Genomic DNA, 228,617 nt, shown 5'->3' with positions numbered 1-228,617 from the left:
ACTCGAGGTCGCGCACCTGGTCGGCCTGCGCGGGTGCGGGGGCGACCAGGGTGAGCGCCAGTGCGGCGGCGATCACCGCGGCAGAGCGGCGCATGCGGACGGCCAGGCCCGTCCCTGTGCCGCGTCGCGCCCCTCCCCGGTGCGCGCGGCCTCCCCCCTGGCCTGCGCTCATTCCGTCACGTCGACCTGGCACTCGCAGACCTCGGGCGACCAGTCGCCACGCGCGAGCGCGAGGTCGCCGATCGGGTTCACGCCGGGGCCGGCCGCGAGCGCGTGCGCGGCGAGCGCGTGGAGGCACTTCACGCGGGTCGGCATACCGCCCGACGAGATGCCCGCGATCTCCTCGACGACGCCGATCGACTCCCGGTCGGCGAGGAACTGCTCGTGCGCCGCAGAGTACCGGGCGCGCAGCTCCTCGTCCTCGGCCAGGAGGTCGTTGTACTCGTTCATCACCTGCGTCGCCTCGAGCGTCGACATCGCCGCCGTCGCCGCCGGGTGGGTGAGGTAGTAGAAGGTCGGGAACGGGGTGCCGTCGGCGAGGCGCGGTGCGGTCGACACGACGGTGGGGCGTCCGCAGACGCAACGCGCGGCGATGCCGACGACATCGCGGGCCGGCCGGCCGAGCTGGCGGCTGACGGTGGCGATGTCCTCGTCGGTCACGGGGTCGAACGGCGGTCTGGTCATGGTGCGGTGCTCACTTGGTCGGGGTGGGTGTGGGGGCCGGGGTGCCGGTCTGGCCGCTCAGCTGCGCAGGGGTCGCCTCGGTGAGGCCCGCCCCCATGAACGAGCCGAACAGCGAGCCGGCCCAGTCGGTGTGCGTCTGCTGGATCTTGGAGCTCACCGGGGCATCGGTCGACGCGGCGGCCGGCGGGCGGTCGTCGATGACCAAGTAGCTGGTCTCGCCGGGCATCACGTAGTAGAGCCGGTCGCGGGCCTGTGCCCGGATGTAGCTCGGGTCGTTCCAGCGGGCGCGCTGCGCCTTCGCGGCGTCGACTTGGCTGTTCAGCGTGTCGACCACCGCCTGCTGGTCGGCGATCTGCGAACGCTGCTGCGCGAACGCCTGCAGCGTCGGCGCCAGGATCACGACGGCCAGCACCAGGATGCCCATCATGACGAGCGAGAACGCGGAGAAGTGGATGCCGCGCAGCCACCGCCCGGTGCCGCTGGGCGTCGACATCACCGGAGCGACCGTGTGCGTCGTGGGCTTCGGCGTGGCGGTGCGGGGCTGCTTCGCACCGGACGGCTTCGCGTTCCGCGGCGCCTTCGAGGTCGGAGCCGTCGTCGGCGTCGAGCGCTTCTCGGGCGCCGGGGCCGTGTTCGGGAGCGTGGGCCGCTTCGGCATGGCACCTCCCGGATGGACGGACGACACGGACGCGGGGCCTGCCGGCCCCTCATTCATCGTAGGCGATCACGCTCCCGCCACCTGTGAGCAACTCCCCAGTGAACAGTCCCGAGACGTGAGTCGTTGCGGGTATCAGCGCTCTGCTACCCGCAACGACTCACGTCTCGCGCGCGGCACGTGGGCGACGCGTGGCGAAGCCGGACGCACGGAGGCCCCGTCTCGCGACGGGGGCCTCCTGGTGCTGCGGGTGGGTTACGCGGTGAAGCGCGGGAATGCGCTGCGGCCGGCGTAGACGGCGGCGTCGCCCAGCTCCTCCTCGATGCGGAGCAGCTGGTTGTACTTCGCGACGCGCTCGGAGCGGGCCGGGGCGCCGGTCTTGATCTGGCCGGCGTCGGTGGCGACGGCGAGGTCGGCGATGGTGGTGTCCTCGGTCTCGCCGGAGCGGTGCGAGAGCACGGCGGTCATGCCGGAGCGCTGCGCGAGGGAGACGGCGTCGAGCGTCTCGGTCAGGGTGCCGATCTGGTTGACCTTGACGAGGATGCTGTTCGCGGCCTTCGCGGCGATGCCCTGGGCGAGGCGCTTCGGGTTGGTGACGAACAGGTCGTCGCCGACGAGCTGCAGCTTGGCGCCGATCTCGGCGTTCAGGTGGGCCCAGCCCTCCCAGTCGTCCTCGGCCAGCGGGTCCTCGATGGAGACCAGCGGGTAGGCGGCGGCGAGCTCGGCGTAGTAGGCCGACATCTGAGCCGCGGTGCGGTCCTGGCCCTCGAAGCGGTACACGCCGTTCTCGAAGAACTCGGTGGAGGCGACGTCGAGGCCGAGCGCGATGTCTGTGCCGACCGCGAAGCCGGCCTTCTCGATTGCCTCGGAGATCAGGTCGAGCGCGGCACGGTTGTGCTCGAGTTCGGGGGCGAAGCCGCCCTCGTCGCCGAGGCCGGTGTTGAGGCCCTTCGACTTCAGCAGCGACTTGAGCGAGTGGTAGGTCTCGACGCCCCAGCGGAGGGCTTCGGAGAACGTCTCCGCGCCGATCGGCAGGACCATGAACTCCTGGATGTCGACGCCGGTGTCGGCGTGCGCGCCACCGTTGATGATGTTCATCATCGGCACCGGGAGGACGTGCGCGTTCGGGCCGCCGACGTAGCGGAAGAGCGGCAGGTCGGCGGAGTCCGCGGCGGCCTTGGCGACCGCGAGGCTGACGCCGAGGATGGCGTTCGCGCCGAGGCGCTTCTTGTTGTCGGTGCCGTCGAGGTCGATCATGGCCTCGTCGACGAGACGCTGGTCGCTGGCCTCGAAGCCCTCGATGGCCGGGCCGATCTCGTCGAGGACCGCGTCGACGGCCTTCTCGACGCCCTTGCCCAGGTAGCGGTCCTTGTCGCCGTCGCGAAGCTCGTAGGCCTCGAAGGCGCCGGTGGAGGCTCCGGACGGGACGGCGGCACGGCTGACGGTGCCGTCCTCCAGGAGCACCTCGACCTCGACGGTCGGGTTGCCGCGCGAATCCAGGATCTCGCGAGCGCCTACAGCTTCGATCTGAGCCACAACAGTCTCCTCAGTGGTAGTTCGTGGGTTTCACCGCAAGTCTAGTGAAGCCGGGTGAACAGCCCGTGCCCGGGGCTGGATGCTTGCGATGAATGGCGGGACCGCCGGAGGGCCGGCGACAGACCGTCTAGTGGAGGGACGGGTCGGCCGGGCCGATCGTCCACGACGTGAAGCGCACGACGAGACCGGAGCGGGTGGGGGCGCAGACCATCGGGCCGGCCGTGGCCGTGGCGTCGGGGTCGAGGTAGGCGACCCGGACGAGGCGGAACGGCTCCTCCCCCGACCGCGCCCGGATGGTGAGCGCGTCGCCGGACCGACTGACCCGCACGGTGATGGTCTCCCCGGACCATGCCGCGACCGGGGCGACCGACCAGTCCGAGAACCGATGCGTCACGACCGCGCCGAGCTGGAGGGCGCCGTCGGCGAACTCCACGCCCGCCTTGGTCCACTCCTCGCCGGAGACGCGCACGAAGAGCCCGGCCTGGTCGAACTGCTGGGAGAAGTCGCCGGTGAACGACACCTCCATCGCCTTTCCGGATGGGAAGGGCGCGAGGAGGGCGTGCTCGGTGTCGTGGACGAAGCCGTACGAGGTGGTGCGCCACGCGTCGCTCGACTCGACAGCGGTGACGACCAGGGCGTCACCGTCGTGGTCAACGGCGACAGGCGGCGTCGTCCAGTCCCCCTCGTTCCAGGCGACGGGACAGGCGTCGTCGCTCATCCCAGCGGCTTGATCTCGAGCGCCGACGTGTCGGCCGTGTCGGCGTTCACGAACGCGAAGGAGCGGTATCCCGAGGCCGCGGCCCGGTCGAGCACGCCCTTGAGGTTCTTCGCCCGCCGGTCGAGCCGCACCCGGCGCCCCTCGGCGACCAGTGCCGACTTGACCGCCATCAGCCGGTCGAGCGGCACGGTGGCGTCGTAGACGAGCACGACCGAGTCGGCGCCCTCGTCGTCGGGCAGCTCGATCAGGTCGACGACGCGCTCGAACCCGATCGAGAACCCGCACGCGGGCACGTCCGTGCCGAGGAAACGGCCGATCATGCCGTCGTAGCGTCCGCCGCCGCCGACGGAGCTGCCGGAGCCGGGGTGCGCGATCTCGAAGATCGTGCCGGTGTAGTAGCCCATCCCCCGCACCAGCGTGGGGTCGAAGCGCAGACGCACGCCGTCCGGGAGGGTGTCGAGCGCGTGGGCCAGCGCCTCCAGGGCCGCGACGGCATCCGCGTCGACCCCCTTCGGCAGGATCTGCGAGATGGCCTCCACCGTGAGCTCGACGCCGCCGTCGGCCAGGTGCGGTTCGAGGCCCGCGAGGATGCCGCCGAGCACGGCCGCCGCATCGGCACCGCCCTCGCTCAGCTCGGCGACGACGCCCTCTGCACCGATCTTGTCGAGCTTGTCGACCGAGATCAGCACCTGCGGCCAGCGCGACTCCTCGAAGCCGCAGTACTCGAGCAGGCCGTTCAGGATGCGGCGGTCGTTGATGCGGATCGTGCAGTTCTGCAGGCCCAGGGCGTCCAGCGTCGCGGCGGTCGCCGTGATCAGCTCCACCTCGGCCAGCTGGGAGCCCTCGCCGATGATGTCGATGTCGCACTGCACGAACTGGCGGTACCTGCCCTTCTGCGGCCGCTCGGCGCGCCACACGGGGGCGATCTGGATCGAGCGGAACACCGGGGGGAGCTCGCCGCGGTGGGTCGCGTAGAAGCGGGCGAGCGGCACCGTGAGGTCGAAGCGCAGGCCGAGGTCGCAGAGCGCGAGGGTGTCGCCGGACTCGAGCGCCGCGCGCAGGTCGTCGGCACCGAGGCCGCGCTTGAGCACGCTGAAGGCGAGCTTCTCGTTGTCGCCCCCGAGGCCGGAGTGGAGGCGGGACGCGTCCTCGACGACGGGCGTCTCGATCTCGTCGAATCCGTGGGAGGCGAAACTGCGGCGGATCACGCCCAGCGCATGCTCGCGGCGGGCCTTCTCGGCGGGGAGGAAGTCGCGCATGCCGCGGGGCGGGGTGATCGGTGAGGCCATGCCTCGATTCTTCCACGAGCGGCGGCGGGACACCTCCCGGGGGGATGGCCGCCCGAAGGGGCCCGGCCGTAGACTCCAGGCGTTGCCACCCTGATGCCGCGCCTCCGGTGCGGCTCGGTGGTGTCCCGCTGGACCTGGCATGAGCCGCATCCGTCCGACCACGGTCGCGATGTTCGCTGCCAGACACGACGAGGCTGGCAACGCGTCCCCGCTCGCCGGTCGAGACCCAGGCCAGGAGTGGAGCCGATAGGCGCCCTCACCCGAGTGGCAGCCGGCGCAGGGCGGGACGCGCTGCCGGCTACGCCGACCCGTCGGGCCCGAACGGCCTCCCACTCCCCCGGCGCTACGCGCGGTGGTGCCGCCCGAGCGGGACGACGAGCGGCGTCGCCGTCACGGGGTCGCTGGCGATGACCGACTCCACCCCGAACACGTCGCGCACGAGCTCCGCCGTCACGACCTCGGACGGGTCCCCCGCGGCGACGATGGAGCCGTCGCGCATCGCGACCAGGTGGTCGGCGTAGCGGGCGGCGAGATTGAGGTCGTGCAGCACCATGACGACCGTGGCACCGCGCGCCGCGTTCAGATCGAGCAGCAGGTCGAGCACGTCGATCTGGTGGCTGATGTCGAGGAAGGTCGTCGGCTCGTCGAGCAGCAGGATGTCGGTCTGCTGTGCGAGCGCCATCGCGATCCACACGCGCTGGCGCTGGCCGCCCGAGAGCTCGTCGACGCTGCGGTCCGCCAGCTCGGTGATGCCCGTCGCGGCCATCGCCTCGCTCACCGCCGTGTCGTCGTCCGCCGTCCAGCGGCGGAACCAGCCCTGGTGCGGGTAGCGCCCGCGGGACACCAGGTCGGCCACGGTGATCCCGTCCGGCGCAACCGGGGTCTGCGGCAGCAGCCCGAGTCGGGTGGCGACCTGCTTCGTCGGCAGCGAGTGGATGTCGGCGCCGTCGAGCAGCACGGATCCGCCCGCCGGTGCGAGCAGGCGCGAGAGGCCGCGCAGCAGGGTGGACTTGCCGCAGGCGTTGGGCCCGACGATGGCCGTCACCTTGCCGGGCGGGATGGTCAGGTCGAGGCCCTCCACGACGACGCGGCCCTCGTACGAGAGGGTCAGGTCGCGGGCGACGAGCTCGTGTGCAGCGGTCATCTCAGCCTCCTCGGCCGATTCGGTTGGTCCTGGTGAGGAGCCACAGCAGATACGGGGCGCCGACGATCCCGGTCACGACGCCGACGGGGAACACGACGCCGGGCACGGCGAACTGGGCGACGATGTCCGAGAGCAGGAGCACGAGGGCGCCGACCAGGGCCGACGAGACGAGCGCCAGGGACCCGCGGCCGACCAGGCGGCGGGCGATCGGCGCGGCGAGGAACGCCACGAAGCTGATCGGGCCGGCGACGGAGACGGCGACCGCGGCGAGCGCGACCGCCACCGCGACGACGAGCAGGCGGGTGCGTTCGGCCCGCACGCCGATGCCGGCCGCAGTGTCGTCGCCCAGGCCGAGGGCGGCCAGCGGCCTCCCGAGCAGCAGGGCGCATGGGAGGAGCACGACGGCTCCGACGGCGAGAACCACGAGAGAGACACCGCCGACGGTGTTGAGGCTTCCCGTGATCCAGACCAGCGCGCTCTGGACGTCGCTGAGGTCGGCCTTGGTGAGGACGTAGGAGACGACGCCGGAGGCGATCGCGGCGACGCCGATGCCGACCAGCACGAACCGGTACCCGCTCACGCCGCGGCGCCAGGCGAGCGCGTAGATCAGCCCGGCGGCCAGGAGGGTGCCGACGAGGACCACGCCGGAGAGGGCGAGGCCGGTGAGGCCGAACCAGACGAGCGCGACGGACCCGACGGCGCTCGCGCTGGCGGTGATGCCGATGATGTCGGGGCTCGCGAGCGGGTTGCGCGCCACGGACTGGATCAGCGCGCCCGACACGCCCAGGCAGGCCCCGACCAGCGCGGCGGCGAGGAGTCGCGGGAGGCGCAGGTCCAGGATGACGAACGAGGTGAGCCGGTCCGCTCGGCCGACGAGCGCGGCGAGCACATCCTCCGGCGCGACGCCCGCCTCCCCGAGCGTCAGGGAGACGGCGCCGACGACGAGCAGCAGCGCGCCCAGGGTCACGGCGACGCGGGTGGCGCGACCGGTGCGGCGGCGCCGGTCGACGGTGACCGCGCTCACAGGCTGACCAGCTTGCGCCGGCGCACGAGGGCGATGAAGAGCGGGGCACCGACGAAGGCCATCACGACGCCGACCTGCAGCTCGCCCGGCATCGCGACGACGCGGCCGATGATGTCGCACGCCAGCAGCAGGGTCGGCGCGACGACGGCGGAGAAGGCGAGGATCCAGCGGTAGTCGCCGCCCACCGCCCAGCGGGCGATGTGCGGCACGACGAGGCCGACGAAGGCGATCGGACCGACCGCCGCGGTGGCCGAGCCGCACAGGAGCACGATGGCGACGGCACTGACGCCGCGCGCCACCCCGACGCGCTGGCCGAGACCGCGGGCGACGTCGTCGCCGAGCGCGAGCCCGTTGAGCACGCGGCCGAGTCCCAGCGCGAGGACGGCGCCGACCACGAGCGTGGGCAGCACCTGCCAGAAGACGTCGAAGCCGCGACCGGCGAGGGCGCCGACCTGCCAGAAGCGCATGGCGTCGAGCGAGACGCGGCTCGTGAGCAGCACCGCGGTGATCAGCGAGCCGAGCGCCGCCGACACCGCGGCTCCGGCGATCGCGAGCTTGATCGGAGTCGCGCCTTCGCGTCCCGCCGAGGACACCGCGTAGACGAGCGCGGACGCCAGCGCCGCGCCCGCGAAGGCGAACCAGACGTAGCCGGAGGCACTGGTCACGCCAAGGTATGCGATCGCCACCACGACGGCGAGGGAGGCGCCGAAGTTGACGCCCAGGATGCCGGGGTCCGCGAGCGGGTTGCGCGAGAGCCCCTGCATCACGGTGCCGGAGAGGCCGAGGGCGAGACCGGCGGCCAGGCCGAGCAGGGTGCGCGGCAGGCGGCTCCCGATGACGACGAGGTGCTCCGGGTCCCCCGGCCGGTAGTGGAACAGCGCGTCGAGCACATCCGCCGGCGCGATCGTGCGCGCACCGACCATGAGGCTCAGCACGCTCACCGCGACCAGGGCGACCGCGGCGACGGCGAAGCCCACGAGCAGACGCCGACGGCGCCGGCCGTGCGAGGAGATCCCCTCGGCACGACCGGCGCTGGGAGCGATGACGCTCGTGGGCATCCGCCTACTTGACCTTGTCGGCGGCGGCGGCCAGCTGCGGCACGTACTTGTCGAGCATCCACGGGATGGCGAGGACGCTGGGAGCGCTGGTGGCGGCGACGAAAGACTCTCCGACGATGGGCGCGAAGCGGCCCTCCTTGATGGTGGGCATGGCGGCGACCAGCGGGTCGGCCGTGAATGCATCGACGGAGGACTGCTTGTCGAAGTACATCACCAGCAGATCCGTGTCGATCTTGGAGAGGTTCTCGTAGCTGAGCTGGAAGAAGAAGCTGCCGTCGTCCTTGGTGGTGTCCAGCCCGGCGATGCTCGGCGAGTTCTTCAGGCCGAGCTCGTTGAGCAGCTGCACGCGCGGGTCCTCGGCGCGGTACACGTTGAGCACGCCCGGCTCGTTGGCCGCGGCGTAGAAGAACGTCTTGTCCTTCAGCACCGGATACTTCGCGGCGAGCGCCGAGACGTTCTCCTTCGTCTTCGTGACGAGGGCGTCCGCCTTGTCGGACAGGCCGAGCGCCTTGCCGACGATCGCGGTCTGGTCCTGCCAGCTGGTCGCCCACGGCTTGTCCGGGTACGCGACCACGGGGGCGATCTTGCTGAGCGTGTCGAACTCGGTCTGGGTCAGGCCGGAGTACGGCGCCAGGATCACGTCGGGCTTGGCCTTCACGAATGCCTCGAACGGCACCTCGCCGGTGTCGGAGGCGATGATCTGCGGGGTCTTGCCCTTCAGCTCCTTGATCTTGTCGGCATCCCACGGCAGCACGCCGTCCTTGTCGCCGCCGTAGGTGAACGCGGGCATCGCGACCGGCACGATGCCGAGCGCGAGCACGACATCCTGCGCACCCCAGCCCCAGGTCGCGATGCGCTCCGGCTTGGAGTCGATCGTCGTCTTGCCCAGCGCGCTGTCGATGGTGACCGGGAAGGCTCCCGCGTCGCTGCTGGACGCGCTCTCGTCAGCGGAGCTGCCGGCGCTGCAGCCGGTGAGGACGAGGGCGGCGGAGGCGACGACGGCCGAGGCGATCAGGGCGACACGCGACCGGCGACGGCCGCGGCGAGTGGTTTCGAGCATGGCTCTCCTGGGTTCGGAGGGGTGGAAGGCGTGTCGATCGACACATTAGGGAAGCCTAACCTAAGCATCCCGTGCCCACCACCCGAGCGGCCTCCGCTCAGGCGTCGAGCGCCTCCTGCTCGCGGATCTCGCCCTGCAGATCCCGCAGCGTCGACCGCAGCGCGCGCTCGGCGTCGAGGCCCTGCGCCTTCGCCGACGCGACGATCGCGAGCAGGAGCGGGCCGAGCTCGTCCTCGCTGCTCACGGGCACTCCACCGCCCTCGGCGAGATCGATCAGCCCGACCTTCTGCGCACGGCCCAGCAGCTTGTCGGCCAGGGCCAGGGAGGGCATCGCCTGCGGGATGCCGTCGAGCACGCTCGTGCGACCCGGCTTCTCGGCCTTCTTGAGGTCGTCCCAGAACCCGACGACATCGTCCGCCGTCTCCGCCGTGCGGTCGCCGCCGAACACGTGCGGGTGACGGCCGACCATCTTGGCCGTCATCTGGGCCGCGACATCCTGCAGGTCGAAGTCCTCGCCCGGTGTGTGCGCGGCGATGTCCGCGTGGAACAGCACCTGGTAGAGCACGTCGCCGAGCTCCTCGATCATGTCCTCGCGGGTGCCGCTCTCGATGGCCTCGACCAGCTCGTACGTCTCCTCGATGAGGTACTGGACGAGCGACTCGTGGGTCTGCTCGGCGTCCCACGGGCAGCCGCCCGGAGCGCGGAGCCGTGCCGTCACCGCGACGAGCTCGTCGAGTTTGCTGGGGGCCGTGTCGGTCATCGGTGCTCCTCCTCAGGACTCCCCCATCCTCTCACCGTCGCGCCCGGGCTACGCTGACCGCATGGCCAGTCGCATCGCCCGCGTCACCGTGTCCGTCACCGACCTCGCCGCCTCGCTCGCGCTGTACCGCGACGTGCTCGGCCTCGCCGAGCTCTATGCCGCCGACGACCTGACGATGCTGACGACCGACCCCGGCGACACGACGGGCACGGCGACGCAGGTGCTGCTGCACCGCCGCACGCCGACGCCCGGCGACGCCGGTGTCGCGGTCAGTTTCGCGGTGCCGGATGTCGACGCGGCGACGGATGCCGCCGTCGCCGCCGGAGCCACCGTGCTCGACCCGCCGGCCGACCAGCCGTGGCGCGAGCGCCAGTCGGTGCTGCGCGACCGTGACGGCCACCTCCTCTGCCTCGTCGCACCCCTCCGGTAGACTCGGACCCTGGTGTGCCGGGAAGTCTGGTCGGCGGGTGACGTGATCGCGTCGCTCCTCCGCCCCACCCACCCCGCACCCGGTGCGAGAAGGGCCTCACCCCGATGAGCATCATCCGATCCGAACGCACCGCCGCCGGGCTCCTGCTCGGAGCCGCCGCCCTCGGGCTCCTCCTGGCGAACACCGCCGCCGGTCCGGCCCTGATCGACCTCCAGCACGCGCATCTGGGCTTCGGCCCGGTCGACCTCAGCGTGGGCCACTGGATCAGCGATGGGCTGCTCGCGATCTTCTTCTTCATCGTTGCGGTGGAGCTGAAGCACGAGCTGGTCGCCGGCGAGCTCAACTCGTTCGCGAAGGCGATCCATCCCGCGATCGCCGCCGTCGCGGGGGTCGCCGTGCCCGCGCTCGTCTATCTCGCGTTCAGCGCGGGCAGCGGGCTGGAGTCGGGATGGCCCATCCCGACCGCGACCGACATCGCTTTCGCGCTCGGGGTTCTCGCCGTGTTCGGCCGCGGGCTGCCCAACCGGCTGCGCGTGTTCCTGTTGGCCCTCGCTGTGCTGGACGACCTGATCGCCATCCTGATCATCGCCGTCTTCTTCACCACCGACCCGAACATTCTGGAACTCGTGCTCGCGGCCGTGACCGTGACGGCGTTCGGGCTGCTCAGCCGGATGCTGCGCGGCCGGATGCGCGGGCCCGTGGCAGTGCTGATGGTGCTGATCGCCGTGCTCACCTGGTGGCTGGTCTACGACTCCGGCGTGCACGCCACCATCGCGGGCGTCGCCCTCGGCCTCGTGATGGCCCGCCGCCCCGCCGGACGCGTCACGCACGCGCTGGAGCCGTGGTCGAACGGGCTGATCCTGCCGCTGTTCGCTTTCTCGGCGGCGCTGGTCGTCATCCCTTCGGTCGCGCCGTCGGAGCTCTCCCCGGCTTTCTGGGGCATCCTGATCGCCCTGCCGGTCGGCAAGCTGATCGGCATCACCTTAGGCGGCTGGCTCGGCTCGTTCACCCGCAGCAAGGAGGAGCGGGCGCGCATCTCGCTGTTCGGGCTCGTGGCGATCGGAGCGCTGGGTGGCATCGGCTTCACGGTGTCCCTGCTGATGAACGAGCTGGCGTTCGCCGGCGACGACCTCGTGCGGTCGGAGGGCACGCTGGCCGTGCTGCTCGGTTCCGGCGTCTCGATCGTGCTCGCCGGCGTGCTGGTGTCGCTGCTCGCGCGCCGCTACCGCCGCCTCCACCCGCGTTCGTAGCGGAGGAGATCAGCCCGATAGATCGGCCGGATCTCAGGGAATGGAGGAGATGTCGGGGAATCTACCCGACATCTCCTCCATTAGCAGCGCAACGCAGCGGTCAGGCTGCGGGCTCGGTCGCGGGTTCGGGGACGGGGAAGAGGGCGCCGAGGAGGGTGGCGACCCACTCGATGAGGGCGGCGTCGTCGACGGGCTCGCCGTTCACGCGCGGCAGCGGGACCATGGCGACCTTGGGCGCCGCGTGGTACTTCGACCCCGGGTACATGCGCTGCAGCCGCACCTGGAGGGAGTCGGGCAGGATGGCGGGCGCGAGCCGGAGGTTGGAGCCCATGGCCACGACCTCGCCGAGACCGGCCTTCTGGGCGGCGCGGCGGAGGCGGGACACGGCGACGAGGTTCAGCACCTGCACGGGCGGCTCGCCGTAGCGGTCCGTCATCTCCTCGAGGACGAGGTCGATCTGGCCGTCCTTCGAGGTCGGCGCGCTCGCGGACGACAGCTTCTGGTAGGCCTCGAGCCGCAGCCGCTCGCTGTCGACGTACTCCTCCGGGATGTGCGCATCCACCGGCAGCTCGAGTCGCAGCTCGGTCTGCCCCTCCGCGACCTCGCCGCGGAACGTGGACACGGCCTCGCCGATCATCCGCAGGTAGAGGTCGAAGCCGACGCCGGCGATGTGGCCGGACTGCTCGCCGCCCAGGAGGTTGCCCGCACCGCGGATCTCGAGGTCCTTGAGGGCGACCTGCATGCCGCTGCCGAGGTCGTTGTTGGCCGCGATCGTGGAGAGGCGGTCGTGCGCGGTCTCGCTGAGCGGCTTGTTCTCGTCCCAGAGGAAGTACGCGTACGCCCGCTCGCGGCCACGGCCGACGCGGCCGCGCAGCTGGTGGAGCTGGCTCAGGCCGTACTTGTCGGCGCGGTCGATGATGATCGTGTTCGCGTTCGAGATGTCGAGGCCGGTCTCGATGATCGTCGTCGACACGAGCACGTCGAAGCGGCGCTCCCAGAAGTCGACGACCACCTGCTCCAGCGCGTGCTCGTTCATCTTGCCGTGCGCGACGCCGATGCGCGCCTCCGGCACCAGCTCGGCCAGCTTGGCGGCCGTCGCCGAGATCGACCCGACGCGGTTGTGCACGAAGAACACCTGGCCCTCGCGCAGCAGCTCGCGCCGGATGGCGGCCGCGACCTGCTTGTCCGAGTACGGTCCGACGAACGTGAGGATCGGGTGGCGATCCTCCGGGGGCGTCGCCAGCGTCGACATCTCGCGGATGCCGGTGACGGCCATCTCGAGCGTGCGCGGGATGGGCGTCGCGCTCATCGCCAGGATGTCGACGTTGGTCTTGAGCTTCTTGAGCTGGTCCTTGTGCTCGACGCCGAAGCGCTGCTCCTCGTCGATGATGACGAGGCCGAGGTCCTTGAACGACACCCCCTCGGCGAGGATGCGGTGAGTGCCGATGACGATGTCGACCGTTCCGTCGGCCATGCCCGCCAGGGTCTCCCGCGCCTCCTTGTCGGTCTGGAAGCGGCTCAGCTGGCGCAGGTGCACCGGGAAGCCGGCGAACCGCTCGAGGAAGGTCTCGGCGTGCTGCTTGACGAGCAGCGTGGTCGGAACGAGCATCGCGACCTGCTTGCCGTCCTGGATGGCCTTGAACGCCGCCCGCACCGCGATCTCGGTCTTGCCGAAGCCGACGTCGCCCGAGATGAGGCGGTCCATCGGGATGGGCCGCTCCATGTCGGCCTTCACCTCGTCGATGGTCTGCAGCTGGTCCAGGGTCTCCGCGAACGGGAACGCCTCCTCCAGCTCGTGCTGCCAGGGCGTGTCGGGCCCGAACGCGTAGCCCTTGCTGGCCATGCGCGCGGAGTAGAGCTTGACGAGCTCGACCGCGATGTCGCGGACGGCCTTGCGGGCGCGCCCCTTCGCGGCCGACCAGTCGCTGCCGCCCATCTTGCTCAGCTGCGGGGCCTCCCCGCCGACGTAGCGGCTCAGGAGGTCGAGCTGATCGGTCGGGACGAAGAGTTTGTCGCCGGGGTAGCCGCGCTTGGACGGGGCGTACTCCAGCACGAGGTACTCGCGCTTGGACTTGACCGCGTTACGGCCGCCGCTCGACACCTCGCGCTGCGTCAGCTCGACGAACTTGCCGATGCCGTGCGTCTCGTGCACGACGTAGTCGCCGGGTTTGAGCTGCATCGGGTCGACGACGTTCTTGCGGCGCGCAGCGAGCTTCTTCACCTGGCGCGAGTCGTAGCCGATGGTGCGGCCGTAGAACTCGCTCTCGCCCACCACGGCCAGCTTGATCTCGGGCACCTCGAAGCCGTGCTCGACGTTGGCCTTCAGGAGGTGCGCGATGCCGGGCTCGGGATCGACCGGGAACTCGTCGACCGGGCGCGCGGGCAGCTCGGCCTCGCCCAGCACCTGGGCGGCGCGCTCGACCAGGCCGTTGCCCTCGGCGACGACGGCGACGCGCCAGCCGTCGCGCAGGCGAGCGGCCACGTGGCCGACCGCACCGGAGACGTTGCCCTGGAAGCTCGGGACGGCCTCCGCCGCGATGCGGACCTGGAGGTGCTCCTCGATCTCGCGATGCTCGGGCAGGATGTCGTCCGCCTGGAACCCGCTCATCGTCCACCACGGGTGGTCCTGCGCGGGCGCGCCGGGGCGGCTGAACTTCACGGAGTCGTGCAGCTTCTGCAGCGTGAGGAAGTCGCCCGCGGCCAGGTCGATCGGGGCCGCGGCGCCCACGGTCGCGGCACTCCACGCGGCGGAGAGGAACTCGCGGTTCGTCTCCGCGAGGCTGACGGCGCGGGAGGCTACCCGCTCCGGCGAGAACACGGCGACGGCGGCGCCGTCGGGCAGGTAATGGGTGAGCGGGACGAGCCGGTCGACCAGGGCGGGGGCGAGCGACTCCATCCCCTCCACCGGGATGCCCTCGCCGATCTTGGCGAGCATCCCGGACAGGCTCGGGAACTCGTGCTCCATCTCCCGGGCGCGCTGGCGGACCGACTCGCTGAGCAGCAGCTCGCGGCTCGGCGGCAATGCGACCGACGGGATGGGCTCGGGCAGGGAGCGCTGATCGGCCACCGAGAAGGCGCGGATCTGCTCCACCTCGTCGCCGAAGAAGTCGACGCGATAGGGGTGGTCGGCCGTGGGCGGGAAGACGTCGAGGATGCCGCCGCGCACCGCGAACTCGCCGCGGCGCGTGACCATGTCGACGCGCGCATAGGCGAGGTCGACCAGTTGCGAGGCGAGGCCCGCGAGGTCGAAGCCGCGGCCTCCCGCGACGAGGTCGGTCGTCGCGTAGTCGGTCAGGTTGTCGGCCAGCGGCTGCAGGGCGGCCCGAACCGAGGCGACGAGGACGAACGGCGTCGTGCGGTCCCCGGTGCCCCAGTCGACGAGGCGGCGCAGGGCGGTGAGTCGCTTGCCGACGATCTCGGCGCTCGGGCTGAGGCGCTCGTGCGGGAGCGTCTCCCAGGCGGGGAACTCCACGATCTCCGCCTCGGGCAGTACGCATGGCAGTGCAGCGCGGACGGCCTCCGACTCGCGGCCCGTGGCGGTGATCACCAGGACCGCCTGCGACGCGTTCTGCTCGGCGCGGCGGCGCACGAGGCCGGCGAGCAGCGGGGCACGCAGTCCGTCTGTGAGCGAGAAGTCGGCGTCGCGGCCGGCGTACGTGAGTGCGTCAGCGAACGTGGAGGCGCGCTGAAGCGCCGTGATCAAGCCCTGGAGTATCACTCGGCAGAGTCTACGCGGCGCCCCCGACAGCGCGGAGAGGGAGGGGCACCAGGCCGCCCGCGGCATCGATCGTCCGCCACAGCACGGGGCCAGGCGTCGCCGCCGTCGCGGAGAACCCGTCGCCGCGGCGCGCATCCAGGCTCAGACCTCCGTGGCGCGGGACGAGACGGGCGTCGCCCGCGAGCACAGTCATCCCGGCGAACCCGTCGAGCTCAGCCACGCCCGCCTTCACCAGAGCCTCCTTGGCCGTCCAGGCCAGCAGGAAGGCGGCCTCGGGGTCGGCGCTCTCGCTCAGGAGGCGACGTTCGGCCGCCGAGAGCGCCGTGTCGATCGGATGGTCTCTATACCGCATGCCCGCCTCGACGTCGACGCCGAGCCTTCTAGACGCGGCCCCGGCTGCGACCATCCCGCGGGCGTGCGACCAGGAGAGGTGGAGGCCGTCGGGGCTCGGCTGCGGGCGTCCGTGCGAGCCGCCGCACGTGTCGCACCGCTGCACGAGCCGCCCGGCCACGAACGGCGCGTCGCTCAGAGCCCGGTGGGCCGCCGCCGCGAGCAGACGGGCGGCGGTGAAGTCGTCGCGATCCGCGGTCGCGCGCAGGCGGTCGCGCCGTTCTGCGGCCTCGGGCGCGAGTGGCTCGTCGGGCAGCGTCGCGAGCACCCGCGCCGTGCGCGCGACGAGCACAAGAGCCGAGCCGGAGGGGACCACGGCTTCACTGTAGGCGAGTGTCACGCTCCGTGGTCGTCAGATCCACCCCTCGAGGGCGCGCATGAAGCCCTCATGGTCGTCGCGGTTGATGACGTGACCCGACCCCTCGACCACGCGCACCGCGAACCCGGCGTCGCGCAGCCCGTCGGCGACCTCCGGCTTCACCAGGTGCGAGTTGTCGGCGAGCATCACGAGCGAGGGAACCATCATGGTCGTCGGCGCGCGCATGACACTCGGCGCGAGCACGCTCGGGATGGCGGCGCGATCGAACGCGCGGAACGACTCGACCTCGATGGCGACGTCGGCCGGATCCCACCGCGGATTGCGCCTGGCGATGCGGGCGGCGGACTGCCGGGCCAGGGTGCGCAGGAAGGCGGGCGCCAGCATCAACTGGAACCAGTTGGCCGCGGGGCACGAGAAGGCCGGGTCCACGTAGACGACGCGCTGCGGCCGCAGCCGTTCGACGGCGAGGCTCACGGTGAGCCCGCCGAGGGAGTGCCCCATCACGAGCTCGGGTTCGGCCGGCACCGTGTCCACGATGTCCTGCGCCATCAGCTCGGCGGAGTACTCGCCGGCGCGCCGGCTGTGCCCGTGGCCGCGCAGATCGACGGCGATCACGTGGTACCCGCGCTCGGCGAGCACCGGCCCGACCCGCCGCCAGTTGCGGGAGTCCGACATCACGCCGTGGACCAGGACCGCGTATCGGTCTCCATGACCCCACTCGCGCGTGAACAGCTCCATGGCGCACACGGTACGACCGCGCGCTGTGCGCCGACTGAACAGTCTCCCGGCACGGCCTGTGCGCGGTTCGGGCGCGATCGCGACATCGGTATCCGCTATTCTTCGGCTCGACGGCGTGCCGGACGCCGCACAGAGGAGCCCCGATGTCCGACTCTCCCGAGCAGCAGCCTGCTCTCCCTCAGCCGTTCGTCCCGCCCGTGGCCCCGCCGCTGTTCGCCCCGCAGGCGTACCCGCAGCAGCAGGCGTACCCGCAGCAGCAGGCGTACCCACAGCAGCAGGCATACCCGCAGCAGTACGGCGTGGCGCCCGGGCCCGGCTGGGCACAGACAGCACCGCAGCCCCCGCGATCGCGGGCCCTCGGCATCGTGTCGATGGCGCTCGCCCTGGCCGTGTTCGTGCTGTCCGTCGTCGCCTCGACCATCGTCGGGGCCGCGGCCGGCCCGCTCGCTCAGCGCACCGCGACTAGTTTCTCCTTCAATACGGGCTCACTGTCGCCGGAGCAGGCGGAGGCGTTCGCGCCGATCGGATTGCTCATGGGCGCGCAGATGCTGCTCGGCACTCTTCTCGGGATCGTCGCCCTGGTGCTCGGCATCGTCGCCGTGGCCACGAAGCGCGGACGCCCCTTCGGCATCGTCGGGATCGTCGCCGCGGCGGCCGCACCGATCGTGTCGTTCATCGTGTACACCGTGGTCCTCGCCGCATCGGTGCCGGCCTAGGCCCCACGCATTCGTGACGAATGTCGGGAAAGCGGCGCGCTTTCGCGACATTCGGCACGAATGTCGGGAGCGCGGAGCCGTCAGCGGGTGGTGTGGAACCGGTTCTGGGCGGCCGTGAGGCCCTCGGCCGCGATCTGCTCCACCGCGTCCGCGGCGTCGCCGACGAGGATCGGGAGGTTCTCGCGCTCCTCCGCGCTGAAGGCCTTGAGCACGTGGTCCGCCGCGGCCTGCGAACCGGGAGGACGGCCGACGCCCACGCGCACGCGGGTGAAGTCGCCGGTGCCGGTCGCCGCGATCACGTCGCGGACGCCGTTGTGGCCGCCGTGGCCGCCGCCGTGCTTGAGGCGCACGGTGTCGAACGGGATGTCGAGCTCGTCGTGCACCACGATCAGGCGCGAGGGATCGAGCGAGTAGAAGCGCAGCAGCTGCGAGACCGGCCCGCCCGACACGTTCATGAAGGTGTTCGGCTTGGCCAGCACGAACCGCGGCCCGCCCGGGGCGAGACGCCCCTCGGCCACGGTGGAGTTCGTCTTGTGGGTCTTGAAGGTGAGGCCACCGCGCGAGGCGAGCTCGTCCAGCACCATCTGACCCACGTTGTGACGGGTGGCGGCGTAGCCGGGCCCGGGGTTACCGAGCCCGACCACGAGCCAGGGTCCGTCCGTCGGACGGGATGATTCCATCGGGAGTGACTACTCCGCGGCCTCGGCGGCGGCAGCGTCGCCCGCAGCCTCGGCGGTCTCGTCGTCGTCGGCGCGCACGGCAGCCGGGACGAGCACGTTGAGGATGAGGAGGTCCTCGTCCTCGGCCAGGGCGGCACCCTTCGGGAGGGTGAAGTCCTTCGCGTGGAACTGGGTGCCCTCGGCGGCGCCCTCCACGTCGAGAACGATGTTCTCGGGGATGTGGGTGGCCTCGACCTCGAGACGGAGGGTGTTGACCTCGAGCACCGCGATGGTGCCCGGGTAGGGCTCGCCCTGCACGTGCACGGGGACCTCGACGGAGACCTTCTCGCCGCTCTTGATGACGATGAGGTCGAGGTGCTCGATGATCTGGAGCACCGGGTCCTTCTGGACGTCCTTGACGAGGACGAGCTGGTCCGTGCCCGCGATGTCGAGCTGGAGGACGGCGTTCGCCTTGCGGAGCAGCAGGCCGACCTGGTGCGCCGGCACGGTGACGTGCTGCGGGTCGGTGCCGTGGCCGTAGATGACGGCGGGGATCTTGCCGGCGGCGCGGATCTTGCGGGCAGCGCCCTTGCCGAAGCTGTCGCGGACCTCTGCGACGACCTTGTTGGACTCGTCAGCCATGATGTTCTCCTTGCCGGCCGGAGGCCGGGGATCGGGGCGAGCGGTGCTCGCAGTGTGGGATTGTCGACTCGAGCGCATCGAGGTGCGCGAGGAAAGACTGCGAAGCCTGCTCCACCGCGTCGATCACGGAAGCCTGCGGAACACCGCCAGCTTCCCTCGCCGAAGTTCGGTGACTGAGTCTACCGGAATTCTGCGCGGGCGCGGTCCGCGATCGTCGCGGCCAGCGCATCCGGGGTCTCGGCGATGCTCAGGCGCAGCCCGGGCTCGTCGTCCTGGAGCGGCTGGAGGGTCGCCAGCTGCGAGGCAAGCAGGGACGGCGGCATGAAGTGGCCGGGGCGCACCATCCGGGCCGCCAGCTCCTCCTCGGTGCCGTCGAGCTCGGCGAAGAGGGTCGCCGGGGCGTGCGAGCGGATGCGGTCCCGGTAGACGCGCTTCAGCGCCGAGCAGGCGAGCACGAGACCGTCGGCCGCCGCCTCGGCGAGGGTCAGCCCGACCGCGTCGAGCCACGGCTCGCGATCCGCGTCCGTCAGCGGGATGCCGGAGGCCATCTTCGCGACGTTGGCGGCGGGGTGCAGCGCATCCCCGTCGACGAAGACCACGCCGAGCTGTTCGGCGACGAGGGCGCCGACCGTGCTCTTGCCCGAGCCCGAGACGCCCATGACCACCACCAGCGGACCCACGGTCGCCCCTTCCGTTCGCGATCCCTCCAGTATGGTGCCGCGCGAGCGGAGGCTCTGCCCGACCGTCATCGGGCGTCGCCGTCGCCTTCACTGCCGGCGTCGGCGCTCCCCGCCCCGAACCGCAGGAGCACCTTGCCCGAGGCGGAGGCGTCGCGCGCGACCTCGAAGGCGCGCAGGGCCTCCTCGGCCGCGAACTCGTGCGTCACGACCGCGGAGACGTCGAGGGAGCCGTCGGCGAGCGCGACGATCACAGCATCGATTTCGTCGACGAACCGGAACGAGCCGACCAACTCCAGCTCGCGCGCGATCGCCCGCGCGACGGGCACCGGCTGGTCTCCGGGAGGGAGCAGACCGACGAGCACGACGCGGCCGCCGCGGGTCGCGCCGCCGATCGCCGCGGCGAGGCCGGGCGCGGTGCCGGACGACTCGATCACGATGTCGGCGTCGACGGCGGCGACGGCCTCCGCGTCGCGCGCATCGATGGTGCGGGTCGCGCCCGCGGCCGACGCGATCGACCGGGGACGTTCGTGGATGTCGGTCGCGACGATCTCGGCCGCCCCGGCCCGGTGCAGCACGGCCACGGCGAGCGCACCGATGGGCCCGCTGCCGATCACGAGCACGCGCTTGCCGCGCACCTCCCCCGCCCGGTGGACGGCGTGCCAGGCGACGGCGGCGGGCTCGGCGAGCGCGGCGGTCCGCAGCGGGATCCCCTCGGGCAGTGCCCGGAGCATCCGCGTCGGGAGGACGACCCGGTCGGCGAAGGCACCGGCGGTGTGCGGGACGCGTGCCGCGCTGCCGAGGTAGGTCGCTCCGGGCGCCAGGTTGGGCCGGTCCTCGGGGTAGCGGGAGCCGTCGCCGGGGAGCGGTGTCGCGGGATGCACGGCGACCGGCGTGCCCGCGGCGGGGCCGGATCCATCGGCCGCGGCAACCTCCACGACGCCGACGACCTCGTGCCCGAGCACCATCGGCGCGCGGAGGATCGACTCCCCCGCCGCTCCGTGGGTCCAGTAGTGCAGGTCCGACCCGCAGACGCCCCCGTAGGCGATGGCGATGACGGCCTCGTCGGGTGCGGGATCGGCGAGCGGGAGGTCCTCGACGCGCAGATCGCCGGCGGCATGGGCGACGACGGCGCGGGTCGTGCGGGTCGCGCTGGTCGTATCCACCGTCACACCACCACCGTCATGCCGCCGTCGACGAAGACGACCTGGCCGTTCACATAATCGGAGGCCGGCGACGAGAGCCACACGGCCGGGCCGACCAGGTCGGCGACCGTCCCCCAGCGTCCGGCGGGCGTGCGCCCGACGATCCAGTCGTTGAACGCCGTGTCGTCGACCAGGTTCTGCGTCATCTCGGTGTGGATGTAGCCGGGCGCGATCGCGTTGATCTGCAGCCCGCTCGCCGCCCACTCCGCCGTCATCGCGCGGGTCAGGTTGCGCAGTCCGCCTTTCGCGGCCGTGTACGGCCCGATGGTCCGGCGGGCGAGGTCGGCCTGCACGGACGCGATGTTGACGATCTTGCCGTGGCCGCGCCCGATCATCCCGCGCGCGACGGTGCGCCCGACGAGGAAGGCACTGGTGAGGTCGGTGCGCAGCACACGGTCCCAGTCCTCGCGACTGACGTCGAGCAGCGGCTCGCGATGCTGGACCCCGGCATTGTTGACCAGGATCTCCAGCGGCCCGACCTCGGCTTCGATGCGGTCGACGGCCACCACGACCGCGCTCTCGTCGGTGATGTCGAAGGCGAGGGCGTGGATGCGGTCGCCGTGCTCGGCCGCGAGCGCCTCCCGGGTCGCCGCGAGCCGGTCGGCGTCGAGCCCGTTGAGCACGACGGTCGCTCCGGCGGCGGCGAGGCCGTCCGCCAGCGCCCGGCCGATACCGCGGCTCGAGCCGGTCACGAGAGCCACACGTCCGGTGAGGTCGAAGGGGTTGGCTGTCATGCTGATCCTCTCTGCAGTCCACCGGTGGCGACCACCGGGTTGGTCAGTTCGCCGAGGCCGTCGATGTGGATGCGCGCCGTGTCCCCGGCCCCGATCGGAACGGCGGTTCCTGGGCAGCCGGTCAGCACCACGTCGCCCGGGCCGAGTTCGAGCACGCCCGTCAGATAGACGAGCAGTTCGACGACGCCGCGTGCGAGTCCGTCGACCGATCCGGTGGCGACTCCCCCGCCGGCCTCGGCGCGGATGCCGAGACCCGCGGGTTCGAGGCCGGTCTCGATCCACGGCCCGAGCGGCGTGAAACCATCACCGTTCTTGGCCTGCGTCAGGAGGGAGTCGCGCGCGATCTGGTCGACCGCCGTGACGTCGTTCCCGATCGTGAACCCGAGCACGTGCGCCGCGACGTCCTCCGCCCGCAGATGCCGTGCGCGGCGGCGCACGACGACCGCGAGCTCCCCCTCCGCGGCCACCGCGCCGACGGCCGGGTCGAGCACGATCGGATCGCCCGGCCCGACGACCGTGCGGGCCGACTTGGCGAAGGCCTGCGGCGGGAGCTCCGCGTCGGCGGCGCCGGAGTTGTGCGCCATCCCGAGCACGATCCGCGGCTCGACGGGGGCCGCGAGCGGGGCGTCGGCGGCGAAGCGCTCACCGGTTCGGCGCGGAGCATCGGCGAACAGGTCGTCGATCGCGTGCCACTCCCCGTCCGACCACTCGGCCGGGACGGCCCCGAGGTCCGTGCGGACGCGGGCGAGCCGCATCAGCGGGTACGCGTCGCGGCGAGCGTGCGCTGGTGCTCGCGGCGCGACACCGTCGGCGAGGGCCGGCTCGTGACGTCGACGTACGAGTCGTCGATCGCGTCGGTGAGGAGGTTGAGGTCGCGGGCCCGCGTCTCCGGCGTGACGAAGGTCGCCCAGAGGGTGATCGCGGTCAGCACCAGGACGTAGATGGCGAGCGGCCACCACGAGTTGCCGAAGGCTCCGAGCAGCACGGCGCCGATCAGCGGCGCGATGCCGCCGGCGAGCACCGCGCTGAACTCGCGCGAGATCGCCACGCCGATGTAACGGCGGCGGTTGCCGAACAGCTCCGGGAGGGTGGCGCACTGCGCGCCGAGCATCACGTTCACGCCGACGCCGTAGGTGATGGCGAGCACCGGGATGATCAGCCAGACCAAGCCCATCGACATCAGCCACCAGGCGGGGATCGCCAGGACGAGCTGGATGATCGCACCGATGCGGTAGACGCGCATGCGGCCGAAGCGGTCGCTGAGGCTGCCCGCGAACGGGATGACGAAGATGCCGAGGGCGGCGCCGATGGCGATCGCGAGCGGCCCCATCCACGGCTCGGCCCCGACCACGGTGGTCACGAAGGTCACCGCGAGGGTCTGGTACAGCGCGGATCCGCCGTTCTCGGCCATCCGCAGGCCGATGCCGCGGATGATCGTGCGCCACGACTGGGTGAACGCCTCGCCGAGCGGGTTCTTCGCGACCTGCTCCTGCGCCTCGAGGGTGATGAAGGCCGGCGACTCGCGGAGGCGGAGGCGGATGAAGATGGCGACGATGATCAGGAGCACCGAGGCCAGGAACGGGATGCGCCACAGCCAGTCGTGCACGATCTGCGGGTCCACCAGGCCGAGCAGGAAGAAGACGACCGAGGCCAGGATGGTCCCGACCATGATGCCGACGAACGGCAGCGAGGCGAAGTAGCCGCGGCGGCGGACCGGCGCGTACTCGGCCATCAGCGTGGTCGCGCCGGCCTGCTCCGCCCCCGCGCCGAAGCCCTGGAGCAGGCGCAGGATCACGAGGAGGATCGGCGCCCAAATGCCGATCTGCTCTCCCGTCGGCAGTACGCCGATCAGCGTGCTCGCCCCGCCCATGAGGGAGATCGTGACGATCAGGACGGTCTTGCGGCCGATCTTGTCTCCGAGCGCTCCGAAGAACAGGCCACCGAACGGCCGGGCGAAGAAGCCGACCGCGTAGGTGGCGAACGCGGCGGCGACCGCAGCGCCCGGGCCGAGGGCCGGGAAGAACAGCTGCCCGAACACGAGTGCGGAGGCCAGGCCGTACAGGGCGAAGTCGTAGTACTCCAGCGCGCTTCCGACACTGGAGGCCAGGGTGGCGCGGCGCAGATTGGCCGCGTAGTCGGGGTCGTTCGAACCGCGCAGTTCGCTCGCAGAGCGGTCAGTGCTCATGGGGTTGTCCTCCTGCACAGGACCCCGTCGGCATCGTCGCGTGACGTCGTCGCGTGACATCGTCGTCCGGGGGTCGGCTTGCACGGGCGTCGTCGCCCGCTGAGGTCGACCATAACACTCTGCTGAACACGGTTCAACCCACTGAACACTTTTCGAACGCGTCGGAGCGCATCAGGTGACGATGTGACCCGTCAGCGCCTCGGTCGCCAGGTTCATCGGGTTCGACATCCGGCGCCCGACGATGTGGAGCTCGGTGAGCAGCTCGGCGAGCACCTCGTCGGTGAACGCGGACTCCAGCAGCGAGGCGCCGAGCGCGAGCGAGACCTCGCCGCTCGACTGCGGCGGGACCACGACGGCGAACCCGGCGAGCCCCGGATAGACCTCGCCGTGGTCGAGGCTGTAGCCGCGCTCGCGGGTCGCGTCGATCTTCGCGATCAATCCGTCGAGGGAGGTCGTGGAGCGGTCGGTGAACGCCGGCCGCGTCTCGTCGTCGGCGAAGCGGCGCGCGATCTCGTCGTTGCTCAGCTCGGCGAGCAGGGCGTTGCCGACGGCCGTGATGGAGGCCGGATAGCGGGAGCCGATGCCGGCCGAGAGGCGGAACGGCGCGCGGCCCACGTGCGCACCCACGTAGATGACGTGCGTCCCGTCCAGCACCGCGAGCTGCGTGCGCTCGTGTCGCAGGATCTCGGAGTCAGCGCAGGCGCGGTAGAACTCGAGCACGGGATCGAACGCGCGGAGGTACGCCCCGCCCAGCTCGACGACCTTGCGGCCCAGCACGTAGCCGGTGTCGCTGCGGCGCACCAGGCCGCCCTCCTCCAGCGCGGAGATCACGTTGAGGGTCGACGACTTCGCGGCGCCGAGGCCGCGCGCCAGCTCGCTCAGGGTCAGCGGCTCACCGAGCGCGTCGCCGAGCAGGTCGAGCACCCGCACGGCCCGCGCGACCGCGGGAGCCTTCTCTGCGGCATCGGACATGTCGGCTCCTCATCGGTCGTCGCCGCGTCAGTAGAAGTCGACGGTGTCGACCCGGTTGCGCAGCGGGCGCCCATCCAGCAGGCGCGTAGCGTTGTCTGCGAACAATTCTGCGATGCGCCGCTCTTCGCCGGTCGTCAACGCGGCCGTGTGCGGGCTGATCAGCACGCGCGGGTGCGTCCACAACGGGCTCTCCTGCGGCAGCGGCTCGACCGCTGTGACGTCGAGGGCGGCGAAGCCGACCCGTCCGGCGTCGAGTGCGGCGAGCAAGGCCTCCTCGTCGATCACGGTGCCGCGGCCGACGTTGACCACCGTCACCCCGGGCTTCGCGGCCTCGAAGAAGGAGGCGCCCAGCATGCGCTCGGTCGCGGCCGTCCCGGGGAGGGCGACCACCACGGCGTCGACGCGGCCGGCGACCTCCGCGATCGCGGCCGGGCTCACCACCTCGTCGACGTCGGGCACGGCGCGTTCGTGACGGGAGGTCCCGATCACGTGCGCGCCGAACGCCTTCAGCAACCGGGCGACCTCCGCCCCGATGCCGCCGAGGCCGAGGACGAGGACGGTCTGCTCGGCCAGCTGTCCCATCCCCCAGCGTCCGGGCCATTGACGGTCGCGCTGGTCGGCCGCCAGGCGCGGAAGGTCCTTCGCTCCGGCGAGCAGGCCGAACAGGGCGAACTCGGCGAGCGGCCCGCCGTGCACTCCGGCAGAGGTCGTGAAGGCGACGCGCTCCAGCTCCGCCTCGGTGAGGCCGGCGGCCTTGACGGTGCCGCCGCCTCCCGCGGCCATCGTGTGCATCCAGCGGAGGCCGGGGTTCGCGCGCACGGCGCGGGCGATCTGCGCGGGGTCGAGGTCGGGGACGCCGTACACGGCGTCGGCCGCATCGATCATCGCCTCGAAGCGCTCCTGCTGCTCGGGCGTCCGGCGGAAGGCGGGATCCCCGCCGAAATCGGCCGGGTGCCGCATCGGCGGCAGCAGCTCGGGGTCGTGGTCCAGGCGGATGCGCGGCTCGCGCTCCACCAGGAGGTCGGCGTGCTCGGGCTTCAGGGGCGTCGCCACGGCGACGCGGAGCTCGGTTGTGGTCACCTTCGTCCTCACTGTCTGCGGGGTAGAGTCCGGTAGACGGACACAGTCTATCAAGAATTCACTCTACTGAACCGCGTTCACTATACTGATCACATGACGAGCCAAAGACAGCCTCGCTCCACCGTCGGCGTCCTCGGGCTGGGCAACATGGGCCGCCCGATGACGCTCAACCTGCTCCGCAGCGGGATCGCCCCCGTCGTCGTGCACGGACGCACGCGCGCCACCCTCGACGAGATGGAGGCCGCGGGCGCGACCGTCGCCCCCACCGTCCGAGAGCTCGCCGCGCAGAGCGACATCGTGCTCTCGATGCTCCCCGACCTCCCGCAGCTGCGCGACCTGCTCGACGGCCCCGACGGACTGCTGGCCGGCCTCGACCACCCGCTGCTGCTGATCGTCGGCTCCACCTCCGCGCCCGACGGCATCCGCGAGCTGGCCGCCGAGCTCGGCTCCCGCACCGACGGCCTCGTCCGCGTGCTCGACGCACCGGTCAGCGGAGGCACGGACGGCGCCGAGGCCGCCGCTCTCGCCATCATGGTCGGCGGCGACCCGGACGATTTCGCTCGCGCGGAGCCTGTGCTCGCCACCATGGGGACACCCGTCCTGCTCGGCCCGCTCGGCTCCGGCGAGGTCGCCAAGGCCTGCAACCAGATGATCGTCGCCTCCACCATCGTCGCCCTCAGCGAGGCCACCGTGATCGCCGAGCGCGCCGGGCTGGACGTAACGCGACTGCTCGACCTGCTCGGCGGCGGCTACGCTGGAAGCCGTCTGCTCGAGTCGCGCAAACAGCGTCTGGCCGAGAAGGACTACTCGGTCTCCGGGCCGGCGAAGTTCATGGTGAAAGACCTCGGCTTCGCCCGCGCGGAGGCGGAGCGCACCGCGACGGCCACGCCCCAGCTCACGACGCTGCAGGACTTCTTCGGCCGACTGGTGGAGGCCGGCCTCGGCGACGACGACATCACGGTCGCGCAGGGCTTCATCGCCGCCTCCTCCCCCGCTACGGAGCACACCCTCCCCTGACCTCCCGTCGCGGCACCCGCCGCAGCAGACCACCGAGCACGAAGGAGCACCACGTGTCACAGGAAGCAACCGCCAACATCGGAGTCGTCGGACTGGCGGTGATGGGGTCCAACCTGGCCCGCAACCTCGCGTCCCGCGAGGGCAACACGGTCGCGGTCTACAACCGCACCTACGCCCGCACCGACGAGCTGATCGGCGCCCACCCGGAGGCCGGGTTCGTCGCCTCCGAGTCGATCGACGACTTCGTGGCGTCGCTGGCGAAGCCGCGCACGGCGATCATCATGGTCCAGGCGGGCAAGGGCACCGACGCCGTCATCGACCAGCTCGCCGAGCGCTTCGAGCCGGGCGACATCATCGTCGACGGCGGCAACGCCAACTTCCTCGACACGATCGAGCGTGAGAAGCGGATCAGCCCCTCCGGCATCCACTTCGTCGGCACCGGCATCTCCGGCGGCGAGGAGGGCGCGCTCAAGGGCCCGTCGATCATGCCCGGTGGCTCGGCCGAGTCGTACGAGACGCTCGGCCCGATCCTGGCGTCGATCGCCGCGGTCGCCGAGGGCGAGCCGTGCGTGACCCACGTCGGCACCGACGGCGCCGGCCACTTCGTGAAGATGATCCACAACGGCATCGAGTACGCGGACATGCAGCTCATCGCCGAGGCGTACGACCTCCTGCGCACCGTCGGTGGCCTGGAGCCGGCCGCCATCGCCGATGTGTTCACCGAGTGGAACAAGGGCTACCTCGAGTCGTACCTGATCGAGATCACCGCCGAGGTGCTCCGCCAGGTGGACGCCGAGACCGGCAAGCCGTTCGTCGACATCGTGCTCGACCAGGCGGGCTCGAAGGGCACCGGCGTCTGGACCGTGCAGAACGCCCTCGACCTGGGCGTGCCGGTCGGCGGCATCGCGGAGGCCGTGTTCGCGCGCGCCGTCTCGTCCAAGCCGAACCAGCGCGCTGCCGTGCAGGCGACCATCCAGTCGCGCCCGGACGTGCAGAAGGCCGACGACGTCGCCGCCTTCGCCGACGACGTCTCGAAGGCGCTCTACGCGTCGAAGGTCGTCGCCTACGCCCAGGGCTTCGACGCGATCATCGCCGGCGCCGAGAAGTACGGCTGGGACATCAACAAGGACAAGATCGCCAAGATCTGGCGCGGCGGCTGCATCATCCGCGCCCAGTTCCTCAACCGCATCGCCGACGCGTACGACGAGAACCCCGACATCGCCACGCTGCTCGAGGCGCCGTACTTCGCCGACGCGGTACGCGAGGGCGAGGCCGCCTGGCGCCGCATCGTCGCCACCGCCGCGCTCTCGGGCGTGCCGGTCCCCGGCTTCGGCGCCGCGCTGTCGTACTACGACTCGCTCGCGTCGAAGCGCCTGCCGGCCGCCCTGGTGCAGGGTCAGCGCGACTTCTTCGGCGCGCACACCTACAAGCGCGTCGACAAGGACGGCACCTTCCACACGCTGTGGTCGGGCGACCGCACCGAGATCGAGTCCGAGGGCTCCAGCCACTGACGCGCTGAGCCCCCAGCCGTCGAGTACAGGAAAAGTGCTCCGAATCCGCCCGATTCGGAGCACTTTTCCTGTACTCGGGGGCTGCGGGCGACGAGACTCGACACGTGACGTTCGATGAGCACCCGGAGCTGGCCGAGTACGAGCCGCTCGACCGCTCGCCGCGGCAACGGCGGGTCGTCCTCACGCGCGTCTTCGTGATCCTCGCGCTCTCCGGCCTCCTGCTGCCCGGGATCCTCCTGACCATCGGGATGCAGACCTCCACCGCCGAGAACACCTGCGCCGTGTACGTGCGCCACTACGAGCCGAACGCGACGGACTCGTCGGCGCGGTTCGAGTTCACCGGCCCGACCGGACCCGGATGGCAGTGCTACGCGCTCAACACCGAGGGCGACGCGACGTTCGTAGCGCCGCTGGGCCTCATCCCCTCGACGCCGCACCAGCTTCCCTGACGAGCAGCCGCACGGTCGCGAGCAGCCAGGTGCTGTAGCGCTCGAACGTCCACCCGCTCTCGCCGACCAGCTGCTGGTGCCCCTCCGGCGACATGACGAACGAGAGCGCGTCCGCCAGTTCGCGACGCCCTGCCTCATCGAGATCACGGGCTCCCTCCGCTCCCCGCGTCGCCAGGAGGTCGACCATGCGCCCGTAGTCGGCGTGCCGCCGCGCGAGCAGTCCGGACATCGCCGCGCCGACCTCGGCGTCGTCGCGCGCCGCCGAGGTGAAGGCAGCCCACAGACCTCCCGTGCGAGCGTTCGCGTCGGCGATGAACGGGACGAGCTCCGCGAGCATCCGGCCGGGGTCGTCCAAAGCGGCGATCGCGGCCACCTCCGGGCGGTCAGCCAGGGACTCCTCCCCGGCCTCCCCGGCGAACGCGCGCTCGAACGCGCCCAGCAGCAGCGCGCGCTTCGGCCCGTGCACCTTGACGCTCTCGACGGAGACGCCCGCGGTGGTCGCGATCTCGGCGAGGGAGGCTCCGGCGTACCCGCGCGCGGCGAAGACCGCGGCGGCCGCGTCGAGGATGCGCTCGCGGGTCTGCCGCGCCTGCTCCTGGCGCAGCGACGAGCGGTAGGGGCGCGTGGTCGGCTCCGGCACTATTGACTACCCTTCACGTGTAGTGAATACTGTTGACGTTTACTCGACTCTAACCCGAAATGCGAGCACCCATGAACATCCTTCTCTGCAGCACCCCGGTCCACGGCCACGTCACCCCGCTCCTCGCGGTCAGCGCGGCCCTCGTCGAGCGCGGCCACCGCGTCTTCTTCCTCACCGGCGCGCGCTACGCCGGACGGGCGGCCGGCACCGGTGCGACCGTCCTCCCGCTGCCGGCCGAGGCCGACTACGACGACACCGACATGGACGCGGCGTTCCCGGGACGGGTCGGCCTCACCGGCCCCGCCGGCATCCGCTACGACATGCGCGCCATCTTCCTGGCACCCGCCCGCGCCCAGCTCACGGCGGTCGACGCCGCGATCGCTCGGCACGGGATCGACGTCGTCCTGGCCGAGAGCCTCTTCCTCGGTGCCGCCCTGCTGACCGCCCGTCCGCGCGCCTCCCGCCCGGCCGTCCTCAACCTGGGCATCGTGCCGCTCGGCCTCAAGAGCCGCCACACCGCGCCGTTCGGTCTGGGGGTCGCACCGAAGCCCGGCCCGGCCGGCCGGCTTCGCAACGCCGCACTCACCTTCGTCGCCGAGAAGGCGATCTTCGCACCCGTGCAGAAGGAGGCGCGGAGCATCGCCCTCGAAGCCGGCGCACCCCTCGGCGGCTTCATCCTGGACTGGCCGTCCCGCTCGGACGGCGTCGTGCAGTTCACGGTGCCGTCGTTCGAGTACCCGCGCCCGGACGTCACGGTCCCCGTCCACTTCGTCGGACCGGTCTCGCGGACGCAGCGCTCAGATACTCCGCTCCCGGCCTGGTGGGGCGACCTGGCCGACGGCCGGCCGATCGTCCACGTCACCCAGGGCACCGTGGCGAACCGGGAACTCGGCGATCTCGTCCTCCCCACGATCCGGGCCCTCGCGGGCGCGGACGTCTGGGTGGTCGCGAGCACCGGGGGCCGTCCCGTGGTCGACCTCGGGGAGAGCCTGCCGGCCAACGCGCGCGTCGCGCCGTACCTCCCGTACGACGAGCTCCTGCCGCGCACGGCGGTGTACGTCACCAACGGCGGGTACGGCGGCGTGCACTACGCCATGGAGCACGGCGTCCCGATCGTGATCGCCGGGACCACGGAGGACAAGACGGAGGTCTCCGCCCGCGTCGCGTGGACGGGGGTCGGCGTCAGCCTCCGCACCAACCAGCCGACGCAGGAGGCGATCGCCGATGCCGTTCGGACGGTGCTCGCCGACCGCCGCTACGCCGAGGCGAGCGCGCGGATCGGCGCCGACATCCGTTCGTCGTCGGGGCTCGACGGGGTCGAGCGTGCCGTCGTCGCGGCTTGTGCTCCCGGCGCTACGCCGCCCCGTCGAACATCGACGTCACCGAGCCGTCGGTGAACACCTGCTCGATCGCGTCCGCCAGCAGCGGCGCGATCGGGAGGACGGTGAGCTTGTCCCAGCGCTTGTGCTCCGGGAGGGGCAGCGTGTCGGTGACGACGACCGAGTCGATGACGTCGGACTGCAGCAGCTCGACGGCCGGGTCGCTGAAGACGGCGTGCGTCGCAGCCACGACGACGCCGGTCGCGCCGGCGGCCTTGAGGGCCTCGGCGGCCTTCACGATCGTGCGGCCGGTGTCGATCAGGTCGTCGACCAGGAGGCAGACGCGGCCCTTCACGTCGCCGACGATCTCGTGCACCGAGACCTGGTTCGGGACGAGCGGGTCGCGGCGCTTGTGGATGATCGCGAGCGGCGCGCCCAGCTTGTCGCTCCAGATGTCGGCGACGCGCACACGGCCCATGTCCGGCGAGACCACGGTGAGGGTCGACGGGTCGAGCTCGCGCTTCATGTGCTCGAGCAGCACCGGCATCGCGAAGAGGTGGTCGACCGGTCCGTCGAAGAAGCCCTGGATCTGGGCGGCGTGGAGGTCGACCGACATGATGCGGTCGGCTCCCGCCGCCTTGAACAGGTCGGCGACCAGGCGGGCCGAGATCGGCTCGCGGCCGCGGCCCTTCTTGTCCTGACGGGCGTACGGGTAGAACGGGGCGACGACCGTGATGCGCTTGGCGGAGGCGCGCTTCAGCGCGTCCACCATGATCAGCTGCTCCATGAGCCACTCGTTGATCGGCGACGTGTGCGACTGGATGACGAACGCATCCGAGCCGCGCACGCTCTCATCGAACCGGGCGTAGATCTCGCCGTTGGCGAAGGTGCGGGCGTCGGTCGGGACCAACTCGCTCCCGAGGCACTCGGCGATCTCCTGTGCGAGCGCGGGATGCGCCCTCCCCGAGATGAGGACGAGGCGCTTCTGGCCGTTCGCGGTGATCCCAGACACTTATTCTCCGCTCTCTTCCGCAGCTCGGGCGGCGTCGGTGCCCGGTCGCTTCTGCGCGACCCAGCCTTCGATGTTGCGTTGCGGGGCGACGGTGATGGCGAGCGAGCCCGCCGGGACGTCCTTGCGGACGACGGTGCCTGCTCCCGTGTACGCTCCGTCACCCATCCTAACGGGCGCCACGAACACCGTGTTCGTGGCCGCACGCACATGCGACCCGATCTCGGTGCGGTGCTTGTTCACTCCGTCGTAGTTGGCGGTGATGACGCCCGCGCCCAGGTTGGACTTCTCGCCCACCTCGGCGTCGCCGACGTAGTTGAAGTGCGCGAGCTTGGTGCCGGCGCCGATGGTCGCGTTCTTGGTCTCGACGAAGGTGCCGATCTTGCCGCCCTCGCCCAGGACGGTGCCGGGGCGGAGGTAGGCGAACGGGCCGACGGTCGCGCCCGCGCCGATGACCGCCAGCGTTGCGTCCGTGCGCTTGACGGTCGCGCCCTCGCCGACCTCGCAGTCGAGCAGGGTCGTGTCCGGGCCGATGACCGCGCCGGTCTCGACCACGGTCGCGCCGCGCAGCTGGGTGCCCGGGAGGATGGTGACGTCGGGCGCGAGCTTCGCCCGTACGTCGATCCACGTCGTCGCCGGGTCCTGCACGGTCACGCCGGCGAGCTGCCAGGTGCGCACGAGGAGGGCGTTGAGCTTCGCCGCCATCTCGCTGAGCTGGGCGCGGTCGTTGATGCCCTCGACGAGCCACGAGTCGGCCACCGGGAGCGCGTCGACATCGAAGCCCGCCTCGCGGAGCAGCCCGATCACGTCGGTGAGGTACTTCTCGCCCTGCGCGTTGTCGGTGGTGATCGCCGCGAGCTCGTCGCGCAGCGCGGCCGCGCCGAAGAGGTAGATGCCGGCGTTGATCTCGCCGATGGCCCGCTCGTCGTCGGTCGCGTCCTTGTGCTCGACGATGCGGTCGAGGGTTCCGGCCGCGTTGCGCACGATGCGGCCGTAGCCCGTCGCGTCGGCCGGGAAGCTGGAGAGGATGGTCGCCGCCGACCCGCTGTCGCGGTGCGTGGCGATGAGCTCGCGCAGGGTGGCCGCGTCGAGCAGGGGGACGTCGCCGTTCACGACGAGCACGTCGCCGGAGAAGCCGGCGGGCAGCGCCGCGACGGCCTGCTCGACCGCGCGGCCGGTGCCGGGGACTTCGTCCTGGTCGACGATCACGGCCTCCGGGAGGTCGGCCTCGATGACCGCGGCGAGGCGGTCGCGCTCGTGCCGCACGACGGCGACGACGTGCGCCGCGTCCAGCTCCCGGGCGGTGGCCAGCACGTGGCCCACGATCGGGATGCCGCCGAGCTCGTGGAGCAGCTTCGGGGTCGAGGACTTCATCCGCGTGCCCTGGCCCGCCGCCAGCACGACGATGGCGAGATTCTGGTCGGTCATGTCCCTCCCGGGGTCGGTGTGGCCACTGCCGCTCCGCCTCCAGGACTCGAACCTGGACCTAACAGCTCCAAAGGCTGTCGTGCTGCCATTACACCAAGGCGGAACACGCGGAAAACGCGCAGGTGACAGTCTGCCAGACCCGTCGTGTGCGAGAGGTGAACACGTCGGACGGTGAATACGATGGAGGGATGGGTGACGCACGCGACGGTGGACCGCGCGACGAAGTGGACCGCATCGTCGGGGCATGGCTGCGCGAGCGCCCCGACCTCGACTTCTCGCCGCTGCAGGTGCTCTCGCGCGTCGACCGCCTCTCCCGGCACCTCGACCGGGCGCGCCGCGCGGCCTTCGACCGCTCGGACCTCGACTCCTGGGAGTTCGACGTGCTCTCGGCCCTCCGTCGCGCCGGATCCCCGTACCAGCTCAGCCCGAAGTCGCTGCTCCAGCAGACCCTCGTCTCCAGCGGCACGATGACGAACCGCATCGACCGGCTCGTCGCGCGCGGCCTCGTGGAGCGCCGGACCGACCCGAACGACGGCCGCGGCATCCTGGTGCAGATGTCGGCGCAGGGTCTCGCCCGTGTCGACGCGGCGATCACGCGGCTGGTCGATGCCGAGGCCGATCTGCTCGACGCGCTCTCCCCTTCGGATCAGGAGCGCCTGGCGGCCCTGCTCCGCAAGCTCAGCCTCAGCTTCGACTCCTGACGCCGTCCGCCGCACGCAGCGGTCTCCTGTCGCACTCCCAGGAGACCGTTATCCCGCTCTCATAAACTCGCAGGGATGAGACTCTCCCGACTGAAGCGCCTGCCGTCGCGGGTGAAACGCGCCGCCCGCTTCGAGATCCACGCGCACTGGCGCCGCCAGCCGCTGGTCGCCGGCAGCGTCTTCTACGAGTCCTTCTCGGGCAACGGGATGCTCGACAACCCCGAGGCCGTGTTCCGCGCGCTGCTCGACGCCCCCGACTTCCAGGGCCTGACCCACATCTGGGCGCTGTCCGACCTCGACCAGTACCGGTCGACGGTCGAGGAGTTCGCGGGCGACGCCCGGGTGAGCTTCGTCCGCTACGGCTCCGCAGCGTACTACCGCGCGCTCGCGACGAGCGAGTACCTCGTCAACAACGCGACCTTCCCGCCCGACTTCTCCAAGCGTCCCGGCCAGGTCTACCTCAACACCTGGCACGGCACCCCGCTGAAGCGGATGGGCTACGACATCGAGGACGGCGCGCTCGGCACCGCCAACATCATCCGCAACTTCGTGCAGTCCGACTACCTGCTCTCCGCGAACCCGTTCATGAGCGAGCAGATGTACGAGACGGCCTACAAGCTGACCGGCATCTACCGCGGCGCCATCGTCGAGGAGGGCTACCCGCGCATCGACCGGCAGTTCCTGGACGACGCAGCGCGCGACGACGTGCGCGCCCGCCTGGTCGCCGCCGGCATCCCGCTCGGCGATCGCAAGGTCGTGCTCTACGCGCCGACCTGGAAGGGCGCGACCTTCGGCAGGCCCACGGACGACCTCGACGAGCTGCTGGACCACATCCACCGCATCGAGGAGCAGATCGACACCAGCCGCTACGCCGTGCTGCTCAAGACGCACCAGTCGGTGCACAAGCTCGCCGCCCACCGGCCCGAGCTGCAGCGACTGCTGGTGCCCAACGAGATCCCGACGAACCTCGTGCTGGGCGTCTCCGACCTGCTCATCTCGGACTACTCGAGCATCTTCTTCGACTTCCTGCAGACCGGCCGGCCGATCGTCTTCTTCACCCCCGACCTCGCCGACTACGCGGGCACCCGCGGGCTGTACTGCGAGCCGGAGGAGTGGCCGGGCCCGGTGTACGAGTCGGCACGGGAGGTCGGCGAGCAGATCGCCCGCATCGCCGCCGACGACGACCGCGTGCCCGAGGAGGCTCGTGAACGGTACGCCTCGATGCAGGAGCGCTTCACGCCCTACGAAGACGGTCACGCGGCCGAGCGCGTCGTCGACATCGTGTTCCGCCGGGTCCGCGACGGGTACCGCCTCCGTACCGGACTCGACCAGGACGGCCGCCAGAAGATCCTGCTCTACCTGGGCGGGATGCGCCCGAACGGCATCACGACCTCGGCCCTCAACCTCCTGAACAACATCGACCACGACCGGTACGACGTCTCCGCGCTGTTCTCCCAGAGCCGCTCGGGTGCGTCGATCGCCAAGCAGAAGCAGATCCACCCGGCCGTGCGGCAGTTCCCTCGGGTGGGCGGGATGAACGGCGCGAAGCTCCTCCACCTGGCCCGGCACCTCCACTTCCGCCGCGGCCGGATCGCCGAGCACGCCGAGATCCCGGCGCAGAACCAGCTGTGGGACGACGAGTGGTACCGCTGCTTCGGTGAGAGCCGCTTCGACTACGTGGTCGACTTCTCGGGCTACGGCCCGTTCTGGGCCGCACTGCTGCTGCACTCCCCGGACGCGCAGCGCGCCATCTGGCTGCACAACGACCTGGCCGCCGACGCGCACCGCGAGGTCAACGGCGAGAAGAAGATGCTGCACAGCCTCACGCAGATCTTCACCCTCTACGGCCAGTACGACCACCTCGTCTCGGTGTCGCCGACCCTGTCGGACATCAACCGGGAGTCGCTCGCCGAATACGCGGCGCCCGAGAAGTTCCTCTCGGCCCTGAACACCGTCGACGCCGAGCACATCCTCGAGAACGCGCAGGCCGACCTGCACGAGATCACCTTCGACGACGAGACCGGCAGCGTCCCCGACTGGGCGCAGGCGCTGCTGGCGGACGACGACGTGACGACGTTCGTGAACGTCGGTCGACTCTCCCCCGAGAAGAACCAGGGCCGGCTCGTGCGCGCCTTCGCCGCCGTCCACGCGCAGAACCCGAAGACCCGCCTGGTGATCGTCGGCGACGGTCCTCTGGCGGACGAGCTGGGGGCGCTGATCGCCGAACTGGGACTCGACGGCGCCGCCTTCCTCACCGGGATGCAGCGCAACCCGCACGCGATCATGGCGAAGGCCGACTGCTTCGTGCTCTCCAGCGATTACGAGGGCCAGCCGATGGTCATCCTCGAGGCGCTCGTACTCGGCCTCCCGATCGTCACGGTCGAGTTCGCCTCGGCCAAGAACGCCCTCCCCGCGGGCAGCGGGCTCGTCGTCCCGCAGACCGACGAGGGCGTGGCGGACGGGCTGCGCGCCTTCCTCGCGGGCGGGGTGCCGGACAGCCGGTTCGACTACGCAGGGTACAACCGCAAGGCGGTCGGCGAGTTCTACCGCGCGATCGGCGCGGCCCCCGTGCTCGCCGAGCAGACCCCGTAGCCCGCGAGCACAGTAAAAAGGCTCGATCCGCGCCGGTTTCCGAGCACTTTTGCTGTGCTCGGCGGCCGGGATCCGGTCAGGCGCGTGCGACGATCGCGGCGGCGTCGACTCCGGAGGGCAGCTCGCCGTAGAGGGAGCCGCGATCCGGGCCGAGCCGCGCGGCCACGAAGGCGTCGGCGACCGCGGCCGGAGCGTGCCGGATGAGCAGCGAGGCCTGCAGGGCGACGGCGAGCGCGGCGACGAGCGGGCGCGCCCACGACTCGTCGGCCGTCGCGAGTGCGGCACGGAGCCGGTCGTGGTTGGCGTCGAATTCGGCGTGGGTGCCGCGGGCGGCGGCCAGCTCGGCGTCGAAGGCCTCCCGGCTGGCGGGTTCGCGGCCGAGGGCGCGCAGCACGTCGAGCGCGATGACGTTGCCCGACCCCTCCCAGATCGCCATCACGGGCTGCTCCCGGTAGCGCCGGGCCAGCGGGAAGGCCTCGGTGTAGCCGTTGCCGCCGAGGCATTCGAGCGCCTCGTAGGCGTGGCCGGGGCCGCGCTTGCAGACCCAGTACTTGGTGACGGCGGTGGCCAGGCGGCGGAATGCGACGTCGGACTCGGGCGCGTCGGCATCGTGGGCGCGCGCGAGCCGCAGGGCGACCGCGGTCGCCGCCTCCGACTCCAGCGCGAGGTCGGCGAGCACGGCCGTCATCGCCGGCTGCTCGACGAGGCGGCCGCCGAAGGCCGTGCGGTGGCGTGCGTGCCACGTCGCCTCGGCGACGGCCTGCCGCATCCCGGCCGCGCTGCCGAGGATGCAGTCGAGCCGCGTGCGGTTGACCATCTCGAGGATGGTGCGCACCCCGCGTCCCTCCTCCCCCAGCAGGTACCCGACGGTCCCGTCGAACTCGATCTCGCTCGACGCGTTCGACCGGTTCCCCAGCTTGTCCTTCAACCGCTGGATGAGGAACACGTTGCGCGTGCCGTCCTCCAGCACGCGCGGCACGACGAAGCAGCTCAGGCCGCCCCCGGTCTGGGCGAGCACCAGGAACCCGTCCGACATCGGGGCGGAGCAGAACCACTTGTGACCGGTGAGCAGCCAGCGCCCGTCACCGGCGGCGATCGCCTGCGTCGTGTTGGCGCGCACGTCCGAGCCGCCCTGCTTCTCGGTCATGGCCATCCCGAACAGCGCCGACGTCTTGCCCGCGACGAGCCGCCCGTCGTACTCGCGGCTCAGCAGGCGCGGCACCCACGCCTCCGCCAGCACGGGATTCGCGGCGAGGGCGGGGACGGCGGCGTGCGACATCGAGATCGGACAGGCGTGGCCGGGCTCGACCTGTGCGAACAGCATGAACGTCGCGGCGCGGGCGACGTTCGCGCCCGGGCGCGGCTCGGCCCATGCAGCGGTGTGGGCGCCGGCGGCGACGGCCGAGCGGATGATGCGCTGGTAGCTCTCGTCGTAGTCGACCTCGTCGACCCGGTTGCCCCACCGGTCGAAGGCGCGCAGCTGCGGCTCGCGCACGTTGGCGCGCTCGGCGTCGGCCTGGAACGCGGCCGTGCCGACGTGCCGGCCGACCTCTCCGAGCTCCGCCGTCGCCCAGCCGGCGTCGTAGCGCTCGACGGCCTCCTGCAGCGGGACGTTCGCGGCGTACTCGTCGAGGTCGACGCGCGGCGGAGGCTGGTTCACGACGGTGTGGGTGCCCATGCGAGGGGAGTCTACTGCGCGCGTCTACGATGATCCGGTGCGCATCCCGGACCTCCACACCGAACGCCTGCTGCTGCGACGCTGGCGCCCGGACGACGCGCCGTTCGCGTTCGATCTCTACTCGCAGTGGGAGGTGCAGCGCTTCCTCGGCCGCGCGCCGCGCGTGATGTCCGACCCCGCCGAGGCCGAGACGCTCGTGCGCCGGCTGCGGCGGCGGGAGGACGCGCACCGGGCCTACCGCGTGGTCGCGCTCGCGGACGGCGGGGAGGCCGTCGGCACGGTCATGCTCCAGCCGCTGCCCGCCTCCGGTCCGGCCGAACCCCTGCGGCCCAGCGGGGACACGGAGATCGGCTGGCACTTCCACCCGGCCCACTGGGGCCGCGGGTACGCGACCGAGGCGGCGGGAGCACTGCTCCGTGCAGCCCTCGACAACGGGCTGGCCCGCGTGCTCGCGGTGACGTACCCGGACAATGTCGCGTCCCGACGGGTGTGCGAACGAATCGGGATGCGCGGCCTCGGCCTCAGCGATGCGTACTACAACTCCACGATGGAGTTGTTCGAGCGGACCGCGTGACCCCGCGGCCTCGGTACCCTTGAGAGGACATGGCACATCTTCTCGGGGCCGAGGCCCTGCATCTCGAATATCCGACCCGTGTGGTCTTCGACTCCGTCTCGCTGGGCGTGAACGAGGGTGACCGCATCGGCATCGTCGGCCGCAACGGCGACGGCAAGTCGAGCCTGCTCGGGATGCTGGCGGGGCTGCGCTCCCCCGACTCCGGCCGGGTCACCGTGCGCAGCGGGGTCCGGATCGGCGTGCTCGACCAGGCGGACACCCTCGACGACGACGACACCGTCGGGCACGCCGTCGTCGGCGACGCCCCCGAGCACGAGTGGGCGGGCGATCCCCGCGTGCGCGACGTCATCGCCGGTCTGCTCGGCGACCTCGACTGGGAGGCGCGCCTCGGCACGCTCTCGGGCGGTCAGCGTCGCCGCGTCGCCCTTGCGCGGCTGCTCGGGGGCGACCACGACATCCTCGCCCTCGACGAGCCGACCAACCACCTCGACGTGGAGGCCATCACCTGGCTGGCCGAGCACCTGAAGCGGCGATGGGCGGCCAGCTCCGGCGGGCTGCTGGTCGTCACGCACGACCGCTGGTTCCTCGACGAGGTGTGCACGATCACGTGGGAGGTGCACGACCGCGTCGTCGACGCCTTCGAGGGCGGCTACGCGGCCTACATCCTGCAGCGCGTCGAGCGCGACCGGCAGGCCGCCTCGATCGAGCAGCGCCGTCAGAACCTCGCCCGCAAGGAGCTGGCCTGGCTGCGGCGCGGCGCCCCCGCCCGCACCTCCAAGCCGAAGTTCCGCATCGACGCGGCGAACGAGCTCATCTCCGACGTGCCAGAGATCCGCGACCGGGTGGCCCTCCAGTCGCTCGCGGTCGCCCGACTCGGGAAGGACGTCGTCGACCTGCTCGACGTCTCCGTCTCCTACGGCGAGAAGCCGGTGCTCCGCGACATCGAGTGGCGCATCGCCCCGGGCGAGCGCACGGGCATCCTGGGCGTCAACGGCGCGGGCAAGTCCACCCTCCTGGACCTGGTGTCCGGGACCCTGGAGCCGTCGAGCGGCCGGGTCAAGCGCGGCAAGACCGTGCGCGTCGCGACCCTCACCCAGCGGCTCGACGAATTGGAGCAGCACCTCGACGACCCGGTGCGCGTGGTGATCAGCAGCCTCCGCACGGAGTACACGATCGGCACGGGCTCCAAGGCGCAGGCGCTCACCCCGGCCCAGCTGCTCGAACGCCTCGGCTTCTCGTCCGCCCAGCTCTCCACACCGGTGAAGGACCTCTCGGGAGGCCAGAAGCGCCGCCTCCAGCTACTGCTCATCCTGCTCGACCAGCCCAACGTGCTGATCCTCGACGAGCCCACCAACGACCTCGACACCGACATGCTCGCGGCGATGGAGGACCTGCTCGACTCGTGGGCGGGCACGCTCATCGTCGTGTCGCACGACCGGTACTTCCTCGAGCGCGTCACGGACCAGCAGTTCGCGATCCTCGGCGGCCACCTGCGCCACCTGCCCGGCGGGGTGGACGAGTACCTGCGGTTGCGCAAGCTGGAGGAGCAGCACGCGGGCAGCGGCGCCGGATCCGCGGCGACCGCGACCCCGGCGTCCGGCTCGGCCGCTCCGGCGCTCGGCGGCGCCGACCTGCGCGCGGCTCAGAAGGAGGTCGCCGCCCTCGAGCGCCGCCTCGGCAAGCTCCAGCAGCAGATCGACAAGGCCCGCACCGCCCTCGCCGACCACGACCAGGCCGACTACGTCGGACTCGGCACGAAGATGGAGGCCATCAGCGCTCAGGAGCGCGAGGTCGAGGAGCTCGAGACCCGCTGGTTCGAGCTGACGGAGGCGCTGGGCTAGCCCCCTCCCGCAGATTTGTGCCAAATGTCGACTCTGGCCCCGCCAAAGGCGACATTCGGGCCAAATCTCGCCCCCATCGACCCCTGGACGGGTGATGCTGAGAGGCCCTCACGATATGGGAGGATCGAACAGATCAGCTGTCCCGCCCCGACCCGCCCGCGGCAGCCGGTCGGAGACGGGGAGCCACGTGAGCAGCGACGATCAGCCGGCGGCCGTCAGGCCCCTCTTCGGCCGTGAACGCGCCCGCGAGACCGTGCTGCTCGTCGCCCACCGTGCGATGGACCGCGGCGGCGCCGTCCTCGTCACCGGAGAGGCTGGTCTCGGCAAGACGACCCTGCTCACCGACGTCGCCGAGCGGCTGGACGGCTGGACCGTCCTGCGCGTGCACGCCGACTCGTTCGAGTCCGACCTCGCCTACGCCACCGTCGAGACGCTGGTGCGCGGCCTCAACAGCATCAGCGGCGCCGGCATCCGGCCTCCCGCACCCGGCGACGACCCCCTGACCGTCGGGCGCCTGCTCCTCGACGCGATCGATGGAGTGTCCGGGCCCGTGTGCCTGATCGTCGACGACTCGCAGTGGGTCGACGAGCCCTCCGCCCGCGCCCTGCGCTTCGTGGTCCGCCGGCTGACCGACCAGGGCTTCCTGTTCGCCGCGGCCACCCGGCCGCAGCCGAACAGCGTCGTCGCCCTGTTCGACGATGTGGCCGCCTCGACGGTCAACCACGCCCGGGTCGAGCTCACGCCCCTGACCGTCGCGGACACCCAGGACCTCGCCCAACACCTCCTCGGCCACGCGATCTCGCGGCGCACGGCCACGCGCCTCACCGAGGCGACCCAGGGCTCTCCCCTGCTGCTGAGCGTGCTGCTCGGCCAGCTGCGCGACACGTTCGCGCAGGCGCTGCACCCCGCCGGCTGGGACCTCCCGGTCGCCGCCATCACCCCGCTCTCCACCGCCATCTCCTCCGCCCTCGAAGGCGCCGATCCGGCCGTGCGCACCGCCGCCGAGATCGTCGCCGTGCTCCGCGACCCGCTCCCGATGCCCGTCGTCGGGACGATCGCCGACCGGCTCGGGGTCTCCGCCGACGTGCACGGCGCCGTCTCCCGCGGGCTGGTACTCGCCTCCCCCCGCGACGGGGTCCTCTGGGTGGAGCCGGCGCACGCCATCCTCGCCGACGCGCTGGCCGCCGACCTCACGCTCGACCGCCGTGTCGCGGTCCACCGCATCGCCTCCGAGGTGCTGACCGGGCACCGCGCACTCCGTCACCGGGTGGAGGCCGCCGACCGCACCGACCCGACCCTCGTCGACGAGCTGCTCACCGCCGCCCTCGACGCCGCCGAGCTCGGCCGGGCCGAGCAGGCGCTCAGCTACGCGCGCTCGGCCGTGCACCTGGCGACCGGGGCGGAGCGCGACCGCGCGCTGCTGGAGATCGGGCTGCTCGCGATGCGGTTCCGCATGCACGAGCGCGTGCTCGACCTGCGCGACGCGATCGAGGCCATCGCACCGTCTCCCGTGCGCGACGCCGTGCTGCTCGAGCTGCGCACCCTCTCCCGCGACGCCCCCGGCGCTCTGGCGCTCGGCCTCGCGCTGGAGGCCGCCCCGGCGACCACCCCCGACGAGCGCGCCATCCGCACCCACGTGGCCGAAGCGCTGCCGAAGGTCTACATGGCGATGGGCGACTTCGCCTCCGTGCTCGACCACCTCGACCGCGCACGCGAGCTGATCGCCGACTGCCCGAGGCCCGAGGAGGTCGCCGACCCGGCGCTGCGCTGGATGGCGCATCCCGAGGAGCACCTCGTGCGCCTCCTGGGCTGGGCGCTCAACTCCGCCGCCCACGCCCGCCGGCCCGACCTCTACGGACCCCTGACGCTGGAGCTCGACGACCTCCTGTCCCGCCACGAGTCGCCGGCGGCGGTGGACGCCCTGGTCTCACGCTCGCGGGTGTCCGTGCTGGGCGGCGACATCGAGCGCGCCAGGATGGATCTCAGTGCCGCGAACGACCTCGTCCGCCGGTTCCCGTCGAGCTGGACGGCCGGCTTCGCCCGCACGATCTTCGCCCACATCCTCTTCCTCGTCGGCGAATGGGAGGAGTCGGTCACGCTCGCCGACACCGCGGTCGCCCTCGCTCTCGACGAGACGGACCTGTCCTGCTGGCCGATCGCGCTCTGGGCGTCGGCGCTCGTCCGCGCGGGCCGCGGCGAGACGGAGGCCGTCGAGGAGCGTCTGCGTGCGGCGGCGCAGGCCGATCCGCGCATCACCGGTTCGTACGACGGCGACCTGCCGTTCATCGCCCGGGCCGAGCTGGCCCGCGCGACCGGGCGCCCGGAGGACCAGCTCGCGGCGACCGCCGACGCCGAGAAGGCGGCCACCCGCGCCTCCACCCTCGGCTGGCTCACCTACCGGGTCGACGCGCTCGCCGCCCTCGGTCGCCCCGCCGACGCCCGCGCCGCCTACGACGGATGCACGGAGCCTGGGCTATGGAGGCCGTACTACGGCTCCCTGCGCTGGCTGGAGGGCCGGGTGCTGGAGGCGGAGGGCAGCACCGAGGACGCGGTCGCCGCGTACCTCGACAGCATCGACGACCCCGCCGCCGCCCCGTTCCCCTTCCCGCGCGCCGTCGCCTCCCTCGACGCTGCCCGGCTGCTCGTCGGCTCCCGCGCCGACGACGACCGCGCGACCCGACTGCTGAGCGACGCCGCGGCGACGTTCCGCCGTCTGGGCGCGTCCGGCTACCTCTCCCGCTGCGCGCACCTCCTCGACGCGCTCCAGGTCGCGGCGCCGGCGACCGAGGCCGCCGACCCCCTCGCGGCTTTGACGACGCGCGAGCGGCAGGTCGCCCACGCCCTCGCCGCCGGCATGACCAACAAGGAGATCGCCGAGCGGCTCTACGTCTCGGTGACGACCGTCAACTTCCACGTCCGCAACATCCTGTCGAAGCTGGGCCTGCGTTCGCGTCGCGACCTGCGCAGCCTCGGCATCGCCCGCCGCCGCCCCGCGCGCACGGGCAGCAGCAGCGCCGTCCGCGGGTGACCCGTCAACTCTTGACGGTTTCCGCCCGTACCCCTGGTTCGAGGGTCGTCACGTCGTTAGGTTGAGGGGACCCGGGATGCCCGGCCCGGGTGCATGGAAACGTTTCCGTCCGACGAATCGTCTCAACCCGACATGCGCCCGTCCGGGCATCCTCGGGCGCTGCGACGCCCGGTCAGTCCCCCATGATGCGCGCGCCGTGGACCGGACCGGTGGCCCGAACGGCCGTGATCCGGGAGGCGCTCAGCGCGATCTGCAGGTCGAGTGCCGAGTCGAGGTCGGCCGCGAGGAAGGCGACCGTCGGGCCGGAGCCCGACACCATCCCGGCGAGGGCGCCGTTCAGCTCGCCCAGCTCCAGCACGTCGGCGATCGGCGGGGCGAGGTGGATGGCCGGGGCCTGCAGGTCGTTGGCGAGCGCCTCGGCGAGCATGACCGGGTCTCCAGCGCGCAGGGCCTGCAGCACCTGGGCGTCGACGCTCGGGGTGAGCTGGGCGGGCGCGATGTCGCGCGCGTGCCGTTCCCGGTGCCGGTCGAGCTCGCTGTACACCTGCGGCGTGCTGAGCTCGGTCTCGGGCAGCGCGAGCACCCAGTGGAAGGTGCCGGTCGCCAGGGCCGGGCTGAGCCGGTCCCCGCGCCCGGTGCCGATCGCGGTGCCGCCGACGAGCGCGAACGGCACGTCGGCGCCGAGGCGCGCGGCCAGCGCGAGCAGCTCGTCACGGCCGACGTCGGTCCCCCAGAGCGCGTCGCAGGCCACGAGGGTCGCGGCGGCATCGGCGGAACCGCCGCCCATCCCGCCGGCGATCGGGACGCGCTTGTCGATGCGCAGCCGGACGCCGCCGGTGTACCCCGTGCGCTTCGCGAGCAGCTTGGCCGCCTTGATGGCGAGGTTCGAGCCGTCGGTGCGGAGGCCGCTGGTGTCGATCGGCCCACCGAAGCTGACCGAGAAGTCGTCGGCGGGATACGCGCGGACGTCCTCGTACAGCGACACCGCCTGGTAGGCGGTCGCGACGTCGTGGTAGCCGTCGTCCATGACCGCGCCGACCCGCATGAAGACGTTGATCTTGCCGGGTGCCCGCACGTGCACGGCATCCCCGCTCCACCCGCGTTCGCGCTCGACCATGCCTCAAACCTACAGGGGTGCGACGGGGTCTCCGAGCACCCGCCCGGTGGATCCGTTCAGGCGCGCGCGGCGCCCAGGCGCGCGAAGTCGTCGAACGACAGCTGCTCGCCGCGGAGGGACGGGGAGAGCCCGGCGGCCTCCAGCGCGTCGGCGGCCGAGGTCGGGTCGCCGTAGACGCGGGAGAGCGACTGGCGGAGCGTCTTGCGGCGCTGCTGGAACGCCGCGTCGACGAGCTCGAACGTGCGCTTGCGCAGCTCCTCGTCGCCGGGCGGCGTCGCGTGGCGATCGAAGGCGACCAGCACGGAGTCGACGTTCGGGATCGGCCAGAAGATCTGCCGGCTGACGTTGCCGGCGGTCCGCCAGACGCCGTACCAGGCGGCCTTCACGCTCGGCGCGCCGTACACCTTCGAACCCGGCTGGGCCGCGATGCGGTGACCGACCTCGGCCTGCACCATGACGACTCCCGAGCGCAGCGACGGGAAGTGCTCCAGCAGGTGCAGCAGCACGGGCACGGAGACGTTGTACGGGAGGTTGGCCACCAGCCGGTCCGGCGGCTCCGGGAGCTCGGTGATCGCCAGCGCGTCGCGGTGCACGACGGTGAGGCGCTCGGCGGCGCCGGCCGCCATCTGCGCGACCGTCTCGGGGAGCTGAGCGGCCAGCCGGCCGTCGATCTCCACCGCGACCACGCGGGCGCCCGCCTCGAGGAGGCCGAGCGTCAGCGAGCCCAGTCCCGGACCGACCTCGACGACCACATCCCCCGCCTCGACCTCGCCGACGCGGACGATGCGGCGGACGGTGTTGCCGTCGATGACGAAGTTCTGGCCGAGCTTCTTGGTCGGCGTGACGTCCAGCAACTCGGCCAGGTCGCGGATCTCGGCCGGGCCGAGCAGGCGCAGGTCGCTCACGCGATGCGCCCGATCGGCGTGGTCGGCGGGGCCGAGACCGGTTCGCTGTCCCAGCGGCCGTAGACGAGCTCGGTGTTCGAGTTGATCTGCGCGGCGAGCGTGGAGGGGTCGGTGTCGATCGTCTCGGCCATCGCGCGCAGCGTGAGCGGGATGAGGTACGGCGCGTTCGGGCGGCCGCGGTAGGGCGACGGCGTGAGGAACGGTGCGTCGGTCTCGACCATGATGAGGTCGCGCGGAGCCGAGCGCAGGGCCTCCCGGAGCGCGGGCGCGTTCTTGAAGGTCACCGTGCCGGCGAACGACATGTACCAGCCGTTCTCGGCGCAGATGCGCGCGAGCTCGACGTCGCCGGAGAAGCAGTGGAAGACGGTGCGCTCGGGGGCGCCGACGCGCTTGAGCGTGGCGACGACCTCGGCGTGGGCGTCGCGGTCGTGGATCTGCAGGGCGATCCCGTGCCGCTTCGCGATCTCGATGTGGGCCTCGAAGGAGCGGAACTGCGCGTCGCGGCGCGGTCCCTCCTCGGTGCGGTAGAAGTCCAGGCCGGTCTCCCCGACGGCGCGCACGCGCGGGCGACCGGCCAGCTCGTCGATCACGGCCAGGGCGTCGTCCAATTCGCCGCGCTCGGCGTAGTCCGGCGCATCGTTCGGGTGCAGCGCGACGGCGGCGAGCATCCGCGGCTCGACGGCCGCCATCTCCGCCGACCACCGGGAGGTCTCGACGTCGTTGCCGACCTGGACCACGCCGCGCACGCCCACGCTCGACGCCCGGTCGAGCTGCTCGCGGTAGTCGAGCGGGTCGTCGCCGTCGGCGATCTCGAGGTGCGTGTGGTTGTCGTAGACGGGGACGACCAGCGCCTCCGGGAGCGGCGGGTAGGCCAGGTCGCGGCCGTCGGTGACGTGCCGCTGCCGGATGAACGCCGGGTCGGTCATGCTCCCGGCACCGCGTCCGCGTCGATCCGGGGGAACAGCGCCTCCAGCCCGTTGACGGTCGTGCCGGGCGGGAGCTGGCCCCAGTCGCCCGCGCGCCGCAGCGGCTGCGCGGTCACCGCCCCGAGCTCGCCCTCGGCACCGAGCGCCTCCCACAGCTTCGTCGTCGCCTGCGGGACGACCGGCGAGAGCAGCACGGCGAGGGCGCGCAGGCCCTCCGCCGCCGTGTAGAGCACCGTGCCGAGACGCTCGCGCTGCGCGTCGTCCTTGGCGAGGCTCCACGGCTCCTGGAGGGTGATGTAGCCGTTCAGCTCGTCGACGACCGTCCACACCGCGGTGAGGGCGTCGTGGATCGCGAGCCGCTCGATCGCCGCGTCGGCGTTCGCCGTCGCCTCTGCGACCGTGCGCTGCACGCGCAGGTCGGCATCGGAGTACTCGCCGGCGGCCGGCACCACGCCCTCGAAGTAACGGGTGACCATCGCGATCACACGGGAGGCCAGGTTGCCGAAGCCGTTGGCGAGCTCCGCCTGGTAGCGGGCCGCGAGGTCCTCCCAGCTGAACGAGCCGTCCTGGCCGAAGTTGATCGCGCGCATGAAGTAGTACCGGAACGCGTCCGAGCCGAACGTGTCCGTGATCTGGGTCGGGGCGATGCCGGTGAGCTTCGACTTGGACATCTTCTCGCCGCCGACGAGCAGCCAGCCGTGGCCGTACACGCGGTGCGGGACGTCGACGCCCGCGGCCATCAGCATCGCGGGCCAGATCACCGCGTGGAAGCGCAGGATGTCCTTGCCGACGATGTGGGTGGCGGGCCAGCGGCGGTCGAAGTTCTCCGGGTCCTGGCCGTAGCCGACCGCGGTCGCGTAGTTGAGCAGCGCGTCGAACCACACGTAGACGACATGCGACTCGTCCCACGGCACCTTGATGCCCCAGTCGAAGCTGGAGCGGGAGATCGAGAGGTCGCTGAGGCCCTGCCGCACGAAGCTGACGACCTCGTTTCGGGCCGACTCCGGCTGGACGAACTCCGGCCGCTCCTCGTAGAGGGCGAGCAGCTTGTCCGCGAACTGGCTCATCCGGAAGAAGTAGTTCTTCTCCTGCAGCAGCTCCAGCGGCTTCGAGTGGATGGCGCAGACCTTCTGGCCTTCGTACTCGCCCGTGCCGTCGACGATCTCGCTCTGCGGCTTGAACTCCTCGCAGCCGACGCAGTACAGCGCCTCGTACTCGCCCGCGTAGATGAAGCCGTCGTCGTACAGCTTCTGGAGGAACTTCTGCACGTTGGCCTCGTGGCGCTCGTCCGTGGTGCGGATGAAGTCGTCGTTGGCGATGTCGATGGTCTTCAGCAGCGGCAGCCACTCGTTGGTCACCAGGCGGTCCGCCCACTCCTTCGGGGTGGTGCCGTTGGCGGTCGCGGTGCGCAGGATCTTCTGGCCGTGCTCGTCCGTCCCGGTCAGCAGCCAGGTGTCGTCGCCGGCCTGGCGGTGCCAGCGCGCGAGCACGTCCGCGGCGACCTCCGTGTAGGCGTGGCCGATGTGCGGGACATCGTTCACGTAGAAGATCGGCGTGGTGATGTAGAACGAAGAGCCGTCGGACATGCTGACCATCCTACGGGCGCGGGGGGCCTGTCTCGATTCTGTTACCGCGACAGCGGCGCGACCGTGTTCAGCGCCATTCCCAGCTCAGGAGGTCACGCAACGCGCGGACGGCCTCCGGCGCGAGGCCGCCCGACTCCGCGGCGACGGCGGCGGCCTGCCTGTCCGCCCAGGTCAGGAGGTCGCGAGCCGTTTCGTCCGGCCGGATCGCGTCGAGCCGATGGATGACCGCTTCGACCCGGGCGCGCAGTTCCGGGTCGGGGACGCGCTCGGGATGGCGGCCGGGGAGGGCCGAGCCCTCGTCCCGGATGTAGGCGACGATCGCCGCGCTCAGTCGACGATCCATCAGCGGAGATTGAGGAAGCCCCAGCGCCAGCCGAGCGCCTCCACGGCGGTGGGTCCGAGGTACGGGAGGAGGACGCGGAGGCGCTGGTGGAGACGCTCCCGAAGCTCCGTGTCGAAGGGGGCGACCTCGTCGAAGGTGATGGTGTCGGAGACCCGGGCCGCCTCCTTCGCCGCGTTCAGGAGAGCGGTGCCCATGGTGGGGCTCAGGGCGAGGACCGCCTCCTGATCACTTGTCGGGAACTTCCCCCGCCCGAAGCCGGTGAAGGCGACGACGGCGTCATCGAGGTTCACCTCGAACTCCGCCCACAGTCGGCGGATCTCGTCACCGGCTGCCACGTCACGGGCCCGCTGGTCCGGGTCCATCGGTGGACGGGGTGCGCGCGCCTCCTGGAGCTTCTCCCCGGCATGGCCGCGACCCTGGCGACGAGTTCTTTGTACTTCACGACCGGGACCCCGTCCCCCGCCTACGACCGGGGCTCGGCCCGGAGGACGGTGCCCTGGATCTCACTGGGAGCGAGGGAGGTGATCTGCCAGTCGATCCCGCGGCCGAGCAGCAGGACGCCGGCGCCGGATTCGCCCGGTCCGGGCGGCGTGTACAGCGCTGGGGTGCCCTTCGTGACGCGGAGGATCAGCGTGGTGGGGGCGTCGATCCGCGTCTGGCCCGTCAGGAAGGTCGAGGTCAGGAAGGTGGGCTCGTGCACCACCGTCCCGACCACGGCCCCGGCGGGGAGGGTCGCGGGATCGTAGGCGAGCGCGACGAGGACATCCTCGGGAGCGGTGCGCACATGCGTGGCCTCATCGAGGGCGGCGATGCGTGCCTGGATCTCGGGAGTGGGGCGGGCCTGGCCGCGCAGGACGGCATCGATCTCGTCGCGCGTGGGGGCGGGGATGGCGACTCTCCGTTCGGCGCGTGCGGAGCGAGACGACTCCTGAGCGCGACGACGGGCGACATCTGGGTTCAGTCGAGCGAATACGGCGTCCGTGCTCTCGAACTGCTCCGTCGTCGGCGAAATGCTCCCGGCGCCGTCCGGCCCCTTCGCCCCGAGAAGGGTCCGAAAGAGGTCGGCCGCGGGCACACCTTTTTCCGCGCCACTGTTGATCAGGCCGGTCCAGTATCGGGAACCGCCGTTCACATAGTCCTCGTGCTCGTACGACAGAGTCAGAGCGAGGACGTCCTGAGCGGGGTCGAGCGCCGTCACCAGATACCCCATCAGGTGACCGTCTCGGAGAACAGGCGCGGCCAGAACCGGCTCCGCCGAGCGCCATTCGTAACGGCGAGGCCCTCCCACGACGTTGAGTTCGAGGTCGAAGTCTTTCCAACTCATGGGATCATCTCTCCGTAGACATGCCACTGACCATCGATGAGTTCAGAGCTCTTCGCCTCCCATCGCAGCCCCCGGCCGAGGAGCAGCTCGCGCTCGCTCCCTCCGAATTCCGATATCGACTCTACCCACGCAGCAGGAGTTCCCCGCGGCACCTCCAAGTGCAGGATCGCATCCTTATCGGCGAATGCCGGTGCGGGTCCGCCCAACGAGGTCGAGAGGTACGACGGTTCCGTGACGATCTGGCCGTCGACGTTTCCTGGCTCGAAACTCCAATGCGACGTTCCCGTTCCCCGGGTCACCTCGACCGTCTCAGTCAGCGCTCGCTTCTGCAGAGTCTCGTCAATGGCACGGATGTGGTCCTCAAGATTCGCGGGATACGGCGGACCGTTGCGGAGCGCACCGTTGATGTCTTTGTAGGTGACCCCGCTCAAGCCGGGCACCTCTCGCGTGTAGTCGCGGACTGCGGCATCCTGCTCAGGCGTCAGCTCGTCCTTCAGACCACGCCAGTGCTCACGCCCATAGGCCACGGCGTCGTCATCGTTGGCAAATCGGTGGACCTGCGGTACTGCATCCCCCTCACGCCCCAGCCCACGACCGGCTCCACCCTTCCCACCCTTCAGCACCGACGCGAACAGGTCGTCGGCCTGGCGCAGGAGGCCGCGCAGCTCGTCGAGGAGCTTCGAGAGCGCCTTGACCGAGCGCACGAGGGCGGTCATCTTGGAGCCGATCTTCGCGACCCAGGAGGCGACGCGGGTCGAGACCTGCTCGACGATCCACGGTGTCGCGAGTCCCAGGGTGAGCACGGCCTCCGACGCCCACGAGATCGCCGACCCGACGAGCTGGGAGAGCACATCGCGCACGATGTCGTGCACCACCTGCACGATCGTGGACGCGACGCTGAGCCCGGTCGCCATCGCGCCCGCCCAGGTCGCCGCGCCGTGCAGGTGCTGCGCCGAATCCTGCTGGAACCGCCGGTAGGCGTCCATCGCCTCGCCGGTCAGCTCGTCGACGTCGCCGAGGATGCGCGTGAGCTCGTCGCCCGACTGCTGCAGCTGCGTCTGGATGTTGGTCCAGGTCTGCGCCAAGGCCTGCACCTCGCCCGCGTCGCCGGTGAGGTCGTTGAACCATCCCTTGAGCGGCTCGAAGTGGTCGATCAACCAGCCCAGGCCGGCCGCGATGAGCGAGCCGAGAGGGTCCGAGACGGTCGCGATCGTGTCGGCGGCGGCCGAGAACGCGGCCATGCCGCCCTCGACCCAATCACCGGACTCGATGGCCGAGACGAGCTGCGAGCCGGAGTCGAGCAGGCCCGCGCCGCTGAACGGCGTCGCGGTGTCGACCGGGGCGGCGACGAGGGCATTCGTGGTCACCGGCGCGTCACCCCAGACCCTTCTCGAGCGCGCGCACCGCCTGGACGATGTCGTCCTCGACGGCGGCCATGTCCGTGGCGACCCCGCGGACCTCCCGCGCGCTGCGCGTCAGCATGCCTTCCGCAGCGCCGATCGCCGAGGCCGCCATCGACGCCGCGAGGGTCGCCGGCGGCACGAGGAAGGCGCAGATCACGCCGAAGGCGCCGCCGCCCATGTTCGTGGCGGCCGCCGCCTGCCTGGCCACCCCGACATCGGCCGCGACCCGCTCGACGCGTGCGGCGTGCGCGTGGATGAGCTCGGCATCCACGGCGATCTTCTTCGCCATCGCTACTCCCCCTTCAGCGCTGGATCTCAGTACTGGATCCGCGTCCCGTCGCCCGTTCCCCCGGCGGCTGGACGCGTCGACCGCTCGACCTCGTCGCGCAGGTGCGCCACGATACCGGACTCCTCGCCGAACGCCTCGCTCGCGAGCTCGACGGCCTTGGCTCCCGCCTGGCGCTGCGCGGCGTTCGCGGTCTCGACGATGAGCCGGCCGAGATCGCGCGGGGACAGCCGGTACGCGGCGTCGTTCACCTCCACGGCGACGAGCCGGCCGCTCGCACCCACGGTCACGGTGAGCTCCCGGCGGGGCGACGTCGCCGAACCGCGGAGCGCATCGATCTCCTGCCGGACCTCGCCGGCCCGGCGAGCACGTTCCTGCGCCTCGGCGATCTGCTCCTCGATCCGCGCAACGGCGAGATCGGCATCCGCATCGGCTGAGAAGAAGTCGGTCACCGGGTCAGCATAACCGCCAGGGCGGACCTCCTGTCCAGGAGCACCGCACGCACATACAGTGGTGGCGAGACGCGATCACCGTGTTGCCCGCACGATGATGGATCGACATCAGAGGAAGGCACCGGGATGAGGCCGCTGCGATACTCCATCAACGTCACGCTGGACGGCTCCGCGTCCCACGAGGTCGGGTTGCCGCCCGACGCCGAGTCGATGGCGTACTGGGCCGAGCAAATGGAGCAGGCGGACGCCCTGTTGTTCGGGCGCGTCACCTACGAGATGATGCAGTCGGCATGGCGGAAGCCCGCATCGGGCGCATGGCCCGACGGGATGCCGGACTGGCAGCTCCCCTTCGCCGAGGCGATCGACGGGGCGAAGAAGTACGTCGTGTCCGGCACCCTGAGCGAGGTCGACTGGAATGCCGAGCTGCTGGGCACCGACGTCGCCGAGGCCGTTCGACGGCTCAAGCAGGAACCCGGCGAGGGACTGTGGGTGGGTGGCGTGACCCTCCCAACCGCCCTGGCCGGGCTCGGGCTGATCGACGAGTACGAGTTCGTCGTGCAGCCGGTGCTCGCCGGACGCGGACCGACCCTGCTCGCGGGCCTGCCCGACAGCATCCAGCTCGACGCCGTGCACCGGCAGGAGTTCCGCTCGGGCGCGGTCGCCGTGCGGTATCGGCCGACTCCGGCCTGACCCCGCTGGGCGCGGGTGCCCCGGCGGACGGCCGTGGCGGACGATCCGGTCAGCGGCCCTTGCGCTCCAGCGCGGCCTGGTACAGATCCCGTCGGCCGAGACCGGTGGCCTCGGAGACCTCGGCGGCGGCGTCCTTGAGCCGCGTCCCGGCGGCGACGAGCGCGAGCACCTGCTCGAGGGCGGAGTCCGGATCGACGGAGCGAGCCGGGGCCCCGGCGACGACGACCGCGATCTCGCCGCGCACCCCGTCGGCCGCCCAGGCGGCGAGCTCGGCGGCGGTGCCCCGGCGCACCTCCTCGAAGAGCTTGGTGAGCTCGCGGCAGACGACGACGCGACGGTCGGCGCCGAGCTCCTCCGCCATCGCCGTGAGGGAGGCGGCGATGCGGTTGGGCGACTCGAAGAACACCATCGTGCGCGGCTCCGCGGCGAGCGCGCGCAGCGCCGAGGACCGCTCCCCCGGCTTGCGCGGGAGGAAGCCCTCGAAGGTGAAGCGGTCCGTCGGCAGCCCGGACACGGCGAGCGCCGTCAGCACCGCCGAGGGGCCGGGGAGCGCGGTCACGCCGACACCCGCCGCTGCGGCCGCCTCCACGAGGTGGAAGCCGGGGTCGGAGACGGTGGGCATCCCGGCGTCGGAGAGCACCACGACATCCTGTTCGCGGGCCAGCTCCACGAGCTCGCCGGCCCGGTCGCGCTCGTTGTGGTCGTGCAGGGCGATGAGCCGCGGGCGGTTCTCCACCCCGAGGCCCGCCAGGAGACGCTGTGCGACCCGGGTGTCCTCGGCGGCGACGATCGGCGCCGCCGACAGCACCTCGACGAGGCGGGCGGAGGCGTCGCCGAGGTTGCCGATGGGAGTCGCGGCCAGGATGATCATGTCCTCAGTCTGACAGGCGGCGCGGTCGGCGCCCTGCGAGTCCCGTCCCCGTACGATTGCCTGGTGAGTTCGCTTCCCGTGACCGATCCCGTCCCCGCGCACGTCGCGCCCGGGCCGATCGGCAGCCGCATCGACGACTGGTGGGCGCGCGTGCTGCGCACTCCGACCCGGCTGCGCATCTGGTACTGGGGGGCGCCGATCGGCGTCACCCTGCTCGCGGCGGTGCTCCGGCTCTGGGACCTCGGGTCCCCGCACTCCCTCGTCTTCGACGAGACGTTCTACGTCAAGGACTCCTGGTCGCTGCTCCACCTCGGCTACGAAGGCAGCTGGCCCGACAAGGCCGACCAGCAGTTCAACGCCGGCAATACGGACATCTTCACGTCGTCGCCGTCGTTCGTCGCGCATCCCCCGCTCGGCAAGTGGCTCATCGCGCTCGGGATGGCGACGACGGGCGCGGGCAACTCGTTCGGCTGGCGCGTGTCGACCGCGGTGGTCGGCATCCTCGCGGTGCTGGTGGTCTTCCTGATCGCCCGGGCCCTGTTCTCCTCGACCGTCATCGCAGCGATCGCGGGCTTCCTGATGGCGATCGACGGCCACGCGATCGTGATGAGCCGGGTGGCCCTGCTCGACAACTCGGTGATGTTCTTCGGCCTCCTGGCCTTCGGCTGCATCCTCCTGGACCGGCGATGGCATGCGACCCGGCTGGCGGCCGCCGTCTCAGCGGCGCGCTCGGCCGGCCGCGATCCGGCCTGGGGCCCGGTGCTCTGGTGGCGGCCCTGGCTGATCGCCGCGGGCATCCTGTGCGGCCTGTGCGCGGGGGTCAAGTGGAGCGGCTTCTACTTCCTCGCGTTCTTCGCCGTCTACACCGTGGTGGTGGATGCGGTGGCGCGCCGACGAGCCGGCCTCGCGTTCTACCTCAGCGGCGCGGCCCTCAAGCAGGGCCCGGCGACGTTCGTACTCATGGTCCCGATCGCGCTCGTCGTCTACATCTCGACGTGGACCGGCTGGATCGTCACGGACGGAGGCTATTACCGGCACTGGGCGGAGGCGACCCACCTCCAGTGGGGCGGCGCGCTGAGCTGGGTGCCGCTGTGGCTGCAGAACCTCTGGCACTACCAGACCGAGATGTACAACTACAGCATCAACCTGCACGTGCCGCACCCCTACCAGTCCAACCCGCTCACCTGGCTGTTCATGATCCGCCCGACGAGCATGTACTACGTCGGCACGACGCAGGGACAGGGCGGCTGCGACGTCTCGAGCTGCTCGGCGGCGATCACCTCCCTCGGCAACCCGCTCATCTGGTGGGCGGGCGCGGCGGCGGTGTTCTACCTGATCTACCGGCTGGCCCGGTACCGGGAGTGGCAGATCGGCCTCATCCTGACCGGCCTCGCCGCCGGCTACCTGCCGTGGCTGCTCTACATCAACCGCACGATCTTCCAGTTCTACTCGATCGCGTTCGAGCCGTACCTCATCCTGGGCCTCGCGGCCGCGATCGCGGTGGTGCTCGGCAGACGCACGGATCCCGCGCCACGACGGCGGCGCGGGATCGCCTGGGTCGCCGTCTTCCTCGGGGTGTCGGCCGTCCTGACCGCCTACTTCTGGCCGATCTGGACGGGCGAGCAGATCCCGTTCTGGTTCTGGCAGATGCACATGTGGTTGCCCAGCTGGGTGTAGCGCAGGGCCTCGGGATGCGTCCCTGACGACCGCTCACCCGTGGGCGCTGTCGGCAGGCGGGTGTAGACCGTGGGTATGACCGACGCGGAGCTGCCCGGCGATGACCGGCTCGACCATCTCGACCTCGTCTCCCTGCCCGGGAGCGAGCGACCGGAGCGCCCGGGCTTCCGAGCCCACGGTGCCCTGGACCCGGACGCGGTGGTGTCCGCGACCCTCGTGCTGCGCCGCCGGGCCGAACTCCCGGAGAGCGTGTTCACCGCGCGGCTGAGCCGGGACAAGCTCGCCGAGCAGTACGGCGCCGACCCAGCCGACGTGGAACTCGTCAGCACGACGCTGAGCGCGCTCGGCCTCTCGGTCGACGAAGCGGATGCCGCACGGCGAACCGTGCGGGTGAGCGGTCCGGCCCGGATCGTCGCGCGGGTCTTCGGGACGGACCTGGCACGCTCCGCGCGCGCCGACTCCGACGATGAGGCGGGGACTCCGTATCGGCAGCGTTCCGGCGGCCTCAGCATCCCGCGCGCGCTCGGCGGCGTGGTCACCGCCGTCCTCGGCCTCGACGACCGCCCGCAGGCGCGCGCACAGTTCCGCATCGCCCGGCCGGCCGCGGTGTCGGTCAGCTACACGCCTCCGGAGCTCGGCACCGTCTACGACTTCCCCGAGGGGACCGACGGCAGCGGGCAGACGATCGCGATCATCGAGCTCGGCGGCGGCTACGAGCAGGCCGACCTCGACGCGTACTTCGCGGGCCTCGGCCTCCCGACGCCGTCGGTGACGGCCGTCGGCGTGGATGGCGGCGCCAACCAGCCCGGAGCGGACCCGAACGGCGCCGACGGCGAGGTGATGCTCGACATCGAGGTCGCGGGAGCGCTCGCGCCCGGCGCCTCCCTCGTCGTGTACTTCGCCCCCAACACCGACGCCGGGTTCCTCGACGCGGTGACGACGGCGGCGCACGCCTCCCCCACCCCCGCCGCGATCAGCATCAGCTGGGGACAGGCCGAGGACCAGTGGACGGCGCAGGCCCGCACCGCGTTCGACGAGGCGCTGCAGGATGCGGCGGCGCTCGGCGCGACGACCACCGTCGCGGCCGGCGACGACGGCAGCAGCGACCGGGTGGGCGACGGCGCGGCGCACGTCGACTTCCCCGCCTCCTCCCCGCACGCCCTGGCCTGCGGCGGCACCCGGCTGGAGGCGAACGGCTCCACCGGCGCGGTCAGCAGCGAGACGGTGTGGAACAACGGCACGGGAGGCGGCGCGACCGGCGGTGGCGTGAGCGCGGTCTTCCCCCTGCCCTCGTGGCAAGGTGGCGTGGGCGTGCCTTCGGGTGCCGACGGCGCCGACGCCGGCGGCGGCGCGAACGGACCGGGTGGACGCGGCGTCCCCGATGTCTCGGCCGTCGCGGATCCCCAGACCGGCTACCGCGTGCGCGTGGACGGGAAGGACACCGTCATCGGCGGGACCAGCGCGGTCGCGCCGCTCTGGGCCGCCCTCGTCGCCCGGATCGTGCAGAAGACGGGACGCCCGCTCGGGTTGGCGCAGCCGGCGCTGTACGACTCGCTGCGCGCCGGGCAGGTGGCCGCGGGCTTCCGCGACATCACGCAGGGCGACAACGGGGCATACGCCGCGACGACGGGCTGGGACGCCTGCACCGGTCTGGGCGTTCCCGACGGCGCGCGGCTGCTCGGCGCCCTGTGACGGGCGGGCCCCCGGCTCAGTGGTCGACGAGCTTGAGGCCGACCACGCAGCCGACGAGGCCCAGGATGAGCAGCACCTTCACGAGCGAGAAGCCCTCGCCGCCGAAGATGGAGGCGTAGAGCACGGTCAGCGCGGCGCCGATCCCGACCCAGACGGCGTAGGCGGTGCCCGTCGAGATCTCGCGCATGGCGAAGGCGAGCCCGCCCATCGAGGCGACGAGCCCGACGCCGAAGATCACGGTCGGCCAGAGGCGGGTGAACCCCTCGGTCTTGCCGAGGGCGGTGGCCCAGACGGCCTCGAGCACACCGGAGAGGATGAGGACGATCCACGACATGACGACGGTCTCCCTGGCCAGTCTTGTCGCGCACCGGGTACTGAACCGTCGTCCGGGATCGCTCCCACGGCGATCTAGTACGAGTGTACCACAACGGGTCGGCAAGCCTCCGTGTCACTCTGTTACGTCTGTTACGCACGGCCTCCGGTCGCACCGGAACGGTCCGGTAGCGTGAGCGCATGGCAGATCGCGAATACGGTTTCCGCACGCGTGCGATCCACGCGGGCAACATCCCCGACCCCGTGACGGGAGCCCGCGCGCTGCCGATCTACCAGACCAGCGCATTCGTCTTCGACGACACCGCCGACGCCGCGGCGCGCTTCGCACTCCAGAAGTACGGCAACATCTACTCCCGCCTGGCGAACCCGACCGTCGCGTCGTTCGAGGAGCGCATCGCGAGCCTGGAGGGCGGACTCGGCGCCGTCGCGACCGCCTCGGGACTGAGCGCCCAGTACATCACCTTCGCCTCGCTCGCCGGCGCGGGCGACCACATCGTCGCCTCCGCCAACCTCTACGGCGGTTCGATCACCCAGCTCGACGTCACGCTGCGCCGGTTCGGCGTCGAGACGACGTTCATCCAGAGCTCCGACCCGGCCGACTACGCTGCCGCGATCACCGACAAGACGAAGGTCGTCTTCGCCGAGACCGTCGCGAACCCCTCCGGCGAGATCGCCGACATCGAGGGCCTCGCGGACGTCGCGCACGCCGCCGGCGTCCCGCTCGCGATCGACTCCACGATCGCCACCCCGTACCTCAACCGGCCGATCGAGTGGGGCGCCGACATCGTCATCCACTCGGCCACCAAGTTCCTCGGCGGCCACGGCACCACCCTCGGCGGCGTCGTGGTCGAGAGCGGCCGGTTCGATTGGCACTCGGAGCGCTTCCCCCTGTTCGCCGAACCGGTGCCGTCCTACGGCGGGCTGCAGTGGTCGGGCAACTTCGGCGAGTACGCGTTCCTGACCCGGCTGCGCGCCGAGCAGTTGCGCGACATCGGCCCGTCGCTCGCGCCGCACTCCGCCTTCCTGCTCGCGCAGGGTGTCGAGACCCTGCCGTACCGCATCCAGGCGCACGTCGACAACGCACGGAAGGTCGCGGAGTGGCTGGAGGCCGACCCGCGCATCGAGCACGTCTACTGGGCGGGGCTGCCGAACCACCCGCACCACGACCGGGCTCGCAAGTACCTCCCCGCCGGTGCGGGAAGCGTGTTCAGCTTCGTCGTGAAGGGCGGCCGCGCGGTCGGCCAGAAGCTCATCGAGTCGGTGAACCTGGCCAGCCACCTCGCCAACATCGGCGACGCCAAGACACTGGTCATCCATCCCGCCTCCACGACCCACGCGCAGCTCACGGAGCAGCAGCTGCTCGACGCGGGCGTGCTGCCCGGCGTCGTGCGCATCAGCGTCGGCATCGAAGACGCCGACGACATCATCTACGATCTCGATCAGGCCCTCACCGAGGCCGTCAAGGAGGCGTGAGCATGAGCGCGACCGACACCACCGAGGTCCAGCTCGTCAACGGACTGAGCTGCTCCCTCCCCGCCGACTCCCCGCTGGCGAAGCTGCTGAAGTCGCAGCGCACCTGGATCGGCCCCGACGCCAAGGAGCGTCTGAAGATCCTGCGCGCCGCGAAGTCCGTCGCCATCGTCGGCGCCTCGCCCAACCCGGCGCGGTCCAGCTACTTCGTCGGAACGTACCTGCAGCAGTCGAGCGACTTCCGCGTCTACTTCGTGAACCCCAACGCCGACACCATCCTCGGTCAGCCCGCGTACCCCGACCTCGCGTCGCTGCCCGAGGTGCCGGACATCGTGGACGTGTTCCGCAAGCCGAGCGATATCCCCGCCGTCATCGACGAGGCCATCGCGGTCGGCGCGCCGACGGTGTGGGTCCAGCTGGGCATCTGGAACCAGGAGGCCGCCGAGTACGGCGAGTCGAAGGGCCTCACGGTGGTCATGGACCGCTGCATCAAGATCGAGCACGCGCGCTTCCACGGCGGACTGCACTTGCTCGGCTTCGACACCGGCCAGATCACGGCGCGCAAGACGCTGCGCTGACGCGCGCCGCGTGCCGACATTCGTGCCGAATGTCGGGTATCGGCGGCGCTTTCGCGACGTTCGGCACGAACGTCGCGAGGGCTCACAACCCCGTCGCGAGGCGGACTCCCGCGCCGATCTGGCTCAGGAGGTAACCGGGCAGGTGACCGACGGGATACGGGTCGACGAAATCCCGATCCACGGGTCCGATCTGCGTCACCAGCGCCACCGAGTCCTTGTCGAGGCCCACCGCTTCGGCCGGGATCAGGACATTGCCGGGGAATCGTTCCAGCGCCGTATTCGACGTCAACGGGACCACCAGGACCGTGCTGATCGTCGAAGCGAGGAGCCAACCGTCCTGGATGACGACCGCGGGCCGGACCTTCGCGGGCTCCGAGCCGCGCGGATAGCCGAAGTCGACCCAGACGACGTCACCGCGCCCGATCACCAGTCGGCACCCTCGGCGGCCACCCGGGACGCCTCACGGGTGAAGAGGCCGTCGCCGGACGGCTGTCCCGCCTCGGCAATAGCGCTGTCGGCCAGGCGGGTGAGATCGCCGGCGCCCTCCAACTCGTCGGCGAGCCTCTGCCCGGCCAGGCGGTAGAACGCCGATCGGTTCAGTCCGTGCTGAGCGGCGACCTTCTCGAATCGCTCGAAGTCGCCGTCCGGGAGGGAGATCGCGGTCTTCATCCCCCGAGTATAACTCGTATAACCGCATACGCCCCCGCGACATTTGTGCCAAATGCGGGGTATCGCCGGCGCATTCGCGACATTTGGCACAAATCGCGGGCACCCCGCGAGCTCCCCCGAGGCCGCGGGCGTCAGGCGCGGGCGATGACGTGGAAGACGTGCCAGTGCTTGGGGCCCTCGAACGACATCCCGCGACGGTCGTCCTCGACGAGCTGGAGGACCTCCATGCCCGCGAGCATCCCGGTCACCCCGGCACGATCGTGGAAGTTCATCCCGGGACGGCCGAACCAGTCGTCGTGCGGGCCGAAGAACTCGCCCGCGAACAGGGCGCCGGGGCGCAGGGCGTCGCGGATGTCGGCCCAGACGTACGGGAACCGGTCCGCGTCGCAGAACGGCAGCGCGAAGCCGGCGTAGACGAAGTCGGCGGGGGGCAGGTCGCCGAGCGACTCGAACGGGGCCGAGCGCACGTCGAGCAGGGACGCCTGCTCGGGGCTGAGACCGACGACCACCCGCTCCTTCACCCCGGGGTCGGAGTCGATGGCCAGCACGCGCCAGCCCCGGGTCGCGAGATGCCGCGCCTCCACGCCGTCGCCGCAGCCGAGATCGATCGCGTCGCCAGGCTCACCGGGCCACGCGCCGAGTGCACTCGCGAACGTCGGGCGCACACTGCGGCCGCCCTGCTGCTCGTAGAACTGCGACCAGTCGAACGCCATGAGGCCGAGCCTACGCGCGTGCGCACCCGTCGCGCCCCCTCGGCTGGCTAAACTCGGCGAGTGGAGTCCGCGCCTTCGTCCCCCCGCGTCGCCGTCCTCGGCCCCGTGCGGGTGGAGGATCGCACCGGCACGCTGACCGAGCCCGCCGGAGCGCGCTCGAAGCGGCTCCTGGTCGCGCTGACGCTCGCGCACGGGCCGGTGTCGGTGTCGTCGCTCGTGGCGGACCTCTGGGACGACGCCCCGCCCCGGCAGGAGCGCGCCGCCCTCCAGACCCTTGTGTCGCGCCTCCGCACCTCCAGCGCCGACGGGCTGGTGGACTCCACCGCCGGCGGCTACGCGCTGGCGATCCCCGCCGAGCAGACCGACCTCGGGCTCGCCCGCAGCCACGCGGCATCGGCGCGCGACCTCCTCGCCGCCGGCGACGCGCGAGCAGCCGCGCGGGAGGCGACCGCCGCCCTCGACCTGTGGCGCGGCGATCCAGGGGCCGAGCTGGGCGACGTCCCGCTGGCCGACGACCTGGCCCGCACCGCCGCGGCACTCCGCGACGAGCTGCTGCTGGTGCGATCGCGTGCGCGACGGGCGGCCGCCGACCACGACGCCGCCCTCGACGATCTCGCCGCGCTGCTGCAGGCGCATCCGCTCGACGAGTCCCTCCAGCTCGAGCGGATGGCTACGCTCGCCGAGGCCGGGCGCCGGAGCGAGGCCCTCCTCGCGTTCGCCGAGCTCAAGGAGGCGCTGCTCGACCGTCTCGGCACGCGCCCCGGTCCCGAGCTGGTCGCGTTCAACGCCCGTCTGCTCGCGGAGGAAGACCAGCCCGAGCCGAGCACCACCAAGCAGGTCCGCATCGGTCTGCGGAGCGCTCCGAACGCGCTCCTCGGCCGCGAGTACGACCTGCAGGCGCTCGAGGACCTGATCGCCACCTCCCGCCTGACGACGATCCTCGGCGCCGGCGGCCTGGGCAAGACCCGGCTGGCGCAGGAGATCGGCCGCCGCGCGATCCACACCCCCTCCGTCGTCTTCGTGGAGCTGGCGAGCGTGCGCAGCGCGGAGGACATCGAGCTCGCGTTCGCCTCCACCCTCGGTATCCGGGAGGCGCGCAGCACCCGCTCCGGCGACCCGGGAGCGCTCGTCGACATCCACTCCCGCATCCTCGGCCTGCTCGCCGAACGCGAGACCCTGCTCATCGTCGACAACTGCGAGCACATCGTCGACGCGGCGGCGACGTACATCGCCGACATCCTCGACGCGACGACGACCGTCCGGGTGCTGGCCACCAGCCGCGCCCCGCTGGCGATCGGCGCCGAGCGCGTGTACCCCCTCGACTCGCTGCCGAGCGCGGGAGGCGGACCGGCCGTCGAGCTCTTCGTGGAGCGCGCGCGGGCGGCGCGCCCCGGGGTCGTGCTCCCGCTCGAGACGGTCGCCCGCCTCTGCGACCGGCTCGACGGCCTCCCGCTGGCCATCGAGCTCGCCGCCGCGCGCACCCGTTCGCTCTCCGTCGACGAGATCGAGCGGCGGCTCGGCAATCGTTTCGCCCTCCTGACCGGCGGCGAGCGCACGGCTCCCGAGCGGCACCGCACCCTCTTCGCCGTCATCGACTGGAGCTGGAATCTGCTTGCCGGTTCCGAGCAGGCGCTCCTGCGGCGACTCTCCGCGTTCCCCGACGGGTTCAGCGCCGAGGCGGCCGAGGCCGTCGCCGGGCCGGGCGCGAGCTCGGTGCTCGACGACCTCGACGCCCTGGTCGCCCAGTCCCTCGTGACGGTGACGGAGGACGCGACGACCGGCCTCCTGCGCTACCGCATGCTCGAGACCGTCCGCGAATTCGGCGACCGCGAGCTGGCCGAGGCCGGCGAAGGCGACGAGGTGCGCGACGGGATGGACGCGTGGGCGGTGGCCTTCGCCCACCGCGCGATGGAGCACATGCACGGCCCGGAGCTGGTGCAGACGTTCGGTCGCGTGACCGCCGAACAGGACAACCTGGTGGGCGTGCTGCGCTCCGCCATCGACGGCGGGCGCCCGGCCACCGTCGCCGCGGTGTTCGGTCTGCTCTCGTACTACTGGTCGCTGCGCAGCGCGCATTCCGAGGTGCTCGGCTTCGGTCCGACGGTGCTGGCCGCGCTGGCGGGGTGGGAGCCGGTCGACGGCGAGCGCGAGGACGCCGCCGTCTGCTTCACCATCATCGGCGGGACCTTCCTCTACGTCGACCTGCGCACATCGGTCCACGCGATCTCCCGCCTCAAGCGCCTCCGGCGGGAGCGGGACTTCGCCGATCCGCGCCTGAACGCCATGTCGAGCCTCATCACCGTCGCGGGCAAGGTCGAGCCCGGGATGCGGATGCTGGCCGAGTACGCCGCGTCGAGCGATCCCGAGGTCGCCGTGATGGGCAACCTCCTGCTGGCCCAGCTGCACGAGAACGCCGGCGAGCTGCAGCAGGGTCTTGTCGAGGCGCGCCGGTCGTACACGCAGGGCCTGGAGGTCGACGACGCGTGGTCGACCGCGTCGGCGGCGCAGGCGCTCGCGCAGCTCCACAGCCAGCTGGCGCACCCGGAGGAGGCGCTCCGCTGGGCTCAGCGCGCCCACGACGGGCTGGCGCCGCTGCAGGCGGCGGGCGACCTGCGGCAGCTCGACTGGCTGATCGCGATCAACTCCATCACCGTGGGCGACACCGTGCGCGGGCGCGAGCTGCTCGACACCTATCTGAGCGTTGAGGTCGACCGGACGGGCTTCGACTACGTCGACTACTACGGCATCGGCTACGGCGGCATGGCGGAGATCGCGCTCGCCGAGGGCGATCTGGCCGAGGGGCTGCGACGCTATGCGGAGGCCGTCGGCGTCTTCGTCGACGACGGCGCCGCCCAGCGCGAGACCCTCACCAACCCGTGGATGACGATGCTGGGGGCGGCCGAGCTGGTCGTGCACGTGCGCGCGCACGCCGCCGGGCCCGACGAGATCGAGCCGGGGACGCTGACGTGGGAGGCCACCGACGAGCTCGCCCGGCGCCTGCGGGTGCGTGTGCTCGTCTACACCCGGCTGAGCACGTGGTACGTCGACAAACCCGTGCTGGGCAGCGGCCTCCTGGGCTACGCCGTCTGGATGCTGGACCCGCACACCGCCGCCGCGCACGACGAGCAGTGGGTGACGGCCGGGCTCGAACTGGTCGGGCTGGCCACGCGGCTGAACTCCCGTCAGGACCTGGCGAGCATGCAGCGCGAGCGCCTCTCCGCTCCTATCGCGGCGGCCTGGGGTGCGGAGCGCCTCGCGGCCGCCGTGGCCGCGGCGTCCGGCCTCTCGCTCGACGAGGCCTCCGCCCGTGGCCTCGAGCTGCTGCGCTGGGCGAAGCCGGCCCGCTGAGCCGTTGAACCGGGCGCTGCGTCGAACGCCCGCATCCGCATCCGCATCCGCATCCGTGGAACGCGGAGCGGCCGCCGCACCCCTCCGCAGGGTGCGACGGCCGCTGTCCGCGAGCGCCGGGCCTAGGCCTTGCGCATGTACGCCCGGACGGTGAGCGGGGCGAAGACCGCCACGATCACGGCCGCGCCGAGCAGTGCCCACCAGCCGTCGGCCGGGAACGTGCCGTTGTTGGCGAGGTCCCGCACCGCCGTGACCAGGTGCGACACCGGGTTGATGTTCACGAAGGTCTGCAGCCAGTCCGGGAGGGTGCTCGACTGCACGAACGCGTTCGAGAAGAACGTGAGCGGGAAGAGCACCAGGAACGAGATCCCCTGGACCGAACCCGCGGTGCGGGCGATCACGCCGAAGAAGGCGAAGATCCAGCTGATCGCCCAGGCGCAGACGATGACCAGCAGGCCGGCCAGGATGACGAAGCCGATGCCCGCAGCGGGGCGCCAGCCCATGACGAACCCGGTGAGGAAGGTGATGGTCGTCGCGATCGCATAGCGCAGGGTGTCCGCGAGCAGCGCGCCCGAGAGTGGGGCGATGCGCGCGATCGGCATCGACTTGAACCGGTCGAACACGCCCTTGTCCATGTCCTCCCGCAGCTGCACGCCGGTGACGACGGAGGTCGTGATCACCGTCTGGGCGAGGATTCCGGGGATGAGGTAAGGCAGGTACGCGCTCACGCCGCCGGCGAGCGCGCCGCCGAACAGCAGGGCGAACATGATGGTGAAGATGATCGGCTGCAGCGTGACGTCGAACAGCTGCTCGGGCGTCCGCTTGATCTTCAGGAGGCCGCGGCGGGCCATGGTCAGGGTGTTGGCCAAGGTCTGGCGCACGCTGACGTGGTTCTTCAGGTTCCGCTCCGAGGGCGGTGTGATGGTGGCGATGGCGCTCATGCCCGGACTCCTTCTGCTGCTGCGGCCTTCTCGGTCTCGGTGGACTCCGCGTCCGCGTTCTCCTCTTCGACGCCGTGGCCCGTGAGGGTGAGGAACACCTCGTCGAGGGTCGGCTTCTGGACGGACATCTCCGCCAGGTGGATGCCCGCCTCGCGGAACGTGATGAACAGGTCGGTCACCGCGTCAGCGTCGCGCATCGGCGCGGTCAGGCGCGCTCCCTCGGGGGAGACGACCGCGTCGACGCCGAGCACCGTCGCGATCGCGCGGCGGGCGTCCTCCACGTCGGCCGCGTCGGCGAGGCGCAGCTGCAGCGAGGACTCGCCGACGGACGCCTTGAGCTCGTCGCTGGTGCCCTCGGCGACCACGCGGCCGCGGTCGATGACCGCGATCCGGTCGGCGAGCTGGTCGGCCTCGTCCAGGTACTGCGTGGTGAGCAGCACGGTGGAGCCGGTGGAGACGAGTCGCCGGATGGTGTCCCACATCTGCGAACGGGTGCGCGGGTCGAGGCCCGTGGTCGGCTCGTCGAGGAAGATCAGCGGCGGCTGCGCGATGAGGCTGGCGGCCAGGTCGAGCCGGCGGCGCATGCCGCCGGAGAACTTCTTGAGCGGGCGCTTGGCCGCGTCGGTGAGCCCGAACTCCTCGAGGAGCTCGGCGGTCTTGGCCTTGGCCTCCCGGCCGCTCAGCCCGAGCAGCCGGGCGAAGATCATGAGGTTCTCGTTGGCCGACAGCGTCTCGTCGACCGACGCGAACTGTGCCGTGACGCCGAGGAGCTGGCGCACGATCTGCTGCTCCTTGCGGATGTCGTGGCCGAAGATGGTGGCCTCGCCGGCATCCGGCTTCAGCAGGGTGGCGAGCATGGAGATGGTGGTGGTCTTGCCGGCGCCGTTCGGCCCCAGCACGCCGTAGACGGTGCCGGCGCGGACGTTCAGGTCGACGCCGTCCACCGCGCGGTTGTCGCCGAAGACCTTGACGAGCCCGTGGGCTTCGACCGCCCATTCGGAGCTGCGAGTCATGGTGGTCCTTCCTTTCGGATCGGTTGATGTCTCGATGCTGCCGCTGCCCGCTTGCACGGCCCTTACGCGCTGCTTACACCGCCGAGCGGGCGGTGAAAGCGCCCGTGAAGGGGCCCGGCGAAGGGCCAACGAGGGGGCATCGCCACGCGCGGCCGTTGCGCACGATCCCTGCGCCGTTTCGCGCCCGCACGCCGATTCCGTGCGCACAGCCCGACGTAGACTGGGGGATGTGACAGCGTACGTCTCGGCCTTCGACCTCTTCTCGATCGGCATCGGTCCCTCGAGTTCGCACACCGTCGGACCCCTGCGGGCCGCCCGCGCCTTCGCCGTCCGACTGCAGGAGGAGGGCCTCCTCGACCGCATCGACCAGGTCACCTGCACGTTGTACGGCTCCCTCGGCTCGACCGGGATCGGCCACGGCACCCCCGACGCGGTCGTCGCCGGGCTGCGCGGCCTCGAACCCGAGAGCTGCCGCCCGGAGGACGTCCGCGGCGCGTGGAGCGGCCTCGCCGACGACGCCACGATCGCGCTCGCCGGCGCGCGGGAGATCCCGTTCTCGCGCGACGACATCGACTTCGAGCCGCGCACCCGCCTGCCCGGCCACCCCAACGCGCTGACCCTGCGCGCGTGGGGACGCGCCGCGGACGGCGAGCGCGAGCCGCTCCCCCTCCGGGAGGAGACCTACTACTCGATCGGCGGCGGCTTCATCCGCCGCGACGGGGAGGAGGCCGACCTGGCCGCGCGCGCCTCCCATCCCCTCCCCTACGACACCGCGGAGGAGCTGCTGGCGATCTGCGAGCGGCTCGACATCCCGATCTGCGAGGTCGCCCGGCGCAACGAGGCGGCACTGCACGGCGAGGAGCGGACGGCCGAGCGGCTCGACCTGATCTGGGAGGCGATGGCGGAGTGCGTCGCCAACGGCCTCGCCGGAACGGGGACCCTCCCCGGCGGACTGCAGGTCCCCCGCCGCGCGGCCGCGATGCGCGAGCACCTGGAGCGCGTGCAGGACGACCCCGGCCGGGCGACGGCACTGGAGTGGCTGCACGCGTTCGCACTGGCCGTCAACGAGGAGAACGCATCCGGAGGCCGCGTCGTCACCGCGCCGACCAACGGCGCGGCGGGCATCGTGCCGGCCGTGGCCCACTACTACCTGCGCTTCGTGCCCGGTGCGACCGCCGACGGCATCCGCCGCTACCTGCTGACCGCGACGGCGATCGGCTCGCTCTTCAAGGCGAACGCCTCCATCTCGGGCGCCGAGGGAGGCTGCCAGGCCGAGGTCGGGTCGGCGTGCGCGATGGCCGCGGGGGCCCTGTGCGCGGTGCTCGGCGGCACCCCGCGTCAAGTCGAGAACGCCGCGGAGATCGCGATGGAGCACCACCTCGGACTCACGTGCGACCCGGTCGGCGGGCTCGTGCAGATCCCGTGCATCGAGCGCAACGCCATCGCCTCCTCCACCGCGGTCTCGGCCGCCCGCCTCGCCCTGCACGGCGACGGCTCGCACCTCGTCTCGCTCGACACCGTGATCGAGACCATGCGGCAGACCGGCATCGACATGTCCACCAAGTACAAGGAGACCAGCGAGGGCGGCCTCGCGGTGAACGTCATCGAGTGCTGAGCGGCGCGCGCCCGCGCCTGTCTCGCGAAGGGTGAGTAGTTGCGGGTATGGCGGGGTAGATACCCGCAACAACTCACACCTCGCGAGAAGTCATCCACACGTCGCCTGCCGGCGGGCCGCGAGGGGTGAGTAGTTGCGGGTATTCCGGGGCGAATACCCACAACAACTCACACCTCGCGAAGCCGAACAGCCCGAACAGCCCGAGCGGGCCCGGCGCGCCGGTTACGCCGCGTTGCGCGGGGGCTGCCGGGCGTCGGTGGCGCCCCCTAGCGTGGTCCCGTGAGCACGACACCCGCATCCGCCGCCGACCGTTCGACCGCGCTCGGCGCCGCCCTGGCCGGCCCGCTGGTCTCCACGCAGTGGCTGTGCGACCACCTCGGCTCGGACGGGCTCGTCGTGCTCGACGCGACGGTCGTCCCGGCCACCGGGGCCGACGGACGGCCGACGTTCGTCAGCGGGCTCGACCAGTACCTGGTGGAGGGGCACATCCCGGGCGCCGTCTTCGCCGAGCTGCTCGACGGGTTCAGCGACGCGACGGGCCCGTACCCGTTCACGCGCCCGGATGCGGCAGCCTTCGCCGCGGCCGCGGAAGCGGTCGGCGTCGACGCCGGGACGACGGTCGTGATCTACGACGCGGCCGCCGGCCAGTGGGCCGCCCGACTGTGGTGGCTGTTCCGCTCGTTCGGCCACGAGGGTGTCGCGGTGCTCGATGGAGGCGCCACCGCCTGGCGCGCCGAAGGGCGCCCCGTCTCCCGCGGACACGTCGAGCCGCGCACAGGCTCCGGCTTCGCCGCCGCCGAACAGCCGGGCTTCTGGGCCGACAAGAGCACGGTCGCCGAGATCACCGCGGGCGACCGCACGGCCACCCTGCTGTGCGGGCTCCCGGCGCGCGACTTCGCCGCCCGGCACATTCCAGGCAGCCGGAGCGTCCCGGCCGGCCGGCTCGTGTCGCGCGAGACGAACACCTTCCTGCCCGCGCGGGAGCTGCGGGAGCTGTTCGCCGACGCGCTGGCCTCGCCCGATCCGATCGTCGCGTACTGCCGCAGCGGCATCGCCGCGACCGCCGACGCGCTCGCGCTGGCCGTGCTCGGCCGCACGGACGTCGCCGTCTACGACGCGTCCCTCAGCGAGTGGACGGCCGATCCGCAGGCGCCGCTGGCCTCGGTCGCGTAGCCTCCTCCACGACCTCCAGGATGTGGCGGTACCGCTGGCCGGTCGCCCGCGACATCCCGAGCTCGCAGGTGCGGTTGGCCGACGCGTAGGCGGTCACGGTTCCGGCTGCCGCCGCCTCCGCCGCCAGCACGCCGACCTCGGCCGCCTCACGCTCGGTCGCGGAGGCTGTGAGCTCGGGATGCAGCAGCCCGCGGTCTCCCGCGAACGCGCAGCACCCGGCGTCGATCGGCACCGTCACGTCGGCGGAGACGGCCTCGGCGACGCGTCGCAGCGCGCCGTCGACGCCCAGCCGCTGGGTCGAGCAGGTGGGGTGCAGCACCAGCGACGGCAGCTCGTCCACCACGTCGAGGCCCGGCAGGAGGGCGGTCGCGGCGAAGTCCACGGAGTCCACGAACCGCAGCCGGGCGTAGTCGCCGCCGGCCTTCACCGCCGCGTCGCGCAGCGCCTCCAGGCCCTCGGTGCAGGAGGCCGCGTCGCAGACGACGGGCAGCTCGCCGCCACGGGAGGCCGCCAACAGCGCGGGCAGCACGCGCTCGGACATGCGCTCGTGCCCGTCGTGGAAGCCCTTCGACTTCCACGGCGTCCCGCAGCACATCGACGAGATGCCGTCCGGCACGGTCACCTCGACGCCGGCGCGCTCGCAGAGGGCGAGGAACGCGGCCGTCGAGCCCATCCCGCCGCCCTCGGCCCCGAACATCGTGCCGATGCAGGCGGCGAAGAACACGGCCTGCGGCTCGGCGGCGGTCCGCGGCGAACGGCGCGTGCCGCCCCGGGGCAGGCCGGCGTCATAGCGGGGCACGGTGTCCGCACCGAGCAGTGCCCGGCCGACGTTCGTCGCGGCGCGCACCAGCGGGGCCGGGAGCGCATCGGCGACGGTGAGCGCCACACCTCCCCCGCGGCTCACCGGTCCCCACGCGGCGGCGGCGGCATCCCACGCCCCGGCGGCGACGCGGGAGGCGGATTCCCCGCGGAGCCTACGCACCAGGTCACCCGTGTTGATGTTGACCGGGCAGGCCGTCTGGCACATCCCGTCGACCGCGCAGGTCTGCACGCCCGCGTACTCGTAGTCGTCGCGCAGCTCGGCGGCGAGCGCCTCGTCGCCCGCCAGCTCTGCCGCCCGCAGCTCGCGTCGCAGCACGATGCGCTGGCGCGGGGTGAGCGTGAGGTCGCGGGAGGGGCAGGCCGGTTCGCAGTAGCCGCACTCGACGCAGCGGTCGACCTCGTCCTCGACCGGCGGCGCGGTCTTGAGGTCGTGCAGGTACGAGTCGGGGTCATCGCTCAGCAGCACGCCGGGGTTGAGGATGCCGTGCGGGTCGAACAGGCGCTTGACCTCCTGCATCACCGCGTAGAGCTCGTCGCCGTACTGGCGGCGGACGAACGGCGCCATGATGCGGCCGGTGCCGTGCTCGGCCTTGAGCGAGCCGCCGAGGCCGAGGATCAGCTCGACCATGTCGTCGGTGAAGGCGCGGTACCGGTCGACGCCGCTCTGTTCCCCCAGCCGCTCGCTGAGCATGAAGTGGATGTTGCCGTCCTTCGCGTGCCCGAAGATCACGCTGTCCTCGTAGCCGTGGGCGGCGAACAGGTCGCGCAGGCCGGCGCAGGCGTCGAGGAGGGTCGGCACCGGCACGACGACATCCTCGAGCAGCGCCGTCGTGCCGGGCGCGCGCGCTTCGGCGACCGTCGTGTAGAGGCCTTTGCGGATGTGCCAGAGGGCCGCGCGCTCGGCCGCGTCGGTCGTGAAGCGCAGCGGGAGGCTGAGCGGCAGGGCGTCGAAGACCGGCGCCGCGTCGGCGCGCGCGGCCTCGGCTGCCTGCGCGTCCGGGCCGTGGAACTCGATCAGGAAGGCGGCGTGGTCGTCGATCGCCAGCTCCCGCAGCTCCGTCGGCGCGTCCTCCGCGCGGGCGGCCAGACGCAGGGAGGTGGAGTCCATCAGCTCGACGGTCGCCGCGCCGGTGGCCACGATCGCGGGCAGGGCGGCCGTTGCCTCGCGCAGGGTCGCGAACACGGCGAGCGCCGTCGTCGCGGCCGGATGCAGCGTGACCGTGCGGAAGGCCGCTTCGGCCACGAAGCCGAGAGTGCCCTCACTGCCGACGATGAGGTGGGTGAGGATGTCGACAGCGGTGTCGAAGTCGAGGAACGCGTTGATGCCGTAGCCCATGGTGTTCTTCATGGTGAAGAAGCGCTCGACGGTCGCGACCGAGGCCGGGTTGGCGCGCACGCGGTCCCGTAGCGCGAGCAGCCCGGCGTGCAGCTCCGGCTCGGCGGCGCGCAGGCGCTCGTCGGCGTCGGCGAGGGAGGTGTCGAGCACCGTCCCGCTCGGCAGCACCACGACGAGCGACTCCAGGGTGCGGTAGGTGTTCTGCTCGATGCCGCAGGCCATGCCGCTCGAGTTGTTCGCGACGACGCCGCCGATCGTGCAGGCGATCTCGCTCGCCGGGTCGGGGCCGAGCTTGCGCCCGTGCCGGGCGAGGCGGGCGTTCACCTGGCGGACGGTCATGCCGGGCTGCACCCGCACGCGCGCGCCGCCGTCGAGCACATCGGCGGTGCGGAACGCGTGGCGTGTGTCGGCGAGGACACCGGCCGTCACCCCCTGGCCGGACAGGCTGGTGCCGCCCGAGCGGAACGTCACCGGCAGACCGCGATCGCGGGCGGAGACGAGGAGGTCGGCGACCTCCTGAGCCGTGCCGGGGCGGGCGACCTCGGCGGGGACGAGCAGGTAGTGCGACGCGTCGTGCGCGGCCGCGTGGCGGTCGATGGCTTTCGTGGAGGCGGTCACGGTCGGTCTCCTGCAGGGTCGATGGTGAGGTAGGGCGGGTGAGCGCCGGCGGGCAGGCCGTCCGCGTCGGCCAGGAGGAGCGCGCCGTCGAGCGGGCGCACCGCCGGGGTCAGCAGTTCCACATCCGGAGCCGTCTGAGCGAGACGTTCGCGCAGCGGGTCGAGCAGCAGCGCACCGACCCCGGTCACGCCGCCGATCACCGCGAGTCTTTGCGCGACGGGCGCGGCGAGCAATGCCCCCGCCGTCGCGGCGAGCGCCTCCGCGGCGTCGCGCCAGATCTCGAGCGCGATCGCATCCCCCGCCCGGGCGGCATCGGCGACCGCGGGAGCGAAGGAGGCGAGGACGCCCGCGCGATCGTCGCGGGTGTACAGGCGCGACGGGAGGCTCTCGGCCGGCCCGAGCAGGCGCTCGGCGGCGGCCAGCAGCACGGGCGATCCGCCGGGGCGGCTGTCGTGCTCGCGCACTGCAGCGCGCAACCCGGCGAGGCCGATCCACGCGCCGCCGCCCTCGTCGCCGAGGAGGTGACCCCAGCCGTCGGCCCGGCGCCAGACCTCGCGGAAGTCGGTCGCGAGCCCGACCACGCCCGTCCCGACCGCGAGCACGGCGCCGCCGTCGAGGCCGAGGGCGGCCGCGGCAGCCGTCACGGCGTCGGAGGCGAGCAGGATGCGCGCGTGGGGCCAGCGTCGGCGCAGCTCGGCGAGCACGGCGTCGGGCGGGGTCAGGCCGAGCAGGCCGCTCATCCCCACCGAGACCGTGGCGACGGCCGAGAGACCCGCCGTCGGCAGCCCGGCGAGCAGCTCGTCGAGCAGGGGTGCGACGCGGATGCCGTCGGGGCCGACGCTGACGCCGGGACCGGTCGCCGGCTCCTCCCCCGTGAGCGCCGCGCGCGAGCCGGTCCCGCCGATGTCGATCGCGAGCACGCTCACGCTCCGCTCACCCCGTCGATCCCTCGGCGCACGGCCGCCTCCTTCGTCGCACCCGCCGGTCCGCTCGGACCGCCAGGAAACACCATGACGCAAATTTACCGCCGATTCAATTCGAAGGAATATCGTTTACATGTCGCGTTCCTCCGGAACGCGCGGAGAGGACGCGATGAACGTGGACGCCGTCGCCCGCATCGGGCAGGCTCTTCCGGGCCTGCGCCCGTCGGAGCAGCGGGTCGGCCGGCTGATCCTGGCCGAGCCCGCCGCGGTCGTCGACCTGCCCATCACCGGCCTCGCCGAGCGCTGCGAGGTCTCCGTCGCCACCGTCGTGCGGTTCTGCCAGGCCGTCGGATACGCGGGATACGGCGCGCTACGGCTCGACCTGGCCTCCACCCGCGGACGCGAGGAGGTGTCGCTCGGCCGCTTCGGTGTCGCCGACGCCGAGATCGCGCCCGACGACGACGGCCGCGACGTGCTCGCCAAGATCGCCTATCACGAGGCCCGCGCGATCGAGTCGACCGCGGCCAGCGTCGACGTCCCCACCCTCGACGCGGTGGCCGACGCGGTGGTCGCCGCCGACCGCGTCGAGATCTACGGCGCCGCCTCCAGCAGCCTCGCCGCGATCGACCTGCAGCAGAAGCTGCACCGCATCGGCGTCATCGCCTTCAACACCAGCGACATCCACCTGGCGCTCACCGGCGCCGCCCTCCTGACCGAGCGGTCGGTCTCGATCGGGTTCTCGCACTCGGGGCTGACGCTGGAGGCCGTGGACAGCCTCCGGACGGCGCAACGGTCCGGAGCGACGACGGTCGCGGTCACGAACTTCCCCGCGTCGCCGATCGCACAGCACGCCGACCATGTGCTCGTCACCAGCGCCAGCGAGACCCGCTACCGGCCGGGCGCGATGTCGAGCCGGATCGCGCAGCTCGCCGTCGTCGACTTCCTCTTCGTGCGCATCGTGCAGCGGCTCGACCCCGAATCGCTCCCCTCGCTCCAGCTCACGTACGACGCGGTGCAGACCCACCGCCATCCGCGCCGCGACGAGTGAGCCGCGGTTGAGCCGCCGCTGAGTCTTCGCTGTGGACCGCCTCCCGGCGCCCCGAGCCGCGCCGCGACGTCTTACGCTCGCATCATGAGCCTCATGGACATCCCCTTCAGCACCATCGACGGCGCTCCCGCCTCGCTCGCCGACTACTCCGGCAAGGTGATCCTGATCGTCAACGTGGCCTCCCGCTGCGGCTTGGCGCCGCAGTACGAGAAGCTCGAGAAGTTGCAGGAGACCTACGGCGATCGCGGCTTCACCGTGATCGGGTTCCCGAGCAACCAGTTCCTCCAGGAGCTGAGCTCGACCGACGCCATCAAGGAGTACTGCTCCACCACGTGGGGCGTGACCTTCCCGATGATGGAGAAGGTGCGCGTGAACGGACGTTCCGCGCATCCCCTCTACGCGGAGCTGACCACGCACCCCGATCAGGCGGGCAAGGCCGGCAAGGTCAAGTGGAACTTCGAGAAGTTCGTGGTGACGCCCGACGGCGCCGTGCACCGCTTCCGTCCGACGACGGAGCCCGACGACCCGGCGATCCTCTCGCTGATCGAGGAGACCCTGCCCGCTGCGGCCTGAGCGCCGCCTCGGCGACCGGAGGCCGGTTCAGGCCCGGCGGAACCAGCGTCCGCCGACGCGCTCGGTGAGCCGCCAGCCGGTCGTCTCGGCCAGTGCCCGCACGCTCGCCAGGGTGTGCTCGGCGATGTCGAGCGCCTCCGGCACGGACTCGGCGACGAAGCGGACGGTGAGGCGGGCCTCCCGTGCGACCACGTCGACACTCGAGGCCTCGACGACCGTCCGCTCGGCGGCGGCAGCTGCAGCGGCCGGCTCGACGGCCTGCGGGGCGACCCCGGCGCGCAGAGCACCGACAGACACGATGACACGATAAGAAGGCACGGCTCCGAGCCTACGGGCGCAGCCGGGGTTACCCTCTGACGGGGGGAAAGGAGTGCGCCGATGCACACGACGGATACGGGAACGCTCGATCTCTACGGCGTGAGCGGTCTGAGCGAGGACGAGCTCGAGGAGTTCGCCGCCGTGCTCGATCGACGACGCCACGACGACATCGCCGAGGGCGAGCACATCGCCGAGACGCTGGGCTCGCTGCTGGCCTCGCGGTCGGAGTCGACCGCGGACGACGAGCACGATCCCGAGGGGCCGACGCTCAGCTCGGAGTGGAGCCGGTTGCAGGCGCTGCGCTCCGACACCGCGCGGGATCTGGCGGCCGTGGATGCCGCCGGCGAGCGCCTCCGCCTCGGCACCTTCGGCATCTGCGCCCACTGCGGCCGGCCGATCGGCGTCGACCGCCTGCGCGCCCGCCCCACCGCCGAGTTCTGCATCCACTGCGCGATCGCGTCCGAACGCTGAGAACGGGCCGGCGCACGCGGCGCCGACCCGTCCCCATCACCGCCTCGCGGCGGCGCGTCGATCAGAAGTTGAACTTGTCGATGTTGTCCTTGTTGAACACGTACGGGTCGCCCAGGAGCACGGTGTTGTCGTCACCCACGGTGAACTTGCCGAGCTTGCCCGCCTCGAAGGAGTCGCCCTTCTTGCCGGTGATGGTGCCGTCGATCAGCGCCTTGGCGGTGAAGGCCGCCAGGTAGCCGAGGTCCTCCGGGTTCCAGAGGGCGAACTCGTCGACGGTGCCGTCCTTGACGAACTCGCGCATCTGGTTCGGGGTGCCGAGCCCGGTCAGCTTGACCTTGCCCTTGGCGTCCGAGGTGGAGAGGTAGCGCGCGGCGGCCGCGACGCCGACCGTGGTCGGCGAGATGATGCCCTTCAGGTCCGGGTGGGTCTGGAGGAGCGCTGCGGTCTTGTCGAACGAGGTCTGGTCGTCGTCGTTGCCGTAGACGGTGTCGACGAGCTTCACGTTCGGGTGGTTCGCGGCGAGGTCCTTCTTCATCAGGTCGATCCAGGCGTTCTGGTTCGTCGCATTGGCGGCGGCGGAGAGGATGGCGATCTCGCCGCTGTCCCCGATCTCCTTGGTGATGATGTCGACCTGGACCTTGGCGATGCCCTCGGCGGTCGCCTGGTTGACGAACACGTCGCGGTACTTGGCGTCGGTGTCGGAGTCGAATGTCACGATCTTCACCCCGGCCGACTTGGCCTGGGTGAGGGCGCTGCCGAGTGCCGTCGGGTCGTTGGCCGAGAGCACGATCGCGCCGACCTGCTGCTGGGTCAGCGTGTTGATGTAGCTGACCTGGGCGTCCGCGGTCGCGGTCGACGGGCCGACCTGGTTGTACGTGCCCTTGAAGGACTTGATAGCGGTCTCGCCGCCCTTGTCCGAGGTGTCGAAGTACGGGTTGCCGAGGTTCTTGGGCAGGAAGGTGATCTTGTAGTTCTTGTCACCGCCGGAGGACGAGCTCGACCCGGATCCGGAGGAGCACGCGGTCAGCGCGAGCGCGACCGCGACGACTCCGGCGCCGACGGTGAGGAGCCGGCGCGTGGCGCGGCGCTTGGTGGAGGGCAACATCATTGTTCCTTTCGATGGTGGTTGCAGTGGTGCGGGAGGGTCAGGTGAGCGTTCTGTGCCTGGTCGCGCGGGAGGCCTTGAACCAGGCCAGCACGCGCGGCGAGAGCACGGAGACGATCAGCAGGACGCCGGTGATGATGTTGATGGCGTCGGAGCTGACGTTGGCGAGGCGGAGCGCGCTCTGCAGCACGCCGATGAGGAGCACGCCGGCGACGACGCCGTGGAGCGCGCCCTTGCCGCCGAAGATGGACACCCCGCCGAGGAGCACGGCGGCGATGACCGACAGCTCCAGGCCGGTCGCGTTGTCACCGCGGGCGCTGCCGTAGCGGAGCGTCCAGTAGATGCCGGCGAGGGCCGAGATCAGTCCGGTGAGCATGAAGGCGATGAACTTCGTGCGGGCGACGTTGACGCCCGAGAACGCCGCGGTCTCCTTGCTGAGTCCGAGGGCGAAGAGGCCGCGTCCGTACGGGGTCGCGTGCAGCACGACGGCGAACACGATGATCAGCACGACGACCAGGAGCATCACCACGGGGATCCCGGAGGTGCCGAACCGCATCTGCACGAGGTTCTGCCAGAAGAACGGGAAGTCGGTGATGGCGGTGGTGCCGAGCAGACCGACGGCGATGCCGCGGAACAGCGCGAGCGTGCCGATGGTGACGGCGAGGGAGGGCAGGCCCACGACCGTGACGAGGAAGCCGTTGACAGCCCCTGCCAGCAGCCCGACCACGAGGCAGGCGACCATCGCCGCCTCGATCGGCCAGCCGGCCTTCGTCAGCACACCGAGCAGCACGCTGCTGAGACCGAGGGTGCTCGCCACCGAGAGGTCGATCTCGCCCGAGACGATCACGAAGGTCATCGGCAGCGCGATCATCAGGATGGGCGTCACATCCAGCAGCAGGAAGCCCAGCGTCACCGTGGTGCCGAAGTTCGGGACGACCACCGAGGCGACCACGGCGACGACGATGAGGGCGCCGATCACGGCCGTCTCGCGCGTGAGCGTCCAGCGCTGCCAGAGCGGGCGGCTGTAATCGGGGTACGTGCGGGGTGCCGCTGTCGTGGCGGCGGTGTCGATGCCGGTCATGCGCCGACCTCCCTTTCGGCGACGAGGCGGCGCGAGAGCCGCAGGGCGAGGACGCGGTCGAGGACGATGGCGCCGATGATGAGCACGCCGACCACCGCCTGCTGCCAGAAGTCCTGGATGCCGAGGATCGGCAGCGCCCGGTTGATCGTGAGCAGGAGCATCGCGCCGAGGGCGGCGCCGTACACCGAGCCGCTGCCGCCGAAGATGGCTACACCGCCGATGACGGCCGCGCCGACCGCCTGCAGTTCGAGCCCGGTACCGGTCTGCGAGCTGACGGTGCCGTAGCGGGCGACGAACAGGACGCCGGCGAGTCCGGCGAGCGCGCCCGAGAGCACGAACGCGGTGAGCACGCGGCGGGTGACCTTCAGGCCGTAGAGCTCGGCGGCGGCCGGGTCGGACCCGATCGCGTAGAGCTCGCGGCCGCCGCGGCGGTTGCGCAGGTACCAGCCGGCGACGAGCAGCACCACGAGGGCGAGGATCGTCAGGTACGGGATGCTGAGGAACGATCCCGTGCCGAGGTTCAGGAACGCGGAGGGCACGTCGCTCGCGTTGATGCGGTTGCTGCCGGCCCAGAGCACGTTGATCCCGCGGTACGCGTAGAGCGTGCCGAGTGTGATCACCAGCGCGGGCACCTTGCCGTAGGCGACCAGGGCGCCGTTGACCAGCCCGAGCAGTCCGCCGGCGATGGCGCCGATCACGAACACCAGGATGATCGGGATGCCAGGGATGCCGACGAACAGCTGACCGGTCAGGTACGCCGTCAGCCCCACCACCGAGCCGACCGACAGGTCGACGTTGCGGGTGATGATGACGATCGCCTGGCCGATGGCGACGAGCGCGAGGATGGCCGGGGTCAGCAGCAGGTCGCGCCAGCCGTCGGGGCTGAACAGGAAGCCCGGGTTGATCGCCGTGGTCACCGCGATCACGATGATCAGCGCGACGAGGATGCCGGTCTCGCGGGCTCGCGTGAACGAGCGGAAGATCCGGCTCGCCGCGCTCGAACCGGCGGGTGCCGGGGCGGGCGGCGTGATGGTCGGGGCGGTCATCGTGCGGCCTCCTCGGCGGCGTGCGTAGCGGCGAACATGACGTTCTCGGCGTCGGCATCGGCGCGATCCAGTTCGGCGGTGATGCGTCCCTCCCGCACGACGAGCACGCGGTCCGCCATCCCGAGCACCTCGGGCAGCTCGGACGAGATCATCAGGATGCCCATCCCCCGTCCGGCGAGCTCGGAGAGCAGGCGGTGCACCTCGGCTTTGGTGCCGACGTCGATGCCGCGGGTGGGCTCGTCGATGATGAGCACGCGCGGCTCGGTCGAGAGCCACTTGCCCAGGACGACCTTCTGCTGGTTGCCGCCGGAGAGCGTGCCGACCAGCGTGTCGAGAGCGTTGGTCTTCAGCTGCAGCCGGCTCGCCCAGACACGCGCCGACGCGTTCTCGGCGGAGTTGCGGATGAGGCCGAGTTTCGAGAGCCGGGTGCGGATCGCGAGGGTGGAGTTGCGCGCCACCGACTCCTCCAGCACGAGACCCTGCTTGCGGCGGTCCTCGGGGACGAGCGCGAGGCCGGCGGCCATCGCGGCCGTCGGGCGGCGCTTCGGGATGGCGCGGCCGGCGAGCCGGACGGTGCCGCTGTCGTAGCCGTCGACGCCGAAGACCGCGCGGGCGATCTCGCTGCGCCCGGCGCCGACCAGGCCGGCGAGGGCCACGATCTCGCCGGAGCGGACGGTGAAGCGCACGTCGGCGAACACACCCGTCGACGTGAGCCCGTCGACCTCGAGCAGGGGCTCGCCGATCGTGGTCTCCTGCTTGGGGAACAGCTCGGTGACGTCGCGGCCGACCATGCGGCGCACGATCTCGTCCTCGGTGACCGCGGTCGTCGGGTCGGACGAGACGAACGAGCCGTCGCGCATGACCGTGATCGTGTCGCAGAGCGAGAAGACCTCGTCGAAGCGGTGGGAGATGAAGACGATGCCGCGGCCCTCGTCGCGCAGGCTGCGGGCGACCGCGAAGAGCCGCTCGACCTCCACGCCCGAGAGCGCGGCGGTGGGCTCGTCCATGATCAGGAGGCGCGCGTCGAGCGAGACGGCCTTGGCGATCTCGATGATCTGCTGGTCGGCGATCGAGAGCCCCTCGGCCAGGCGGTCGGGGTCGATGCGCACGCCGAGCCGACGGAAGAGCGAGTCGACCTCCTGGCGCATGCGGCGGCGGTCGATGCGGCCGAGCCGGTCCGTGGGCTGGCGGCCCATGAAGACGTTCTCGGTGACCGACAGGTCGGGGAAGAGGGTGGGCTCCTGGTAGATGACCGCCACGCCCGCCTCCTTTGACTGGGCGGTCGTGGAGAAGTCGACGTCCTCGCCGCGGAGGCGGAACTCGCCCGCATCGCGGCGGTACAGACCGGCGACGATCTTGACGAGCGTCGACTTGCCTGCTCCGTTCTCGCCGACGAGCGCGTGGATCGAGCCGGACTCGACGCGGATGCTGCCGGAGCGCAGGGCCACGACGGCCCCGAACGACTTCACCACCCGCGACAGTTCCAGCACCGGCGGTGCCACTGTCGTGGGGTTGCTGCTGGACACTGCTGCCTCCTCGTTGAGGTGAACGGATTCATGAATCGATTCATGGACGATTCAGCTACACTATATTTGGGGTGGGCGGCTCGGTCAAGCGCGGCCCGTGAACACGAGAACCGGACGAGGAGCAACGATGCAACCGGCCAGTATCCGGGATGTCGCGCAGCACGCGGGCGTCTCCGTCGGCACCGTTTCGAACGTCTTGAACCGGCCGGACGAGGTCTCGGCCGAGCTCGTCGTGCGCGTCACCCGCTCCATCCAGACCCTCGGCTACGTGCCGAACGACGCCGCGCGCCGGCTGCGCAAGGGCGTCAGCACGATCGTCGGATTCGTCGTGCTCGACGGCCAGAACCCGTTCTTCAACGACGTGGTCCGCGGCGCGGAGGACGAGGCGTCGAAGCACAGCATCGCGATCCTCTACGGCAACACGGACGAGGACGTCGACCGGGAGCGCCTGTACCTCGACCTGTTCGAGGAGCAGCAGGTGCGCGGCGTGCTCATCGCGCCGTTCGGCGACATCCAGCCCCGCCTGGAGCACCTCCGGCAGCGCGGCATCCGCGCGGTGCTCGTCGACCGCTTCGGCGGGAGCAGCCGGTTCAGCTCGGTCTCGGTCGACAGCGTCGCGGGCGGCCGGATGGCGGTCGAGCACCTGATCGACACCGGACGGCGCCGGCTCGCGTTCGTGGGCGGCCCGTTCGAGATCCGGCAGGTGCAGGATCGGCTCGCCGGCGCCCGGGTCGCGGCGGAGAACGCCACGGCCCCCGTCGAGCTGGAGGTCGTGGCGACCGCGGCGATGACGGTCGAGCAGGGTGCGGAGGCCGGCGCCCGCATCCTGAGCCGCCCGCGGCACGAGCTGCCGGACGCACTGTTCGCCGCGAACGATCTGATCGCGCTCGGCCTCCTGCAGGCGATCGTGGCCGACGGTCGCGTGGTCGTGCCGGACGACATCGCGATCATCGGCTTCGACGACATCGCCTTCGCCGGCGCCGCGGCCGTCCCGCTGTCGTCCATGCGGCAGCCGCGCTCGATGATCGGGCGCACGGCGCTGCGCATCCTGCTGGAGGAGACGGGCGACCCCGAGCTCATCCCGCGGCAGACGGTGTTCCAGCCGGAGCTGGTGGCCCGGCGCTCGACCGCGCCGAAGGCCCGCTGAGCAGGCCTACCGCACGCCCTGCCCGGCGCGGTAGACCGCCTCGGTGCGGGAGGATGCCCCCACTTTGCGCAGGATGCTGGACACGTGGACGCTCGCGGTCTTCGCGCTGATGAAGAGCCGCTCGCCGATCTGCTTGTTGCTGAGTCCCTGCTCGATCAGGGCGAGCACCTGCTCCTCCCGCTCCGTCAGGGGCGCTCCCGGGCCGGAGACACCGGCCGGCGCGCGCACGCCTCTCGGCGAGGTGAGGGCCGCGGCGGCCACGGAGATCAGGCCGTAGCCGAGCGCGTCGGCGGCGGCGCCGGCCTCCACCGCCAGCCGGTCGGCCGCGGGCCGGTCGCCCGCGGCGATCGCCACGCGGGCGGCACGGGCGAGCGCGTACGGGCCCAGCTGCGCGGGCGCGAGTGCGGACGACGTCGCCTCGATGGCCTGACGCCAAGCCTCGACCGCCGCGGTGAACGCGGCATCCCGACCGTCCTCGGCCACGGCCGCACGAGCGGTCGCGATCTCGGCGGTCGTCATCGCACCCCACACCGGTGCGGTCGGCCACGCGGCGTGTCGGGCGAGCGCCGCCTCCACCTCGGTCGCGGCGGCAAGCACCTCGGCCCGCTCCCTCTCCGGATCGGCCAGCGCCCGGTCGGCCAGCGCGCGGGCCGCGGCGGCGATCACGGGGAGGTCTTTCGCCGGGATGGAGCGGTGGCCCTCGTCGAGGACGACGCGAGCCTCGCTCCACGCGTGCCCGGCGTCGCCGCGCGCGAGTGCGATCTCGGCCTCGATGCGCGCCACGCCCAGGAACGACTGGGCTTCGAGGTCGCCCTGGAGCCGCAGCCCCGTCCGCCAGCGGCGAAGCAGCGCGTCCGCTCCCTCGACGTCGCCGCGCCACAGGGTCACCCACAGCTTCAGGTGCTGCAGGTGCGCGCGGAAGCTGGGCGGCGGGTCGAGCGCGAGCGCCGGGTCGAGCAGCGCCTCCGCCCGCGCGAGCTCGCCCAGCGCGAGGAGGGGCTCGATCGTGTTGGACGAGAGGATGACGCCGGAGGTGCGCTCCACCCCGCGTTCGCGCGCGCGGGCGGCGCCGGCCTCGGCGATCCGCACGGCGTCGGCGTAGCGGCCCAGCCCGTTGAGGGCGTCGGAGGCGTTGACCGCGTGCCGGAGCAGCGCGGCGATGTCCCCGCCGGCGACCACGCGCGCACGCTCGAGCTCTGCCAGGCCGCGCTCGATCTCTCCGGTGGCGATGAGCGCGCAGCCGCGGATGTTGTGGGCGATGGAGAGCCGGGGGTCGGGGGCGTCGCCGAGCTCCTCGATGGCCTCCGTCGTCGTGTCGATCGCCTCGTCGAACCGCGCGGCGAGCATCAGCCGTGCCGCCAGCTCGGCGAGCAGTTGCGGGCGGAGCGCGTCGCCCGGGCCGACGGACCCGGCCGGGACGAGTTCGAGAGCCTGTCGCAGGAGCTCGATGCTGCCGGGGCGGTTGAGGTTCGTGAGGTACTGCGCCTTGTCGCGCAGCAACCGCGCGTGCCGGGTGGGCGCGAGGCTCGATGCGTCCTCGAGGGCGACGGAGACCATCGCGAGGGCGCGCTCGCTGTCTCCGGCGTTGCGGAGCGCCGAGGCCGTCCGCGCCTGGAGGTCGACCCGGCTCAGGCCGCCGAGCGCCTCGGCGTCGGGGACCCGCTCCCACAGCTCGAGCGCGCGATCGCCCATCGCGGCGACCGTCGCGTAGGCGTACGAGAGGCGCGCCTCGTCCATCGCCTCGACGGACGAGGTGAAGGCGCGGCGCAGATCGTGCGCGGCCATCCAGTGGGTGGAGAGCTGGATGGCGGAGCGCTGCGGCCCGGCCTCCAGCGCTTCCGCGTAGCGGGTGTGGAAGCGGGTGCGCTCCCCCGGCAGCAGGTCGGCGTGCACGGCCTCCCGCACCAGGGCGTTGCGGAAGACGTACTCGGTGGTGTCGGCGACCAGGACGTTGGCGACGATCGCCTCGCGGGCCGCGGCGTCGAGCTGCTCGGGCGTGCCGTCGAAGACGGCGGTGAGCAGGTCGTGCTCGACGCACACGCCGCCGGCGGACACGATGCGCAGCAGGCGCTGCGCCGGTTCGGTGAGCCGCTCGTAGCGGGCGAGCAGGAGCTCGCGCAGCGTCTCGGGGAGGTCGTCGCCCGTGGCGAGTCCGTCGATGCCGGCGAGCTCCTCGACGAAGAACGGTACCCCCTCGCTGAAGCGGTTGACCTGGTCGATCGTCGCGGTGTCGGGCACGCAGCCGAGGAGCAGCTCCAGCTGGGCGGCGACCTGGGCGCGCGTGAGCCGGCCTAGCTCCCAGCGGGTGACCCGGCGGGTGCGCTCCAGCTCGGCCAGGTAGGCGCGGAGCGGATGCCCGCGGGTGACCTCGTCGCTGCGGTAGCCGAGCAGGACGAGCACGCGGCCGCGCTCGCTCATGCGCACGACGAAGCGCAGCAGCTCCAGGGTGGAGGTGTCGGCCCAGTGGATGTCGTCGATGGCCAGCACGATCGGGCGCTCGGCCGACAGGTTCTCGAAGAGCACGGTCACCAGTTCGTAGAGCCGTTCCGCCCCGGTCCGGGCGGGGACCGACGTGTGGTCGGCCAGCTCCGGCAGCAGCGCGGAGAGGCCGCCGGCTCCCGGTCCGGCGGCCGCGAGCACGGCATCCAGGCCGACCAGTTCGATGAGGCGGCGGAGCGCGGCTGCGAACGGTCCGAAGGGCGCGCCGTCGCTGCCGAGGTCGACGCACCGGCCGAGCAGCACGGTCGCCGACGGCTCCGCCTGCTCGAGGAACTCGGTGATCAGCCGCGTCTTGCCGATGCCCGCCTCGCCGCCGATCACGACCGCGCGGGTGCCACCGGCCGACACGGCCTCCAACTCGTCGTGCAGCGCCGTCAGATCGGACTCCCGCCCGATCATCGTGGGGCTCGACGCCGGTGATCGCATGCCTCCATGCTGGCACGCGCCACCGACATCGGTGAGTGGTCCTGCGACCCCTCTGGGCTCGGCGGAAGAACGCTCACCGAGGGGTGCCGGCCAGGTCGCGCTCGGCCGCCTCGGCGGTCGTCGCCCCGGTCACTCCCACCGGGCGCCGCGTCTCCTCGACGCGACCCGCGCGCCGCGACGTGCGCACGATCCGGCGCGCCTGCAGCGCCTCGCGCCACCGCACCACGATCCCGCGCTCGCGCACCTGCCGCAGCAGCTCCCGCTCCGCCTGCCGGCGGGCGTCCTCCGCGGCGTTGACCCGTGCGTTCACATACTCTTCGAGCAGTTGCATCCGTCCATCCCTCTCGTCGATCCGACCACCTCAGACTGCTCGCTAAGGCAGTGGCCGAACATCGGGCAGATGCCCTATTCCGGTCTTCCGCTCCGCCGCGACCGGGTGCACTCTGGCGGCATGGCAACCATCAACGTCCTGCAACCGCCGTACCGGGTCGGCTACTTCGTCGGCAGCCTCTCCGCGAAGTCGATCAACCGGCACCTCGCCCGCGCGCTCATCCGTCTCGCGCCGGCCGAGCTGGAGTTCACCGAGATCGAGATCGGCGGCCTCCCGCTCTACAACCGCGACCTCGACGGCGACTTCCCCGCCTCCGCGCTGGAGTTCAAGGCGACGATCGCCGCCCAGGACGCCCTGCTCTTCGTCACGCCGGAGTACAACCGCTCTATCCCGGGCGCCCTGAAGAACGCGATCGACTGGGCGAGCCGCCCGCACGGCGAGAACGTCATCGCCCGCAAGGCCTCCGCCGTGATCGGGGCATCGACCGGCGCGATCGGCACGGCCGTGGCACAGCAGCAGCTGCGCAGCGTGCTCAGCTTCCTGCAGGCACCGCAGATGAACGCCCCGGAGGCCTACCTCCAGCTGACGCCGGGGCTGATCGAGGAGGACGGAACCGTCACGAACGAGGGCACCGAGGCGTTCCTGCGCGGATTCATGGTCTCGTTCTTCGAGTACATCGAGCGGGTGCTCACCGTCGTGCCGAAGCCCGTCTGACCCGCGCTATCGGCGCACCGGGACGAGCCGCACGTCCGAGAGGGCGCCATCGGCCACGCTCGCGGTGAGGTACGTGCACTCGGGCTGACGGCGGCGATCCGTCGGCGACCCCGGGTTCAGGAGGCGCAGGCCGGCGGGCGACACCGTGTCCCACGGGATGTGGGAGTGGCCGAATACCAGCACATCCGCATCCGGATAGTCCCCGTCGGCGCGCGTCTCGCGTCCGGCGGCCGGACCCGTCTCGTGCACGACCGCGAACCGGAGGCCCTCCAGCTCGACCCGCGCCACCTCCGGCAGCCGCCCGCGCAGCTCCGGTCCGTCGTTGTTGCCCCACACGCCGACGAGGCGGCGCGACCGCTCCTCGAGCACATCGAGCGTGGCCGCATCCACCCAGTCGCCCGCGTGGATGACGACATCGGCGGCGTCGACCGCGGCCAGCACCTGCTCGGGCAGCGCCCGCGCGCGCTTCGGGACGTGGGTGTCGGAGATCATCAGCAGCTTCATCCCTCCGAACGGTAGGCGAGCGCGCCGCGCAGGGCTAGCTTCGCGGGTATGGAACTTCGCAATCTCGGAAACAGCGGGACGATGGTGTCGGAGCTGGCGCTCGGCACGATGACGTTCGGGGCGGAGGCGGACGAGCAGTCCTCCCACGCCATCCTGGAGCGCTATCTCGACGCCGGCGGCAACTTCGTGGACACGGCCGACGTGTACAGCGCGGGCGTCTCGGAGTCGATCATCGGGCGGTGGCTGGCGCGCAACCACGGCCGCCGCGACGGCATCGTGCTCGCGACCAAGGGCCGCTTCCCGATGGGGGCGGGGCCGAACGACCTCGGTCTCTCCCGCACGCACCTCCGCCGCGCTCTCGACGACTCGCTGCGCCGGCTCGGCGTCGACCACGTCGACCTCTACCAGCTGCACGCGTGGGACGCCCTGACTCCCCTGGAGGAGACGCTGCGCTTCCTCGACGACGCCGTCTCGGCGGGGAAGATCTCGTACTACGGCTTCTCGAACTACCTCGGCTGGCAGCTCACCAAGGCCGTGCGGCTCGCGGCCGAGCACGGCTGGTCGCCGCCGGTCACCCTCCAGCCCCAGTACAACCTCCTCGTCCGCAGCATCGAGCACGAGATCGTGCCGGCCGCGCTCGACGCCGGGATGGGGCTGCTGCCGTGGTCCCCGCTGGCCGGCGGCTGGCTGAGCGGCAAGTACCGCCGCGACGAGTCCCCCACCGGCTCCACCCGCCTGGGCGAGAACCCGACGCGCGGCATGGAGGCGTGGGAGGCCCGCAATGCCGACCCGCGCACGTGGGAGGTGGTCGACGCGGTCGCGAGCGTCGCCTCCGAGGTCGGCGCGAGCCCGTCGCAGGTGGCGCTCCGCTGGCTGGCGGACCGGCCCGCCGTGACGTCGGTCATTCTCGGAGCGCGCACGATCGAGCAGCTGGATGACAACCTCGGCGCCGCCGAGGTGGTGCTCCCCGACGACCTGCGCCGCACGCTCGACGACGCGAGCGCCCCGCGCGCGGAGGTGTACCCGTACGGCGAGCAGGCCGTGGCGCAGCGGCACCGCAAGCGCGAGGGCGGGCGGTAGGCGCGAGGAGCGCGCCACGGGAGGAGATCACGGCTCGTTCGGGCCGGATCTCCTCCCTTCCCCGCGTTCTCCGCACCTCGCGTCCGGAATCTCCTCCGTTGCCCGCGCCGAGGCTACGGGAGGAAATCGGGCTCGCGTACCCGCCGAATCGCGTTGAACGGAGGGGATCGCTGGGCCGACTGCGAGAATCCCCTCCGTTCGCGACGCCGTCGCAACAGCATGACGCACGACTTGTCAACAAGCGCGAGCGCCGATTAGAGTCGGCAGGCCTGTCACCGCGAAAGGATGGCGCCCCATGACCACCGTCCTGCCCCAGACAGACCTACCCTCGACGGACGTGCCCGAGACCGGGCGCCGCGCCCGCATCGACGAGTCGTGGATCCGCGCCCTGCCGAAGGCGGAGGTGCACGTGCACCTGGAGGGCAACTTCACGCTGGTCGACCTGCTCGACCTCGCGAAGCAGGCGGGAGAGCCGCTCCCCGGACCAGCGGCGACACTCTTCGACGTCACGACCCACCACGACTCCGACGGCGCGGGCGACCTCGGCGCCTTCCTCCGCTTCCTCGACTGGGAGTGCGGGCTCATCCGCACACCGGAGCAGGCGGCACGCCACGCCTACACGTTCGCCGCACGCCAGACCGCATCGGGGATCCGCTACACCGACGCGATCATCAACCCGACGCACTGGAGCGCCTGGGAGGGCCGCGTGCCCGAGCTGTTCGACGCGCTCGCCGCCGGGATCGACGAGGCCGAGCAGGACGGCCTCGCCCCGGTCCGGCTCTGTTATTCGCTGCTGCGCCAGCAGAGCGCGACGGAGGCACGGGAGGCCGCCGATTGGCTCGCCGCCGCCCGACCGCGCCACGTGGTCGCCCTCTCGATCGACGGCGACGAGCGGGCCGCAGGACGCGTCAGCGCGCGCTTCGCCGAGGCGTTCTCGATCGCCCGCGACGCCGGCCTGCATCGCACCGTGCACGCGGGCGAGTCCAGCGGGCCCGAGGGCGTCCGCGACGCCCTCGACCTCCTCCACGCAGAGCGCATCGACCACGGCATCCGCTCCGTCGAGGACCGGGCGCTCGTGCGGCGTCTGGCCGACGAGCAGATCCCGGTCGGCGTGTGCCCGCGGTCCAACATCGTGCTCGGCCTCTACGACGACTGGGCGCAGCACCCCCTGCTCGCGCTGCGCGACGCCGGCGTGAACGTGACGATCAACACCGACGACCCCGCTCCGCTCGGCACCACGCTCGAGGCCGACTGGGCCGTGTGCGCGGAGGCGTTCGCCCTCGGCCACGACGACCTGGCCGGGTTCGCGGCGGCGTCGATCGCCGCCTCTTTCGCCGATGACGACACGAAACGCCGCCTGACGGCGGAGCTGGCCGCCACTCTCTCCGCCCAGTAGGTTCGGTGACTGTGACGGACGACAGGCGGCTGCACAACGAGCTGCTCCGCGAGGTGCGGGAGGCCGCGGCCGCGAACGCCGCGCTGCCCGGCGAGCTGGAGCTCACCGCCCGACTCGGCTGCACGCGCCAGCAGCTGCGCAACGCACTCGCTGAGCTCGAGCGCCAGGGCATCCTCCGCCGCCGCCAGGGCGCAGCGACCACCGTCGACCACGTCGGCCTGCGGATGAGCGTGCGGCTGGAGGACCAGTTCGAGCACACCGTGCTGCTCTCGCGGATGGGCTACCAGGCGGGCGTCGAGATCCTGGAGTCCGGGGTCGTGCCGCTGCCGGCGCACATCGCCGCCCTCCTCGACGTGGAGGCCGGGCATCCCGCCCTCCGCAGCGTGAAGCGGTGGCGTGCCGACGGCGAACCGGCCATGCTCGCCTCCGGGTACCTACTGCTGCCGGACGACTCCCCGCGCGAGCTGGACGCGTCGGTGTTCACCGCGGTCGGCCAGGCCTGGGGCGAGTCGCTGGTCTGGGAGGTCGCGACGCCGGGCGCCGCCGCACTCGCGGGAGCCGACGCCGACCTGCTCGGCCGGCCCGAGGGGACGCCCGTGCTCACCTTCGAGCTCATCGGCGTCTCGGTGAGCGGCCGCCGCCTGTTCTACGCCTTCGAGCATCACCTGCCGGAGGTGGTGCGCTACTCGTTCGTGCGCTCCGTGCGGCCGCCGTGGGACGCGATCTGACCCCCTGATCCGGGCTCTGTGGCGTTTCGTTACGGCCGGCATCGCGGTCGGGATGACCTCCCGTGCACACTTGTCGACAAGTTGCACCGCACCCGTCCCGCGACCTCGCGATCCCGCGATCCCCCGAAAGGCCCCGAACCCCCATGAAGCTGCGCTCCCTGCTCGCCCCGCTGCTCGCCGTGCCCGTCGTGGCCGTGCTCGCCGCCTGCTCGTCCGGCGCGACCGCCGGATCCACCTCCGCCGCCGCGGACAAGCCGAAGGTCGCCGTCGTGCTCGGCGGTCTCGCCAACGACGGCGGATTCAACCAGTACGCGGCCGACGCCGCGCACGCCCTCGAGAAGAAGGGCGAGATCACCGCCCAGATCCGCGAATCCGTCACCAGCTCGTCCGACGCCGAGGCGGCCTTCCGCCAGTACGCGTCGCAGGGCTACGACCTGATCATCGGCTGGGGCCTCGACTTCAGCAACTCGGTGTTCACCGTCGCGAAGGAGCTGCCGAAGGCGCACTTCGTCGCCACCGGCTCCGCCGACATCCTGGACAAGGCCACCGCCAACGTCGAGACCTGGACGTACGCGAGCGACCAGCAGGGCTACCTGACCGGCTGGGTCGCCGGCAAGACCGGGCTCTCCCCGATCGGCGTGGTGGACGGCCAGCTCGCGCCGTTCAACGAGACCTCGTACAAGGCCCTCACCGTCGGCCTGAAGGCCGCGAACCCGACGGCCACCGAGCTCGAGCCGATCTTCACCGGCAGCTGGGAGGACCCGACCCTCGCGAACCAGGCCGCCAAGGCCCAGATCGCGGCCGGCGCGAAGCTGATCGTCACCGGCGCCGAGGGCTACACCTCCGGCGTCCTCTCCGCCGCGAAGGCCGGCGGCATCGCGACCCTCGGCGCGTCCAGCACCTCCTCGTCCGATGCGAAGGCCGTCAACGTCGGACTGGTGAAGCTCGACTTCACGCCCACCCTCGAAGAGGTCGTCGGCCACCTGAAGAAGGGCGACTTCGGCACGCACTCCTACACCTCCACCATCGCCAACAAGGGCCTGATCTTCGCCGACATCAACGCCGTCGACGCCGCACCGGACCTGCCGAAGGACATCAGCGCGCAGGTCGACGAGCTCGCCAAGAAGCTCGCGAGCGGCGAGGTCACCATCCCGGCCATCGGCTAGGACCGACCGCACCCCGGACCGCAGACAGCGATGACCGCATCCCTCGCCCTCCTGGGCGCCTCCAAGTCGTACGGAGGCGCCCAGGTGCTGCACGCCGTCGACCTGGCGGTGCAGCCGGGCAGCATCCACGCCCTGGTCGGCGAGAACGGCGCGGGCAAGTCCACCGCGCTCAAGATCCTCGCCGGGCTGGAGCAGCCGACCGCCGGAACCGTGACGGTCGACGGGGAGGCCGCGGTCTTCTCGGGCCGCGCCTCGGCGATCCGGCACGGGATCGGGCTGGTGCCGCAGCAGCTCAGCCTCATCCCCGAGCTCACCCTCGCCGAGAACCTCGTGCTCGGGCAGCCCGAACGCCTCGCCCGCCGTCGCCGCGCCGCCCGCCTGCTGCGCGAGGCCGCCGGCTCGGCCGGTCTCGCCGTCGAGCCCGACGTGCGGGTGCGGGAGCTGGGCCTCGCGCAGCGCCAGCTGGGCGAGCTGGCGATCGCGCTCGCACAGGGCGCGCGCATCCTGCTGCTCGACGAGCCCACGTCGGCGCTCGGCCCGTTCGAGACGGCCGCCCTGTTCGATCGCGTGCGCTCGCTCGCGGCCGCCGGCTACGCCGTGCTCCTCATCACCCACCGGCTCGACGAGGTGCGTCTCGTCGCCGACACGGTCACCGTGCTCTCGCACGGGCACGTGACCCTCTCCTCCCCCGTCGCCGACGTCACCGACGAGGACCTCGTGCGGGCGATGGTCGGCAGCGTGCCTCCGGTGCCGCGGCGCGAGCACACGATCGCCGGGGAGGCGCGCCTCGAGCTGCACCAGGCGACGACCGGGACCACCGGCACCGGCATCGACGGCGTCAGCCTGAGCGTGCGCGGCGGCGAGGTCGTCGGCGTGCTGGGCGTCGCCGGCAACGGCCAGACCGCGCTCGCGGAGGCCGCCGCGGGCATCCTCCCACTCCGTTCGGGCACGGTCACCGTCGACGGAGCCGCCGTCACCGGCCGTCCGGATCGCGCCGCCCAGGCGGGACTCGCCTACGTGCCCGAAGTGCGCATCGACGCTCTGCTGCCCGACGCCCCGCTCACCCGCTCCGCCGTGCTGCGCACGCTCGGGCTGGGCGGCCGGTTCCTGCGCCGCGGACGCATCGACACCCGGGCGGTGCGCGCCTTCACCACGGCCCTCCTCGAACGCCACGACGTGCGCCCGCGCAACCCCGACCTCCCGGCCCGCGCGCTCTCCGGCGGCAACCAGCAGAAGCTGCTCGTCGGGCGCGAGCTCGACGGCGCCCCCGCGGTCGCCGTGCTGCACGGTCCGACCCAGGGTCTCGACCTGCACGCCAGCGCGGTGATCCGCGGCGAGGTGCGCGCGGCCGCAGCCGCCGGCACCGCCGTGCTGTTGGTCAGCGCCGACACCGACGAGATCCGCGACCTCGCGGACCGCATCCTCATCCTCTCGAAGGGACGCATCGTGGACAGCCTCGACGCCGCCGACTTCGACAGCGCCCGCATCGGGCGCGGCATGGCCGGTCTCGGCGGGGAGGTCACCGCGTGACCGCCCTCGCCACCTGGCTGCGCCGCCGCCGCGGACCGCTGATCGCCGCTCTCTACGTCGTCGCGGGCTTCGCCGTCGTCTTCGTGCTCGTCGTCGCCACCGGCGGCGACCTCGGCGCGGCACTCGGCGGCTGGTTCACCGGCGCGTTCGGCGACGGCTACAACCTCACCCAGACGCTCTCGAACGCCACGCCGCTCGCACTCGTGGCGATCGGGGTCTCGGTCGCGCTGCGCGCGGGCGTCGTCACCGTCGGCGCGGAAGGGCAGCTGATCGTCGGCGCCATCCTGTCGACGGTGGTCGCCCTCCTGCTCGGTCCGGAGGCCAGCCCGGCCGTCGCCCTCCCGCTCGGCGCGGTCGCGGGCGTCGTCGGCGGGATGCTGTGGGCACTCCCAGCCGCGGTCGCCAAGATCCGCTGGAACGTCAACGAGATCCTCTTCACCCTGCTCGCCAACTACCTCGCCGTCTCGCTGCTGACCTACCTGCTGCGCACGGTGCTGCGGGACCCCGCGACCAACGCGAGCCCGCAATCGCCGCCGCTGCCCCTGCCGTCGCAGCTCCCGCAGCTGCCGGTGAGCGGCCGCATCCACGTCGGCATCGTCATCGTCGCGCTGATCCTGCTCGGCGCCTGGTGGTGGTCGCGCACGCGGCAGGCGTTCGTGCTCGAGGTCTACGGGTCGCGTCCGGTGCTCGCCGCGCGGCTCGGCCTGACGCCGCGCTCCGCGGTGCTCACGGCCCTCCTCGTCTCCGGCGCCGCCGCGGGGCTCGCGGGATGGATGCAGGTCGCCGGCGTCACTCAGCGCCTCGAACCCTCGGTGTCGGGAGGCATCGGCTTCGCCGGGCTCGCGGTCGCGGTCCTCGGCCGCGGAAACCCGCTCGGGATCGCGCTGGCCGCGATCGTCTACTCCGCGCTGGGCACCGGCGCGGCGGGCGTCCAGATCGCCACGGGAACGACCCCGACCGCGATCGGCACGGTCACCCAGGGCATCCTGCTGCTGACGGCCGCGCTCGCCCTCGCGGCCCTGCAGCTCAGCCGCATCGAGAAGGCGGACACCATCGCCGCGAAGACCGAGGCGGTGCCCGCGTGAGCTCCGTCGAGTTCTGGACCGTCGTGCTCTCGGGGGCGCTCGCCCTCTGCGCGCCCATCGTCATCGCCGGTCTCGGCGAGATCTTCCTCGAGCGCACCGGCGGCTTCAACGTCGGCATCGAGGGGATGATGCTGGTCGGCGCCGTCTTCGGCGTGCTCGGCGCGCACGTCGGCGGCGTGTGGGTCGGCGTGCTCGCCGGCATCCTCGCCGGGCTCGTCCTCGGCCTGCTGATGGGCGTCGCCTCGGCGATCGCCAGGGCCGACATCGTCATCGTCGGCATCGCGATCGGGCTGCTCGGCGCCGGACTCAGCGTGTTCCTCTTCCAGGCGCTCAACCCGGCGGGCTCGACCAACCAGACCGTCGAGACGCAGCCTCCCCTGCACCTGCCGTTCATCGAGGGCATCCCGGTGATCGGCCCGGGACTCGCCCACGCGGGCACCTTCTTCTACCTCTCGCTCCTGCTCGTCGTGGTCTCCTGGCTGGTGCTCGACCACACCCGGTTCGGGCTGCGGCTGCGCGCGGTCGGCGACGACGAGTCGGTGGCGAGGACCCGCGGCATCTCGCCCACCGGCTTCCGGCTCGGCGCGGCCGTGATCGCGGGCGGCTTCGCCGGACTCGCCGGTGCGACCGTGCCGCTCGCCAGCATCGGGACGTTCTCGCCCGGGATGACGGGAGGCGCGGGTTTCGTCGCCCTCGCGGTCGTCATCATCGGCCGGCGCACCCCGTTCGGCCTGATCGCCGGAGCGCTGCTCTTCTCGTTCTTCAACTCGCTCGCGCTGCTCGCCCAGACCCAGAGCCTCGGCCTGCCCGTCGAGCTGTTCCAGGCCCTCCCCTACCTGGCGACGCTCGTCGTGCTCTGCGTCGTCTCCCGGCGCGTCTGGCGGCGGAGCCGTGTCGTGCGCCGAGCCTCCACGTCCCCCACGCCCTCCACCTCCCCCGAACCCGAAGAAGCCCGATGACCGCCCCGACCAGCCTGCACGACCTCCCCGACGCCGAGCGCGCCCTGCTCGAGAAGGTCGGCGCGCTCGCGGCCGGCTTCGAGACCGAGGCCGCCGCTCACGACGAGCGCGCCGAGATCGCCGTCGACAGCCTCACCGCGCTGCACGAGGCCGGACTCAGCCGCGCGACCCTCCCGGAGCACCTGGGCGGCGAGGGACTCAGCTACCAGGCCTTCGGCGAGGTCGTGCGCGTGCTCGCCGCCGCCGACCCGTCGATCGCCACGATCGTGACGATGCACACCGGCGCCGGCGTCGGGCTCGCCGAGCTCACCCGCGAGAAGAAGGGCTCCTTCTTCGCCGACGAGTTCCTCGCTGGCAAGCGCTTCGCCAACGCGCTCTCGGAGCCGACCAGCGGCAACCGCTTCCTCAACCCGCAGCAGGCCGCCAGGCCGACCGAAGGAGGCTGGCTGCTCGACGGCGCCAAGCGCTTCGTCTCCGGCAGCGAGATCGCCGACTACCTGCTCGTCAACGCGCTCGTCGACGACGCCCCCACCTTCTTCGCCGTCATCCCCGACGAGACGGTCTCGATCATCCCGATCTGGGACACCCTCGGCCTGCGCGCCACCCGCAGCCAGCTGCTGTCGTTCAGCGACACCCTCCTGAGCGAGGAGCACCGCGGGCGCGCGCCCGGTCCCGGTGACTTCGCCGCGGTGCCCGCCGGCCTGCCCGCGATCTCGCTCGGCATCGCCGACGCCGCGCTCGCCGCGCTGGTCGACCACGCCAAGAACCGCGCCATCCTGGGCAAGCCGCTGTCGCACCAGCAGTGGATCCAGCACGAGGTCGCCGATGCGCAGTCCCGGCTCGAGGCGGTGCACGCGTTCTACCAGCGCACCCTCGCCGAGGCGGACGCCGGCCGGCCCGAGTTCTTCCCGAACCTCTCGCGCTCCAAGTACCTGGCGAACAAGATCGCCGTGGAGGTGGCCCAGCTCGGCGTCCGCGTGGGCGGCGCCTCCGGCTACCTGAAGCAGTCGCCCATCCAGCGCCACCTGCGCAACGCCCAGGCCGGCCAGCTCATGGCCTACTCGACCGAGGTGCTCGCCGGCGAGATCGGCAAAGAGGTGCTCGGCGTCGTCGAGTCCCCCGCCGAGAACGAGCAGGTGGCGTGACCATGGCCGACCGTCAGCGGATGATCTTCAACGCGTTCAACATCTTCTCCGTCTCGCACCACGATCAGGGGATGTGGGCGTGGCCGGGCAGCAAGCAGCTCGACTACAACTCGATCGACTACTGGGCCGACATCGCCCGGCTGCTGGAGCGGGGACGCTTCGACACCCTGTTCTTCGCGGACGTGCTGGCGCCGTACGAGGCGTTCGAGAACTCGCGCGAGCGTGCGGTCTACAGCGGCATGCAGTTCCCGATCAACGACCCCGGCGAGCTCATCCCGGCGCTCGCCTACGCGACCGAGAACCTGGGCTTCGTGCTGACGCAGAACATCCTGCAGGAGCCGCCGTACGCGTTCGCCCGCAAGATGTCGACGCTCGACCACCTGACGCGCGGCCGCATCGCGTGGAACATCGTCACCACGTTCCTGCCCGGCGCCGGCCGCAACCTCGGCCTCGCCGGCCTCCCGGAGCACGAGGACCGCTACGCGCGCGCCGACGACTACGTCGACGTGGTCTACAAGCTGTGGGAGGCGAGCTGGGAGGACGACGCCGTCGTGCGCGACCTCGCCCGCAAGCAGTACTCCGACCCGGCGAAGGTGCACGAGATCAACCACGTCGGTCCGTTCTACGACGTCGTCGGTCCGCACCTCACCGAGCCGTCGCCGCAGCGGACGCCGTTCCTGATCCAGGCGGGCGTCTCGCCGCGAGGGCGGGACTTCGCCGGTCGCAACGCGGAGGGCCTGTTCATCAACGCGCTCAGTCCGGCCGAGGCCGCTCCGGTCGTCGCCGACGTGCGCGCCGCCGCCGTGCGTCACGGGAGGCGGGCGCAGGACGTGAAGCTCTTCGGCATCCTGGGCTTCGTCGTCGGCAGCACCGAGGAGGAGGCCAAGCGCCTCCACGAGGAGATCACCGACTTCCAGAGCATCGACGCCAACCTCGCGAAGCAGAGCGTCTTCCTCGGCTACGACTTCGGGCAGCTCGACCCGAAGGAGCCGATCCACGAGATCGCGAAGCGGCCAGAGGGCCAGGAGGGCATCGTCGGCAAGCTCATCGCGATGTCGCCGAACCCGCAGTACACGATCGGCGAGCTGGTCCGCTGGTTCGGCAACCTCCGCGTCGTCGGCACGCCGGAGCAGATCGCGGACCACGTCGAGGCCTGGCAGGACGCGGGCGTCGACGGGATGAACGTGCAGTACGTCGTCTCCCCCGGCTCGTTCGAGGACTTCGTCGACCACGTGACGCCCGAGCTCCAGCGCCGCGGCATCATGCAGACCGAGTACCGCGAGGGCACGCTGCGCGAGAAGATCTTCGGCAACGGCCCGTACCTGCCCGACGAGCACCGGGCCCGCGGCTTCCGCCGCGCCGCCTTCGGCGCCTGACCCTGCCTCCCTTTCCTCCGACATTTGGACCAAATGTCGGGTATGGCGTGCCCATACCCGACATTTGGCACAAATCTCGGCCCGGGGTCGAGCAGGAATGGAGAAGCGCGCGGGCGCGGAATGCGGGAGGCTGGACTCGTCAGCATCCAGAACTCCGGGAGGACACCATGAGCCCCGCCACGACCGCCGACGACGGCTTCACCGCTGAGGAGCGCGCCGCCATGAAGGAGCGCGCGCAGGAGATCAAGGCCAAACGCGCGTCGAAGAAGCTCTCGAAGGAGGAGCGGGCCGCCGCCGACGCCGCCGAGGTGCAGGCGAAGATCGCCGAGATGACGGAGGACGAGCAGGCCATCGCCCGCCGCCTCCACGAGCTCGTCGCCGAGCACGCCCCGTCGCTCGCGCCGAAGACCTGGTACGGGATGCCCGCCTACGCCAAGGACGGGAAGAACATCGTCTTCTTCCAGCCCGCCACGAAGTTCAAGGCGCGGTACTCCACGATCGGGTTCAACGATCCGGCGCAGCTCGACGACGGCACGATGTGGGCGACGTCGTTCGCCGTGATCGAACTGACACCGGCCGACGAGAAGATCATCGCCGCGCTGCTGGAGAAGGCGGCGGGCTGACCCTTAGCCCTGCGGCGGGACGGTGAGCAGGCCGTCCACCAGCATCCCGCGCACCGCGGGCAGCAGGTCGTCACGCAGGGCGGACTCGTCCACCTCCAGCAGCTGGGCGAGCGCACCGACGATCGCGGCGACGCTCAGCTCGCCGTCGCTCGCGCCGGTCAGGGCCGCGAGTCCGGTGTCGGCGGACACGGTGCGTCCGAAGCCGCCGCCCTGCCGGAGCAGGATGGCGGTCGGCGCGTCCGAGCCGGGCCAGAGGTGCCGCTCCTCGGTGACGTCTCCCGCCACCGCCAGCCGCAGCGCCGAGAGGGCGTCGTCGTCGAGAGCGGCCTGGAGGTCGTGGGCGGCCAGGGCCGCATCCAGCGCCACCCCCAACCCGGCCTCGTTCGCGCCGAGCGAGCCGTGGATGCGCTCGAAGCGCCGCAGCGTCGGCACCCCTTCCGCCCGCCGCAGCAGCAGATAGCCGAACCCGACCTGCCGCACGCCGCGCTCCTCGAAGTCGTCCAGCCACGCGCCGAGCAGCCGGTCGAAGGCCGCCGTACCGGGCCGCGTGCCCCCGTCGCGGATCCACGTCTCGGCATAGCCCGCGGCATCCTCGGTGTCGCGCTCGATCACCCAGGCGTCGAGCGGCGTGGCGGAGCCGTCCACCCAGCCGCGCACGCGATCGAGCGCGTCGGTGAAGCCGTGGTACTCCCAGTTGCCGAGGAGTTGCGCGACCCCACCGGGCTCCAGGTGCTCGCCGCAGCCGTCGATGAAGGCCGCGACGAGGGCGTCGCCGACCATCCCGCCGTCGCGGTACTCGTACGCGGGCACTCCGTCGACGCGCGGGGTGATGACGAAGGGCGGGTTGGAGACGATGTGGTCGAACCGCTCCCCTGCGACCGGCTCGAACATGCTGCCGAGCCGGAACTCGATGCCGTCGACGCCGTTGAGGTCAGCGTTCAGCGCGGCGAGGTCCAGGGCGCGCGGCGAGATGTCGGTCGCCACGACCCGCTCGGCGTGGCGGCGGGCGTGCAGGGCCTGGATGCCGCATCCCGTGCCCAGATCGAGCGCCGTGCGCGCGGGCCGCTGCAGCATCAGCCCGCTGAGGGTCATGGAGGCGCCGCCCACGCCGAGCACGTGGTCCTCCGGAAGCGCGTGGCCCAGCGCCAACTCGCCCAGGTCGGAGACGATCCACCACTCGGCCGGGCCGAGGGCGTCCACAAAGGAGTAGGGGCGCAGGTCGACGGCAGGAGCGACGCCGGCGTCGTCGCGGCGTAGCAGCCCGAGCGTCTGCGCGCCCTCGATGCCGAGCGCGGGTAGCGCGGCCTCCGCCGCCTCGACGGTCGCCGCGCGCCCGAGCACGAACAGGGAGGCGAGCGTGCCGAGGGGTGACGGCTCGCGGCGGCCGAGTGCCCGCTCGGCCGGGACGCGCTGGCCGCGGTGCAGCGCCTCTGCGGCCTCCTCGCCCCACAGGTCGGTGAGGGCGGAGACGGTGAACCCCGCCCCGGTCAGGTCGGAACGGAGTGCCGCGATCGATGCGGCGCGGTCGGCGGGTGAGCTCACCGGACCATTCAAGCAGGAGCAGAATGGGCGTGTGATCCGCAAGAGAGCGATCGTGACCGGGACGGTGCAGGGCGTCGGCTTCCGCTGGGCGGCGCGCGAGCAGGCGCAGGCCCTCGGCGTGGCCGGCTGGGCCCGCAACCGTGGCGACGGCAGCGTCGAGGTGGAGGTCGAGGGCGAGCCCGCCGCGGTCGACCGGATGGTCGCGTGGCTGCGGGAGGGGCCTCCCGGATCCGAGGTGGCCGGCCTCGACGTCACCGACGCCGCCCCCGACGGCGACGACGGATTCCGCATCCGCCAGACCGCCTGACCGCCTGACCGGTCTCTGCGGAAGCGACTGCTACGCCCCGGTACGTCTGCGGCGCGGCGACGCGGCGCAGACGTCCCGCGGCACCGCACTCGGCACATGCGCCGGGCAGCCGCTGCCGCACGCGCGCGAGCTCGGCACTGTTTTGCAGGGCGCAGCGGTGGACAATGGGGGCATGACCCGCGCCACTCTGCTGACCGTGACCGCACCGACCGTCTCCGACGCTGCGGCGGACCGCGCCGCCGGCGACCCGGGATTCGTGCTCGCCGATTTCGGCGCGCCGCAGGTCCGCATCACCGACCTCGGCATCACGCGCGGCGACGGCGTGTTCGAGACGGTCGCCGTGATCGACGGGCACCCGCAGGCGCTCGAACCGCACCTGGAGCGGCTGGCGCACTCGGCGGCGCTGCTCGACCTCCCGGAGCCGGATGCCGCCGTGTGGCGGGAGGCCGTGCTGGCCGGGGTCGCCGACTACCGGTCCCGCAACGGCGACGACGGAGAGCTCTTCGCCAAGCTCATCCTGACCCGCGGCGTCGAAGGCGAGGGGCGCGCGAGCGGGTGGATCTTCGTCGACGAGGGCGAGGACTTCTCGGCCCAGCGCCTCGGCATCCGCGTCGTCTCGCTCGACCGCGGCTGGCGGCACGACGTCGCCGAGACCTCCCCGTGGCTGCTCGCGGGCGCGAAGACCCTGTCGTACGCGATCAACCGGGCGGCGGGCCGGGAGGCTGCGCGCCGGGGTGCCGACGACGTCATCTTCCTCAGTTCCGACGGCTACGCGTTGGAGGGGCCGACCTCCAACGTGATCCTGCTCTCCGACGGCGTCGTGCGCACCCCGCAGACCGATCAGGGCATCCTGGCCGGCACCACGCAGGCCGCGGTGTTCGCGTTCTTCGAGGAGCGCGGCTACCCGACCGAGTACCGCCGCATCACCGCGGACGAGCTGCGCGACGCCGACGCCCTCTGGCTGGTGTCCAGCGTGCGGCAGGCCGCGCCCATCACCGCGCTCGACGACCGCGACTACCCCGTCGACGACGCGCTGACCGCCGACCTGAACGCGTACCTCCTCTCGCGCACGGACTGAGCGGCCCGGCCCCCTCCCGCCGGTAGACCTCTCGTTACGCCCCGATTCGCGAGCGTCGGTCGCGCCGTCTAGGCTGAACGCACCGTTCCGGCGACGAGGCCGGATCCACCGTCAGCGGAGGGAGGTCGCCCGTGACAGAACACGTACCCCGGAGCATCGAAGTGCTCCGTCAGCAGGCGCGCGACGAGCTCTCCGCGATCATCGAGCACCGCTGCCGGGCAGGCGAGGACCCCTGGCACTTCATCCCGGACCTCCCGAGCGTCGACGAGCAGGTCGTCATCTCGCTGCGGGCGACCGCGATCGAGGCGTTCGACCTCGGCGAGCAGCAGTCGCGCGCGCACCATCCCGCCGCGGGCCGCGAGATCTTCACCCGCTTCGAGTATTCGGTGCTGCGCCGCATCGCGCTGGAGCATCCCGAGCTCAGCGAAGCCGTCTGGGGCATGCTCGACAAGCTCGAGCGCGCCTGACAGCCGCTGGCGCCGGCGCCAACTCCCGAGATCCTCCACGACACGCGCGCACCCGCCCGGCTCACGCGCCGGCGGCCTCCCGCAACTGCTCCGGCCGCGTGACCGGCAGCCGGCAGACGAAGTCGCGACAGAGGTACGCGGTCGGGAGCCCGTCGTGCGCCGTCCGCCCGGCGAACAGGTCGAACCCTTCGTCCGCGAGCGCCGCGGCCTGCGCCTCCCCGACGATGGCGACCACGGCTGCGGGATGGGTCCGCACCGCTCCCAGCAAGCCCTCCGGATCTGCCGGGCCCGAGGGATGCGCGCCCGGCTCGGCCCCGGCCGGCAGCACGGTCACGAGCTGCACCGCGTCGGTGTCGAGGCGCGACATCAGGGCGAGGGAGGCGCCGAACCCGGTCGGGCTCTGCACCGCCTGCGCGGCGACCAGCCGCATCCCCTCGCGCGCGGCCCGCTCGTAGCGCCGCTCGCCGGTCAGCAGGAAGAGCGTGTGCGCTGCCGCCGCCGTCGACGACAGGCCTGAGGGATACGCGCCCTCGGAGGGATCGACGCGGACGGACAGCCCCGTCGCGGCGAGCACCGGGTCGCCGCCTCCCGGCGCCTCGAACGGCCCCGACGCCGAAGCAGCACCCGAAGCACCCGCCGCGTCGAGAGAGATGTCGACGAGATCGCGCGCGGCGACGGCCATCGCCGGGTCGCCCGACGCGAGCGCGAGCTCCAGCAGACCCGCGGCCAGCGCGCCGTAGTCCTCCAGCGTCGCCTCCGCGTCGGAGAGCCGATCGTCGAGGGACATGCGCAGGAGGGTGCCGTCGGCGCGGCGATGCCGCTCCAGCAGCATCGTCGCCGCCGTGGTCGCTGCGACGATCCACGCGGGCCGGTTCAGGATGCGGGCCGCGCGGGCCAGCGCGCCGATCGCCAGGCCGTTCCATCCGGTCAGCACCTTCGCGTCGACCGGTGGCGCGTCCAGCAGCCCGCGCTCCGCGGGCGCCCGCTTGTAGTACTCGCCCTCGACCCGCGCTCCGTCGATGACGCTCTCCGAGTCCTGCGCCGAGGCGAAGCCGCCTCCCGGGCGGCGCAGCACGCCGAGCAGGAACGCCGCGATCCCGTCGGCAGTCTGCTCCGCCCACGGCTCGCGCGTCTGCAGCCAGGCCGTCGCGTACGCGTCCAGCAGCAGCGCGTTGTCGTAGAGCATCCGCTCGTAGTGCGGGTCGCCCCAGTCGCGGCGGGTCGCGTAGCGGAAGAACCCGCCGTCGACCGGGTCGCGGAGCGGGGAGTCCGCCATGCGCCGCAGGGTCCGGTGCGCCAGCTCCTCCCCCGACGGCCGGCCCAGCAGGAAGCCGAGCACGGGCGCGACGGGGAACTTCGGCGCCGTGCCGAAACCGCCGAACTCCTCGTCCTCGGCCCGCGTCAGGAGGTCGACGACCGTGTCGAGCTCGCGGCCGTCCGGGAGGTCGTGGACCGCCGTTGCGGACGCGGAGGCCGCGGCGAGCGCCGCCACGACGCGCCCCGCGTCGGTCTCCACCTGCTCCCGGCGCTGCTCCCACGCGTCGGCCACGGCGTCGAGCACCTGGCGGAACGACGCACGGCCGCCGACCGGGATCGGCGGGAAGTACGTGCCGGCGAAGAACGCCCGGCCGTCGGGTGTGGCGAAGACGGTGAGCGGCCAGCCGAGGTTGTCGGTGAAGGCGCTCGCGGCGGAGAGGTAGGCGGCATCCACTTCGGGATGCTCCTCCCGGTCGACCTTGATCGGCACGAAGCGCGCATCGAGCTCGGCGGCGAGCGCGGGATCGGAGAAGCTCTCGCGGGCCATGACGTGGCACCAGTGGCAGGTCGCGTAGCCGATGGAGATCATGACCGGCACGTCGCGCCTCCGGGCTTCGGCGAAGGCCTCCGCTCCCCACGGCCACCAGTCGACCGGGTTGTCCGCGTGCGCGCGGAGGTACGGACTGATCGCGTCCTGCAGCCGATTCGCCATGGCCACACCCTACGACCGCAGACCGCGCCCGCAACGGCTGGTAGCGTGGTGGATATGGTTGCAAACGCAAATACTCCGACCCTGACCCTCAACAACGGAACCACCATCCCGCAGCTGGGCTTCGGCGTCTTCAAGGTCGACCCGGCCGAGACGACGCGGATCGTCACGGATGCGCTCGAGGTCGGCTACCGCCACATCGACACCGCCGCGATCTACGGCAACGAGAAGGGTGTGGGCGACGCCCTCGCCTCCTCCGGCATCGCCCGGGACGAGCTCTTCGTCACCACGAAGCTCTGGAACGACCGCCAGACCGACGCGCAGGCCGCGTTCGACGAGTCGCTCGAGAAGCTCGGCCTCGACTACGTGAACCTGTACCTCATCCACTGGCCGACCCCCGAGAAGGACACCTTCGTCGAGGCGTGGAAGTCGCTCGAGACCATCTACGCGTCGGGCCGCGCGAAGGCCATCGGCGTGTCGAACTTCCTCGTCCCGCACCTGGAGAAGCTGCTCGCGAACACCGACATCGTGCCGGCCGTGAACCAGATCGAGCTGCACCCGGCGCACCAGCAGCCGGCCGTCACCGCGTTCGCGCGCGAGCACGGCATCGAGATCGAGGCGTGGGGCCCGCTCGGCCAGGGCAAGTACCCGCTGTTCGAGCTGCCCGAGGTCGCCGGCGCCGCCGAGGCGCACGGCAAGACCCCGGCCCAGGTCGTCATCCGCTGGCACCTGCAGACCGGCAACATCGTGTTCCCCAAGTCGAACCGCCGCGAGCGCATGGCCGAGAACTTCGACGTCTTCGACTTCGAACTCACCGACGCCGAGGTCGCCGCGATCACCGGTCTCGAGCGCGAGGGCCGCGTCAGCGCGCACCCGAACGAGGTCAACTGACCCCCGCCGGATAAGCTCTCCCTCGTGAAGTTGAGGATCACGACGGCAACGGGCAAGGTCGCCTACATCATCGGGGGCTACGGCCTCCTGCTGGCGTTGAACGTCTTCCTGTTCCAGCAGCTCGTCGACGCGACCGTCGACGTGCTGATCGTGGCCGTCCTCAACCTCCTCTACGTCGGCATCGGCGTCCGCATCTTCCGCGGCGCCGGTGAGAATCGCGAGGACCCGCGCCCCTGGTGGCGCGCGACCGCCCGGCCCGCCGCCGGTTTCTGGATCGGCGGCGGGCTCGCGGCGGCGGCCTTCGTCTCGTGCGTCGGCGCTCTGGCCAGCCGGCCGGAGAACTCGTTCATCCCGACCGTGGCGTGCGTCTGCTACGCGGTGCTGGCGGCCTTCTACCTGCACTCGTCCGTGCGGCTGCTCACGATGGACACGGCGGCCTGACACCCGGCACGTCGGCGCCCGGCACTTCGGCGCCGGACGCCGACGTCACACCGTTGCGGCGGCCTCGTAGCGCGCGACCAGCTCCCGCTTGAGCACCTTGCCGCTCGGGCCGAGCGGGAGCACCTCCAGGATCTCCACGCGCCGCGGGAACTTGTACGCCGCGACGTGCTCCTGCGCGAACGCGACGAGGTCCTCGCCCGTCGCCTCGGCGCCGGGCATGAGCGTGACGGCGGCCATGACCTCCTGCCCGTGCGTGTCGTGGGCGACGCCGAACACGGCGACCATCGCGACGGCGGGATGGGTGGAGAGCACCTCCTCCACCTCGCGCGGGTACACGTTGTAGCCGTTGCGGACGATCATGTCCTTCTTGCGGTCGACGATCGTGATGTAGTCGTCGTCGCTCTTGGTGCCGAGGTCGCCGGTGCGGAACCAGCCGTCGACCACCGCCTCCGCGTTCGCCTGCGGGAGGTTGAGGTACCCCTTCATGAGGTTGTGCCCGCGCACCACGATCTCGCCGAGTTCGCCGCGGGGCAGCAGGTCGATGCGGTCGTCGACCTCGGCGTCCGCGATCTCGACGTCCACGCCCCAGATCGGCGTGCCGACCGTGCCGACCCGTGTCGGGCGCCCGCGGTGGTTGAAGGAGGCGACGGGCGAGGTCTCGGTCAGGCCGTAGCCCTCGTGTACGTCGATCCCGTAGACCTCCTTCATCCGCTCGATCACGGCGACGGGGATGGCCGCGCCGCCGCTCATGCCGTAGCGCAGCGGCGGGCGTTCCGGGTTCGTCTTGGCGGCCTCCAGCAGCGCGATGTACATCGTGGGGACGCCGGTCATGATCGTGCAGCCGTGCTCGTTCAGCAGCCGCAGCGCCGTGGCGGGATCGAACTTGGGGACGAGCACCACCGTGGCGCCCGCGCGGAAGCCCATGTTCATCACGCAGGTCTGCCCGAACGTGTGGAACAGCGGCAGGCAGCCCAGGATGCGATCGCTCGGCTCGATGTCCAGCGTCCCGGCGAGCAGTACGTTCACCTGCTCGATCAGCGAGAAGTGGCAGCCCTCGGCGCCCTTGGGCTTGCCCGTGGTGCCGCTGGTGTAGAGGATGGTCGCCGTGTCCAGCGGGTCGCGCGGCACGTAGGTGACCACGGGCTCCGCGGCGGCCGCCTCCACCTCGAGTCGGGGGAACGGCAGCTGCTCCGCCATCTCGTCGGGCACCAGCACCGAGAGCACCGGGATGCCGGCGAGCGCCGCTCCCTTCGCGCCCTCGCCGAGCAGCGGGGCCGCGCAGATCAGCAGGGCGGCGCCGGAGTCCTGGAGCACATAGGCGATCTCCTCCGCCTTCAGCAGCGCGTGGATGGGGACGACCGTCGCCCCGAGGGCCAGCGCGCCGTAGTAGACGCGCGGGAAGTCGGGAACGTTCGGGATCATCAGGGCGACGCGGTCGTCCGGCCCGATCCCCCGGTCGCGCAGCGCTCCGGCGTAGCGGCGCGTCTGCTCCCACAGGTCGCCGTAGCTGATCTCCGCGCCGTTGAAGATCAGCGCGATGCTCTCGGGGCTGCGATGCGCCGTCTCCGCGAGGATGCTCGCGACGGACATGGTGGCGAAGCCGTGGGACATGGGGTGGTCTCCTTCATCGTCGTTGACAAGGACCGGGTGAGGGAAACCTACCCCATTCACCCCCCGATGATGCTGCGAAGTGCCGCCGTGTAGTCCTCGAACGCGCGGCGACCGGTCGTCGTGAGCGCGAGGTAGGTGACGGGGACGCGGCCGCGGTGCGTCTTCTCGACCGCGACGTAGCCGGCGTCCTCCAGTTTGCGCAGGTGCGTGGCGAGGTTGCCGGCAGTCAGGTCGAGCAGCTCCTGCAGCCGGAGGAAGGACATGCTGCCGTCCTCGGGGACGGTGGCGAGGGTGGCCGTGATCTTCAGGCGCGCGGCCGCGTGGATGACCGGGTCGAGCTCGTCCACGGGCCTCAGCCCCGCAGCGAGCGGGCCGTGACGACCGCTCCGGAGCCGAAGATGACGGCGGCCGCGATGGCGAGCACCAGGAGGTTCGGGCCGAGACCGAGGAACGGGACGACCGCTCCGACGACCAGCAGTGCCAGGCCGAGGACGAGCTGCACCGTGTCGTGCCAGAGCGCCGCGCCCCCGAGGTACAGCGTGCCGCACATCATCGCGTAGGCGCTCGGGAAGTAGATACCGGCGAGGTCGTCCGGCATCCCCTGGGCCAGGAGGCCGATGCCGAGCAGGGCGAACGCGATCGAGCACACCGACCACGAGATGCCGTACACCGTGCCGGCGAACTGGGACTGGCCGCGCAGCCCGCGCCCGATGCGCGAGCCGATGACGGCGGAGGCGACGATGGAGGCCACGATCAGCACCGCGAAGACGATGCCGGCGGCCACGGGGTCGAAAACGCCGAGCACGGCGAGGTAGAGCGCGAGGAACCCGACCAGCCAGGCGAACGCCCAGATGGAGTAGAGCCACACGACGGGGAGGCGGAGTCCGCGGTCGACGCGACGTTGCTGACCATCGATCAGGTCGAGCATCTCCCGGGCGTCGCCGGAGTTGTCATCGTTCATGGTTAACTTTGTAGCACAAAGTGCTCTGCATCCACAACGATTTTGTGATCGCTGCGCCGGATAGAATGGAGGGCTCATGACTGCGACCTCCGCCCTCCCCCGCATCACGTTCCCGCCCGAGCTGCCGGTCAGTCAGAAGCGGGACGACATCGCGCGCGCCATCCGGGACAACCAGGTCGTGATCGTGGCCGGCGAGACGGGCTCGGGCAAGACGACGCAGCTGCCGAAGATCTGCCTCGAGCTGGGCCGCACCTCCATCGGCCACACCCAGCCGCGCCGCATCGCGGCCCGCACGATCGCCGAGCGCATCGCCGAGGAGCTGGGCCAGACCGTCGGCGAGCTGGTCGGCTACCAGGTGCGGTTCACCGACCGCGTGTCCGCCGAGACGCGCATCAAGCTGATGACCGACGGCATCCTGCTCAACGAGATCCACCGCGACCGGCTGCTGCGCAAGTACGACACGATCATCATCGACGAGGCCCACGAGCGCAGCCTCAACATCGACTTCCTGCTCGGCTACCTGCGCGAGCTGCTGCCGAAGCGGCCCGACCTCAAGGTGATCATCACCTCGGCGACCATCGACCCCGAGAGCTTCGCCGCGCACTTCGCCGCCGCGGATGGGTCGCCCGCGCCGATCGTCGAGGTCTCCGGTCGCACGTTCCCGGTCGAGGTGCGTTACCGCCCCCTGGTCGCCGAGACGCTCGAGGACGAGGACGACCCCGATCCCGTCCCCACCGCCGACCGCGACTACCTGCAGGGCATCAACGACGCGCTCGACGAGCTCGCGCGCGAGGCTCCCGGCGACGTGCTCGTGTTCCTCTCCGGCGAGAACGAGATCCGGGATGCGGCCGACGCCATCCGCGGCCGCAACCTCCCGGGCACCGAGGTGCTGCCGCTGTACGGCCGCCTGTCGTCCGCCGAGCAGCACCGCGTCTTCCAGCCGTCGTCCACGCCCGGTGTCCGCCGACGCGTCGTGCTCTCGACCAACGTCGCCGAGACCAGCCTCACCGTGCCCGGGATCAAGTACGTGGTGGATGCCGGGACCGCCCGCATCAGCCGCTACAGCACGCGCGCCAAGGTGCAGCGCCTCCCGATCGAGGCCGTCTCGCAGGCGAGCGCGAACCAGCGCTCCGGCCGCTCGGGTCGCACCAGCGACGGCATCGCGATCCGCCTGTACTCGCAGGAGGACTTCGAGAAGCGCCCCGAGTTCACCGAGCCCGAGATCCTGCGCACGAACCTCGCGGCCGTCATCCTGCAGATGATCTCGCTCGGGCTCGGCGACATCGCCGCCTTCCCGTTCCTGACCCCGCCGGACTCCCGCGGCATCAAGGACGGGCTCGACCTCTTGACCGAGCTCGGCGCGATCACGACGGCGCGAGGCGGAGACCCGGCGCTCACGAAGGTCGGGCGCTCGCTCGCCCTGCTGCCGATCGACCCGCGGTTCGCGCGGATGGTCGTCGAGTCGAAGCGCCACAGCACCTCCCGCGAGGTGATGGCCATCGTCGCCGGCCTCACCATCCAGGACCCGCGCGAGCGCCCGGTCGAGAAGCGGGGCAGCGCGGACGAGAAGCACGCCCGGTTCGCCGACCCGACCAGCGACTTCCTCACCCTGCTGAACCTCTGGAACTACCTCGAGGAGCAGCAGAAGGAGCTCTCGTCGAGCGCCTTCCGCCGCCTCTGCAAGGCCGAGTACCTCAACTTCCTGCGCGTGCGCGAGTGGCAGGACGTCTACCGCCAACTCCGCCAGCTCGCCAAGCCGCTCGGCCTGACGATCGGCGATGCGTCGGTGAACCCCGACGGCATCCACCGTTCGCTCCTCGCGGGCCTGCTGTCCCACATCGGGTTGAAGGACCTGCGCGAGTCAGGCAACAAGGGCGGCGCGCGCACCCGCCAGTCCGAGTACCTCGGCGCCCGCCAGGCGCGCTTCGTGATCTTCCCGGGCTCGACGCTGGCCAAGAAGCAGCCCAACGCCCTCATGAGCGCGGAGCTGGTCGAGACGAGCCGGCTCTTCGCGCGGATGAACGCCGCGATCGACCCCGCCTGGGCCGAGCCGATCGCCGGCGATCTCTGCAAGCGGCAGTACAGCGAGCCGCACTGGGAGAAGAGCCAGGGCTCCGTCGTCGCGTACGAGAAGGTGACGCTGTTCGGCGTGCCGATCATCCCGCGCCGCCGCATCCAGTACTCCCGCATCGACGCGCCGCTCGCGCGCGAGTTGTTCATCCGCCACGCGCTCGTCGACGGCGAATGGGACTCCCACCAGGCCTTCGACCGCGCCAACCGGAAGCTCCGCGCCGAGCTGCGCGAGCTGGAGGAGCGCACCCGCCGCCGCGACATCCTGAACGACGACGAGAGCGTCTTCGAGTTCTACGACCGGCGCATCCCGGCCGAGGTGGTCTCCACCCGCACCTTCGAGGGCTGGTGGAAGAAGGCGCGCACCGAGACGCCCGACCTGCTCACCATGACGCCGGAGTCGCTCCTCGACGAGGATGCGGCGGAGATCGACGAGGAAGCGTTCCCGCCGGTCTGGCGTCAGGGCGACCAGCGCCTCACGCTGCGCTACCGGTTTGAGCCGGGCGCCGAGGATGACGGCGTCACCGTGCAGGTGCCGCTCCCGCTGCTCGCCGGGCTCGTTCCCGACGGCTTCGACTGGCAGGTCCCCGGCCTCCGCCACGAGCTGGTCACCGCGCTGATCAAGTCGCTCCCGAAGGCGATCCGCCGCCAGGTCGTCCCCGCCGCCGACTGGGCGCAGCGCCTGCTCGGCGAGCTCTCCACGACCGCGGGGATGCGCGCCCACGAAGGCGAGCGGCCCGCCGCCTCCCTCACCGACACCCTCGCTGCGACGATCTCCCGACTGACCGGCTCGCGGGTGAGCGGCACGGACTTCGACGCCGAGCGGCTCCCCGCGCACCTGCGCCCCACCTTCCAGGTCATCGGCGAGCGCGGCCGGCCGCTCGCCAGCGGAAAGGATCTCGGCGCCCTGCAGGAGAGCCTGCGTTCGCGCGCCCGCGACTCCGTCGCCCGCGTCGCCGAGGCCCGCACACCCGACGCGATCGAGCGCACCGGGCTCACGACCTGGGACCTCGACGAGCTCCCCCGCTTCCTCGACAGCACGCACACCGGTCCAGGAGGCTCGACGAACACCATCCGCGCCTACCCGGCGCTGGTCGACGACGGGCAGAGCGTCTCCATCCGCCTCATGAGCACGCCCGCCGACCAGGCGAAGGCCATGCCGGGCGGGGTGCGGAGGCTGCTGCTGGCCAGCATCCCGTCGCCCGTCGCGTACGTGCAGCAGCACCTGACGGCCAACGAGAAGCTCACGCTCGCGGCGAGCCCGTACCCGAACACGAAGGCGCTCTTCGACGACTGCCTGCTCGCCGTGATCGACTCGGTGCTCTACCGGATGAAGCCGGACGGCCAGGTCTTCATGCGCGCCGAATTCGAGGCGGTGCGCGACCGCGTCTCCGCCATCGTGATGGACTCGATGTTCGAGACGGTCGCGCTCGTCACCCGCATCCTCACCGCCTCCCGCGCCGCCGAGAAGGCGATCGGCGGGGCGACCTCGCTGGTGTTCCTCGCCTCCCTCAACGACGCGAAGGCGCAGCTCGCCGGGCTGGTCTATCCGGGCTTCGTCTCGGCGACGGGGATCGAGCAGCTGCGGCACCTGCCGCGGTACCTGGCCGGCATCACCCAGCGCATCCAGGCGCTGCCGGTGAACCCCGGCCGCGACCGCGCCTGGCAGACCCAGGTGGAGACGGCCGTGGCGCTCTACACCGACGCCGGCGGCCGCATCCCGCTCGCCCTGAACAGCCAGCCGAACATCGTGCACGCCCGGTGGATGCTGGAGGAGTTCCGCGTCTCGCTCTTCGCCCAATCCCTCGGCACCGCCGAGAGCGTCTCCCTCCAGCGCATCCGCAAAGTCCTCGCGGGCTGAGCCGCGGCGGCTCGGGAGGAGCGCGAGCGACTAGACGCCGAGGTTGAAGCCGCCGTTGGAGTGGAGCAGCTGGCCGTTGATCCAACCGCCGGCGTACGAGAGCAGGAAGGCCACCAGGTCCGCCGTGTCCTGCGGCGTGCCGAGCCGGCCGAGCGCGGTCTCGGCGGCCAGCGCGGTCGCGAGCTCGGGCGTCATCCATCCCGTGTCGATCGGCCCCGGGTTGACGAGGTTCGCGGTGATCCCGAGGTGCGCGAGCTCGACGGCCGCCGCCTTCACGATGCGGTCGAGCGCCCCCTTGCTCGCGCCGTACGGGAGGTTGTGGGCGGTGTGGTCGCTCGTGAGCGCGACGACGCGCCCCCCGCCGTGCGGCCCTTCGTACGCCTCGGCGAACGCCTTGATGAGCAGCCAGCTCGCCCGGGTGTTGACCGCGAAGTGGGCGTCGAAACTCTCGACCGACGTGTCGAGGATGCCGCTGTCCACCGAGTGCGCGTGGCTCAGCACCATCGCCCGCACCGGGCCCAGCTCGTCGCGCACGCGGGCGATCATGGCGGTGGGCGTCTCCGGATCGGCGAGGTCGGCCTCCAGAGGCAGCACACGGGCTCCCGACGCGCGCAGCTGTTCCGCCAGCTCGTCGTGGAACGAGGGCTCACTGCCGAACGGCATCGTCGCGTCGTAGCCGTCCCAGTACGAGAACGCCACGTCGTAGGCGGTGGCGAGGTCGGCGGCGATCTGTGGGCCGATGCTCCGCGCCCGCCCGACGCCGGTGATCAGGACCACGGGTCGTCGCTCGTCGTCCCGGATCGCCTCGTCGCTCATCCCGCGATGCTATCCGTTCCGGACTTCCGTCCGCGACACGCGGTGCGCGAGCGTGCAGAAGTCCGGAACGGATGGCGGGAGGCTAGAGCACCTTCGAGAGGAAGGCCTGCGTGCGCTGGTGCTGCGGGTTCGCGAGCACCTCGCGCGGGTCGCCGGACTCCACGACCACGCCGCCGTCCATGAAGACCAGCTCGTCCGCGACCTCGCGGGCGAAGCCCATCTCGTGGGTGACGACGACCATCGTCATGCCCGACTGCGCCAGGCCCTTCATCACGTCCAGCACCTCGCCGACCAGCTCCGGGTCGAGAGCGGAGGTCGGCTCGTCGAACAGCATCAGCTTCGGGTCCATCGCCAGCGCGCGGGCGATCGCCACGCGCTGCTGCTGACCGCCCGAGAGCTGAGACGGGTAGTGGTCGCCCTTGTCGCTGAGGCCGACGCGCGCCAGCAGCTCCTTCGCCCGCTCGACCGCGCGGGCCTTCGGCAGGCCCTTCACCCGGATGGGCGCCTCGATGATGTTCTCGAGGGCGGTCATGTGCGGGAAGAGGTTGAACCGCTGGAACACCATCCCGATCTCGCGGCGCTGCTTCGACGCCTCCTTCGGCTTGAGCTCGTAGAGCTTGTCGCCGTGCTGGCGGTACCCGACGACCTCGCCGTCGACCGAGAGCCGCCCCGCATCCACCCGCTCGAGGTGGTTGATGCAGCGCAGGAAGGTCGACTTGCCCGAGCCGGACGGGCCGATGATGCAGAGCACCTCGCCCTGCTTCACCGACAGGGAGATGCTCTTGAGCACCTCGTTGGAGCCGAAGCTCTTGGAGACGCCCTCCGCGAGGACCATGGGCGTCGCGGACGTGGCTGCGTTGATGTCGGTCATCCCTTGCCTCCGAGGTCGCTTCCGTCCGGTGCTCCCGCCGCAGGCAGCGCGCCTGTCGCGAGTGCCGGCTCCCGGTTGTCGGGACGGCGCGCGTTGATGCCGCGCGAGAACCGCTTCTCGAGGAAGTACTGCCCCACCATGAGGATGGAGGTGAAGAGCAGGTACCACAGCGAGGCGACGATCAGCAGCGGCACCGGCGTGTAGGTCACGGCCGAGATGTCGCGCGCCACACCGTACAGGTCGGTGGTGAGCGGGATGGCCGCCACCAGCGAGGTCGTCTTCAGCATCGAGATGACCTCGTTGCCCGTCGGCGGGATGATCACGCGCATGGCCTGGGGGATGACGATGCGCGTCATCGTCTGCCACCACGACATGCCGAGAGCGGTCGCCGCCTCCTCCTGGCCCTCGTCGACCGAGAGCAGGCCGGCGCGCACGATCTCCGCCATGTACGCGGCCTCGTTGAGCGCGAGGCCGATGATCGCGATGATGAACGCGTTCTGCATGAAGCCGAGGTCGAAGGAGAAGTGGAACTCCGTCCACGGCACCCCGAGCACGACCTGCGGGTAGATCAGCGAGAACAGGCCCCAGAAGACGAGCTGGACGTACACCGGCGTCCCGCGGAAGATCCACAGGTACAGCCAGGCGATCGACTTGACGACCGGGTTCGGGGAGAGGCGCATGACCGCGAGCACGAGGCCGAGGATGACGCCGATGACCATCGAGTAGACGGTCAGCTGGAGGGTGACCAGTGCAGCGGCACTGATGCGCCGGTCGAAGACGTACTTGCCGACGTACTCCCAGCCGTAGGCGCTGCGCTGCGCCGCGTCGACGATGAACCAGACGAGCACCAGGATGAGCAGCACGGCGAAGACGATCCGCCACGGGTGCTTGAGCTTGATGGCCTTGATCGGCTCGGAGGCCGGGGCGCCGGCCGGCGGCGGGGTCGTCCCCGCCACCGGTCGGCCCGGGTTGCCCTGGGACATGCGTGTCAGCCCTTCGAGGCGGCGTTGACCTCGGCCTTGGTGACGGCGCCGTCGGAGACGCCCCACTTGTCCAGGATCTTGCCGTAGGAGCCGTCGTCGATCAGCGCCTGGACCGTCTTCTGCAGCACGGGCGTGAGCTCGGAGCCCTTGGCGACCGGGAGACCGTAGGGGGCCTCGTCGAAGGTCTTGCCGGCCTCCTGGAGCTTGCCGTCGGTCTTCGAGATCGCGTACAGGGTGACGGGCGAGTCGGCGCTCAGGGCGTCGGCCTTGCCGAGGACGACAGCATTGGTGGCGTCGTCCTGGGTGTCGTAGCGGAGCACCTGGATGGCCGCCTTGCCCGCGTCGGTGCACGCCTTGGACTTGGCGGGGACCTCGTCGGTGTCCTCGTACGTGGTCGACTGCACCGCGACCTTCAGCCCGCAGGCGTTGTCGGGGTCGACGGTCTTGCCCTTGGCGGACGCCCACAGGATGCCCGCGCTGTAGTAGTTGACGAAGTCGACCTGCTGCTCGCGCTCGGTCGTGTCGGTGAACGACGACATGCCGTAGTCGTTCTGCGCGCCCGCGACCTTCGGGATGATGTTGTCGAACTTCGCGATCGAGAACTCGGTCTTGACGCCCAGCTTGTCGCCGATGGCCTTGGCCAGGTCGACCTCCCAGCCGACGGGCTGGCTGTTGTCGTCCTTGTACTCGTTCGGCGGGTAGGTGTTGTCCATGCCGACGACGAGCTTGCCGGCCGACTTGATCTTCTCGGGCAGCGAGGCGGCGAGGGCGTCGTCCTTCTTGACGTCGACGGCGGCGGCGCTCGACGTCGAGGTGCCGCTGCTGGACGGGGTGGAGTTGTCGACACAGCCGGTGAGGGCCAGCGCGGCGACAGCGGCGAAAGCGGCCACCGGGGCCACGGATCGGATACGCATGATGGTGATGGTCCTTCTTCCTGGATGCAAGGGTTGCAGGAGGTATGGGGAGCATACCCCAGCGCTCGGGCGCAGTTCTCACACTAATTTGCGCGTGAAACGGCGCTTTTCCTGCAGGTTTCCAACAGATTTCGCGTTTCCTTGCGTGGAATCCGTTGCGAATGACGATCTGTGACCCCGCTCCCGCGCGTGTCGCAGAGCTGTCGTATCGTCGATGCGTGACCGAACCGAGATCCGGCGACGCGCCGCAGCAGACCCTGGCCGCGACCGCCCGCGTCGTCGTCACCCGCCCCGACGACCCCCGCGCCTCGTCCCTCGTCGAGGAGCTCTCGCGCGAGTACGACGAGCGCTACGGGCTGAACGACGGCATCCCCTCGTCCGTCGAGCTCAGCCGCTACCCCGCCGAGCGTTTCACGGTCGCGGAGGGCGGAACGTTCCTCCTGCTCGTCGACGAGGAGGGGCACGCCGTCGCCGGCGGGGCCTTCATGCGGGAGGACGCGGACACCGTCGAGGTCAAGCGGGTCTGGACGCACTCGGCGCACCGTCGGCAGGGCCTGGCCCGCCGCGTGATGGCAGAGCTCGAGGCGGAGGCAGCCCGCCGCGGCATCCGGTCGATCGTGCTGACGACCGGCGCGCGCCAGCCGGAGGCCGTCGCCCTCTACCTCTCGCTCGGCTACGCGCCGCTGTTCGATCTCGACGACGACTGGGAGAAGGTCTCCTACCTGGGGTTCCGCAAGGACGTCGCAGCCGGCTGAGCACGCAGCTCCGCCGCGGCCTGCTCGACCAGCGTGCGGGCCGGAGCACCGGCCTCGATGACCTCCTCCAGGCGCATGGCCAACGGCCCGGTGACGGAGCCGGCTGGGAGCGCGCCGTTCGCGTGGAGCAACTCGACGGCGTGCAGCGCCTCGGCAGCGAACACCTCGGCCGCGAGGGCGAGCGAGCGCTGAGCGAGGCGAAGGGCCAGCGGGGCGAAGGACGAGTGATCCTCCACTCCGGAGAGTGTCGTGCTGCCCAGGGTGGCGGGGACCGCCAGCTGCTTGAGCTCCGCAGCCGCGGAGGCTGCGGAGTACAGCAGCAGTCCGGGGACCCGGGTGCGCCCGTCGGCACGTGCAGGCGCCAGTGCGACGGAATGCGCCGCGGTACGCCGCTCGGACGCCGCCGCGACGTGTGCGATCGCGAGCCGCAGCCCCTCGAACGCGAGCGCGAGCGGGAGGGCCTGGAAGTTGCCGCCCGAGACCAGCCGATCCGACGCGACGTCGACGACCGGGTTCTCGCTGCGCGCGGCGAGCTCCAGCTCGAGTTCCGTGCGGACGCGCTCGACGGCCTCCCTCAGTGCACCGTGCAGCTGCGGTGCGCTGCGAAAGGCGAGCGGATCCTGCACGGTCACGGGCCGCGCCGGGTCGTGCAGCGCGCTGCCGTCGAGAGCCGCGCGGATCGCGGCCGCCGAGTCGATCTGGCCCCGGCCGCCGCGGGCCTCGGCCACGATCGCCGTGTACGGGCTCGGGTTCCCGGCAGGACCCGCCGCGGCGGCGGCCTCCAGCGACAGAGCCACGGCATGGTCCGCGACGGCGGTCAGCGCCTCGGCGTCGAGGAGCGCGAGAGAGCCGACGCCGATGCTGTACGCGTTCGAGCTGAGGGCGGCGAGGGCTTCGTGCGGCGCGGGATCGAGCGGTTCGAGTCCCGCCGCGGCCAGCGCCTCCCGGGCCGGGCCGCCGCTCGCGCTCCCGTCGATCACGGCGCCGTCGCCGGTCACCACGGCCACGACCTCCGCCAGCGCAGTCAGGTCGGCCGCGCCCACTGAGCCCCGTGAGGGGATGAAGGGGACGACGCCCGCGTTCAGGATGTCGGCGTAGGCCTGGGCGAGGACGGGACGGACCCCGGCTCCCCCGCGGGTGAAGCCGGCCAGCCGGGCGACGACGACGGCGCGCGCCTCCCGCGCCGACAGCGGGTCGCCCACCCCACCGCGGTGATTCGCGATCGTGCGGCGCTGGAAGGCGGCGAACTCCTCCGGGTCCACGGCGTCGTCACGGCCCGCACCCAGCCGGCGGTTCAGGCCGTAGACCGGCTCGCCCGAGGCGATCGCGCGCTCCACCACCGCGCGGGAGGCCGCGAGCGTCTCCCGCGCCTCGAAGGCCAACTCGACCTCCGCCCCGTCGGCGACGGCCGCGATGTCCTCCGGGCGCGGGGCCGCGGCGCCGAGCCGGATCGGAGCGGCGGCGGCCATCAGAAGTCCTGGAGGTTGCGGCGCAGCCCGCCGTCGCCCAGCTCGGTGCGCAGCAGTCCACGGCGCCGGAGTGCGGGCACGAGCGGGTCGAGCGTGCGGTGCACGTTGGCGGGATGCACCTGCCCGGTGAAGAGGAAGCCGTCGCCGCCGACCGCCTCCCCCAGCTCGCCGAGGTGGTCCGCTATCTCGTCCGCGGTGCCCACGATCGCCAGGCCGTCCTTCTTGGCCCGGGTCTGCAGGATCTCGCGCAGGGTCGAGCCGGCCGGCGCCGACCGGACGAAGTTGTCGAGCGTCCCCTGGTTGCTGTTGGTCGTGAGCTCGGGCAGGGGCGCGTCCAGATCGAACGTCTTGAAGTCGACCCCGGTGAGGTACGAGATCGACTGCAGCTGCTCGTCGATCGCGGCCTGCGTCAGCTCGGCGCGGGCGGCCCGCACCGTCGCGGCCTCCTCGGCGTTCGCGGTGACGATCGGCTGCACGACGAAGAGGACCTTGATGGCGTCGGCGTCGCGGCCGTTCTCGACCGCGACGGCCCGGATGCTGTCGCGGTACTCCCGCATCCGCTCGGCCGTCGACGCCAGGGCCAGCACCACGTCCGAGTTCTTGCCCGCGAAGTCGCGCCCGCGGCCGGACGCCCCGGCCTGGACCATCACCGGCTCCTCGGCGGCGGGAGCCGTGTTCAGGGGCCCGCGCACCCGGAAGAACCGGCCTTCGTGGTCGATCGTGTGCACCTTGCGGAAGTCGGCGTAGACGCCGTTCGCGACGTCCTCGACGATCGCGTCGGGCTCCCAGCTGCGCCAGAGCTTGCGGACGACATCCACCCATTCGTCGGCGCGGTCGTAGCGGAGGTCGTGATCGATCTGCTTGTCGAGCCCGTAGTTCTGGGCGGCGAGGTCGGAGCCGCTGGTCACGACATTGAAGCCGAGCCGGCCTCCCGCGAAATGCTGCAGCGTGCTGAGCAGGCGGGCCGCGGTGAACGGCTCGTAGAAGCTCGCGCTCAGGGTCGGGACGATGCCGAGCCGGCTCGTCGCACCGAGGAGGTACGGGACGAGCGGCAGCGGGTCATGCTTCGGGACGAACCGCGCGGCCGAGAGGTTGACCTCGGCGCTGCCGCCGTAGGTGTCGGGCACGGCGACGCCGTCCTCGATGATGAACAGGTCGAGGCCGTTCGCCTCGAACGTGCGCGCGGCGTCCTGGTAGATCGGCGGCTGGCGCCAGTCGTACCCGACGCCGTAGCTCGGGTCGCCCCAGCCCTGCACGCCGAAGCCCGCGCCGAGGAACCAGCCGAAATGGAGGAGTGCCATGTGTCTCTTTCGTCCGCGTCGTCAGTCGTCAGTCGTCAGTCGGCGTCGACGCCGGAGGCCTGCAGCCACAGCGGGTCGAACGCCTTCGTCAGGTAGTTGATGCCGCCGTCCGGCGCGATCGCCACGACCACGGAGCCCGCGGGGGCCCGCTCGGCGATGCGCAGAGCGGCCGCGACCGCCAGCCCTGACGACGGGCCGAGCAGGAGGGCCTCCTCGGCCGCCAGACGGCGCACCGTACGGTACACCTCGGCGTCCTCGATGGTGTGGACCTCGTCCACCACCGCGTGATCGAACGTCTCGGGCCAGAACTCGCGCGGCCACGCACTGCCGACGCCGTCGACGAGGATGCGCCCGGCGGGTCCGCCGCCGTAGGTGGAGCCGACCGGGTTGGCGCCGTAGACGCGCACGGCACCTCCGGTGACGTCTTTGAGGAAGCGGCCGGTGCCGCTGACCGTGCCGCCGGTGCCGATCGAGGCCACGAAGTGGGTGACCTGGCCGCCGGTCTGGCGCCAGATCTCCGGGCCGGTGCCGCGGTAATGCGCGTCGGGGTTCGCGGTGTTCGCGAACTGCGCCGGCCGCCAGGCGCCGGGCGTCTCGGCGGCGATCCGGTCGGCGAGGGCACGCGGGTTGGCCGGATCGTCCGGTGCGGCCTCCCAGTCGGCCTCCACCAGGCGGGCGCCGTAGGCGGCGAGCACCTTGCGCTTCTCGTCCGAGATGTCCGCGGCGTGCACGATGACCACGGGATGCCCGGTCAGGCGGCCGATGAGCGCCAGGCCGATCCCGGTGTTGCCGCTCGTGGCCTCCACGATCGTGGCACCGGGCGCGAGGGCGCCGGACGCCTCCGCGGTCCGGATCATGTTGAGCGCGATCCGGTCCTTCGACGAGCCACCCGGATTGCGGCCCTCGAGCTTCACGAGCACGCGCGAGCCCAGCCCCCGCGTCAGCGTGTGCAGTTCGACGACGGGCGTGTTCCCGATAAGCGCCGCGACCGAGTCGCAGACCTCGACCTCCGGCAGCGCGCCGGGGAGGTCGGAGGGGCGGACGTCGAGCGTGGTCATGGAGGGAGACTAGGCGCTCACGCTGGGAAGGCGCACGCCTGTTGCCGCGTATTACAACCGAGCAGGGGGCGTCGAGGACGGTCGTCCCGGATTCACTCCCCGGTCGCGACCGGCCGCGCGGCGTCGTTGGACCAGGCGGAGAACGAGCCGGGATAGAGGGCGGGCGTCGGCAGGCCCGCGACCTCCAGGGCGAGCACGGTGTGCGCGGCCGTCACGCCGGAGCCGCAGTACACGGCGACGGCCGTGCCGGGCACCGCGCCGAGCGCCGCGAAACGCTCGGCGAGCCGATCCGCCGGCAACAGGAGTCCGTCGGCGTCGAGCGCGTCAACGGTCGGTGCACTGAGCGCGCCCGGGATGTGACCCGCGCGCGGATCGACCGGCTCGACCTCCCCGCGGTACCGCTCCCCGGCGCGGGCGTCGAGGAGCAGGCCGCGCTCGGAGAACGTCGCGGCATCGTCCGCATCGATGGTCGGGAGGGTGCCGAAGGCGAGCGAGACGCCTCCCGGCTCCGGGATGACCACCCCGGTCTCGACGGCGCCCCCTGCAGCCCTCCACGCGGCGAGACCGCCGTCGAGCACACGGACGTTCCGCACCCCGGCGTGGCGGAGCAGCCACCAGGCGCGGGAGGCGGAGGTCCCGGAGACGTCGTCGTAGACGACGACCGCGTCTCCGTCGTTCAGCCCCCACCGGCGTGCGGCGGCCTGGAACTCGGCCTCGTCGGGCAGTGGATGCCGTCCCTCCGTCGGTGCGCCGTGTCGGGCGAGCTCGGTGTCGAGATCGACGTATACCGCTCCGGGAATGTGGCCTCCCTGGAACTCCTCGGCACCGGGAGGTCCGCCCAGCTTCCACCGGACGTCGAGCAGCCGGGGCGGGGTCGACGTCGCAAGTTCTGCGGCGAGTTCGGGAGCGGAGACGAGAGGACGCATGACCCGATTCTCGCACCGCTTCCGCCGTGCTCTCGCCGGAGGTGTTGTGGGGGTGCGGGAGTGAGTGTACAGTCACTCACATGCCACGAACGCTCTCCACCGCCGACGACCGCCGCGAGGCCGTGCTCGCCAGTGCGATCACCGTCTTCGCCCGCACCGGCTACCTCGGCACGCCGATCGCCGCCGTCGCCTCGGATGCCGACATCTCCCCCGCGTACGTCTTCAAGCTGTTCCCGGGCAAGGAGAGCCTCTTCGTCGCCGCCCTCGACCGGTGCTTCGAGCTCATCGAGGACGCGCTCGAGCGCGGAGCCCGTACGGCGGCGGACGGCACCCCGGACGAGATCCTCGATGCCATGGGTCTCGCCTATGCCGAGTTGATCTCCGACCGCTCGCTCCTCATGCTGCAGGTGCACGCACAGTCCGCGGCCGACGTGCCCGAGATCCACGACGCGCTCCGCCGCGGCCTGGCCCGAGTGACCCGGTTCGCCGGCACGCGCTCGGGCGCGGATGGCGCGGCCGTCCAGCACTTCATCGCCTGGGGCCAGTTGTGCCATCTCACCGTGACTCTTGGTCTCGACGACCTCCCGGACGAGTGGGCGCGCACGCTCACCCACGGCATCCGTCACCCCTGAGGCGGCCGCCGAATTATCCCTATCCGCCCTCCATTCCCGCTCCACCCTTCAAGAGTGATTGATCAATCACTCACACTGAAAGGACAGACCATGACATCGTCAACCCGCATCGCGCCTCACCCCGGCGGCCTCGCATCCAGCGCCCGCTCCACGCACCCGTGGTGGGCCCTGACCATCCTGGCGCTGGCCCAGTTCCTCGTCGTCCTGGACGCGTCCATCGTGAACATCGCCCTCCCCAGCGTCGGCGCAGCACTCCACCTGGGCACCGCCTCCCTGGCGTGGGTCGTCAGCGCATACGTGCTGCCGTTCGGCGGCCTGCTCCTGCTCGGCGGGCGCCTGGCCGACCGCTTCGGCCACCGGCGGATGTTCCTCGTCGGCGTGGCCGGGTTCGCCGCGGCGTCCCTGCTGGCGGGCCTCTCGACGAGCGGAGGGATGCTGCTCGCCTCCCGCGCTCTCCAGGGTGGGTTCGCGGCACTGCTCGCGCCGGCGGCCCTTGCGCTGCTCACGCTCCTCTTCCCCGACGGCGCCGCCCGAGGCAAAGCACTGGGCGTCTGGGGCGCGGTTGCCGGGATGGGAAGCGCCGCCGGCGTGCTCCTCGGCGGGGTGCTCACCGCCTCCTTCGGCTGGGCGTCAGTGTTCTTCGTGAACGTACCCGTGGGGGTCCTCGTCGTCCTCGTGCTCCCGCGACTGCTTTCCCGGGACCCCCGCACGAGCAGTGCGCCGATCGACACCGCGGGCGCCGTCACCGCGACCCTGGGCCTCGCGTCCGCCGTCGCTGCTCTGAGCGAGGGTGGCGTCTTGGGCTGGACGCACCCGATCGTCCTCGGCCTCGTCGTCGCCGCGCTCGCTCTCCTCACGGCGTTCGTTATCGTCGAGCGTCGCGTCGCGCACCCGTTGCTGCCCTTCGGCTTCTTCCGCAACCGGGATGCCGCCGCGGGCAACGTGGTGATGCTGCTGGTCGGCGGCTCGACCGTGGCCCTGTTCTTCGCCCTCTCGGTCTACCTGCAGGAGGTGCTCGGGCTCGACGCCCTGAGCGCCGGCCTCAGCCAGCTGCCGCTCGCCCTCGCTCTGGTCGCGGTCGCAGGCGGGGTCCCCGCTGTGGTGGCCCGCGTCGGACTGCGGCCCGCCCTCACCGGCGCGCTCGTGCTGCTCGCCGCGGGCGTGACGTGGTTCGCGCTGGCCGGGCGGACCGGGCTCGTGACCGGGTTCATCCTCCCGAGCGTGGTCATCGGAGCCGCCCTGGGCGCGACGTTCGTGACGGCCACCCAGCTCGCCGTTCGCGGTGCGGTCGAGGCCGAGTCCGGCCTCGCGAGCGGCCTCGTCAACACCAGTCAGCAGGTCGGCGGCGCAGTGGGACTGGCCGTCCTCGGCGGGATCGCAGCGGTCCAGACGGCGTCGCTCGTGCACTCGGGATCGACGCCGGTGGACGCGACGGCAGGCGGATTCCAGCTGCTCTTCTTCGGAGTGGCCGGGTTCGCCGTCGTCGGCGCGATCGTGACGACCGTCGTGCGGCGCCGAGCCTGACGGCGCGAACGGCGAAGGGGCGGCCCGGGATGTCCCGGGGCCGCCCCTTCGTGTACGCGCGTGCGTCAGTGCCCGGTGGACGCCTTCGCGTTCGACTCGTACGAGGTGTTGGTCGACTCGAAGAAGTTGACCAGCTCGAGGGTGTCGTTGGCGGTCGCCATCCACTTGGCCGGGTTGGAGACCTTGTACTCGGCCTCGAAGCCGAGCTCCTCCAGTCGGCGGTCGGCCAGGTAGCGGACGTACTGGTTGATGTAGTTCGCGTTGAGGCCCAGGATGCCGCCCGGGAGGAGGTCGCGGTTGTACTGCTCCTCCATCTCGACGGCGTCGAGGATCATCTGGCGGATCTCGTTGGCGAACTCCGGCGTCTGCAGGTCGGGGTTCTCCTCGAGGACCGTGAGGATGAGGTTGATGCCGAACTTGAGGTGCAGCGACTCGTCGCGCACCACCCAGTCGATCAGCGAACCGAAGTTGCGCAGCAGGTTCCGCTGGCGGAACGAAAGCGCGACCATGAAGCCCGAGTAGAACCAGATGCCCTCGAGGATCACGTTGTACGCGACGAGGTTGCGGATGAAGTCCTGCTTGCCCTCGGTCGTCGTGATATCGAGGGTCTGCTCGGTCATCCGCTTGATGAACTGGACCTCGAACTCCTCCTTGCGGGCCATCGACGGCACGTCGACGTGGGAGTTGTAGGCCTGCTCGCGGTCGATCGGGAACGTCTCGAGGACGTACTCGAACGACATGCAGTGGTTCGCCTCCTCCCACATCTGCTTGGCGAGGTAGAGGTGCGCCTCGGCCGCGTTGATGTAGGGGTAGACGCCGAACGCGAGCGCCTTGTTGACGAGGAGCTCGTTCGGGTTGAAGTAGCTCATCAGGAAGGTGACCGCGTGACGCTCCTCGTCGGTCATCTTCTTGAAGTCGGCGATGTCCTCACCGAGCTGGATCTCGTTCGGGAACCAGGTGTTCGCGACGGCCTGGTCGTACAGGTCCATCGCCCACTGGTACTTCACCGGCTTGAGCAGCAGGCCCTCTTCGATCCCGGTACCCAGGATGCCCATAGTTCTGTTTCTCCTCTTCAGACTCGACGGCGCGCGCAGTGCGTGATTACTGGCAGGACTCGCACTGCAGGTCGTCCATCGGGTCGACCGGCACGTAGTACTCCTCGATCTTGGTGGCGGTGTTCATTACTTGTCACCTCCCGAGAGACCTCCGAAGCCGAACCCGCGACGAGCGGGGGCGGCGGGAGCCGGTGCGGCGGCGGGCTCGGCCGCGGCGGCCGGCGCACCGGCGCCGACGGTCGCGAAGCCCTTGCGGCCGCCCGAGATCTCCTCGGACTTGTTGACCTTGACCGTCGACTGCTCGGCCTGGTGACGCGGCTTCATGTGGAGGTAGTACGTCGTCTTGACGCCCTTCTCCCACGCTGCGTAGTAGATGTCCATCATGTCGCCGAGGTCCCGGGTCTCCAGGTACATGTTGCGGCTGATGGCCTGGTCGATCCACTTCTGAGCGCGGGCCGCGACCTCGATGAAGGCGTGCGGCGAGAGCTGGAAGCTCGTCTTGAACGTCGCCTTGATCTCGTCGGGGATCGCAGCGATGCCCTGGATGTCGCCCTGCGAACGGAGGATGGACTCGCGCACGTCCTCCCACAGGCCGCGCTCCTGGAGCGCGGCGACCAGGTTGCGGTTGACCTCGAGGAACTTGCCCGACGAGGTGGACCGGCTGAAGATCTGCGAGAACTGCGGGTCGAAGCCGGGGGTCGTGCCGGCCACGAGGCCGATCGACGCCGTCGGAGCGATCGCCATCAGGGTGGCGTTGCGCATGCCGCCCTTGACCTTCTCGCGCAGGCGATCCCAGTCGAGGCGGATCGTGCGGTCCACGGTGATCGGGATGCCGCGGTCGGCCTCGGTGAGCGCGATCGAGTCGTAGGGCACGAGGCCCTTCGACCAGCGCGAGCCCTCGAAGTTCGGGTACGCGCCGCGCTCCTGAGCGAGGTCGGCGCTCTCGTCGATCGCCGCGTACGAGACGTGCTCCATGATCTCGTCGATCAGGGCGTACGCCTCCTCGCTCTCGTAGCTGAGGCCGAGGCGCTCGACGATGTCGGTGAAGCCCATCACGCCGAGGCCGATGGCGCGGTTCTGCTGGTTCGAGAAGTCGGCCTCGTCGACGCTCGACACGGTGATGTCGATGAGGTTGTCCAGCTGGCGGACCGCCTGGCGGGCGCTCTCCTCGATGCGGGCGAAGTCCATCTTGCCGTCGACGATGTGGCGCGAGAGGTTGATCGACGCCAGGTTGCAGACCGAGACGTTGTCGCGGTCCTGCGGCAGCGTGATCTCGGTGCACAGGTTCGACAGGTGGATGGTGCCGGTGTTGTTGTTGAGGGCACGGTTGTTGATCGTGTCCTTCCAGGTCAGCCACGGGTGGCTGGTGGTCTGGAGGCTCATCAGGATGTCCTTGAACTGGGCGCGCGCGCTCATCTTCTTGAACATCACGATGCGGCCGGCCTCGGCCTCGTCGATGTAGTGCTGGTAGCGCTCCGAGAACTCCTTGCCGTAGAGCTCGTTGAGGTCCGAGACCTCCAGCGGGTCGAACAGGTACCAGTCCTGGTCGTTCTGGACGCGCTTCATGAACTCGTCGCTGATCCACACCGCGGTGTTGGCGGTGCGGGTGCGGCGGTAGGGGTCGCCGGAGTTCTGGCGCAGGTCCAGGAACTCCGGGAAGTCCATGTGCCAGTTCTCCATGTAGAAGCACAGGGCGCCGAACTTCTTGCCGCCACGGCTGACCGCGCGCAGCACCGAGTCGATGGTGTGCATGAACGGGATCGGACCGGTGGAGGTCGTGTTGTTCGAGCGGATGGGCGAGCCCTGAGCACGCAGCTTGGTGACCGAGAGGCCGATGCCGCCGGTGCCCTTGGTGAGCCACATGACGTCGCGGACCGACTTGGCGATGTGCTCGATGTCGTCCTGCATCTCCATGACGAAGCAGTTGGAGAGCTGCGGGTACGCGGTGCCGGCGTTGACGAGCGTGGAGCCCGCGGCCAGGTACTCGAGCTTCGACATCTTCTCGTAGAAGGCGAGGGCGTGGCTCGTCGGGTCGGCCTCGTTGAGCGAGAGGCCCATCGCGATGCGCATCCAGAAGTACTGGGGCACCTCGAGCGAGTCGCCGTTGCGGGCCTTGATGCCGTAGCGGTTGTTGAGGGTGACGACGCCGATGTACTTGAGCAGCTCGTCGCGTGACGGGTCGAGCGCGGAGGAGAGGCGGTCGAGGTCGAAGAGCTGGGTGAAGCGGGAGTCGAGGAGGGTCTCGGCGACGCCACGCTCGACGTAGGAGCGGAAGTGCGAGCCGTGGAGGGAGACGAGCTCTTCGAAGTCGGCGTAGTCGCCGAGGACGCGCTTGTAGATCGTCTTGAGGAGGAGGCGTGCGGCGACGGTGTCGAACGCCGGGTCGTCCTTGACGTTCTGCAGGGCGACCTGGATGACGGCCTCGTCGAGCTGCTGGGTCGTGATGCCGTCGAAGAGAGTGAGCTCGAGCTCGCTCGCGATCTGGGTGACCCAGGTGATGTTGTCGTCCAGGCCCTCGGCCGCCGTCTCGATGGCCAGGTTGATCTTGTTGGCGTCGTACGGCTCGCGCTCGCCATTCCGCTTCACGACGGTGATTGGCACGTTCTCTCCCTCTTCGCACTGCCGTCAACCCGAGTGGCGGCATGGTCGTGCACCGGCTCCCTCGAAGGGCTGGTCCGGCGCTGTTTCCCCGTGGATCGAGCCGCAGCGAGGCGATTTCCGTGTGCTGCGGCGATCCGTGTTTGACCACTATATAGCGGGGTGCCGACATTTCCATCCCCCCATATCTAGTGGGCGTGTCGTCCACAGATGTGCATGAGTTATGCACATATCCACAGGCCCTCATGCGGGTGACGCACTCTGCGTGGACCCTCGTGGAAGGCCGTTTCCGCCCGATAGAGTGATCGGATTGTGAGCAGTTACTCGAGCCTTCTGAAGACCCCCGGTGTCGCGCGGATCATCGCCGCACAGCTGACGGCGCGGTTCCCCTTCGGCATGCTCTCGCTCGCCTTCCTGCTGCACATCGAGCGCGTCCACCACTCCTACGGGGCGGCCGGACTCGTGCTCGCCGCGATGAGCATCGGCCAGGCGATCGCCGGGCCGATGACGAGCCGCCTCATGGGCGTGCTCGGGATGCGCGTGGTGCTGTGGACGACGCTGGCGTTTTGCGCCGTCGCCGTCGCCGTGATCGGCCTCATCGTGATGCCCATCCCCGCGACGATGGCCGTCGCCTTCTTCGCCGGCCTCAGCATGCCGCCGATCCAGCCGGCCGTGCGCACCATCTACCCCAAGATGGTCAACTCGCGGCAGCTGACCCCACTGTTCTCGCTCGACGCCTCGGCGCAGGAGATCATCTGGATCGCGGGTCCGGTGGCGATCACGTTCGTCTCGACCCAGATCGGCACCGTCGAGGGCATCCTGATGTCCGTGGCGATCATGCTGCTCGGCGGCTTCTGGTTCATCGCCTCACCCGAGGTCGGGCGCGTGCGCATCCCGCGCAGCAAGCGGCGCTTCGGCGTGGTGCTCACCCGGCCGCCCGTGCTGCTGGCGACGGTCGTCGGCTTCCTGCTCATCGGCTCGTGCGCCGCCGTGGAGGCGGGCGTCGTCGCCACCTTCGACGAAGGCTCCCCGCTCTCGGGCATCGTCCTCGCCATCTGGTCCGTCGGCTCCCTCGTCGGCGGGCTCGCTTTCGGCCACGTGCCGATCGGGCCGTGGGCCACCGCCCGACGCATGTTGCTCGTGTTCATCGGCGTCAGCCTCTCGAGCTTCATGCTCTGGTCGCCGTGGGCCCTGTCCGCCACGCTGCTCATCGCGGGCGTCGGCATCGCCCCGGCTCTCGCGGTGCTCTTCGCGATCGTCTCCGCGAGCGTGAAGTTCTCCGACACCGCCGAGGCGTACGGCTGGGTCGGCACTGGACAGCTCATCGGTGCGGCCCTCGGCTCTGCCCTCGCCGGGTTCCTCATCGACGGCTTCGGCGCCCTCGGTGCCTTCTGGGCCGCCGCGCTCTTCGCCCTGGTCGGATTCGTCGTCGCCGCCCTGGCGCACCGCATCCACCCCGACCTCCGCGGCCGCGACGCCTCCCCCATCCCCGACACCGAGCCCGTCCCCGTCCAGCCCTCCTGACCCGCTTCTCGCGAGACGTGACTTGTTGCGGGTGTGGGGCACTCCCCACCCGCAACAAGTCACGTCTCGCGAGGGAGGGATGTGGATAACGGACCGGACGAAGGAACGTCCGGGCAGGGTGAGGGGATGGTACGGATCACACCCCTCCCGCACGCACTCCGCGGGCCCTTCCACGTGCAAGATGCGCTGCAGAGCGGCGTGAGCGCGGGGCGACTCCGGGCGTCCGATCTGCACGCGCCCCTGCGCGGAGTGCGGATCGCGGCGGCTGCGCCCACGCTCCAGGAGCGCTGCTCAGCTCTGCTGTGCCACCGCGACGATCGCCTCCTGTTCAGCCACGTCACGGCGGCACGGCTGTACGGCGCGCCGCTCCCCCGCCATCTCGACGTGGATGATCCGATCCATGTGACCGTCCCCGCCGGCGAGCGTGCGCCACAGATAGCGGGCATCCATTCCCACACGATCGCGAGCTGGTCTCCCGCGCTGGTCGGCGCCTTTCCGGTGACCTCACCTGCGCAGACATGGCTCGACCTGGTCCCGCTGCTGGACCGCCCATCGTCGATCGCCGTGGCCGACTATCTGGTCTCAGGATCGGCACCGTGGACGACACGAGATCACCTCGAGAGCATCGTGGCGGCGTGGCCGGGGCGGCGCGGGGTGAAGCAGGCGCGAGCCCAGCTCCCGGCCGTCCGCACGGGCGTCGACTCGCCCGGTGAGACTCGCCTGCGGCTGCTCTTGACCGACGCGGGTCTCCCGGAGCCCGCGGTGAACTTCACCCTGCTCGATCGCGTCGGCGCTGCGATCGCGCGCGCAGACCTCGCCTATCCGATCGAGCAGATCGCGCTCGAGTACGAGGGCGACATCCACCGTGTCGACCGACGGGTCTGGATGAAGGATCTGCGGCGCCGCGAGCGGGTCGAGGATCTCGGCTGGCGGATGGTCCGCGTGACCGCCTCCGACCTCCACGAACCCGCCGCACTTCTCACACGTGTGCGAAAACTCCTCGCGAGACGTGAGTAGTTGCGGGTGTGGGGCCTCCCGCACCCGCAACCACTCACGTCTCGCGTAAGGGCGGGAAGGCGGGAGGGGGCTACCAGCGGGGGTGGATGGCGGCGCGGAAGTGGGTGTCGTAGATGGCGTGGACGGCGGGGTCGAGGTCCGGGAGATGCGGGAAGCGGGCCGCCTCGGCGTTGGACCGGGCCTGCTCGGCGGAGCGGGCGCCGGGGATGACGGTGGAGACGCCGGGCTGGGCGATGATCCAGGCGAGGGCGGTCTGCGCCGGGGTGAACCCTTCGGGGGCGAGCGCCGCGAACTCGCGGGCGGCGAGCACACCCTCGGCATAGTCGACGCCCGAGAAGGTCTCGCCCACGTCGAACGCCTCGCCGTGGCGGTTGTAGGAGCGGTGGTCGTCCGCCGAGAACTCGGTCTGCTCGGAGTAGCGGCCGGTGAGCAGTCCCGATGCGAGCGGCACGCGGGCGATGATCCCGACACCGGCTGCACGTGCGGCGGGCAACACCTCGTCGAGCGGCTTCAAGCGGAAGGCGTTGAGGATGATCTGCACGCTGGCGGTCCCGGGACGAGCGATCGCGGCGAGCGCCTCGTCGCAGGTCTCGACGCTGACGCCGTAGTTCGCGATCGCGCCGTCGGCCACCAGGGTGTCGAGGGCGTCGTACACCGCGTCGTTCGAGAAGACGGGGGTCGGCGGGCAGTGGAGCTGGACGAGGTCGAGCGTGTCGACGCCGAGGTTGCGGCGCGAGCGGTCGGTCCACTCGCGGAACTTCGCGAGGGTGAAGTTCGCGGGATCCTGCGCCTCCCGGCGGCCCATCTTGGTCGCGACGGTCAGCGGGAGGTCGGGTCGCGCCGCCCGGAACCGGCCGATGAGCTGCTCGCTGCGACCATCGCCGTAGACGTCGGCCGTATCGAAGAAGGTGACGCCGGCCTCGGCCGCCGCGTCGAGCACCTCGAAGGCGTCCTCCTCGCGCACGTCGCCCCAGTCGGCGCCGAGCTGCCAGGTTCCGAGTCCGACGACCGAGACCTCGCGGCCGGTCCTGCCCAGCGTCCGTTGCTCCATGCGCCCACCCTAGCCGGGCGGCTCACGGCCCACGGCCCACGGCCGGCGCCCCGCGGCCGGCGGCCGTGGCCCGCGGCGGGCGACGCCTCAGACGGCTACGGCAGCGCCCTCCGGTGCGGCCGTACCCGCGCGCCCCGCGACACCCGCCGACTCGGCGGCTCCCGCATCCGCGACCTCCGGCGCCGCTGCGGCCACCACCCGCTGGTTGCGGAAGTGCCCGACGGTCATCCCCATCAGCCCGAGCACCGCCCAGCCGAGCAGGATGAGCCACGACCCGCTCGCATCGGCGTCAGGGAAGTAGGACAGGTCGCGCAGCAGGGTGACGGAGGCGCCCGGCACGAACCACTGCCCGATCTCGCCCCACGGCCCGGCGATGAACTGCATCGGCTGAGCCGCAGCCGACAGGGGATTGCCGACGAGGATGGTGAGCACCGCGCCGAGCGGGATGCCCGCCGTGCCGATGAGCGCGTTCATCCCGACGATGAAAGCAGCGGTGGCGAACATCGAGAGGCCGACGGCGAGCGCGTTCACCGCGTAATCGCCCTGGAGGATGCCGAATCCGGCCTGCAGGACGGCGGCGACACCGAGACCGCCCACGACGGCGTACACGACGACCGCCGTCAGTCGCCGCCAGCTCCCGGCCACCAGCAGGGAGATCAGCACCCCTCCGAGCATCCCGCCGAGGACGAGCGGGAAGGAGGCCGCCGAGAGCCCGAGCCCGCGGGCGTCGGTCGAGGCGAGCGGGACGACGTCCGTGACGGCCACCGTGATGGTCGGCGCGACGGTCCCTGCGGGCGCCTGCCCCGCGGCGACGGCCTTCGCGACGGCGGCGGACGCCTGAGCGTTCGCCTGCTTCTGGATGGTCGCGGCGACCTGCCCGAGCAGCTGGCTGACCGCGGCGCCGTTCGCGGAGGCCGTGAGCACCTCCGGCCGGTCGCCGAGCACGATCGCTCCGTCGACTGCGCGAGTGCGGATGAGGTGCACGGCATCATTGCGGGAGGCGACCGTCGTCAGGTCGAAGACGCCGTCGGCGGACGAGGCGAGCTGCTTCTCGACCTGCGCGGCGGCAGCGGAGTCTCCGGCGACCGCGACGGGAAGGTCCTTGACCGTGGAGGTCATGGTCGGCCACAGGAAGGCCAGGACGACGACCAGCACGGCCACGGCGGCCCCGAGCGCGAGCAGGATCGAGCGCAGCCACGGCGTGTGCGGGGTGAGGGTGTTGCTGGACATGACGACGCCTCCATTAAAAACGAATGATCGTTCTTTATAGTGAGGCACAGCTCCGCTATTGTCAAGAACGAGCATTCGTTTTCGGAGCGCGAGGAGGGCGACGATGCCGAAGGTCACCGAGGAGCACAAGAACGCCCGGCGCGAGCAGATCGCGCAGGCGGCGCTCCGCCGTTTCGCCCGCTCGGGCTTCGCCGCGACGTCGATGGCCGACATCATCGAGGAGTCCGGCCTCTCGGCGGGTGCGATCTACGGCCACTACAAGAGCAAGGACGAGCTGATCCGCCTCGCCGTCGCGGAGATCATGGATGCGCGCTTCTTCGAGGTCGCGGCGGCGCGCGACAGCGACCCCCTCCCCTCGCCCGGTGCGGTCGTGAGGCTCCTGGTCTCCGGCCTCACGGAGCAGGTCGGCGAGCTCCAGCTCCTCCTCCAGGTCTGGGGGCAGGTGCCGATCAACCCCGAGCTCGGCACGGTGGCGGCCGAGATCGGCGAGCGGATCACCGGGATGCTGCGCGACTATCTGACGCACTGGTACGCGAGCGGCCTCGGCGTGCCGGAAGATCGCGCCGCAACGCTGGCCCAGCGCTATGTGAGCATCTACGTCGGCTTGGTCCACGGCTACGTCACGCAGTCGTCCCTCTTCACCGGCTTCGACGGCGAGGCCTACCTCACCGCGATCGACGAGATCGCGCTGCCGACCGACTGACGCGGATCGGCCGGGCCGGCCCCGGCGAGGGCGCGGCGCCCGCACACCTCACCCGCACGCCGTCGCGACCACCCGCGCGAGCCGTTTACGGATGATGTGGTCGTTGGCCTCCACGCGGTGCATGGTCACGTTGCGCAGCGCTTCGAGCACGGCGAGACTCCCGGGGGCGATGAAGGCGTCGAGCGTCCCGTAGACGACGTGCACCGGTACGCGCACGCGGGCGAGGTCACTGACGAGGGTCTGCCGCTCGATGCAGTTCTCCAGCGAGCGGACGAAGGGCGTCCAGTTGCGCTCGGTGATCTCGAAGACGCCCTTGATCGGGAGCGTGCGCGCCAGGATGGTGGCGTTCCGCATCGTGAACTCCTTGTTCGCCCGCAGGAACTCGTACGCGCGCAGGTAGGCACTGACTCGGGTGCGCACCCGCCGGTCGCCGATCGCGGCGGGCGGACCGTAGACCGGCGGGCCGACCAGCACCAGGCGGGTGAGCGCAGCAGGATGGTCGGCGGCGTACCGCGCCACGATCAGGCTCCCGAGCGAGTGCCCGATGAGCACGAACGGAGCGCGGAGCCGCAGCGACCGCAGTGTGCGATGCAGGGCGTCCACGTGCTCCTCGAGCGTGTACTGCGCATCCTCCGGCGCCGGCGAGCGGCCGAAGCCGAGGATGTCGATCGAGATCACCCGATGGGCCGGCTCGAGCAGAGGGACGAGGTTCTGGAACGTCACCGAGGACGACGCGATGCCGTGCACCAGGACGACGACCGGCCCCTCCCCCTCGTCACCGGCGACGTGGAGCAGCGGGGCGCGGCGGAACCAGCGGTCGAGGGTGTCGCGCAGCCGGCCCATGCCTCCATTATCCGTGCAGGCCTCTCAGGAGGCTGAGGAGTCGCGCGGCGGCACGGGTCGGTCCGGCCACCACGCCGGGGTGAGTCGCCCGATGAGGTCGAGCAGCCCGTCCACATCCCGCGGGCGCGGTCGGCTCAGCCAGACGTCGATCGCGCCGATCGTGCCGTCGGCGAGGTAGCGCGCGATGGTCCGGCGCTCGACGTCGTCGGACGCGGGCACGTCGACGCTGTGCTGGTCGAGCAGCAGTTCGATGGAGCCCTCGAAGTGCTCGCTCAGAAGGGCGTGGAGGCTGGAGCTGCCGCTCTCGGCGCCGAGGCCGCGCCGGTAGATCACGTCGTGCGCATCCACGTGCTGGAGCACCGCGCGCGTCACCCCGCGCACGGCGGCGGCCGCATCCTCCGGGGCGATGTCCACGAGGTACGCGGCGCGCAGCTCGTCGAGCTCCGAGCGCAGCACGCGCTGGAGCAGGTCGACGGGCGACGCGGCGTAGGTGTAGACGGTCGAGCGGTGGACGCCGGCCGCCGTCGCCAGCGCGGAGACCGACACGTCGGCGACCGGGCCGGCCGTCGCGAGATCGAGGATGGCCGCCGTCAAGCGGCCGAGGGTCTTCTCCTGGCGTGCATCCACTTTTCGATCGTACAATGGAGTTATCCGACAGGTGTCGGATATCTGAAGGGAGATTTTCATGGCTCAGTACGACGTCGCCGACCGGTCCGCGATCGTGACCGGAGGTGGCTCGGGCATCGGGCGCGCCGTGGCGCTCACCCTGGCGGCGAGCGGCGCAGCCGTCCTCGTCACCGACCTGAACGAGGAGCACGCGCAGGCCGTCGTGGCCGAGATCGAGGCCGCGGGCGGAAAGGCCGCCGCGCTCGCCGGCGACGTGACCGACCCCGCGTTCGGCGAGGCGAGCGTCGCCGCGGCGAACGCTCTGGCACCACTCAAGATCGCGGTCAACAACGCGGGCATCGGCGGCGAGGCCGCCACCGTCGGCGACTACTCGCTCGACAGCTGGCGCAAGGTCATCGAGGTCAACCTGAACGCCGTGTTCTACGGGATGCAGCCGCAGCTGAAGGCCATGGCCGCGAACGGCGGCGGTGCGATCGTCAACATGGCGTCCATCCTGGGCAGCGTCGGCTTCGCGAACTCGTCGGCCTACGTCACCGCCAAGCACGCGCTGCTCGGCCTCACGCAGAACGCCGCGCTCGAGTACGCCGCCGACAAGGTGCGCGTCGTCGCGGTCGGCCCCGGCTTCATCCGCACCCCGCTCGTGGAGGCCAACCTCTCCGCCGAGGCGCTCGCGTTCCTCGAGGGCAAGCACGCCCTCGGCCGCCTGGGCGAGCCGGAGGAGGTGGCCTCCCTGGTCGCGTTCCTCGCCTCCGACGCGGCGAGCTTCATCACCGGCAGCTACCACCTGGTGGACGGCGGCTACACCGCCCAGTGACCGGGCGACAGCCCGTATCGTGCACGGTCGCGCTCCCCTAGGCTGAGGAGCGTGACCGAGCGCGAGCTGTTGGGCGACGACCTCCTGGAGCGGTTCCGGGGCCGTGCGGCTGTCTACGACGCCGAGAACCGCTTCTTCGACGAGGACTTCGCCGAGCTGGTCGAGATCGGCTATCTGCGCGCTCTCGTGCCGACGGAGTTCGGCGGGCTCGGGCTGGGCCTCGAGCAGACGGCCCGGCTGCAGGTGCGCCTCGCCGGCGCCGCCCCGGCGACCGCCCTCGCCGTGAACATGCACCTGGTCTGGACGGGCATCGCGAAGACGCTGCACGACCGCGGCGACGACTCCCTCGACTTCGTGCTCCGGGAGGCCGGCGCGGGCGAGGTGTTCGCCTTCGGCCTCAGCGAGGCGGGCAACGACCTCGTGCTGTTCGGCTCGACGACGGAGGCGCGGCCCGCGGACGACGGCTCGTACACCTTCCACGGCCGCAAGATCTTCACCTCCCTCTCCCCCGCCTGGACGCGGCTCGGCACCATGGGACTCGACGCGACGAGCCCCGACGGCCCCAAGATCGTCTACGGCTTCGTCGACCGCGACGGCGGCGGCTTCGAGATCCGCGACGACTGGGACACCATCGGGATGCGCGCCACGCAGAGCCGCACGACGATCCTCGACGGCGCCCGCTCCCCCGCCGACCGGATCGTGCGCCGGCTGGATCCTGGGCCCAACCCCGACCCGCTGGTCTTCGCGATCTTCGCCAACTTCGAGATCCTGCTCGCGTCGGTCTACACCGGCATCGGCGCCCGCGCGCTCGACCTCGCCGTCGCCGCCGCCCACCGGCGCACCAGCCTGAAGGACGGCGGCCGCAGCTACGCGAGCGACCCCGACATCCGGTGGCGGGTGGCCGAGGCGGCGATCGATCAGGATGCGCTGCTCCCGCAGCTCGACGCCCTCGCTCGCGATATCGACACCCAGGCGAACCATGGCGCGCTGTGGTTCCCGAAGCTCGTCGGGCTCAAGGTTCGCGCGACCGAGACGGCTCGACGCGTGGTCGACCAGGCGATCCGGGTCTCGGGAGGCTCGACCTACTTCTCCGGGAACGAGCTCGGCCGGCTCTACCGCGACGTGCTGGCGGGCATCTTCCATCCCTCCGACGCCGAGTCCGCCCACAACACCGTGGCGAACGCCTGGCTCGGGCCGGCGGAGAGCTGACCGACCATGCAGCAGATCACCGCGCAGCACTTCTCCGAGCGGCTCCGGCGGGGAGCCGCACAGGCCCGCGCCGCCGGGTTCGACGCCCTGCTCGTCGCCCCAGGCCCCGACCTCGCCTACTTCGCCGACTACCTTCCGATCGCGACGACCGAGCGCATCACCCTCCTGGTCGTCCCGGCGGAGGGCGAGCCGACGATGATCGTTCCCGTGCTCGAGCACGACAGCGCCGCGGCCACCCGCGCAACCGGCGCCTTCCGCATCGTCGACTGGTCGGACGGGGAGGACGAGTACGTGCCGACCGCCGCGCTGCTCGACGCCTCCGGCCGGTACGCGGTGTCGGACGCGCTCTGGGCGATGCACCTCCTGGGTCTGCAGCAGAAGCTCCCGGAGGCGCGGTTCGCGGCGTTCTCGCGCGCCCTGCCGATGCTGCGCGCGGTGAAGGACGCCGATGAGATCGACCGGCTCGCCGCTGCGGGGGCTGCGGCCGACGCGACCTTCGAGGACATCCTCGGCGTCCGCTTCGCCGGGCGCACCGAGCGGGAGGTCGCGGCCGACCTCGATCGGCTGCTGCGCGAGCACGGCCACTCGCAGGTCGACTTCACCGTGGTCGGCTCCGGCCCCAACGGCGCCAACCCGCACCACGAGGCCGGCGATCGGACGATCGCCGAGGGCGATATGGTCGTGCTCGACTTCGGCGGCCTGATGGACGGCTACGGGTCCGACACCACGCGCACGGTGCACGTCGGCGAGCCGACCGACGAGGAGCACGAGGTCTTCGAGATCGTGAAGCGCGCCCAGCAGGCGGCGTTCGAGGCCGTCGCCGTCGGCATCCCGCTGCAGGAGATCGACCGCGTCGCGCGGACCGTCATCCGGGATGCGGGATACGCCGATTTCTTCATCCACCGGGTCGGACACGGCATCGGCACCACCACGCACGAGCCGCCGTATCTGGTGGAGGGCGAGGAGCTGCCGATCGAGGCCGGGATGTGCTTCTCGATCGAGCCGGGGATCTACCTGCCCGGCCGGTTCGGCGTGCGCATCGAGGACATCGTGGTCGCGGCGGAGGACGGCGCGCACCGGCTGAACAACACGAGCCGCGAACTGCACCTGGTCCAGTGACGCGCGCACCCGAGGTCCTCTCCCCCGCGGCGGAGCACGATGCCGAGCGCAGACGCGCCCTCCGCCGGATGAAGATCCTCGCGACGTCGCTGCTCGTCGTCGCCGCCGTGATCTTCACCGTCGCCTTCGCGCTGCAGGACCGCTACCCCTGGCTCGGCTACGTGCGGGCGGCCGCGGAGGGGGCCATGGTCGGCGCGCTCGCGGACTGGTTCGCCGTGACCGCGCTGTTCCGGCATCCCCTCGGCCTGCGCATCCCGCACACGGCCATCATCCCGACCCGCAAGGACGAGATCGGCGAGAGCCTCGGCGAGTTCGTGGAGACCAACTTCCTCGCCGACGACGTCGTCGCGGGCAAGCTCGCGTCGATCGACATCGCGGGCGCCATCGGCGGCTGGCTGGCCGAACCGGAGAACGCGCGCCGCGTCGTGGCGGAGGGCTCGGCCGCGACCGTCGGGCTGGCCGGGCTGCTCGACGACGAGCGGATGCGGGACGCGATCGAGGCGGTCGTGCGCACGCACCTGATCGCGCCGGCGTGGGGGCCACCGCTCGGCCGGCTGGGCGAGAAGGTGCTCGCCTCCGGCGGCCAGCGCGAGGTCGTGGACCTGGTACTGGACCGGGTGGACGAGTGGCTCGCCGGTCATCCCGACGCCTTCGCCACCCTCGTCTCGCGCCGGCTGCCCTCCTGGGTGCCGTCGTTCGTCGACCGGATGGTGGACGACCGGCTGCACGCGGAGGCGCGGCGCTTCCTCGGCGACGTGCGGCGGGATCCCGAGCACCGGATGCGGCACGCGATCGACGACGCGCTCGGCCAGCTCGCCGATCGGCTGCAGCACGACCCCGACACGATCGCCCGGCTCGAGGGCGCCAAGGAGCGCGCCTTCGACGACCCGCGCATCCGGGAGCTCGCCGCGTCGGCGTGGGAGGCGGCGCGGAATGCCGCGGTCGGCGCCCTGTCCGACCCGGAGAGCGAGTTGCGAAGCCGTGCGGAAGTCGCCCTCGCCGACGCCGCCCGCCGCGTCGCCGCGGACCCTGAGCTCCGCGCCTCGCTCAACGCCCGCATCACCGATGCCGCGCTGCACCTCGTGACCGCCTACCGGCACGACATCGCCGGGGTCATCAGCGAGACCGTGCGCGGGTGGGATGCGGCCGAGACGACCGACAAGATCGAGACGCAGGTCGGTCGCGACCTGCAGTTCATCCGGATCAACGGCACCGTCGTCGGGGCGCTCGCGGGGCTCGCGATCTACACGGTCGCGACGCTCATCGCCGCCGCGGTCCGCTGACCGCCTGGCGAGATTTGTGCCAAATGTCGTGAAAGGCGGCGCCATTCACGACATTTGGCACAAATCGCCCCGGGGGAGGAGGACGTGCGAGGCCGTCAGGCGGTGCGGCGCAGCGCGCGGCGGCGCACGAACGGCATCGCGACGAGCCGCCAGCCCACGAGGAAGACGCCCAGCACGACGAACGCGACGGCGATGAAGCTCGGCTGCACGCCCTGTCCCGCGGAGGTGCGGATGAGCATCCCGAGCGCGACGGTCATCAACCAGATCGGGATGCCGGGCCAGACCACGGCGAGCGGACGGCGCCAGGCCCAGGTGACGAGCCAGCCGGCGATCAGCGCGACGAGGAACGGCCAGAGCGTCGTCATCAGGCCGGTGAACCCGGCCGTCTCGCCGTGACTACGGCGCCCGACCAGCACGAAGATCAGCACGAAGGCGACGTCGATGACGAATGCCACGAGGGCCGACCTCCAGGGTTTCACGCGTCGATGCTACGCGCCGATCCCCGTGCATTCGCTGGGTGCTGGGAGGGCGTTGCCCGTCACTAGACTGGCCTCAGCCCGCCGACGAGCCCTGGAGCATCCGTGCCGAATTCCGACTTCCTCGACCAGCCATCGCTTCCCCGCCCGGACATCACGCCGAGTGAAGCCGCCGCCATCGCCTCCGGACGCTTCGGCCTGAGCGGCGCGGTCACCGAGCTCGGCAGCCAGCAGGATCGCAACTTCCTCGTCGACACGGGCGAGAGCCGATTCGTGCTCAAGATCGCGAATCCCGTCTTCACGACGGACGAGCTGCTCGCCCAGAACGCCGCACTCACGGCCCTTGCCGATTCCGGTATCCGCGTGCCCGCCGTCGTCCCCGCGATCGACGGAGCCGAGCTGGTCGCGGCCGACGTGCGCGGGGTGGAACTGCACGCCCGCGTGCTGACCTTCCTCGACGGCGAACCGCTCACCGAGGTCGCCCGCCTCAGCACCGAGCAGCTGCGCACCCTCGGCACGCTCGCCGGGGGGATCGCCGCCGGCCTGGCCGGTCTGGAGCACGCGGGGCTCGACCGCTCGACGCAGTGGGACTCGCGGATCGGCGGGGAGGTCGTCGACCTCCTGCTCGACCACGTGGAGCAGCCCGCAAAGCGCCGCGTCGTCCGCGCCGCCGCCGATGCCGCGCTCGCCCGGCTCGAACCCCTGCGCTCCCGCCTCCGGGTGCAGGCGACGCACGGCGATGTGACCGACGACAACATCGTGCTCGGCGAGTCCGGCCCCGGCGTCATCGACTTCGGCGACGTCGCGGACGGCTGGCTCGCCGGAGACCTCGCCGCCACCGTGACGAGTGTGCTGCACCACGTGCCGGAGGAGCCGTTCTCGGCCGTGCTCGACGTGGTCGCGGCGTTCCACGAGCGCTCCCCGCTCGACGATGCGGACCTCGCGGCGCTCTGGCCGCTGGTGGTCCTCCGCGGCGCGGTGCTCGTCGTCAGCGGCGAGCAGCAGGTGGCGCTGGATGGCGACAACCGGTACGCCGACGAGAACCGCGCCCACGAATGGCTGGCGTTCGACGTCGCCCGCCGCATCGACGCGGACGAGATGGAGGCCCTCCTCCGTCACCGCCTGGCCGGCACCACGACGCTCCCCGAGCTCGGCCGACTGATCGCCGTGGAGAGCAGCCCCGCGAACCTCGCCGACCTGTCGGTGCTCGGCCGGGATCAGGACGCCGGGGCATGGACCGCGGCGTCGGCCGAGGACGATGTGCTGGCCCGCGTCTGCCGGGAAGCCGGGCACGCCATCACCCGCTACGGTGAGGCGCGCCTGACCCGTGCGGTCCGCGATCGTGCCGAGGCAACTGCGACGGTGGCCCTCGGCGTCACCTTCGACGCCCCCGCCGGCATGCCCGTCCTCGCTCCGTTCGCGGGCGAGCTGTCGCTGGTCGAGGGCGCCTGGGCCCTCCGCGCCGACGGGGTCGACCTGTGGCTCGACGGCCTGACCCGCCCCCTCACGACCGCGACGGTCGCCGCGGGCGACGAGATCGGCACGACCATCCGGCTCACCGCCCAGCTCGGCCGGACGGGCGGCGGCCGCCCGCCTGCGTTCGTCACCCCGACCGCCCCGTTCGCACTGTGGTCCGTCGTCTCCCCCGACCCGTCCGACCTCTTCGGGCTCGACGTCACCGCCTCCATCCCGGATCCCGCCGGAGCGCTCGCCCGCCGAGACGACACCTTCGCGCGCGTGCAGGAGCACTACTTCGCCCATCCCCCGCTCATCGAGCGCGGCTGGCGGCACCACCTCTTCGACACGCGCGCACAGAGCTACCTCGACATGGTGAACAACGTGACGCAGATCGGCCACGGCCACCCGCGGCTCGTGGAGGCGGTCCGCGACCAGTGGGCACGGCTCAACACCAACTCGCGCTTCCACTACGAGGAGCTCTCGCGGTACACCGAGCGCCTGGCCGAGCTGGCACCGGAGGGGCTCGACACCGTCTTCCTGGTCAACTCCGGAAGCGAGGCGGTCGACCTCGCGCTGCGCCTCGCGCAGACCCACACCGGCCGCCGCACCGTGCTCGCCGTGAAGGAGGCCTACCACGGCTGGACCGTCGGCTCCGACTCCGTCTCCTCGTCTCTGGGCGACAACCCGCGCGCACTCGAGACACGGCCCGACTGGGTGACGCTCGTCGCCGCCCCGAACTCCTTGCGCGGCGTGCACCGCGGCCCCGACTCGGCGGCCGCCTACCTCGCCGATCTCGACGACGACCTGACGGCCCTGGATGCGGCCGGCGTCGACGTCGCGGGCTACATCGCCGAGCCGGTCTTCGGCAACGCGGGCGGCCTCATGCTGCCAGACGGCTACCTCGCCGGCGTCTACGAGCGCATCCGCGCCCGCGGCGGCGTCTGCATCGCCGACGAGGTGCAGGTCGGCTTCGGCCGTCTCGGCCACTACTTCTGGGGTTCGCAGCAGCAGGGCGTCGTGCCCGACGTCATCACCATCGCCAAAGCGGTCGGCAACGGACAGCCCCTCGGCGCGGTGATCACCCGCCGGGAGATCGCGGAGTCGTTCGCGGCCGAGGGCTCCTTCTTCTCATCCGCCGGCGGCAGCCCCGTCAGCTCCGTCGTCGGGCTCACCGTGCTCGACGTCATGCGCGACGAGCGCCTCCAGGAGAACGCGGTCACGGTCGGCGACCACCTCGCCGACCGGCTGCGCGAGCTCGGCGAGCGGCACCCGATCGTCGGCGCCGTGCACGGGATGGGCCTCTACCTGGGCGTCGAGCTGGTGCTCGACCGCGCCGAGATGACCCCGGCGACCGCCGAGGCGTCCCTCGTCTGCGACCGGATGCTCGCCGAGGGCGCCATCGTGCAGCCGACCGGGGACTTCAAGAACGTGCTGAAGATCAAGCCGCCGCTGTGCATCACCCGCGAGAGCGCGGACCGGTTCGCGGACGCGCTCGACCTCGTGCTGGCGACGCTCTAGTCACGGCCGGGCGGCCGCAGTTCCGCCGCCGCCCGCGCCGCGATGGCGTCGGCGACGGCGGTGAGCGCCGCCGACCGCATCGACCACTGGTGCCAGTGCAGGGCGACCGCCTCCTCCCCGCCGTCGTCGAGCACGGTCAGGCGACCGGCGGCGAGGTGCCCGGCGGTCTGGAGGTCGGGCAGCATCCCCCAGCCGAGACCGAGCTCCGCCGCGCGCACGAACTCGGTCGAGGCGGGCACGTACTGCCGGGGCGGCCGGGCGGTGGGAGCGAAACGGGCCAGGTAGCGGTCCTGGAGGGCGTCCTTGCGGTCGAACACGAGCATCGGTGCGACGGCGGCGGCCTGCGGAGACCATCCCTCCGGCGCCCACCGTTCGACGAACGCGGGGCTCGCGACCGGCCGGTAGACCATGGCGCCGAGGGGCGAGACGGTGCACCCCTGCACGGCATCGGGGTCGGAACCGATCGCCGCCATCGCCGTGCCGTCGCGCAGCCGGTCGAGCGTGTGCTCCTGGTCGTCGAGGGTGAGGTCGAAGACCAGGCCCGGGAGGCTCGCGAGCGCCGGCAGCACCCACGTCGCCAGCGAGTCGGCATTGACGACCAACGGGATGGTCGTCGCGGCCCCGCCTGCGGCATCCAGTTCGGCCGCGGCCTCCTCCTCCAGGAGTGCGACCTGCCGGGCGAGGCGCATAAGCACCCGGCCGGCCTCGGTCGGCTCGATCGGCTTGGTGCGGCGCACGAGCACCCGGCCGGTCTGCTCCTCCAGCGCTTTCACCCGCTGACTGACTGCCGACGGCGTCACGTGCAGAGCGACGGCGGCGCGCTCGAACGTGCCGTGGTCGATCACGGCGGCGAGGGTCTTCAACTGCTCGGCGTTCGCATCCATCATCAGCGATGCTAATGCTTCGTAAGAAAGACAAGCTGTACTGAAGGTGTATTCCGCCCATAGTGTCGAAGCGTGCTCGCGATCTTCTTCACCGGCCTCGGTTCCGGCGCCTCCCTCATCGTCGCCATCGGTGCGCAGAACGCGTTCGTTCTGCGACAGGGGCTCCGGCGCGAGCACGTGCTCCCGGTCGTCGCGATCTGCGTGCTCAGCGACGCCCTGCTGATCGCCGCCGGCGTGGCCGGGATCGGGGCGCTCGTGAAGGCCGCGCCGCTCGCCCTCGAGATCGTGCGCTGGGTCGGCTTCGCGTTCCTCCTCGGCTACGCGGTGTTCGCGGCGCGGCGCGCGCTGAAGCCGTCGACGCTGACGGCGGCGTCGGGTGTCGCGCCGTCCCTCCTGGCCACGGCCGGGATGTGCCTCGCGATCACCTGGCTCAACCCGCACGTCTACCTCGACACCGTGCTGCTGCTCGGCTCCCTCTCGGCCGATCACGGCGATCCCGGCCGCTGGGTCTTCGGTGCGGGGGCCGCGACCGCGAGCCTGCTCTGGTTCAGCGTGCTCGGCTTCGGCGCCCGCTTCGCCGCCCCGCTCTTCGCGCGCCCGATGTCGTGGCGGATCCTGGATGCCGGGATCGCGGTCCTCATGGTCGTGCTGGCAGTGCTCCTGGTGGTGTGATCGCCCGGCCGGGAATCCCGCGGTCGCCACGACGGTTGCGCCTCTCGTGAGCATCATCGAAACGGACGCACCCGCCGCCCCCGACCTCGTGGCCTCCGGCGTGCTCACCGAACGCACGGCCCGGATGCTGGAGCAGATGCTCGCGGCCATGGACTGGACCCTCGTCGACTTCGCCCGGCACCAGCTCTCCTCCGGAGAGGCCATCGGCGGCCGCGTACGCGAGGTCCCCTTCTTCCTCGTGCTGAGCGGAGAGATCGAGCTGCGCACCGACGCGGAGACCAACCGGCTGCGCGGCGGCGACTTCGTGCTGCGCACGCGGCCGACCGCGTACCGTGTGCACGCCTTCGGCGACGCCGAGGTCGTGGCGGGTTCGCTGCGCCTCGCCGCCGGCACCGAGCATCCCCTCGCCCGCGCCCTTCCCGAAGCGCTCATCGCGTGCCAGCTGCTGCGGCGGGATGCGCACCTCAATGCGCTCGCGCAGGCCCTCGTGGCCGAGGTCGCCAGCGCGCGACCCGCGTCGTGCGCGTTCGCCGGCCGGCTCGTGAGCGTGCTCGCCGCCTCGGCGGTGCGGGCGTGGGTCGAGAACGGCTGCGCTCCGGACGGCTGGCTCCTGCCGGCGAGCGACCCGCACATCGCGCGCGCCGTCGACGCCATCCGCGACGACCCGGGCGGCGCGTGGACGCTGGAGCGGCTCGCCCGTGTGGCCAGCACCTCCCGCTCCGCCTTCGCCGAGCGGTTCCACACCGTCGTCGGCGAGCCTCCCGCGCGCTACCTGCTGCGGGTGCGGATGGAGCGGGCCAAGTCCCTTCTCGCCGACGACCGCGTCAGCGTGGCCCAGACCGCGGTCTCGCTCGGCTACGGGTCGGAGGCTGCGTTCAGCCGCGCCTTCCGCCGCCACACCGGCACGAACCCGTCCGCGTGGCGGCGGCTGGCCGCGACCGCCTGACAACCGGCCGCCTGCCGTCAGCCTGCAGCCGTCAGCCGCGGCGCGGGAACCAGCGCCGGGTGGAGGCGATGAGCAGGCCGCCCAGCACGGCCGAGATCCCGCCCGCCACGAACACCACGGAGACGCTCGTCGCGTCGATCAGCACGCCGCCCACGACGGCGCCGGTCGAGATGCCGAGCTGGAACGTGGCCACGGTGAGCCCGCCCGCGCTCTCCATGCGCTCCGGCTCGACCCGTGCCGACCAGGTCTGCGCCATGGTCGGCACGCCGCCGAAGGCCATGCCCCAGACGGCCACCGCGATGAAGGCGAAGACGACCGAGCCGGTCGAGAACGAGAAGACGATGACAGCCGCGCCGAGGATCGTCGGCAGCACGACGAGCGTCGTCGCCAGCCGCTTGTCGACCACCGATCCGGTCACCAGATTGCCGATCAGACCACCGACGCCGTAGACCGCGAGGAGGACGGCGATCCCGCCGGCGCCCAGTCCGGAGATGCTCTCGGCCGCAGGACGGATGTAGGTGAAGCTCGCGAAGTGCCCGGCGACGATCAGCAGCACGCCGACGAGTCCGACGATCATCGCCTTCGACCGGATGGTCGCGACCAGTGCCCGCAGGCCGGTCCCGGCCGCGGCCGGCACGGACGGCATGACGACCGCCATCACGACGATGGCGATCACGGTGGCGCCCGCGACGGCGAAGAAGACGACGCGCCATCCGGCCAGCGAGCTGATCAGGGCGCCCAGCGGCACGGCGGCGACGGTCGCCGCGGACACACCCGTGTTGACGACCATCATCGCCCGGCCGAGGTGACGCGGCGGCACGAGGTGCGCCGAGACCGCGAGGGCCATCGACCACGTGCCCGAGATCGCCATGCCCAGCGCGATGCGGGCGATCACGACCATCCAGAAGGCCGGTGCGATCGCCGTCACCAGGTTGGCCGCGAGCGCCAGGATGAGCAGTCCGAGCAGGAGGCGCCGCCGGTCGAGCCGCGGGAAGACCAGTGCCGTCGCCGGACCCGCGATCACGCCCACCAGCGCCGTCGCGGTCACGACCTGGCCCGCGACCCCTTCGGTCACCCCGAACTCGGCGGCCATCGACGGCAAGAGGCTCGCCGGCAGGAACTCGCTGGTCACCAGCACGAAGACCCCGACGAGGAGCGCGACGACGCCGCCCCAGCGCGCGGTCTCGCCGCCGGGCGCGTTCTGCGCGCGGACCGCGGCGGTCGGAGAGGTCGGAACGGTGTCGCTGACTGTCATTCCTCCATGCTGGCGGCGTGCCGACGCCTGCACCTGATCGGTCGTCCGGAGGTGATGACTCTGCGTCCGGATCGTCACCTGAGACGCCCGGACAAGCAGAAAGGCCGCTCTCGCGAGCGGCCTTTCCGTGCTTTCCGGTGGAGCTAAGGAGATTCGAACTCCTGACCTCTTCGATGCGAACGAAGCGCGCTACCAACTGCGCCATAGCCCCGGGGAACTGCTCTGAAAGCCTAGCACCCCACCCGCGCCGAGTTGAAATCGAGCACCGCTCAGCTCGCGGCCCGGCGGCGGCGGAGCACCGCGTCGAGGTCGATGGCGCCGTCGGCCGATTCGCCGACGATGCCCATGCTGGCGTAGCGGCTCGGGATGGGCTCCGGCGCCGGGGCGACGGGGGCGATCCGCGGAAGGGAGGCGACGGGCGCCTCGGCCACCGCGACGGGACGCAGCGGGACGGGAGGAGCGACAGGAGCGGGCGCCGCGATCTCAGCGGCCTTGCGGTCGAAGTCGGCCCGAGCGGCGGCGCGGCGCAGCTCGGTGGCGGCGTCGACGGACGCCATGGCGGCGGCGGCCACCGTCCCGGGCGAGAGGTGCAGCGGCTTGGGGAGCGGACGCGGCGTCCAGCTCTGGCGCAGCCGCTCCTGCACGGGGAGGTCGTGCTGCGCGTCGTCGTAGATGGCGGGTGCGGCCGGGATGGTGACGGCACGGGTGGGCGCGGCAGGCGCCTCCTGCGGCTGGGCCAGGCGGCCGAGCATCCCGAGGGCGGCGACCGAGACGGCCGCGGACAGGGCGGGGACGAGCCAGGCGCCCGTCGAGAGCATCACGCCGGTGCCGGCGATCACGCCGATCACCCCAGCCACGAGGACGAGGGTGCTCAGAGCCCGCGCACGACGCAGCCGGCGGCGGCGCTGCGGGGAGAGGACGGGGCGTCGGCTCTCGGCCGTCGCGATGGCGCGCGCACGCTGGGCCGCTGCGGCACGGGAGGCCCGCTCGACAGCGATCGCCGCGGTCGCCGCACGCTCGGCCTCCTCGGCCGCGATGCGCCGCTCCTCGGCGATGGCGTGCTCGCGCCGGGCGTGGGCCGCGGCCTCCGCGCGCGCCTCGACGAGTTGACGCTGCTCGGCACGCCGGAGCACGCGCTGCTGCTCGGCGACGGTGCGGGCCGTGGCCTCCATGCGCACCTCGTCCGGCAGCTCGCTGGTCTCGGCGAGGATGCGGAGGGTCTGCTGCAGCCGGACCGCGTTGCGCTCGGTGGCGACGTACTCGCGGCGGCGGAGCCAGACGGGGATCAGATAGGCGAGCCACAGCACCGCCGCGATCGCGACGACGACCCCTCCGCCCATCACATCCCCGTTCATGTCTCTACGCTACGGGGCGGCACCCGTGCGGCCGGGGCAGACGGAGGGTGTGTCTCAGCGGATCCGGGCGATCGGCAGGGGCAGGGCGGCGGCCGCGACGTCCTCCGCGGTCACCGTCGCGGCGTCCGCCGGAACGGCTCCGTCGCGCCAGCGTCGCAGCACTCCCTGGGTCAGCTCCTCCGAGACGAGACCGAAGCAGAAGTGGTCGCGCCAGTCGCCGTTGATGTGGATGTAGCGGCGGCGCAGACCCTCGTAGCGGAAGCCGAGCTTCTCGACCACGCGCAGGCTGGGCTTGTTCTCTGGGCGGATGCAGATCTCCATCCGGTGCAGGCCCAGCTGGTAGAAGCAGTAGTCCGTGGCGAGGGCGACGGCCGTCGGCGTGATGTCGCGCCCGGCGAACTCCTGCGCGATCCAGTAGCCGATCGTCGCGCTCGACAGCGACCCGTAGGCGATGGACGAGACGTTCAGCTGGCCGGCGAGCTTGCCCTCGTACTCCACGATGAACGGGAGACCGTGCCCGGCCCGGGCGTTCGACAGCAGCGAGCGGATGCTGGCGCGCGTGTCGAAGGACCCGGGCGCATACGGGCTGGTCGCCTCCCACTGCCGCAGCCATCCGCGGTTGTCGAGCAGGGAGCGTTCGAGCGCGCGGGCGTCGCGCAGCCGGATGGGGCGCAACCCCACCGGCCCCTCACCGAGGGTGGGGACGACGATCGCCACGGGCATCTCTCCTTCGTGCGGGCTGCTGTGCAGGTGCGTTCTGCAGTGGGCGGGTTCGAGGGGCTCTAGGAGATCGGCTCGCCGACGGGCTCGGCCGGCATCTCCTCGATGACCTCGTCCGGGGTGTCGTCGAGGCCCTTCGCGAAGTCCTTCAGCCACGGGCGCAGGTCGGGCCCGAGGTCCTCGCGGTCGGAGGCGAGCTGGATGATGGCCTTGATGTAGTCGAGGCGGTCACCGGTGTCGTAGCGGCGGCCGCGGAAGACGACGCCGTAGACGCCGCCGGTCCAGTCGGGGGCGTGCGCCATCGACTGCAGCGCATCGGTGAGCTGGATCTCGTTGCCGCGGCCCGGCTCCGTGCGCTCGAGCACGTCGAAGACCTCGGGACGCAGGATGTAGCGGCCGATGATCGCGTAGTTCGACGGGGCGTCCTTCTTGTCCGGCTTCTCCACCAGACCGGTGATGCGCACGACGTCGTCCTCGTCCGTCGGCTCCACCGCGGCGGCGCCGTAGAGGTGGATGCTGTCGGGGTCGACCTCCATCAGCGCGATGACCGTGGTGTTGAGCTCGAACTGGACCTCGAGCATCCGCTTGAGCAGCGGGTCCCGGGAGTCGATGATGTCGTCGCCGAGCAGCACGGCGAAGGGTTCGCGGCCCACGTGCATCTTGGCGCGGAGGACGGCGTGGCCGAGGCCCTTGGGGTCGCCCTGGCGCACGTAGTGCATGTCGGCGAGGGCGGTGGAGTAGTTGACCTTCTCGAGGCGGTCGGTGTCGCCCTTGGCCCGGAGGGTGTCCTCCAGCTCGGCGTTGCGGTCGAAGTGGTTCTCCAGCGCGTTCTTGTTGCGCCCGGTGATCATGAGCACGTCGTGCAGGCCCGCGTCGACGGCCTCCTCGACGACGTACTGGATGGCCGGCTTGTCGACGACGGGCAGCATCTCCTTGGGCATCGCCTTGGTGGCGGGCAGGAAGCGGGTGCCGAGGCCCGCCGCCGGAATGACAGCTTTGGTGACGTGGTTAGCCATGCCGCCTACAGTATCCGCATTTCCTCCGGGGTCACGGCCCCATCTTCTAGGATTGCGCTATGGACCCGGATACTGCCGCCCACCGCAAACGCGCTCTGCGCGCAGAACTGCGGGAGCGGCGACAGAACCTCACCAGCACCGAGCGCGCGAGCGCGACCGCCGGTCTCACCCGCCATCTCGTCGATCTCACGACCGACCTGAACGTGCGATCGGTCGCCTGCTTCCTCTCGACCACCATCGAGCCGGACACGCGCCCGTTCCTCAACTGGGCGCACGCGCAGGGCCTCCGGGTGCTCCTCCCGATCTCCCGCGAGGACGGCCTGCTCGACTGGACCACCGGCGACGGCGAGACCGAGACCGAGGGTCTGTTCGGGATGCCCGAGGCCGTCGGCGAACTGCTCGGCCCCATCGCGATCAACGACGTCGACCTCATCCTCGTCCCGGCGGCGGCGGTCGACGCCTCGGGCATGCGGATGGGCTGGGGGCGCGGCTATTTCGACAAGACGCTCGGGAGCATGGAAAAATGTCCCCCGGTGTACGCCGTCCTCTTCGACGGCGAGCTCGTGGACGAGGTCCCGCGCGAGCGGCACGACCAGGCGGTCGACGGCGTCGTCACCCCGACGCGCATCGTCCAGTTCACCTGACCCACCCGACCCGACCGACGCACGTGAAATAAGCGGAAACTGATGCCCACCTACTCCTATGCCTGCCGCGACTGCGGCCACGCCTTCGACATCCAGCAGGCGTTCACCGATGACGCGCTCACGGTCTGCCCGAACTGCGGCGGCCAGCTGCGCAAGGTCTTCGGGGCCGTCGGGGTGACCTTCAACGGCTCCGGGTTCTACCGGACCGACTCGCGTGGTACGAAGAGTTCGGGAGTGTCGGGCGGCTCGTCGTCCGGCGGCTCGTCCACGGGGGGCTCGTCATCGTCGGGGTCCTCGTCGTCGGGCGGCTCCTCGTCGTCGGGAGGCTCGTCCTCCTCCGGCGGTTCCGGCTCGTCCGGCGGGTCGTCCTCGGGCGGCTCGTCCTCCGGCGGCTCCGGCTCCTAAGCTCGACCCCACCCTTGCACCACCACAGGCGAAAGGATCGATCGTGATCAAAGGCTTCAAAGAGTTCATCCTCCGCGGAAACGTGATCGATCTGGCGGTCGCCGTCGTCATCGGCGCCGCGTTCACCGCGGTGGTGAACTCGATCGTCGGCAACATCTTCAACCCGCTCATCAGCGCGATCTTCAAGGCCGACAGCCTCGACAACGCCCTGGACGTGCCGATCGGCGACGCGACCATCAAGTTCGGCGCGGTCGTCGGAGCGATCATCAGCTTCGTCATCGTCGCAGCGGTCGTCTACTTCGTCTTCGTCTACCCGCTCAACCTGGTCAAGGAGCGCGCCGAGCGCCTCCGCAAGAAGGGCGTCGTCGAGCCCGACGCTCCCGTCACCGACCTGGACCTGCTCACCGAGATCCGCGACATCCTGCAGGCGCAGCAGTCCCCGCCGCAGGCGACCGGCAAGCACTCCGACCCGCAGGTCTGATCCCGGCGCAGACCAGCGCCCGTCAGTAGTGCGGCGGCACGTCCCGCCGCAGCTGTTCGTCGTTCGTTCCGAACGACGGCGAGTGGTCCGTGTCGTCCTCCGCGGCCTCCGGCCGCAGGTGCGGCGTGGGGTCGGCGCCCTGTGCGCCCGCGCGCTGCACGCGTCGGTGGCGACGGGTGCGCGGCTGATCGGAGGTGCTGTCGGTCATCTCTCCAGAGTATCCGCCGCGCACGCGGGAGGCGGACGCGGTGGTGTGTGAGAACCGCGGAGTGAGAGCATGATAAATGCAGAACATCTACGCCATATCACTTCATTCTGAGTGTGACCAGAGCGCCGTGACCACAGGTTCTCGCTAAAATCTCGGGGACCTTCGACGATCGCTCCTCCGTCCGCCATTCGGTGACGGCTCGCGTCGGCGACGAATGGAACAGGCGGTAGGAAAGCGATGCCCGATCCCGAGATGACGCGGCGGCAGTCCCGTGCGCTCCAGCGCCCGTCACGGAGGCGAGAGATCGTCCGCTCCCTGATGACGGGGGTCGGCGTGACGCTCGCGATCGGGTTCGTCGTCGCGTCCGCGATCTACCTGACGCAGCCCTCGACGAGCATCGCCGGCGCGTCCTCCTCCGAACCGTCGGAAGCGCCCGCGGCGGTCGCACCGAAACCCGCGGCACCCGTATCGAAGCCCGCTGCCGGTGAACCGTTCGCCGTTGCCGAGCCCGTCCCGCTTCCCACCCGCGAGGACGGTTCCCCCCTCCGAGTCCTCGTCCTGGGCGATTCCGTGGCCGGCAACATGTACCAGGCGCTCCGGGACTTCCGCACGGCCGATCTGGTCCCTCGTTCGATCTCGTACGGAGGCTGCGGACTGTTCGACGCCGAGAAGGCGAGGGCCGGCAACGGTTGGACGATGGACTCGAAGAAGTCGTGCTGGGGATGGCGGGACAAGCTCGGCGCGATCGAAGACGACGCCCGGCCCGATGTCATCGTCGTGCACAACAAGTGGGATGTGGAGGACCAGTTCTACCAGGGCGCCTGGATCTCGCCGTGCCAGCCGACATGGACAGCGCGTTACCGTGCCCAGCTCGGCCTCCTCGTCGACACCACCGCTCAGTTCGAGAACCCTCCGCTCATCCTGATGTCCAAGATCGCCCCCGCTCCTGGTCCCCCACCGTCACCCCCGAACGCCTGAAGTGCAAGACGGACGTCGAGTCGGAGTTGTTCGCGGCGCACTCGCGGGTCCGGCCTCTCGATCTCGACGAGGCCGTGTGCCCGGGCGGAGAGTGCGCGACGAAGACATCGACGGGTGCGGCGATCTACCGCGTCGACCGCGTGCACTTCACGGCGGAGGCCATGCAGCTCATGGCTCCGTGGATCGAGGCGAACATCGCCGCCGCCTACCCGTCGCGTTCGCCCGCCTGACTCCCGCTCTGACGACGACGCCGCGGTCGCCTCAGACGGGGATGGTGATCGGTGCCGTCTCGGTGCCGGGCTCCCCCGCGCCGATGAGGCGCGCGATGCGGACCGCGACCGCGTCGGGGTCGGCGAAGAGCTCGAAGCTGTGCACGCGGAGGTAGTGCCAGCCGAGGCGGCGGAGCACGTCGGGCCGCAGGCGCAGCGACTCGCGCAGGCTGCCCTTGTTGACGTCCTCGTCGGTCTCGACGACGACGGCGCGGCCCTCGTGCGAGGCGATCAGCGTGAGCTTGCCGCGGTAGCCGAGGTGCACGTCGAGCCCGCGCCGGGCCAGGCGCTTGGCGAGGTCGATGATCATCGGGTCCGCGTCGGGGCTCAGGTGCTCGGGCGCGGCCGCCTGGATCTCGTCGGCCTCCCCCAGCACCTGCGCGAGCGCGGCGATGCCGTGACGCATGCGGGACTCGTCGATGTCGTCCGGCTTGAAGCAGGAGACGATGTCCATCCCCCGGCGCGCGCGGGTCATGCCGATCGCGAGCAGGCGGTCGCCGCCCGGCTCGGCGAGGGCGCCGAAGTTCGACAGCAGGCGGCCGTGCGGGGTGCGGCCGTAGCCGATCGAGAAGATGACGCGGTCACGGCTCTGCCCGACGGACTGATCGAGCGTGACGACGGTGAACGGCTCGGCGCGGTCGCCCAGGATGAAGTCGGCGAGGTCGGTGCGCTTGGCGAAGGCCGCGAGCACCGCCTGGTTGACCCGCACCGCGTGCCGGTCGCTCGCCGAGATGACCATGAGGGATTCGCGGGGCCGCTCGATGGCGTGCTGCAGGACGAGCTCGACCACCTTCGCGACCTCGGCGTCGGTGCTCTCCACCGCTCCGGTGTCGCTGTCGGGCATGCCCTGGCCGCCGGACACGTAGTGCAGCGCGAGGCTGCCGTGACCGAGGTAGGTGCCTGCCCAGGGCAGTGAGTCGATCATGCCGCCGTAGAAGCGACGGTTGACCAGCTCGGCGAGGTCTTCGCCGCCGGCCCGGTAGCTGCGCTTGAGCGTGTAGACGGGGAGGAGCTCGGCGAGGCGGGCGAGCGCGGAGTCCGCGTGCATCGCATCCACGTCCTCCAGGACGCCCTCGAACGAGGTGCCGTACTCGTGCACGCCGATGTCGAACCGCGACGGGGTCTGCGTGACCGGGTCGCCGAACGCCACCAGCTGCTTCGCGCGGCGGAGCACCGGGATGTTCTCGGCGAGGGTCGACGCGCCGGCGTCGACGAGGACGACGGCGTCGAACGGCAGATCGGTGCCGAGCTCGGGAACCTCGTAGGGCGAGATCAGCCAGACCGGAGCCAGGGGGCGGGAGAGGTGCGGGGCGGCGGCGTCGAGCGTCGCGGCCGTCGGCTGACCCGACTTGAGGAGCCGCTTGAGCGCCGTGGCCTCCTCCGGCCAGTCGACGATGCCGATCTTCCAGGTCTCGGCGAGCAGCCACGCGAGCTGCTTGCCGGTGGCGGAGGCGTGGGCCTCGTCGACCAGGCGGAAGTCGGCTTCGAGCCGGTCGAGCACGCTGGTGTTGGCGCTCAGGAGGGCGCGGTCGGCCGCGAGCAGCGACTCCAGCACGGACTGCCACCAGGCGAGCTCGAGCTCGGCGCTGACCTGCGACTCGGGCACGTGGCGCACCGAGAGGTCCTGGATGAGCGGGTCGAGGTCGAGGTCGCGCAGCTGTCCGAGCAGGGCGGTGCGCTCCTGCAGGTTTGCCAGCACCTCCGACTCGGCAGCCAGCCCGGCGATCTGGCGCGTGAGCACCTCGATCGGCAGGGCCGCGAGCGACTGCGGCGTTCCGGTGCGGCGCAGCGGGATGTCGAGGCGGGCGAGGTCCTCCGCGACGCGCTGATACGCGACCTGCACGTCGGCGATGCCGACAGGCACCTCCGGGACCACGCCGGCGACGGCGAACCGGTTCCACAGGATGCGCTGCTGCTGGATGCGGCGCAGGCTCTCGTTGAGGTCGGTGACGTGCACGCCCGGGCGCACGTACTCGAGCGCCAGCTTGCGCAGGCGGCGGCGGTTCGCGCTCGTCATCGTCGCGGACTCGCGCCGGGAGGCGGTGGCCGCGATCAACTCGGCGAGCGAGCGGTCGAACACGGCGGGCGTGAAGCGGTCGAGGGTCTCGCGGATGTCGAGCAGCAGGCGCAGGTACACGCCGAGCTCGGCGATCGACTCGAACGGGCGCATCCGGGTCTGGCCGATCAGCGCGCGGGCGCGGTCGATCAGGCGGGGCAGCTCGGCCCGGTTGAGCTTCTTGGCGAGGTCGTGGGCGGCCTTGCCCTCCTCGGTCGTGGTGAACGACGCGCCGTACCAGGGCGAGTCGTTGGGGCCGTAGCGGAACTCGCCGAGCCGGGCGGCGCGGATGAGCGCGTCGGAGGCGGCGTCGCGGTCGGTGGCGAGCACCTCGATGGAGCTGCGGCCGAGCCGGGCCGTGGTCGACGGCGGCGATGGCAGCAGAGCGAGACGCGAGAGCTCCCGCAGCGCATCCAGGACGGACACCTTCAGCACGGGGTCGCGGCGCCCGAGGGCGGAGCGGTAGTCGAGCAGCACCTTGCGCAAGCGCACGAGCGCCTCGTCCACATCGGTGACACGGGGCTGCGTGGCCTTCTCGTTGCGGCCGATGGACTGGATCAGGTCGCGGCGCAGCGTGCGCGGGGTGACGGCCAGCCCGGGCAGCCCGACCCGCGTGAGGCGCTGGGCGATGTCGTCGAGGCTGGAGCGGCGCGGGCTCACCACGAGCACGCGCTTGTGCTGGGCGACGAGCGCACCGATCGCGTTCACCACGGTCTGCGTGCCGCCGGTGCCGGGTAGGGTCTTGACGACGAGGGAGTTGCCGGCCGCGATCTGCGCGACCACCGTCTCCTGCTCCTCGTCCGCGTCGAGCAGAAGGGTGTCGGTCGCGGGCGGCCGTTCGTCCTGGCGGATCTGCTCCACCGGGTTGAAGGCGCTCTCGATCGTGGTCCGCGCCGACGGGTTGCCCGCGAGCGCGTTCAGGAGGGTCGTGTCGAGGTCCTCGGCCTCCGCCCGCAACGCCGGGGCGACGTCGGCGAACGACGACACCACCAGGCGCGGCTGCACGTTGAACCAGGGCAGGTGCGAGGTGAGGCCGCGCAGCCTGTCGATGACGGGCTGCGGCTTGAAGACGCCGTTGTTGAGCGCGAGCGCGACGAACGCGTCCGCGTCGAGGGTGATCTGGAACTGTTCCGCGAGCGCGCGCGACAGCTCCGGGTTCAGGAACGGCTGACCCTTCAGCTTCAGCTCGAAGTCGCGGCCGTAGCGGCGGATCGCCAGCGGGCGCAACAGAATGGGTGCGGTCAGCTCGTCGCCGCCGTGCCGCCACTGCGCCAGGCCGATCGCCAGGTGCACGGACTCGATGCCGCGCACCGTGCGCAGCTCGATGCCCTTCGTCGTGATCGCGTTCGCGGCCGCACGGGCGGTGCGCAGCGCGAGCTCGTCGCGGATCAAGCTCGACAGCAGCGTGCTCTTACCCGTGATGAACTGCGGCAGCCCGCCCGGGTGCGTCGTGCTCAGCTCGATACGCGCACGAGGGCTGTCCTCGAAGTGCAGGAGGGGCGAGACGCCGCCGATCGACGCGATCTCGTCCTGCCACCGCTTGCGGACCGGGTCGGCGATGTTGCCGGCCACGAGGGACGGATCACCCAGGCTCAACTGATGCGGCGCGGTCGAGTTCGCGACCGGATGCAGGGCGTCGTCGTCCGCGAGGCCGGACCCGACCAGGTCGTCCTCGTTCTTCCTATCCAGTCGCCACACACGGACACCCTACGTGCGAATCCCGGAAACATCCCGCAACCCGGGCGGGTTTCGCGGCAATACGGGGGCGGCGCACCGCCGATGGTGGCAGTACCCTCCCTGTCGAACCTCACTCTCGCGGCGCTGTGCTCTCCGCCGGAAGGATGACGACCCGGCATGCAAGCCCTGGCTAGGCTCCCCAGCCGAGGGGGTCATCAGATGACGGATCCGACGGTCACGGCATCGCTGTCAGCGCACTGGACGGCCGACGCGATCGACTATCTGCTCGGTGAGCGCGCATGCCCGCGCTGCGCACGAGCGGTGGTCGAGAACGGCTCGTGCCCGGCCTGCGGCGCCGAGATCGACCAGGAGTCGCTGGCCGAGCTGCGCGCAGCGTCCGCCGCCGCCGCCATCGCTCTCCGGCGGCGGCAGACGGTCGTCGACCGCCTCAGGACGGGCGCGACGCCGACCACCGGTTCCGCACCGGCTGCAGGACCGACGCCGTGGCGCGCTCAACCGTCTGCGCCTGACCGCCCCGCCGCGGTGCAGAGCGCCGGGAGGCTGTCTGTGCAGTCCGTGCTCTCCGTCGCAGGGGCCGGACTGATCGCGATCGCCTCCCTGGTCTTCGCCTTCCTCAGTCCCGATCTCAGCGACGCGGCCGCGCGCTCCGCGGTCCTGGCCCTGGTGGCCGCCCTCTTCCTGACGGCAGGGTGGACCCTCCGTCGCGCAGGCCTCGCCTTCTCGGCCGAGACCGTCGGGATGCTCGGTCTCGTGTTCGCCGTGGTCACGGCCTCGTCGGCCTCCGCCCTGGTCCCCGATGGTCCGGCGACCAGGGTCCTCGCCGGCGTCGTTCTCCTCGCGTGCTCGGCAGCGGCGCTCGCGGGCGGCCACCGGGTGCGCCTGCGCAGCTGGGTCTGGGGCGGGGCCGTGGGAGCCGCACTCTCTCCCGCGCTGATCCTGTCGGCGCTCGCCGGCACGGAGGCGGCCGTCGCCGGTTCCTACGCCATGGGGCTCTCCGTCGCTGCCTCCGGCCTCGTCCTCCACCCGCTCCTCTCCCGGCTCTCGCCCGCGCTCGGGTCTCCGCTGCGGACGGAACGCATCACCGTCGTCGTGCTGCAGGCCGGCGGAGCCGTCGTCACGGCACTCGCCGTCGTGGTGGTCCAGCGCTTCTCCGCCGACGCCGTCTCCATCGCGACACTGGCGGCGCTCAGCGCCGTCTGCGCCGCGAGCGCGCGTTCCGCGATGCCGCGGATCTGGAGCGCCGCCGCGGGCGTCTTCGCCGTCGTGGCCGCGGTCACCGTGCCGCTGGCCGTCCCCGCGCTCGCCGCCGGGCCGTGGATCCTTCCGGCAGCGGTACTCGCCGGGCACGCGGCCCTCCTCGGCATCGACCGGCTCCCTGCCGTGCGCGGCGTGGATCGCGCCGCCCTGGTCTGGGCGAGCTGGGCGGCGGCTCGGCTCACCGCCGTTCCTGCGGCATACGTCGTCATCCCGTCGCTGACCCGGACGGATCGCGCACCGGCGTCCGACGACGTGACCGCGTCCGTCGCCGCCGCCATCGTTGCGCTGGCGATCACCGCCCTCGCCGGCGCCGTTCGCGGCACGACCAGACCGTCGACGGCGATACCGGACCGCGTCGTCGCGTCCGCCTCCCTCAGCCTGGTCGTCATCATCGCGGCCACCGGATGGGATCTTCCCGAGCCGGTCAGCAGTGCGGCCGCCCTGCTGGCCGGTGCATCGCTGATGTTCCTCGCCAAACGCTGGGCTCCGCTGCGGGCGGCCGGAGACGCGGTGCTCGCGGGCCCGGTTCTCGCCGGTCACGTCCTCCTCGTCTCCGCGGCCGCCACGGCCTTCGCCGCAGACTGGTCGCTCCTCGTCGTGGGCGTCGGTGCGGTGGGTGCGACAGTGCTCGCGTCGACGCTCGCACCTCCCCGTGCCCGCCCGGTCTACATCGCCGTCGGCGTCCTCTACGCGATGGTCGTGCTCGTGTCCGCCCTGGTCCGGCTCACCGGGCTCGACGTCACCGCCGCGCTCTGCGTCGCGGTGACGGCTGGTGTGCTGGCCGCTTTCGTCGCGACCGGTTCGCGCCGGATCGGCAACGCCGACTGGATCGCCTTCCTCGGCTCGGCGGCCGCTCCGTTCCTGGTGACCGTCGGCCTGGTCCTGGTGGAACGGACAGCGTGGACGGCGCTTCCGACGTCCGCGAGCGTCGCACTCTCCGCCGTGGTGCTGACGGAGCGGTCGCGCCCCGTCCCGGCCTGGCTCCGCTGCCTGGCCGCGGCCCTCATCGTCCCCGGTCTCGCCGTCATCGTGGTCACCCTGGGCGCGCAGGTCCTGCCGATGAGCGGATCGCCGATCACCCTCCCGATCATCGCCGCCCTCGTCGCAGTGGCGGTCGCGAGCGGGGAGCGGCTGGCGGCGCTTCTGGAGCGACGCCGGGTGACGCACATCCCGGCGATCCGGCTCTCCGGCGAGGCCGCGTCGCTGTTCACGGGGATGATCGCCGTGCTGCTCGCGTTCGCCCGTCCGGCCGCCGGGCCGGGCATCGCCGCTGTGGTCCTCCTGCTGCTCGGGCTCGGCGGCATCGCCATGGCCCGCATCGCTCACCGCGGCTGGGGCTGGTGGATCACGGGCGCCGCGTGGGCGGGCGCCCTGTGGAGTCTGCTGGGCCTGCTCGGGGTACCGGTGCTCGAGGCGTATCTCGCGCCGCCCGCTCTGGCGGCACTCGTCGTCGGAATCGCGGCGAGCGCTCGAGGGCGGCGCGGCCTGCCTCTCTTCGCTGTCGGCGCGGGAGCGCTCATCGCGCCCAGCCTGCTCGCGCTGGTGCTGACGGGGTCGGCGACACCATCGGGAACCGACGGAGGCGCCCAGCCGGCGATCCCCTGGCGCACCGACCTCCTGCTCCTCTCGGCGACCGCCCTGTGGGCTCTGCCACTCGCTCTGCGCCGCGCGCGGTGGAGTGACGGCGTGCGTCCCCTCTCACCGGCTTCCGCCGTCGCCGCCATGGTCGCGGCAACGGCGGGTTCGGTTCAAGCCCTCCGCTACGGGCTCGGGGTCGACACGGCCGCCGCCCCCGCGATGCTCGTCATCCTGCCGGTCGTCGCGTACTCGGTGCCGGCAGCGGCGCTCGCCGCCGGAGCCGGGCGCGAACTGACGCGCGTCGCTGCAGGCCGGGCCTTCTTCGTCCCCGCCATCGTCCTGCTCGTCGTCGGCCCGCTCACGGCGAACCGCGCCGATCCGCTCCCGCTGGTGCTGCTCTCGGTTCTGGCCGCGTGCCTCCTCGCCGGAATGGTCACGACGGCGGTTCGCGGCCTCCGCGGCCCGACGAGGCTGCCACCGGTGTGGGTCTGGTTCGCCGCGGCGTGGGCGCTCTCCGTCGCCGCGTGGTCGACGCGCGAGCTGCGGGTGGAAGCCTTCTCACTGCCCCTCGGCGCCGCTCTCCTGGCCGCGGGCGTGATCGCGCTCCGGGCTCCGGCTCCGGGGCCCGGAGCGGTGGCGACTCCGACCTCGTGGCCCGCCGGCTTCCGATCGAGCTGGGCGCTGCTCGCCCCCGGCTTGGCCGTGCTCCTCGCCCCGTCGGTCACCGCGACCGGAACCGATCCGGTCACCTGGCGGGCCGTCCTGGTGATGGCGATCGCACTGGTGTGCATCCTCGCGGGTTCGCTCCTCCGTCTGGCAGCGCCGTTCGTCCTCGGCCTCATCGTCCTCCCGATCGAGAACGTGGTCGTGTTCACCGTTCAGATCGGGCGCTCCATCGAGGCGATGCCCTGGTGGATCACACTGGCCGCCGCCGGCGCCGTCCTCCTCGCTCTCGCCGTCACCGCGGAACGTCGGTCGAGCGGGCCGCGCTCGCCTCTGGCACGGATACGCGACCTGCGCTGAACCGGCTGCCGAGCGCCGCCAGCGCGATCACGCCGCACAGGAGGTAGAGCGCGGCCTGGCCGTCGAGGATGGCCACCACGTCGAACTGCTCGGCGAGCAGGCCGCCGGCGAGGAGGCCGACGCCCTGCGCCGCTCCCGCGACGGTGGTCATCGCGGCGATCACACGGCCGAGTGCGTGCGGCGGGGTGCCGGTCTGCACCAGGGTGATCTCGCCGGTCGCGGTGGCGACCGCGGGGATGCCCATCGCGATGAAGAGGCCGGCGTAGACCCCGATGGCCGTGGTGAACGGCGCGAGGTTCCACGTGATCAACGACAGCAGGCCGAAGACGAGGTAGCCGCCTCCCACCAGCATCCGCGGACTCAGCCGGCGGACGAGCATGCCGGAGAGGAGGCCGCCGAGCACCCCGCCGATCGCCTGCACGCCGCGCAGGAGGCCGACACCGGCATCCCCCGCTCCGAGATCCTGTGTGACGTAGACGATGAAGAGGACGAGGAAGAGGCCTTGCGAGACGCTGCCGAGCGCGGTGATGGCTGCGAGGGTTCGCAGGGTCCCCGAGCGGCCGATCAGCGCGAGCCCCTCCGCCCACTCGCGTAGGAGCCGCCGTTCGGCGACGATCGCGGGCGTCTCCGCGTCCGCGTCCGCTGCCACGGGTACGGGATGACGGCGCATGCACGCGACGAGGACGGCGGTCACGAGGAAGGTCGCCGCATCGGCGATCACGACCCCGGGCAGGCCGCCCGCGGCGAACGCGATACCGCCGAGCGGCGAGCCGACGAGGCGGGCGATGCTGTCGCTGACGGCGATGAGCGCGTTGCCGCGCGCGAGCTGGTCGGGCTCGACCAGGCTCGGGACCAGCGCCTGACGAGCCGGGTTGATGACCGCGCCGAGCACGGCCTCCACCGCGGCCACCGTGTAGACGAGCCACATGCGGTCGGCGGATGCCGCCAGCAGCGGCAACAGAGCAACGGCCTGGAGCAGGGCGGTGACGATGATCGTGCGGCGGCGGTCCCAGCGGTCGACGAGCACCCCGAGGAAGGTGCCGAGCAGCAGCATCGGCACGAGCTCCACCAGGAAGACGGTGGAGGCGCCGAGAGCGGATCCGGTCGCGCCGAACGCGAAGAGGGGCAGCGCGATCATCAGCAGCCAGTCGCCGGTGTCGGAGACCAGACCGGCCGACCAGATCAGCGCGTAGTCGCGGCGCAGCAGCGGCGAGCGGGAGGTCACGATGACTCCCCCGCGCCGGCCGCCCGCTGCGCGTCGGGGTGACGGAACGCGTTGAGGTGCAGGGCGACCACGTCGGCGTCGTCCGGCGCGTCGGCACGGGTCAGACCGATGTACGGGCGGATGAGTGCGTCCAGCTTCTCGGTGAGGTCTTTCAGTTCGGCGGGAGACAGCCGCAGGGCGTACCCCGTGAGCATGGAGGCGTCGCGCCACTCAGCGGGCTGCTCGTCGCGCTGAGCGACGGCGCGGTGCACGAGGGCGGCCTCGTCGTCGATCTGACGGTCGACGAGCAGGCGCTCCGCCGTGTCCTCGCCGAGGTGGAACCCGGGGTCCTCCGAGCGGCCGAACGTGAGGCCCGTCGCCGTGGACTGCCACGGCCGCTCGCGCCCGTCCTCCGCCTTCACCGCCTCCACCAGCCCGAAGCGGGCCAGGGCGCGCAGGTGATAGCTGCAGTTCGACGGGGTCGAGCCGACGATCTCGGCGCACTCGCTCGCGGTGCGCGGACCGAACGTCATGAGGTGGTCGAGCAGCGCCAGTCGCAGGGGATGCGCGAGCGCGCGGAGGGCGCGCGGGTCGGTGACCGTGCGGCGCTCGGGCGATCTGAAAGACATGTTTCAGATTGTGCGCGCCCTTCTCTTTCACGTCAAGTCGGGCTCTCACCGCCGCATCGGGAATGGCTCGCGGCACGAGACGTTGTTCACACGTGTGAACCAACCAACCCGTGCCAGCGTCGGCTTCCGCTCCGAGCGCGGCCCCGTGCTCATCGCCCTCATGCTCACCACGGGGTTGGTCGCCATCGACTCCACGATCCTCGCGACGGCCGTGCCGTCGATCGTGTCGGACCTGGGCGGGTTCTCGCAGTTCCCCTGGCTCTTCTCGGTCTACCTGCTGGCGCAGGCCGTCTCGGTGCCCGTCTATGCGAAACTCGCCGACACGGTCGGGCGCAAGCCGCTCGTGCTCATCGGCATCGGGCTCTTCCTGCTCGGGTCGATCCTCTGCGGCGTCGCCTGGTCGATGCCCGCCCTCATCGCCTTCCGCGTCATCCAGGGTCTCGGCGCCGGCGCCATCCAGCCGATCGCGATCACCATCGCGGGCGACATCTACACGATCGCCGAGCGGGCGAAGGTTCAGGGCTACCTCGCGAGCGTGTGGGCGATCTCCTCGGTCGTCGGCCCGACCCTCGGCGGCTTGTTCTCGCAGTTCACCTCGTGGCGCTGGATCTTCTTCGTCAACATCCCGCTCTGCCTCCTGGCCGCGTGGATGCTGGCGCGCAACTTCCACGAGAACGTCGAGCGCCGCCCGCACCGCATCGACTACGCCGGGGCCACGCTGCTGACCGTCGGGATGAGCCTCCTCATCCTCGCCGTGCTCGAAGGCGGCCAGGCATGGGCGTGGGACTCGGCCTGGAGCATCGGCGCGTTCGTGCTCGGCGGCCTCCTGCTGATCGCCTTCCTGCTCGTGGAGCGCCGGGCGGCCGAACCTATACTGCCGCTCTGGGTGTTCTCCCGCCGGCTGCTCGTGACCACGACCCTCATCTCGCTGGGCATCGGCGCCATCCTGATCGGCCTCACCTCGTACGTGCCGACCTACCTCGAGTCGACGACCGGCGCCTCCCCGCTGATCGCCGGGCTCGCGGTCGCAGCCCTCACGATCGGCTGGCCGATCGCCGCCAGCCTCTCCGGCCGCTTCTACCTGCGCATCGGATTCCGCAGCACGGCGCTGCTCGGCACCTCCATCGCCATCGTCGGCGCGATCGCGCTCGCCGTCACGTCCGTCCACCCGAGCGTCGCGTTCGTCGCGATGAGCTGCTTCGTGGTCGGGCTCGGGATGGGACTGGTCGCCACCCCGACGCTGATCGCCGCCCAGTCGAGCGTCGCCTGGAACGAGCGCGGCGTGGTCACCGGCACGAACATGTTCTCGCGCTCCATCGGCAGTTCGGTCGGCGTCGCCCTGTTCGGCGCCATTGCGAACGGCATCATCGCCTCCTCCGCGGGCGGAGCGAAGGATCCCGGCACCGTGCAGGCAGCCTCCACCGCCGTCTTCATCGCCGTCGCGATCGCCGCCGCCTTCACGATCGTCGCCGGCATCGCCATGCCGCGCTCCCGCGTCGAAGACGTGGAGCTGCGGCCCGCGACGCCCGCGGCCGAGTAGCGCGCCCCTTGCCCGACTCGCCAGGCGGCGAACAGTTCGCCGCCTCGCGTCGAGAAGGCGCAGATTTCGCCGTCTCGACGGTAGCCGGCGCGCGCGTGCTAGTGTGGTCCGACCACATGGTCTGACCACAGGAGGCGCTATGACCGCGGAGCCGCGGGCCTGGGAGGGCGTGCTCGCCCACATCGAGGCGCGTCTCGTCGACGGTCGGCTGCGCCCGGGCGATCATCTCCCCGCCGAACGCGCCCTCTCAGCCGACCTCGGCGTCTCGCGGTCGAGCGTGCGGGAGGCCATCCGGGTACTGGAGGCGATGGGCCTCGTGCGCACGCAGACCGGCTCGGGGCCGACCTCCGGCGCGATCATCGTCGCGCGCCCGGTCGGCGGGATGCAGGCACTGATGCGCCTCCAGGTCGCGGCCAGCGGGTTCCCCGTCGCCGACGTCGTGCGCACCCGTCTCCTCCTCGAGACCGCCGTGGCCGAGGAGCTCGCCGAGCGTCCCTCCACCGTCGACCTCTCCGACGCCCGCCAGTTGCTCGACGCCATGGACGACCCGGCGCTCACGCCGCAGGAGTTCCTCGCGCTCGACGCGCAGTTCCACCTCGTCCTGGCCGAGGCCTCCGGCAACGCGGTGGTCGCCGCGACGATGGCGGGCCTCCGCAGCTCGATCGAGGGCTACGTGATCGCCGGGCTCTCACGCATCCCGGACTGGGAGGCGATGGCGGCCCGGCTCCGCGCCGAGCACCGCGAGGTGATCGCCGCGATCGCCGCCGGGGATGCTGCAGCCGCGCGCACCCGCATCCACGCGCACATCAGCGGCTACTACCGCGACGCCTCCCCCGAATCGCTCGACGAACCCGCCACCCGCACACCCTCCGCCCACGAATCCAGATAGGCAGCAGCACATGGTCACCCGTCAAGTCCCCAAGCCCGCCGAACTGCTCGACCTGATGAAGTTCAAGAAGCCCGAGCTCGACGGCAAGAAACGCCGCCTGCAGGGCGCTCTCACCATCGAGGACCTGCAGCGCATCGCGAAGCGCCGCACACCGAAGGCCGCCTTCGACTACACCGAGGGCGCCGCCGAGGGCGAGCTGTCGCTGGCGCGCGCCCGCCAGGCGTTCCAGGACATCGAGTTCCACCCGTCGATCCTGAAGGACGTCTCGGTCGTCGACACGTCCTGCGAGATCTGGGGCGGCCCCTCCGCGCTCCCCTTCGGCATCGCGCCCACCGGCTTCACCCGGCTGATGCAGACCGAGGGCGAGATCGCCGGAGCAGGCGCAGCCGGCGCCGCGGGCATCCCCTTCACCCTCTCGACGCTCGGCACCACCTCCATCGAGAACGTGAAGGCGGCCAACCCGAACGGGCGCAACTGGTTCCAGCTCTACGTGATGCGGGAGCGGGAGATCTCGTACGAACTCGTCCGGCGTGCCGCAGCAGCGCAGTTCGACACCCTCTTCTTCACCGTCGACACCCCTGTCGCCGGCGCCCGCCTGCGCGACAAGCGGAACGGCTTCTCCATCCCGCCGCAGCTCACCCTCGGCACGATCGTCAACGCCATCCCCCGCCCGTGGTGGTGGTACGACTTCCTGACCACGCCGAAGCTCGAGTTCGCGTCGCTGTCGTCGACCGGCGGCACCGTCGGCGACCTGCTCAACGCGGCGATGGATCCGTCCATCAGCTTCGAGGACCTCGCGATCATCCGCGACCTCTTCCCCGGAAAGATCGTCATCAAGGGCGTGCAGAACGTCGAGGACTCGAAGAAGCTCGTCGACCTCGGCGTCGACGGCATCGTGCTCTCCAACCACGGCGGGCGCCAGCTCGACCGCGCGCCCATCCCCTTCCACCTGCTGCCGAAGGTGGTGCAGGAGGTCGGGCACCACACGGAGGTCGCGATCGACACCGGCATCATGAACGGCGCCGACATCATCGCCGCCTACGCGCTCGGCGCCAAGTTCACGCTCATCGGCCGTGCCTACCTGTACGGCCTGATGGCGGGAGGCCGCGCCGGCGTCGACCGCACCATCCAGATCCTCTCGGACCAGATCGTGCGCACGATGCAGCTGCTCGAGGTCTCCTCGCTGGCCGAGCTGACCCCGGCGCACGTCACCCAGCTGCAGCGCCTGGTGCCGGTCGCCTCGACGAGTCCGGTGACCGTCGGCTAGTCGCCAGCCCGTCGCTCCCGCACGCGGGAACTACTCGCAGCCCACCCCGTCGCCGTCGCGGTCCAGGTCGTAGATGTCGGTCCCCACGACCTGGACCGGGCCGCGCACGTACGCGGGACCGTTGCCGCTGCCTCCCGCGCAGTCCACGTCGCTCGCGATCGGGACGCAGGTCCCGGCGTAGTTCGGGTCGCATCCGCCCTGCGCTTCGGCCGCGGGTGGTGCGGGCGGGGCAGCCGGCGCGGGCTGGCGCGACCCCACGCTCGTGACCTGATCGACCGGCGGTGTCGTCACCGCCTCGGAGACGAGCGTGCGCCCGGTCTCCGTCCCGTCGACCAGCGTGACACTGTAGGTGCTCGTCTTGACGCCGTCGCGTCCTTCGGTCGTGACCGCGCTCGTCCCGACATCGCGGGCCGGGTCGTCCACGGTGGTGGCCGCGAACGGGATCGCCGTGTCGACGTCCACCGTCGTCACCTCCGTCACGGGCGTCGTCGGCGGCGTCGCGCTGGGTTGCGTGTGCACGGAGACGGAATCGGTCTCGGCGGTCTCGGCAGGAGGCTGCCCACCGGCCGCATACGCCGAGACGGAGACCAGGACCGCCAGCGCGGCGGCGCCTCCGACGATCGACCAGCCGCCTTTGCCCAGCCTGGGTCGTGCCACGTTCACTCCTTCGGGTCGTGCTCGCAGCAGTCTGGCGAGCGCGCCCGCCCGCGGCAAGGGACCCGAACGAGGCACGTGCGACCGCAGCCGCCCGCAACCGGGAGATACCACCAGCCCTCTCAAAGGAAATTACCCCTACGATCGGTGGGGGAATGTCCACATGTCGAACGGGATGAACTGAATGGCAACGGGTAGAGGGGCCGCCGGCCCCACCAAGCGCGATCGTCGGGAAGAGGCGCGGGAGACCGCGCGACTGATGCGCGAAGAGGCCGCCAAGAAGGCGAAGCGCCGCAAGGTCATCGTTCAGAGCTCGGTCATCGTGGGCGTGCTCGCGGTGCTCACCGTCGTGGGCCTCATCGTCTACTCGGGCGTCAGCGCGTCCAGCAACGTCGCGAACCCCAAGAACATGATCAGCGGCGGCATCGTGCTGACCCAGGCCGACCAGGCCGTGAAGAGCGCGGCGATCTCCGGAGGGGACGCCCCCACGCCGACGACGCAGAAGCTCGACGGCAAGACGGCGCACATCCAGATCTGGCTCGACTACCAGTGCCCCTATTGCGACCAGTTCGAGACCACCAACAGCGACCAGATGAAGCAGATGATGGCCGACGGCACGGCGACCCTCGAGATCCACCCGGTCGCCATCCTCGACTCGTCGACGAACAACAAGTACTCCACGCGAGCGGCGGCCGCGGCCTCCTGCGTCGCGAACTACGACCCGGACAAGTTCTTCGACATCAACAGCGCCCTGTTCGCCAACCAGCCGGACGAATCGACCGGCAGCGGGCTCACGAACGCCGAGATGCTGAAGCTGTTCAAGGACGCGGGGGTCGAGTCGAAGCAGATCACCGACTGCGTGAACGACCAGACGTACGCGCAGTTCGTGACCAACCGCACCAAGGAGGCGGTCGCCAGCAAGCAGCTCGCGAACCCCACCAGCGGCGGCTTCGGCACCCCGACCGTGTTCGTCAACGGCGAGCGCTACCAGGGCGGCTTCACCGACGCGACGCAGTTCGCCTCCTTCGTCGCCGCCGCGGTGAAGGACGCCGGCGACAGCGGTTCGGTCACCTTCCCGAAGGCGAGCTGACCCTCCCGCACGCACCGCTCACGAAGGCGGCCGGTCCTCGGACCGGCCGCCTTCTGCGTTCCCGGCGGCGGGTGTAGGTTCGCCGCAGACGACAGGAAGAGGAGACCGCCATGGACCGCATCCCCGAGGACGGCGTCGAGGACGAGCAGTACGGCGACGGCGACGCCGGGGACACGGCCGGCTGGGTCGACGCGGCCGATGGCGATGTCGACTACGCCGCGGACGACCCGATCGCCGAGGCCGACTTCGCCGACGAGCTCGTGACGACCGACGGCGTCGCCGGCGAGACCGTCTGGGGCAACAGCGCCGGCAACGAGGCGTCCCCCATCGAGGACGAGCACGACCCGCTCGACGACCCCGACGAGGGCGTGCTCACGGAGGCGGACGTCGAGGAGGAGGGCATCTAGCCCGACGTCGCATCCAGCGCCGCGACGACCGCGCGCACGCTCCGCTCGAGGAAGGCGACGATCTCGTCCGCCGACAGGTCGGTGCCGAGCGCGCTCTCGACCAGGGCCTCCTCGGCGAACGCGACCCACGAGCGCAGGGCGATCCGCAGCAGCGGGCTGTCCGGCACGCCCAGCTCGAGGAAGGCGGCGACGACCCGGACGGCCTGCTCCTCCCGCGCCTCCTCGACCACGGCGCGCACCTCGCTGTCACCGCTCGCCACACCGCGCACGAGCGAGTAGAACGTGCCGCCGTGCTCGCGCACGAACCGGACGATGCGGACGAGGGTGTCGTGGAGGCGGTCCAGCGGCGGCAGCTCCGAGATCGGCTCGGTCGCGTGGAGCATGCTGTCCCGCGCGGTGCGGACGACCTCCCGGTGCAGCCCCTGCTTCGAGCCGAAGTAGTGGAAGAGCAGGCCCCGCGAGACGCCCGCGCGCTCGGAGAGCGTGTCGATGGTGAGCTCGTCCAGCGGGCTCTCGGCGAGGAAGGCCACCCCGAGCGCCACGAGCTGCGCCCGGCGCTCGTCCGGGGTGAGCCGTGTGCGCCGGTCCGTGGACATGCTGCGAGCTTATCCGGCCAGCCTGTCGACCTCGTCTTGCAGCACGGCCAGCGCCCAGCCGGGGTCGCCGCCGCGCACGAGCAGGTGCACGGCGAGGCCGTCGACGAGCGCGTGGAGGCGGAGCGCCTCCCGCTGCAGGTCGTCGTCGGCCCCGCGGCCGGCGAGCCGTTCGACCAGGCCCAGGCACGCGCCGGTGAGCGCGCGGTCGGCCTCGTCACGGATGCGCGCGAGGCCGGGGAGGGCCGGGGCCTCGGCGATCAGCGCGATGTTGACCTCCAGCTCGGCCCGGCTGTCGGGCGTCAGGGGCAGCAGCTGCCGGAGCACGTCGAGGGCGTGCTCCCGCGGGTCGCCCACGGGCAGAGCCTGGATGCGCGCGGTGGCGCGGTCGACCATGAGCTCGGCCGAGAACTCCAGCAGTTCCGTGCGCGTCGGGAAGATGTGGCGTAGCGAGCCCACCGCGACGCCCGCCTCGGCGGCGGCGGTGCGCACCGACACGGCACCGATGCCGCGCTCCACGATCACGCGCCAGACGGCCTCCGCCAGCTGGGCCTTGCGGGCGTCCCGGTCGATCGTGCGCGGCATGGTCGGAGGTTAGCACGGTCGTGCTACTGTGCTTGCTAGCACGACTGTACTAGCAACCTCGAGGAGCCCGCCGTGATCGTGGTCGTCATCGTCGCCTGCGAGATCCTGTTCTGGGTCTTCATCGCGCTGGGCCTCTGCGCCCGATACCTGGTCCGACGCCGCCGCACCGGAGCGGTTCTGCTCGCTCTCTCCCCCGTCACCGACCTCGTTCTGCTCGCCGCGACGGCGCTCGACCTCGCCGGAGGCGGGACGGCGACGGCCGCGCACGGGCTCGCGGCGCTCTACCTCGGATTCTCGGTCGCCTACGGCCACGCGATGATCCGATGGGCCGACGCGCGCTTCGCCCACCGGTTCGCGGGTGGCCCCGCGCCGGTGAAGCTCGCGGGAGCCGCCTATACCCGCGCGTGCTGGCGCGACCTCCTGCGCACGATGATCGGAGCGGTTGTCGCCGCCGCGGTGATCGGGCTGCTCGCCGTGATCGCGGGCGACGCCGAGCGTTCGGCAGCGATCACGGCGTTCCTCCCGATCCTCGGAATCGTCGTCGCAGTGGACCTCGTGTGGGCCGTCAGCTACACGATCTGGCCGCGCCCGGCCCCTCGAACAGGTGCCAGCTATTGACAAACGGTCAATAGCGTCTAGGTTTGCTCCTGGACTTGACTGCACTGGCGCGTCAAGCCCCCGAACAGGAGGATCGATGTCGTTTCGAAAGTTCGCCGGCACGCACACGGGCCGCATCGTGCTCGCCGCGGTGCCCGTCGCCGTGGTGTCGACACTGCTGATGGCGGGGGTGGCGCAGGGCGCCGTTCCCGTGTCGTTCGCGGTCTCGGGCAGCCAGTTCCAGATCAGCGCCTCCAAGCTCGACGGCACCGGGTTCTCGCAGTACGCGGGCGTCGCCCCGGACACTGCGGGCACCGAGCACCAGGTGGCGATCGCCAACATCAAGTCCGCGACGCTCGCCGATCTGTGCCAGTCGGTCGTCACCGACACCCCGCTCGGCAAGGTGGGCATGCTCATCACGGCCGGCGGCGGCGGCAACCCCGCTTCGGCCTCCGACCTCCAGATCGGGATGACCGACCTCAAGGGCGACTCGAAGTTCGGCAACATCCGCATCGGCGTCGACGCCTCCGCCGTGAACACCGCGGCCAAGGGCACCGCGGGCGACTTCGCCCAGGACGCCGATACCGTCACCATCGACAACCTGCAGCAGACCGCCTGGAGCACTCAGGCCTCCGTGTTCACCCTCACCGGGATGCACGTGCAGCTGACGGACGGATCGAAGGGGTGCTTCTGAACGCGGCGACCGCCGGGGCTGCGGGGGCCGCGCACGCGGGCGACGGCCTGACCCGGCGGGAGCGCTTCCGCACCTGGCGCCGCAGCCGCCCGTTCGTCGGCGGCCTGCTGACCGCACTCGGCGGCGTCGAGCTGTTCTTCTCCGGGCAGCTGGACATCGGAAAGATCCACGTGCAGCTCGGCATCGAGGGCCTGCAGGCGACGATCATCCCGATCGTGCTCGTGTTGCTCGGCATCCTGGTCATCGCGATGCCCGCACACCGGGTGTTCTACGGGGTGATCGCGCTGGCGGTGGCGGTCTACTCCCTCGTCGGGGTCAACCTGGGCGGCTTCTTCATCGGGATGCTGCTGGCGAGCATCGGCGGCATCCTCACGGTGGCGTGGATGCCGAAGGACCGCGCGGCGAAGGATCGGCCGGCGAAGGATCGGCCGGCGAAGGATCCGATGCCGGAGACGGAGGGCGTGGAGCGATGAGCCCGCGACGCACCCGCAACCGCCCCGGCACGGTCGTCGGCGCCCTGCTGGCGTGCGTCGTCGTGGCCGTCGCGGGCCTGGGTGCGGCGCGGGTCCCCTCCGCCGCTCCGGCGCAGCTCTGCATCCCGATCCTCCTACCCTGCTCGACGCCGACGCCCACGCCGACGCCGACACCGGGCTCGTCCGTGCCCGGCACGGGCTCCGGGACGCCGGGGTCGCCGCTGGACCCGCTCATCCCGACGCCCGCCCCCACCGCGCCCGGAGCGACCCCGGCACCCGCGACACCGGCGCCCGCGCCGACCGACGACACGGGAGCGCCCGTGTTCACCCAGCCGCCCGCACAGCTCGGCAGCCAGTCGCTGTCGTTCACGGGGCTGTCGGGCATCAGCATCGTCAACGTCCCGCTGGCCGACGGGAGCCGTGTCCCCGCGCTCCGGATCTCCGCCGAGAGCATCACGATCGGCGGCTTCAGCCTCACGGTCCGGCACGACACGGGCCCGTCGCTGGCGACCACCGCCGACACGATGACGCTGCGCGGCCACGTGCAGGTCTACCTGAACTCCATCACGGCCACGACGGCCGACGGTCACGCCCTCACGCTCGGCGCCGACACCCCGCCGCCCGCGGACGGCGTGCCGAACGACCTGCTGCGCGTGACGCTCGGCCTGGTCGGTGCGACCGCGGACTCCATCGTCTACACGAACACGAAGCAGCACCTGTCGGAGTGACGGCCTAGCGCTCGCGCTTCCGCCGCCGGCGCTCGCGCCAGGTGAGGGAGGCGAGCGCGTCGGCCTCAGCCTGGCGCCGCTCCTCCGCCTCCCGGAGCCGTGCCGTGCGGCGATCGAGCCACGCCGAGACCTCGGCGTCGGCGTCGCGCATCGGCGTGACGACGGGCGGGCCGCCCTGGAGCTGGCGCCGGGCCTCCCGGACGCGCCGGTTGAAGTCCTCCACGTGCTCGCGCACCGCCCGCTCCGAGGCAAGCCGGTCGAGGCGGTCGGCGAACTCCTTGTCCTCCGTGCGGAGGGTGAGCGCGGGAGGTCCGAGACCGGTGAGCTGCTCGCGCTCGATCTTGCGGCGGATCCACCAGTCGGGGTCATGCGTCCCGGTGAGGCCGGGCAGCGGCTTGCCCGCTCCGGGGAGGTCGTCGAAGTCGCCGCGGCGGATGGCCTGCTGGATGGCGTTCTCGATCACGTGCGCGCGCTGGTCCATGCTGGGCTGACCGGCGTTGGTCTCCTCGACCTCTTCGCCGCGCTCCTCGGCCTGACGGCGGAGGCGGTAGCGGACGGCCTCGACACGCGCGTCCCCGGGCTGCGATGCGGCGGGCTCGCGCGTCTCGGGCATGCATTCAGCCTACGCTCGGCGGCGCGCTGCCTGAACCTCGCCCGTCGGTGATCGGCCGTACTCTCGGCACATGGAGGACTTCCGCATCCGCGTGACCGACGACGAGCTCACCGACCTCGGCCAGCGCCTCGAGAACACGATCCTGCCGTCGCCACGGGCGGGGGCGGATCCCGCCGACTGGAGCCGCGGCATCCCGCCGGCCACGCTGGCCGACCTCGTGGAGTACTGGCGCACCGTGTACGACTGGCGGGCGGTCGAGCGCCGGCTCAACGGGTTCGAGCAGCACACGGTCGAGATCGACGGCTGCCGCATCCACTTCGCCCGCGTCGGTGAGGCGCGGCCCGGGCGACTGCCGATCGTGCTGACGCACGGCTGGCCGTACACCTTCGCGGCGATGCTGCCCCTGGCGGAGGCCCTCAGCGGCGAGCTGGAGGTCGTGGTGCCGTCGGTCCCCGGGTACGGCTTCTCCTCGCCACTGCCGGGCGCTTACGGCAGCCGGGCCGTCGCCCAGCGCTGGAACACCCTCATGACCGAGGTGCTCGGCCACGACCGCTACCTCACCTACGGCGAGGATGTCGGCGCCGAGGTCAGCGACTATCTGGCGGCCACGCATCCCGAATCCGTGGCCGGCATCGTGGCCGCGCACGCGTCGTTCTCCGCCCGCGAGCGGCCGGGCGTGGAGCTGGACGACAGCGAGCGCTCCTTCCTCGCCTCCGTCGCCCCGGCCGCGGAGTCCGGCTACGCGCACCTGCAGGGCACCCGTCCCGACACGCTCGCCGCCGCGCTGCTCGACTCCCCTAGCGGCCTCCTCGCCTGGATCACGGAGAAGGTCGCGGGCTGGAGCGACGGCACCGCGCTCGAGACGTTCGACGTCGACGACGTGCTGACGAACACGATGCTCTACTGGATCTCCCGCTCCATCGGCACCAGCTTCCGCCCGTACAGCGACAATGCCGGGGATCCCCTGCACCCGCTGATCGAGGTGCCGGCGGCCATCGTCATCCAGACCCACGAGGCCGCGTACCCGCGATCCCTGGCGGAGAAGACCTACACCGACATCCGTTCGTTCGAGCGGCTCGAGCACGGCGGGCACTTCACCGCATGGGAGGCACCGGAGGCCGTGGCGTCGACGGTCCTGGCGCTCGAGGCGCGGGTGCGCGGCTGACCCCATCCCCCGCTGTCGGCGGGCGGCCCAGCGCTCTCGCACGGTAGGGTGTCCGCAGAACCGCGAATGGGGGGCGACGATGCTGGGTGGACTGGCCGGATGGCACGTGCTGCTGCTGATCTTCGGGGTGGTGCCGTTCGTCCTCTGGGTGATCGCGCTGGTGCAGGTGTCCCTGAGCCGCACGACCGCCGCCTACGTCATCGCCTGGATCGCGGTCACGACGCTCGTCCCGCTGATCGGTCCGGTCCTGTGGTTCACCCTCGGCCGGGCGAACGCCCCGCGCAACCGCGACGCCACGAGCGCCGGATGAGCACCGTCGACCCGACGCTCGCCCGGAAAGCACGGCTGGCCAAGCGGCCCAGTACCGCACGCGTGCTGTTCTTCGCCCTGCTGCAGCTCATCGGCGGGTTCGGCCTCGGCTACGGCTGGGGCGCGTTCGGGATTTTCGAGGCCTACGGCGAGCCGCCGTGGACCGCGGTCGTCGGCATCATCGGCGGACTGCTGCTCACCATCCTCGGTTCGATCGGCTGGGCCGCGATGCTGCTCAAGCGACCCGACATCGGCCTCGGCTACGGCGCGGCCGCCGTGCTGCTCGGCGCCGGGACCGGACTGGTCGTCGCCGCCTCCCCCAATGGCTTCCCCACCGTCGCCATCGCGATCGCCGTCGCCCTGTACGTGCTCGGCGCGCTGGCCCTCCTGCTCGGCGTCGTCGCGGCGACGAAGCGGCGGCGGCAGAAGGCCCGCGACGCGCAGACGGCCACGACCGGCACCCTGACCACGGCCACCGTGAGCGATAAGGGCTACGACTTCTTCCACGAGAGTTCGCGCATCATCACCGCCGTCACCTTCACCTTCCGCGATCTGCAGGGCACGCAGCGCTGGGTGCAGAAGACGATGGTGATCGAGCAGGCCGACCCGATCGTCGTGGGTCAGGAGACGCGGCTCTGGTACGACGCCACGAATCCCGGCGACACCCGCGGCATCGTCGTCGAGCTGGCGAGAGACCGGGCGTTCCGCCGGTAGCCGCGGACGCGACCGCCGGCGGAACGGTCACCGGATCAGGCCCAGAACGCCGTGAGCCGTTCGGCCAGAGCACGACCCTGGTCGGCGCCGGCTCGCGCGGCGGGCACGCGGGTCGAGAGATCCATCATGTTGTCGCCGAACGCAGCCAGCGCGGCGGCGTCCGGGAACACCGTCTCGACCTCGCTGCCGCCGGCGCGGAGCTCGTCGACCTGCGCCGCGAGCTGCATCCCCCACTCGAGTGGATGCCGCGTGCGGCCGCCGAAGGGAGACAGCACCAGCACGCGCGCGTATCCCGCCGCCAGATCGGCGTTCTCGTTGCGCCGGTAGCCGCCGTCGAGATAGCGCTCGTCGCCGATGCGGTAGGGCGGGACGCCGAACCCGTTGGAGGTGCTGGCGGCGACGGCATCCACCAGCTCGATGCCGCTGTCCCGGTCGAACACCACACCCTCGCCGGTGCGGGCGTCGATCGCCGTGATGGCGATCGCGCGCTGCGGCCAGGCCGGGTCGGGCAGCCGGCCGGCGACGATCTCGCGCCACCGGCCGCCGGCGCCGTCGGGGTCCTCCAGCTCGAGGGCCGCGGCGCCCATCCGGCGGCGCATGTCCGCGGCGTCGGAGGAGGAGGCGATGATGCGGTCCGTCCGCTCCATGTGGTTGACCACGGAGACGCCGGTCGCCAACCCGCCGGGTGGGGGCCCGCCGGGACCGGCCGCGTGCGGACGCTGCGGCGGCACGGCGGTGAGGATGGCGTCGAGGAGCTCCGGCGGAGTCGCCCCGTTGATCTGGGCGGCGACGGTCGCGCCGGCGGATGTGCCGACGGTCAGATCGGCGTCGGTCACGTCGAGTCCGGCGTCGAAGAGACCGGCGAGCACGCCGATCTCCCACGCGTTGCCGGCCGAGCCGCCACCGCCGAGGACCAGTGCGCGTTCGCGCCGACCGGAGGAGGGCAGAGCAGAAGAAGGTGAAGTGTTCATGGGAGTCGCCTTTCGCGAAATGCCTGCCGGGCGCTCCCTGTGACGACTACCTCAGCCGCGCGATCGTGGACTGCAGGGGAGCACCCGATGTGGATACTGCGTTCATGGGTCTCACCTCCTGCCGACGGATCACGATCGGCAGCGACGCTAACACGCGGCGGTCTGCCGCGCAACAGGCTGTCACACACGCGTGGCCGTCCGCGCCGCGGTCGGTAGAACGGTCGGATGGCATCATCCCGCGAGCGCTTCGCCCTGGCCGCGTGCGTCGGCGCGGGTTTCGCGACCCTCCTGGACCAGTCGGTCGTGACGTACACCATCCCCTCGCTCGGCCCCGAGCTGGGCGCCACAGCGGGCGGCGTGCAGTGGTTCCTCGCGGTGTACTCGCTCACGTTCGGGGTCGGGCTCGTGCCCGGCGGGCGGCTCGGCGACGCCTACGGACGACGCGGGATGTTCGTCGGCGGCCTCCTGCTCTTCCTCGTCGGCGCCGCGCTCTCCGTCTTCTCTCCCGACATCGGGTGGGCGATCGCGGGGCGCGCCGTGCAAGGGTTCGGGGCCGGCATCGTGAGCGCGCAGGTCCTTGGCGTGATCCAGGATGTGTTCGCCGGTCGTTCGCGGATCCGCGCGCTCGCGGCGTACGGGATGGCGGCGTCGGCCTCGGCGATCGTCGGACCGCTCGCCGCCGGCGGGATCTTGGCGACCGTCCCCGCGGAGTTCGCGTGGCGCGTCATCCTCGCGATCAACGTGCCGTTCATCCTGGCGGTCGCGGTGCTGGCCGCACGCTTCGTGCCGCGCGGCGGGCGGGCGCCGGGCCGTCCCTCCCTCGATCTCGTCGGCATCGGCGTCACCGGCATCGTCGTCCTGCTGGCGACCGCTCCCGTGATCGACCCGGGTCTCGGGCCTGTGCGGTCCGGCCTCGCGATCGGCGGGGTCGCGGCCGGAGCCCTCGCGCTGATCTGGTGGGAGCGCCGGTACGCCCGGCGCGGCGGGCGTCCACTGTTCTCTCCCACCCTGCTCCGCTCGCGCGGCTTCACGGGCGGCAGCGTGATCGCCCTGCTCTGGTTCGGCTCCGCCGTCGCGCAGTCGGCGATCGTCACGGTGTTCCTGCTGCAGAGTCTCGGGATGCCCGCGCTGGTCGTCGCGCTCCTCCTCGCGCCGGGTGCGGCGGCACGGATCGCGACTTCCGCGCTCAGTTCCCGCCTGAACGACGCCTTGGGGCGATGGACGCTCGTGGCCTTCCTCGGCCTCCAGACGCTGTGCAGCGCACTCCTCGTCGTGCTGGCCGGGCTCACCGACGCGACCGAGCTGGTCGTCGCGATCGTGCTCCTCGAGACCCTCATCGGAGCGGCGAGCGGCGCATTCGAGCCGCCCATGCGTGCGCTCACCCTGTCGTACGCGCGGCCCGGCGAGTACGGGCTGGCCGCGTCGTTCCTGCAGCTGGCCCAGCGACTGTCGGCGACGTTCTGCGTGGCGCTGGTGACCGGCGTGGCGTTCGGGAGCGCCGGAATCGACGTGAGCCGCGACGGGCTCCAAGCGGGCCTCGCCGTGTGCGCCGTTCTGCTGGTGGCCGCGTCGGCCGTCGCCGTGGGGATGGTGCCGGACCTTCTCGGCGTCCGACGCCGGGCCGCGCCCTAGCGGTGCGCGCTCAGTCGTAACCGAGGATGACGACGTCCTCGTCTCGCATCCGTTCGATGTCGAGTTCGTCTTCGATGGCGACGCTGGCAGGCATGCACTGGATGCTACGGCGGCCGCGACGGGGCGCTGAATGGACGCGCTGGCCAATCGCGGCGCGATCGAGGACAGCGCGTACAACGATGCTCGCGCGTCGCTGCGCTGCACGACGAAGGCCCCCGCTCACCGAGCGGGGGCCTTCGTGTGGTGAGGTGCGTTACGCCTGGGCGGCGCGACGGCGGCGCGAGACGAGCACGCCCGCGGCACCCAGCAGGACCAGGAGACCCGCGAGGGTCGCCGGGATCACGTTGTTGTCACCCGTCGCGGCCAGGGCCGCGGTGCCGGTGACGGCGGCGACGCTCAGCGCCACGGCCTGGACGCCGCCCGTGCTCTGACCGACGAGCACGAGGGTGTGCGAGCCGGCGGCGAGCTTGGCGAGCACGTCGGCGCTCAGCGTGACCTGGACCTTGCCGTCGACGACCGGGAAGCTGCCGAGCAGGATCGGGGTCGAGTACAGGTACACGTCGACGAAGCCGTCGTTCGCCGTCCACTCGACCGAGGCGGTGTAGCCCTTGGTCGGGTCCAGGGTGGCCGGGAGGCCGGCGGAGAGCGGGGTGCCCGGGGTGACGCCGTGCGACGCGAGGTAGGCCGGCAGGTCGGTCGAGTTCGCGACCGGAGCGGCCGCGGCCGGCTTCTGGACGAACGGGACGACGTCGGTCAGGTTGCTGTAGACCCGTGCGGTGGTGAAGCCGGCGAGCTTGGCGGTGACGAGGACGCCGACGACGCTGCCGGCGACGTCATCGGTCACCGTGTAGCTCGTGCCAGTGGCACCGACGATCGGGCCGCCCTGCTGACCGCCGTTCCAGTACCACTCGTACGAGAAGGTACTGCCCTGCGGGAAGTCGGCGGTCGAGACCGTGAGCGTGGAGCCGATGGCGGCGGTTCCGGACACGGTGGCGGCGCCCGTCGTGCCGAAGGTGTAGGTCGTGCCGTTGAAGGCGATCGACTCGATGTACGCGGTCGGGTAGACGGCGGACGGGTCGTAGACGCCGTCCGTCAGCACACCGAAGCCGATCAGCTGAGCAGAGTCGAGCGTGTTCAAGAACTCACGGAGGGTCGCCGTGGCGTCCTTCTCGTAGACGACAGCGCCGTCAGCATCCTTGATCGCGCTGCTCGTCGCCCACACGTCGTCCAGCGAGACGGCCGCGGCGCCGGTGGAGGGGGAGGCGGGTCGGAGGGTGGTGAAGCTCTGCGACGACTGGCCGCCGTTGTAGAGGAACGGCAGCTGGAAGTACGACGGGCCGGTCGTCGTCGTCCACGAACCGGTCGCGACGACATCCGCGAGAGTGTCGCCCGAGATGTACTGCTCCGGGGTGAAGCCGTCGATGATCTGGGACTGGTTGAACAGCTCGAGGCCGTTGACCCCGACCCGTGCACGGTCGGCCGCGTCATCGTAGCCCTGGTGCCAGCCCGGGTAGCTGTCCTCGTTGGACCGGATGTCGCTCTGCGTGACCTTCACGGTGGCGGGCGCGGCCTGCGCCGGCGCGGCGGCGACGAGGGCTGCTCCACCCGCGATCGCGACACTCAGACCGAGGGCCGCAGCGCGTGCGGCCCAGGTGTTGTTCTTCTTCGAATTCACGTTGTCAATGACCCATTCACGTCGGTAGCGCTCGTCTGGTGAGAGGGCACACGCGCATAAACGTGCGATTCCCCCTGTTATCCATTCGAGCCTATGGTTGGTTGACAGATGCAACTATCCCCCGCTTGGGGGTGATTTTCACGATTCAACGGCAGCGGGGCCGAACCACTCCCCGAGCCGCGCGTCGAGCCCGCCCTGATCGTCGCCGACCCAGGCGACGTACCCGTCGGGCCTCAGGAGCACGGCGGGCGCGTCGAGCTCATCGCTGACGTCGGCGAGCCGGTCGACACGATCCGCCCATCCCCCGACCGAGAGCCGGCCGGTCTGGTCGAGCAGCAGACCGCGCCCCGTACGCAGGTTCTCGTAGAGCCGACCGCCGCGGGCGAGCGGGAGGTCGCGCAGCCGCCGCCCGAGCAGCTCGGGACCGTCGCCGAGGTCGTAGCGGATCCCGGTGCCGCTGACGCGCTCCGCCAGCAGCCGACTGACGTCGTCGAACGCCATCAGCTCGCCCATCAGCCTGCGCACGGCCTGCGGACCCGGCTCGGGAGAGATGAGGACGCTCTGCGCGCGCGTGATGGTCAGCACGCCGTCGGCCACCGGGTGGCGCTCGGCGAAGTAGGTGTCCAGGAGGTCGCTCGGCGCCCATCCCGCGACCGCGGCGGCGAGCTTCCAGCCGAGGTTGAACGCGTCCTGCACACCCAGATTGAGGCCCTGGCCGCCGAGCGGCGGGTGCACGTGGGCGGCGTCTCCGGCGAGGAAGACGCGGCCCTCCCGGTACCGCTCGGCGAGCCGGGTCGCGTCCGTGAAACGCGAGAGCGCGCGCGGCGAGTGGATGCCGAAATCGGTGCCCGCGTACGCCCACAGCTGCGCGCGGAACTCGTCCAGCGTCGGCGGCACCGTGCGATCCTCGGAGACGCTCGCCGCCGGCACGACGGCGCGATACAGACCGTCGCCGGTCGGCCCGATGCCGAACCCGCGGTGCGTCTTGCGCACCTCCTCCCCCACGGTGGCGATCTCCTCCGCGGAGGCCGTGGCCTCCACCTCGCCGAGCAGCCACTCGGTCGTCGCGGCCTCGCCGGGGAAGCCGATCCCGAGGCGCTTGCGCACCAGGCTGCGGCCGCCGTCTGCGCCGACCAGCCACTGCGCCCGCACCCGCGAGCCGTCGGCGAGCTCGACGGTCACACCGTCGTCGTCCTGATCGAACCCGGCGAGCTCCACCCCACGGCGGATCTCGGCGCCGAGCTCGGCGGCGTGCTCGGTGAGCAGGCGGTCGGTGACCGGCTGCGGGATGCCCAGGATGTAGGCGTGCGCGCTGTCGAGCGCGACCGGCCGAGGCGCGGCGATGCCGGCGAACGATCCCACGCCGCCCGGATACTGCGTCCCGTGTGCGAGGAACCGCTCCAGCAGTCCGCGCTGATCCATGATCTCGATGGTGCGGGGCTGTAACCCCAGCGCGCGGACCGCGGTCGTCGGCTCCGCATCCCGCTCGAGCACGAGCACGCGTACCCCGTGCAGCCGCAGCTCGGCAGCCAGCATCATCCCGGTCGGTCCGCCCCCGCTGATGATCACGTCGTAGGTCTCGGAATCCATGCGCACCCTGCTTCCCCGCGGCCCGATTCCGGCCGCGACCAGCAATTCTGGACCATGCGGGGGCCCTTGCCGCAAGGCCCCACCCCTCCGGTATCCTGGAAATGCGGGAACACGGCAGCGCGGCCGGACGGTCACATGGTCTGCCGCATCCCCCCGTCGATCACGACATCGGCACCGGTCAGGTTGCCGAGCAGCGGGCTCGCGAGCATCGTCACCAGCGCCGCGACCTCCTCCGGAGTGGTGAACCGCCCCGTCACCATCGCCTGCTCCGCACCGTGCCGCACCTCGTCGGGCGAGCCTCCGCCGGCCGCGGACACCGTCTGCGCCACCCCGCCATCCCCCAACCACAAGGCGGTCGCCACCGGTCCCGGGCTGATCGAGTTGACGCGGATGCCGCGCGGGCCCAGCTCCTTCGACAGCGACTTCGAGAAGCTCAGGGCCGCAGCCTTCGCGGCGCTGTAGTCCATCACGAGCGGATCCGCGAGCATCGAGTTCTCGCTCGCGATGGTGACGATCGCCGCCCCCTCCGGCAACAGGTCCAGGAGCGCGCGCGTCACCCGGACGCCCGCGAGCGCGTTCAGCTCGTAGGTGCGCACCCAGTCGTCGTCGGTGATGGAGGCGAAGCCGCCGGGACGGGGAGGGGCCGAGCCGACGTTGTTGACGAGCACGTCGACGCGGTCGCCGACCGCGTCGCGCAACCGGTCGATCTGCGCGGGGTCGGAGAGGTCGGCCGCGACGAAGCGGAACCGCGGGTCCGCGGCGAGCGCGGTGGTCTCGTCGGTCGCGCTGCGGGCGACGCCGACGACGGTCGCACCTTCGGCGAGCAGGGCGCGGGCGGTCGCGAGACCGATCCCCCGGCTCGCTCCGGTGACGACGGCGGATTTTCCTGTGAGATGAAGGTCCACGTCGCGACTATGGCGTGCGCGTGGCCCTGCGCACCAGAGGTGATCGAGTGGAGGCCGACATCAGCCCGCCCATCCAGGCCGTCGTATGCCACAAGTTCGCGCCCGTGTCGAGCATTGCCGTGCCCGTCGGAGCCATGGCAGGCTCGCCAGCACAGCGGTCAGGTCGCGCCGCACGGGCACGATCATTCCGCGAGCGAGGGGTGAAGCATGTCAGAGGTGTTGCCCGGGTCCGTCCTTCCGACGCCCGATCAGGCCTATGTGGGGCCGATCACGGTGGACGAGAAGAAGCTCGACGTCAAGCGCGATCCGATCGAGGTGAAGCGGCCGCCGAAGCAGGCGCCCAACGTGCTCCTCGTGCTGCTCGACGACGTCGGGTTCGGAGCGTCGAGCGCGTTCGGCGGTCCGGTCCCCATGCCGACGGCGGAACGCATGGCGGGCGCGGGGCTGCGGTACAGCCGCTTCCACACCACCGCCATCTGCTCGCCCACCCGTGCTGCCCTCCTGAGCGGCCGCAACCACCACCAGGTCGGCATGGGCCAGATCACGGAGACCGCGACGCCCGCGCCCGGCTACCGGTCGACGCGGCCGAACTCGTGCGTCCCCCTGCCCGAGATCCTCCGGCAGGCCGGGTACAACACGGCGCAGTTCGGCAAGTGCCACGAGGTGCCGGTGTGGGAGAGCGGACCGACCGGGCCCTTCGACCACTGGCCCGCGTTCAGCGGCTTCGAGAAGTTCTACGGGTTCATCGGCGGCGAGACCAACCAGTGGACGCCCGCCCTGGTCGACGGCGTCTCGCTCATCGAGCCGCCGGACGACCCCGACTACCACCTGATGCCCGACCTGGCCGACAAGACCATCGAGTACATCAACCAGCAGAAGGCGCTCACGCCCGACAAGCCGTTCTTCGTCTACTTCGCGCCCGGCGCCACGCACGCGCCGCACCACGTGCCCCGGGAGTGGATCGCCAAGCACAAGGGCAAGTACGACCAGGGCTGGGACGCGCTCCGCGAGGAGACCTTCGCCCGGCAGAAGGAGCTGGGCATCGTGCCCGCCGACGCCGAGCTGACCGAGCGCTCGGAGGGCATCCCGGCGTGGGACGACGTCCCGGCCGAGCGCCGCCCCATCCTGTCGCACCAGATGGAGGTGTACGGCGCGTTCCTGGAGTACGCCGACCACCACACCGGCCGCGTCATCGACGCCATCGAGGGTCTCGGGATGCTGGACGACACCCTGGTGATCTACATCATCGGCGACAACGGCGCCTCCGCCGAGGGCGGCCTCGAGGGCGCGTTCATGCTCTCCACCGCGGCCAACGGCGGCGCCGAGTACGAGACCGTCGAGTTCTGGCAGGACAACCTGGACAAGATCGGCGGCCCGGAGGCGTACAACCACTACGCCGTCGGCTGGGCGCACGCCATGTGCACGCCGTACCAGTGGACCAAGCAGGTCGCCAGCCACTACGGCGGCACCCGCAACGGCACGATCGTGCACTGGCCGAACCGCATCGCCGCCCGCGGCGAGGTGCGCAACCAGTGGCACCACGTGATCGACATCGCCCCGACCATCCTGGAGCTCGCCGGGCTCGCGCAGCCGCACACCGTCAACGGCGTCACCCAGGTGCCGATGCACGGCGTCTCGATGACGTACACCTTCGACGACGCGGCGGCCGACGAGCGGCACCTCACCCAGTACTTCGAGATCATGGGCAACCGCGGCATCTACCACCAGGGGTGGACCGCGCAGACGCGCCACCGCACCCCGTGGGACGTCGTCAGCGCCGCCCCCGACTTCTCGGACGACGTGTGGGAGCTCTACGACACGACCGTCGACTGGACGCAATCGAACAACCTGGCGAAGTCGAACCCCGAGAAGCTCGCCGAGCTGCAGCAGCTCTTCCTCATCGAGGCGACCCGCTACAACGTCATCCCGATGGACGACCGCGCGGCCCAGCGGATGAACCCCGAGTTCGCCGGTCGCCCAACGCTCGTCTCCGGCACCTCGCTCCGGCTCTACCCCGGCATGGTGCGCCTGAACGAGAACGTGGCGATCAACGTGAAGAACCGGTCCTGGTCGGCGACCGCGCAGATCGTCGTGCCCGACAGCGGTGAGGTGGACGGGGCGATCCTGGCGCAGGGCGGTCGCACGGGAGGCTGGTCCTTCTTCGCGGAGGGAGGCAAGCTCGGGTTCCACTACAACTTCTGCGGCCTCATCCGCAGCACCGCCCTCTCGGAGAAGCCCGTCGGCGCCGGCACGCACCAGGTGCGCGCCGAGTTCGCGTACGCGGGCGGCGGCATCGGCCGCGGCGGCACGGTGACGCTCTACATCGACGGCGACGCCGCGGGCACCGCCGAGGTGAAGCGCACCCACCCGATGTACTTCTCGTTCGACGAGGGCCTGGACGTCGGAACCGACACCGGCATGCCCGCGTACGAGGGCTACACCACCCCGCACGGCACCTTCACCGGCACCATCGACTGGGCCCAGATCGATCTCGGGCTCGACGACCACAGCCACCTCCTCGATCCCGAGGAGTGGCTGGCGGCCGCGATGCGCCACCAGTAGCCGGGAGGCGACGGGCGGCCCCGAGGGCGCGCTCTACGCGGACTTGTTCTTCGAGGCCGCCCGTCGCACGAACCCGAACACGATCGTCCCGACGAACAGGATGATCCCGATGATCGCCAGCCAGACCAGCCCCTTGATGGCGAAGCCGACGACGGCGAGGATGGCCCACACCACGAGCAGAATGACGATCGTTGCCACCATGGTGACCTCCAGAGTCCCGGACGCAGTGGCCCGGGCTGCTGCGAGCGTACGTCCGGGGGCGCCCACTTACTAGCGGCCCTGCACGATCAGCGGGTGATGCGCAGCCTCGCGGTCACTCGTCCCGCGCGTCGGCCGCGTCGAACTCGTCGAGCTGGTCGATGCCCTGCGGCTCCTCGACCTCCACCTCGACGCCGCTCACCGCGTCCCCCTCGCGGAACGCGCCGGTCCCCTCGTCGAGCGTCCCCTCGCCGTCGGGGTACCCCGCCTCATCCGGATACTCGACGCCGCCCGTGTTCGACATGTCCATGTGCCGCTCCTTCCGTTGGTCCGATCCTGCACCCGGAGGGAGGGGCAGGGCCAGGACGGTTGTCGGAAGATCGCGGCGGTGACGAAAACCGACCGGCACCCCTTCTTCGGGGGTTGGAGGAGCAGGTCCCGATTCTGAGAGTCTGAGAAGGCTGTGGGGAGCCTATGCCTCTGCAGTGAATCCGAATCTGCAAAGGAACACCAGAATGAGCACCATCCCTCCGCCCCCTGCACCCGACCAGCAGTACGCCGCGCCCGCCCCGGAGAAGTCCGGCAACGGCCTCGGCATCGCCGCGCTGATCCTGGGCATCCTGGCGCTGATCGGCGCGTTCATCCCGTTCCTGAACTACGGCGCCTGGGTGCTCGGCCTGATCGGCCTCATCCTCGGCATCGTCGCCCTGGTGCAGAAGAACAAGAAGAAGGGCACGGCCCTCACGGGCACGATCCTCTCGGGCGTCGCGATCATCCTGTCGATCATCCTCTCGATCGTCTACACGGCCGCGTTCGCGTCGGCGGTCAACGACTCGATCAAGGAGCAGATCAAGAAGGACGACGTCGTCGCGTCGCAGCCGGTGGAGGTCGTCTACGAGGTCACGGGCACCAGCACCGACAGCAACATCACCTACTCGACGTACTCGGACGGCGCGTCCAAGTCCGAGACCGCGTCGGCTCAGGCCCTGCCGTGGACGAAGTCGATCACCGTCAAGAAGGGCGGCACCTTCGACTTCAGCAGCTTCAGCGTCGTCGCGACGGCCGGAATGGATGGCGGCGACCTCGCCTGCAAGCTCACCGTCGCCGGCAAGGTCGTCGCTGAGCAGTCGGCGACCGGGCAGTACGCCGTCGTCAGCTGCCTCGCCACGGGCACCGACGGCGAGTAGCTCGTTGCGGGCTCTCGCCGGTGTCTGCCGGTGAGAGCCCGTCCCGCACGATGATGACGAACGCACCCGCCGACTGGTATCCCGATCCGGAGTACCCGGGACAGCTGCGCTATTGGGACGGCACCGCCTGGACCGTGAATCGCGCGCCGGCTCCCCGCACCGTCGAGGTCGCCGCGGCGCCATCCGCCCCGGACACGCCGGCCCCCGCGAATCGCGACGCCACCCCGGCCGTCCTGGCCCTCGTCCTGGCGATCGTCGGCTTCGTCCTCGGCGTCCTCCCGTTCGCCGCCTGGTTCGCCTGGCTGGCGTTCGTTCCCGCCCTGATCCTCGCGATCCGTGCCCTCGTGAGACGTCGAGCCGGCCGCGGGAGCTCGATCTCCGCAATCGTCGTCGCGGGCATCGGATGGCTGTTCTCCCTGGTCGTGGGTCTCGGGTCGTTCGCTCTGCTGCCCGCCGGCGCGCCGTCGTCCCCCGAAGCCGCCGCGGTCCCGAGCAGCACGCCGACCGCGTCGCCGACCGCCAGCGCACCCCCGGCGACCCCGTCCGCCGGCCCGACCCCGACGGTTCCCGCCCTCCCCGGACTCGGGCAGGCCGTGACCAGCCGCTCCGGCGTCTCGTTCACCGTGACCGGTGTGGAGTGCGGACTCGGAGCCCAGGAGGACGTGTTCGGCGACGTCGCTCCGAAGGGTCAGTTCTGCCGGATCGACTTCGTCGTCGCGAACGGCAGCACCCAGCCGCAGAACCTGTCCGCGTCCGATGTCTTCGGCTACATCGGCAACGCACGCTACGAGGCGGAGAGCGGCCTGGCCAGTTTCGGCGACGATGACTACTTCAGCACCGTGAACCCGGGCCTCTCGGTCGACTGCACGGTGTTCTTCGATGTTCCTGCCGGTGCGACCCTGGATCGGGTGAAGCTCATCACGAGCTGGTGGGGCGGCGACGGCGCGACGGTCACGCTCCGCTGACTCCGGAGGTCGGGCCCCGGCGGATCACGCGCCGAGGCTCAGGCTCCGGAGCGGGCGACGACGACTGCGAGCTCCGTCCGGGTGCGCACGCCCCACTTGCCGCGGATGACGGCGAGCGTGGACTTGACGGTCGTCTCCGCCACGAAGAACCTCTGCGCGATGTCGGCGTCGGACGCGCCATCGGTCACGGCGATCGCGAACTCGCGTTCGCGCGTCGTGAGCTGCTCCATCTTCGCGGCGGCGTCGCGACGCGCCTCCGTGCCGCGCGAGTCCCGGACCCACATCGACAGTTGCCGTGCGGCGCGCGGCGAGAAGGCCGCGTCACCTGCGGCGACCTGGCGGACCGCGTCGATGATGCGCTGCGGGTCCTCGTCCTTCAGCATGAAGCCGGACGCTCCCGCGGAGACCGCGTCCAGCACCCGGCCGTCCTCGTCGAAGGCCGTCATCATGAGGAAGCGCGGGGTGGAGCCGCCCAGGGCCCTGACCACCGCCACACCGTCCATCCGCGGCATCCGCACGTCGCAGAGGACCACATCCGGGTGGTGCGCCGCGACGGCCGCCGCCACCTCGTCGCCGTCAGCACATCGCCCGACGACATCGATGTCGGTGGAGGCGCCGAGCACCGCGGTGATCCCGGCCGCCGCCATCGGGTCGTCGTCGACGACGAGCACACGGATGCGGGGGTCGTTCACCCTGGGAGTCTATCGATGCCCGGCCACCGCTCGGGCTGTCACCTGCGCGGGGGCGACCAGGGCAACCACGCCACGATCGCGAACGTCCCCTCCGGCGTCGCACCCGCCCGGAACGACCCGCCGACGAGCGCGACCCGCTCGCTCATCCCGCTCAGCCCGTGCCCGCCGCCGACGGAGGTCGGGGCGGCGCCGGGCGCGAGCCAGTTCGCGGTGGCGACGGACACCCCGTTCGCCGGGTCACCGCGGACCTCCACGCTCAGGGCCGTCCCGGGAGCATGACGTCGCACGTTCGAGAGGGCCTCCTGCACGATCCGGTAGCAGGCGTGTGCGACCCGCGGGTCGCACGAAGCGATGTCGCTGACGAGCAGCTGCGCGCGCACGTCGACACCGTCGCGGAGCGCGTCGTCCACCAGCGCCGCCAGATCGGCCAACCCGTGGTCGACCCCTGCGGCGGCGGGATTGCGGAGCACATGCACGACGTTGCGCAGCTCGTCGAGCGAGTTCTGCGCGGTCTCCCGCACGGCGCGGGCCGCCGCGGCGGCCTTCTCGTCCGAGCCGCCGACGGTCAGCTCGAGCGCGCCCGCGTGGAGGGAGAGGGAGCTGAGCTGCGCAGCGAGCGTGTCGTGGAGCTCGCGCGCGAGCTCCTGCCGTTCCCGCTCGCGCTCGACCTCCCGGTGGAGCACGGCGACGTTGCGATTGGCGACGGCCGTCCCGCGTGTTGCGGCGTCCCGTTCCGCGCGCAGCCGGCGCGTCATCCCGAACGCGGCGAACGGCACGACCGCCACCGCCGCCAGGATCGGGGCCACCCAGAACAACGCGAGCCGCGCCGGTGTACCTTCCGGCGGGTCGCCGACGAAACCCGCGAGCAGCGATGCGTGCGTCATGACGTCCCAGCTGAGCGCCACGAGGACGGCCAGGTACGTGCCGGCGACGAACGCCCACTGCCGCCACCCGGTCGTCACGGCCGTCACCGCCGCCACGCTCACGAGCACCGCGACCGGCGACGTGGGGAAGGCCAGCGTCACACCGATGGCGAGCAGGGCCACGAAGACGGGGTAGCGGTGCCGCCACACGAGCATCACGGAGACGCCGATCATGACGAAGGTCCCGATGGTGGCGAGGAGCTTGACGGGCTCCGGGAACGTGGAGGTGCCCGCACCGTGGATGCCGCCCGCCGACAGCGCCAGCAGGGCGCACAGCAGGGCGATGGCGATCGATCCCACCAGCGCCCCCGCCCGGCGGGCACGCGACGGCACCGTCGTGGCCGGCGGTGCCGACGCGCTCGGTGTGGGAGAGGTGACGCTCATGTCCACGATCGTATGGGCGAACCCCGCGACCCCTGTACCGCCTTTCGGAGGGGCGGGCCCCCTCCTTTCGTGCGGTCAGGTACGACCGATCCGTGGTGCCGCGGCCCGGCCTCCTCGCGGTGTGCTGGTGGAAGCCGAAACCCGGCCCCACGAACTCACCAGGAGGCACTCCCATGTTCCGTCGTATCACCCTCGTCACCGCCGCGACCGCGATCGCCGCGGGCCTCGCCCTCACCGGCTGCAGCGCCGGGACGACCGCGGGCGGCACCGCGGGGGGCGGGGCGACGACCGGCAGCTCCGCGTCCGCGGCACCTTCAGCTCCTGCCGCGCCCGCCGCGCCCGGCCTGAACACCCCGCTCACGGTCGGCTCCTTCGAGTACACCGCGCTCGGCGTGCAGGACATCGGCGCCACCGCTGGCACCTCGCCGCTGACGGCGACCGCCCAGGGCACGTTCCTGCAGGTCGACCTGAAGATCGCGAACACGGGCAACAGCTCCGCGACCTTCATCGTCAACTACGTGAAGCTCGTCGACGCGGCCGGCAAGACCTACGACGCCGACGCGAGCGCGACCCTGTACGCGAGCCCCGACCAGAACGCGTGGGTCGCCGGCATCAACCCGGGCAACGCCATCCAGGGCCCGATCCTCTTCGACGTCCCCGCCGGGACCGCCCCAGCGAGCATCCAGGTCAGCGACAACGCCTTCTCAAAGGGCAAGACGATCACCCTCGGCTGAGGGGGGGGATTGCGGCGGCGGACGGAACCCGAACCGTCCGCCGCCGCGTTCTGCGCCTCAGACCCTGTTCACCGCCGCCTCCGGCGCTCCCGCCACGACCGCGCTCACCGCGTTCTGCGCCTGCACGCGCACGTACTCGATCTCGGTGAAGCGCGAGAAGTAGGCGATGTGGGGGGTCAGCACGACGTCGTCGCGGCCGACCAGCGGATGACCGGGCGGCGGCGGCTCCTCGTCGAGGACGTCGAGGGAAGCACCCGAGAGGCGGCCGCTGTCGAGCGCGTCGACGAGGGCCTCGTTGTCGATGAGGCCACCGCGGGAGACGTTGACCAGGATGGCGCCGGCCGGCATGTCGGCGAGGAACGCGGCGTCCACCATCCGCGCGGTCTCGGGGGTCAGCGGCACGTGCAGGGTGAGGGCGTCGGAGGCGCGGCGCACGTCGTCCAGGCTCGCCCGCTCGATCCCGAGGCGCTGGAGGTCGGCCGTCACCTCGGGGGTCTCGGGCAGCATCGGGTCGTAGCCGAGCACGCGGCCGAACAGCGGGCCGGCCAGCCGGGCGAACTCCCGGCCGATCTTGCCGAGGCCGACGATGCCGAGGGTCCGCTCGCTGAGACGCGGAGGTGCCTCGGGAGCACGCTCGTTCCAGCGCTCCGGCGTGGCCGAGGCCGTGTAGAAGGGGAGCTGCCGCGCGCTCGCGAGCAGCAGGGCGAGCGCGTGGGTCGCGACCTCCTCGGTCGCGGCTCCGGGCACGTTCGTCACCCAGACGCCGTGCTCGGTGGCGGCCTCCACATCCACGTAGTCGAAGCCCATCGACATGAGCGCGATGACCTTCAGTCGCGGGAGGGCGGCGATCACCTCGCGGGAGATGGCGGCGTACCCGGGAAGCAGCGCATCGGCATCCTGCGCGCCCGCGATGATCGCGGCCGGGTCGCGGGTGCCGAGCACGCGCACCTCGAAGCCGTGCGCCTCGAGCAGCGCGATGCCGGGCGCGGGATCGGTGTCCTCGACGTCCGTGTAGACGGCGACGGGGCGGCGGGCGGCGTCAGTCATCGGCGCCGGCTTCGCTGGAGGCACCGTCGACGCCGCGCGGGTGAGCGCTGCCCTCCCGCACGATCACCTGCGCCATCGCGGTCATCAGCTCGTACGCGACGTGCGACGCGGCGATCCCGGTGACCTGGGCGTGGTCGTAGGCGGGCGCGACCTCCACGACGTCGGCGCCGACGATGTTCAGGTCGGTCAGGCCGCGGAGCAGGCGCAGCAGCTCGCGGCTGGTCAGGCCGCCGGCCTCCGGGGTCCCGGTGCCGGGCGCGTGCGCGGGGTCGAGCACGTCGATGTCGATGGAGATATAGAGCGGCCGGTCGCCGACGCGGCGGCGGATGCGGTCGAGGGCGGCCGGGATGCCGTTCTCCTCGATGTACTCGCTCGACACGATCGAGAAGCCGAGGCGCTCGTCGTCCTCGAGGTCCTGCTTGCTGTAGAGCGGGCCGCGGGTGCCGACGTGCACGGACGCGGTGCGGTCGAGGAACCCCTCCTCCGACGCCCGCCGGAAGGGCGTGCCGTGCGTGATCGGCTCGTCGAAGTAGGTGTCCCAGGTGTCGAGGTGCGCGTCGAAGTGCAGCACCGCGACCGGCCCGTGCTTCTCGCTGATCGCCTTGAGCAGCGGGTAGGCGATGGTGTGGTCGCCGCCGATGGTCAGGATGCGCTGCACGCGGCCGCCCAGCTCGCTCGCCGCCTCCGCGATCTGGCGCACGGCCTCGTCGATGTGGAACGGGTTCACCGCGATGTCACCGGCGTCGGCGACCTGTACGGCCTCCCACGCCGAGAAGTCCTGCGCCGGGTTGTACGGGCGCAGCAGGCGGCTGGCGGCGCGCACGTGCTCCGGACCGAAGCGGGCGCCCGGGCGGTAGCTGACGCCGGTGTCGAAGGGGATGCCGACCACGGCGAGGTCGACGGCCGGCACGTCTTCGAGGCGCGGCAGCCGGGCGAAGGTGGAGAGCCCGGCGTAGCGCGGGGTCTTCGATGCGTCGGCGGGGCCGATGGGAGGTGTGGTCATGGTGGTTCCTCGTGCCTGTTCCGTGGGTCGGTTCGGTGCGCGTCGATTCGGTGCGCGTCAGCTCGTGAAGGTGGACTGCGGGAGGTGGACGACGTGCAGGCCGCCCGCAGCGCCCGCGGCCGTCACCGCCTCGGCAAGCTCGGCTGCTGTGCCGACGCGGTGCCCCGTGCCGCCGAACGCGTCCGCGACGGCCGCCCAGTCGGGCTGCACCAGGTCGACCGCGATCGGGGCGATGTCCGCATCCACCTCGTTCTGCTTGATCTCCGCGTAGCCGCCGTTGTCGACGACGATCACGGTCACGTCGAGCCGCTGCTCGACGACGGTGATGAACTCCTGCAGCGAGAACATCAGCGCGCCGTCGCCGACCACCGCGAACACCGGGCGGTCGGGCCGCGCGACCCGCGAGCCGATCGCGGCGGGGAGGCCGTAGCCGAGCGTCGCGTAGGTCGCCATGTACGGCGTGGAGTTCGGCGTCGCGACCTGGAGGCGGTTCAGCAGACCCCAGTAGGCGATCTGCGACGAGTCGGTCGTGACGATGGCGTCGTCCGGGAGGGCCGCAGCGATGGCGTCGGCGAGGGCTGTGTTGATGGCGGAGAGCTCGGCGCACTCGGCGGCCACGGCCTCCAGTGTCTCCGGCACGCGGGCATCGCGCTGCGGTTCGTCGGCGGCCGCCGCATCCCCCAGAGCCGCCACGATCGCGGCGAGCGCGACCGGCGCGTCCGCGACGATCCCCACCTCCGCCGCCTGGTTCTTGTCGAGCTGCGACGCGACCCGGTCGATGCGGATGACGTGCCCGCGGGCCCCCAGCGCCTCCACCCAGAGCTCGGCCTCGCCCAGCTTGGAGCCGACGACCAGCAGCACGTCCGCATCCCGAGCCCGGTTGCGGGCGGCGGCCAGCCGGAGGTTGGAGCCGAGGGAGAGCGGGTGCCGCTCGTCGAGCACGCCCTTGGCGTTCAGCGTCGTGACGACCGGCGCGCCCAGGCGCTCGGCGAGGGCACGCAGTTCGTCCGTCGCGCCACGGGAGCCGCCGCCCGCGAGGATCACCGGATCGGTCGCGCCGGCCAGCAGCCGCGCGGCCTCGGCGACCGCGACCGCATCGGGCGTCGTCGCAGGCGCAGGAGCGCGAGCCGCGAGCGACTCGGCCGGCAGCTCCGTCTCCTCCTCCAGCAGGTCCAGCGGCACCTCGATGTAGACGGGACGCGGTCGCCCGGTGGCGAACAGCGCGAACGCGTCGTGGACGGCTTGCACGGCCTCCTCGGCCGACTGCACCCGGCGCCCCCACTCGACGATCGCGGAGGCGGCGCCCAGCTGGTCCTTCGTCTCGTGCAGCGTGCCCACGTCGGCGAACTCGCGCCCGCGGGCCGGGCCCGGGGAGAGCAGGATCATCGGCCGCGACTCGCAGTACGCCGTCCCGGCGGCCGAGAGCGCGTTGAGCAGCCCGGGGCCGCTCGTGGTGATGACGACGCCCGGCTTGCCGGTCTGCAGCGACCAGCCGTCAGCCGCGTATCCCGCGCCCTGCTCGTGCCGCGTGGTCACGGGATGCACCCCGAGAGCGGTCAGCGGCCGGTAGAACTCGAGGTTGTGGGTGCCCGGGATGCCGAACACCGTGTCGACGCCGTAGTTGCGCAGGGTCTCGATGAGCACCCATCCGGTCGTGCGTGCGGCGCGTGTCTCCATGCCTGTGCGTCCTTTGCGAGTCGGGGTCAGTTGGCGGCGGCGGCGAAGCGGGACGTGCCGTCCACCCAGGTCTCGTGGACCGGGATGGTGGCGATCGTCTCCGCCTCCACCGTCAGCGGGTTCGCGCCCAGCACGACGAAGTCGGCGCGCTTGCCGGCGGCGAGGGAGCCGAGCTCGTTCTCGCGGCCGAGGGTGATCGCACCCTCCAGCGTGTGCGCCCGGAGGGCCTGATCCGCGCTGATGCGCAGTGAGTCCGGGCCGAGCTTGTGCCCGCGCCGCGTGACGCGGGTCACGGCGGCCTGGATCGCCTCCAGCGGACGCGGCTCGGCGACCGGCGCGTCCGACGAGATCGTCACCGGCACACCGGCCTCGATGAACTCGCCGAGCGGGTTGAACCGCTCGCCGGGGGTGCCGATGGCCTGCTCCACGCCCTCGCCCCAGTTGTAGTAGTGCTGCGTCTGGTTCACCGGGCGGATGCCCAGGCGCGCCATCCGCTGGATCTCCTCGACCGCGGGGAGGCCGCAGTGCTCGATCCGGTGGCGCGCGTCGGCGTCGGGGCGCTCGGTGAGCACCTGCTCCACCGCATCCACCACCATCGCGATCGCGGTCGGCGACTGTGCGTGCGTCGCGGTCTGCAGCCCGGCGGCGTGCGCCTTGGTCACCAGCCCCGCGTACTCGGCGGGCTCGTGGTAGAGCTGGCCGGTGCGGCACGGGTCGCCGACGTAGCCCTCGGGGAAGTAGGCCGTCCATCCGCCGAGCGTGCCGTCGGCGTAGAGCTTGATGCCCGCGACCGAGAGAAAGGCGTTGCCGAACGGGCCGGTGAGCCCGAGGTCGATGACCTGGTCGAGCAGGTGGGAGAGGAAATACATCGAGACGCGCACCGAGAGCTCGCCGCGGTCGGCCATGGCCAGGTAGGCCGCGAACTCCCGCTTCGAGACCTGCGCGTCGCCGAGCGCGGTCACGCCCGCCGACAGGAACTCGCGCTGCGCGATGTCGAGCTGGCGCTGGTGCTCGGCCGGCTCGTCGCCGAGGTGGAAGTTCGGGCCGTGGTGGCCGATCTTCACGCCGTGCAGGCCGGTGAGCACGTTGCAGGCCGCGTCGGAGAGCTCGCCCGTGAGCTCGCCGTCCGCATCCCGGAAGAACTCGCCGCCCTCGGGGTTCGGGGAGTCGCGGGTGATGCCGTACTTCGCGAGGGTGAAGCTGTTGACCACTCCCCCGTGGCCGGAGGCGTTCATGATGTACACCTCGCGGTCGGTCGCGATCCGGTCGAGCTCCTCCTTCGTGGGGTGGCGCCGCTCGGCCAGGTTGCGCTGCTCGTAGCCGTAGCCGCGGAGCGGGACGCCGGCGGGCAGCCGCTGGGCGCCCTCCCGCATCAGCTCAACGATCTCCGGGATGGACGCCGCCTTGGCGGGGCTGACGTCCACCCAGGTGAGCAGCTGCCCATACATCAGGGGGTGCGCGTGCGCGTCGATGAAGCCCGGGACGATGGTCGCCCCCGGAAAGTCGGCGCGCTGCGGCTCGATCCCCGCCTCGCGCGCCTGCTCCTCGACCTCGGCGAGCGTGCCGACCGCGAGGATGGTGCCGCCCGCGGTGAGCAGGGCCTCCGCGTGCGGGTTGTCGTCGTCGATGGTGAGGATGACGTCGGCCGTGACGATGGTGGGGGTGGAGTCGCGGGCGTCGTAGGTGGCGAGGTGTCGCATGGGTCAGATCCTTGTGGTCTTGATGGCCGTGGTGTCGAGGCGCGGGTTGAACGAACCCGTCGCCGGCGCGGAGTCGGAATGCTGCGGCGCGAACCAGGTGCCGACGATGGCGATCAGCGCGAGGGCGCCGAAGAACCAGATCGCGGACCAGAAGGTTCCGGTGATGGCGATCAGGCCGGTCGCGATGGCCGGGGACAGGCCGCCCCAGACCGCGGCGCCGATCCCGTAGGAGAGCGACATCGACGTGTAGCGCGCCTGCGGCCGGAACATCTGCGTCATCACCGTCGACAGCGGGGCCCACGCGCCGCTCAGGGTGATGCGGATCACGCTGACGAAGATGTAGATCAGCGTCACCTGGTGGTTCTGGATGACCAGCACCAGCGGGATCACGGCGATGAACGAGAGCAGCGATCCAAGCATGATGACCCGCTTGCCGCCCCACTTGTCGCCGAGCAGGGCCAGCGGCAGCGTGACCAGCGCCTCGATGAAGGAGGCGACCGTCATGGCGCCGAGGATGACGCTCGCGTCGAGGCCGACCTCCGGGCTGGTCGCGAAGTTCTGCACGAAGACCGTGGCGATCACGTAGCCGCCGGACGACATGGCGATGATGCAGAAGCCGAGGATGATGGCCAGCCAGTTGTTGCGCAGCGCGAACAGGATCGGGGTGGACTGCGTGTGTCCCTCGATCTTCTCCTCGAAGACTGGTGTCTCCTCCACGCGGTAGCGCACCCAGATGCCCACGCCGATCAGCACGATGCTGAACAGGAACGGGATGCGCCAGCCCCAGGTCAGCAGGACGTCGTCGCCCATCCCCGCGAGGATCCAGAACGCGCCGGAGGCCATCAGTGCGCCGAGCGGGTTGCCCAGCTGCGTGAAGCCGCCGTAGAAGTTCTTGAACTTCGGCGGTGCGCTCTCGACCGACATCAGGCTCGCGCCGCCCCACTCGCCGCCGACCGCGAGGCCCTGGGCGACGCGGAGGATGATCAGGAGGATCGGCGCCATGATCCCGATCGTGTTGTAGCCCGGCAGGCAGCCGACCAGCACCGTCGCGATGCCCATGATGAAGAGGGTGATCGTGAGGGCGCGCTTGCGGCCGAGCTTGTCGCCGATGTGGCCGAAGATGATCCCGCCCAGCGGTCGCATGAAGTACGCCACCGCGTACGTTCCGAACGACGCGAGCGTGCCGAGCGCGTGGTTGACCTCCGGGAAGAACACCTGGGGGAACACGATGGCCGCGGCCGTCGCGTAGACGTAGAAGTCGTACCACTCGATGGTCGTGCCGACGACGGACGCCAGGCCGGCCTTCAACGCACGGGCATGCCCTGGGGGTTGCGTTGCGGTTACAGACACACAAAGCTCCTTTGCTCGTATTGCCTTGTTCGATTGTCGTGCTCGTTTCGACGTGAAGTCTCATCCCGTCGCCGAGGATGCGCAAGCGCAGTTCGGCGTCGGGCGCGGCTGTGCGCCGTCGATTTGTCAGGGGATGAGGACAAAACTATCGCGATTCGTCCGCTGCCCTTGTCGTGTGCCATCGATCTGCGGTCGTCGCCGGGCGTTTCCGGGTATTCTGCGGATGTGCCGATCCGTCCCGACCGAACCGTCCCCGAGCGTGACACCGACGCCCTCGACAGCAGCCTCGTCCGCGCCCTGCAGGCGGACGGCCGGGCCAGCATCCACGAGCTCGCCCGCACCCTCGGTGTCTCCCGCGACCTCGTCTCCCGCCGCCTCGGCACCCTCATCGGGAGGGATGGCCTCCGCGTCGTCGCCGCCCTGGACCCCGGTTTCGCCGGCCTCAACGTGTTGATTCATGGTCTCGTCGCCGTCGACGGCCGCGCCCGCCCCGTCGCCGAGCAGCTCGCCGACCTCCCCGACACGGTCTTTGTTTCGCTGGTCGGCGGCTCCTCCCCCGTCGTCTTCGAGTCCCGCCACGGCGACCTCGACGAGCTGCACGCCACGCTCTCCGCCATCCGCGAGATTCCCGGCGTCCGCGGCCTGCGCGTCAGCACCTACGACGCGCTGCTCAAGGAGTTCATCACCGCCGCCTCCGTCACCTCCGTGAAGCTGGATCGACTCGACCACGACCTCATCGCCGTGCTGCAGGATGACGGCCGCGCCAGCTACCGCGAGCTCGCCGACAAGGTGCGCTTGTCCCCCTCGTCAGCTCGGGCGCGCGTGCGTCGCCTCCTGGACGCCGGCGTCATCCGCATCGCCGCCATCGACGCCGGCGGCCTCTCCCGCAACCGCGTCGCCGTCGGCGTCGGCATCGGCCTGCGCGGCTCGGCCACGCCCGTGCACCGCTACCTCGTCGACGCGCGCGCGGTCGACCTCGCCGCGGACGCCCACGGCGCCTACGACGTCATCGCCACCATCGTCGGCACGACGCGCACCGGGGTGCTGTCGGTGATCGAGGATCTGCGGGCGCTGCCCGAGGTCGGCTCGCTCGAGACGTGGGCGCACCTCGACATCATCAAGGAGGACTACACGCGGACGCTGGGGCGGATTGTGCGGGGGTAGTAGGCAATCCCCCTCAGACCGCGAACAACGAGACGCGCGGTGTGTCGATCAGCGCCATGATCGGCATGAGCGCGGAGCCGAGAGCCACCGTGTCGCCGCCGAACGTCGCCGGGACGATCTCGAACTGGGTGCCCAGCCGCTCCAGGCAGTTGCGCCGCACGGCGTCGCCGATCCGCTCCAGGTGGTGCTCCATGAGCCGCATCCCGACCCAGCCGCCGATCACGATGCGCTGCGGGTTCGTGAGGTTCACGACGCTGCCGAGCGCGGCGCCGAGAGTCTCGATCGCCTCATCGACCACGCCTCCGGCCGCCGGGTCGGTCTCCGCGGCGGCGAGGAGCGCGCCGATGGCCTGCCACCCGCTGCCGTCGAACGACCCGCCATGCTCGTGCCAGGAGCCCAGGATGGCGTTGGCCCCGAGGTAGGCCTCCACGCAGCCGCGCTGGCCGCACCGGCAGAGCGCGCCGCCGGCGTGGATCTTGGTGTGACCCCACTCGCCCGCGCTGCTGAAGGCGCCGTGCGCGAGCTGGCCGTCGCTGATGATGCCGAGCCCGACACCGCGGCCCAGCAGGGCGACGACGGCGTGATCGATACCGCGGGCTGCTCCGTACCAGAGCTCGGCTCGCGCCTGGGTCTTGGCGCCGTTCTCGGCGAAGACCGGCAGATCGGGGTCGAGATCCAGCGGGATCGGGCGCGGATCCCAGCCCAGACTCTGCGCGTACAGCACCTGCGAGCCGTCGGACTCGGTCTCCACCACGCCCGGCAGGCCGAGCCCGATGCCGAGCACACGCGGCCAGCGCTCCCGGTTGCGATCGCGCAACGCGGCGACGGCATCCGTCAGGTCACGGTGGATGTCGTCGTAGGACTCCTCGCTGCGGCCGCCGCGGAACTCGCGATCCACCATCGCCAGCGAGAGATCGAACAGCTCGACGGCGACCCCGCGCTCACCGACGTCCACCCCGATGGCGTAGGCGCCGTCGGCACGCGGGGCGATGACGGAGATCGGGCGACCGCCGCGGGAGGCGACGGAGCCGACCTCCGCGATCAGGCCGTCCTCGATGAGCTCGGCGGTGATGTTCGCGGCCGACGCGGAGGAGAACCCGCAGCGCCGGGCGAGATCGGCGCGCGTCGTCTCCCCCTCCTGCAGGACGAACCGCAGGGCCGCGGCGCGATTCTGCTGGCGCAGGGTCGTGACGGTCGCCGACTCCCGGGGGGCGGGGCCGTCCGGCCGGACCTGTGCGCTCATGGTTCGACGATAGCCCGTCACACGCTCACCTCGAGTCGGCGCACCAGCACCCGCTCGTCCGCGGCGAGGGTCAGGGCTCCGCTCTCCCAGCTTGCGGTCAGCGCGTGCGGGAGGTCGGCGTCGATGCTCCACGCTGCGGGCTGCGACGAGAAGCCGAACGTCAGGCGCGATCCCGGACCGAGCTCGACCGGGACGTACTCGTCGGAGGCGTACGGCCGGCCCGCCGTGTGGTGCCAGATCCCCTCGGGGACGGCGGCGGGCGTGAGCTGGACGATCGGCGTCTCGGCGGCATCACGCACGCCTGTCCACGCCGGCAGGTGCAGCTCGGGGCGGGCGAAGAGGGCGTCCAGCACAGGGGTGCGCACGTCGCAGCGGTCGGCGGGCACGGCGGCCAGGAACTCCTCGAGGATGCGCTCCGCCTGGTCGGCGTCGGGCTGCCCCGACGGATCCGCGATGAGGTCCCATCCCTCCGGCGGCCGCACCGACAACGGTGAGGTCAGCGTGTCGAGCTTCTTCCACGGCCAGAAGTTCCAGCCGATGCCGTGCCGCTCGTAGAGCTGCGTCGCCGCGTAGATCCAGCCCGGCGTGTTCTCGCCGCCCTCGCCCATGTAGATGGGGGCGCCCAGCTCGTCCCGCAGCTGCAGGAAGTCGGCGATGCTCGTCTCGTCAGGCGCGCACCAGTAGCGGTGGAACTGCACCGCCTGGTTGTCGTCGAAGCGCATCCGCACCGGCTCGGGGTTGGTCGCCCAGTGGCTGCCCTCGTACATCAGGAGGTGACGGTCGTCGATCTCGCGGATCGCCGCCGTCAGCTCCCGGTACACCGCGACCAGCTCGTCGTTGTAGCGATGCTGCCACTCGTTCGGCAGCGGCTCGTTGAGCAGGTCGTAGCCGAGCACGGCCTCCCGGTCGCGGTAGCGCCGTGCGAGCTCACGCCACAGCTCGACCGTCTGCGACCGGTACCGCGGCGACATGAACAGCTCCGGGAGCCCGTTCGGGGAGTCGTCGATGTTGGTGCCGGTCTGGCCGCCCGGAGCGCCGTGCAGGTCCAGCAGGATGCGCAGACCGTGGCGCTCGCTCCACCCGACCGCGCGCTCGATCAGCTCGAAGCCGCTCTCGATCAGGTTCCCGTCGTCGTCCATGACCCCGCGCGCGTTGATCGGCAGGCGCACATGGTCGAACCCCAGCTCCGCGATCAACTCGAAGTCGCGCTCGGTCACGAACGTGTCCCGGAAGCGCCGCCAGAAGTCGTCGGCGCGCTCGGGACCGACCAGTTCGGCGATCCGCCGTTCGATCTGCCGCGGGGACGACATCTCGTCGCCGAAGCGCCACATGTACCCCTCGGCGAGCAGCCAGTTGCCGAGCCCGACACCGCGCAGCAGCAGCGGGCCGTCGTCGTCGAACAGCTGCGTCCCCTCGGCGCGCACGAATCCGACGGGCTGACGGCGGGCGGGAGTGTTCATGGTGTTCCTCACGGGTTGCGGGTTGCTCATTTGAGACCGGACAGCGCGAAGCCCTGGACGACGTAGCGCTGGAAGATGACGAAGACGATCAGGATCGGCACGACCATGAGGGTGGAGGCCGCCATCTGCAGCGACGGGTTGGTCGCGATCTGCTGGTTGAGCAGTGAGAGGCCGACGGACAGCGTGTACAGGTTCTGGTCGTTGGCGATGATGAGCGGCCAGAGGAAGCTGTTCCAGCCGGCGATGAAGGTCAGCACGACCTGGACCGCCAGGATGGGGCCGGACATCGGGAGGATGATGCGGAAGAAGATCCGCCACTCCCCCGCGCCGTCCATCCGGGCCGCCTCGACGATCTCCGTCGGGATGGTCGCCATGAACTGCCGGAACAGGAACACCGCGAAGCCCGACACCAGCATGGGGAGCGCGATGCCGACGAGGGTGTTCGTCAGCTTCATCCCGTTGAGGATCAGGTAGCTGGGGATCATCGTGACCTGACCCGGGATCATCATGGTGACGAGCACCAGGAAGAACAGCGCGTCCCGGCCCCGGAAGGTGAACTTGGCGAAGCCGTAGCCGGCGGCGGCCATGAGCAGCAGCCCGAGCATGCAGATCACCACGATGATCAGCGTGTTCAGCAGGTACCGACCGAAGTCGAGCTCGGTGAACAGCTGGACGAAGTACTCGAAGGTCGGCTGCTTCGGCAGCAGCTGCGGCGGGTAGGCGACCGACTCGCTGCGGGGTTTGACCGACGCGAACACCATCCAGAGGAAGGGGAACGCCGTGGCGAGAGCGCCCACGCCGAGCAGGGCGCCGATGACGATCGTCCCGGCACGACCACGGCGAGCGCGGCGGCGGGTCGGTGCGGGGTCGCGTCCGTCGTCGTCTCCGCCGGCGGCGAGGCTCCGGCTCCCGCGTGCGAGCAGCTCAGTAGTCGACATCGGATCTCCTCAGGCGCAGCTGGACGACGGTGATGATCGCGATGATCGCGACGAGGACGACCGAGCCGGCGCTGGCGTAGCCGAACTGGCTCGACGAGAAGCCCTTCTGGTAGAGGAAGAGCGCGATGGAGGTGGAGGCGCCGAGCGGTCCGCCCTTGGTGAGCACGAACGGTTCGTCGAAGAACTGCAGCCAGGCGATCACCGTGGTGATCGTCACGAAGAAGATCGCGAAGCGCAGCAGCGGGATGACGATCGACACGGTTCTCCGGATGCCGGATGCGCCGTCGATCGCGGCCGCCTCCAGGTACTCCTTCGGAACGCCCTGGAGCGCCGCGAGGAAGATGATGACGTTGAGTCCGAGACCGCGCCAGACCGCCACCAGCACGACCGAGAACTTCACGACCGTTGGGTCGGAGAGCCAGGGCACCGGCGGCAGATCGACGATGGAGAGCAGGTAGTTGAAGAGGCCGAACTGCGTGTTGTAGAGGTAGCCCCACACCAGCGCCACCGCGACGATCGCGGTGATGGCCGGAACGAAGTAGAAGGAGCGCAGGGCACGGAAGAATCGCCCCTGCGAGCGGTTCAGCGCGAGGGCGATCACGAGCGAGAGCACGATCACGCTCGGGACGCCGATCACGGCGAAGAGGGCGGTGTTGCCGAGCGCCTGCCAGAAGGCGGGGTCGGCGAACAGCGTCGCGTAGTTGTCGCCGCCGACGAACTGGATGCGCGACCAGTCGCCGAGCCCGGCGAGGTTCATGTCGGTGAAGCTGACCAGCAGGGCGACCGCGATCGGCAGGATGCCGAAGGCGATCAGCAGCAGCATCGCCGGCGCGACGAAGGTGTATGGGACGAGTCGGGTCTTCATGGCCTCATGGCCGGCGATGCGCGGCGGCCCGTGCCGCCGCGCACCGTCGGGGTTCATTTCGCGGACGTTCCGCTGGTGGTCGTGAACAGGGTCTTCAGCGCGTCGTCCCGGTTCGCGCCGGTGAGCACGATCGAGTTGAGCGAGTCGAGCAGCGCCTTGCCGGTCTCGCCGTCCCAGTTGGGGACGAGCGGGAGGAGGCGGGAGGAGGCGAGCTGCTTCGTGTAGACCGCCACCATGGGGTCCGCGGCGAGCTTCTCATCCTCAAGCGCCTTCTTCACGGTGGGCAGCTGCCCGTCGGCCTCGTACCACTTCACCTGCACGTCGGGCTGCGACAGGTAGTCCAGCAGCTGGAGGGCGCCCGCCTTGTTCTTGGTGGAGCCCCACACGCCGAGGTTGGAGCCGGCGAGCAGCGAGGTGTCCTTGTCGGCCGCGGGGACGGTCGTGACGTTCCACTTGCCTTCCAGTTCCGGGGCGGCCTGCGAGATCGCCGCGGCGAGGTACGGGCCGCTGACCAGCATCGGCGTGGTGCCGGTGATGAAGCCCTGCGTCTGGTCGAAGTCGCTGTTCGTCGGGACGCTCTTGTCGGCGTACAGGCCCGTGTAGAGGTCGACCGCCTTGTCGAACGCGGGGGTGTCGAAGTCGATCTTCCCCTTCGAGTCCACGATCTCGCCGCCCTGGTCCCAGGTCATGATGACCGGGAGGGCGCTGTCCCACTGCGGGATGTAGTAGCCGTACGACCCGTCGCCGCGCGCGGTAAGCGTCTTCGCATCCGCGCGGAGCTCGTCCCACGTCGCCGGCGGCGCATCGATGCCGGCGGTCTTGAGGATGTCGCTGCGGTAGAAGAGCACGCGCGTGTCCGACACCCACGGCATCGAGACGATCTTGCCGCCGATGGCGGTCGCGTCACCGGCGACCCCGTCGACGAAGTTCGATGCCGCGAGGTTGGGGTAGTCGCTGATCGCGGCGTCGTCGAGCGTGAGCAGCGCGCCGCTGTCGGCGTAGGTGCGCAGCTTCGATAGGCCGATCTGGATCACGTCGGGACCGCTGCCCGAGGCGACGGCCGTCGTGAACTTCTGGTCGACGTTGTCCCACGGGATGGCGACGGTCTTGACGTCGATCCCGGACTTCTCCTCGAACGGCTTCACGAGCGCGTCGAAGTGGGCGGAGCTGTCGCCCATGACCCAGACTGTGAGGTCTTTGCCGGCGGACGAGTCGCCGCCGGATCCGGAGGACGAACAACCGGCGAGGGTGGCGGCGGCCAGGGCGGCGGTGCCCAGGGCGAGCCAGCGCATTCTCTTCATCGAGATTTCCTTTCGGGTGTGTGCAGGGTGGTGAGGGTGTGGAGGGTGCGGTGCCGATCAGGGGACGTCGGCGGTGGCGGGTGCCGGGGTGGAGACGGCGGTGGAGAGTCGGGCGTGCTGCGACACGAGGTCGCGGTACCAGTGGGCGCTGAGCTTGGGGATGCGTTCTTGGGTGCGGTAGTCGACGTAGACGATGCCGAACCGTTTGGCGTATCCCTCCGCCCATTCGAAGTTGTCGAGCAGGGACCACACGAAGTAGCCGCGCAGGTCGACGCCGTCGGCGATGGCCCGCGCCGCGGCGGCGAAGTACCCGGCGAGGTAGTCGACGCGTTCGACGTCGTCCACTCCCCCCTCGGGGTCGACGTAGTCGTGGAAGCTGGCGCCGCTCTCGGTGATGTAGATCGGGAGGCCGGAGTATTCGCGCTGGATGCGCAGCAGGACCGCGTGCAGGGAGTCCGGGATGACCGACCAGCCGAACGAGGTCGTCGCCGGCTCGGCGGCCGTCTCGCGCACGCCGAAGGGCGCGGCGTCGTCCGCGGTCGCGATGACCCGCTGGTAATGGTTCAGCCCCACGAAGTCGACGGGCGCCGAGATGACCGCGAGGTCGTCGTCGTGGATGTGGTCGGCGAGGCCCAGCGGGTCGAGCAGCGCGTGCACCCCGGCGCCGTACTCGCCGCGGTACACCGGGTCGAGGAAGACGCGGTTGCTGACGGCGTCCAGGCGGCCGGCCGCGGCCGCGTCGTCGGGCCCGTCGCCGGCGACGATGTCGGTGACGATGTCGGTGACTCCCACCCGCGCGCCGGGCAGCGCCTCCCGAAGCGCGCGGAGCGCCAGGCCGTGGGCGAGGTTGAGGTGATGGGCGGCCGCGGTCGCGAGCCGGAGGTCGTGGCGGCCGGGAGCGTGCGCTCCAGAACCGTACCCGAGGAAGGCGGAGCACCACGGCTCGTTGAGCGTGATCCAGTCCTCGGTGAGGTCTCCGAGCTCCACCGCGACGCGGGCGGCGAAGGCGCCGAACAGCTCCGCGGTCTCGCGGGCCGGCCAGCCGCCGCGCTCCTCGAGCGGCTGCGGCAGATCCCAGTGGTAGAGCGTCACGAACGGCCGGATGCCACGCTCGGCGAGCCCGGTGAGCATGCGCCGATAGAACGCGACGCCCTCCGGGTTGAGCGGGCCGGAGCCCGTCGGCTGGAGGCGCGACCACGACACCGAGAAGCGGTAGGCGCTGAGCCCGAGCGAGGCGATCAGGTCGAGGTCGTCGTCGAGCCGGTGGTAGTGGTCGCAGGCGATGTCGCCGGTGTCGCCGTGGTGGCTCAGACCGGGGGTGTGGCTGAAGACGTCCCAGATGCTGGGGCCGCGGCCTCCCTCGGCCGCCGCTCCCTCGATCTGGTAGGCCGCCGTGGCGACGCCCCACTGGATGTCGGGCGGGAAGGCCGCCGGGTCGAGCGGGTCCGTGGTGAGACTCATGGAACTCCTTCGTTCTTTGTCTGCGTCTTAGAATAAGGCATGTACGAGCGGGCTCGCAAGAGGATTCTGCGCGCGATCCCACGCGGACGAACGAAGGGGGCCGCCGACCCGGCGACCCCCTCCGTCGGCGTCGCCTAGTACGACGAGTAGACGGTCACCTCATCGACGGTCCACCACTGCGGAGCCACCCCGGTCTGGGTGATCCGGATGTAGCGGGCAGTCGTGGGCGTGATCGAGATCGGCCGCTTCCAGCCGTACGCGATGCCCGTGGCCGCCGTGGACCAGGTCGAGCCGTCGGTCGATGTCTCCACCGTGAATCCGCGCGGGTAGTCCCACTTCGAGCCGCTGGCCGTCTGCACGGTCACCATCGCGACCGTGCGGTTCGCGCCCATGTCGATCCGGTACCACTCACCGCCCGCCATGGCCTGACCGCTCTGCCACGACGTGCCGTTCGCCCCGTCGATGCCCGCCGCCGTCGACGAGCCCGCCGCGGTCGTGGAGGCCGTGGCCGTCCAGCCGGTGTGGCTGATCGCCACCGGCGAGAACGTGGACAGGCCGCCCGCGTACTTCGCGATGGTCGCCACGAACCGGGTGTTCTGGGTGAAGTTCGCCGTGCCGAACTGCGCCAGCTTCGACTGGAAGGTCGCGGCGTCGTCGCTGTTGATCACCGGTACCGGCTTGCGGTCGTCGTAGTACATGCCCCAGTAGGCGAACCCGTCCTCGGCCGTGCCCTTCACCTTGTACGACCAGTTCGACCACGACACCTGCGACGCGTTCAGCCCGGCCATGAATCGCGCCCACACGTCGTCGTTGTAGTAGAGGGAGTACTCGCCGTAGAGGATGGGCACGCCGGGGTTCGACAGCTTCGCCGGCAGGGCGCCGAGCTCGTTCGTCACGAGCTGGCTCTGCGCCGTCCAGTCCTTCGAGTTCGGCATGTCGTACGGGTGGTACTCGTAGACGACGTTGGTCCAGCCGTAGGTCGAGGGCGGGGCGATCTTGTCGAGGCCGAAGAACGCCCCGAGGAAGATCGTGTGGTCGGCGTCGATCGCCCGGACCGCGTCGTAGAGCCGGTCGTAGTAGTCGCTCTTCTGGGCGACATCCGCGGCATCCTCGTCGTAGTCGATGAGGGGCTCGTTGATGAGGTCGTAGCCGGCCACCGCGGGGTTGCCGTTGTAGCGGGTCGCGATCTTCTTCCAGATGTCCTCGACCTGGTTCTGGTAGGTCGCGCTGCCCCAGAAGCCGTTCGGGTTCGGGCCGATCCGGCCGCAGGAGCCCCACGGGCATCCCCCGCCCGGGACGGTGTGCAGGTCGATGAGCACGTAGATCCCGCGCGCCGCCGCCTGGCTGACGACCCAGTCGATCTTCGTCCACGGGTTCGACTTCCACGAGCCGTCGAGGTTGAGGAAGACGTTCCAGCCGATCGGCACCCGGATGAAGTTCATCCCGCTGGCCTGGATCGCGTCCAGGTCCGTGGAGGTGAACCAGGTGTCCTGGTGCGTGCCGACGACCGACGCGGTCGTCGTCGTGCCGAACCGCGAGGTCATCGTGTTCGTCAGCGAGTAGTCGTCGTTGTACAGCCCCGCCGTGAGCTCGCCGATCGACCACCAATTGCCCGCCGATCCCGTCTGGTTCAGGCGGACGTAGCGGGCCGCCTGCGCGGTGAAGCCGATGGTCGTCGCCTTGCGCGTGCCGACCCCGGTGGCGACCGTGCTCCAGGTGGAGCCGTCGCGCGAGAGCTGGAGGCTGTAGCCGCGCGCCCAGTCATCCTCGTCCGTCGTGTTCTTGGCCGTGTCGGTGGTGACGTTGTTCAGCGTCACCAGCGCGCCCATGTCCACGGTCACGGATTGCCCCGCCGCCTGGGCGACGCCCGTCGTCCAGCGCGTAGCGGTGTTGCCGTCGAGCATGTTCGCCGGCGTCGCTCCCACCGTCGAGGTGACCGCCCAGCCGCCGCGGTCGAGGGACGTTCCGCTCGAGATCGCCACCTCCGAGACGGACCACCACTGCGACGAGGTGCCGTTGGACACGATGCGCAGGTAGCGGCCGTTCTTGCTGCCCTGGAAGTCGGCCTGCACCACCCGGTTGGAGCCATAGCCGCTCGCGACCTGGGTCCAGTTCGTGTTGTCGTACGAGGTGAAGACGTCGTAGACGCGCGGGTAGTCGTTGGCCGTGGCCGCGCCCGCGTCGAAGAGCACCTTGTCCATGTCCACGTTGCGCCCGAGGTCGATCGTCAGGTTCTGCCCCGGCGTCTGCGCGGCGCCCGTCTGCCAGACCGTGCCGACGTTGCCGTCGAGCACCATCTGCGCGTTCGTGCCTGGCGCACTCGCGGAGGCCGTCGCCGTGTGCGTGCCATTGAAGAGCACCGGGTCGCTGTAGAGGTTGATCTCCCCCACCGACCACGGCGTGGAGGCTGCGCCCGTCTGGGTCGCGCGCACGTAGCGGGCCACCTGCGGGCTGAACTTCACCGTCGTCAGCCCGTCGCTGCCCGCCTGCGTCGCGACGCTGGTCCACGTCGTCCCGTTGGTCGACGTCTCGATGTTGAGCGCGCGCGGCCACTGGCCCGCGTTGCTCGTGTTGTCGACCGTCAGCCGGTTGAAGAGCGTGTTGGCGCCGAGGTCGAGCCGGAGCCATTCTCCTCCGGCCTGGTTGGCGCCCGTCGTCCAGCGGCTCGTTCCCGAGCCGTCGAGCGCGTTGCCCGCCGTGCCGGACGATGCCGTGGCCGTCCATCCCGTGCGGTCGGCGGCGAATTCGCCGAGCGGGGACATCCAGTCCTCCTGGGTGAGCCAGCCGCCGATGTTCGTCCCGCGGAGGTTGATCGCGGCGCCGGTGCCGGAGGACTTCTTCAGGACGTTGCCGCTGGCTTTGAGGAAGTCGGCTGCGGTGAGTGCCGCGGCGTTCGCCGCGGTGACGGGTAAGACGGCTGTCGCCGCCACGGCCGCTGCTGTCACCAGCACGGCCAAAACGTGTCGTTTCACGATCCTCCTTGATCAGTGCGGAACGTCTGGTCGTTCCGTCGCACGGCCAGGATGGCGATCCGAGGAGGCTTTGTCAAGGACTTAAATTAAGCCACGCCCAAAGGGGGCTTGGCTCTGTAGCACCTTCGCTACGCCGAGGAATGCGGGAGCTACCGCCCCTGCCGCTTCTTGTACGGCTTCGGCTGCCCCTTGACCGCCGGCGCGCGCCCCTTGCCCTTCGACGCCTTCGCCTTGCCGCCCGCCGGAACGACCGGCTTCGCCGCCGGTGCAGGCGCCGCCGCGATCTCGTCTTTCGCCGTGGCGAGGAAGAGCGTCCCGGCATTCGTCAGCCGCGTCTCCGCGGAGTCGCGGACGAAGAGTGGAGTCCCCACCTGCTCCTCGAGCTTCGCGATCGACGAGTAGAGCGACGCCAGTGGGATGTTGAGCGCCTTCGCCGCCCGCGGGAAGTGCAGCTCCTCGGCGACGGCGACGAAGCGCACCAGCAGGGTGATGTTCACGGGAGGCCCTTCATGGATGGAGTTGCAGGCTCTTTCCCTACCGTACGGAAGCGGACCCCTGCGCGCGAGCGAGTGCCGGTTTCGTCACGGGCGGACGCGAACGCTACGCCCCTCGAACGTGACGATGTCCCCGAGCTGCAGCTGCCGCCCGCGCCGCCGATCGACCTCGCCATTCACGGTCACGTAGCCATCGATGATGGCCTCCTTGACGTTCCCACCGGAGTCGAGGAGCCCGGCGAACTTGAGGAACTGGCCGAGGCGGATGCCGTCGCCGCCGATGGAGATGTCGTCGATCGAGGCGGGGTTGGTCACCCTCGAAATGGTAGCCCACCGGCGGCGCTCCATTAATGCCGATGGTGCTGCGACTGGGCGCACGAGGATGATTGACCTATGCCAGCCGCCCATCGCCCCGGCCTCCGGGTAGACGCCGGACTCACGATCCCCGATTCTGAGCTGTCTTGGCGGTTCTCGCGGTCGTCCGGGCCTGGCGGCCAAGCAGTGAACACGGCCGACTCTCGCGCGGAACTCGTATGGGATGTGGCAGCCTCCTCCGTCCTCTCCGCGTCACAACACGAACGCATTCGTGAGCGTCTCGGCAATCGCATCACCGACGGAGTGCTTACGATCGCAGCCTCCGAGCACCGCGCCCAATTGCGCAACAGGGAAGCCGCGCGCGCCCGACTCGCCGAGCTCGTCGCCGACGCCCTCCGCCCGCCAGCGCCACCGCGACGACCGACCAAGCCGAGTCGCGGCGCCAAAGAGCGCCGCTTGACAGCGAAGAAGCAGCGCACCGACATCAAGAGACTGCGCCGCCCTCCCCACGACTAACGCCCGACTGCAGCCGGCACCGACGAAATTGACCGAGATGGGACGATTCCGTTGCGCCATCAACGTCACGCTCGACGTCGATGCCCTTCTGGCCTGCCGAGATGGAACGTGCCGGCGCTCTGCTCTCCGGCCGCGTCGCCTTCAAAATAGTGGAATCCGCTTGGCGACGGCCGCCGTCGGGCACCTGGCCCGAGTGGATGGACGTCTGGCAGCTCCCCTTCGCCGAGGCTAACGCGATGAATACGGTCAGGGTGACGGCGGTACGGTTTCGTCCGGGGCCGTAAAGCTGGCATGGGATTGCTTGCGAGCGGCGCAGGACGCGACGCGCCCCCGCTAGCGATCAATCACCAGAGATCGCCTTGGCCTGCGACGCCAAGATTCGCTGGTTTCGTGCAGCGACGAACCGGAGCGTGGCGTCGCGGTACGCCGCGTATTGCGGGAGCGTCCGCGGAAGCGGATCACCGTCGAAGCCGTCGAAAGGCGAGAGAAATGCGATTTCGCTTGTCTCGCTGACAAGGTCTTGCAGGTGGAAGAACGTGACGTACCCGGAGAAGTCCACGAACAGGTCGAAGAAACGCCTGTAGCGGTCGAGGGTAGCTTCCAGCGGACTCGACTCTCCCCGGTAGAAGCGCCGAATGCACTCGAGCGTTAGGTCGAATCGATCGCGAATGCGTGGACTCATCCCGCGGTGCTGGTTGATGCTCCATCCCTGTGTCTCTCCCACCGGGAAGATTATGGAGCCGCCGATCGAGTATCCGCGTCGGTGGAAGTCGAGGTTCTCCTCCGGAGGCATCTGCTGATAGAGCGCTCGCAGCGTTCCACGGTGGGAGGTCACGATGGTGTCACTCGCCACGGTGTGGACGCCGATCTCGTCGGATTCGTGGCGAAGGTAGACGCCGCGAGTGCCAGCCCGGAGCTGGAGGCGGTGCCCATTCGGCAGCGATTTGCTCCACAACAGTCGGTGGTAGCGCCTCAACGTGGGACTTGCAGCGTCCGGGTCGCGACCATTCGCGTCCGACCGCATATCGAAGTCGGTATCGATCTCATCGTCCACGCCGGTCTCCCACGCCCATCCGGGCACCTGCTGCCCGATCCACAGGCTATTGGAGCAGGGCCAACCGACACACAGACCGGCAGGGCACGCCCGGCGCTGACGCCCTACGCATCCCGGTCGATATGGTTCATTGTGCCGCCCCGCCGCTGTGAAAGGACGAAGATGAGTTTCGCTGAGACGCCGACGCAAGCCCATGACGACGCCGAGCTTCAGCAGCAACTGGCCTCCGTCATCCTGCCCAACGGACGAGGAGACCAGTCCGTGCGCGATGCCGCAGCACTTTTCGTCGATGCCGGTCTCAGGCGCGGCGACTCGGTCTTCGCCCCCGGACGGGCGGTGTGGACGCAGGCGAACATCGACGAGCTGGTGACCCGCTTCGTCCAGCAGCCGCATGTCGCGGGCGGTTCCTTCCTCGAGAAGCTGTCCCAGCAACTGGCGGATGCGCCGGACGACGCCAAGCTGCTCATGGCCGAGTTGGTGACCTGGCAGCTGCTCCCGATCTGGATCGGCACCATCGGCGAGAAGAAGAAGCGAGCGCGCGTCGAGGCCGTCCTCCGCCTGATGGAGCATCCGGTCACCATCCCCGAGTCCATCCTCGCCGCGTTCCCGGCCGGCGCCTTCAATCCCGGTACGCGGATGGGCAGCCAGTTGTACGAGGCCATGACGATCATCGTCAACATGGTGAAGGCGTGGACGCAGCTCTCGCCCGAGCGGCAGGAAGACCTCCTCGAACACCCGCTGCGCCTGCGAGACTTCATCCGCGACGAAGTCGCGGGCGAGTCGTTCCCGACGCAGCGGAACGCCCTTCTCTATCTGATCCGGCCGGACTACTTCCAGTCCATCGTGGCCGCCGACCACAAGCTCGCCATCCGGGACGCCTTCATCGGTGACGCGGGCGGCACGGCCGAGGACATCGACGCCGACCTGAACCGCATTTCGCTCGCTCTGCAGACGAAGGGCGGCAAGCCGTTCGACTTTTATGACGAGGAGTACCTCCGGGTATGGCGACCCGAGGAGGCTCCGCAGCCGGAAGACAAGGAAGACTTCGCACCGACCCCCGTCTCCGACTGTCCAGCGGCGACCGAGGAGCTGGCCCAGCGGGTCTTCATCGGAACCGAGTGGCTCGACCGGACGCTTGCCGTCCTCCATCGCCGCAAGCAGATCATCTTCTACGGACCGCCCGGCACCGGAAAGACCTTCATCGCTCGCGCGCTGGCCGACCACATCACCGGAGGCGACGGGGGCGTCCGGCTCGTCCAGTTCCATCCGAGCTACTCGTACGAGGACTTCTTCGAGGGGCTCCGGCCCAGCACAAAGGATGGCGCGCTCACCTACACGCTCCAGGCAGGGCCGATGAAGCGGATCGCGGACGAGGCCGCCAAGAATCCGGAGCTCAACTACGTCCTGATCATCGACGAGATCAACCGCGGCAACCTGGCCAAGATCTTCGGCGAGTTGTACTTCCTGCTCGAATATCGCGACGAACGGGTCAGCCTCTTGTACGAGCCGGAGACGACCTTCGCCCTTCCGGCAAACGTGTACATCATCGGCACGATGAACACCAGCGACCGATCCATCGCGCTCATGGACGCGGCCATGCGCAGGCGATTCGCCTTCATCGAGCTCCACCCCGGCGAGGCGCCCGTCGCCCGGGTTCTCCCCAAATGGCTGCAGGCCAACGGTCTCCCGGCAGAAGTCGGAGAGCTGTTCGCTCTCCTCAACGACCGGATCGATGACCGGGACTTCCGCATCGGGCCGAGCTACCTGATGTCACGCGACGGCGACCTGAGCCCGGCCCGGCTCGACGAGATCTGGATGTTCGAAGTGCTTCCTCTGCTCGCCGAGCATCACTTTGGGGATGGGGTCGACGTGAACGCCCGCTACGGGCTGGAGGCGCTCAGGGCCGAACTCGACAGTCGTTCCGCCTGACGATGCACATCCAGCTCGACGAGTGGGCCGCGCCCCGGGACGTCGACCTTCCGCGTGCGGTCGCATCCGCGCTCAATTCGCGCCAGGTAGCATCCGTGATCCCCACCGAGATCGATGGCCGTTGGACGGTGAGCCAGGTCCGGAAGGTCGGTTCGCTCATGATCGACGGACATCGCATCGACATCCGTCCGAAGCTCCCGATCAGCAGACTGTTCTTCCTTTTCGGCTATGCCCAGCGCCGCCGGCTGTGGTTGGCGGAGGAGACGCGCCTCGACTCCACTCCCGATCTCGTGCCGGCGATCGCGACCGCGTTTCTGCGGCAGCTCGGCGTCGCCGTCGAACAGGGACTTCTTCAGGGGTACCGGGAGTGCCACGACAGCGACACCGTCGTGCGCGGGCGGATCGACTTCGTGGAGCAATTCAAACGACGACCCGGGCTCGCCTCACCGCTCGAGCTGCGGTTCGACGAGTTCACCGTCGACATCGACGAGAACCGGCTTCTGGCGGCTGCTCTAGAGCGGCTCCTGCAGCTCCCCCTCCTCGACCCTGCTTCGAGACGCGCGCTGCTCCACTTCCGGGGCATGTTCGCCGAGGTCGAGACCTTGCCGCGCGGGATGCCTCTGCCCCGGACCCGCCACGATCGTCGCAGCGAGCACTATCAGCCCGCGCTGTCCTTGGCTCAGCTGATCCTGACGAACGCCTCGATCGAGCACCGCGTCGGCGAGCACACGGCGACCGCGTTCCTCGTCGACGTCGCGCAGGTGTTCGAGGACTTCGTGTCCGTCGCGCTTCGAGACTCCCTCCAACGCTCCGGCGGCCAGGTGCTCAGCCAACGAAGCGACCGGCTAGACGCGTTGGGGCACGCGGTGGTGCGCCCGGACATCGTCTGGCAGCGCCACGAACGGATCCACGCCGTCATCGATGCCAAGTACAAGGCAGAGAGGCCGGCCGGCTACCCGAACGCCGACCTCTACCAGATGGTGACGTACTGCACGCGGTACGGCCTTCGCGACGGTCACCTCGTCTACGCATCCGGCGAGGAGACGCCCAAGAGGATCGACATCATCGGAGCGCCCATAACAGTCCACTGCCACGCAGTGGATCTCACAGGATGTCCTCGAGAGATCCTCGCGAGTATCGACCGCGTAGCGGAGGCGATCGTCGCATCCGCGCCGGTCAATGTGCCGGGGAACGCAACACGGAAATCACAGTCGTCATCGGCTGTCCTCAGCCGCCACTAGAGTAACGCCATGGGATACGGGCGGGTCATCGGCGGGGACTACAAGGGCGCGACGGTGTCCACGCCAGTCGGAAGCACCCTCGTGGTGCAGGCCGGGCTGAAGTTCCGCAAACTGATACCCGAGAACGTGGAAGAGTGGGACGATGTCGCAACCGACGGCACGGGTAACCCCATCGCCAAAGTGGGCGTTGCCGTCGCGGGGGCCGCTCTGCCCGGCCGCTTAGGCAAGGCAGCATCGGCAGCGGTCGATGCGACCTTCGATTCCATGAACCGATCGCGCGTTGTGAGAGTCAGCTGGACCGACGGCAAGCGATCTCTCATCAAGCTGACCGACGGAATGTACAAGCACCTCGAACTTGTCCTCGAAGATCAGCGCGCTATCCGCGCTGAGCCGTCCGCTGGCGAGCTCGACGTGGCGCCGACGCCGACGGAGAAGCCGACCGTGGCTGAGCAAGCGTTCACGATGGTTTCTGGCCTTATCAGAGACCGTCTGCCCGCTCCGAAGCGAGCTGAGGAGACGAACAGGTCCGCTACCGACGTCGCAGATCTGCTCGGGCGCCTTGCCGCACTGCGAGACTCGGGTGTCCTCACGGAGGAGGAGTTCCTAGCCACGAAGGCGGAGCTGCTGGGGCGGCTCTGACTGCCGAACTCCGCTCGTCTTCACCTCGGGGTGACTGCGATTGCGTGGCGACTCTCGCTATCGCAGTCAAGATTCGTCCCCCGGTAAACACGCTCACGTCCAGCGCTGCTCCCTCCACAACTGTCGGACTGTCTCGAGGTTGGGCGGGAAACCGAGCCCGATTTCCAGCAACTCAGTGCCGCAGATGTTCTGTCACTTCGGACATGATCGAGTCGATGGGCTCGTGCTCCCAAAAACGTAGAACGTCCCAGCCGGCATCTTTGAGCAACTCAGTGTTTCGACGATCGCGAGCAACGTTAGCAGCGAGCTTCGGCACCCAATAGTCGGCGTTGGACTTAGGGGTACTTGAGTGCGTAGGACAGCTATGCCAGAAGCATCCATCGATCAGCACGGCTACGCGTTGTCGCGTGAAGGCGATGTCAACGCGAAGGCGAGCATGCGGGATCGCCTTGTAGTCGACACGAAATCGATAGCCGGCCCCATGAAGCCGCGACCGCACTAGCAATTCTGGGCGCGTGCCTGTTCGCCGGTTCGCTAGCATCGAGCGCCGGACTGCAGGTGATGTCGCCCAAGACACAGTCACAATGTACCCGGCTCACGACCTAATTCGGTTGAGTAACTGACGCGGTCGACGCAGGCGACATACATGGGCCGGCGAGCGCCGCAAGGTCCCATCCGAGCTGTACCTGACCACGGGGAGTCATGTCGGACAGTCGAGATACCCTTGACGGGTGATTGACGAGGGCCCCCCGCAGCACCCGCTCATGGAGACAGACCGACCCGACTTCGAGAACGGGTCGCCCGCGTACAAGGTCGTTGACTTATTCTCTGGCTGCGGCGGCCTCTCTTTGGGGATAGCCCAAGCCTTGAGCGTTTCTGGGCGCGCCCTCGATATCCGACTAGCGGTGGACTTCGAGTCATCCGCGGCGGCGGTCTACCGTGCCAATTTTCCGAGTGCCGCATACGTAGAACGCTCGTCTGTAGAAGGCATTTTTGACGGCGCGATAGCAGCTGCCCCAACGGCCGGTGAGCTTGAGTGGGCTGAAAAGATCGGACCCGTTCACGCCCTTGTGGGTGGGCCGCCGTGTCAGGGCCACAGCACGCTAAACAATCACACACGCGGCACGGACCCGAAGAACGCTCTCTACATGTACATGACGCGAGCTGCGGAGATCCTTCGCCCCGACGTGGTGATGATTGAGAATGTGCCTGCCGTGCTGAACGACCGATTCGCCGGTCGCAACGTCGTGGAAGCGGCCCGCATCGAGCTTGAGCGCCAGGAATACTGCGTCGCGCACGAGGTCATTCCTTTACATGTGCTCGGCGTGGCGCAGACCCGAAAGCGCCATATTCTTCTCGCGACTAAGGGTGCGGCACCTCATCCAAGCGAAGTCTTCGGCTCGATAGTGAAGAACTCTGTTATGCACGATGTTCGATGGGCGATCGGCGATCTCGAATTCGTTCCAGCGATCGGAGGGGACACGCCGCCCAAAGCAAGCGCGACCAACCTTGAGCGCATGGCCTATCTACTTCAGAACGGCGATTACGATTTGCCGAATCACCTCCGACCCAAGTGCCATCAGGGTCAACACTCTTACAAATCGATGTATGGGCGCCTTCGCTGGGACAAGCCCGCGCAGACGATAACCAGCGGCTTCGGAAGCATCGGGCAGGGACGTTACATGCACCCATCCCAGCTCCGAGCTCTAACGCCACACGAAGCCGCGAGATTACAAGGGTTTCCCGACTACTTCGACTTCGGCTCCGTGACCACTCGAACGTCCCTCGCGACAATGATTGGCAACGCTGTTCCGCCTCAACTTTCGGCCGCTGTGTTTCGCGAGTTGATTTGATCCGGGGCGCCCCAAGACCGCCACGAACTCTGTCCATCCATCTTGGTGCTCGCCTGAGCACCGCCTGCGAAGCTTGTCTGCGGAGTAATTTGGATGCCCTGCTGAGCGATCGCTAGAGGATGCGACCGACTCTAGCCAGCTCTCGCGTCCGACGCCCTCGTTGCGAGCGTTGCCATCGGCGCCGTCTCGTCTGATGACACAGGCACTGCTCTGGTCAAGCCGGATACTCGACCAGCACGCCTGAGTTGGACAACGAGGCGAAGCGGCGCCTCATCGTCGATGCGAAAGCGGAGTCGCGGATGACGACGCCCGTCTCGAGGTTTCGCTCGGCGGCGGCAAGCGAGAGGTTCGCGCTAGTGACGAACGCCACCCTCGAATCCACGAGCACGACCTTTGAATGCTGGATGGCATAGCCTACGTCCTTCGGATGGTAGGTCAGGATGCGTGCCCCTTTCAGCTTCGCAGCGAGCACGGCAACGACCTTCCCCTCCTTGATCGTCGAGTCAAGCAGCACAGTGGTCTTCACGCCACGGGCTACAGACCGCCACAGCGCGTGTACGAATTCGGACCCCACCTCCGCAGAGTATGTCGATGCGAACACGTCCACCTGGGCCTCGTCGATCAGATGGGCAAGCGCAGCAGTGGTGTGGTCGCCGTCGCCCTGGAATGTTGGCCCGCTCCAGACGGCGCGAAGGTCTGTCGCGTTCGCAGTAGCCGCGGCTGCAAATCCACGGAGCACAGCAGCTAGGACGTCCGCACCGAGCGCGGAAAAGCATTCCTTGAGAAGGGCTGCTGTGGCGGCGTCGGGTCCGACCAACTTCGCCGAAGCCTTCATCAGGTTCCCGTCGATCTCAAGGCTCGAAGCGAGCTTGACAGCGAGCGATGGCGACACGGCTCGCGCCAGCTCCTCGATCGAGTCCCCCACGTTAGATGCGTCCGCCGAAATCGATGCCGGCGAGTAGAGGAGCCAAGCCGCGCGAACCCGTATTGAGGTCGAGGACGAAACGCCGGTCGATGAAACGGTTGGCTCGCTCGCATGAGGTCTCGGAGAGGAATGCACAAAAATGGCAAGCCGCCCCGTGGAGGAAATCCTCTTGGTCGCGTGGAACCCGATGTGCGCAGATCGGGTCGGAGGAGCAACGCTGAGCACGATGAAGCGCTTCGAGTGTGACCTCTTCCAGACGGTCCGTGCGGGCGAGGTCGACCAGGCCGCCGAGTGTTCCTTCGCTGTCGGGCGAGGTCGTAGTTATCAGGACGCCCGCGGCCGGGGCCCTGTCGTCGGTCTCCTGCCAGGCATAGATACGCTCGGCAAGCGAGGCCGAGCCGTACCCGCTCGACATGGCCATCTCCCGGATGAGCAGGTGCGAAAGGGTATGTAGTGCCCAGTAGCGAGGAGGAGGCATTCGCTCGTCCGCATCGAGTTCGGCTGCGGTCCGGCTCTGGCGGCGCGCGAGATTTCGCTCGTGAGCGGCGACATGTGCTGCCCACACATCGCTGTTCAGCACACCGTCTTCCCATGAAGAAACGACGTCCTCGTCGAAACGGATGAAGAGCCCTTCACCGCGATCCTCCGTCGCCGGGGCCCATTTTGGTTTGCCCGACAGGGCAATGGGAGCGATTCTTGCCGCGTCGTCTCCGACGCGGTCGAGTGCGTCGATCCGTGTGAAGCCAATGAACGCGTTGGCCTTGCGAATGCGGTCGACGGCGATCACCTCGCTCACCGGGCCTGTCAATGAGTCGGCAACCGGAACCAGGTGCACCTTGAAGCCGTTACGGCGGTCTTCGGTGAGGAACTCGTCGGGGTGGGTCAGCGTCTCCCACTCCGGCACGAGAAGGTGGTTTGGGTCGTAGCCCACTGGGCCTGTGACGTCCTGAACTATCGGGGGAAGGTCGCCTTTCGCCACCTGGATCGCGATCCATAGGTCCGCGTCGGAAATCCCCGCAAACTTCTCCACCATGTTTTCGGGTGCGAATTCCCGCCACATCGCCACCGCGTCGAGCGAAGTGAGCTTCGCGACTTGGGCGGGCGGCAAACCCATGACTTCGTTCACGACATCGGCGGGCTTCGGCTCCTTGCGCGATGGCAGTACCAGAACACTGATCGTGGCAGGGAACCACTGGTTCGCGGCGCCGAGCAGCATCAAACGCACCTCGCCCTTGCACGGGTCATCGAGGGACGCGAACGACGGCAGATGCGGGTGGCGACCACGGCAGTTCGGCAAGGATGTCTCACCCCCTGCCCGGGTCAGCTCGGCGATGTTCCTCGACGCGTCGCATTGGACACAGACAATAGATACCTGCGGTCCGAGGTTCGACCGCCATTCGCGCATTCTCAGTTGCGGGTTCGGGACGCATTCCTTGGGGTGGCCATCCGCATGGTGGATCCACTCGTTGTATGGGAACTCGTCCAGGTGGCCGTTCGTGCACGCGATCAGGTAACGAGCGGGCACTGCGACACGGTCGCGCCCGTCGCCCTTGAACCTGCCCTTGCATTTGCGGTGCACGAACCGCGCCATATCCGGGCGGTGCTTGCGTGTGTTCTCGAACTCGAAGACGTTGGCCGACACGGGGGCAAGCAGGTCGCATCCCGTGCACCGGAGCCATTGCGGAAACACTCGGGTCGGGATGCCGATGGGCGTGGAGTCCCCGCCGAGATCGTCCGGCAACCACGGGGGCTGGCGCAACTCGCCGACCTGTTGGCCGAGCTGGCGGCGCACGGCGTCGATCAGTCGCGGTACGAGTACCAGGGTCGGGTCGCCGAGGCGCGCATATGCCTTATCCCACGCGTCGATGCCTTGAGGCATCACGGCGATGTGTGGCAAATCGACCGATGATCCGATCCCGGCTGTGTAAAGCATCGAATTCGGACGGATCGATCCGATGCGCGCCCGATTCTTGGTTTTCAAGCCCGTGTCGATGAACGGATCGGCGACGTCGCCTGCGACGCCGATCACGTCGTCTGGGACCGTGGCACCAGTCGTCTTGCCGTTCTCGTCGTCGGTCACTTCGCGTCCTTCTTTGAGGTGAACGTCCACTTCGGCGTCGCGGCGGTCACCGGCTCTACGAGTTTGCCAGGGAACGGCGAGACGAGCAGATCGATTTCTGGCTGCACTTCGCGCATCGAGTTCGCTACCTGGAACAGGCGGTCGCCCTCTTCGCCGATCGAGTCTTCGGGGCTGACCAGGAGCCGCTCGATGTGCTGTTTCGGCAGGCTCTTGCGCGCATACGTGAGTGCGCCACCAAATTGATCGGCACGTTCGGTCCACTCGTCGAGTCGCAGCACTAGCTTGCTCTCAGTGAGCGCCGCAGCCTCGTCGCCACCAGCTTGAGCGACACGTGCCACGAGCTTGCCCACAAGCGCGTCAACAGCGGATCGACGGTACGTGATCCGCCCCGCACCAGCGACCACCTCGGGCGAAAGCGAAACGTCGGACTTCGCTGCCGCGTCCATGACCCGCGCCGCCGAGACGATAAGACCGGTGAGACCACGTTCGAGGGCTGCCTCGGAGAACGGCGTCACCGAAAGCGCTTCGACATTGGCGTAGAACGTGTTGTGGTAATGCTCGAACTGCTCGTAGTGCGCCGTGTCGCGCGGACGCGAGCGGTTGGCGAGCGTCACTACAAGCCCAGGTTTCGACGATTCGCGGCCGACACGGGAGGACGCCTGAATGTACTCGGCCGTGTTCTTCGGCTGGCCGACGATTAGCATGAGCCCGAGACGCTGCACGTCCACACCCACTTGAAGCATCGACGTCGCTAGCACGACATCGAAGGGCAGCTCGCGGTTGGGCAGCTTCTCGCCCGCCTTCAGCTTCGCCGCCATCACCGCACGGCCAGCCGTCGTATCGAGGCTCGCATCGAACGGGGACGCCAAGTGGGTCAGGGTTCGCCCGATCTCGGACGAGGAGATGCGCGAGGTGAGCTCGCCGATCTTAAGTGGCGTGCGTCTGCGAGGGTACCCACTCGACTTGTCCGGATTGCTCACACGAGTGGTGACATCATCTTCCAAGTAGCGACGCATGCCAGCGAGCTCGCGAGTGGCCGAGAAGTAGTCGACGAGCGTGAGGTAAGGCTCGGCCGCGCTGCCGTACGCGTCGAAGAGCCGCTGACCGGCGAGCAGCAGAATCTCGCTGAGTCGGATCTCGGCGAGGGTGAGTCGCGCGCCATGGAGGCAGACACCGAGGTACAGGCGTCCGGGCTGTTCGACGAGCGGCACTTCTTTTGAGAAGAAAGTATCGCTCACGCTGAGCACTTGGGGAGGGAACACCTCCACGTCGCGTGCGTACAGCCGTTGAACCTGCTCCCCGGCCTTGCGCACGGTCGCCGTTGAAGCGATGACCAGCGGCTTGACGCGCTTCGCTGATGTCTGGGGGCCGAGCTCCCAACTTGAGAGCACGTCGACGGCACCCTCGAAAAGGCCGACGGCGGTGCCGAGCGCCCCCGTGATGAGGTGCAGCTCGTCCTGGATGATCAGGTCGGGTGGCCGGAGCCTGCCAGTAGTCATCACCTGAGTTGACGGGTAGTTGCGTCCGTTCGCCTTGCTTGGGTTGTGGCGCTCGGCCCCGCAGACGTTCGCCTCTGTGTCCGGATGCTTGTATCCGTGGCGAGGACAGCGCTTGCTGACATAGCCGAACAGGCTGGCCGCTTCTCCCTCGCGAGCGAGGCGCGCGAACTTGTCGACGGTAGCAAGCAGGAACGTCGGCGGATGACGGTAGATCTCGTCATCGACGGTGAGGACCGGGAGCCCCTCGCGCGCCGCGCCGCCGGCAGCGAAAGGGCAGCCAGCACGTCGGTCGCCACAGTACACACGGACGCGCTTCTCGACGTCGTCGGCCTCGACGTTCGCCTTAGGGTTGATAGCGGTGCCGCACCACGGGCAGTGATCGAACTGAAGCACGGAAAGTCCGTACGCGGAGTTGCCGTCGCTCTCGCGCACGTCTTTCACCTGTTCGGCGGCTTCCGAGTAACGCTTTGGGCTCACGCTCGATCCGACCCAAAGTCCGATGCGGAACGGGACCGATCCCCAGGTGTCTTCGTCTTCGAGTCGCACCATCTCGGCAGCGCACATGAGGGTAGTCGCGCGAATGAACTGCTGCGAGGTGAGCAGCCGCAGCGTGTACCGCATTAGCACCGCGACGCCGTCGCCGCCGTCGAGTAGACCATCCGGCGTTTCAACCTTGCCTTGAAGGCGACGGATGCCGAAAGTGAAGGCAGCGAGACCAAGGTAGGCCTCCGTCTTTCCACCACCGGTCGGAAAGAAGAGGAGCTCGGCGCGGGGGAAGTCAGACGATCGTCGCTTAACCGTCGGGTCCACGACCGAGGGAAGCTGCATGAGGATGAACGCCAACTGGAACGCCCTCCATGATGCTGCCCTGTCTCCGAGCGAATCGATCTGGGCGACAGCCTCAGCGATCGTGAGCGACGGCTGTTCGATTCGGAGCGCGGCGACCTGCGATTGTAAACGCTGGTCACGCATCGTTCGGTTCATAAACCAGAAAGCACGCTGAGCTTGCTCGTCGGATGCAAGCAGCTGAAGACCCTCGTCGAGGCGTTTCAACGCTGCTTTTCCATCGGTGATTCCAATCGCGCCTTGCTTGGTCAAGTGCCCAGGAAGAGCAGCGTTGGCAGTCGACTGCTTCATCAACCACTCGGAGTAAGCGTCGACAAGTGGTTGCAGACCGCTCTTCAGCTCCGAAGGGCTCGCTTCCATCAACAAACGCATGCTCATCACTGCACCGTCAACATCGGGCGCCCGCGTCTGCGGTACCTCTGCGGTGGGCAGCCACGTCGTGCGGACCGCAGTCGCGCGCCGACCATTTGACCGGGAGGTATCCCAGGTTGCCGAGGCCGTACGGCCCACCGCGAATTCAAGCCGGTCGCGGTAGAGCAGGTCCAGCCGCTGAACTTCGAGATCGCGCGATCCACGATCGTGAACGAGGGCATCCCGAGTTGGAAGGAAGATGCCGGAGGTATCGTCGATGGGCCTGACCTCCAGCTCGGCTTGAAACATCCACAGCCTGGGAGGCAGTTCGCGACCCGTAACGGTGGTGTTCAATAGTGCAGCCTCGACCACACGGCGCCCCTCGTGGTCAAAGACTTCGATCGAGATAGCGACCCCGTCGACAAGCTCCCTGCGGATCGAGCCGCCGTCAGAGACAGTACTAAGGTCGATCTCGACCGACTCAGCGAACGGTGTCCGGTCGTAGTAGGTCTGTATGCGACCATCGTCGTCCGCTTCGCGACGCGAACTATATTTGCCCCATCGTGCAGTGAATCGCAGCTGCTCATTCCCTGGTGAGACTTGGAATCGTAGGCCCATCGATGATGGGGCGATGATCTTGGATTCGGGTCCGCGGTCTTCGTCGGAGTCGCTCGACGATGCTTCCACGATCTCGTTATCCTCATCGACCGGAACACCGTCAACCTCGTGCGCATTGCTGAGATCCGCGACCGCAAGGTCCTCATCGTTGCGAATATCATCGAGTGATGTGGATGCGAGAGATGTCGTGATCGCAGCGCTCGGTGTCGCACCATCAAGCACGGAAATCGGTGCCAGCGCGCCTGCGAGGTAACGAGCGCGGGGTGTGCCGAGGATGACCTCGTCGGGTCCGTCCCATGGTCCGACTAGATCGCGACTGATCAGCGCGAGTAGCTCGCCCCGGACGTTGGCTGTTATCGTCGTCGGCTCGTCGGACATCAGAACATCGCTCCCTCAGGTTGCACCGATTCCTCGAAGCTTTTCGCGCGCTTTGATCTCATTGGAGCCGACCGCGTCTCGATCTCGGAGCGGCGCTTGTTCTCCTTGAGCAAACGGTCCAGAATTTCGTCGCGAGCCGCCGGGCATACGGTCCACCGTTCCACCTCGCGGTGCACGAAAAAGCCGTGCTGCAGGTGGATGTCTCCCCAGCCGTACGCATCCATGACCGCCTCGTCAATCCGTAAATGGATCGCGCGGACGAGGTCGACGTCGGGGTCGCCGACCACGTTGGGCGAGTGTACGAGGTTGTACAGCGTGGTTAGCCCTAGCTCCCGACGCAGCATGATCTCGCGGCGGTCGCGGTCGAGCTGCTCGCCAAGCTCGCGCATTCGCGCTGTCTTCTGCGGCCGAGGAAGAGTCTCGAAGACGTCGGATGGCGTGTAACGTATGCGTGTCTCCAGGGTTGAGCCGTACGTGATTGCCCATGTGTGATGCGCCACTGATGACAAGAACGCGAGGTCCGCGAAGTCCTCCGTTGCAAAAACCCCAAGTGCATGGCCGAACACCTGGCCTGTTGGAAGCATCATCGGCATAACCGTTTTGCTGTGAAGGACCAACACGATGACACGTTGCAATGATTCAATTGCGGCTTCCATACCGCCGGCGTAGTCGCCGAACTGCCACCATCGTTCGCGCCTCGATTTCCGTGCGTTAGTGGCTCGTATCGGCTTTACCTTTCGCTCAACATGCCGATACGGGGCATCGAACTGTTTAGCAAGATCTTCGGACCATCGACGGAAGTTGATCACCGCTCGCGATGCTTGTTGGGACGGGCTCCCGTTTAGGTCAATCTTGCCCTCAGGGAACGGAAATACTACCGAAGCATTGCGCTCGTCTACAGCCACGAGCGACTGCGCCTGCTCAAGCGAAATGACGAATCCGTCGCCGTAGACATTTGAGCCCTTGAAACAGATGCCGCGGTTTGCGGAGAGGCGGACGGGCGCCTCTGTAACTCGAGACGCGGCCTCTAGCTGGGGCGTGATCGCAACGACCCTTTCGCCTTCGCATATGGGTTGCACATTGAGCCACGACGCCCCCCAAATGCGAGCGCACGACACGTTGGCGTTCAACGGTGTCCACGGGGCGCTCTTGACGGACCGGTAAAGATGTCGACCGGCAGTGAGCACCTGGTCCAGGCCCACCTCCCTTGTGTCGCCTTCGCTAATCGTGTTGGTCGTAATCAGTCCGAACGTACTGCGGCCTGGACGGAGCAGCGAATCGGCCCGCAGCAGGAAGTACGCGACCAAGTCCGCGGCGCCCGACTTGCCCCCTCCGACCTGGTACCGCAGCCATTCCCGATAATTCAAGCCAAAGGCACGAGTAGGTGCTGGGCCGCCCAGGAACGGCGGATTCCCCACGATTGCGTCAAACCCGCCACCGTCCTGGAGCACGTCCGGGGCTTCCAGAATCCAGTGCAGCGGTTTCCAGCTACGCTCGCCCGTATTGGCGGTCGGCGTGAGCCCCGATTCGATGATCGCGTCGAGTCGCTCTCGTTTCGGTGCTCCGCCATTCGCGGGATACGCCTCGTGGAGGGCGTCAGCGAGCTCGTCGTACCGCGCTTCAAGGTTTCTCCCGGGCTTTCCCCCCTCCAGCAGACCGGCGGCGATTATGCCATCGGCGACGTCGCGCAGCTTCGAGATGACGTATTTCGATTGATCAAGGAGTGCTCGCTTGGCGCGCGTGGACCGCATACGGTCGGCGTCGTCTACCTGGCCGGACGTGAGTTCACGGCGCACGCGCGCAGCGTCCGCAATATCCTTGTCGACATCAAACCAGCGGAGCGGTGACTTAGCCTCACGCTTCTCTGAATTGATGTGCTGTGCTTTGAGTTGCGCCTCGCTCGTAACGCCCAACAGAGAGTTGCCGTGAAAAATGCGGTCATCGACGAAAGAGAACGGTTTGCCAGGGTCCATCGAGATGAGCCAAAGCGAAAGCTTACACATCTCTACAGCCATACCGTTGATGTCGGCGCCGTAAAGGCACCTTGCGACGATCTCGCGTACCGCCCATCGTTCAAGTCCCGATTCGGTGCTGACGTCGAGGCCCTCGTTGCCACGCGCCTCGATGAGTCGGTCGGCGAGGTACCGGGCCGCGGCAACGAGGAAGGCTCCGGATCCCGCGGCGATGTCCGCGACCTTGAGGTCGAGGATCTCCGCCGATGACTTGAGTACCCACTCGTCGGCGTTCTCAGTGTCGAGCGGTCCTGGTGAATAGACCAGCGGCTCCAATGCATGCAGCACGATCTCTTCGGCGAGAGAGCGCGGCGTGTAGTGCGTACCCGTGTTGGCTCGCTGCGGGGATTCGGTCATGACGAGCCCGTTGGTCGGCACAACATAGGGGAAACCGCGAAGATCGTCGCGCACTAGCCCGCGGAAAGGCAGCAGCCGGGCCACCAGTTCGTCGTTGCCAAGCAAGGCGTGACGCAGTCGTGTTCGAGCATCCGCGACGCCGTTTACAACCACGTAATCCCTTGCGAGCTGATTCGGCGTGCGCGGTTTCGCGTGCGCTTGCGCGTCTTTCAGGTATTCACTGAGCCGCAGCCCGAAGTCCCCAGATTCCGTCGAGGCCGCCGCAATGGCTTCCATCTCAAGCAGCCGGATCTCAGGTTCGAAGCCGCTCTTGCCTTTCAGGCCCACGATGATCTCGTCGGCATACTCCGCTGAGTAGCCGAGCAGACCCTCGTACACGTATCCGATCTGTTCGACGTCGAGGTCACGGAACGACAGCTGCATTGCGCCGTTCTCGATAGTTTGCACAGCGCGAAGCACTGCTGCCATCGCCCGGTCGGTCAAGCGCACCCTCAGACGCCCCTGCGCATCCGTCGCTTGCAACCACGGAAACCGCGAAGGGTCGAACAGCGAACCTCCGTAGGCCGGCATTCGCATGTCTTCGAAGGACGCCCCACCGTACACGGCATTGCTCGCGGCCAGGAGTCGGTGCCAAGCTTCCCACGAATGGTCGAGCGCCTCGGCGGAGGTTTCAGTCGCCTGCCGCTGAAGCTGCTGGCGGAGGTCAGCAATCGCGTACCCCCCACGGTACAGCTGGTGCTCGGGTAGGAGGCCGCGCTCCTCAGCGAAGAGGAGGAAGACAATGCGCATCAGCATCGTTACCGCGCCCTCATAGACAGCCTTGGGGTCAGCGGGCAGCGGAGATTTCTCACCTTGACCGAGAGCTCGAAGGTGCACATCCGACATCGACTGGAGCACCAGCTCGACAGCCCTCCGAACCTGGTCGCCGAGCGCTTCGGTAATTTGTTCGGCGCTCGCGATGCTTTCGGCAAAAAGCAACGGAAGGCGCAGCTCGGGCAATCCGCCCGCGATGGAGGTGAAGCTCGCGAGCGCCAAGAAGGCGTCGCGGCTTGGGCGTTCCTCGCGCCAAAGGAGGGCGTCCCAGACCCCACTGGCAGTTGCGACATCCGTGGCCGCGGACACGAGTGCCCACCAGCGACCGTCAGTTACGACGCCGATGGATACGCCAGATTGGCGGAGCAGGACGGACATTCGATCGATCGCGTTCGCGGACCAGCCGTCGGTACCGACGGCGCGGAGGTTGTTGGTACGGTCGACCACGGTCACCAAGGCTGCAGGAGCACCATCCTTATTGAGTGCTGCCCAGGCGGTCACTGCGACGGAGCTATTCGGAGAGTGGGCCTCGACGCCGGCGGGTGCGAGCTGTAGATTGCCGGACCAGTCAAGCAAACGCCTCAAAACCACCTCCACCCAGCGATCGCGCGATGCGTTATATTCTTCGGCTGTCGCCGACGACCATTCTTTCGACCATCGGTCGAACTCTGCGATAAAGGTGGCATTCATGTCGTCTGCGGACGCATCCGGCTTCGGCAGACCCGACCGGTAAGACGACTTCAGAGCCGCTTTTGAAAGGAACGGACCGTCGGCGTCGACGAGCGACAGCCAATCCCATGCATCATCGACCACCGGCGGCCTCCAGCCTCTTCACGTCATCGGGCGTTAACGCGAACACCAGCGCCGCAACAAATACATGCGCTTTGACGTCTCGGTAGCGACGTTCCACCGACTCGCGCTCCGCGCGATGCTCATCAGCAAGTGTCGCAAGCCGGATACGTACTCGCTCGAGGTCACGCTCTCGCTGTCTGAACTCCTCGTCGAACTCGAAGAGCATCTGCTCGCCTGCGAGGCGCTGTTCCTCCGCTGCAGCGAGAGTTCCCGTCAGCGTGGAGGCGAAGCGCTCGAAGATCGCGTCGACCGTTGCGAGGTCGGCGTTTCGACGCGCCGCAAGGCCGGACTCGACGGCTTGCCGTCTGGTCTCGGCGCGACTCTGGATCGCGGCGTCGACTCGAGCGCGCACACCGTCCTCCTCGTCACCGTCGGTGTTCCACCGCGAGGCCAGCATTCTCAGTGTGGCTTCGCCGGGCACGGAGAGGCGGGAGCCGTCGAGCGTGGAAGCGAGCAGCTCCTCCGCGCGATCGATGCCCAGTTCCTGTCGGCGTGAGAGGCGAGTGCCGGCGAGGAAGACTTCCTCGTGCAGGCGGGTCCCGCCCTCGCCTACGAGAACGAGTCGCGCCACTCCAGCTGCAAAGGACTGGTCGAGGCCATCGACGACGACCGCGCTGATTCCGCGCACCTGATCGCTTCGAGTCCAGACCTGACCGCGAAGCTCGCGCGCGGCCCTCTGAACTAGGGGATGACCGAGATGCGCATAGACGACATCGCTGTCGAGGCGAGCTCGTTCTTCGTCGAACGTGATCGGACGGGTGACGTCAGGACGGAGGCGCGTGGCGAGGCCCGCGAGTGCCGGCACCCAACTGCGCGATAGTCCTGCCGGGATCTCAAAGATTCGCGCCAGCTCGCTCGGGTCGTAGGCCTCCTGAAGGGCAGGCTGTCCGGAGAGTCGAAGGCCTTCATTCATCACCCTGAGCAGGTTGTCTTCGTGCAGGTGCATGCGATCGCGGGAGTCTTCGAGCCGTTCGGCCAGCGTCGTCAGTTCTCTGCCGAGGGCGTGCTCCTCTTGCATCACCTTGTTGATGATCTGATCACCGGCGTCCGACCGCTGCCGCCGAGAAGGCAGCGCTCCGAAACCGAGCTCGCGTTGAAGATCGGGCGCGATGATTTCATTGGCCGAGCCGATGTCGCGACGCACCTGCGAGATCTTGCTTGCGACGCGAGACAGGAGGTCGGTGTCCTTGGCGAAGTTGCTGGCACTCGGATCAGTCGCATCCGCTTTCGGATGCCAGATCAAGGGCGTCTCACGCTGACCGTAACGATCGACGCGGCCGATGCGTTGTTCAAGGCGGTTCGGGTTGAACGGAATGTCGAAGTTGACCAGGAGGTGACAATGGGTCTGCAGGTCGATTCCCTCACCGGCGGCGTCGGTGGCGAGAAGGATACGCACGGGCTCGTTCCAGGGGGGCGACGTGAACCGCAGGCGGATCTCCTCTCGGGCCTCGGCATCCGTCGAGCCGTCGATCACGGCGAGTCTGTCGCCGCCGAGTCCCTGGGACTCAAGCACGCTCTTGAGCCACTCCAGGGTGCTGACGTACTCGGTGAAAATGACGAGGCGCTGGTTGTTCCAACTGCTGCCCTCGGTGAACAGATTCGCTCTGATGAGCGTGATCAGCTCGACCAACTTCGAGTCGGGCCGTCCCTCGTAGCGGTTGCCCCACGCGATCAGGTTCTCGAGATCGGACTGATCCTGCGAGGTAAGAGCGACCTGCGCGCGTTTGGCGGTTCGGAGCGCTTCGAGCTCGGGCTGCTCAAGCCGGCCCTCTTCTTCGTCGGGCGCCTCGTCGCCGAGGATGTCGTCATAGTCGGGGAGGGCGAGCGCGTCATCGCCACGAGCAGCGAGATAGGCCTCGGCCGTCGTGGCGAAGGCGACAGGAGACGAGAAGAAACGCTTCTTCAGGATGAGGGTCGCGAGGTCGGATGCGCGCTTGCCGCGCTCCTGCTTCACCGCGTCGTTGCGTCGCTTGGCGAAGGCGATCAAGGTGTCGTAGGCCGCCACTTCATCCGGAGTCGGAGTGAAAACGAGCTCCTTCACCTCCCGCGGGAGGAATCCCTTGGCGGGAAGGTCGCGCTTGAGACGCCGAACTGCGACGTCGCGCAGGGCTCGTTCGTCGAGGTCGGCGCCACGGGCGAATCGCTGCGGGTCGATCATCTCGAGCAGGGCTGTGAACGACTCGGTGTAGCCGTTGTGGGGCGTCGCGCTGAGGAAGAGCCGGTGTTCGCAAAGCTCGGCAAGCCGTCTCACAGCGATGGTCCGCTGACTGTCGACAGCGTAGCGCTGCCGATCAGCCGAGCCTCGCGCGGGGGCCGCAGGAGCGACGTGGTGCGCCTCGTCCACGACGAGGATGTCGAAGGCTCGCCGCTCGGCTGTTCGCGCATCGCTCACGCTCGCGTAGACCTCTTCGAACATCCGCGCGGCACGGGGCAGCGGGAGCCAGGACATCGAGACGATGACCCGCGGGTAGACGCGGAGCGGATTCGCGTGCACGCCGAAGGTGCGGCGGAAGGTCTTCATGGTCTCGGAGTCGACGATCTCGAAGGTCAGCCCGAACTTGTCCCGCATCTCCTCCTGCCACTTGATCTGCAGGCCGGCGGGACAGACGACGATCACCGAGCGGGCGCGGTGGCGCAGCAGAAGTTCCTGGATGACGAGCCCCGCTTCGATCGTCTTGCCGAGGCCTACATCGTCCGCGAGAAGCATGTTTGCGCGAGGAGAATCGAGTGCCCGGCGGAGCGGCTCAAGCTGGTAGTCCTCCACGGCCGCGCTGCTGCGAAACGGCGCTTGAAGCGTCTTGGGGTCGGCGCTCGTGAGCGCGCCCCACCGAAGGGCGTCCACATAAGCGGCGAAGGTTGTCGGGTTGTCGAATTTGGTTGGGTCGATTTTGGCGGGCAGGCCTTGCTCACGCACGACACTGCGACCGGGCTCAAGCTCCCAGATAACGGTGAGCTCTCGACCGTACTGATCCTCCTCAATGGATTGGAGGCTTACGGCGTGCTGTAATTCGGCGCGGCCATCGTCGGCACTACTGCGTGGGAGCGATTGGGCCGCGACGTCGGTCACCGACCACCGCGCTCCGCGCGCGTTGACCAACTGGCCAACTTCAGGTATCTCAACCGATACGCGCGCAGTCGATACTTCAGTCGTACTCACAGTGTCGGACTCCTCATTTCGTCACTGACCAACCTAGCGAACAACTTCGTGCCGAGATCAGCGCCCCGATCAGGTGACGGGTGGATGCCGTCCCAGGGCTTGTCGGAAATGCACGGTACGACCCTGACAGCGCCACGTCGAGCTCGGGATCGACCTTCTCGGGATAGCCTGGCGGCGAGATGACCGAGTTTCCGAGCGGGCTAGGCAACGATGACGACATTCGTTAGCTGTGCCAACCACCGCACCGGCTCCCCTCAGGCAGTTCGTGTGCAAAGCACCTCGGGCCCCTCGCGACTGCACACAACCTTGTCCCGACTGCGATGCGATCGGTCGCCAGCCCGGCATAAGTCGAGGCGCCGGACTCAATTGATTAGCGTGTCGCTCGACGCGTTCGAAACACTGCGCTCCTCTCGGAGCCGGATCGACGGCGACGGACGCTTGAGCGTTACCAACGAATGATCGCACGCGCTCGCGGAAAGCGACCAGGCAGCTGCCAAATCGGTTCCACTATCGAGATCAAATATTCGAGCCTTTGAGCCAGAACACGCTTGTGCTCAGATCATAAATTCTGACTGTTGTCTTAAAAACCGGTCGCGACCCGCACCACCAGATCATTGCGCAAAGGTGCCCCTGGAGGTGTCTGGGTTCAGGAGATCGTTGATAGATGAGTCGCGACATCGTTGATAGTTGACTGGGATCGACGATGAGGGATGTCGAAGGCGCGCGTGATCGTCCTGTCCGTCGTCCACCAAGGCTGAAGCGGCCCGCAAATTCGACGTGTCCTGGCAATGGGTCCACACCCTCGTCACCCGATACGAAGCTGGCGGTCTCGATGGTCTCGAGCCGCGCAGCCGACGCCCTCACACCTCGACCAGGACACCCGAACAGGTTCGCGAACGCATCATCCAGCTGCGCCAACAATTGACCGCAGACGGGCTGGACGCAGGCCCGGTCACGATCGCCTGGCACCTCGAGCAGGAACACCACCCGGTCCCCTCAACCTCGACCATCCGCCGCATCCTGCACAACGCCGGCCTGATCACCCCCGAACCACGGAAACGACCGAAATCCTCCTACCACCGCTTCGAAGCCGACCAACCCAACGAGACCTGGCAATCCGACTTCACCCACTGGCCCCTCGCCGACGGCACCGACATCGAGATCCTCAACTGGCTCGACGACCACTCCCGCCTGCTGCTGTCCTGCACCGCCCACCACCGCGTCACCGGCACCGACGTGATCACCACCTTCACCGCCGCCGCAAACACCTACGGCCTGCCCGCATCCACCCTGACCGACAACGGATCCGTCTACACCTCCCGCTTCACCGGCGGCAGAAACGGGTTCGAGTATCTCCTCGCCACCCTCAGCATTCAGCAGAAGAACGGGCACCCCTACCACCCGCAAACCCAAGGCAAAATCGAACGCTTCCACCAAACCCTCAAACGCTGGCTCGCCGGGCAACCCCCAGCAACCACCCTCCGCGACCTCCAAGCCCAACTCGACCGATTCCAGACCATCTACAACAAGACCCGCCCACACCGCGCCCTCGACCGGCTCACCCCCGCCCAGGCCTACAGCGCGACCATCAAAGCCCAGCCCGACCACAACAGCCTCAGCATCCACTACCGAGTCCGCTTCGACACCGTCGACCGATTCGGCAAACTCACCCTCCGCCGCGCCGGCAACCTCCATCACCTCGGCGTCGGTCACGACCATGCAGGCAAACCCGCCCTCATCCTCGTCGACGCCAGCACCGTCACCGTCACCGACCTCAACACCGGCGAAATCCTCAGCAACCACACCATCGAACCCGACAAGAAATACTGGCGCAACCAAAACAAAGAGCCCGGCCGATGGCCGGGCTCTTCATAACTATCAACAATGTCGCAACTCATCTATCAACGATGTCGCGACTCATCACATGGTGCCCCTGGAGGGACTCGAACCCCCAACCTTCTCCTTAGGACGGAGCAGCTCTTCCATTGAGCTACAGAGGCCAGCCCATCGAGTCTAGCGAAACGGGGCGGGCCACGCCGTCGGCGGACCGGGGTGCTCAAACCTCCCGCGACGCTCGAGGTGGGGCACCCCGCCACCCCCTCAAACCGTCGGAAACCTCCACGACCCATCCAGCACCTCCGCGCGCGGTTGGTACAGCCGCACGAGGTAGTTCCACCCTTCCGTGATCGGGATGGTGTTCGGCTGGTTGCCCGAGCCGAAGCGGATGGTGGTCGTCCCGTCGGGGTTCTTCTCTGCGGTCACGCTGTTGATGTTGTTCACGTGGCGGTCGTTGGGCTCGAAGAAGCCGTTCTTGTTGTAGACGGAGATCGACCAGAAGGCGTCGACGGGCACGGCGCCGACGGTGAGCTCGTAGTCGCCGACGGGGAGGCCGGGCTCGACGTTGATGTAGGTGGCCTCGGTCGCTGGCAGGCCGCCCCAGGCGGAGGCGGTCGCGATGAGGTGGTGCACGGGATCGACCTGGTCGCGGGTGCCGAAGGCGCCGCTGTAGTCGGGCAGGCCCTTGGCCAAGGCGAGGAGGGCATCCCGGGTCTCGGTCAGCGACGCCTCATCCACCTCCGGAGGCTCGAACGCGGAGGCGCTGGGGGCGGTGATGCGCAGTTGGTCCTGGAGGGCGTTGACGATCGCGACATCCTCGGCGTTCGCGGGGTCGACGAGGGTGCGCACGCCGATGACGACGAAATCGCTGCCGGCCTCCTCCCGGCTGAGCGCGTACTCGCCGACGCCGTGCCAGACGACGGGGATGTAGTGGTCCTGGTTGATGACCATGGCCGACATGTAGCGGCCGTCCGTCTCGGGCAGGGTGAGAGTGAGGCCCTGGCTGACGTCGACGACGGACGCACTGTAGAGGGTGTCCCGGTTCAGCCGGATGACGGGCTGATGGTCGAGCGGCGCGGGCTCGCGGTAATGGTGCCAGCTGTTGATGGCGCCCACGTCCGCCAGAAGGGAGGCGAACATGCGGTTCGACTCGGCGCGCGTGAAGGTGTCGACGTTGATCAGCTGGGCCATCCGCGGTGCTCCTCGGTCATCGGGGCGACCCGACCGGTCGCCGTACCCCCAGCCTGGCGGGCAGGGTGCCGCGCGCCGAGTACCGAAAAACGCGGGTGGTCGGCTACGCCGCCGGCGCCAGGTAGCCCTGCCAGTCGGGTAGGGGTGCCTCCGAGCCGCGCACGACCCAGGAGGCGTCGCGTGGGGCGCGGGGGGTGATGTTGAGGGTCCAGCCCATCTCGGCGGGGGTGCGGTCGCTCTTGAGGTTGTTGCAGCGCAGGCAGCAGGCGACGAGGTTCTCCCAGCTGTCGCGGCCGCCGCGGGAGCGGGGCAGCACGTGATCGATGGTGGTGGCCGACTTGCCGCAGTAGCCGCAGCGGTGGAGGT

Annotated in this window: 200 protein-coding genes, 3 tRNA genes, 2 pseudogenes and 1 riboswitch (2 of these 206 running past the window's edge); of the genes and pseudogenes, 84 read left to right on the top strand and 121 right to left on the bottom strand. The window is 70.6% G+C overall.

The genetic code is table 11. The annotated features are described in order from the left end of the window. From HNR14_RS15450 to HNR14_RS15400, 11 genes are all read right to left on the bottom strand, one after another. Positions 1–172, bottom strand: partial view of a S8 family serine peptidase gene (locus tag HNR14_RS15450; protein WP_425485033.1) — the start only. Its footprint begins 1,157 nt before the window's first position; only the first 172 of its 1,329 coding nucleotides appear in the window; its start codon is at positions 170–172; the stop codon falls past the left edge of the window. Beyond that, positions 169–684 carry a DUF501 domain-containing protein gene (locus HNR14_RS15445; RefSeq protein WP_179701743.1) on the bottom strand — a complete coding sequence of 172 codons (516 nt, stop codon included), beginning with the start codon at positions 682–684 and terminating at the stop codon, positions 169–171. The genes HNR14_RS15450 and HNR14_RS15445 overlap by 4 nt, the downstream gene beginning before the upstream one ends. A 10-nt stretch (positions 685–694) precedes the next feature. After that, positions 695–1,342 (bottom strand): FtsB family cell division protein, encoded by a 648-nt coding sequence (locus HNR14_RS15440; RefSeq protein WP_246311582.1) that lies wholly within the window; start codon positions 1,340–1,342, stop codon positions 695–697. Positions 1,343–1,594: 252 nt separating this feature from the next. Further along, complete coding sequence (gene eno / locus HNR14_RS15435; protein ID WP_179701742.1) at positions 1,595–2,875, bottom strand: phosphopyruvate hydratase; 1,281 nt, start codon at positions 2,873–2,875, stop codon at positions 1,595–1,597. Between the two features lie 127 nt (positions 2,876–3,002). After that, positions 3,003–3,593: a DUF1349 domain-containing protein gene (locus HNR14_RS15430; RefSeq protein WP_179701741.1), complete on the bottom strand. Its 591-nt coding sequence runs from the start codon at positions 3,591–3,593 to the stop codon at positions 3,003–3,005. After that, positions 3,590–4,882: a histidine--tRNA ligase gene (gene hisS / locus HNR14_RS15425; RefSeq protein WP_179701740.1), complete on the bottom strand. Its 1,293-nt coding sequence runs from the start codon at positions 4,880–4,882 to the stop codon at positions 3,590–3,592. The genes HNR14_RS15430 and hisS overlap by 4 nt, the downstream gene beginning before the upstream one ends. 343 nt (positions 4,883–5,225) lie before the next feature. Next, positions 5,226–6,026 carry an ATP-binding cassette domain-containing protein gene (locus HNR14_RS15420; protein ID WP_218875057.1) on the bottom strand — a complete coding sequence of 267 codons (801 nt, stop codon included), beginning with the start codon at positions 6,024–6,026 and terminating at the stop codon, positions 5,226–5,228. 1 nt (position 6,027) lies between these two features. Next, complete coding sequence (locus HNR14_RS15415) at positions 6,028–7,050, bottom strand: iron chelate uptake ABC transporter family permease subunit (protein ID WP_179701739.1); 1,023 nt, start codon at positions 7,048–7,050, stop codon at positions 6,028–6,030. Next, a complete protein-coding gene (locus HNR14_RS15410) occupies positions 7,047–8,108 on the bottom strand; it encodes a FecCD family ABC transporter permease (RefSeq protein WP_179701738.1) in 1,062 nt (353 codons plus the stop codon). The genes HNR14_RS15415 and HNR14_RS15410 overlap by 4 nt, the downstream gene beginning before the upstream one ends. A 4-nt stretch (positions 8,109–8,112) precedes the next feature. Beyond that, positions 8,113–9,168: an iron-siderophore ABC transporter substrate-binding protein gene (locus tag HNR14_RS15405; RefSeq protein ID WP_179701737.1), complete on the bottom strand. Its 1,056-nt coding sequence runs from the start codon at positions 9,166–9,168 to the stop codon at positions 8,113–8,115. Positions 9,169–9,265: 97 nt separating this feature from the next. After that, complete coding sequence (locus HNR14_RS15400; protein WP_179701736.1) at positions 9,266–9,928, bottom strand: nucleoside triphosphate pyrophosphohydrolase; 663 nt, start codon at positions 9,926–9,928, stop codon at positions 9,266–9,268. Positions 9,929–9,989: 61 nt separating this feature from the next. Here HNR14_RS15400 and HNR14_RS15395 point away from each other — a divergent pair, with 61 nt between their 5' ends. Both HNR14_RS15395 and HNR14_RS15390 read left to right on the top strand, forming a co-directional pair. Next, positions 9,990–10,358 carry a VOC family protein gene (locus tag HNR14_RS15395; RefSeq protein WP_179701735.1) on the top strand — a complete coding sequence of 123 codons (369 nt, stop codon included), beginning with the start codon at positions 9,990–9,992 and terminating at the stop codon, positions 10,356–10,358. A 104-nt stretch (positions 10,359–10,462) separates the two neighbouring features. Then, a complete protein-coding gene (locus tag HNR14_RS15390) occupies positions 10,463–11,608 on the top strand; it encodes a Na+/H+ antiporter NhaA (RefSeq protein ID WP_179701734.1) in 1,146 nt (381 codons plus the stop codon). Between the two features lie 100 nt (positions 11,609–11,708). Here HNR14_RS15390 and mfd read toward each other — a convergent pair whose 3' ends face one another. The 3 genes from mfd to HNR14_RS15375 are packed head-to-tail and all read right to left on the bottom strand — an operon-like array spanning position 11,709 to position 16,773. Further along, positions 11,709–15,326 (bottom strand): transcription-repair coupling factor, encoded by a 3,618-nt coding sequence (mfd, locus tag HNR14_RS15385; protein WP_179701733.1) that lies wholly within the window; start codon positions 15,324–15,326, stop codon positions 11,709–11,711. A gap of 10 nt (positions 15,327–15,336) precedes the next feature. Next, positions 15,337–16,032 (bottom strand): 4'-phosphopantetheinyl transferase superfamily protein, encoded by a 696-nt coding sequence (locus tag HNR14_RS21415; protein WP_179701732.1) that lies wholly within the window; start codon positions 16,030–16,032, stop codon positions 15,337–15,339. Positions 16,033–16,068: 36 nt separating this feature from the next. Next, complete coding sequence (locus HNR14_RS15375) at positions 16,069–16,773, bottom strand: alpha/beta fold hydrolase (protein WP_179701731.1); 705 nt, start codon at positions 16,771–16,773, stop codon at positions 16,069–16,071. Between the two features lie 143 nt (positions 16,774–16,916). On the opposite strand from HNR14_RS15375, the gene HNR14_RS15370 reads away from it, so the two are divergent. Next, complete coding sequence (locus HNR14_RS15370; protein WP_179701730.1) at positions 16,917–17,489, top strand: hypothetical protein; 573 nt, start codon at positions 16,917–16,919, stop codon at positions 17,487–17,489. Positions 17,490–17,569: 80 nt separating this feature from the next. Here HNR14_RS15370 and pth read toward each other — a convergent pair whose 3' ends face one another. From pth to HNR14_RS15325, 9 genes are all read right to left on the bottom strand, one after another. Next, entirely contained in the window at positions 17,570–18,169 is a 600-nt protein-coding gene (gene pth, locus HNR14_RS15365) for an aminoacyl-tRNA hydrolase (RefSeq protein ID WP_179701729.1), read from the bottom strand. A 9-nt stretch (positions 18,170–18,178) separates the two neighbouring features. After that, positions 18,179–18,790, bottom strand: a complete 612-nt coding sequence (locus HNR14_RS15360) for a 50S ribosomal protein L25/general stress protein Ctc (protein WP_179701728.1) — start codon at positions 18,788–18,790, stop codon at positions 18,179–18,181. 179 nt (positions 18,791–18,969) lie between these two features. Continuing rightward, positions 18,970–19,470 carry a gluconokinase gene (locus HNR14_RS15355; RefSeq protein WP_343064509.1) on the bottom strand — a complete coding sequence of 167 codons (501 nt, stop codon included), beginning with the start codon at positions 19,468–19,470 and terminating at the stop codon, positions 18,970–18,972. A 65-nt stretch (positions 19,471–19,535) separates the two neighbouring features. Beyond that, positions 19,536–20,639, bottom strand: coding sequence for a zinc-binding dehydrogenase (locus tag HNR14_RS15350; protein ID WP_179701726.1), 1,104 nt, complete (start codon positions 20,637–20,639; stop codon positions 19,536–19,538). Next, positions 20,636–21,406 carry an SDR family oxidoreductase gene (locus HNR14_RS15345; RefSeq protein WP_179701725.1) on the bottom strand — a complete coding sequence of 257 codons (771 nt, stop codon included), beginning with the start codon at positions 21,404–21,406 and terminating at the stop codon, positions 20,636–20,638. The genes HNR14_RS15350 and HNR14_RS15345 overlap by 4 nt, the downstream gene beginning before the upstream one ends. Next, positions 21,403–22,161: a fumarylacetoacetate hydrolase family protein gene (locus HNR14_RS15340; protein ID WP_179701724.1), complete on the bottom strand. Its 759-nt coding sequence runs from the start codon at positions 22,159–22,161 to the stop codon at positions 21,403–21,405. Before HNR14_RS15340 ends, HNR14_RS15345 begins: the two co-directional genes overlap by 4 nt. Next, complete coding sequence (locus HNR14_RS15335) at positions 22,161–23,591, bottom strand: MFS transporter (RefSeq protein WP_179701723.1); 1,431 nt, start codon at positions 23,589–23,591, stop codon at positions 22,161–22,163. Before HNR14_RS15335 ends, HNR14_RS15340 begins: the two co-directional genes overlap by 1 nt. A 171-nt stretch (positions 23,592–23,762) precedes the next feature. After that, on the bottom strand, positions 23,763–24,563 hold the full coding sequence (locus HNR14_RS15330; RefSeq protein ID WP_179701722.1) for an IclR family transcriptional regulator: 801 nt from the start codon (positions 24,561–24,563) through the stop codon (positions 23,763–23,765). 27 nt (positions 24,564–24,590) lie between these two features. After that, complete coding sequence (locus HNR14_RS15325; RefSeq protein ID WP_343064508.1) at positions 24,591–25,643, bottom strand: D-2-hydroxyacid dehydrogenase; 1,053 nt, start codon at positions 25,641–25,643, stop codon at positions 24,591–24,593. A gap of 93 nt (positions 25,644–25,736) precedes the next feature. Between HNR14_RS15325 and HNR14_RS15320 the strand changes: the two genes are divergently transcribed. The 3 genes from HNR14_RS15320 (at position 25,737) to HNR14_RS15310 (ending at position 28,620) form a co-directional block, all read left to right on the top strand. Continuing rightward, on the top strand, positions 25,737–26,660 hold the full coding sequence (locus HNR14_RS15320; RefSeq protein WP_179701720.1) for an NAD(P)-dependent oxidoreductase: 924 nt from the start codon (positions 25,737–25,739) through the stop codon (positions 26,658–26,660). A 53-nt stretch (positions 26,661–26,713) separates the two neighbouring features. Further along, entirely contained in the window at positions 26,714–28,171 is a 1,458-nt protein-coding gene (gene gndA, locus HNR14_RS15315) for an NADP-dependent phosphogluconate dehydrogenase (protein ID WP_039921009.1), read from the top strand. A 104-nt stretch (positions 28,172–28,275) separates the two neighbouring features. After that, a complete protein-coding gene (locus HNR14_RS15310) occupies positions 28,276–28,620 on the top strand; it encodes a hypothetical protein (protein WP_179701719.1) in 345 nt (114 codons plus the stop codon). On the opposite strand, the gene HNR14_RS15305 is transcribed toward HNR14_RS15310, so the two are convergent. Further along, positions 28,589–29,260: a TetR family transcriptional regulator gene (locus HNR14_RS15305; RefSeq protein ID WP_179701718.1), complete on the bottom strand. Its 672-nt coding sequence runs from the start codon at positions 29,258–29,260 to the stop codon at positions 28,589–28,591. The genes HNR14_RS15310 and HNR14_RS15305 overlap by 32 nt on opposite strands. A 71-nt stretch (positions 29,261–29,331) precedes the next feature. Here HNR14_RS15305 and HNR14_RS15300 point away from each other — a divergent pair, with 71 nt between their 5' ends. Then, complete coding sequence (locus HNR14_RS15300) at positions 29,332–30,657, top strand: glycosyltransferase (RefSeq protein ID WP_246311580.1); 1,326 nt, start codon at positions 29,332–29,334, stop codon at positions 30,655–30,657. On the opposite strand, the gene HNR14_RS15295 is transcribed toward HNR14_RS15300, so the two are convergent. The 3 genes from HNR14_RS15295 to HNR14_RS15285 form a co-directional block, all read right to left on the bottom strand. Continuing rightward, a complete protein-coding gene (locus HNR14_RS15295; RefSeq protein WP_021757008.1) occupies positions 30,614–31,591 on the bottom strand; it encodes a ribose-phosphate diphosphokinase in 978 nt (325 codons plus the stop codon). The two genes, HNR14_RS15300 and HNR14_RS15295, sit on opposite strands and share 44 nt — an antisense overlap. Then, positions 31,592–33,016 carry a bifunctional UDP-N-acetylglucosamine diphosphorylase/glucosamine-1-phosphate N-acetyltransferase GlmU gene (gene glmU / locus HNR14_RS15290; protein WP_021757009.1) on the bottom strand — a complete coding sequence of 475 codons (1,425 nt, stop codon included), beginning with the start codon at positions 33,014–33,016 and terminating at the stop codon, positions 31,592–31,594. A gap of 31 nt (positions 33,017–33,047) precedes the next feature. Next, a tRNA-Gln gene (locus HNR14_RS15285) sits at positions 33,048–33,119 on the bottom strand. A gap of 85 nt (positions 33,120–33,204) precedes the next feature. Between HNR14_RS15285 and HNR14_RS15280 the strand changes: the two genes are divergently transcribed. Both HNR14_RS15280 and HNR14_RS15275 read left to right on the top strand, forming a co-directional pair. Beyond that, positions 33,205–33,717, top strand: coding sequence for a MarR family winged helix-turn-helix transcriptional regulator (locus tag HNR14_RS15280; RefSeq protein ID WP_179701716.1), 513 nt, complete (start codon positions 33,205–33,207; stop codon positions 33,715–33,717). Between the two features lie 75 nt (positions 33,718–33,792). Beyond that, a complete protein-coding gene (locus tag HNR14_RS15275; RefSeq protein ID WP_179701715.1) occupies positions 33,793–36,309 on the top strand; it encodes a glycosyltransferase in 2,517 nt (838 codons plus the stop codon). Positions 36,310–36,385: 76 nt separating this feature from the next. On the opposite strand, the gene HNR14_RS15270 is transcribed toward HNR14_RS15275, so the two are convergent. Next, positions 36,386–37,987, bottom strand: a complete 1,602-nt coding sequence (locus HNR14_RS15270; protein ID WP_179701714.1) for an acyl-CoA dehydrogenase family protein — start codon at positions 37,985–37,987, stop codon at positions 36,386–36,388. A 37-nt stretch (positions 37,988–38,024) separates the two neighbouring features. Here HNR14_RS15270 and HNR14_RS15265 point away from each other — a divergent pair, with 37 nt between their 5' ends. The 3 genes from HNR14_RS15265 (at position 38,025) to HNR14_RS15255 (ending at position 43,430) form a co-directional block, all read left to right on the top strand. Beyond that, the gene (locus HNR14_RS15265; protein ID WP_343064507.1) at positions 38,025–38,561 is read left to right on the top strand and encodes a GNAT family N-acetyltransferase; all 537 of its coding nucleotides are present in this window, start codon (positions 38,025–38,027) and stop codon (positions 38,559–38,561) included. A 29-nt stretch (positions 38,562–38,590) separates the two neighbouring features. Next, entirely contained in the window at positions 38,591–40,402 is a 1,812-nt protein-coding gene (locus HNR14_RS15260; RefSeq protein ID WP_179701713.1) for an ABC-F family ATP-binding cassette domain-containing protein, read from the top strand. A 187-nt stretch (positions 40,403–40,589) separates the two neighbouring features. Next, entirely contained in the window at positions 40,590–43,430 is a 2,841-nt protein-coding gene (locus HNR14_RS15255; protein WP_343064506.1) for a helix-turn-helix transcriptional regulator, read from the top strand. Between the two features lie 172 nt (positions 43,431–43,602). Here the strand turns inward: HNR14_RS15255 and HNR14_RS15250 are convergent, their stop codons facing one another. The 10 genes from HNR14_RS15250 to HNR14_RS15205 form a co-directional block, all read right to left on the bottom strand. Next, a complete protein-coding gene (locus tag HNR14_RS15250; RefSeq protein WP_179701711.1) occupies positions 43,603–44,547 on the bottom strand; it encodes a 4-(cytidine 5'-diphospho)-2-C-methyl-D-erythritol kinase in 945 nt (314 codons plus the stop codon). Positions 44,548–44,603: 56 nt separating this feature from the next. Beyond that, positions 44,604–45,452 carry a 16S rRNA (adenine(1518)-N(6)/adenine(1519)-N(6))-dimethyltransferase RsmA gene (gene rsmA / locus HNR14_RS15245; protein ID WP_179701710.1) on the bottom strand — a complete coding sequence of 283 codons (849 nt, stop codon included), beginning with the start codon at positions 45,450–45,452 and terminating at the stop codon, positions 44,604–44,606. Next, positions 45,449–46,378 carry a TatD family hydrolase gene (locus tag HNR14_RS15240; RefSeq protein ID WP_179701709.1) on the bottom strand — a complete coding sequence of 310 codons (930 nt, stop codon included), beginning with the start codon at positions 46,376–46,378 and terminating at the stop codon, positions 45,449–45,451. Before HNR14_RS15240 ends, rsmA begins: the two co-directional genes overlap by 4 nt. After that, positions 46,375–47,964, bottom strand: coding sequence for a methionine--tRNA ligase (gene metG / locus HNR14_RS15235; RefSeq protein WP_179701708.1), 1,590 nt, complete (start codon positions 47,962–47,964; stop codon positions 46,375–46,377). Before metG ends, HNR14_RS15240 begins: the two co-directional genes overlap by 4 nt. Before the next feature lie 67 nt (positions 47,965–48,031). After that, positions 48,032–48,307, bottom strand: coding sequence for a hypothetical protein (locus HNR14_RS15230; protein ID WP_179701707.1), 276 nt, complete (start codon positions 48,305–48,307; stop codon positions 48,032–48,034). Then, on the bottom strand, positions 48,307–48,642 hold the full coding sequence (locus tag HNR14_RS15225; RefSeq protein WP_179701706.1) for a hypothetical protein: 336 nt from the start codon (positions 48,640–48,642) through the stop codon (positions 48,307–48,309). Before HNR14_RS15225 ends, HNR14_RS15230 begins: the two co-directional genes overlap by 1 nt. Before the next feature lie 128 nt (positions 48,643–48,770). Beyond that, positions 48,771–49,631, bottom strand: a complete 861-nt coding sequence (locus HNR14_RS15220; protein ID WP_179701705.1) for an ADP-ribosyltransferase family protein — start codon at positions 49,629–49,631, stop codon at positions 48,771–48,773. Beyond that, the gene (locus tag HNR14_RS21410; protein ID WP_179701704.1) at positions 49,628–50,998 is read right to left on the bottom strand and encodes an ADP-ribosyltransferase; all 1,371 of its coding nucleotides are present in this window, start codon (positions 50,996–50,998) and stop codon (positions 49,628–49,630) included. The genes HNR14_RS15220 and HNR14_RS21410 overlap by 4 nt, the downstream gene beginning before the upstream one ends. 7 nt (positions 50,999–51,005) lie before the next feature. Then, entirely contained in the window at positions 51,006–51,323 is a 318-nt protein-coding gene (locus HNR14_RS15210; RefSeq protein WP_021764252.1) for a hypothetical protein, read from the bottom strand. 26 nt (positions 51,324–51,349) lie between these two features. Beyond that, positions 51,350–51,772 (bottom strand): YbaB/EbfC family nucleoid-associated protein, encoded by a 423-nt coding sequence (locus HNR14_RS15205; protein ID WP_179701703.1) that lies wholly within the window; start codon positions 51,770–51,772, stop codon positions 51,350–51,352. A gap of 126 nt (positions 51,773–51,898) precedes the next feature. On the opposite strand from HNR14_RS15205, the gene HNR14_RS15200 reads away from it, so the two are divergent. Then, positions 51,899–52,462 (top strand): dihydrofolate reductase family protein, encoded by a 564-nt coding sequence (locus tag HNR14_RS15200; RefSeq protein WP_179701702.1) that lies wholly within the window; start codon positions 51,899–51,901, stop codon positions 52,460–52,462. Positions 52,463–52,511: 49 nt separating this feature from the next. On the opposite strand, the gene rsmI is transcribed toward HNR14_RS15200, so the two are convergent. Continuing rightward, positions 52,512–53,333 carry a 16S rRNA (cytidine(1402)-2'-O)-methyltransferase gene (gene rsmI / locus HNR14_RS15195; protein WP_179701701.1) on the bottom strand — a complete coding sequence of 274 codons (822 nt, stop codon included), beginning with the start codon at positions 53,331–53,333 and terminating at the stop codon, positions 52,512–52,514. Positions 53,334–53,396: 63 nt separating this feature from the next. On the opposite strand from rsmI, the gene HNR14_RS15190 reads away from it, so the two are divergent. After that, positions 53,397–55,010, top strand: a complete 1,614-nt coding sequence (locus HNR14_RS15190; RefSeq protein ID WP_179701700.1) for a phospholipid carrier-dependent glycosyltransferase — start codon at positions 53,397–53,399, stop codon at positions 55,008–55,010. Positions 55,011–55,085: 75 nt separating this feature from the next. Then, entirely contained in the window at positions 55,086–56,702 is a 1,617-nt protein-coding gene (locus HNR14_RS15185) for a S53 family peptidase (protein WP_179701699.1), read from the top strand. A gap of 16 nt (positions 56,703–56,718) precedes the next feature. Here HNR14_RS15185 and HNR14_RS15180 read toward each other — a convergent pair whose 3' ends face one another. Further along, complete coding sequence (locus tag HNR14_RS15180) at positions 56,719–57,036, bottom strand: DMT family transporter (protein WP_021759904.1); 318 nt, start codon at positions 57,034–57,036, stop codon at positions 56,719–56,721. Positions 57,037–57,048: 12 nt separating this feature from the next. Beyond that, positions 57,049–57,114, bottom strand: a riboswitch (guanidine-III (ykkC-III) riboswitch). Positions 57,115–57,215: 101 nt separating this feature from the next. On the opposite strand from HNR14_RS15180, the gene HNR14_RS15175 reads away from it, so the two are divergent. Next, positions 57,216–58,508, top strand: coding sequence for an O-acetylhomoserine aminocarboxypropyltransferase/cysteine synthase family protein (locus HNR14_RS15175; RefSeq protein WP_179701698.1), 1,293 nt, complete (start codon positions 57,216–57,218; stop codon positions 58,506–58,508). Positions 58,509–58,510: 2 nt separating this feature from the next. After that, on the top strand, positions 58,511–59,083 hold the full coding sequence (locus HNR14_RS15170) for a CoA-binding protein (RefSeq protein WP_179701697.1): 573 nt from the start codon (positions 58,511–58,513) through the stop codon (positions 59,081–59,083). Positions 59,084–59,165: 82 nt separating this feature from the next. Here the strand turns inward: HNR14_RS15170 and HNR14_RS15165 are convergent, their stop codons facing one another. The 3 genes from HNR14_RS15165 to HNR14_RS15155 all read right to left on the bottom strand — a co-directional run bounded on the left by HNR14_RS15165 (position 59,166) and on the right by HNR14_RS15155 (position 60,465). Next, the gene (locus HNR14_RS15165; protein WP_179701696.1) at positions 59,166–59,510 is read right to left on the bottom strand and encodes a type II toxin-antitoxin system PemK/MazF family toxin; all 345 of its coding nucleotides are present in this window, start codon (positions 59,508–59,510) and stop codon (positions 59,166–59,168) included. After that, the gene (locus tag HNR14_RS15160) at positions 59,507–59,752 is read right to left on the bottom strand and encodes a CopG family transcriptional regulator (protein ID WP_179701695.1); all 246 of its coding nucleotides are present in this window, start codon (positions 59,750–59,752) and stop codon (positions 59,507–59,509) included. The genes HNR14_RS15165 and HNR14_RS15160 overlap by 4 nt, the downstream gene beginning before the upstream one ends. A 131-nt stretch (positions 59,753–59,883) precedes the next feature. Next, positions 59,884–60,465 carry a class I SAM-dependent methyltransferase gene (locus HNR14_RS15155; protein WP_179701694.1) on the bottom strand — a complete coding sequence of 194 codons (582 nt, stop codon included), beginning with the start codon at positions 60,463–60,465 and terminating at the stop codon, positions 59,884–59,886. Between the two features lie 60 nt (positions 60,466–60,525). Between HNR14_RS15155 and HNR14_RS15150 the strand changes: the two genes are divergently transcribed. Further along, positions 60,526–63,813: a BTAD domain-containing putative transcriptional regulator gene (locus HNR14_RS15150; protein WP_179701693.1), complete on the top strand. Its 3,288-nt coding sequence runs from the start codon at positions 60,526–60,528 to the stop codon at positions 63,811–63,813. A gap of 122 nt (positions 63,814–63,935) precedes the next feature. Here the strand turns inward: HNR14_RS15150 and HNR14_RS15145 are convergent, their stop codons facing one another. Both HNR14_RS15145 and HNR14_RS15140 read right to left on the bottom strand, forming a co-directional pair. Next, positions 63,936–64,754 (bottom strand): ABC transporter permease, encoded by an 819-nt coding sequence (locus HNR14_RS15145; RefSeq protein WP_021762459.1) that lies wholly within the window; start codon positions 64,752–64,754, stop codon positions 63,936–63,938. Then, positions 64,751–65,767 (bottom strand): ATP-binding cassette domain-containing protein, encoded by a 1,017-nt coding sequence (locus tag HNR14_RS15140; RefSeq protein ID WP_179701692.1) that lies wholly within the window; start codon positions 65,765–65,767, stop codon positions 64,751–64,753. The genes HNR14_RS15145 and HNR14_RS15140 overlap by 4 nt, the downstream gene beginning before the upstream one ends. Before the next feature lie 229 nt (positions 65,768–65,996). On the opposite strand from HNR14_RS15140, the gene HNR14_RS15135 reads away from it, so the two are divergent. Next, complete coding sequence (locus HNR14_RS15135) at positions 65,997–67,382, top strand: L-serine ammonia-lyase (protein ID WP_179701691.1); 1,386 nt, start codon at positions 65,997–65,999, stop codon at positions 67,380–67,382. A gap of 279 nt (positions 67,383–67,661) precedes the next feature. Further along, positions 67,662–68,555, top strand: a complete 894-nt coding sequence (locus tag HNR14_RS15130; RefSeq protein ID WP_179701690.1) for a rhodanese-like domain-containing protein — start codon at positions 67,662–67,664, stop codon at positions 68,553–68,555. On the opposite strand, the gene HNR14_RS15125 is transcribed toward HNR14_RS15130, so the two are convergent. Beyond that, entirely contained in the window at positions 68,506–71,331 is a 2,826-nt protein-coding gene (locus HNR14_RS15125; protein ID WP_179701689.1) for an FAD-linked oxidase C-terminal domain-containing protein, read from the bottom strand. The genes HNR14_RS15130 and HNR14_RS15125 overlap by 50 nt on opposite strands. Beyond that, positions 71,328–72,257 (bottom strand): BadF/BadG/BcrA/BcrD ATPase family protein, encoded by a 930-nt coding sequence (locus HNR14_RS15120; protein WP_179701688.1) that lies wholly within the window; start codon positions 72,255–72,257, stop codon positions 71,328–71,330. Before HNR14_RS15120 ends, HNR14_RS15125 begins: the two co-directional genes overlap by 4 nt. A 130-nt stretch (positions 72,258–72,387) precedes the next feature. Here HNR14_RS15120 and HNR14_RS15115 point away from each other — a divergent pair, with 130 nt between their 5' ends. Beyond that, a complete protein-coding gene (locus tag HNR14_RS15115; RefSeq protein ID WP_218875054.1) occupies positions 72,388–73,302 on the top strand; it encodes a MurR/RpiR family transcriptional regulator in 915 nt (304 codons plus the stop codon). Between the two features lie 84 nt (positions 73,303–73,386). Then, the gene (locus tag HNR14_RS15110) at positions 73,387–73,875 is read left to right on the top strand and encodes a glutathione peroxidase (protein ID WP_021762489.1); all 489 of its coding nucleotides are present in this window, start codon (positions 73,387–73,389) and stop codon (positions 73,873–73,875) included. Between the two features lie 27 nt (positions 73,876–73,902). Here the strand turns inward: HNR14_RS15110 and HNR14_RS15105 are convergent, their stop codons facing one another. Continuing rightward, positions 73,903–74,172, bottom strand: coding sequence for a hypothetical protein (locus tag HNR14_RS15105; RefSeq protein ID WP_343064505.1), 270 nt, complete (start codon positions 74,170–74,172; stop codon positions 73,903–73,905). 81 nt (positions 74,173–74,253) lie between these two features. Here HNR14_RS15105 and HNR14_RS15100 point away from each other — a divergent pair, with 81 nt between their 5' ends. After that, complete coding sequence (locus tag HNR14_RS15100) at positions 74,254–74,664, top strand: TraR/DksA family transcriptional regulator (protein WP_021762491.1); 411 nt, start codon at positions 74,254–74,256, stop codon at positions 74,662–74,664. A 61-nt stretch (positions 74,665–74,725) separates the two neighbouring features. Here the strand turns inward: HNR14_RS15100 and rhaS are convergent, their stop codons facing one another. From rhaS to HNR14_RS15080, 4 genes are read right to left on the bottom strand one after another with little or no spacing between them, the layout of a single operon-like run. Then, complete coding sequence (gene rhaS / locus HNR14_RS15095; RefSeq protein WP_021762492.1) at positions 74,726–75,772, bottom strand: rhamnose ABC transporter substrate-binding protein; 1,047 nt, start codon at positions 75,770–75,772, stop codon at positions 74,726–74,728. A 37-nt stretch (positions 75,773–75,809) separates the two neighbouring features. After that, on the bottom strand, positions 75,810–76,850 hold the full coding sequence (locus tag HNR14_RS15090) for an ABC transporter permease (protein ID WP_179701686.1): 1,041 nt from the start codon (positions 76,848–76,850) through the stop codon (positions 75,810–75,812). Then, on the bottom strand, positions 76,847–77,896 hold the full coding sequence (locus HNR14_RS15085; protein ID WP_021762494.1) for an ABC transporter permease: 1,050 nt from the start codon (positions 77,894–77,896) through the stop codon (positions 76,847–76,849). The genes HNR14_RS15090 and HNR14_RS15085 overlap by 4 nt, the downstream gene beginning before the upstream one ends. Then, positions 77,893–79,422: an ATP-binding cassette domain-containing protein gene (locus HNR14_RS15080; protein ID WP_179701685.1), complete on the bottom strand. Its 1,530-nt coding sequence runs from the start codon at positions 79,420–79,422 to the stop codon at positions 77,893–77,895. Before HNR14_RS15080 ends, HNR14_RS15085 begins: the two co-directional genes overlap by 4 nt. A gap of 127 nt (positions 79,423–79,549) precedes the next feature. Here HNR14_RS15080 and HNR14_RS15075 point away from each other — a divergent pair, with 127 nt between their 5' ends. Next, positions 79,550–80,569 carry a LacI family DNA-binding transcriptional regulator gene (locus HNR14_RS15075; protein ID WP_179701684.1) on the top strand — a complete coding sequence of 340 codons (1,020 nt, stop codon included), beginning with the start codon at positions 79,550–79,552 and terminating at the stop codon, positions 80,567–80,569. 6 nt (positions 80,570–80,575) lie between these two features. Here the strand turns inward: HNR14_RS15075 and HNR14_RS15070 are convergent, their stop codons facing one another. Both HNR14_RS15070 and HNR14_RS15065 read right to left on the bottom strand, forming a co-directional pair. Further along, the gene (locus HNR14_RS15070) at positions 80,576–83,494 is read right to left on the bottom strand and encodes a helix-turn-helix transcriptional regulator (protein ID WP_179701683.1); all 2,919 of its coding nucleotides are present in this window, start codon (positions 83,492–83,494) and stop codon (positions 80,576–80,578) included. Between the two features lie 73 nt (positions 83,495–83,567). Next, positions 83,568–83,825, bottom strand: coding sequence for a hypothetical protein (locus HNR14_RS15065; protein ID WP_179701682.1), 258 nt, complete (start codon positions 83,823–83,825; stop codon positions 83,568–83,570). Between the two features lie 120 nt (positions 83,826–83,945). Between HNR14_RS15065 and HNR14_RS15060 the strand changes: the two genes are divergently transcribed. Beyond that, positions 83,946–84,539, top strand: coding sequence for an NADPH-dependent FMN reductase (locus tag HNR14_RS15060; protein WP_179701681.1), 594 nt, complete (start codon positions 83,946–83,948; stop codon positions 84,537–84,539). A gap of 6 nt (positions 84,540–84,545) precedes the next feature. Here HNR14_RS15060 and HNR14_RS15055 read toward each other — a convergent pair whose 3' ends face one another. Next, positions 84,546–85,043, bottom strand: coding sequence for a metallophosphoesterase family protein (locus HNR14_RS15055; protein ID WP_179701680.1), 498 nt, complete (start codon positions 85,041–85,043; stop codon positions 84,546–84,548). 48 nt (positions 85,044–85,091) lie between these two features. Between HNR14_RS15055 and HNR14_RS15050 the strand changes: the two genes are divergently transcribed. The 10 genes from HNR14_RS15050 to HNR14_RS15005 all read left to right on the top strand — a co-directional run bounded on the left by HNR14_RS15050 (position 85,092) and on the right by HNR14_RS15005 (position 96,131). Next, positions 85,092–86,123 (top strand): aldo/keto reductase, encoded by a 1,032-nt coding sequence (locus tag HNR14_RS15050; protein ID WP_179701679.1) that lies wholly within the window; start codon positions 85,092–85,094, stop codon positions 86,121–86,123. 295 nt (positions 86,124–86,418) lie between these two features. Beyond that, positions 86,419–87,519 (top strand): adenosine deaminase, encoded by a 1,101-nt coding sequence (add, locus tag HNR14_RS15045; RefSeq protein WP_179701678.1) that lies wholly within the window; start codon positions 86,419–86,421, stop codon positions 87,517–87,519. Positions 87,520–87,530: 11 nt separating this feature from the next. Further along, positions 87,531–88,247 carry a UTRA domain-containing protein gene (locus HNR14_RS15040; protein ID WP_179701677.1) on the top strand — a complete coding sequence of 239 codons (717 nt, stop codon included), beginning with the start codon at positions 87,531–87,533 and terminating at the stop codon, positions 88,245–88,247. Positions 88,248–88,390: 143 nt separating this feature from the next. After that, complete coding sequence (locus HNR14_RS15035; RefSeq protein WP_021764886.1) at positions 88,391–89,413, top strand: BMP family ABC transporter substrate-binding protein; 1,023 nt, start codon at positions 88,391–88,393, stop codon at positions 89,411–89,413. 30 nt (positions 89,414–89,443) lie between these two features. After that, positions 89,444–90,943 (top strand): ATP-binding cassette domain-containing protein, encoded by a 1,500-nt coding sequence (locus tag HNR14_RS15030; RefSeq protein ID WP_179701676.1) that lies wholly within the window; start codon positions 89,444–89,446, stop codon positions 90,941–90,943. Beyond that, positions 90,940–92,028 carry an ABC transporter permease subunit gene (locus tag HNR14_RS15025; protein WP_179701675.1) on the top strand — a complete coding sequence of 363 codons (1,089 nt, stop codon included), beginning with the start codon at positions 90,940–90,942 and terminating at the stop codon, positions 92,026–92,028. The genes HNR14_RS15030 and HNR14_RS15025 overlap by 4 nt, the downstream gene beginning before the upstream one ends. After that, entirely contained in the window at positions 92,025–92,987 is a 963-nt protein-coding gene (locus tag HNR14_RS15020; RefSeq protein WP_179701674.1) for an ABC transporter permease subunit, read from the top strand. The genes HNR14_RS15025 and HNR14_RS15020 overlap by 4 nt, the downstream gene beginning before the upstream one ends. Continuing rightward, positions 92,984–94,132 carry an acyl-CoA dehydrogenase family protein gene (locus tag HNR14_RS15015; protein WP_179701673.1) on the top strand — a complete coding sequence of 383 codons (1,149 nt, stop codon included), beginning with the start codon at positions 92,984–92,986 and terminating at the stop codon, positions 94,130–94,132. Before HNR14_RS15020 ends, HNR14_RS15015 begins: the two co-directional genes overlap by 4 nt. A 2-nt stretch (positions 94,133–94,134) precedes the next feature. Beyond that, a complete protein-coding gene (locus HNR14_RS15010; protein WP_179702690.1) occupies positions 94,135–95,508 on the top strand; it encodes an LLM class flavin-dependent oxidoreductase in 1,374 nt (457 codons plus the stop codon). A 167-nt stretch (positions 95,509–95,675) separates the two neighbouring features. Further along, positions 95,676–96,131: an iron chaperone gene (locus HNR14_RS15005; RefSeq protein ID WP_179701672.1), complete on the top strand. Its 456-nt coding sequence runs from the start codon at positions 95,676–95,678 to the stop codon at positions 96,129–96,131. Between the two features lie 3 nt (positions 96,132–96,134). Here HNR14_RS15005 and HNR14_RS15000 read toward each other — a convergent pair whose 3' ends face one another. Next, positions 96,135–97,673 (bottom strand): DUF7059 domain-containing protein, encoded by a 1,539-nt coding sequence (locus tag HNR14_RS15000; RefSeq protein WP_343064504.1) that lies wholly within the window; start codon positions 97,671–97,673, stop codon positions 96,135–96,137. A gap of 31 nt (positions 97,674–97,704) precedes the next feature. Here HNR14_RS15000 and HNR14_RS20950 point away from each other — a divergent pair, with 31 nt between their 5' ends. The 3 genes from HNR14_RS20950 to HNR14_RS14990 all read left to right on the top strand — a co-directional run bounded on the left by HNR14_RS20950 (position 97,705) and on the right by HNR14_RS14990 (position 99,525). Continuing rightward, the gene (locus tag HNR14_RS20950) at positions 97,705–97,980 is read left to right on the top strand and encodes an acylphosphatase (RefSeq protein ID WP_343064503.1); all 276 of its coding nucleotides are present in this window, start codon (positions 97,705–97,707) and stop codon (positions 97,978–97,980) included. Between the two features lie 172 nt (positions 97,981–98,152). Further along, positions 98,153–99,058 carry an aminodeoxychorismate lyase gene (locus tag HNR14_RS14995; protein WP_179701670.1) on the top strand — a complete coding sequence of 302 codons (906 nt, stop codon included), beginning with the start codon at positions 98,153–98,155 and terminating at the stop codon, positions 99,056–99,058. A 131-nt stretch (positions 99,059–99,189) separates the two neighbouring features. Beyond that, positions 99,190–99,525 carry a hypothetical protein gene (locus HNR14_RS14990; protein ID WP_039923102.1) on the top strand — a complete coding sequence of 112 codons (336 nt, stop codon included), beginning with the start codon at positions 99,190–99,192 and terminating at the stop codon, positions 99,523–99,525. Between the two features lie 61 nt (positions 99,526–99,586). Here the strand turns inward: HNR14_RS14990 and HNR14_RS14985 are convergent, their stop codons facing one another. Beyond that, positions 99,587–101,494 (bottom strand): thioredoxin domain-containing protein, encoded by a 1,908-nt coding sequence (locus tag HNR14_RS14985; RefSeq protein WP_179701669.1) that lies wholly within the window; start codon positions 101,492–101,494, stop codon positions 99,587–99,589. A gap of 54 nt (positions 101,495–101,548) precedes the next feature. On the opposite strand from HNR14_RS14985, the gene HNR14_RS14980 reads away from it, so the two are divergent. Both HNR14_RS14980 and HNR14_RS14975 read left to right on the top strand, forming a co-directional pair. Then, positions 101,549–102,382, top strand: a complete 834-nt coding sequence (locus HNR14_RS14980) for an aldo/keto reductase (protein WP_179701668.1) — start codon at positions 101,549–101,551, stop codon at positions 102,380–102,382. Positions 102,383–102,406: 24 nt separating this feature from the next. Further along, a complete protein-coding gene (locus HNR14_RS14975) occupies positions 102,407–102,823 on the top strand; it encodes a hypothetical protein (protein ID WP_021765490.1) in 417 nt (138 codons plus the stop codon). Between the two features lie 45 nt (positions 102,824–102,868). On the opposite strand, the gene HNR14_RS14970 is transcribed toward HNR14_RS14975, so the two are convergent. The 3 genes from HNR14_RS14970 to HNR14_RS14960 are packed head-to-tail and all read right to left on the bottom strand — an operon-like array spanning position 102,869 to position 105,395. Beyond that, positions 102,869–104,434, bottom strand: coding sequence for a long-chain-fatty-acid--CoA ligase (locus HNR14_RS14970; protein WP_179701667.1), 1,566 nt, complete (start codon positions 104,432–104,434; stop codon positions 102,869–102,871). A 56-nt stretch (positions 104,435–104,490) separates the two neighbouring features. Further along, positions 104,491–104,781, bottom strand: a complete 291-nt coding sequence (locus HNR14_RS14965) for a transcriptional regulator (RefSeq protein WP_179701666.1) — start codon at positions 104,779–104,781, stop codon at positions 104,491–104,493. A 5-nt stretch (positions 104,782–104,786) separates the two neighbouring features. Next, the gene (locus HNR14_RS14960) at positions 104,787–105,395 is read right to left on the bottom strand and encodes a hypothetical protein (RefSeq protein ID WP_179701665.1); all 609 of its coding nucleotides are present in this window, start codon (positions 105,393–105,395) and stop codon (positions 104,787–104,789) included. Positions 105,396–105,471: 76 nt separating this feature from the next. Here HNR14_RS14960 and hrpA point away from each other — a divergent pair, with 76 nt between their 5' ends. Next, a complete protein-coding gene (hrpA, locus tag HNR14_RS14955; protein WP_179701664.1) occupies positions 105,472–109,326 on the top strand; it encodes an ATP-dependent RNA helicase HrpA in 3,855 nt (1,284 codons plus the stop codon). 30 nt (positions 109,327–109,356) lie between these two features. Here hrpA and HNR14_RS14950 read toward each other — a convergent pair whose 3' ends face one another. The 4 genes from HNR14_RS14950 to HNR14_RS14935 form a co-directional block, all read right to left on the bottom strand. Then, a complete protein-coding gene (locus HNR14_RS14950; protein WP_179701663.1) occupies positions 109,357–110,142 on the bottom strand; it encodes an SDR family oxidoreductase in 786 nt (261 codons plus the stop codon). An 82-nt stretch (positions 110,143–110,224) separates the two neighbouring features. Then, positions 110,225–111,013, bottom strand: a complete 789-nt coding sequence (locus HNR14_RS14945; RefSeq protein WP_021765484.1) for an amino acid ABC transporter ATP-binding protein — start codon at positions 111,011–111,013, stop codon at positions 110,225–110,227. After that, positions 111,010–111,996: an amino acid ABC transporter permease gene (locus tag HNR14_RS14940; protein ID WP_179701662.1), complete on the bottom strand. Its 987-nt coding sequence runs from the start codon at positions 111,994–111,996 to the stop codon at positions 111,010–111,012. Before HNR14_RS14940 ends, HNR14_RS14945 begins: the two co-directional genes overlap by 4 nt. A 5-nt stretch (positions 111,997–112,001) precedes the next feature. Further along, positions 112,002–112,910: an ABC transporter substrate-binding protein gene (locus HNR14_RS14935; RefSeq protein WP_179701661.1), complete on the bottom strand. Its 909-nt coding sequence runs from the start codon at positions 112,908–112,910 to the stop codon at positions 112,002–112,004. Positions 112,911–113,128: 218 nt separating this feature from the next. Here HNR14_RS14935 and HNR14_RS14930 point away from each other — a divergent pair, with 218 nt between their 5' ends. Beyond that, on the top strand, positions 113,129–113,665 hold the full coding sequence (locus HNR14_RS14930) for a GNAT family N-acetyltransferase (protein ID WP_343064502.1): 537 nt from the start codon (positions 113,129–113,131) through the stop codon (positions 113,663–113,665). On the opposite strand, the gene HNR14_RS14925 is transcribed toward HNR14_RS14930, so the two are convergent. From HNR14_RS14925 to HNR14_RS14910, 4 genes are all read right to left on the bottom strand, one after another. Then, positions 113,629–115,134: an aromatic amino acid ammonia-lyase gene (locus HNR14_RS14925; protein WP_179701659.1), complete on the bottom strand. Its 1,506-nt coding sequence runs from the start codon at positions 115,132–115,134 to the stop codon at positions 113,629–113,631. The genes HNR14_RS14930 and HNR14_RS14925 overlap by 37 nt on opposite strands. Next, the gene (locus tag HNR14_RS14920; RefSeq protein WP_179701658.1) at positions 115,134–116,435 is read right to left on the bottom strand and encodes an NtaA/DmoA family FMN-dependent monooxygenase; all 1,302 of its coding nucleotides are present in this window, start codon (positions 116,433–116,435) and stop codon (positions 115,134–115,136) included. Before HNR14_RS14920 ends, HNR14_RS14925 begins: the two co-directional genes overlap by 1 nt. 35 nt (positions 116,436–116,470) lie before the next feature. Then, the gene (locus HNR14_RS14915) at positions 116,471–117,493 is read right to left on the bottom strand and encodes a PLP-dependent cysteine synthase family protein (protein ID WP_179701657.1); all 1,023 of its coding nucleotides are present in this window, start codon (positions 117,491–117,493) and stop codon (positions 116,471–116,473) included. A 92-nt stretch (positions 117,494–117,585) separates the two neighbouring features. Then, the gene (locus HNR14_RS14910) at positions 117,586–118,419 is read right to left on the bottom strand and encodes a sulfurtransferase (protein ID WP_179701656.1); all 834 of its coding nucleotides are present in this window, start codon (positions 118,417–118,419) and stop codon (positions 117,586–117,588) included. Between the two features lie 80 nt (positions 118,420–118,499). Here HNR14_RS14910 and HNR14_RS14905 point away from each other — a divergent pair, with 80 nt between their 5' ends. Beyond that, a complete protein-coding gene (locus HNR14_RS14905; protein WP_179701655.1) occupies positions 118,500–119,051 on the top strand; it encodes a TetR/AcrR family transcriptional regulator in 552 nt (183 codons plus the stop codon). Positions 119,052–119,141: 90 nt separating this feature from the next. Then, positions 119,142–120,575 (top strand): DHA2 family efflux MFS transporter permease subunit, encoded by a 1,434-nt coding sequence (locus HNR14_RS14900; RefSeq protein WP_179701654.1) that lies wholly within the window; start codon positions 119,142–119,144, stop codon positions 120,573–120,575. Between the two features lie 65 nt (positions 120,576–120,640). On the opposite strand, the gene HNR14_RS14895 is transcribed toward HNR14_RS14900, so the two are convergent. Beyond that, positions 120,641–121,630: a ribonucleotide-diphosphate reductase subunit beta gene (locus HNR14_RS14895; protein WP_021763909.1), complete on the bottom strand. Its 990-nt coding sequence runs from the start codon at positions 121,628–121,630 to the stop codon at positions 120,641–120,643. A 46-nt stretch (positions 121,631–121,676) separates the two neighbouring features. Next, positions 121,677–124,231: pseudogene (locus HNR14_RS14890) on the bottom strand (ribonucleoside-diphosphate reductase subunit alpha). Between the two features lie 309 nt (positions 124,232–124,540). Here HNR14_RS14890 and HNR14_RS14885 point away from each other — a divergent pair. Together HNR14_RS14885 and HNR14_RS14880 are read left to right on the top strand one after the other, a co-directional pair. Beyond that, positions 124,541–125,752 carry an MFS transporter gene (locus HNR14_RS14885; RefSeq protein WP_179701652.1) on the top strand — a complete coding sequence of 404 codons (1,212 nt, stop codon included), beginning with the start codon at positions 124,541–124,543 and terminating at the stop codon, positions 125,750–125,752. A 126-nt stretch (positions 125,753–125,878) separates the two neighbouring features. Then, positions 125,879–126,769, top strand: a complete 891-nt coding sequence (locus HNR14_RS14880; RefSeq protein ID WP_179701651.1) for a PDDEXK family nuclease — start codon at positions 125,879–125,881, stop codon at positions 126,767–126,769. Between the two features lie 70 nt (positions 126,770–126,839). Here HNR14_RS14880 and HNR14_RS14875 read toward each other — a convergent pair whose 3' ends face one another. Together HNR14_RS14875 and HNR14_RS14870 are read right to left on the bottom strand one after the other, a co-directional pair. Continuing rightward, positions 126,840–127,820 (bottom strand): aldo/keto reductase, encoded by a 981-nt coding sequence (locus HNR14_RS14875; protein WP_179701650.1) that lies wholly within the window; start codon positions 127,818–127,820, stop codon positions 126,840–126,842. A gap of 87 nt (positions 127,821–127,907) precedes the next feature. Then, positions 127,908–129,050, bottom strand: a complete 1,143-nt coding sequence (locus HNR14_RS14870) for an ABC transporter permease (RefSeq protein ID WP_179701649.1) — start codon at positions 129,048–129,050, stop codon at positions 127,908–127,910. A 103-nt stretch (positions 129,051–129,153) separates the two neighbouring features. Here HNR14_RS14870 and HNR14_RS14865 point away from each other — a divergent pair, with 103 nt between their 5' ends. After that, positions 129,154–129,753: a TetR/AcrR family transcriptional regulator gene (locus tag HNR14_RS14865; protein ID WP_179701648.1), complete on the top strand. Its 600-nt coding sequence runs from the start codon at positions 129,154–129,156 to the stop codon at positions 129,751–129,753. A 48-nt stretch (positions 129,754–129,801) separates the two neighbouring features. Here the strand turns inward: HNR14_RS14865 and HNR14_RS14860 are convergent, their stop codons facing one another. Together HNR14_RS14860 and HNR14_RS14855 are read right to left on the bottom strand one after the other, a co-directional pair. Next, on the bottom strand, positions 129,802–130,596 hold the full coding sequence (locus tag HNR14_RS14860) for an alpha/beta fold hydrolase (protein ID WP_021764376.1): 795 nt from the start codon (positions 130,594–130,596) through the stop codon (positions 129,802–129,804). A 24-nt stretch (positions 130,597–130,620) separates the two neighbouring features. Further along, on the bottom strand, positions 130,621–131,223 hold the full coding sequence (locus tag HNR14_RS14855) for a TetR/AcrR family transcriptional regulator (RefSeq protein WP_179701647.1): 603 nt from the start codon (positions 131,221–131,223) through the stop codon (positions 130,621–130,623). A gap of 58 nt (positions 131,224–131,281) precedes the next feature. Here HNR14_RS14855 and HNR14_RS14850 point away from each other — a divergent pair, with 58 nt between their 5' ends. From HNR14_RS14850 to HNR14_RS14835, 4 genes are read left to right on the top strand one after another with little or no spacing between them, the layout of a single operon-like run. Beyond that, positions 131,282–132,037 (top strand): SDR family NAD(P)-dependent oxidoreductase, encoded by a 756-nt coding sequence (locus tag HNR14_RS14850; protein ID WP_021764374.1) that lies wholly within the window; start codon positions 131,282–131,284, stop codon positions 132,035–132,037. 51 nt (positions 132,038–132,088) lie between these two features. Then, on the top strand, positions 132,089–133,246 hold the full coding sequence (locus HNR14_RS14845; RefSeq protein ID WP_179701646.1) for an acyl-CoA dehydrogenase family protein: 1,158 nt from the start codon (positions 132,089–132,091) through the stop codon (positions 133,244–133,246). A 6-nt stretch (positions 133,247–133,252) separates the two neighbouring features. Then, positions 133,253–134,365: an aminopeptidase P family protein gene (locus HNR14_RS14840; protein WP_179701645.1), complete on the top strand. Its 1,113-nt coding sequence runs from the start codon at positions 133,253–133,255 to the stop codon at positions 134,363–134,365. After that, the gene (locus tag HNR14_RS14835; protein WP_343064501.1) at positions 134,362–135,648 is read left to right on the top strand and encodes a DUF445 domain-containing protein; all 1,287 of its coding nucleotides are present in this window, start codon (positions 134,362–134,364) and stop codon (positions 135,646–135,648) included. The genes HNR14_RS14840 and HNR14_RS14835 overlap by 4 nt, the downstream gene beginning before the upstream one ends. A 95-nt stretch (positions 135,649–135,743) precedes the next feature. Here the strand turns inward: HNR14_RS14835 and HNR14_RS14830 are convergent, their stop codons facing one another. Then, positions 135,744–136,127: a DUF3054 family protein gene (locus HNR14_RS14830; RefSeq protein WP_179701644.1), complete on the bottom strand. Its 384-nt coding sequence runs from the start codon at positions 136,125–136,127 to the stop codon at positions 135,744–135,746. A gap of 102 nt (positions 136,128–136,229) precedes the next feature. On the opposite strand from HNR14_RS14830, the gene HNR14_RS14825 reads away from it, so the two are divergent. Next, positions 136,230–139,100, top strand: a complete 2,871-nt coding sequence (locus HNR14_RS14825; RefSeq protein WP_179701643.1) for an aminotransferase — start codon at positions 136,230–136,232, stop codon at positions 139,098–139,100. On the opposite strand, the gene HNR14_RS14820 is transcribed toward HNR14_RS14825, so the two are convergent. After that, positions 139,097–139,987 (bottom strand): LysR family transcriptional regulator ArgP, encoded by an 891-nt coding sequence (locus tag HNR14_RS14820; protein ID WP_218875052.1) that lies wholly within the window; start codon positions 139,985–139,987, stop codon positions 139,097–139,099. The two genes, HNR14_RS14825 and HNR14_RS14820, sit on opposite strands and share 4 nt — an antisense overlap. A 69-nt stretch (positions 139,988–140,056) precedes the next feature. Here HNR14_RS14820 and HNR14_RS14815 point away from each other — a divergent pair, with 69 nt between their 5' ends. After that, on the top strand, positions 140,057–140,656 hold the full coding sequence (locus HNR14_RS14815) for a LysE family transporter (protein WP_179701642.1): 600 nt from the start codon (positions 140,057–140,059) through the stop codon (positions 140,654–140,656). A 46-nt stretch (positions 140,657–140,702) separates the two neighbouring features. Then, positions 140,703–141,602 carry a helix-turn-helix domain-containing protein gene (locus HNR14_RS14810; protein ID WP_179701641.1) on the top strand — a complete coding sequence of 300 codons (900 nt, stop codon included), beginning with the start codon at positions 140,703–140,705 and terminating at the stop codon, positions 141,600–141,602. Between the two features lie 31 nt (positions 141,603–141,633). Here HNR14_RS14810 and HNR14_RS14805 read toward each other — a convergent pair whose 3' ends face one another. From HNR14_RS14805 to galU, 5 genes are all read right to left on the bottom strand, one after another. Continuing rightward, the gene (locus HNR14_RS14805; RefSeq protein ID WP_179701640.1) at positions 141,634–142,857 is read right to left on the bottom strand and encodes an MFS transporter; all 1,224 of its coding nucleotides are present in this window, start codon (positions 142,855–142,857) and stop codon (positions 141,634–141,636) included. 138 nt (positions 142,858–142,995) lie between these two features. Beyond that, positions 142,996–143,068: transfer RNA gene (locus HNR14_RS14800), tRNA-Ala, on the bottom strand. 58 nt (positions 143,069–143,126) lie between these two features. Continuing rightward, on the bottom strand, positions 143,127–144,212 hold the full coding sequence (locus HNR14_RS14795) for a hypothetical protein (RefSeq protein WP_179701639.1): 1,086 nt from the start codon (positions 144,210–144,212) through the stop codon (positions 143,127–143,129). A 54-nt stretch (positions 144,213–144,266) separates the two neighbouring features. Then, on the bottom strand, positions 144,267–144,935 hold the full coding sequence (locus HNR14_RS14790; protein WP_021764124.1) for a GNAT family N-acetyltransferase: 669 nt from the start codon (positions 144,933–144,935) through the stop codon (positions 144,267–144,269). 59 nt (positions 144,936–144,994) lie between these two features. Continuing rightward, positions 144,995–145,948 carry a UTP--glucose-1-phosphate uridylyltransferase GalU gene (gene galU, locus HNR14_RS14785; RefSeq protein WP_021764125.1) on the bottom strand — a complete coding sequence of 318 codons (954 nt, stop codon included), beginning with the start codon at positions 145,946–145,948 and terminating at the stop codon, positions 144,995–144,997. 59 nt (positions 145,949–146,007) lie between these two features. Here galU and HNR14_RS14780 point away from each other — a divergent pair, with 59 nt between their 5' ends. Genes HNR14_RS14780 through mscL form a run of 3 tightly spaced genes read left to right on the top strand, consistent with a single transcriptional unit; the run spans position 146,008 to position 147,478 of the window. After that, a complete protein-coding gene (locus HNR14_RS14780; RefSeq protein ID WP_179701638.1) occupies positions 146,008–146,592 on the top strand; it encodes a 5-formyltetrahydrofolate cyclo-ligase in 585 nt (194 codons plus the stop codon). A 42-nt stretch (positions 146,593–146,634) separates the two neighbouring features. Then, positions 146,635–146,997: an FmdB family zinc ribbon protein gene (locus HNR14_RS14775; protein ID WP_179701637.1), complete on the top strand. Its 363-nt coding sequence runs from the start codon at positions 146,635–146,637 to the stop codon at positions 146,995–146,997. 43 nt (positions 146,998–147,040) lie between these two features. After that, positions 147,041–147,478: a large conductance mechanosensitive channel protein MscL gene (mscL, locus tag HNR14_RS14770; protein WP_021764128.1), complete on the top strand. Its 438-nt coding sequence runs from the start codon at positions 147,041–147,043 to the stop codon at positions 147,476–147,478. Positions 147,479–147,500: 22 nt separating this feature from the next. On the opposite strand, the gene HNR14_RS14765 is transcribed toward mscL, so the two are convergent. Beyond that, complete coding sequence (locus HNR14_RS14765; RefSeq protein WP_179701636.1) at positions 147,501–147,686, bottom strand: hypothetical protein; 186 nt, start codon at positions 147,684–147,686, stop codon at positions 147,501–147,503. 237 nt (positions 147,687–147,923) lie between these two features. On the opposite strand from HNR14_RS14765, the gene HNR14_RS14760 reads away from it, so the two are divergent. Together HNR14_RS14760 and HNR14_RS14755 are read left to right on the top strand one after the other, a co-directional pair. After that, positions 147,924–148,664, top strand: coding sequence for an SGNH hydrolase domain-containing protein (locus HNR14_RS14760; RefSeq protein ID WP_179701635.1), 741 nt, complete (start codon positions 147,924–147,926; stop codon positions 148,662–148,664). 26 nt (positions 148,665–148,690) lie between these two features. Continuing rightward, the gene (locus tag HNR14_RS14755; protein ID WP_179701634.1) at positions 148,691–148,894 is read left to right on the top strand and encodes a hypothetical protein; all 204 of its coding nucleotides are present in this window, start codon (positions 148,691–148,693) and stop codon (positions 148,892–148,894) included. A 31-nt stretch (positions 148,895–148,925) separates the two neighbouring features. Here the strand turns inward: HNR14_RS14755 and HNR14_RS14750 are convergent, their stop codons facing one another. Further along, on the bottom strand, positions 148,926–152,687 hold the full coding sequence (locus HNR14_RS14750; RefSeq protein WP_021764131.1) for an ATP-binding protein: 3,762 nt from the start codon (positions 152,685–152,687) through the stop codon (positions 148,926–148,928). 198 nt (positions 152,688–152,885) lie between these two features. Between HNR14_RS14750 and HNR14_RS14745 the strand changes: the two genes are divergently transcribed. Then, positions 152,886–156,545, top strand: coding sequence for an SCO7613 C-terminal domain-containing membrane protein (locus HNR14_RS14745; protein ID WP_179701633.1), 3,660 nt, complete (start codon positions 152,886–152,888; stop codon positions 156,543–156,545). Here the strand turns inward: HNR14_RS14745 and HNR14_RS14740 are convergent. Beyond that, complete coding sequence (locus tag HNR14_RS14740) at positions 156,481–157,770, bottom strand: MFS transporter (RefSeq protein WP_343064500.1); 1,290 nt, start codon at positions 157,768–157,770, stop codon at positions 156,481–156,483. The genes HNR14_RS14745 and HNR14_RS14740 overlap by 65 nt on opposite strands. Then, the gene (locus HNR14_RS14735) at positions 157,767–158,378 is read right to left on the bottom strand and encodes a helix-turn-helix domain-containing protein (RefSeq protein ID WP_179701632.1); all 612 of its coding nucleotides are present in this window, start codon (positions 158,376–158,378) and stop codon (positions 157,767–157,769) included. The genes HNR14_RS14740 and HNR14_RS14735 overlap by 4 nt, the downstream gene beginning before the upstream one ends. Before the next feature lie 94 nt (positions 158,379–158,472). Between HNR14_RS14735 and HNR14_RS14730 the strand changes: the two genes are divergently transcribed. The 3 genes from HNR14_RS14730 (at position 158,473) to HNR14_RS14720 (ending at position 162,074) form a co-directional block, all read left to right on the top strand. Continuing rightward, on the top strand, positions 158,473–159,918 hold the full coding sequence (locus HNR14_RS14730) for an MDR family MFS transporter (protein WP_343064499.1): 1,446 nt from the start codon (positions 158,473–158,475) through the stop codon (positions 159,916–159,918). A gap of 139 nt (positions 159,919–160,057) precedes the next feature. Then, entirely contained in the window at positions 160,058–160,807 is a 750-nt protein-coding gene (locus tag HNR14_RS14725) for a FadR/GntR family transcriptional regulator (RefSeq protein WP_179701630.1), read from the top strand. Between the two features lie 10 nt (positions 160,808–160,817). After that, complete coding sequence (locus HNR14_RS14720; protein WP_179701629.1) at positions 160,818–162,074, top strand: alpha-hydroxy acid oxidase; 1,257 nt, start codon at positions 160,818–160,820, stop codon at positions 162,072–162,074. A gap of 30 nt (positions 162,075–162,104) precedes the next feature. Here the strand turns inward: HNR14_RS14720 and HNR14_RS14715 are convergent, their stop codons facing one another. Further along, on the bottom strand, positions 162,105–162,731 hold the full coding sequence (locus HNR14_RS14715) for a G5 domain-containing protein (protein WP_343064498.1): 627 nt from the start codon (positions 162,729–162,731) through the stop codon (positions 162,105–162,107). Between the two features lie 181 nt (positions 162,732–162,912). Between HNR14_RS14715 and HNR14_RS14710 the strand changes: the two genes are divergently transcribed. Continuing rightward, on the top strand, positions 162,913–163,818 hold the full coding sequence (locus HNR14_RS14710; protein WP_246311578.1) for a DsbA family protein: 906 nt from the start codon (positions 162,913–162,915) through the stop codon (positions 163,816–163,818). 110 nt (positions 163,819–163,928) lie between these two features. After that, the gene (locus HNR14_RS14705; protein WP_179701628.1) at positions 163,929–164,225 is read left to right on the top strand and encodes a hypothetical protein; all 297 of its coding nucleotides are present in this window, start codon (positions 163,929–163,931) and stop codon (positions 164,223–164,225) included. On the opposite strand, the gene HNR14_RS14700 is transcribed toward HNR14_RS14705, so the two are convergent. Together HNR14_RS14700 and HNR14_RS14695 are read right to left on the bottom strand one after the other, a co-directional pair. Beyond that, on the bottom strand, positions 164,222–164,821 hold the full coding sequence (locus HNR14_RS14700) for a TetR/AcrR family transcriptional regulator (RefSeq protein WP_179701627.1): 600 nt from the start codon (positions 164,819–164,821) through the stop codon (positions 164,222–164,224). The two genes, HNR14_RS14705 and HNR14_RS14700, sit on opposite strands and share 4 nt — an antisense overlap. A 9-nt stretch (positions 164,822–164,830) precedes the next feature. Next, on the bottom strand, positions 164,831–165,403 hold the full coding sequence (locus HNR14_RS14695) for a TetR/AcrR family transcriptional regulator (RefSeq protein WP_179701626.1): 573 nt from the start codon (positions 165,401–165,403) through the stop codon (positions 164,831–164,833). Between the two features lie 72 nt (positions 165,404–165,475). Here HNR14_RS14695 and HNR14_RS14690 point away from each other — a divergent pair, with 72 nt between their 5' ends. From HNR14_RS14690 to HNR14_RS14675, 4 genes are all read left to right on the top strand, one after another. After that, positions 165,476–166,021 (top strand): hypothetical protein, encoded by a 546-nt coding sequence (locus HNR14_RS14690; protein ID WP_179701625.1) that lies wholly within the window; start codon positions 165,476–165,478, stop codon positions 166,019–166,021. Positions 166,022–166,097: 76 nt separating this feature from the next. After that, positions 166,098–166,694, top strand: a complete 597-nt coding sequence (locus tag HNR14_RS14685) for a DUF6230 family protein (protein WP_179701624.1) — start codon at positions 166,098–166,100, stop codon at positions 166,692–166,694. Then, the gene (locus HNR14_RS14680; RefSeq protein ID WP_343064497.1) at positions 166,685–167,167 is read left to right on the top strand and encodes a DUF6114 domain-containing protein; all 483 of its coding nucleotides are present in this window, start codon (positions 166,685–166,687) and stop codon (positions 167,165–167,167) included. Before HNR14_RS14685 ends, HNR14_RS14680 begins: the two co-directional genes overlap by 10 nt. Beyond that, the gene (locus HNR14_RS14675) at positions 167,164–167,895 is read left to right on the top strand and encodes a hypothetical protein (RefSeq protein ID WP_179701623.1); all 732 of its coding nucleotides are present in this window, start codon (positions 167,164–167,166) and stop codon (positions 167,893–167,895) included. The genes HNR14_RS14680 and HNR14_RS14675 overlap by 4 nt, the downstream gene beginning before the upstream one ends. Before the next feature lie 4 nt (positions 167,896–167,899). Here HNR14_RS14675 and HNR14_RS14670 read toward each other — a convergent pair whose 3' ends face one another. Beyond that, positions 167,900–168,508, bottom strand: a complete 609-nt coding sequence (locus HNR14_RS14670; protein WP_179701622.1) for a DnaJ family domain-containing protein — start codon at positions 168,506–168,508, stop codon at positions 167,900–167,902. 70 nt (positions 168,509–168,578) lie between these two features. On the opposite strand from HNR14_RS14670, the gene HNR14_RS14665 reads away from it, so the two are divergent. The 3 genes from HNR14_RS14665 to HNR14_RS14655 all read left to right on the top strand — a co-directional run bounded on the left by HNR14_RS14665 (position 168,579) and on the right by HNR14_RS14655 (position 170,696). Then, positions 168,579–169,673, top strand: a complete 1,095-nt coding sequence (locus HNR14_RS14665; protein WP_179701621.1) for an epoxide hydrolase family protein — start codon at positions 168,579–168,581, stop codon at positions 169,671–169,673. Positions 169,674–169,752: 79 nt separating this feature from the next. Further along, positions 169,753–169,983 (top strand): PLD nuclease N-terminal domain-containing protein, encoded by a 231-nt coding sequence (locus HNR14_RS14660; protein WP_179701620.1) that lies wholly within the window; start codon positions 169,753–169,755, stop codon positions 169,981–169,983. Further along, positions 169,980–170,696 (top strand): DUF3592 domain-containing protein, encoded by a 717-nt coding sequence (locus HNR14_RS14655; protein ID WP_179701619.1) that lies wholly within the window; start codon positions 169,980–169,982, stop codon positions 170,694–170,696. The genes HNR14_RS14660 and HNR14_RS14655 overlap by 4 nt, the downstream gene beginning before the upstream one ends. Positions 170,697–170,731: 35 nt before the next feature. Here HNR14_RS14655 and HNR14_RS14650 read toward each other — a convergent pair whose 3' ends face one another. Then, entirely contained in the window at positions 170,732–171,667 is a 936-nt protein-coding gene (locus HNR14_RS14650; RefSeq protein WP_179701618.1) for a patatin-like phospholipase family protein, read from the bottom strand. A gap of 225 nt (positions 171,668–171,892) precedes the next feature. Here HNR14_RS14650 and HNR14_RS14645 point away from each other — a divergent pair, with 225 nt between their 5' ends. Continuing rightward, entirely contained in the window at positions 171,893–173,299 is a 1,407-nt protein-coding gene (locus HNR14_RS14645; protein WP_179701617.1) for an MFS transporter, read from the top strand. Positions 173,300–173,552: 253 nt separating this feature from the next. Here HNR14_RS14645 and HNR14_RS21405 read toward each other — a convergent pair whose 3' ends face one another. The 3 genes from HNR14_RS21405 to HNR14_RS14630 all read right to left on the bottom strand — a co-directional run bounded on the left by HNR14_RS21405 (position 173,553) and on the right by HNR14_RS14630 (position 177,469). After that, the gene (locus HNR14_RS21405; RefSeq protein ID WP_179701616.1) at positions 173,553–174,974 is read right to left on the bottom strand and encodes an LPXTG cell wall anchor domain-containing protein; all 1,422 of its coding nucleotides are present in this window, start codon (positions 174,972–174,974) and stop codon (positions 173,553–173,555) included. Positions 174,975–175,112: 138 nt separating this feature from the next. Next, positions 175,113–176,564 (bottom strand): rifampin monooxygenase, encoded by a 1,452-nt coding sequence (gene rox / locus HNR14_RS14635; protein ID WP_179701615.1) that lies wholly within the window; start codon positions 176,562–176,564, stop codon positions 175,113–175,115. A gap of 131 nt (positions 176,565–176,695) precedes the next feature. Then, entirely contained in the window at positions 176,696–177,469 is a 774-nt protein-coding gene (locus HNR14_RS14630; protein ID WP_179701614.1) for an SDR family oxidoreductase, read from the bottom strand. A gap of 207 nt (positions 177,470–177,676) precedes the next feature. Here HNR14_RS14630 and HNR14_RS14625 point away from each other — a divergent pair, with 207 nt between their 5' ends. After that, positions 177,677–180,031 carry an arylsulfatase gene (locus HNR14_RS14625; protein ID WP_179701613.1) on the top strand — a complete coding sequence of 785 codons (2,355 nt, stop codon included), beginning with the start codon at positions 177,677–177,679 and terminating at the stop codon, positions 180,029–180,031. A 33-nt stretch (positions 180,032–180,064) separates the two neighbouring features. On the opposite strand, the gene HNR14_RS14620 is transcribed toward HNR14_RS14625, so the two are convergent. After that, entirely contained in the window at positions 180,065–180,232 is a 168-nt protein-coding gene (locus HNR14_RS14620) for a hypothetical protein (protein WP_021765686.1), read from the bottom strand. A gap of 112 nt (positions 180,233–180,344) precedes the next feature. Further along, a complete protein-coding gene (locus tag HNR14_RS14615; RefSeq protein ID WP_179701612.1) occupies positions 180,345–180,539 on the bottom strand; it encodes a hypothetical protein in 195 nt (64 codons plus the stop codon). Positions 180,540–180,744: 205 nt separating this feature from the next. On the opposite strand from HNR14_RS14615, the gene HNR14_RS14610 reads away from it, so the two are divergent. Together HNR14_RS14610 and HNR14_RS14605 are read left to right on the top strand one after the other, a co-directional pair. Next, positions 180,745–181,416: an MmpS family transport accessory protein gene (locus HNR14_RS14610; RefSeq protein WP_179701611.1), complete on the top strand. Its 672-nt coding sequence runs from the start codon at positions 180,745–180,747 to the stop codon at positions 181,414–181,416. A 53-nt stretch (positions 181,417–181,469) separates the two neighbouring features. Next, positions 181,470–182,381 (top strand): DUF2510 domain-containing protein, encoded by a 912-nt coding sequence (locus HNR14_RS14605; RefSeq protein ID WP_179701610.1) that lies wholly within the window; start codon positions 181,470–181,472, stop codon positions 182,379–182,381. Positions 182,382–182,419: 38 nt separating this feature from the next. On the opposite strand, the gene HNR14_RS21400 is transcribed toward HNR14_RS14605, so the two are convergent. Continuing rightward, entirely contained in the window at positions 182,420–183,073 is a 654-nt protein-coding gene (locus HNR14_RS21400) for a response regulator (protein ID WP_179701609.1), read from the bottom strand. A gap of 38 nt (positions 183,074–183,111) precedes the next feature. After that, entirely contained in the window at positions 183,112–184,380 is a 1,269-nt protein-coding gene (locus tag HNR14_RS14595; protein ID WP_179701608.1) for a sensor histidine kinase, read from the bottom strand. A 173-nt stretch (positions 184,381–184,553) separates the two neighbouring features. Here HNR14_RS14595 and HNR14_RS14590 point away from each other — a divergent pair, with 173 nt between their 5' ends. After that, positions 184,554–185,114 (top strand): DUF4352 domain-containing protein, encoded by a 561-nt coding sequence (locus HNR14_RS14590; RefSeq protein ID WP_179701607.1) that lies wholly within the window; start codon positions 184,554–184,556, stop codon positions 185,112–185,114. A gap of 57 nt (positions 185,115–185,171) precedes the next feature. Here HNR14_RS14590 and HNR14_RS14585 read toward each other — a convergent pair whose 3' ends face one another. Genes HNR14_RS14585 through HNR14_RS14565 form a run of 5 tightly spaced genes read right to left on the bottom strand, consistent with a single transcriptional unit; the run spans position 185,172 to position 191,891 of the window. Next, complete coding sequence (locus tag HNR14_RS14585; RefSeq protein WP_179701606.1) at positions 185,172–186,161, bottom strand: C-terminal binding protein; 990 nt, start codon at positions 186,159–186,161, stop codon at positions 185,172–185,174. Beyond that, positions 186,154–187,164, bottom strand: a complete 1,011-nt coding sequence (speB, locus tag HNR14_RS14580) for an agmatinase (RefSeq protein ID WP_179701605.1) — start codon at positions 187,162–187,164, stop codon at positions 186,154–186,156. Before speB ends, HNR14_RS14585 begins: the two co-directional genes overlap by 8 nt. Positions 187,165–187,221: 57 nt before the next feature. Beyond that, positions 187,222–188,841 (bottom strand): thiamine pyrophosphate-binding protein, encoded by a 1,620-nt coding sequence (locus HNR14_RS14575; protein ID WP_179701604.1) that lies wholly within the window; start codon positions 188,839–188,841, stop codon positions 187,222–187,224. Between the two features lie 26 nt (positions 188,842–188,867). After that, the gene (locus HNR14_RS14570; protein WP_179701603.1) at positions 188,868–190,541 is read right to left on the bottom strand and encodes an amidohydrolase; all 1,674 of its coding nucleotides are present in this window, start codon (positions 190,539–190,541) and stop codon (positions 188,868–188,870) included. 3 nt (positions 190,542–190,544) lie between these two features. Continuing rightward, positions 190,545–191,891: an MFS transporter gene (locus HNR14_RS14565; RefSeq protein ID WP_179701602.1), complete on the bottom strand. Its 1,347-nt coding sequence runs from the start codon at positions 191,889–191,891 to the stop codon at positions 190,545–190,547. Between the two features lie 225 nt (positions 191,892–192,116). Here HNR14_RS14565 and HNR14_RS14560 point away from each other — a divergent pair, with 225 nt between their 5' ends. Further along, complete coding sequence (locus HNR14_RS14560) at positions 192,117–193,055, top strand: AsnC family transcriptional regulator (RefSeq protein ID WP_179701601.1); 939 nt, start codon at positions 192,117–192,119, stop codon at positions 193,053–193,055. Between the two features lie 13 nt (positions 193,056–193,068). Here HNR14_RS14560 and HNR14_RS14555 read toward each other — a convergent pair whose 3' ends face one another. From HNR14_RS14555 to HNR14_RS14515, 9 genes are all read right to left on the bottom strand, one after another. Beyond that, the gene (locus HNR14_RS14555; RefSeq protein ID WP_179701600.1) at positions 193,069–194,298 is read right to left on the bottom strand and encodes an ROK family transcriptional regulator; all 1,230 of its coding nucleotides are present in this window, start codon (positions 194,296–194,298) and stop codon (positions 193,069–193,071) included. Between the two features lie 17 nt (positions 194,299–194,315). After that, positions 194,316–195,758: a glycoside hydrolase family 5 protein gene (locus HNR14_RS14550; RefSeq protein WP_179701599.1), complete on the bottom strand. Its 1,443-nt coding sequence runs from the start codon at positions 195,756–195,758 to the stop codon at positions 194,316–194,318. A 26-nt stretch (positions 195,759–195,784) separates the two neighbouring features. Next, entirely contained in the window at positions 195,785–196,696 is a 912-nt protein-coding gene (locus HNR14_RS14545; protein WP_179701598.1) for a carbohydrate ABC transporter permease, read from the bottom strand. Beyond that, positions 196,683–197,618, bottom strand: coding sequence for a carbohydrate ABC transporter permease (locus HNR14_RS14540; RefSeq protein WP_246311576.1), 936 nt, complete (start codon positions 197,616–197,618; stop codon positions 196,683–196,685). Before HNR14_RS14540 ends, HNR14_RS14545 begins: the two co-directional genes overlap by 14 nt. Beyond that, positions 197,615–198,862 carry an extracellular solute-binding protein gene (locus tag HNR14_RS14535; protein ID WP_246311575.1) on the bottom strand — a complete coding sequence of 416 codons (1,248 nt, stop codon included), beginning with the start codon at positions 198,860–198,862 and terminating at the stop codon, positions 197,615–197,617. Before HNR14_RS14535 ends, HNR14_RS14540 begins: the two co-directional genes overlap by 4 nt. 57 nt (positions 198,863–198,919) lie before the next feature. Next, on the bottom strand, positions 198,920–200,323 hold the full coding sequence (locus tag HNR14_RS14530; protein WP_179701597.1) for a GH1 family beta-glucosidase: 1,404 nt from the start codon (positions 200,321–200,323) through the stop codon (positions 198,920–198,922). Between the two features lie 134 nt (positions 200,324–200,457). After that, complete coding sequence (locus HNR14_RS14525) at positions 200,458–203,295, bottom strand: discoidin domain-containing protein (RefSeq protein ID WP_343064496.1); 2,838 nt, start codon at positions 203,293–203,295, stop codon at positions 200,458–200,460. Between the two features lie 149 nt (positions 203,296–203,444). After that, the gene (locus HNR14_RS14520) at positions 203,445–203,792 is read right to left on the bottom strand and encodes a LysR family transcriptional regulator (protein WP_021763764.1); all 348 of its coding nucleotides are present in this window, start codon (positions 203,790–203,792) and stop codon (positions 203,445–203,447) included. A gap of 84 nt (positions 203,793–203,876) precedes the next feature. Continuing rightward, complete coding sequence (locus tag HNR14_RS14515) at positions 203,877–204,104, bottom strand: RNA-binding S4 domain-containing protein (protein WP_343064495.1); 228 nt, start codon at positions 204,102–204,104, stop codon at positions 203,877–203,879. A 78-nt stretch (positions 204,105–204,182) separates the two neighbouring features. Here HNR14_RS14515 and arfB point away from each other — a divergent pair, with 78 nt between their 5' ends. Further along, positions 204,183–204,620 carry an alternative ribosome rescue aminoacyl-tRNA hydrolase ArfB gene (gene arfB / locus HNR14_RS14510; RefSeq protein WP_179701595.1) on the top strand — a complete coding sequence of 146 codons (438 nt, stop codon included), beginning with the start codon at positions 204,183–204,185 and terminating at the stop codon, positions 204,618–204,620. 340 nt (positions 204,621–204,960) lie between these two features. Here the strand turns inward: arfB and HNR14_RS14505 are convergent, their stop codons facing one another. Continuing rightward, the gene (locus tag HNR14_RS14505) at positions 204,961–205,674 is read right to left on the bottom strand and encodes a DUF6994 family protein (RefSeq protein WP_179701594.1); all 714 of its coding nucleotides are present in this window, start codon (positions 205,672–205,674) and stop codon (positions 204,961–204,963) included. A 162-nt stretch (positions 205,675–205,836) separates the two neighbouring features. Here HNR14_RS14505 and HNR14_RS14500 point away from each other — a divergent pair, with 162 nt between their 5' ends. Genes HNR14_RS14500 through HNR14_RS20940 form a run of 3 tightly spaced genes read left to right on the top strand, consistent with a single transcriptional unit; the run spans position 205,837 to position 209,483 of the window. Next, positions 205,837–207,603: an McrB family protein gene (locus HNR14_RS14500; protein WP_179701593.1), complete on the top strand. Its 1,767-nt coding sequence runs from the start codon at positions 205,837–205,839 to the stop codon at positions 207,601–207,603. Positions 207,604–207,605: 2 nt separating this feature from the next. Next, entirely contained in the window at positions 207,606–208,844 is a 1,239-nt protein-coding gene (locus HNR14_RS14495) for an McrC family protein (RefSeq protein WP_179701592.1), read from the top strand. 9 nt (positions 208,845–208,853) lie between these two features. After that, entirely contained in the window at positions 208,854–209,483 is a 630-nt protein-coding gene (locus HNR14_RS20940) for an SHOCT domain-containing protein (protein WP_246311574.1), read from the top strand. A 172-nt stretch (positions 209,484–209,655) separates the two neighbouring features. On the opposite strand, the gene HNR14_RS14485 is transcribed toward HNR14_RS20940, so the two are convergent. Beyond that, positions 209,656–210,060, bottom strand: coding sequence for a very short patch repair endonuclease (locus HNR14_RS14485; RefSeq protein ID WP_343064494.1), 405 nt, complete (start codon positions 210,058–210,060; stop codon positions 209,656–209,658). A 154-nt stretch (positions 210,061–210,214) separates the two neighbouring features. Between HNR14_RS14485 and HNR14_RS14480 the strand changes: the two genes are divergently transcribed. Then, the gene (locus HNR14_RS14480; protein ID WP_179701590.1) at positions 210,215–211,336 is read left to right on the top strand and encodes a DNA (cytosine-5-)-methyltransferase; all 1,122 of its coding nucleotides are present in this window, start codon (positions 210,215–210,217) and stop codon (positions 211,334–211,336) included. A gap of 214 nt (positions 211,337–211,550) precedes the next feature. On the opposite strand, the gene drmC is transcribed toward HNR14_RS14480, so the two are convergent. Genes drmC through drmD form a run of 5 tightly spaced genes read right to left on the bottom strand, consistent with a single transcriptional unit; the run spans position 211,551 to position 225,224 of the window. Next, positions 211,551–212,261 (bottom strand): DISARM system phospholipase D-like protein DrmC, encoded by a 711-nt coding sequence (gene drmC, locus HNR14_RS14475; RefSeq protein WP_179701589.1) that lies wholly within the window; start codon positions 212,259–212,261, stop codon positions 211,551–211,553. 1 nt (position 212,262) lies between these two features. Beyond that, positions 212,263–214,341, bottom strand: coding sequence for a DrmB family protein (gene drmB, locus HNR14_RS14470; RefSeq protein ID WP_179701588.1), 2,079 nt, complete (start codon positions 214,339–214,341; stop codon positions 212,263–212,265). Further along, the gene (gene drmA, locus HNR14_RS14465; protein ID WP_179701587.1) at positions 214,338–218,033 is read right to left on the bottom strand and encodes a DISARM system helicase DrmA; all 3,696 of its coding nucleotides are present in this window, start codon (positions 218,031–218,033) and stop codon (positions 214,338–214,340) included. The genes drmB and drmA overlap by 4 nt, the downstream gene beginning before the upstream one ends. Then, on the bottom strand, positions 218,033–222,028 hold the full coding sequence (locus tag HNR14_RS14460; RefSeq protein WP_179701586.1) for an Eco57I restriction-modification methylase domain-containing protein: 3,996 nt from the start codon (positions 222,026–222,028) through the stop codon (positions 218,033–218,035). Before HNR14_RS14460 ends, drmA begins: the two co-directional genes overlap by 1 nt. Beyond that, entirely contained in the window at positions 222,018–225,224 is a 3,207-nt protein-coding gene (drmD, locus tag HNR14_RS14455) for a DISARM system SNF2-like helicase DrmD (protein ID WP_179701585.1), read from the bottom strand. Before drmD ends, HNR14_RS14460 begins: the two co-directional genes overlap by 11 nt. A gap of 741 nt (positions 225,225–225,965) precedes the next feature. Between drmD and HNR14_RS14450 the strand changes: the two are divergent. Next, positions 225,966–227,099, top strand: a pseudogene (locus HNR14_RS14450) (IS481 family transposase); the annotation flags it as partial. 50 nt (positions 227,100–227,149) lie between these two features. On the opposite strand, the gene HNR14_RS14445 reads toward HNR14_RS14450, so the two are convergent. From HNR14_RS14445 to HNR14_RS14435, 3 genes are all read right to left on the bottom strand, one after another. Further along, a tRNA-Arg gene (locus tag HNR14_RS14445) sits at positions 227,150–227,224 on the bottom strand. Positions 227,225–227,324: 100 nt separating this feature from the next. Next, positions 227,325–228,251 carry a DUF1214 domain-containing protein gene (locus tag HNR14_RS14440; RefSeq protein WP_179701584.1) on the bottom strand — a complete coding sequence of 309 codons (927 nt, stop codon included), beginning with the start codon at positions 228,249–228,251 and terminating at the stop codon, positions 227,325–227,327. A gap of 103 nt (positions 228,252–228,354) precedes the next feature. Next, on the bottom strand, positions 228,355–228,617 hold the 3' portion of the coding sequence (locus HNR14_RS14435) for an HNH endonuclease (protein ID WP_179701583.1). Its footprint extends 235 nt past the window's final position; 263 of the gene's 498 nt are visible here — the last part of the coding sequence; the start codon falls outside the window, past its right edge; it ends in the stop codon at positions 228,355–228,357.

This window comes from Leifsonia naganoensis, from assembly GCF_013410615.1.
In the GTDB taxonomy this organism is placed as follows: Bacteria; Actinomycetota; Actinomycetes; order Actinomycetales; family Microbacteriaceae; genus Leifsonia; species Leifsonia aquatica.
This window is presented reverse-complemented; position numbering and strand designations above follow the sequence as displayed.

Coding starts and splice junctions, on each gene's coding strand:
- HNR14_RS15445 (WP_179701743.1), bottom strand. CDS start 684: ATGACCAGACCGCCGTTCGACCCCGTGACCGACGAGGACATCGCCACC.
- HNR14_RS15440 (WP_246311582.1), bottom strand. CDS start 1,342: ATGCCGAAGCGGCCCACGCTCCCGAACACGGCCCCGGCGCCCGAGAAG.
- HNR14_RS15430 (WP_179701741.1), bottom strand. CDS start 3,593: ATGAGCGACGACGCCTGTCCCGTCGCCTGGAACGAGGGGGACTGGACG.
- hisS (WP_179701740.1), bottom strand. CDS start 4,882: ATGGCCTCACCGATCACCCCGCCCCGCGGCATGCGCGACTTCCTCCCC.
- HNR14_RS15420 (WP_218875057.1), bottom strand. CDS start 6,026: ATGACCGCTGCACACGAGCTCGTCGCCCGCGACCTGACCCTCTCGTAC.
- HNR14_RS15410 (WP_179701738.1), bottom strand. CDS start 8,108: ATGCCCACGAGCGTCATCGCTCCCAGCGCCGGTCGTGCCGAGGGGATC.
- HNR14_RS15405 (WP_179701737.1), bottom strand. CDS start 9,168: ATGCTCGAAACCACTCGCCGCGGCCGTCGCCGGTCGCGTGTCGCCCTG.
- HNR14_RS15400 (WP_179701736.1), bottom strand. CDS start 9,928: ATGACCGACACGGCCCCCAGCAAACTCGACGAGCTCGTCGCGGTGACG.
- HNR14_RS15395 (WP_179701735.1), top strand. CDS start 9,990: ATGGCCAGTCGCATCGCCCGCGTCACCGTGTCCGTCACCGACCTCGCC.
- HNR14_RS15390 (WP_179701734.1), top strand. CDS start 10,463: ATGAGCATCATCCGATCCGAACGCACCGCCGCCGGGCTCCTGCTCGGA.
- HNR14_RS15375 (WP_179701731.1), bottom strand. CDS start 16,773: ATGGAGCTGTTCACGCGCGAGTGGGGTCATGGAGACCGATACGCGGTC.
- HNR14_RS15370 (WP_179701730.1), top strand. CDS start 16,917: ATGTCCGACTCTCCCGAGCAGCAGCCTGCTCTCCCTCAGCCGTTCGTC.
- pth (WP_179701729.1), bottom strand. CDS start 18,169: ATGGAATCATCCCGTCCGACGGACGGACCCTGGCTCGTGGTCGGGCTC.
- HNR14_RS15360 (WP_179701728.1), bottom strand. CDS start 18,790: ATGGCTGACGAGTCCAACAAGGTCGTCGCAGAGGTCCGCGACAGCTTC.
- HNR14_RS15345 (WP_179701725.1), bottom strand. CDS start 21,406: ATGACAGCCAACCCCTTCGACCTCACCGGACGTGTGGCTCTCGTGACC.
- HNR14_RS15340 (WP_179701724.1), bottom strand. CDS start 22,161: ATGCGGCTCGCCCGCGTCCGCACGGACCTCGGGGCCGTCCCGGCCGAG.
- HNR14_RS15335 (WP_179701723.1), bottom strand. CDS start 23,591: ATGAGCACTGACCGCTCTGCGAGCGAACTGCGCGGTTCGAACGACCCC.
- HNR14_RS15330 (WP_179701722.1), bottom strand. CDS start 24,563: ATGTCCGATGCCGCAGAGAAGGCTCCCGCGGTCGCGCGGGCCGTGCGG.
- HNR14_RS15320 (WP_179701720.1), top strand. CDS start 25,737: ATGACGAGCCAAAGACAGCCTCGCTCCACCGTCGGCGTCCTCGGGCTG.
- HNR14_RS15300 (WP_246311580.1), top strand. CDS start 29,332: ATGAACATCCTTCTCTGCAGCACCCCGGTCCACGGCCACGTCACCCCG.
- glmU (WP_021757009.1), bottom strand. CDS start 33,016: ATGACCGACCAGAATCTCGCCATCGTCGTGCTGGCGGCGGGCCAGGGC.
- HNR14_RS15280 (WP_179701716.1), top strand. CDS start 33,205: ATGGGTGACGCACGCGACGGTGGACCGCGCGACGAAGTGGACCGCATC.
- HNR14_RS15275 (WP_179701715.1), top strand. CDS start 33,793: ATGAGACTCTCCCGACTGAAGCGCCTGCCGTCGCGGGTGAAACGCGCC.
- HNR14_RS15270 (WP_179701714.1), bottom strand. CDS start 37,987: ATGGGCACCCACACCGTCGTGAACCAGCCTCCGCCGCGCGTCGACCTC.
- HNR14_RS15260 (WP_179701713.1), top strand. CDS start 38,591: ATGGCACATCTTCTCGGGGCCGAGGCCCTGCATCTCGAATATCCGACC.
- HNR14_RS15250 (WP_179701711.1), bottom strand. CDS start 44,547: ATGGTCGAGCGCGAACGCGGGTGGAGCGGGGATGCCGTGCACGTGCGG.
- HNR14_RS15240 (WP_179701709.1), bottom strand. CDS start 46,378: ATGACCGACCCGGCGTTCATCCGGCAGCGGCACGTCACCGACGGCCGC.
- metG (WP_179701708.1), bottom strand. CDS start 47,964: ATGTCCGACGGCTCTTCGTTCTACATCACCACGCCGATCTTCTACGTG.
- HNR14_RS15230 (WP_179701707.1), bottom strand. CDS start 48,307: ATGGATCGTCGACTGAGCGCGGCGATCGTCGCCTACATCCGGGACGAG.
- HNR14_RS15220 (WP_179701705.1), bottom strand. CDS start 49,631: ATGAGTTGGAAAGACTTCGACCTCGAACTCAACGTCGTGGGAGGGCCT.
- HNR14_RS15210 (WP_021764252.1), bottom strand. CDS start 51,323: ATGGCGAAGAAGATCGCCGTGGATGCCGAGCTCATCCACGCGCACGCC.
- HNR14_RS15200 (WP_179701702.1), top strand. CDS start 51,899: ATGAGGCCGCTGCGATACTCCATCAACGTCACGCTGGACGGCTCCGCG.
- rsmI (WP_179701701.1), bottom strand. CDS start 53,333: ATGATCATCCTGGCCGCGACTCCCATCGGCAACCTCGGCGACGCCTCC.
- HNR14_RS15185 (WP_179701699.1), top strand. CDS start 55,086: ATGACCGACGCGGAGCTGCCCGGCGATGACCGGCTCGACCATCTCGAC.
- HNR14_RS15180 (WP_021759904.1), bottom strand. CDS start 57,036: ATGTCGTGGATCGTCCTCATCCTCTCCGGTGTGCTCGAGGCCGTCTGG.
- HNR14_RS15175 (WP_179701698.1), top strand. CDS start 57,216: ATGGCAGATCGCGAATACGGTTTCCGCACGCGTGCGATCCACGCGGGC.
- HNR14_RS15170 (WP_179701697.1), top strand. CDS start 58,511: ATGAGCGCGACCGACACCACCGAGGTCCAGCTCGTCAACGGACTGAGC.
- HNR14_RS15160 (WP_179701695.1), bottom strand. CDS start 59,752: ATGAAGACCGCGATCTCCCTCCCGGACGGCGACTTCGAGCGATTCGAG.
- HNR14_RS15155 (WP_179701694.1), bottom strand. CDS start 60,465: ATGGCGTTCGACTGGTCGCAGTTCTACGAGCAGCAGGGCGGCCGCAGT.
- HNR14_RS15145 (WP_021762459.1), bottom strand. CDS start 64,754: ATGAGCGCCATCGCCACCATCACACCGCCCTCGGAGCGGAACCTGAAG.
- HNR14_RS15140 (WP_179701692.1), bottom strand. CDS start 65,767: ATGACTCGCAGCTCCGAATGGGCGGTCGAAGCCCACGGGCTCGTCAAG.
- HNR14_RS15115 (WP_218875054.1), top strand. CDS start 72,388: ATGTCGCGTTCCTCCGGAACGCGCGGAGAGGACGCGATGAACGTGGAC.
- HNR14_RS15110 (WP_021762489.1), top strand. CDS start 73,387: ATGAGCCTCATGGACATCCCCTTCAGCACCATCGACGGCGCTCCCGCC.
- HNR14_RS15100 (WP_021762491.1), top strand. CDS start 74,254: ATGCACACGACGGATACGGGAACGCTCGATCTCTACGGCGTGAGCGGT.
- rhaS (WP_021762492.1), bottom strand. CDS start 75,772: ATGATGTTGCCCTCCACCAAGCGCCGCGCCACGCGCCGGCTCCTCACC.
- HNR14_RS15090 (WP_179701686.1), bottom strand. CDS start 76,850: ATGACCGGCATCGACACCGCCGCCACGACAGCGGCACCCCGCACGTAC.
- HNR14_RS15085 (WP_021762494.1), bottom strand. CDS start 77,896: ATGACCGCCCCGACCATCACGCCGCCCGCCCCGGCACCCGCCGGTTCG.
- HNR14_RS15075 (WP_179701684.1), top strand. CDS start 79,550: ATGCAACCGGCCAGTATCCGGGATGTCGCGCAGCACGCGGGCGTCTCC.
- HNR14_RS15070 (WP_179701683.1), bottom strand. CDS start 83,494: ATGCGATCACCGGCGTCGAGCCCCACGATGATCGGGCGGGAGTCCGAT.
- HNR14_RS15065 (WP_179701682.1), bottom strand. CDS start 83,825: ATGCAACTGCTCGAAGAGTATGTGAACGCACGGGTCAACGCCGCGGAG.
- HNR14_RS15060 (WP_179701681.1), top strand. CDS start 83,946: ATGGCAACCATCAACGTCCTGCAACCGCCGTACCGGGTCGGCTACTTC.
- HNR14_RS15055 (WP_179701680.1), bottom strand. CDS start 85,043: ATGAAGCTGCTGATGATCTCCGACACCCACGTCCCGAAGCGCGCGCGG.
- HNR14_RS15050 (WP_179701679.1), top strand. CDS start 85,092: ATGGAACTTCGCAATCTCGGAAACAGCGGGACGATGGTGTCGGAGCTG.
- add (WP_179701678.1), top strand. CDS start 86,419: ATGACCACCGTCCTGCCCCAGACAGACCTACCCTCGACGGACGTGCCC.
- HNR14_RS15035 (WP_021764886.1), top strand. CDS start 88,391: ATGAAGCTGCGCTCCCTGCTCGCCCCGCTGCTCGCCGTGCCCGTCGTG.
- HNR14_RS15030 (WP_179701676.1), top strand. CDS start 89,444: ATGACCGCATCCCTCGCCCTCCTGGGCGCCTCCAAGTCGTACGGAGGC.
- HNR14_RS15015 (WP_179701673.1), top strand. CDS start 92,984: ATGACCGCCCCGACCAGCCTGCACGACCTCCCCGACGCCGAGCGCGCC.
- HNR14_RS15010 (WP_179702690.1), top strand. CDS start 94,135: ATGGCCGACCGTCAGCGGATGATCTTCAACGCGTTCAACATCTTCTCC.
- HNR14_RS15005 (WP_179701672.1), top strand. CDS start 95,676: ATGAGCCCCGCCACGACCGCCGACGACGGCTTCACCGCTGAGGAGCGC.
- HNR14_RS14995 (WP_179701670.1), top strand. CDS start 98,153: ATGACCCGCGCCACTCTGCTGACCGTGACCGCACCGACCGTCTCCGAC.
- HNR14_RS14985 (WP_179701669.1), bottom strand. CDS start 101,494: ATGGCGAATCGGCTGCAGGACGCGATCAGTCCGTACCTCCGCGCGCAC.
- HNR14_RS14980 (WP_179701668.1), top strand. CDS start 101,549: ATGGTTGCAAACGCAAATACTCCGACCCTGACCCTCAACAACGGAACC.
- HNR14_RS14970 (WP_179701667.1), bottom strand. CDS start 104,434: ATGTCCCACGGCTTCGCCACCATGTCCGTCGCGAGCATCCTCGCGGAG.
- HNR14_RS14960 (WP_179701665.1), bottom strand. CDS start 105,395: ATGAACGATGACAACTCCGGCGACGCCCGGGAGATGCTCGACCTGATC.
- hrpA (WP_179701664.1), top strand. CDS start 105,472: ATGACTGCGACCTCCGCCCTCCCCCGCATCACGTTCCCGCCCGAGCTG.
- HNR14_RS14950 (WP_179701663.1), bottom strand. CDS start 110,142: ATGAGCGACGAGGCGATCCGGGACGACGAGCGACGACCCGTGGTCCTG.
- HNR14_RS14945 (WP_021765484.1), bottom strand. CDS start 111,013: ATGACCGACATCAACGCAGCCACGTCCGCGACGCCCATGGTCCTCGCG.
- HNR14_RS14940 (WP_179701662.1), bottom strand. CDS start 111,996: ATGTCCCAGGGCAACCCGGGCCGACCGGTGGCGGGGACGACCCCGCCG.
- HNR14_RS14935 (WP_179701661.1), bottom strand. CDS start 112,910: ATGCGTATCCGATCCGTGGCCCCGGTGGCCGCTTTCGCCGCTGTCGCC.
- HNR14_RS14925 (WP_179701659.1), bottom strand. CDS start 115,134: ATGGCCGCCGCCGCTCCGATCCGGCTCGGCGCCGCGGCCCCGCGCCCG.
- HNR14_RS14920 (WP_179701658.1), bottom strand. CDS start 116,435: ATGGCACTCCTCCATTTCGGCTGGTTCCTCGGCGCGGGCTTCGGCGTG.
- HNR14_RS14915 (WP_179701657.1), bottom strand. CDS start 117,493: ATGACCACGCTCGACGTCCGCCCCTCCGACCTCCCCGGCGCGCTGCCG.
- HNR14_RS14910 (WP_179701656.1), bottom strand. CDS start 118,419: ATGCGTCCTCTCGTCTCCGCTCCCGAACTCGCCGCAGAACTTGCGACG.
- HNR14_RS14905 (WP_179701655.1), top strand. CDS start 118,500: ATGCCACGAACGCTCTCCACCGCCGACGACCGCCGCGAGGCCGTGCTC.
- HNR14_RS14900 (WP_179701654.1), top strand. CDS start 119,142: ATGACATCGTCAACCCGCATCGCGCCTCACCCCGGCGGCCTCGCATCC.
- HNR14_RS14895 (WP_021763909.1), bottom strand. CDS start 121,630: ATGGGCATCCTGGGTACCGGGATCGAAGAGGGCCTGCTGCTCAAGCCG.
- HNR14_RS14880 (WP_179701651.1), top strand. CDS start 125,879: ATGGTACGGATCACACCCCTCCCGCACGCACTCCGCGGGCCCTTCCAC.
- HNR14_RS14875 (WP_179701650.1), bottom strand. CDS start 127,820: ATGGAGCAACGGACGCTGGGCAGGACCGGCCGCGAGGTCTCGGTCGTC.
- HNR14_RS14870 (WP_179701649.1), bottom strand. CDS start 129,050: ATGTCCAGCAACACCCTCACCCCGCACACGCCGTGGCTGCGCTCGATC.
- HNR14_RS14865 (WP_179701648.1), top strand. CDS start 129,154: ATGCCGAAGGTCACCGAGGAGCACAAGAACGCCCGGCGCGAGCAGATC.
- HNR14_RS14860 (WP_021764376.1), bottom strand. CDS start 130,596: ATGGGCCGGCTGCGCGACACCCTCGACCGCTGGTTCCGCCGCGCCCCG.
- HNR14_RS14850 (WP_021764374.1), top strand. CDS start 131,282: ATGGCTCAGTACGACGTCGCCGACCGGTCCGCGATCGTGACCGGAGGT.
- HNR14_RS14840 (WP_179701645.1), top strand. CDS start 133,253: ATGCAGCAGATCACCGCGCAGCACTTCTCCGAGCGGCTCCGGCGGGGA.
- HNR14_RS14820 (WP_218875052.1), bottom strand. CDS start 139,987: ATGATGGATGCGAACGCCGAGCAGTTGAAGACCCTCGCCGCCGTGATC.
- HNR14_RS14805 (WP_179701640.1), bottom strand. CDS start 142,857: ATGACAGTCAGCGACACCGTTCCGACCTCTCCGACCGCCGCGGTCCGC.
- HNR14_RS14795 (WP_179701639.1), bottom strand. CDS start 144,212: ATGAACGGGGATGTGATGGGCGGAGGGGTCGTCGTCGCGATCGCGGCG.
- HNR14_RS14790 (WP_021764124.1), bottom strand. CDS start 144,935: ATGCCCGTGGCGATCGTCGTCCCCACCCTCGGTGAGGGGCCGGTGGGG.
- galU (WP_021764125.1), bottom strand. CDS start 145,948: ATGGCTAACCACGTCACCAAAGCTGTCATTCCGGCGGCGGGCCTCGGC.
- HNR14_RS14780 (WP_179701638.1), top strand. CDS start 146,008: ATGGACCCGGATACTGCCGCCCACCGCAAACGCGCTCTGCGCGCAGAA.
- HNR14_RS14775 (WP_179701637.1), top strand. CDS start 146,635: ATGCCCACCTACTCCTATGCCTGCCGCGACTGCGGCCACGCCTTCGAC.
- HNR14_RS14765 (WP_179701636.1), bottom strand. CDS start 147,686: ATGACCGACAGCACCTCCGATCAGCCGCGCACCCGTCGCCACCGACGC.
- HNR14_RS14760 (WP_179701635.1), top strand. CDS start 147,924: ATGCCCGATCCCGAGATGACGCGGCGGCAGTCCCGTGCGCTCCAGCGC.
- HNR14_RS14745 (WP_179701633.1), top strand. CDS start 152,886: ATGACGGATCCGACGGTCACGGCATCGCTGTCAGCGCACTGGACGGCC.
- HNR14_RS14735 (WP_179701632.1), bottom strand. CDS start 158,378: ATGTCTTTCAGATCGCCCGAGCGCCGCACGGTCACCGACCCGCGCGCC.
- HNR14_RS14725 (WP_179701630.1), top strand. CDS start 160,058: ATGACCGCGGAGCCGCGGGCCTGGGAGGGCGTGCTCGCCCACATCGAG.
- HNR14_RS14720 (WP_179701629.1), top strand. CDS start 160,818: ATGGTCACCCGTCAAGTCCCCAAGCCCGCCGAACTGCTCGACCTGATG.
- HNR14_RS14710 (WP_246311578.1), top strand. CDS start 162,913: ATGGCAACGGGTAGAGGGGCCGCCGGCCCCACCAAGCGCGATCGTCGG.
- HNR14_RS14705 (WP_179701628.1), top strand. CDS start 163,929: ATGGACCGCATCCCCGAGGACGGCGTCGAGGACGAGCAGTACGGCGAC.
- HNR14_RS14700 (WP_179701627.1), bottom strand. CDS start 164,821: ATGTCCACGGACCGGCGCACACGGCTCACCCCGGACGAGCGCCGGGCG.
- HNR14_RS14695 (WP_179701626.1), bottom strand. CDS start 165,403: ATGCCGCGCACGATCGACCGGGACGCCCGCAAGGCCCAGCTGGCGGAG.
- HNR14_RS14685 (WP_179701624.1), top strand. CDS start 166,098: ATGTCGTTTCGAAAGTTCGCCGGCACGCACACGGGCCGCATCGTGCTC.
- HNR14_RS14675 (WP_179701623.1), top strand. CDS start 167,164: ATGAGCCCGCGACGCACCCGCAACCGCCCCGGCACGGTCGTCGGCGCC.
- HNR14_RS14670 (WP_179701622.1), bottom strand. CDS start 168,508: ATGCCCGAGACGCGCGAGCCCGCCGCATCGCAGCCCGGGGACGCGCGT.
- HNR14_RS14665 (WP_179701621.1), top strand. CDS start 168,579: ATGGAGGACTTCCGCATCCGCGTGACCGACGACGAGCTCACCGACCTC.
- HNR14_RS14660 (WP_179701620.1), top strand. CDS start 169,753: ATGCTGGGTGGACTGGCCGGATGGCACGTGCTGCTGCTGATCTTCGGG.
- HNR14_RS14655 (WP_179701619.1), top strand. CDS start 169,980: ATGAGCACCGTCGACCCGACGCTCGCCCGGAAAGCACGGCTGGCCAAG.
- HNR14_RS14650 (WP_179701618.1), bottom strand. CDS start 171,667: ATGAACACTTCACCTTCTTCTGCTCTGCCCTCCTCCGGTCGGCGCGAA.
- HNR14_RS14645 (WP_179701617.1), top strand. CDS start 171,893: ATGGCATCATCCCGCGAGCGCTTCGCCCTGGCCGCGTGCGTCGGCGCG.
- rox (WP_179701615.1), bottom strand. CDS start 176,564: ATGGATTCCGAGACCTACGACGTGATCATCAGCGGGGGCGGACCGACC.
- HNR14_RS14625 (WP_179701613.1), top strand. CDS start 177,677: ATGTCAGAGGTGTTGCCCGGGTCCGTCCTTCCGACGCCCGATCAGGCC.
- HNR14_RS14620 (WP_021765686.1), bottom strand. CDS start 180,232: ATGGTGGCAACGATCGTCATTCTGCTCGTGGTGTGGGCCATCCTCGCC.
- HNR14_RS14615 (WP_179701612.1), bottom strand. CDS start 180,539: ATGGACATGTCGAACACGGGCGGCGTCGAGTATCCGGATGAGGCGGGG.
- HNR14_RS14610 (WP_179701611.1), top strand. CDS start 180,745: ATGAGCACCATCCCTCCGCCCCCTGCACCCGACCAGCAGTACGCCGCG.
- HNR14_RS14605 (WP_179701610.1), top strand. CDS start 181,470: ATGACGAACGCACCCGCCGACTGGTATCCCGATCCGGAGTACCCGGGA.
- HNR14_RS14595 (WP_179701608.1), bottom strand. CDS start 184,380: ATGAGCGTCACCTCTCCCACACCGAGCGCGTCGGCACCGCCGGCCACG.
- HNR14_RS14590 (WP_179701607.1), top strand. CDS start 184,554: ATGTTCCGTCGTATCACCCTCGTCACCGCCGCGACCGCGATCGCCGCG.
- HNR14_RS14585 (WP_179701606.1), bottom strand. CDS start 186,161: ATGACTGACGCCGCCCGCCGCCCCGTCGCCGTCTACACGGACGTCGAG.
- speB (WP_179701605.1), bottom strand. CDS start 187,164: ATGACCACACCTCCCATCGGCCCCGCCGACGCATCGAAGACCCCGCGC.
- HNR14_RS14575 (WP_179701604.1), bottom strand. CDS start 188,841: ATGGAGACACGCGCCGCACGCACGACCGGATGGGTGCTCATCGAGACC.
- HNR14_RS14570 (WP_179701603.1), bottom strand. CDS start 190,541: ATGCGACACCTCGCCACCTACGACGCCCGCGACTCCACCCCCACCATC.
- HNR14_RS14555 (WP_179701600.1), bottom strand. CDS start 194,298: ATGAGCGCACAGGTCCGGCCGGACGGCCCCGCCCCCCGGGAGTCGGCG.
- HNR14_RS14550 (WP_179701599.1), bottom strand. CDS start 195,758: ATGAACACTCCCGCCCGCCGTCAGCCCGTCGGATTCGTGCGCGCCGAG.
- HNR14_RS14545 (WP_179701598.1), bottom strand. CDS start 196,696: ATGTCGACTACTGAGCTGCTCGCACGCGGGAGCCGGAGCCTCGCCGCC.
- HNR14_RS14540 (WP_246311576.1), bottom strand. CDS start 197,618: ATGAACCCCGACGGTGCGCGGCGGCACGGGCCGCCGCGCATCGCCGGC.
- HNR14_RS14535 (WP_246311575.1), bottom strand. CDS start 198,862: ATGAAGAGAATGCGCTGGCTCGCCCTGGGCACCGCCGCCCTGGCCGCC.
- HNR14_RS14530 (WP_179701597.1), bottom strand. CDS start 200,323: ATGAGTCTCACCACGGACCCGCTCGACCCGGCGGCCTTCCCGCCCGAC.
- arfB (WP_179701595.1), top strand. CDS start 204,183: ATGCCAGCCGCCCATCGCCCCGGCCTCCGGGTAGACGCCGGACTCACG.
- HNR14_RS14500 (WP_179701593.1), top strand. CDS start 205,837: ATGAGTTTCGCTGAGACGCCGACGCAAGCCCATGACGACGCCGAGCTT.
- HNR14_RS14495 (WP_179701592.1), top strand. CDS start 207,606: ATGCACATCCAGCTCGACGAGTGGGCCGCGCCCCGGGACGTCGACCTT.
- HNR14_RS20940 (WP_246311574.1), top strand. CDS start 208,854: ATGGGATACGGGCGGGTCATCGGCGGGGACTACAAGGGCGCGACGGTG.
- drmA (WP_179701587.1), bottom strand. CDS start 218,033: ATGTCCGACGAGCCGACGACGATAACAGCCAACGTCCGGGGCGAGCTA.
- HNR14_RS14440 (WP_179701584.1), bottom strand. CDS start 228,251: ATGGCCCAGCTGATCAACGTCGACACCTTCACGCGCGCCGAGTCGAAC.